This is a genomic window from Paraburkholderia sp. (genome assembly GCF_047605525.1).
In the GTDB taxonomy this organism is placed as follows: domain Bacteria; phylum Pseudomonadota; class Gammaproteobacteria; order Burkholderiales; family Burkholderiaceae; genus Paraburkholderia.
The window spans coordinates 287,784-449,862 of sequence record NZ_JASGFN010000003.1; the positions used below are offsets into that span (position 1 = coordinate 287,784).

203 protein-coding genes and 4 tRNA genes (1 of these 207 running past the window's edge) are annotated in these 162,079 nt (G+C 61.4%); 25 read left to right on the forward strand and 182 right to left on the reverse strand.

The window, feature by feature from the left end; genetic code table 11:
- The 5 genes from QM685_RS05630 to QM685_RS05650 all read left to right on the forward strand — a co-directional run.
- Positions 1 to 455 carry the 3' portion of a class I SAM-dependent methyltransferase gene (locus tag QM685_RS05630; RefSeq protein ID WP_415113564.1) on the forward strand. Its footprint begins 385 nt before the window's first position, so 455 of the gene's 840 nt are visible here — the last part of the coding sequence; the start codon falls outside the window, past its left edge; its stop codon occupies positions 453 to 455.
- A complete protein-coding gene (gene rnhA / locus QM685_RS05635) occupies positions 452 to 898 on the forward strand; it encodes a ribonuclease HI (protein ID WP_415113566.1) in 447 nt (148 codons plus the stop codon). Before QM685_RS05630 ends, rnhA begins: the two co-directional genes overlap by 4 nt.
- A gap of 94 nt (positions 899 to 992) precedes the next feature.
- Positions 993 to 1,727 (forward strand): DNA polymerase III subunit epsilon, encoded by a 735-nt coding sequence (gene dnaQ / locus QM685_RS05640; RefSeq protein ID WP_415113568.1) that lies wholly within the window; start codon positions 993 to 995, stop codon positions 1,725 to 1,727.
- A 48-nt stretch (positions 1,728 to 1,775) separates the two neighbouring features.
- A tRNA-Val gene (locus QM685_RS05645) sits at positions 1,776 to 1,850 on the forward strand.
- Positions 1,851 to 2,406: 556 nt separating this feature from the next.
- The gene (locus tag QM685_RS05650) at positions 2,407 to 4,284 is read left to right on the forward strand and encodes an ABC transporter ATP-binding protein (RefSeq protein WP_415113570.1); all 1,878 of its coding nucleotides are present in this window, start codon (positions 2,407 to 2,409) and stop codon (positions 4,282 to 4,284) included.
- 50 nt (positions 4,285 to 4,334) lie between these two features.
- On the opposite strand, the gene QM685_RS05655 is transcribed toward QM685_RS05650, so the two are convergent.
- From QM685_RS05655 to QM685_RS05665, 3 genes are all read right to left on the reverse strand, one after another.
- Positions 4,335 to 4,799 (reverse strand): DUF2214 family protein, encoded by a 465-nt coding sequence (locus QM685_RS05655; RefSeq protein ID WP_415113572.1) that lies wholly within the window; start codon positions 4,797 to 4,799, stop codon positions 4,335 to 4,337.
- Between the two features lie 152 nt (positions 4,800 to 4,951).
- A complete protein-coding gene (locus QM685_RS05660) occupies positions 4,952 to 5,806 on the reverse strand; it encodes a hypothetical protein (protein WP_415113574.1) in 855 nt (284 codons plus the stop codon).
- 270 nt (positions 5,807 to 6,076) lie between these two features.
- Positions 6,077 to 7,141, reverse strand: a complete 1,065-nt coding sequence (locus tag QM685_RS05665) for a glycosyltransferase family 4 protein (protein ID WP_415113576.1) — start codon at positions 7,139 to 7,141, stop codon at positions 6,077 to 6,079.
- 700 nt (positions 7,142 to 7,841) lie between these two features.
- On the opposite strand from QM685_RS05665, the gene QM685_RS05670 reads away from it, so the two are divergent.
- Entirely contained in the window at positions 7,842 to 9,677 is a 1,836-nt protein-coding gene (locus QM685_RS05670; protein WP_415113578.1) for an ABC transporter ATP-binding protein, read from the forward strand.
- Between the two features lie 88 nt (positions 9,678 to 9,765).
- Here the strand turns inward: QM685_RS05670 and otsA are convergent, their stop codons facing one another.
- Together otsA and otsB are read right to left on the reverse strand one after the other, a co-directional pair.
- On the reverse strand, positions 9,766 to 11,229 hold the full coding sequence (gene otsA, locus QM685_RS05675) for an alpha,alpha-trehalose-phosphate synthase (UDP-forming) (protein ID WP_415113580.1): 1,464 nt from the start codon (positions 11,227 to 11,229) through the stop codon (positions 9,766 to 9,768).
- A gap of 55 nt (positions 11,230 to 11,284) precedes the next feature.
- Positions 11,285 to 12,034: a trehalose-phosphatase gene (gene otsB / locus QM685_RS05680; RefSeq protein ID WP_415113997.1), complete on the reverse strand. Its 750-nt coding sequence runs from the start codon at positions 12,032 to 12,034 to the stop codon at positions 11,285 to 11,287.
- A 347-nt stretch (positions 12,035 to 12,381) separates the two neighbouring features.
- On the opposite strand from otsB, the gene QM685_RS05685 reads away from it, so the two are divergent.
- Genes QM685_RS05685 through QM685_RS05695 form a run of 3 tightly spaced genes read left to right on the forward strand, consistent with a single transcriptional unit; the run spans position 12,382 to position 14,534 of the window.
- Positions 12,382 to 13,134 (forward strand): SCO family protein, encoded by a 753-nt coding sequence (locus QM685_RS05685; RefSeq protein ID WP_415113582.1) that lies wholly within the window; start codon positions 12,382 to 12,384, stop codon positions 13,132 to 13,134.
- Between the two features lie 18 nt (positions 13,135 to 13,152).
- Positions 13,153 to 13,614, forward strand: a complete 462-nt coding sequence (locus tag QM685_RS05690) for a copper chaperone PCu(A)C (RefSeq protein WP_415113584.1) — start codon at positions 13,153 to 13,155, stop codon at positions 13,612 to 13,614.
- A 35-nt stretch (positions 13,615 to 13,649) separates the two neighbouring features.
- On the forward strand, positions 13,650 to 14,534 hold the full coding sequence (locus tag QM685_RS05695; RefSeq protein WP_415113586.1) for a cytochrome c oxidase assembly protein: 885 nt from the start codon (positions 13,650 to 13,652) through the stop codon (positions 14,532 to 14,534).
- Positions 14,535 to 14,589: 55 nt separating this feature from the next.
- On the opposite strand, the gene QM685_RS05700 is transcribed toward QM685_RS05695, so the two are convergent.
- The 64 genes from QM685_RS05700 to QM685_RS06015 form a co-directional block, all read right to left on the reverse strand.
- Positions 14,590 to 15,090: a GNAT family N-acetyltransferase gene (locus QM685_RS05700; RefSeq protein WP_415113588.1), complete on the reverse strand. Its 501-nt coding sequence runs from the start codon at positions 15,088 to 15,090 to the stop codon at positions 14,590 to 14,592.
- Positions 15,091 to 15,221: 131 nt separating this feature from the next.
- On the reverse strand, positions 15,222 to 15,971 hold the full coding sequence (locus QM685_RS05705; protein ID WP_415113590.1) for a TraB/GumN family protein: 750 nt from the start codon (positions 15,969 to 15,971) through the stop codon (positions 15,222 to 15,224).
- 390 nt (positions 15,972 to 16,361) lie between these two features.
- On the reverse strand, positions 16,362 to 16,988 hold the full coding sequence (locus QM685_RS05710; protein ID WP_415113592.1) for a hypothetical protein: 627 nt from the start codon (positions 16,986 to 16,988) through the stop codon (positions 16,362 to 16,364).
- A gap of 42 nt (positions 16,989 to 17,030) precedes the next feature.
- Positions 17,031 to 17,288, reverse strand: a complete 258-nt coding sequence (locus tag QM685_RS05715) for a hypothetical protein (RefSeq protein ID WP_415113594.1) — start codon at positions 17,286 to 17,288, stop codon at positions 17,031 to 17,033.
- Entirely contained in the window at positions 17,285 to 17,956 is a 672-nt protein-coding gene (locus tag QM685_RS05720) for a guanylate kinase (protein ID WP_415113596.1), read from the reverse strand. Before QM685_RS05720 ends, QM685_RS05715 begins: the two co-directional genes overlap by 4 nt.
- The gene (locus QM685_RS05725) at positions 17,949 to 18,155 is read right to left on the reverse strand and encodes a hypothetical protein (RefSeq protein WP_415113598.1); all 207 of its coding nucleotides are present in this window, start codon (positions 18,153 to 18,155) and stop codon (positions 17,949 to 17,951) included. The genes QM685_RS05720 and QM685_RS05725 overlap by 8 nt, the downstream gene beginning before the upstream one ends.
- The gene (locus QM685_RS05730; protein ID WP_415113600.1) at positions 18,155 to 18,547 is read right to left on the reverse strand and encodes a hypothetical protein; all 393 of its coding nucleotides are present in this window, start codon (positions 18,545 to 18,547) and stop codon (positions 18,155 to 18,157) included. Before QM685_RS05730 ends, QM685_RS05725 begins: the two co-directional genes overlap by 1 nt.
- On the reverse strand, positions 18,544 to 18,774 hold the full coding sequence (locus tag QM685_RS05735) for a hypothetical protein (RefSeq protein ID WP_415113602.1): 231 nt from the start codon (positions 18,772 to 18,774) through the stop codon (positions 18,544 to 18,546). The genes QM685_RS05730 and QM685_RS05735 overlap by 4 nt, the downstream gene beginning before the upstream one ends.
- Entirely contained in the window at positions 18,771 to 20,171 is a 1,401-nt protein-coding gene (locus tag QM685_RS05740) for a DNA ligase (RefSeq protein WP_415113604.1), read from the reverse strand. Before QM685_RS05740 ends, QM685_RS05735 begins: the two co-directional genes overlap by 4 nt.
- Positions 20,172 to 20,192: 21 nt before the next feature.
- A complete protein-coding gene (locus tag QM685_RS05745; protein WP_415113606.1) occupies positions 20,193 to 20,840 on the reverse strand; it encodes a hypothetical protein in 648 nt (215 codons plus the stop codon).
- A 10-nt stretch (positions 20,841 to 20,850) separates the two neighbouring features.
- Complete coding sequence (locus QM685_RS05750; protein ID WP_415113608.1) at positions 20,851 to 21,084, reverse strand: hypothetical protein; 234 nt, start codon at positions 21,082 to 21,084, stop codon at positions 20,851 to 20,853.
- A 2-nt stretch (positions 21,085 to 21,086) separates the two neighbouring features.
- Positions 21,087 to 21,569 carry a WGR domain-containing protein gene (locus QM685_RS05755; protein ID WP_415113610.1) on the reverse strand — a complete coding sequence of 161 codons (483 nt, stop codon included), beginning with the start codon at positions 21,567 to 21,569 and terminating at the stop codon, positions 21,087 to 21,089.
- Positions 21,570 to 21,668: 99 nt separating this feature from the next.
- Positions 21,669 to 22,748: a DNA primase gene (locus QM685_RS05760; protein WP_415113611.1), complete on the reverse strand. Its 1,080-nt coding sequence runs from the start codon at positions 22,746 to 22,748 to the stop codon at positions 21,669 to 21,671.
- 174 nt (positions 22,749 to 22,922) lie between these two features.
- The gene (locus QM685_RS05765) at positions 22,923 to 23,171 is read right to left on the reverse strand and encodes a crAss001_48 related protein (protein WP_415113613.1); all 249 of its coding nucleotides are present in this window, start codon (positions 23,169 to 23,171) and stop codon (positions 22,923 to 22,925) included.
- Positions 23,172 to 24,581, reverse strand: coding sequence for a DnaB-like helicase C-terminal domain-containing protein (locus QM685_RS05770; RefSeq protein ID WP_415113615.1), 1,410 nt, complete (start codon positions 24,579 to 24,581; stop codon positions 23,172 to 23,174).
- Positions 24,578 to 25,012 (reverse strand): RNA chaperone Hfq, encoded by a 435-nt coding sequence (locus QM685_RS05775; protein ID WP_415113617.1) that lies wholly within the window; start codon positions 25,010 to 25,012, stop codon positions 24,578 to 24,580. Before QM685_RS05775 ends, QM685_RS05770 begins: the two co-directional genes overlap by 4 nt.
- Before the next feature lie 78 nt (positions 25,013 to 25,090).
- On the reverse strand, positions 25,091 to 25,816 hold the full coding sequence (locus QM685_RS05780; RefSeq protein WP_415113619.1) for a hypothetical protein: 726 nt from the start codon (positions 25,814 to 25,816) through the stop codon (positions 25,091 to 25,093).
- Between the two features lie 155 nt (positions 25,817 to 25,971).
- Positions 25,972 to 26,196: a hypothetical protein gene (locus QM685_RS05785; protein WP_415113621.1), complete on the reverse strand. Its 225-nt coding sequence runs from the start codon at positions 26,194 to 26,196 to the stop codon at positions 25,972 to 25,974.
- The gene (locus QM685_RS05790) at positions 26,193 to 26,945 is read right to left on the reverse strand and encodes a PhoH family protein (protein WP_415113623.1); all 753 of its coding nucleotides are present in this window, start codon (positions 26,943 to 26,945) and stop codon (positions 26,193 to 26,195) included. The genes QM685_RS05785 and QM685_RS05790 overlap by 4 nt, the downstream gene beginning before the upstream one ends.
- A 13-nt stretch (positions 26,946 to 26,958) precedes the next feature.
- Positions 26,959 to 29,094 (reverse strand): FAD-dependent oxidoreductase, encoded by a 2,136-nt coding sequence (locus QM685_RS05795; RefSeq protein WP_415113625.1) that lies wholly within the window; start codon positions 29,092 to 29,094, stop codon positions 26,959 to 26,961.
- Complete coding sequence (locus tag QM685_RS05800) at positions 29,079 to 29,339, reverse strand: hypothetical protein (RefSeq protein WP_415113627.1); 261 nt, start codon at positions 29,337 to 29,339, stop codon at positions 29,079 to 29,081. The genes QM685_RS05795 and QM685_RS05800 overlap by 16 nt, the downstream gene beginning before the upstream one ends.
- Positions 29,340 to 29,426: 87 nt before the next feature.
- Complete coding sequence (locus QM685_RS05805) at positions 29,427 to 30,728, reverse strand: metallophosphoesterase (protein ID WP_415113629.1); 1,302 nt, start codon at positions 30,726 to 30,728, stop codon at positions 29,427 to 29,429.
- A 65-nt stretch (positions 30,729 to 30,793) separates the two neighbouring features.
- Complete coding sequence (locus tag QM685_RS05810) at positions 30,794 to 30,928, reverse strand: hypothetical protein (protein WP_415113631.1); 135 nt, start codon at positions 30,926 to 30,928, stop codon at positions 30,794 to 30,796.
- On the reverse strand, positions 30,915 to 31,391 hold the full coding sequence (locus QM685_RS05815) for a hypothetical protein (RefSeq protein WP_415113633.1): 477 nt from the start codon (positions 31,389 to 31,391) through the stop codon (positions 30,915 to 30,917). The genes QM685_RS05810 and QM685_RS05815 overlap by 14 nt, the downstream gene beginning before the upstream one ends.
- Before the next feature lie 3 nt (positions 31,392 to 31,394).
- Positions 31,395 to 31,628, reverse strand: coding sequence for a hypothetical protein (locus QM685_RS05820; RefSeq protein ID WP_415113635.1), 234 nt, complete (start codon positions 31,626 to 31,628; stop codon positions 31,395 to 31,397).
- Entirely contained in the window at positions 31,625 to 32,155 is a 531-nt protein-coding gene (locus QM685_RS05825; RefSeq protein WP_415113637.1) for a lysozyme, read from the reverse strand. Before QM685_RS05825 ends, QM685_RS05820 begins: the two co-directional genes overlap by 4 nt.
- Positions 32,156 to 32,173: 18 nt before the next feature.
- Positions 32,174 to 32,521, reverse strand: coding sequence for a hypothetical protein (locus QM685_RS05830; RefSeq protein ID WP_415113639.1), 348 nt, complete (start codon positions 32,519 to 32,521; stop codon positions 32,174 to 32,176).
- A gap of 118 nt (positions 32,522 to 32,639) precedes the next feature.
- Positions 32,640 to 32,969 carry a hypothetical protein gene (locus QM685_RS05835; RefSeq protein WP_415113641.1) on the reverse strand — a complete coding sequence of 110 codons (330 nt, stop codon included), beginning with the start codon at positions 32,967 to 32,969 and terminating at the stop codon, positions 32,640 to 32,642.
- Positions 32,970 to 33,003: 34 nt separating this feature from the next.
- On the reverse strand, positions 33,004 to 33,462 hold the full coding sequence (locus tag QM685_RS05840) for a hypothetical protein (protein WP_415113643.1): 459 nt from the start codon (positions 33,460 to 33,462) through the stop codon (positions 33,004 to 33,006).
- Between the two features lie 5 nt (positions 33,463 to 33,467).
- Positions 33,468 to 34,019 (reverse strand): hypothetical protein, encoded by a 552-nt coding sequence (locus QM685_RS05845; protein ID WP_415113645.1) that lies wholly within the window; start codon positions 34,017 to 34,019, stop codon positions 33,468 to 33,470.
- 29 nt (positions 34,020 to 34,048) lie between these two features.
- A complete protein-coding gene (locus QM685_RS05850) occupies positions 34,049 to 38,773 on the reverse strand; it encodes a beta strand repeat-containing protein (protein WP_415113647.1) in 4,725 nt (1,574 codons plus the stop codon).
- 93 nt (positions 38,774 to 38,866) lie between these two features.
- Positions 38,867 to 39,055: a hypothetical protein gene (locus tag QM685_RS05855; protein WP_415113649.1), complete on the reverse strand. Its 189-nt coding sequence runs from the start codon at positions 39,053 to 39,055 to the stop codon at positions 38,867 to 38,869.
- Positions 39,052 to 39,438, reverse strand: a complete 387-nt coding sequence (locus tag QM685_RS05860; RefSeq protein ID WP_415113651.1) for a hypothetical protein — start codon at positions 39,436 to 39,438, stop codon at positions 39,052 to 39,054. The genes QM685_RS05855 and QM685_RS05860 overlap by 4 nt, the downstream gene beginning before the upstream one ends.
- On the reverse strand, positions 39,435 to 45,428 hold the full coding sequence (locus QM685_RS05865) for a phage tail protein (protein ID WP_415113653.1): 5,994 nt from the start codon (positions 45,426 to 45,428) through the stop codon (positions 39,435 to 39,437). The genes QM685_RS05860 and QM685_RS05865 overlap by 4 nt, the downstream gene beginning before the upstream one ends.
- Positions 45,403 to 45,795: a C40 family peptidase gene (locus QM685_RS05870; RefSeq protein WP_415113655.1), complete on the reverse strand. Its 393-nt coding sequence runs from the start codon at positions 45,793 to 45,795 to the stop codon at positions 45,403 to 45,405. Before QM685_RS05870 ends, QM685_RS05865 begins: the two co-directional genes overlap by 26 nt.
- Positions 45,796 to 45,815: 20 nt before the next feature.
- Positions 45,816 to 46,451, reverse strand: coding sequence for a hypothetical protein (locus QM685_RS05875; protein ID WP_415113657.1), 636 nt, complete (start codon positions 46,449 to 46,451; stop codon positions 45,816 to 45,818).
- A complete protein-coding gene (locus tag QM685_RS05880; RefSeq protein ID WP_415113659.1) occupies positions 46,452 to 46,817 on the reverse strand; it encodes a hypothetical protein in 366 nt (121 codons plus the stop codon). It lies immediately after the preceding gene.
- Complete coding sequence (locus QM685_RS05885; RefSeq protein WP_415113661.1) at positions 46,814 to 51,499, reverse strand: phage tail tape measure C-terminal domain-containing protein; 4,686 nt, start codon at positions 51,497 to 51,499, stop codon at positions 46,814 to 46,816. Before QM685_RS05885 ends, QM685_RS05880 begins: the two co-directional genes overlap by 4 nt.
- 349 nt (positions 51,500 to 51,848) lie before the next feature.
- On the reverse strand, positions 51,849 to 52,202 hold the full coding sequence (locus QM685_RS05890; RefSeq protein WP_415113662.1) for a hypothetical protein: 354 nt from the start codon (positions 52,200 to 52,202) through the stop codon (positions 51,849 to 51,851).
- A gap of 79 nt (positions 52,203 to 52,281) precedes the next feature.
- A complete protein-coding gene (locus QM685_RS05895; RefSeq protein WP_415113664.1) occupies positions 52,282 to 52,809 on the reverse strand; it encodes a hypothetical protein in 528 nt (175 codons plus the stop codon).
- Positions 52,810 to 52,889: 80 nt separating this feature from the next.
- On the reverse strand, positions 52,890 to 53,372 hold the full coding sequence (locus tag QM685_RS05900; RefSeq protein ID WP_415113666.1) for an HK97 gp10 family phage protein: 483 nt from the start codon (positions 53,370 to 53,372) through the stop codon (positions 52,890 to 52,892).
- A complete protein-coding gene (locus QM685_RS05905) occupies positions 53,369 to 53,764 on the reverse strand; it encodes a minor capsid protein (RefSeq protein WP_415113668.1) in 396 nt (131 codons plus the stop codon). The genes QM685_RS05900 and QM685_RS05905 overlap by 4 nt, the downstream gene beginning before the upstream one ends.
- Positions 53,761 to 54,111 carry a hypothetical protein gene (locus tag QM685_RS05910; RefSeq protein WP_415113670.1) on the reverse strand — a complete coding sequence of 117 codons (351 nt, stop codon included), beginning with the start codon at positions 54,109 to 54,111 and terminating at the stop codon, positions 53,761 to 53,763. Before QM685_RS05910 ends, QM685_RS05905 begins: the two co-directional genes overlap by 4 nt.
- Positions 54,104 to 54,751, reverse strand: a complete 648-nt coding sequence (locus QM685_RS05915; RefSeq protein WP_415113672.1) for a hypothetical protein — start codon at positions 54,749 to 54,751, stop codon at positions 54,104 to 54,106. Before QM685_RS05915 ends, QM685_RS05910 begins: the two co-directional genes overlap by 8 nt.
- The gene (locus QM685_RS05920) at positions 54,748 to 55,611 is read right to left on the reverse strand and encodes a hypothetical protein (RefSeq protein ID WP_415113674.1); all 864 of its coding nucleotides are present in this window, start codon (positions 55,609 to 55,611) and stop codon (positions 54,748 to 54,750) included. Before QM685_RS05920 ends, QM685_RS05915 begins: the two co-directional genes overlap by 4 nt.
- Positions 55,612 to 55,614: 3 nt before the next feature.
- A complete protein-coding gene (locus QM685_RS05925) occupies positions 55,615 to 56,061 on the reverse strand; it encodes a hypothetical protein (protein ID WP_415113676.1) in 447 nt (148 codons plus the stop codon).
- 75 nt (positions 56,062 to 56,136) lie between these two features.
- Positions 56,137 to 57,048: a major capsid protein gene (locus QM685_RS05930; protein WP_415113678.1), complete on the reverse strand. Its 912-nt coding sequence runs from the start codon at positions 57,046 to 57,048 to the stop codon at positions 56,137 to 56,139.
- Positions 57,049 to 57,176: 128 nt separating this feature from the next.
- The gene (locus QM685_RS05935; RefSeq protein WP_415113680.1) at positions 57,177 to 58,097 is read right to left on the reverse strand and encodes a DUF6651 domain-containing protein; all 921 of its coding nucleotides are present in this window, start codon (positions 58,095 to 58,097) and stop codon (positions 57,177 to 57,179) included.
- Between the two features lie 76 nt (positions 58,098 to 58,173).
- Complete coding sequence (locus tag QM685_RS05940) at positions 58,174 to 59,799, reverse strand: hypothetical protein (RefSeq protein WP_415113682.1); 1,626 nt, start codon at positions 59,797 to 59,799, stop codon at positions 58,174 to 58,176.
- Positions 59,800 to 59,862: 63 nt separating this feature from the next.
- Positions 59,863 to 61,131: a phage terminase large subunit gene (locus QM685_RS05945; protein WP_415113684.1), complete on the reverse strand. Its 1,269-nt coding sequence runs from the start codon at positions 61,129 to 61,131 to the stop codon at positions 59,863 to 59,865.
- Positions 61,121 to 61,765 (reverse strand): hypothetical protein, encoded by a 645-nt coding sequence (locus QM685_RS05950; RefSeq protein ID WP_415113686.1) that lies wholly within the window; start codon positions 61,763 to 61,765, stop codon positions 61,121 to 61,123. The genes QM685_RS05945 and QM685_RS05950 overlap by 11 nt, the downstream gene beginning before the upstream one ends.
- 119 nt (positions 61,766 to 61,884) lie before the next feature.
- Positions 61,885 to 62,277, reverse strand: coding sequence for a hypothetical protein (locus QM685_RS05955; protein ID WP_415113688.1), 393 nt, complete (start codon positions 62,275 to 62,277; stop codon positions 61,885 to 61,887).
- A 65-nt stretch (positions 62,278 to 62,342) separates the two neighbouring features.
- On the reverse strand, positions 62,343 to 62,669 hold the full coding sequence (locus QM685_RS05960; RefSeq protein WP_415113690.1) for a winged helix DNA-binding protein: 327 nt from the start codon (positions 62,667 to 62,669) through the stop codon (positions 62,343 to 62,345).
- Positions 62,669 to 63,592 carry a hypothetical protein gene (locus QM685_RS05965; RefSeq protein ID WP_415113692.1) on the reverse strand — a complete coding sequence of 308 codons (924 nt, stop codon included), beginning with the start codon at positions 63,590 to 63,592 and terminating at the stop codon, positions 62,669 to 62,671. Before QM685_RS05965 ends, QM685_RS05960 begins: the two co-directional genes overlap by 1 nt.
- Positions 63,576 to 63,854 carry a hypothetical protein gene (locus tag QM685_RS05970; protein ID WP_415113694.1) on the reverse strand — a complete coding sequence of 93 codons (279 nt, stop codon included), beginning with the start codon at positions 63,852 to 63,854 and terminating at the stop codon, positions 63,576 to 63,578. Before QM685_RS05970 ends, QM685_RS05965 begins: the two co-directional genes overlap by 17 nt.
- Position 63,855: 1 nt before the next feature.
- Entirely contained in the window at positions 63,856 to 64,194 is a 339-nt protein-coding gene (locus tag QM685_RS05975) for a hypothetical protein (protein ID WP_415113696.1), read from the reverse strand.
- Positions 64,191 to 64,391 (reverse strand): hypothetical protein, encoded by a 201-nt coding sequence (locus QM685_RS05980; protein ID WP_415113698.1) that lies wholly within the window; start codon positions 64,389 to 64,391, stop codon positions 64,191 to 64,193. The genes QM685_RS05975 and QM685_RS05980 overlap by 4 nt, the downstream gene beginning before the upstream one ends.
- Before the next feature lies 1 nt (position 64,392).
- The gene (locus QM685_RS05985; RefSeq protein WP_415113700.1) at positions 64,393 to 64,743 is read right to left on the reverse strand and encodes a thioredoxin family protein; all 351 of its coding nucleotides are present in this window, start codon (positions 64,741 to 64,743) and stop codon (positions 64,393 to 64,395) included.
- On the reverse strand, positions 64,730 to 65,392 hold the full coding sequence (locus QM685_RS05990) for an ATP-binding cassette domain-containing protein (RefSeq protein ID WP_415113702.1): 663 nt from the start codon (positions 65,390 to 65,392) through the stop codon (positions 64,730 to 64,732). The genes QM685_RS05985 and QM685_RS05990 overlap by 14 nt, the downstream gene beginning before the upstream one ends.
- Complete coding sequence (locus tag QM685_RS05995; RefSeq protein ID WP_415113704.1) at positions 65,389 to 65,751, reverse strand: hypothetical protein; 363 nt, start codon at positions 65,749 to 65,751, stop codon at positions 65,389 to 65,391. The genes QM685_RS05990 and QM685_RS05995 overlap by 4 nt, the downstream gene beginning before the upstream one ends.
- A gap of 1 nt (position 65,752) precedes the next feature.
- The gene (locus QM685_RS06000; RefSeq protein ID WP_415113706.1) at positions 65,753 to 65,899 is read right to left on the reverse strand and encodes a hypothetical protein; all 147 of its coding nucleotides are present in this window, start codon (positions 65,897 to 65,899) and stop codon (positions 65,753 to 65,755) included.
- 27 nt (positions 65,900 to 65,926) lie between these two features.
- On the reverse strand, positions 65,927 to 66,577 hold the full coding sequence (locus tag QM685_RS06005; RefSeq protein WP_415113708.1) for a ParB/Srx family N-terminal domain-containing protein: 651 nt from the start codon (positions 66,575 to 66,577) through the stop codon (positions 65,927 to 65,929).
- The gene (locus QM685_RS06010; RefSeq protein ID WP_415113710.1) at positions 66,574 to 66,765 is read right to left on the reverse strand and encodes a hypothetical protein; all 192 of its coding nucleotides are present in this window, start codon (positions 66,763 to 66,765) and stop codon (positions 66,574 to 66,576) included. The genes QM685_RS06005 and QM685_RS06010 overlap by 4 nt, the downstream gene beginning before the upstream one ends.
- Positions 66,762 to 67,415: a ParB/RepB/Spo0J family partition protein gene (locus QM685_RS06015; RefSeq protein WP_415113712.1), complete on the reverse strand. Its 654-nt coding sequence runs from the start codon at positions 67,413 to 67,415 to the stop codon at positions 66,762 to 66,764. Before QM685_RS06015 ends, QM685_RS06010 begins: the two co-directional genes overlap by 4 nt.
- Positions 67,416 to 67,485: 70 nt before the next feature.
- Between QM685_RS06015 and QM685_RS06020 the strand changes: the two genes are divergently transcribed.
- The 5 genes from QM685_RS06020 (at position 67,486) to QM685_RS06040 (ending at position 70,385) form a co-directional block, all read left to right on the forward strand.
- Positions 67,486 to 69,042, forward strand: a complete 1,557-nt coding sequence (locus tag QM685_RS06020) for a DEAD/DEAH box helicase (protein ID WP_415113714.1) — start codon at positions 67,486 to 67,488, stop codon at positions 69,040 to 69,042.
- 15 nt (positions 69,043 to 69,057) lie between these two features.
- On the forward strand, positions 69,058 to 69,288 hold the full coding sequence (locus QM685_RS06025) for a hypothetical protein (RefSeq protein WP_415113716.1): 231 nt from the start codon (positions 69,058 to 69,060) through the stop codon (positions 69,286 to 69,288).
- A gap of 58 nt (positions 69,289 to 69,346) precedes the next feature.
- Positions 69,347 to 69,538 (forward strand): hypothetical protein, encoded by a 192-nt coding sequence (locus QM685_RS06030; RefSeq protein WP_415113718.1) that lies wholly within the window; start codon positions 69,347 to 69,349, stop codon positions 69,536 to 69,538.
- A gap of 146 nt (positions 69,539 to 69,684) precedes the next feature.
- Complete coding sequence (locus tag QM685_RS06035; RefSeq protein ID WP_415113720.1) at positions 69,685 to 69,957, forward strand: hypothetical protein; 273 nt, start codon at positions 69,685 to 69,687, stop codon at positions 69,955 to 69,957.
- Entirely contained in the window at positions 69,957 to 70,385 is a 429-nt protein-coding gene (locus QM685_RS06040) for a DUF2493 domain-containing protein (RefSeq protein WP_415113722.1), read from the forward strand. Before QM685_RS06035 ends, QM685_RS06040 begins: the two co-directional genes overlap by 1 nt.
- On the opposite strand, the gene QM685_RS06045 is transcribed toward QM685_RS06040, so the two are convergent.
- From QM685_RS06045 to QM685_RS06085, 9 genes are all read right to left on the reverse strand, one after another.
- Positions 70,313 to 70,768, reverse strand: a complete 456-nt coding sequence (locus QM685_RS06045) for a hypothetical protein (RefSeq protein WP_415113724.1) — start codon at positions 70,766 to 70,768, stop codon at positions 70,313 to 70,315. The genes QM685_RS06040 and QM685_RS06045 overlap by 73 nt on opposite strands.
- 494 nt (positions 70,769 to 71,262) lie before the next feature.
- Positions 71,263 to 71,940 (reverse strand): hypothetical protein, encoded by a 678-nt coding sequence (locus QM685_RS06050; protein ID WP_415113726.1) that lies wholly within the window; start codon positions 71,938 to 71,940, stop codon positions 71,263 to 71,265.
- A 507-nt stretch (positions 71,941 to 72,447) separates the two neighbouring features.
- Complete coding sequence (locus tag QM685_RS06055) at positions 72,448 to 72,636, reverse strand: hypothetical protein (RefSeq protein WP_415113728.1); 189 nt, start codon at positions 72,634 to 72,636, stop codon at positions 72,448 to 72,450.
- 188 nt (positions 72,637 to 72,824) lie between these two features.
- Positions 72,825 to 72,974 (reverse strand): hypothetical protein, encoded by a 150-nt coding sequence (locus tag QM685_RS06060; RefSeq protein WP_415113730.1) that lies wholly within the window; start codon positions 72,972 to 72,974, stop codon positions 72,825 to 72,827.
- Positions 72,971 to 73,183 (reverse strand): hypothetical protein, encoded by a 213-nt coding sequence (locus tag QM685_RS06065; RefSeq protein ID WP_415113732.1) that lies wholly within the window; start codon positions 73,181 to 73,183, stop codon positions 72,971 to 72,973. The genes QM685_RS06060 and QM685_RS06065 overlap by 4 nt, the downstream gene beginning before the upstream one ends.
- 69 nt (positions 73,184 to 73,252) lie before the next feature.
- Positions 73,253 to 73,582, reverse strand: coding sequence for a hypothetical protein (locus QM685_RS06070; protein ID WP_415113734.1), 330 nt, complete (start codon positions 73,580 to 73,582; stop codon positions 73,253 to 73,255).
- Between the two features lie 834 nt (positions 73,583 to 74,416).
- Positions 74,417 to 74,686 carry a hypothetical protein gene (locus QM685_RS06075; RefSeq protein ID WP_415113736.1) on the reverse strand — a complete coding sequence of 90 codons (270 nt, stop codon included), beginning with the start codon at positions 74,684 to 74,686 and terminating at the stop codon, positions 74,417 to 74,419.
- Positions 74,686 to 74,940, reverse strand: a complete 255-nt coding sequence (locus QM685_RS06080; RefSeq protein WP_415113738.1) for a hypothetical protein — start codon at positions 74,938 to 74,940, stop codon at positions 74,686 to 74,688. Before QM685_RS06080 ends, QM685_RS06075 begins: the two co-directional genes overlap by 1 nt.
- Positions 74,933 to 75,097: a hypothetical protein gene (locus QM685_RS06085; protein ID WP_415113740.1), complete on the reverse strand. Its 165-nt coding sequence runs from the start codon at positions 75,095 to 75,097 to the stop codon at positions 74,933 to 74,935. The genes QM685_RS06080 and QM685_RS06085 overlap by 8 nt, the downstream gene beginning before the upstream one ends.
- A gap of 407 nt (positions 75,098 to 75,504) precedes the next feature.
- Here QM685_RS06085 and QM685_RS06090 point away from each other — a divergent pair, with 407 nt between their 5' ends.
- The gene (locus QM685_RS06090) at positions 75,505 to 75,819 is read left to right on the forward strand and encodes a hypothetical protein (protein ID WP_415113742.1); all 315 of its coding nucleotides are present in this window, start codon (positions 75,505 to 75,507) and stop codon (positions 75,817 to 75,819) included.
- A 7-nt stretch (positions 75,820 to 75,826) separates the two neighbouring features.
- Here QM685_RS06090 and QM685_RS06095 read toward each other — a convergent pair whose 3' ends face one another.
- The 11 genes from QM685_RS06095 to QM685_RS06145 all read right to left on the reverse strand — a co-directional run bounded on the left by QM685_RS06095 (position 75,827) and on the right by QM685_RS06145 (position 80,292).
- On the reverse strand, positions 75,827 to 76,042 hold the full coding sequence (locus QM685_RS06095; RefSeq protein ID WP_415113744.1) for a hypothetical protein: 216 nt from the start codon (positions 76,040 to 76,042) through the stop codon (positions 75,827 to 75,829).
- Positions 76,043 to 76,046: 4 nt separating this feature from the next.
- The gene (locus QM685_RS06100; protein WP_415113746.1) at positions 76,047 to 76,274 is read right to left on the reverse strand and encodes a hypothetical protein; all 228 of its coding nucleotides are present in this window, start codon (positions 76,272 to 76,274) and stop codon (positions 76,047 to 76,049) included.
- Positions 76,271 to 76,465, reverse strand: coding sequence for a hypothetical protein (locus QM685_RS06105; RefSeq protein ID WP_415113748.1), 195 nt, complete (start codon positions 76,463 to 76,465; stop codon positions 76,271 to 76,273). Before QM685_RS06105 ends, QM685_RS06100 begins: the two co-directional genes overlap by 4 nt.
- Positions 76,462 to 76,746, reverse strand: coding sequence for a hypothetical protein (locus QM685_RS06110; RefSeq protein WP_415113750.1), 285 nt, complete (start codon positions 76,744 to 76,746; stop codon positions 76,462 to 76,464). The genes QM685_RS06105 and QM685_RS06110 overlap by 4 nt, the downstream gene beginning before the upstream one ends.
- A 168-nt stretch (positions 76,747 to 76,914) precedes the next feature.
- Entirely contained in the window at positions 76,915 to 77,418 is a 504-nt protein-coding gene (locus tag QM685_RS06115) for a hypothetical protein (protein WP_415113752.1), read from the reverse strand.
- Between the two features lie 75 nt (positions 77,419 to 77,493).
- On the reverse strand, positions 77,494 to 77,709 hold the full coding sequence (locus QM685_RS06120; RefSeq protein ID WP_415113754.1) for a hypothetical protein: 216 nt from the start codon (positions 77,707 to 77,709) through the stop codon (positions 77,494 to 77,496).
- The gene (locus tag QM685_RS06125; protein ID WP_415113756.1) at positions 77,706 to 78,023 is read right to left on the reverse strand and encodes a hypothetical protein; all 318 of its coding nucleotides are present in this window, start codon (positions 78,021 to 78,023) and stop codon (positions 77,706 to 77,708) included. The genes QM685_RS06120 and QM685_RS06125 overlap by 4 nt, the downstream gene beginning before the upstream one ends.
- A gap of 12 nt (positions 78,024 to 78,035) precedes the next feature.
- On the reverse strand, positions 78,036 to 78,320 hold the full coding sequence (locus tag QM685_RS06130; RefSeq protein ID WP_415113758.1) for a hypothetical protein: 285 nt from the start codon (positions 78,318 to 78,320) through the stop codon (positions 78,036 to 78,038).
- Between the two features lie 10 nt (positions 78,321 to 78,330).
- The gene (locus tag QM685_RS06135) at positions 78,331 to 78,561 is read right to left on the reverse strand and encodes a hypothetical protein (protein WP_415113760.1); all 231 of its coding nucleotides are present in this window, start codon (positions 78,559 to 78,561) and stop codon (positions 78,331 to 78,333) included.
- A 379-nt stretch (positions 78,562 to 78,940) separates the two neighbouring features.
- Positions 78,941 to 79,279 (reverse strand): hypothetical protein, encoded by a 339-nt coding sequence (locus QM685_RS06140; protein WP_415113762.1) that lies wholly within the window; start codon positions 79,277 to 79,279, stop codon positions 78,941 to 78,943.
- 98 nt (positions 79,280 to 79,377) lie between these two features.
- Positions 79,378 to 80,292: a hypothetical protein gene (locus tag QM685_RS06145; protein ID WP_415113764.1), complete on the reverse strand. Its 915-nt coding sequence runs from the start codon at positions 80,290 to 80,292 to the stop codon at positions 79,378 to 79,380.
- A gap of 302 nt (positions 80,293 to 80,594) precedes the next feature.
- Between QM685_RS06145 and QM685_RS06150 the strand changes: the two genes are divergently transcribed.
- Positions 80,595 to 80,846, forward strand: coding sequence for a hypothetical protein (locus QM685_RS06150; RefSeq protein WP_415113766.1), 252 nt, complete (start codon positions 80,595 to 80,597; stop codon positions 80,844 to 80,846).
- Between the two features lie 24 nt (positions 80,847 to 80,870).
- Here QM685_RS06150 and QM685_RS06155 read toward each other — a convergent pair whose 3' ends face one another.
- From QM685_RS06155 to QM685_RS06450, 60 genes are all read right to left on the reverse strand, one after another.
- Complete coding sequence (locus QM685_RS06155; protein ID WP_415113768.1) at positions 80,871 to 81,782, reverse strand: hypothetical protein; 912 nt, start codon at positions 81,780 to 81,782, stop codon at positions 80,871 to 80,873.
- Between the two features lie 91 nt (positions 81,783 to 81,873).
- The gene (locus QM685_RS06160) at positions 81,874 to 82,683 is read right to left on the reverse strand and encodes a hypothetical protein (RefSeq protein WP_415113770.1); all 810 of its coding nucleotides are present in this window, start codon (positions 82,681 to 82,683) and stop codon (positions 81,874 to 81,876) included.
- 57 nt (positions 82,684 to 82,740) lie between these two features.
- Positions 82,741 to 83,190 (reverse strand): hypothetical protein, encoded by a 450-nt coding sequence (locus tag QM685_RS06165; protein WP_415113772.1) that lies wholly within the window; start codon positions 83,188 to 83,190, stop codon positions 82,741 to 82,743.
- A gap of 1 nt (position 83,191) precedes the next feature.
- Positions 83,192 to 83,575, reverse strand: a complete 384-nt coding sequence (locus tag QM685_RS06170) for a hypothetical protein (protein ID WP_415113774.1) — start codon at positions 83,573 to 83,575, stop codon at positions 83,192 to 83,194.
- 166 nt (positions 83,576 to 83,741) lie between these two features.
- On the reverse strand, positions 83,742 to 83,969 hold the full coding sequence (locus QM685_RS06175) for a hypothetical protein (protein ID WP_415113776.1): 228 nt from the start codon (positions 83,967 to 83,969) through the stop codon (positions 83,742 to 83,744).
- Entirely contained in the window at positions 83,956 to 84,420 is a 465-nt protein-coding gene (locus QM685_RS06180) for a hypothetical protein (protein WP_415113778.1), read from the reverse strand. Before QM685_RS06180 ends, QM685_RS06175 begins: the two co-directional genes overlap by 14 nt.
- Positions 84,421 to 84,441: 21 nt before the next feature.
- A complete protein-coding gene (locus QM685_RS06185) occupies positions 84,442 to 85,032 on the reverse strand; it encodes a hypothetical protein (protein WP_415113780.1) in 591 nt (196 codons plus the stop codon).
- 258 nt (positions 85,033 to 85,290) lie between these two features.
- Entirely contained in the window at positions 85,291 to 85,491 is a 201-nt protein-coding gene (locus QM685_RS06190) for a hypothetical protein (protein ID WP_415113782.1), read from the reverse strand.
- On the reverse strand, positions 85,473 to 85,721 hold the full coding sequence (locus tag QM685_RS06195) for a hypothetical protein (RefSeq protein ID WP_415113784.1): 249 nt from the start codon (positions 85,719 to 85,721) through the stop codon (positions 85,473 to 85,475). Before QM685_RS06195 ends, QM685_RS06190 begins: the two co-directional genes overlap by 19 nt.
- A gap of 29 nt (positions 85,722 to 85,750) precedes the next feature.
- Entirely contained in the window at positions 85,751 to 86,164 is a 414-nt protein-coding gene (locus QM685_RS06200; protein WP_415113786.1) for a DUF551 domain-containing protein, read from the reverse strand.
- Positions 86,161 to 86,712 (reverse strand): hypothetical protein, encoded by a 552-nt coding sequence (locus QM685_RS06205; protein ID WP_415113788.1) that lies wholly within the window; start codon positions 86,710 to 86,712, stop codon positions 86,161 to 86,163. Before QM685_RS06205 ends, QM685_RS06200 begins: the two co-directional genes overlap by 4 nt.
- Positions 86,709 to 86,942, reverse strand: a complete 234-nt coding sequence (locus QM685_RS06210) for a hypothetical protein (protein ID WP_415113790.1) — start codon at positions 86,940 to 86,942, stop codon at positions 86,709 to 86,711. Before QM685_RS06210 ends, QM685_RS06205 begins: the two co-directional genes overlap by 4 nt.
- Positions 86,932 to 87,312 (reverse strand): hypothetical protein, encoded by a 381-nt coding sequence (locus QM685_RS06215; protein WP_415113792.1) that lies wholly within the window; start codon positions 87,310 to 87,312, stop codon positions 86,932 to 86,934. Before QM685_RS06215 ends, QM685_RS06210 begins: the two co-directional genes overlap by 11 nt.
- A gap of 118 nt (positions 87,313 to 87,430) precedes the next feature.
- Complete coding sequence (locus QM685_RS06220; protein ID WP_415113794.1) at positions 87,431 to 88,090, reverse strand: hypothetical protein; 660 nt, start codon at positions 88,088 to 88,090, stop codon at positions 87,431 to 87,433.
- A gap of 93 nt (positions 88,091 to 88,183) precedes the next feature.
- On the reverse strand, positions 88,184 to 88,765 hold the full coding sequence (locus QM685_RS06225) for an exonuclease domain-containing protein (RefSeq protein WP_415113796.1): 582 nt from the start codon (positions 88,763 to 88,765) through the stop codon (positions 88,184 to 88,186).
- The gene (locus tag QM685_RS06230) at positions 88,762 to 89,376 is read right to left on the reverse strand and encodes a hypothetical protein (protein ID WP_415113798.1); all 615 of its coding nucleotides are present in this window, start codon (positions 89,374 to 89,376) and stop codon (positions 88,762 to 88,764) included. The genes QM685_RS06225 and QM685_RS06230 overlap by 4 nt, the downstream gene beginning before the upstream one ends.
- A complete protein-coding gene (locus QM685_RS06235; RefSeq protein WP_415113800.1) occupies positions 89,373 to 89,741 on the reverse strand; it encodes a hypothetical protein in 369 nt (122 codons plus the stop codon). Before QM685_RS06235 ends, QM685_RS06230 begins: the two co-directional genes overlap by 4 nt.
- 95 nt (positions 89,742 to 89,836) lie before the next feature.
- Positions 89,837 to 90,664, reverse strand: a complete 828-nt coding sequence (locus tag QM685_RS06240; protein ID WP_415113802.1) for an SPFH domain-containing protein — start codon at positions 90,662 to 90,664, stop codon at positions 89,837 to 89,839.
- A 13-nt stretch (positions 90,665 to 90,677) separates the two neighbouring features.
- A complete protein-coding gene (locus tag QM685_RS06245) occupies positions 90,678 to 90,875 on the reverse strand; it encodes a hypothetical protein (protein WP_415113804.1) in 198 nt (65 codons plus the stop codon).
- 1 nt (position 90,876) lies between these two features.
- Positions 90,877 to 92,043, reverse strand: a complete 1,167-nt coding sequence (locus QM685_RS06250; protein ID WP_415113806.1) for an RNA ligase (ATP) — start codon at positions 92,041 to 92,043, stop codon at positions 90,877 to 90,879.
- Positions 92,040 to 92,381, reverse strand: coding sequence for a hypothetical protein (locus QM685_RS06255; RefSeq protein ID WP_415113808.1), 342 nt, complete (start codon positions 92,379 to 92,381; stop codon positions 92,040 to 92,042). The genes QM685_RS06250 and QM685_RS06255 overlap by 4 nt, the downstream gene beginning before the upstream one ends.
- 68 nt (positions 92,382 to 92,449) lie before the next feature.
- Entirely contained in the window at positions 92,450 to 92,821 is a 372-nt protein-coding gene (locus QM685_RS06260; protein WP_415113810.1) for a hypothetical protein, read from the reverse strand.
- Positions 92,818 to 93,237: a hypothetical protein gene (locus QM685_RS06265; protein WP_415113812.1), complete on the reverse strand. Its 420-nt coding sequence runs from the start codon at positions 93,235 to 93,237 to the stop codon at positions 92,818 to 92,820. The genes QM685_RS06260 and QM685_RS06265 overlap by 4 nt, the downstream gene beginning before the upstream one ends.
- Complete coding sequence (locus QM685_RS06270) at positions 93,237 to 93,887, reverse strand: hypothetical protein (protein ID WP_415113814.1); 651 nt, start codon at positions 93,885 to 93,887, stop codon at positions 93,237 to 93,239. Before QM685_RS06270 ends, QM685_RS06265 begins: the two co-directional genes overlap by 1 nt.
- Position 93,888: 1 nt before the next feature.
- Positions 93,889 to 94,311, reverse strand: coding sequence for a hypothetical protein (locus QM685_RS06275; protein WP_415113816.1), 423 nt, complete (start codon positions 94,309 to 94,311; stop codon positions 93,889 to 93,891).
- 115 nt (positions 94,312 to 94,426) lie between these two features.
- The gene (locus tag QM685_RS06280; RefSeq protein WP_415113818.1) at positions 94,427 to 95,062 is read right to left on the reverse strand and encodes an AAA family ATPase; all 636 of its coding nucleotides are present in this window, start codon (positions 95,060 to 95,062) and stop codon (positions 94,427 to 94,429) included.
- Positions 95,062 to 95,727 (reverse strand): hypothetical protein, encoded by a 666-nt coding sequence (locus QM685_RS06285; RefSeq protein ID WP_415113820.1) that lies wholly within the window; start codon positions 95,725 to 95,727, stop codon positions 95,062 to 95,064. Before QM685_RS06285 ends, QM685_RS06280 begins: the two co-directional genes overlap by 1 nt.
- Before the next feature lie 27 nt (positions 95,728 to 95,754).
- Complete coding sequence (locus tag QM685_RS06290; protein WP_415113822.1) at positions 95,755 to 96,063, reverse strand: hypothetical protein; 309 nt, start codon at positions 96,061 to 96,063, stop codon at positions 95,755 to 95,757.
- Positions 96,060 to 96,347 carry a hypothetical protein gene (locus QM685_RS06295; RefSeq protein WP_415113824.1) on the reverse strand — a complete coding sequence of 96 codons (288 nt, stop codon included), beginning with the start codon at positions 96,345 to 96,347 and terminating at the stop codon, positions 96,060 to 96,062. Before QM685_RS06295 ends, QM685_RS06290 begins: the two co-directional genes overlap by 4 nt.
- A 29-nt stretch (positions 96,348 to 96,376) precedes the next feature.
- Positions 96,377 to 96,553 carry a hypothetical protein gene (locus QM685_RS06300; protein WP_415113826.1) on the reverse strand — a complete coding sequence of 59 codons (177 nt, stop codon included), beginning with the start codon at positions 96,551 to 96,553 and terminating at the stop codon, positions 96,377 to 96,379.
- Positions 96,550 to 97,239, reverse strand: coding sequence for an FAD-dependent thymidylate synthase (gene thyX / locus QM685_RS06305; RefSeq protein WP_415113828.1), 690 nt, complete (start codon positions 97,237 to 97,239; stop codon positions 96,550 to 96,552). Before thyX ends, QM685_RS06300 begins: the two co-directional genes overlap by 4 nt.
- Positions 97,239 to 97,775: a hypothetical protein gene (locus QM685_RS06310; protein WP_415113830.1), complete on the reverse strand. Its 537-nt coding sequence runs from the start codon at positions 97,773 to 97,775 to the stop codon at positions 97,239 to 97,241. The genes thyX and QM685_RS06310 overlap by 1 nt, the downstream gene beginning before the upstream one ends.
- A 109-nt stretch (positions 97,776 to 97,884) precedes the next feature.
- On the reverse strand, positions 97,885 to 98,877 hold the full coding sequence (locus tag QM685_RS06315; protein WP_415113832.1) for a ribonucleotide-diphosphate reductase subunit beta: 993 nt from the start codon (positions 98,875 to 98,877) through the stop codon (positions 97,885 to 97,887).
- Positions 98,874 to 99,140, reverse strand: coding sequence for a hypothetical protein (locus QM685_RS06320; protein ID WP_415113834.1), 267 nt, complete (start codon positions 99,138 to 99,140; stop codon positions 98,874 to 98,876). Before QM685_RS06320 ends, QM685_RS06315 begins: the two co-directional genes overlap by 4 nt.
- Before the next feature lie 64 nt (positions 99,141 to 99,204).
- Positions 99,205 to 101,472, reverse strand: coding sequence for a ribonucleoside-diphosphate reductase subunit alpha (locus QM685_RS06325; protein ID WP_415113836.1), 2,268 nt, complete (start codon positions 101,470 to 101,472; stop codon positions 99,205 to 99,207).
- Positions 101,469 to 101,894 carry a hypothetical protein gene (locus tag QM685_RS06330; RefSeq protein WP_415113838.1) on the reverse strand — a complete coding sequence of 142 codons (426 nt, stop codon included), beginning with the start codon at positions 101,892 to 101,894 and terminating at the stop codon, positions 101,469 to 101,471. The genes QM685_RS06325 and QM685_RS06330 overlap by 4 nt, the downstream gene beginning before the upstream one ends.
- A gap of 88 nt (positions 101,895 to 101,982) precedes the next feature.
- Positions 101,983 to 102,459 (reverse strand): hypothetical protein, encoded by a 477-nt coding sequence (locus QM685_RS06335; protein WP_415113840.1) that lies wholly within the window; start codon positions 102,457 to 102,459, stop codon positions 101,983 to 101,985.
- 73 nt (positions 102,460 to 102,532) lie between these two features.
- Positions 102,533 to 103,117, reverse strand: a complete 585-nt coding sequence (locus QM685_RS06340; protein WP_415113842.1) for a hypothetical protein — start codon at positions 103,115 to 103,117, stop codon at positions 102,533 to 102,535.
- Positions 103,117 to 103,371, reverse strand: a complete 255-nt coding sequence (locus QM685_RS06345) for a hypothetical protein (RefSeq protein ID WP_415113844.1) — start codon at positions 103,369 to 103,371, stop codon at positions 103,117 to 103,119. Before QM685_RS06345 ends, QM685_RS06340 begins: the two co-directional genes overlap by 1 nt.
- Complete coding sequence (locus QM685_RS06350; protein ID WP_415113846.1) at positions 103,365 to 104,132, reverse strand: hypothetical protein; 768 nt, start codon at positions 104,130 to 104,132, stop codon at positions 103,365 to 103,367. Before QM685_RS06350 ends, QM685_RS06345 begins: the two co-directional genes overlap by 7 nt.
- Positions 104,122 to 106,065 carry an AAA family ATPase gene (locus QM685_RS06355; RefSeq protein WP_415113848.1) on the reverse strand — a complete coding sequence of 648 codons (1,944 nt, stop codon included), beginning with the start codon at positions 106,063 to 106,065 and terminating at the stop codon, positions 104,122 to 104,124. Before QM685_RS06355 ends, QM685_RS06350 begins: the two co-directional genes overlap by 11 nt.
- Complete coding sequence (locus QM685_RS06360; RefSeq protein WP_415113850.1) at positions 106,065 to 106,400, reverse strand: hypothetical protein; 336 nt, start codon at positions 106,398 to 106,400, stop codon at positions 106,065 to 106,067. Before QM685_RS06360 ends, QM685_RS06355 begins: the two co-directional genes overlap by 1 nt.
- Complete coding sequence (locus QM685_RS06365) at positions 106,397 to 107,464, reverse strand: metallophosphoesterase family protein (RefSeq protein ID WP_415113852.1); 1,068 nt, start codon at positions 107,462 to 107,464, stop codon at positions 106,397 to 106,399. Before QM685_RS06365 ends, QM685_RS06360 begins: the two co-directional genes overlap by 4 nt.
- Positions 107,465 to 107,491: 27 nt before the next feature.
- Positions 107,492 to 107,893, reverse strand: a complete 402-nt coding sequence (locus QM685_RS06370) for a cell wall hydrolase (protein ID WP_415113854.1) — start codon at positions 107,891 to 107,893, stop codon at positions 107,492 to 107,494.
- Between the two features lie 59 nt (positions 107,894 to 107,952).
- The gene (locus QM685_RS06375) at positions 107,953 to 108,315 is read right to left on the reverse strand and encodes a hypothetical protein (RefSeq protein ID WP_415113856.1); all 363 of its coding nucleotides are present in this window, start codon (positions 108,313 to 108,315) and stop codon (positions 107,953 to 107,955) included.
- A complete protein-coding gene (locus QM685_RS06380; RefSeq protein WP_415113859.1) occupies positions 108,315 to 108,593 on the reverse strand; it encodes a hypothetical protein in 279 nt (92 codons plus the stop codon). Before QM685_RS06380 ends, QM685_RS06375 begins: the two co-directional genes overlap by 1 nt.
- Before the next feature lie 62 nt (positions 108,594 to 108,655).
- Positions 108,656 to 109,036: a hypothetical protein gene (locus QM685_RS06385; protein WP_415113861.1), complete on the reverse strand. Its 381-nt coding sequence runs from the start codon at positions 109,034 to 109,036 to the stop codon at positions 108,656 to 108,658.
- Positions 109,033 to 109,407, reverse strand: a complete 375-nt coding sequence (locus QM685_RS06390; RefSeq protein ID WP_415113863.1) for a hypothetical protein — start codon at positions 109,405 to 109,407, stop codon at positions 109,033 to 109,035. Before QM685_RS06390 ends, QM685_RS06385 begins: the two co-directional genes overlap by 4 nt.
- On the reverse strand, positions 109,404 to 109,754 hold the full coding sequence (locus tag QM685_RS06395) for a hypothetical protein (RefSeq protein ID WP_415113865.1): 351 nt from the start codon (positions 109,752 to 109,754) through the stop codon (positions 109,404 to 109,406). Before QM685_RS06395 ends, QM685_RS06390 begins: the two co-directional genes overlap by 4 nt.
- Positions 109,755 to 109,811: 57 nt before the next feature.
- A complete protein-coding gene (locus QM685_RS06400) occupies positions 109,812 to 110,837 on the reverse strand; it encodes a hypothetical protein (protein ID WP_415113867.1) in 1,026 nt (341 codons plus the stop codon).
- Positions 110,838 to 110,919: 82 nt separating this feature from the next.
- Complete coding sequence (locus QM685_RS06405; RefSeq protein ID WP_415113869.1) at positions 110,920 to 111,822, reverse strand: hypothetical protein; 903 nt, start codon at positions 111,820 to 111,822, stop codon at positions 110,920 to 110,922.
- A 77-nt stretch (positions 111,823 to 111,899) separates the two neighbouring features.
- Positions 111,900 to 112,721, reverse strand: coding sequence for a hypothetical protein (locus tag QM685_RS06410; RefSeq protein ID WP_415113871.1), 822 nt, complete (start codon positions 112,719 to 112,721; stop codon positions 111,900 to 111,902).
- 154 nt (positions 112,722 to 112,875) lie between these two features.
- Complete coding sequence (locus QM685_RS06415) at positions 112,876 to 113,952, reverse strand: hypothetical protein (protein ID WP_415113873.1); 1,077 nt, start codon at positions 113,950 to 113,952, stop codon at positions 112,876 to 112,878.
- An 86-nt stretch (positions 113,953 to 114,038) separates the two neighbouring features.
- Positions 114,039 to 117,404 (reverse strand): DNA polymerase III subunit alpha, encoded by a 3,366-nt coding sequence (gene dnaE / locus QM685_RS06420; RefSeq protein ID WP_415113875.1) that lies wholly within the window; start codon positions 117,402 to 117,404, stop codon positions 114,039 to 114,041.
- Between the two features lie 10 nt (positions 117,405 to 117,414).
- Entirely contained in the window at positions 117,415 to 117,747 is a 333-nt protein-coding gene (locus QM685_RS06425; protein ID WP_415113877.1) for a hypothetical protein, read from the reverse strand.
- 34 nt (positions 117,748 to 117,781) lie between these two features.
- On the reverse strand, positions 117,782 to 118,492 hold the full coding sequence (locus QM685_RS06430; RefSeq protein ID WP_415113879.1) for a hypothetical protein: 711 nt from the start codon (positions 118,490 to 118,492) through the stop codon (positions 117,782 to 117,784).
- Between the two features lie 10 nt (positions 118,493 to 118,502).
- Positions 118,503 to 119,150 carry a sigma factor gene (locus QM685_RS06435; RefSeq protein ID WP_415113881.1) on the reverse strand — a complete coding sequence of 216 codons (648 nt, stop codon included), beginning with the start codon at positions 119,148 to 119,150 and terminating at the stop codon, positions 118,503 to 118,505.
- 13 nt (positions 119,151 to 119,163) lie between these two features.
- Entirely contained in the window at positions 119,164 to 120,351 is a 1,188-nt protein-coding gene (locus QM685_RS06440; RefSeq protein WP_415113883.1) for an AAA family ATPase, read from the reverse strand.
- A gap of 125 nt (positions 120,352 to 120,476) precedes the next feature.
- Positions 120,477 to 122,441 (reverse strand): cobaltochelatase CobT-related protein, encoded by a 1,965-nt coding sequence (locus tag QM685_RS06445; protein ID WP_415113885.1) that lies wholly within the window; start codon positions 122,439 to 122,441, stop codon positions 120,477 to 120,479.
- A 149-nt stretch (positions 122,442 to 122,590) separates the two neighbouring features.
- Positions 122,591 to 122,821, reverse strand: a complete 231-nt coding sequence (locus QM685_RS06450) for a hypothetical protein (RefSeq protein WP_415113887.1) — start codon at positions 122,819 to 122,821, stop codon at positions 122,591 to 122,593.
- A gap of 287 nt (positions 122,822 to 123,108) precedes the next feature.
- On the opposite strand from QM685_RS06450, the gene QM685_RS06455 reads away from it, so the two are divergent.
- The gene (locus tag QM685_RS06455) at positions 123,109 to 123,528 is read left to right on the forward strand and encodes a helix-turn-helix domain-containing protein (protein WP_415113889.1); all 420 of its coding nucleotides are present in this window, start codon (positions 123,109 to 123,111) and stop codon (positions 123,526 to 123,528) included.
- A 238-nt stretch (positions 123,529 to 123,766) separates the two neighbouring features.
- Here QM685_RS06455 and QM685_RS06460 read toward each other — a convergent pair whose 3' ends face one another.
- Positions 123,767 to 124,435 carry a helix-turn-helix domain-containing protein gene (locus QM685_RS06460; protein WP_415113891.1) on the reverse strand — a complete coding sequence of 223 codons (669 nt, stop codon included), beginning with the start codon at positions 124,433 to 124,435 and terminating at the stop codon, positions 123,767 to 123,769.
- A 75-nt stretch (positions 124,436 to 124,510) separates the two neighbouring features.
- On the opposite strand from QM685_RS06460, the gene QM685_RS06465 reads away from it, so the two are divergent.
- A complete protein-coding gene (locus QM685_RS06465) occupies positions 124,511 to 124,861 on the forward strand; it encodes a helix-turn-helix domain-containing protein (protein WP_415113894.1) in 351 nt (116 codons plus the stop codon).
- Here the strand turns inward: QM685_RS06465 and QM685_RS06470 are convergent.
- The 6 genes from QM685_RS06470 to uvrC form a co-directional block, all read right to left on the reverse strand.
- Entirely contained in the window at positions 124,826 to 126,046 is a 1,221-nt protein-coding gene (locus tag QM685_RS06470; RefSeq protein WP_415113896.1) for a site-specific integrase, read from the reverse strand. The genes QM685_RS06465 and QM685_RS06470 overlap by 36 nt on opposite strands.
- A 267-nt stretch (positions 126,047 to 126,313) precedes the next feature.
- Positions 126,314 to 126,387 (reverse strand) — tRNA-Cys (locus QM685_RS06475).
- Between the two features lie 124 nt (positions 126,388 to 126,511).
- A tRNA-Gly gene (locus QM685_RS06480) sits at positions 126,512 to 126,587 on the reverse strand.
- Between the two features lie 62 nt (positions 126,588 to 126,649).
- A tRNA-Gly gene (locus tag QM685_RS06485) sits at positions 126,650 to 126,725 on the reverse strand.
- A 188-nt stretch (positions 126,726 to 126,913) separates the two neighbouring features.
- The gene (pgsA, locus tag QM685_RS06490) at positions 126,914 to 127,507 is read right to left on the reverse strand and encodes a CDP-diacylglycerol--glycerol-3-phosphate 3-phosphatidyltransferase (protein WP_415113898.1); all 594 of its coding nucleotides are present in this window, start codon (positions 127,505 to 127,507) and stop codon (positions 126,914 to 126,916) included.
- 92 nt (positions 127,508 to 127,599) lie between these two features.
- Positions 127,600 to 129,792: an excinuclease ABC subunit UvrC gene (gene uvrC / locus QM685_RS06495; RefSeq protein WP_415113900.1), complete on the reverse strand. Its 2,193-nt coding sequence runs from the start codon at positions 129,790 to 129,792 to the stop codon at positions 127,600 to 127,602.
- Positions 129,793 to 130,019: 227 nt separating this feature from the next.
- Here uvrC and earP point away from each other — a divergent pair, with 227 nt between their 5' ends.
- The 4 genes from earP (at position 130,020) to QM685_RS06515 (ending at position 134,218) form a co-directional block, all read left to right on the forward strand.
- Positions 130,020 to 131,219, forward strand: a complete 1,200-nt coding sequence (earP, locus tag QM685_RS06500; protein ID WP_415113902.1) for an elongation factor P maturation arginine rhamnosyltransferase EarP — start codon at positions 130,020 to 130,022, stop codon at positions 131,217 to 131,219.
- A gap of 402 nt (positions 131,220 to 131,621) precedes the next feature.
- Complete coding sequence (gene efp / locus QM685_RS06505) at positions 131,622 to 132,179, forward strand: elongation factor P (RefSeq protein WP_415113904.1); 558 nt, start codon at positions 131,622 to 131,624, stop codon at positions 132,177 to 132,179.
- 266 nt (positions 132,180 to 132,445) lie between these two features.
- Entirely contained in the window at positions 132,446 to 132,652 is a 207-nt protein-coding gene (locus tag QM685_RS06510) for a CsbD family protein (RefSeq protein WP_415113906.1), read from the forward strand.
- A gap of 183 nt (positions 132,653 to 132,835) precedes the next feature.
- Positions 132,836 to 134,218: a sigma-54-dependent transcriptional regulator gene (locus QM685_RS06515; RefSeq protein ID WP_415113908.1), complete on the forward strand. Its 1,383-nt coding sequence runs from the start codon at positions 132,836 to 132,838 to the stop codon at positions 134,216 to 134,218.
- A gap of 113 nt (positions 134,219 to 134,331) precedes the next feature.
- On the opposite strand, the gene nagZ is transcribed toward QM685_RS06515, so the two are convergent.
- The 22 genes from nagZ to QM685_RS06625 form a co-directional block, all read right to left on the reverse strand.
- On the reverse strand, positions 134,332 to 135,360 hold the full coding sequence (gene nagZ, locus QM685_RS06520) for a beta-N-acetylhexosaminidase (protein WP_415113910.1): 1,029 nt from the start codon (positions 135,358 to 135,360) through the stop codon (positions 134,332 to 134,334).
- Positions 135,361 to 135,438: 78 nt separating this feature from the next.
- On the reverse strand, positions 135,439 to 135,879 hold the full coding sequence (gene acpS / locus QM685_RS06525) for a holo-ACP synthase (RefSeq protein ID WP_415113912.1): 441 nt from the start codon (positions 135,877 to 135,879) through the stop codon (positions 135,439 to 135,441).
- Positions 135,880 to 135,904: 25 nt separating this feature from the next.
- Entirely contained in the window at positions 135,905 to 136,669 is a 765-nt protein-coding gene (gene pdxJ, locus QM685_RS06530) for a pyridoxine 5'-phosphate synthase (protein WP_415113914.1), read from the reverse strand.
- Complete coding sequence (gene recO / locus QM685_RS06535) at positions 136,666 to 137,526, reverse strand: DNA repair protein RecO (RefSeq protein ID WP_415113916.1); 861 nt, start codon at positions 137,524 to 137,526, stop codon at positions 136,666 to 136,668. Before recO ends, pdxJ begins: the two co-directional genes overlap by 4 nt.
- Positions 137,513 to 138,412 carry a GTPase Era gene (gene era / locus QM685_RS06540; protein ID WP_415113918.1) on the reverse strand — a complete coding sequence of 300 codons (900 nt, stop codon included), beginning with the start codon at positions 138,410 to 138,412 and terminating at the stop codon, positions 137,513 to 137,515. Before era ends, recO begins: the two co-directional genes overlap by 14 nt.
- Positions 138,413 to 138,466: 54 nt before the next feature.
- Complete coding sequence (gene rnc, locus QM685_RS06545) at positions 138,467 to 139,810, reverse strand: ribonuclease III (protein ID WP_415113920.1); 1,344 nt, start codon at positions 139,808 to 139,810, stop codon at positions 138,467 to 138,469.
- A 186-nt stretch (positions 139,811 to 139,996) separates the two neighbouring features.
- A complete protein-coding gene (lepB, locus tag QM685_RS06550) occupies positions 139,997 to 140,890 on the reverse strand; it encodes a signal peptidase I (protein ID WP_415113922.1) in 894 nt (297 codons plus the stop codon).
- An 18-nt stretch (positions 140,891 to 140,908) separates the two neighbouring features.
- On the reverse strand, positions 140,909 to 142,702 hold the full coding sequence (gene lepA, locus QM685_RS06555; protein ID WP_415113924.1) for a translation elongation factor 4: 1,794 nt from the start codon (positions 142,700 to 142,702) through the stop codon (positions 140,909 to 140,911).
- A 207-nt stretch (positions 142,703 to 142,909) separates the two neighbouring features.
- Positions 142,910 to 143,182: a glutaredoxin family protein gene (locus QM685_RS06560; protein ID WP_415113927.1), complete on the reverse strand. Its 273-nt coding sequence runs from the start codon at positions 143,180 to 143,182 to the stop codon at positions 142,910 to 142,912.
- Entirely contained in the window at positions 143,179 to 144,702 is a 1,524-nt protein-coding gene (locus tag QM685_RS06565; RefSeq protein ID WP_415113929.1) for a DegQ family serine endoprotease, read from the reverse strand. The genes QM685_RS06560 and QM685_RS06565 overlap by 4 nt, the downstream gene beginning before the upstream one ends.
- Positions 144,703 to 144,738: 36 nt before the next feature.
- Positions 144,739 to 145,782 carry a MucB/RseB C-terminal domain-containing protein gene (locus QM685_RS06570; protein WP_415113931.1) on the reverse strand — a complete coding sequence of 348 codons (1,044 nt, stop codon included), beginning with the start codon at positions 145,780 to 145,782 and terminating at the stop codon, positions 144,739 to 144,741.
- A 4-nt stretch (positions 145,783 to 145,786) separates the two neighbouring features.
- On the reverse strand, positions 145,787 to 146,404 hold the full coding sequence (locus QM685_RS06575) for a sigma-E factor negative regulatory protein (protein ID WP_415113933.1): 618 nt from the start codon (positions 146,402 to 146,404) through the stop codon (positions 145,787 to 145,789).
- 94 nt (positions 146,405 to 146,498) lie between these two features.
- Entirely contained in the window at positions 146,499 to 147,098 is a 600-nt protein-coding gene (gene rpoE, locus QM685_RS06580; protein WP_006051939.1) for an RNA polymerase sigma factor RpoE, read from the reverse strand.
- A gap of 101 nt (positions 147,099 to 147,199) precedes the next feature.
- On the reverse strand, positions 147,200 to 147,718 hold the full coding sequence (locus QM685_RS06585; RefSeq protein WP_415113935.1) for a hypothetical protein: 519 nt from the start codon (positions 147,716 to 147,718) through the stop codon (positions 147,200 to 147,202).
- A 14-nt stretch (positions 147,719 to 147,732) separates the two neighbouring features.
- Complete coding sequence (gene fabF / locus QM685_RS06590; RefSeq protein ID WP_415113937.1) at positions 147,733 to 148,971, reverse strand: beta-ketoacyl-ACP synthase II; 1,239 nt, start codon at positions 148,969 to 148,971, stop codon at positions 147,733 to 147,735.
- Positions 148,972 to 149,198: 227 nt separating this feature from the next.
- A complete protein-coding gene (gene acpP, locus QM685_RS06595; protein ID WP_004197638.1) occupies positions 149,199 to 149,438 on the reverse strand; it encodes an acyl carrier protein in 240 nt (79 codons plus the stop codon).
- A gap of 151 nt (positions 149,439 to 149,589) precedes the next feature.
- Positions 149,590 to 150,339, reverse strand: coding sequence for a 3-oxoacyl-ACP reductase FabG (gene fabG, locus QM685_RS06600; protein ID WP_415113942.1), 750 nt, complete (start codon positions 150,337 to 150,339; stop codon positions 149,590 to 149,592).
- A gap of 111 nt (positions 150,340 to 150,450) precedes the next feature.
- On the reverse strand, positions 150,451 to 151,386 hold the full coding sequence (fabD, locus tag QM685_RS06605; RefSeq protein WP_415113944.1) for an ACP S-malonyltransferase: 936 nt from the start codon (positions 151,384 to 151,386) through the stop codon (positions 150,451 to 150,453).
- 80 nt (positions 151,387 to 151,466) lie between these two features.
- The gene (locus QM685_RS06610) at positions 151,467 to 152,456 is read right to left on the reverse strand and encodes a beta-ketoacyl-ACP synthase III (protein WP_415113946.1); all 990 of its coding nucleotides are present in this window, start codon (positions 152,454 to 152,456) and stop codon (positions 151,467 to 151,469) included.
- Positions 152,456 to 153,562: a phosphate acyltransferase PlsX gene (gene plsX / locus QM685_RS06615; protein ID WP_415113948.1), complete on the reverse strand. Its 1,107-nt coding sequence runs from the start codon at positions 153,560 to 153,562 to the stop codon at positions 152,456 to 152,458. The genes QM685_RS06610 and plsX overlap by 1 nt, the downstream gene beginning before the upstream one ends.
- Positions 153,563 to 153,685: 123 nt before the next feature.
- A complete protein-coding gene (gene rpmF / locus QM685_RS06620; RefSeq protein WP_006051932.1) occupies positions 153,686 to 153,865 on the reverse strand; it encodes a 50S ribosomal protein L32 in 180 nt (59 codons plus the stop codon).
- Positions 153,866 to 153,966: 101 nt separating this feature from the next.
- A complete protein-coding gene (locus QM685_RS06625) occupies positions 153,967 to 154,611 on the reverse strand; it encodes a DUF177 domain-containing protein (RefSeq protein ID WP_415113952.1) in 645 nt (214 codons plus the stop codon).
- Between the two features lie 243 nt (positions 154,612 to 154,854).
- On the opposite strand from QM685_RS06625, the gene QM685_RS06630 reads away from it, so the two are divergent.
- Together QM685_RS06630 and QM685_RS06635 are read left to right on the forward strand one after the other, a co-directional pair.
- Positions 154,855 to 155,472 carry a Maf-like protein gene (locus QM685_RS06630; RefSeq protein WP_415113954.1) on the forward strand — a complete coding sequence of 206 codons (618 nt, stop codon included), beginning with the start codon at positions 154,855 to 154,857 and terminating at the stop codon, positions 155,470 to 155,472.
- Complete coding sequence (locus QM685_RS06635) at positions 155,469 to 156,188, forward strand: SAM-dependent methyltransferase (protein ID WP_415113956.1); 720 nt, start codon at positions 155,469 to 155,471, stop codon at positions 156,186 to 156,188. Before QM685_RS06630 ends, QM685_RS06635 begins: the two co-directional genes overlap by 4 nt.
- Positions 156,189 to 156,312: 124 nt before the next feature.
- Here the strand turns inward: QM685_RS06635 and QM685_RS06640 are convergent, their stop codons facing one another.
- From QM685_RS06640 to QM685_RS06655, 4 genes are read right to left on the reverse strand one after another with little or no spacing between them, the layout of a single operon-like run.
- Positions 156,313 to 157,314, reverse strand: coding sequence for a S49 family peptidase (locus QM685_RS06640; protein WP_415113958.1), 1,002 nt, complete (start codon positions 157,312 to 157,314; stop codon positions 156,313 to 156,315).
- Between the two features lie 30 nt (positions 157,315 to 157,344).
- Positions 157,345 to 157,761, reverse strand: a complete 417-nt coding sequence (locus QM685_RS06645; protein WP_415113960.1) for a Rieske (2Fe-2S) protein — start codon at positions 157,759 to 157,761, stop codon at positions 157,345 to 157,347.
- Complete coding sequence (locus tag QM685_RS06650; protein WP_415113962.1) at positions 157,758 to 158,417, reverse strand: HAD-IIIA family hydrolase; 660 nt, start codon at positions 158,415 to 158,417, stop codon at positions 157,758 to 157,760. Before QM685_RS06650 ends, QM685_RS06645 begins: the two co-directional genes overlap by 4 nt.
- Positions 158,410 to 159,447 carry an RluA family pseudouridine synthase gene (locus QM685_RS06655; RefSeq protein ID WP_415113964.1) on the reverse strand — a complete coding sequence of 346 codons (1,038 nt, stop codon included), beginning with the start codon at positions 159,445 to 159,447 and terminating at the stop codon, positions 158,410 to 158,412. The genes QM685_RS06650 and QM685_RS06655 overlap by 8 nt, the downstream gene beginning before the upstream one ends.
- A 746-nt stretch (positions 159,448 to 160,193) precedes the next feature.
- Between QM685_RS06655 and QM685_RS06660 the strand changes: the two genes are divergently transcribed.
- A partial coding sequence (locus tag QM685_RS06660; RefSeq protein WP_415113966.1) for an Rne/Rng family ribonuclease occupies positions 160,194 to 162,079 on the forward strand: 1,886 nt, incomplete at its 3' end.

The window sequence follows — 162,079 nt, forward strand, 5'->3', positions numbered from 1 at the left end:
TCACGAGCGACCCGCACCGGCTGCTGCGCGAAGCCGAGCGCGTGCTGATGCCCGAAGGGCAACTGATCATTCTCGGCTTCAATTCGCTGTCGCTGTGGGGTGTGCGGCAGTCGATCGGGAAGATGACGGGCCGCCCGTTCGTGCCCGCCGCCGTCGACCTGATCGCGTTCACGCGCCTGAAGGACTGGATCAAGCTGCTAGGCTTCGACCTTGAACGCGGGCGCTTCGGCTGCTATCGTCCACCGCTCGCGAGCGACCAGTGGCTGTCGCGTTACGGCTTCATGGAAGCAGCCGGCGACCGCTGGTGGCCGATTTTCGGCGCCACCTACATGATCAAGGCGATCAAGCGCGTGCGCGGCATGCGCCTCGTCGGGCCGCTCAAAGTGAAAAAGCCCGTGCTCGCCACGGGCCTCGCACCCGCCGCCACCCCGAATACACGCAATCACATCGAATGACTCCCGATCACATCGACATTTACACCGACGGCGCCTGCAAGGGCAATCCCGGCCCAGGCGGCTGGGGCGCGCTGCTGCGCTTCGGCAGCCAGGAAAAAGAGCTGTTCGGCGGCGAAGCCAACACGACCAACAACCGGATGGAGCTGATGGGCGTGATTGCCGCGCTCGAGGCACTGAAGCGGCCGTGCACCGTGATCGTGCATACCGACTCGCAGTACGTGCAGAAAGGCATCAGCGAATGGATTCACGGCTGGAAGAAGAAAGGCTGGATCACCGCGGCAAAGCAGCCCGTGAAAAACGCCGATCTCTGGAAGCGGCTCGATGCACTCGTCGAGCAACATGAAATCGAATGGCGCTGGGTGCGCGGGCACGCCGGACATCCGGAAAACGAGCGCGCCGACCAGCTTGCCAATCGCGGCGTTGCGTCGCTCGCGCAAATATAGGCAAACTGTGGCGGCGGCAACCACGCACGCCGCCATCCGCGCCCGCCCTTCCCGTTTTTTTGCTGCAAATTTTTTCGAAGCAGGCTAATCCGACATGCGTCAACTCATCCTCGATACCGAAACTACCGGCCTGAACGCCCGCGGCGGCGACCGGATCCTCGAACTCGGTTGCGTCGAGCTGGTGAACCGCCGGCTCACCGGCAACAACCTGCACTTCTACATCAACCCCGAACGCGACAGCGATCCGGGCGCGCTTGCCGTACACGGCCTGACCACGGAGTTTCTGAGCGACAAGCCGAAGTTCGCCGAGATCATCGACCAGTTTCGCGACTTCATCCAGGGCGCGGACCTGATCATTCACAACGCACCGTTCGACATCGGCTTTCTCGATGCCGAGTTCGCACTGCTTGGGCTGCCGCCGGTGAGCACGCACTGCGGCGAGATCATCGACACACTCGCGCAGGCGAAGCAGATGTTCCCCGGCAAGCGCAATTCGCTCGACGCGCTGTGCGACCGCTTCGGCATCAGCAACGCGCACCGCACGCTGCACGGCGCGCTGCTCGACTCGGAACTGCTCGCGGAAGTCTATCTGGCGATGACGCGCGGCCAGGAAAGCCTTGTCATCGATATGCTCGGCGAAGTGCAAACCAGCAGCGATACGCATGCGCCGCGCGTCGCGCTCGAGTCGCTGGAACTACTCGTGATTGCTGCGAGCGACGATGAAATCGCCGCGCATGAAGCGGTGCTCGACGATCTCGACAAGGCCGTCAAAGGTGCAAGCATGTGGCGTTTCGAACCCGCGCCAGCGGCCGATGAGCAAACCACTTAAAAAGTACTGGACGAGCCCCAAAAAGCCTGACATAATTTCGCTCTCTTCGGGTGGTTAGCTCAGCGGTAGAGCACTGCCTTCACACGGCAGGGGTCACTGGTTCGATCCCAGTACTACCCACCAGATTCTTGGTGTGTCGATCACCGAAGACTAAAGGGCTTACGCAGCAGTGCGTAAGCCCTTTTTCTATTTGCGCTGCTCCCAGCATCACGTTTCGAAAAGCAGCCGGCGCTGTCACTCCGTCAACTAGCTGGATTCGCCCAAGGCAGCGCCAGATCACCGACACCGCGAACTCGTAAGTTTGCGAGCGCCCGGCGCTGCTGATATATTCGGCTCCTGGGCGTTCGCCCCATCCGGCTTCGTCCGGTTTCTCCACCTCGAACCATCACAGGGAGGCGTCACATGTTCGCAGTGCATCGCGCGTCCCCTTGCATGGTCCCGCGACCGTCGGCTTGCCCGACACGACAGATGCGACCTTAACAGCCGTCGTGTCGTCGCCGATGCGGTCCGCCTCGTGAGGCGCGTCGCATCCATTCCAGACAGTCTGTCGTCCGGCTATCGCAGTGTTCCGTCCATCCGGGATCAGGGGCACGCGCTCCGGCATCCATACATCGACTGTCTGCCTCTTTCGCTTCTGACTGGAACCTCGGTGCGTTCACGCGTCGCCGGGTTGTAGCAAATGGCCATCAAGAAAAAACTCGACTTTCGCGGACAAGCCTTCAAGGACGTCCTCGGTTTCACCTTCCGTCACTGGGCACGGCAACCGTGGCGCATCGTCGTGATCGCTGCGCTCGCGCTGTTCACCGCGCTAGCGGATATCCTCACGCCGGTGTTCGCCGGACGCCTCGTCGATGCGATCGCGTCCGGCCCGGCCTCTTCCGTGCCCGCGCGGCACGGCGCGCTCGAGGCCTTCGGCGTGCTCGCCGCGCTCGGCCTGACCGCAACGCTATTGCGCCAGGGCGTCTACTTCAACATCATCCGCTTCACGCTGAAGATGATGAGCGAAATCGCCGCGAACGCGTTTCATCGCGTGCAACGCCTTTCGACCGACTGGCACGCCAACAGCTTCGCTGGCTCCACGGTGCGCAAGATCACGCGCGGCATGTGGGCGCTCGATCTGCTCAACGACACGCTGCTGATCGCGCTGCTGCCATCGCTCGTGATGCTGGTCGGCGCAACCACGCTGCTCGGCTGGCGCTGGCCGATGATGGGCGCCGTCGTCGGCACCGGCTCGGTGCTGTATATCGGCGTGACCGTGGCCGTGTCGCTCGGCTTTGTCGCACCGGCCGCGCGCCTCGCGAACGCATGGGACACCCGGATGGGCGGTGCGCTGGCCGACGCGGTGAGCTGCAACGGCGTCGTCAAGGCGTTCGGCGCCGAAGCGCGCGAGGAAGCACGTCTCGCGCACGTGATCGGCAAATGGCGGGAGCGCACCCGCCGCACCTGGATGCGCGGCACGCTCAACGGCGGCCTTCAGGGCGGCATGCTGGTCGCGATCCAGGCGGCGATTCTCGGCGTGGCGCTGCTGCTGTGGGCGCGCGGTGAAGCGAGCGTCGGCGACATCACGTTCGCGCTAACGATGTTCTTCATGCTGCAAGGCTATCTGCGCGACATCGGCATGCACATCCGCAACCTGCAACGCTCGGTCAACGATATGGAAGAGCTGGTATCGCTCGAGAGCCAGCCGTCTGGCATCGAGGATCGTCCCGGCGCCGACCCGATCACGATCCGCAACGGCGAGATCCGCTTCGAGCACGTGTCGTTTCACTACGGCGCGCACAGCCGGCCGCTCTACGACGACTTCTCGGTGCGTATCGCGCCGGGCGAGCGCGTCGGGCTGGTCGGCCATTCGGGCTCGGGCAAGACGACCTTCATCAAGCTGATCCAGCGCCTGCACGATATTTCGGGCGGCCGGATCACGATCGACGGCCAGGACATCGCGCAGGTCCGGCAGATGTCGCTGCGCAGCCAGATCGCGATCGTCCAGCAGGAGCCGGTGCTGTTTCACCGCTCGCTTGCCGAAAACATCGCATATGGCCGGCCCGCTGCGAGCCGCGCCGACATCGAGCGCGCCGCGCGGCTCGCGAACGCGCACGACTTCATCGCCGCGCTGCCCCACGGCTATGACACGCTGGTCGGCGAACGCGGGATCAAGCTATCGGGCGGCGAGCGTCAGCGCGTCGCGATCGCGCGTGCGTTTCTCGCCGATGCGCCGATCCTGATTCTCGACGAAGCCACCTCGAGCCTCGACAGCGAAAGCGAAGTGCTGATCCAGCGCGCAATGGAGCGGCTGATGCAGGGCCGCACGACGCTGGTAGTCGCGCACCGGTTGTCGACGGTGCGCGCGCTGGACCGGCTGCTGGTGCTGGACAAGGGCAAGGTGATCGAGGAAGGCAGCCACGACGCGCTGATCAAACGCGAGAACGGTCTGTACCGGCGGCTCTTCGAGCGTCAGGCGCTGGAGCTGATCAAGGGCCTCGGCGAGCCGGCGCTCGCGCGCGAGAGCGCGGGCGTCAAGGCTGACCGGGTCGATGATCCGGATTTGCTGGTCGGTTAGCGCCGCCAACCAGCGGGAAGTGGGATAACCACGCTGCAGGAATACCCGCGCTACACCACACCAGCAGGCAAGCCGATGCCGCGCGCCATCCCCGTCGCGGCAAACACCATCAGAACCAGCAGCACCGTCTGGATCACGCTGAAGTGCGCATAGGAGCGCGCCTTCTTCAGATCCGGCACGGCGCCGCCGCGAACCGACGCTCGCCAGCGCATCAGGCCGAGCATCGTCGGTACTTCGAGAATCAGGATGAGCACGAGCAGCACCATCTTCACGTGAAAGAGCGGCTCGTGGAGATAATAGTCGGCGCCCTTCTCATAACCGCCGAACATGCGCATCAGGCCGGTGACGATCAGCACCAGCGCGGAGAGTCCCCAGCGCGTATCCGCGCGGAACACCGAGCGCAAAGCGGCGGGCACCGACGCGCGACGCAGCGACCACGTGCGTCTGAGAATCGACGCGAGCGCAAAGCCATAAGCGAGTAGATGTAGGGCGGCAAGCAACCAGCGAACCAGCATGGCGACTCCTGAAAAAGACGCGATACGATCGATGAGTGTTCCACTCGCCCGCCTTCAGGCATCGGGCGTCATGACTGCATTATCGGCGAAGCTTCGCTTCGGGATGCACGCGTCGGCCACGCGATGTGGGCGGCGGCACAAAGCATGCAGCGTCAGACTTGCCGCAGCGTCGTGTCGAGCGCGCGGGCGGCGACCCGATCGCCGTCGGTCGCGAGCGGGGCGCGAAAGACGGTTTGCCGGTTGTGGCCCGCGGCGGCGGGCGAATCCCACAGCAATTCGACTTTCGGACGCACGCCAAAGATATTGCGTGCAAGCGACGGCGCGGCCACCGAGCCCACGGGCACGGCCGACGCACCCGGCTCGCCCGCCGCGCCAAACGCCACCGCGGGCGTGGGCGCCGGGCTCGCGTGCGCGTCCGGTCCGCTCGCCCAGCGCACCGACAATTCGCGTGCGTCGTATTGCCCGACCTTGCGCCGCTCGGCCCACACGACGACGGTGCGCGTGAGCGGATCGAGCGACACCGCATAGCGGCCGATCGCGAACCGCCGCGCGGCGACATTGGTGCGCCACAGCGGCAGCGGCCGGCAGATCCAGATCACGGCCGCATAGAGCACCGGGGCGGCGAGCAGCCAGCCGTTGGTGGCCGCGAGCGCCTGCATCGCGCGACGCCAGCCGGCGCTCGCGACGAACGCGCCAACCGACCAGAGTGCAAACAGAAACCCGAGAAAGGCGAACAGGCGCAGCGCCTGACGCAGCCATTGCGGCAGCGGATGAAACGGGCGCTCGGCGACGGCGCGCGCGCCCGGCAGGAAGATCAGCAGGAACAGGAAAACGACGTTGATGCACGCCCACGGCGAAGATGCCATCGCGGTCACGGCGGCCGTCAGGTTCATCTGCGACATCGAGAAAAGCCAGCGGGCGGCGAGCACGAGACCGATGGCGCGCAACGTAAAAATCGTTCCGGCGCCGGGCGCCGCGTTCGCACGCGTCTCTTTCGTTCTCGCCAAGGCATCCTCCTGTCGTCGGCGGCGCCGCAGCCCAATTTGCGGCACGGCCATTATAGGGATATTACCGAGCGTGGCTCGTTCCCGCCGCGCGGAAACCCGTATTTTCGGGCGCTCTCCGACGAAAAACGCGGCGCGCATGCAACAACGCCCCGTCGGCGGCATGCCGGCGGGGCGTTGCGGATGGCGAAGGAGTGGTGTGACGCGTTCCTTCTGCCGGGTTTCTAGCTACTGCAAATCAACTACGGATCAAGCGTGCCAATCAGGCGCAACTCAGCCTGCGTTGACTTCGCGCAGCACCGTGCGGTGCTTGCGACGCAGCAGCTCCTCGTACGTGGCAACGTAGTTCTGCGCCATCACGCGCGACGAGAAGCGCGATTCGAACGCCTTGCGCACGCCGGCGCGCGACAGCGTGTGCAGACGCTTGACGGCCGCGACCGCGCTGATTTCGTCTTCGACGACGAAACCCGACACGCCGTTTTCGATCACTTCCGGCACCGAACCGCGGTTGAACGCGATCACCGGCGTGCCGCAGGCCATCGCCTCGATCATCACCAGACCGAAGGGCTCCGGCCAGTCGATCGGAAACACCAGCGCATGCGCGTTGCCGAGGAACTCACGCTTTTCGGCTTCACCGATTTCGCCGATGTACTCGACGTGCGGGAGCGCCATCAGCGGCTTGATCACTTCTTCGTAATAGGCACGGTCGGCCTTGTCGATCTTGGCGGCGACCTTGAGCTTCATGCCTGCCTGGCCGGCGATGCGGATCGCGCGGTCGAGACCCTTCTCCGGCGAGACGCGGCCGAGGAATGCGAGGTAGCCCGGTTCGACGTCGGGGATCGGCGTGAGCACGTTTTCCGGCAGACCGTGGTAGACGGTTTGCAGCCAGTTCGCCTGTTGCAGCGGGATGCGCTGGTTGTCCGAAATCGACACGACCGGCACGTCCTTGAACGTATTGAAGATGGGTTGCAGCTCCGGCAGATCGAGACGGCCATGCATCGTCGTCACGAACGGCACCGGCTGACGCGCGAACAGCGAGAACGGGTAATAGTCGATGTGGAAATGCAGCACGTCGAATTCGTCCGCGCGACGGCGGACTTCTTCGAGCAGGAGCATGTGCGGCGCCATCACGTCGCGGATCGTCGGGTCGAGGCGCAGCGCCTGCGGCCAGAAGGCTTCGAGCTTCGCCGACGTTTGCGAATCGCCGCTGGCAAACAGCGTGACGTCGTGGCCCTGCTCGACCAGCGCTTCGGTCAGATAGGACACCACGCGTTCCGTACCACCGTACAGCTTGGGAGGAACCGCCTCGTGCAACGGAGCGATTTGAGCGATTCGCATAATGACGAACTCCTAGTAAAAAATCAGGCAAAAGTACTGCGTTTGGAAAAAGCGACTCGCTGACTCGCCAGGGCAGTCTGGCCGGACATGCCGGCTCGGGCCTGATTCTTTCGAGAAATCCTGCGATGGATCGCTTGAGTTTTGAGCCCAGACCAGTGCATCACCGTCCGCGCATGTGCGAGTAAACGCGCATGCCACATCGACGTTGACAAACTGTCAGAAAATTCGCCGGGCCAACGAGCACGCATTATCAGTGCCCGGAATTCCTGCCGCACTCCAACATTTCAAAGTCTTTACGTTGTTACAAACGCGAAACACTTTGCAAACCCTTGTTTTATAAGACAGTTCTACAGTGGCATCAGGGTTTCGGCTACTCGTCTTCCCATGGTGTCCGTTGGCCCTGTGCGTCAAGTTTGCCGGCAGGCATTGAAGAAACGTCGCAGATCCGTTGAATGCAATCTGTAATTATATCTCGAAATTTTCCGCAACCTGCATGAACTACCGGCCAGCCGGGATGTTCAGACATGGCAGATCGCGGAGGCCTATCGCGAAAATCAGTCGCGCCAATGCCCGGATTCACAGGGCGCAATCGCCTTTGCATGTTTACAATGCGAAGCATTGGCTTCGCTGAGAGCCATGCTTTCCGGATGGCCCGCGCTTTGCATGCACAACCCGCAACATATCGACCCCCAGCTCAATTTTGGAACATTTGACCATCGCCCAGCGTAACGCCCAGGACGCAAAGCTCGCGAGCTATGCGCACCGGCCGCTTGCGTTTCTCTTCCGCTTTATCCGCCGCCATCCGCTCGCGCATGCGATCGTGTTGTGCAGCGTGTTTGCGGCCGTGGGCTGTGCGCTCGCCTCGCAATACGCGATCAAGCATCTGATCGACGTGCTCGGCGGCGGCCGGCATCATCCCGGTCCGCTGTGGGGGGCGTTCGCGATCCTCGTCGGCCTGATCGCCGCCGACAACCTGTTGTGGCGGGTCGGCGGCTGGGTCGCCGCGCATACGTTCGTCGCCGTAACAGGCGATCTGCGGCGCGACCTGTTTCAGTATCTGAGCGGCCATTCGCCGACCTACTACGCCGAAAAGCAGCCCGGCATGCTTGCGAGCCGGATCACCGCGACCTCGAACGCCGTCTACACCGCTGAAAACACCACCGCGTGGAACGTGCTGCCGCCCTGCATCGCGGTGCTCGGCGCGATCGTGATGATCATTTCGGTGAATCCGCTGATGGCCGCCGGCCTGCTGCTGTGCTCGGCGATCCTGTCGGTCGTGCTGTACAAGCTCGCGGGCCGCGGCTCGGCGCGCCATCATAATTTCGCGACCAAAGCGGCGTCGGTGGACGGCGAGCTGGTCGACGTGATCAGCAACATGGGCCTCGTGCGCGCGTTCGGCATGACCTTTCGCGAGCAGCGGCGGTTTGCCGCGACGGTCAAGTCGGAGATGGATGCACGTCAGCAGAGCCTGCTCTATCTCGAGAAGCTGCGTCTGCTGCACGCGGTGATCACCGCGCTGCTGTCGGCGGGCCTGCTCGGCTGGGCACTGTGGCTGTGGGATCAGGGCCGGGCCACCTCGGGCGATATCGTGCTCGTCAGCTCGCTCGGCTTCACGATCCTGCACGGCACGCGCGACCTGGCGGTCGCGCTCGTCGACGTCACGCAGCACATCGCCCGGCTCGCGGAGGCCGTGCGCACGCTGCTCGAACCGCACGGCATGCCGGATCGCGACGACGCGACCGAACTCGTGCCGCAAGGCGGCCGGGTCACGTTCGACAACGTCACGTTCGCCTATCCGCGCCGCCGCGCGATTCTCGACCACTTCGATCTGAACATCGAGCCCGGCCAGCGCGTCGGCCTGATCGGCAAGTCGGGGGCCGGCAAATCGACGGTGCTCGCGCTGCTGCAGCGCTTCTACGAGACCCAGGGCGGCGCGATCAGGATCGACGGCCAGGATATCGCGTCGATCACCCAGGACAGCCTGCGCCACGCGATCGCGCTGGTGCCGCAGGACATCTCGCTGTTCCATCGCTCGGTGTACGAGAACATCGCGTATGGACGTCCCGAAGCGAGCCGCGAGGAAGTGCTCGCCGCCGCGCGCGAAGCACGCTGCTCGGACTTTATCGAAGCGATGCCGGAGGGCTATGACACGATCGTCGGCGACCGCGGCGTGAAGCTGTCCGGCGGTCAGCGCCAGCGCATCGCGATTGCGCGCGCGATCCTCAAGAACGCGCCGATCCTGCTGCTCGACGAAGCCACGTCGGCGCTCGACAGTGCCTCGGAAGAATCGATCCAGAAGGCGCTCGACCGCCTGATGGTCGGCCGCACGGTGATCGCGATCGCGCACCGTCTGTCGACGCTGAACAACTTCGACCGGATCATCGTGATGAGCGCCGGCAAGGTCATCGACGACGGCACGCCGGAAGAGCTGCGCCAGCGCCCCGGTCTCTATCGCGACCTGCTTGCGAAGCAATACGGCAAGGGTTCGACGCTGCATATCGGCGGCAAGAAGATCGACGAACAGCACGTGGCCTGAGGGCATCTGAACGGCCTGCGTTGCCGACACAAAAAAGAAAAGCCGCTTCCCGCAGCGGCTTTTCTTTCGCCTTTCTCCTGTATCTTCTTTATCCAGTCACGCTCGCGCGCGCCGCCCTTTTTCTCGCAGTTCCCGCTGCCGCCTTCCCGCTTCGGCCGCGCTTCGCTCCATCGACGTTCTGCAAATCGCGCATGAAGTTGTCGCGCCACACCGACACGTTGTTCTCGCGCAATTGCACCATCATGTCGCGGTAGCGCGCCTGTCGCTCGGCGAGCGGCATGCCGAGCGCCGTCGCGAGCGCCTCGGCCATCCCGTCGATATCGACCGGATTGACGATCAGCGCGCCCTCCAGCTCCTGCGCCGCGCCGGCAAAACGCGACAGCACGAGCACGCCGGGGTTGTCGGGATCCTGCGCCGACACGTATTCCTTCGCGACGAGATTCATACCGTCTCGCAACGGCGTCACATAGCCGACGTGCGCGGTGCGAAAGAGCGCCGCCAGCACCGGGCGCTCGTACTGCTTGTGGATGTAGAGAATCGGCGTCCAGTCGAGCTCGGCGAAGCGTCCGTTGATGCGCCCCGATTCGCTTTCGAGCTGCAGCCGGATGTCCTGATATGCGTGCATGTCGGCGCGCGTCGGCGGCGCGATCTGCAGGAACGACACCTTGTTGCGCAACGCGGCCGTATGTTCGAGCAGCCGCTCGAACGCGCGAAAACGCTCGACCAGCCCCTTCGAATAATCGAGCCGGTCGACGCTCATGATCAGCTTGCGCGAATGCAGCGTCGCCTTCATCGTGCGCACCGGCTTGCCGCGCTCGCCCGCTTTCGCGAGTTCGGCGATCTCGTCCGGATAGACGCCGATCGGATACGCCGACGCGCGCAGCGTGCGGCCGAACGCATTGACGGTGAGTGGCCCTTTGGCCGACGCATCGATCGAGCCCCCGGCCTCGTTGACGATGTAGTCGCAGAACGCGCGCAGGTCGGGGCCGGTCTGGAAGCCGAGCAGATCGAACGAACACAGCGCCTCGACGAGCTCGCGATGCGGCGGCACCGCCAGCAGTACCTGCGACGCCGGAAATGGAATGTGGAGGAAAAAGCCGATCCGGTTCTTCACACCGGATGCGCGCAGCGCCTGCGCGAACGGGATCAGATGATAGTCGTGGACCCAGATCACGTCGTCTTCACGCAGCAGCGGTACGAGCTGCTGCGCGAGCCACCCGTTGACGCGGCAGTAGCCGCCGAAGTCGTGGCGGTCGTAATGCAGCAGGTCGGCGCGATAGTGGAACGCGGGCCACAGCGTGGCGTTCGAGAAGCCGCGGTAGTACTGGTCGTAGTCGCGGCGCATCAGCGCGACGGTCGCGAAGGTCATCGGACCGCGCTCTTCGACCTTGATTTGCGGCTGGCCCGAACTCAGCACGTCGCCGCTCCAGCCGAACCACATGCCGCCGGTCTCCTTCAGCGCGTCGTACACGCCGACTGCCAGACCGCCCGCCGCCGGGCCGCCTTCCGAAATAGGCGCAACCCGGTTCGAAACAATGATCAGTCGACTCATGAAGCGCGATCCCCGAGGCAGTATGTTGTTTTCGTCGAGCGATGCAGCGCCGGCATTACGCTGCGCGCGCCGCCGCGACAATCGTTTCGAGCCAGTCGAGCAGCGCGCTCACCGAATCGACGCGCGTATGCGCCATCGTCTCGCCGGCTCCCACCTTGATCGACAGGCCACCGCGCTCGTTGACGACCGCGAAGCCCTTCTCGTCCGTCAGATCGTCGCCGGCAAATACCGGCGTGCGGCCGGAGAACGGCAGCTCTTCGAGAAACGCGCGCATCGCGCGGCCTTTGTCGACGTCCTTCGGCTTGATCTCGTAGACCATCTTGCCCGGCTGCAGCACGTACGAACCGGGGTAAGCCGCGACGAGCCGCCCGGTCGCCTCGCGCGCGACGGGCTCGCGGTCCGGTGCGTTGCGGTAGTGCAGCGCGAGCGCCGCGCCCTTGATCTCGAGCAGCATGCCCGGATGTTCGTTGACGACCTGCGCGAGCACCTGCTCCATGCGCAGCAGCCGTTCGTCGTGAAAGCCGATACGTTGCGTGTCGCCGTTCGCGTCGCGCCGCTCTGCGCCATGCAGACCGGCCACCGGCAGATCGGGTATGCCGAGAAAACTGTCGATGCTGTCGATGCCGCGCCCCGACACCACTGCGACCGCGCCGTTCGTGAGACTGCGCAATTCGCGCAGCAGGTCGATCACGCGCGGCTGCACCAGCACGCCGTCCGGCGTGGGGGCGAGTTCGACGAGCGTGCCGTCGAAATCGAAGAAAAATGCCGTCTCGCTCGGAGACAGAACAGCCGGAAGTGCCTGTATCACCTGGGTTCGCCTTTCAGCCTTCTGCGGCCGGAAAAGTGTGCGCATCTTACCGCGCATCCATCAATTTTTCGAGAAAGTAAGCCGGGACTCAAGCCCGCCGGGCAATGCGCGCGGCCGGTTGCGCCGATTACGCTCAAATCCGAAACGATCTCGCTACAGCGGGCTTTCAGCCGCCTGCGTCAAATTGCCTCGCAAGCCGCGCGCCCGGCCCGCCGCGCAACGCTTCGCGTGATTTTGCGCTACAGTCGCTGCCACGCGGAACGTTGCCGTCATCACGGGCATCGTTGCACACTAGCCCATCATGCGTTGCGCACCTGGCAGGCAACAAGAGCGGCGTATTTCGAGTGGCGACGCTGCGTCCCTGCTTCGTTGATTCGCGTTGCCTGTTCCCAATCGAGTCATTGAACCCTGTTTTGTTCCCGATCTTCCCGACCCGCCGCTCGCAGCCCGACTTGTCCCGCTCACGGTCACAGCGGTTGACGCACTGGTTTGCGCGCCGATCCGTACGCCGATTCGCGGTGAGCGCGACGCTGGCCGCGCTCACCACACTGGCAGGCTGCACGCAGCGCGCCGAGCCGTGGCAGTTGACCAACGTGACCGGCCATCTGCCCGATCTGTCGTTCACGCTGACCGCCGACGACGGCCGCCCCGTCACCGGCGATTCGTTCAAGGGCCACACGTCGCTCGTCTATTTCGGCTACACGCATTGCCCGGACGTCTGTCCGGAAACGATGGGCCGCCTGATGCAGGTGCTCGGCAAGCTCGGCCCCGACGCACGGAAAGTGCGCATCCTGTTCATTACCGTCGATCCCGCGCGCGACACGCCGCAAGCGTTGCACGACTATGTCGGCGCGTTCGACGCCCAGCACGCCGAAGGCCTGACCGGCACCGACTGGCAGATCGAGTCGCTCGCGAAGCGCTATCGTGTTGCCTATCAGATGGAAAAGCGCGACCCCAACGGCAATTACGAAGTCACCCACAGTTCCGCCGTCTACGTGTTCGATAGCCGGGGCCGCGCGCGCCTGCTGGCAACCGATCACGACACGCCCGATGCGATCGCGCAGGATCTGCGCCGTATCATCGATGACCAATCCTGATCCTTCTTTCACTCCGTCATGACGATCAAGCTCAAAACGTTCGCCTCCCTCGCCTGCGCGCTCGCGCTCCCGTTCTGTGTCGCATCGGCCGCGCAGGCAGCGGATGCCCACGCGATCAGCGTCAAGAACGCGTGGGTGCGCTGGCTGCCGAACAACCTGCCCGCCGCGGGCTACGCGACGCTCGTCAACGCGGGCGACAAGCCGGTCGATCTCGTCGATATTTCTAGCGACGACTACGGCGACGCGATGCTGCATCAGACGGTATCGAACGGCTCGTCGCAAAAAATGGTGATGGTCGACAAGCTCACGGTGCCCGCGCACGGCCAGGTCGCGATCGCGCCCGGCGGCTATCACGTGATGCTCGAAAACGCGAAGCACAAGGTCGCGCCGGGCGACACCGTCCATCTGACGCTGAAGTTCTCCGACGGCGAAACGCTCACGGCGCCGTTTGCCGTCAAGTCGCCGGCCCAGACCAGGTAGTCGGGTAACCGGCACAACGCGCCGCCGCAATCGCCATGAACCTGCTCTACTGGCTCGATCCCTGGGAGTTTTCGCCGACCGTCGTGATCGCACTGCTGGTGCCCGCGATCCTGTTCGTGCGCGGCGCACGCAAGGCGCGGCTATCGCTCGCGCGACGTCTGTCGTTCTGGTTCGGGCTGGTGGCGCTGTATGTCGTGCTGCACACGCGGCTCGATTATTTCTTCGAGCATGAGTTCTTCATGCATCGCCTGCAGCACCTGGTGCTACATCATCTCGGGCCGTTCTTCATCGCGCTGTCGTATCCGGGCGCGGCGTTGCGCGCGGGCATTCCATTGCGCTGGCGGCAGCGCTTCGTACAGCCCGCGCTGCGGATGCCGCTCGTGCGCAAGGTAATCGACATCGTCATGCATCCGGTCGTCGCGGTCACGCTATTCGTCGGGCTGATTTATTTCTGGCTGATGTCGCCGATTCATTTCATCGCGATGCTCGACTGGCGGATCTATCGCGTGATGAACTGGAGCATGGTGATCGACGGCCTGCTGTTCTGGTGGCTCGTGCTCGATCCGAGGCCCGCGCCGCCCGCGCGTCTGTCGCCCGGCAAGCGCGTGCTCGTCGTGATCGCCGCGATTCCGCCGCAGATCATCCTCGGCGCCTTCATCTTTTTCACGCCGCACGAGCTGTATCCGATCTATTCGATCTGCGGCCGCGCGTTCACCTGGCTCAGCCCGATACGCGATCAGCAGATCGGCGGACTATTGCTGTGGATTCCGGGTTCGATGATGAGCGTGATCGGCGCGCTGATCGCGTTGCGTCACTGGATGCGGCTGTCGGCGCGAGGACGGCTGCGCGCCGAACGGCGCACGCGAACGGCGCGCGGCATCGCGCACGGCGCATCGACCGCGGCGAATGGGCATCGCTGACGCGCGCTGCTGAACGCGCTAATGCATGCGCGTAGGCGACATGCCAGGCTCGCGTTCAGGCCGAACGCATCCACACATGCGCAATGCCGTCCTCGTCATGAATCTCCGAGACCGGCTCGAAGCCGAACGCACCGTAGAAACCCTGCAGATGCGCCTGCGCATGCAGGCGGATCGGCGTATCGGGCCACTGCGCGCGAATATGCGAGATCGAACGTTCGAGCATCGCATTGCCGAGACCGATGCCGCGAAACGGCGCGGTCGTCAGCACACGGCCGATGCGTACATCGGCATCCGACGCATCCGGCAATAACACGCGCAGATAAGCGGCGAGCGGCGGCAACGCCGCATCGACGCCGGTACCGTAAGCGAGCAGATGCCAGGCTTGCATGTCGAGTCCGTCGATATCGCCATACACGCAGTTCTGTTCGACGACGAACACCGCGCTGCGCGCGGCGAGCATGTCATAGACTTCGACGCTCGTGAGGTCCGCAAAGGGTTTCCAGCGCCATGCGAGTTGGGCGAGCCGCGCGGCGGCGGTTTGCTGCGAATCAGTCATCAGGGGCTTTCAGAAAAAAATGCGCGACCGCGCGTGGCAACGATCCGCAATTATGCCGTGCGCGCCGGCCGCGGGCTATGACGCGCACCAGCCGCGAACCGGAAGCAGGCAGCTTCGCTTCGGGCACGCACTCAAAGCATCGGTTCGACGGGCCGTGCGAGGCATTCGATCAGATTGCCGGGGCCACACAGATGCAGCGCGCCGACCACCACGAGCGTGCGCCCGGACGTCGCGGCCAGATCTTCGAGGCGCGTTGCCCATGCGCGATTACGCACGTCGAGTATCGCTTGACGGATACCGGGAAGATTGAACATCGGCGATCCAGCGGCGATACGCTGCACTGCCTGCAGGTCCCCCGCCAGCCACGCGGTGTGCATCTGTTCGAGCGTGCGCTGCGGCTCGCCACGATCGGCCACCAGCATCGCGAGCGCGGCGGCAAGCGCGTCGAGTGGAATCGATTCGAGCGCGGCGACCACCTCTTGCGCGGTCTCAAGATACCGATAGGGCTTGGCCTGCGCGATCGCCGAGCGCAGCATGCGCGGTTCGACGCCTTCGACGACCTGCTGCAGCAGCATCGGCGCGACGATCAGCGCGGCCCACGGACGCAGATCTTCGAGCGGCGCCAGCGGTCCTTCAGCCGGCCAGAGCATGTGCAGTTGCGTCCACGCGTCGGCGCTCATCAACGGTTGCAGTTGCCCGGCGCGAGGTGGCGCGCCGGCTTTCAGAAACGGCAGGATCGTCGCCGGATCGGATTCGAATATCAGCGTGTCGGCCCAGTCATAGGCGTCGGTGACCCATGGGGGCGTTCGACGGCTCGTCGCGGGAAAAAGATGCATCGAGCCAAGCAGGCGCACAGGCGTGCCGGTGAGTTGCAGGTACATGCGGCTCCGGTAAAAACGGGCGATGACGATGCTGCGATTTTATCGCCCGCTTTGAATGTGACGCGCCAATCTGTATCGCGCCTACTGACAATTACCATGTCCTGAACAACGCCGCGACGCAGTCGATCAAATCCGCGATCAACTTCTGATTGATTCGAGCATCGACGCCGGCACGCGAATCAGAAAGAAAAGAAATAGAAAAAAGAAAAGCCCCGACAAGTCGGGGCTTTTCTTTACATCAACGACTGGAGGCGCGAGCCGGAGTCGAACCGGCCTAAACGGCTTTGCAGGCCGCTGCATAACCAATAAAATCAATTACTTACAGCCATTGCCAACCGTGTGCCAACTTGTGCAGTGCAACAATGCCAATGGCCCTGGAGAATGACCGTTCTACTCGAACCAGTGAGCCCGCTCCATATCGAGATCGATTCCGGCGATCGTTCGATAGGCTTTTCTCAGCTCCGGCCACTCCATGTCAAAGATCGCTGCCAGCTCCAGCGAAAGACCAAAGAGCGGAGCCGGCGCGCCGTTCATAGTCTGCCAGAAGACATAGGGCGTGCCCAGATGCCGCGGGGCGAGTCTCAGAAGCTCCCGCGCGATCTTCGACAGATGACCCTCGCGCAGCACCTTCGCCTTCTCCCAGGTGAGTGAGATGACTTCATCGATCTCCAGGTCAGCTTCCAGACCGAACAGCACCGCTGCCGGCCGGGGCCGTTCTAACTGCTCCAGACCCTTTCTGAGGTCGCCAAGCGTCATGCGTGCGAGCGGGATAGTGAAGTCGAGCACTGGCACGTGCGGGATGCTCCCCTTCACGTGGGCCGCCTTCAGTTCGCCGAGAATGGTTTCGAGAATGACCTTGGCCTCTTCGCCGTGACCGTCGAAAGTGAGGCGGGTCTGAAATGCGATGAACTGGGCCGGCACGATCTGGTCGACCGGCTTCGTCCATAGAGGGGATTGTGCGATGGGCGAATTGCCCAGGAGGGAAGAAAGATCCCCGATGTCTTTGAGCGCCTGCATGTTGTTCTCCAGAGGCGCCCAAAGATACCACAGGGTGTAAAGCTAGTCCGCCTTAACTTTCTCTTGCAGGTCTTTCAGTGTGGCGATGCGCTCGGCCGACTGCTTCGTCAGCCTCTCCAGTGTGCGACGCAGTTCCTGCATCTTCATAGCCATGAAGCGCGTGATGCCGGCGAGCATGCTGCACGTGCTGAGCGCCGATAGCCCACTAGCGATCAGCACCTGGTCGGTCGTGAGATTGCTATGGAACAGCGCATAGACCAACACCCCGAAAGCGCCGAACGAGAGAGCGAACCACCTCATGCCGCCACCTGCCGGATCGGTCGCAGCTTACGCATGTCCGCGTAGCCGGTCACGTGCGCCTTGATGACCTCGACCGCCGACTCCTGATTCTCCTGGTTGAAAACCGGCACGTAGACGTTGATCTCCTCGCTCTTGATGAGCTTCGCCCACGACTGCTCGGTCGAAAGCATTTCAGACAGACGGGAAGCGTAGCTCTTAAGCACCTTCGCCGCGTCGTCGGGGCTCTTGCTTATCATCGCTTCGGCGACGTCTACGCCCGCGCGTTTCATGAAGCGATCGGCGATCACCTGCGGCGGGTTGTCGACATAGACGGCGATGTGGCGCACGTCGTTCGCTTTCGACCAGGCGCTGATCTGGCGCAGCCCTTCCGGCTCGCACACCAGCACGACGTCCTTCCCGGCCTCGAACGCACGCTTCGCCTCGCGCACGCTGAGCCCGTAGTAGTTGCCGCCGAACCGCACGTGCTCGATGAACGCTTCCTGCGTGACGAGACGCCTGAACTGGCTCTCGTCCACGAAGTAGTAGTTCTGGCCGTCGACTTCGCCCTCGCGCGGGGCTCGCGTGGTAGTGCTGATGAGGCTCGTGAACCCTTCGCCCTTCAGCAGCCCTTCCAGGGTCGTCTTGCCCGAGCAGGAGGGGCCGGTCAGGGTGATGATCGTGTTACGCATTGGCTTTCTCCTCTGCCGGCTTCACCGCCAGCTTGGTCGTGATGATTTCCAGAAAGCGGCACATCGTGATGATGTCCACTTCCTGTCCGTGCTTGTTGATGACTTTGATCTGTGTGCCGATCATCCCGCGTTGCGGCGGGAGAACGACGTGCCGCCAGGGCATCGTTGCTTGCAGCGCCTTGAATTCCTTTTCGTCCATCAGATCACCATCTTTTCCAGGTTCAGGGGCATCGGTGAATCCGGCCCCTGTGATTCGAATGCGTGAAACGCGAGCTTGCGCATGTCATCCAGGTGCGCGCGGATCGCTGCCACTTCTGCTGCGTGACCGCTCGACACTTCACCGCTCGATGGACGCAACCCCGCTTTGTAGAGAGCGTCGAGCAGGGCTTGTGCGCCACGGTGCGTGAGTGTCATCATCGGCTCGGGCGGCATCATTTCGCCGGGCGCAACGCTGTGGATCGTCGGCGCGGTCAACGCCCCGAAGACGCCAGCCCCGCCGGCGTGCCTGTAGCTGAGTGCCTGGATGTCGTAGCCGCCCGCGGCGAGGTTCTCAATCGCGCGGGCCTCCTCGATGTGCAGTAAGGCGCTCAAGCTGCCTCCTGGACGAGACCGCACCATTCAACGTCCTGATCGATCGCGATACCCTTATTGGCCAGCCACTCACAAGTCGGCGACGCATCGGCAGCACAACGTCCCCAGCGCCACTTCTTTCCGTCCCAGTAGCGCCAGAAGGTGCCGTTGTCCGTGCGGACCAGATACACGCCCTGGTGAACCGGCTTCGTGCTCTCCGGGAACCACGCCGTCAGACGTTCGCTCATGCCGCCTCCGCGAGTTCCGGCATCTTCTCGCCGCGCACCGCAGCGTCCCGCTGCGCATAGACTTCTTCCAGCGTGTCGGCCTGCTCCTTGTCGATGCGATACCAGTCTTCCGCCATACGCGGCAGGAACAGCGAGTGCAGCGGGTTGCTGTCGGACGGCTCCATGATTTCGTTGAAGCGCACGGTCCAGATGCGTTCGAGGAACACGCTGGGGTCTGCCTCGATGGCGTCGCGCAGCTTCTCGTTCTTCACGGCCACGTTTACGCTCAGCAGGCCGTCGCGCGTTTCCATCGTGATGCGGCCAGGGCGGCCTTCGTTCTTCGTGCCATCTTCGCCAGGTAGAATTGCCTTCGTGACGAGATCGATATCCACTTCGAGTTTGAGCTTGACCACGTCCGGGTTGCCGCCGCTCGTGTCCTTCCAGAAGCCGGTGCCGTTCTTCAGCACCGTGCCCTCCTTGCCCTCGCCCTGAAGGCTCATGCAGTGCGCGTAGGCTTCCTTCAGCGAGTAGACGATCTTCGTCGGGATTAGGCGCACCGACGTCGCCGGATGCTTGACCAGTTGGCCCAACAGGCTCTTGAAGCGTTCGCGATACGGCACCTCGTGCTTGCCCTTCGGCTGCACGGCCGTCAGCGGAATCTGGTCCCACGCGAAGAACACCGGCACCTCGTTCTCAGCGAAGTTGCCGCCTGCGAGGATGCTGTTCATGATGCCGTTGCTGGTCGCCCGGTCCGCGATCACGCCGTCCACCATCACGACGATTTCGCCGTGCGTCTGGGTGCCCCGCGCGAGCGTCGCCCGGATGTCCTCGACCATCTTGCTGAACTGCTCGATCGGCAGCTCGTTGCCCTGGCGTGTGGTCAGACGAACGACACCGGCCGTGTCGTGGTCGACGTTCGTGAACATGCCGTCGGCCTTCTGCTGACTGAATGCGCCGGCCGCCCAGTCCCATTCGTCGAACTTCGCTTTGGCGGGCAGCACACAGCGCATATAGGGATAGGTCTTGATCGCCCCCTTCATGGCCTTGTTGACGGTCTCGGCCGAAAAGCCCGCGCGTAGGTCTTTCTTGATGATGCGCCAGAACAGTTCGCTCGATGCGGGTTCGAGGCGGATCATTTCGCCAGCCACTGCCTGGATTGCATTGTTGCCTGTCAGCCGGCGAGCGGCCAGATCGTCGATGATGCCCCACGTGCCCACGTCGAACAGCCCATCTCCTTCAAGTGCGCCTACTACCGGACGCTTGCTGATGCCGTAGCTGGTGATCGGGTCGAGCGCGGCGACGAGCACGCGCAGCGCTGCCTCGTCCTTGACGAGCTGGCCGACCAGCGCCGTCTTCTCGTTCTTGCTGGACGTCGCCGCGATGGTCTCGATCGCGAGGAAGATTTCTTTCGAATGCATGATGCTCCTTTTGTGTGCTTGTTATGCGGTGGCGCGGGCTTCGCGCTGGCGTTTTGCGAATTCGAGCAGTGATTCGCCCGGCATTGGCTTGAGCGACGGGGCCGAGCCGGTCGACTTCAGCGGCTCGCCGATCGTCTCGATGAAGGGCTTTTCGGCGGGCCTGGGTGCCGGTTCTGCGGCTTTGGGCGGCTCTGCTGCCGTCTCGGCCATTGCCGCGTTGATGGCTGCCGCATAGCCGCCTTCGACCGATGCGACGACCGGTGCCGGCGCGGCAGCCTTCGCGGGCTCGGTGCGCTTCGGCGCGGCCTTCGGGCGGGCAGCTTTCAGTTCGTCGAGGAAGGCGGACGAGATCGGCTGCTTGTTCTGTTCCGCGATCCACTCGTTGAGCTTCGAGCGGTTGACGTAGTAGAGAGCGCGGCCTTCAAGGCGCTCGTTCTCGCGCATGTGGAAGGCGGGGCACGTGCGACCGTTGATCGCCGCTTCACAGCCGCCGAGCTGACCCTCGAGCCGGCGCTCCTCGACTGCCTTGATCTTGTTCAGGCAGACCGCATAACCAGGGCGGTGACCGCCAGCCTCGCAATAGTCGAGGTAGTGCGCGTTGTCGCCGCGCATGCTCGCGTCCGGCGGGTAGAGCGTGTCGTCCTTGACCGGGAATTTCGTGTCGGGCATCGCCCTCTCCTTACCAAGAGCCCCACTCGGGGCGGATTTCTTCGAATGCCTGTTTGCTATCGGCGTGGGCGCGCAGCATGTTGGCGAACGTGTTGATGACGGCTTTCTTCTGCGCGGCCTGGCGGATCACGCTGCCCAGGCGGAACTTCGCGTCGAACTCAACCAGCTTGCGAACGTCGGGCGACATGCCTTCGAGCAGCTTCTCCGCGCCTTTGGCCTGTTCAAGGCGGAACGCTTCGCTCATGCTCACCACGACCCCCAGTGCTCGCCGCGGTCAGGCTCGGGGCCGGCTTCTTCCTCCGGCTTCACGAAGCCGTCGTTGTCCATAGACTTCTCGACCTTGCCGCTCGGGTCGATCGCCGCTTTCTCGACGATGTCGGCGCGTTCGGCGCTGGTGCTGTAATGGTCCGGCAACAGGCTAAGCACCTGAGTCTCGTTGTATGTGCTGCCTCCGTAGCGGTGAAAGCCGAACTTTCCGGGCTGGCGCGAGTAGCCGCCCTTGATCTTGGCGTTCATCTGCTTGCGCGCAGAATCCGCCATTGCGCCGGCGCTCTTATGCTCAAGGATCTGAATCTGTCCACCTGCGCCGAGCGCGTGACTGATCTTTCCCCACCGACGCACCTCCACAAAGCGCTTAGCGCCCGCATTAGCAATCTCGATGATTTCGTAGAACTTTGTCCCACCGCTGTGTGGCAGATAGTGACTGCTGACTACGATGTCTTTGCCCATAAAACCTCGCTTCGCGCTACTGTCGCGCTCTCAATAGAAAGCATTCTAAGAATCGAACGCAGGGAAGTATAGTCAGTTTTGACTATCCACAATGGCAATTCAACGACCGTGAGTCAGCCTCATGCGAGTGGCGGTCTTGGGGTTGATCACCGTCGCGCGCCAGAACGCGTCACGCACCACTGAGGGCGCAACTTCGTTCGGGTCGCGATCCTTTGGCAGGATCGCCACGCGCGCGCGAATGCCGTGCGATTTGACCATCAGAGCCGCTTCGATCGCGGCGTCGATCGCCTTGTCCTCGCCGTCCCACATGAACGTGACTTCCTCGAGCCCCTTCTCGCGCAGTTCCATGAGGCGAGCCATCTGTGATTTGTCATCGCCGTTGGACAGGTGCTTGCCGAAGCTGCCGATGGGCACGACGTCCCGCAAGTGCATGTCGCCGTCGAGCGCGATCTTGGTGGCCGCCACGTCGAACACCCCTTCGCCAATACACGCGCGCTTCGCACCGATGGCGTTCTGGCCGTTGTAGATGACCGAACCGGTCGAAGCGAAGCCCGGCGGGAACAGATACTTTTTCTCGGACTCGTCCGTAATGTCACGCCCCTGAAACGTCACGAGATCGCCCTCGAGATCGAACACGGGGATGATCACGCGATTGGAATAATCCTGTGAGCGCCGGCGGCCGTCATCGTCCGTATACCAAAACTTGCCCTTCTGGCAGAAGCGCAGGTTGAAATATGAGGCGATCCGCCCAGTGATGTTCCGGTTGTCCAGATACTTCAGGTTGCGCCCGCTGTGCGGCAATGCGATCGACTCAGGGAGCTTGAGCGTGTCCATGTTGACCGCGACAGCCGTCTTCTTCGCCGGCCGCCAGCCCTGTTGCTTCGCAAACTGCTTGATGTGGTCGATCACGTCGCGGTTGTGCGGCGCATTCAGCGAAGCCTTGATGAAGCTCCACTTATTGAACTTCGCCTCGCAATCGCCCGCAAAGCAGTTGCCGAGCCCCGTTTCAAGGCCGATGTAGACCTTCCAGTTCGAGTTGCCGCAGCAGGGGCATTCCTTGACGTTTGCCTGCCGACCGCGGGCGCCGCGAGCCTGCTTGTAGACGATGCCCTGATCGTCGAGCCAGGACTCGATATCAATCTGCTCAAGCGCTTCCGCGAGTTCGGTGTTGTCGCTCATACGTGAGACATATTTATTCAGTTGCGCGCACGATACGCGCGAAAGACAGGAGTCAGTGAGACCCCTGTCGTGTTGCCTAGCCGCACAACAATGCGAGCAGCGTGATGAGGATCGGCACACCGATGCGACCGGTGAACAGGATCATCAGAAGCAGGAAGATCCAGGGATGTGCCATCAGAAGCGGGCGATACGATCGCCGAGCACGCCCGAAAGCTGCTTCATGATTGAATACTGATAGCGCAGCAGGAACTTATCCTCGTCCTCCAGACGGGCAAAGACCGCGCTATCGAAGAACTTGGCCAACGCCTCGAGCCGCGTGTCGTTCTGCGCCTTCTCGTTGACTACCCGTTGTTGGTGCGACATCAACGTGCCGTAGCCCGCCGCTACCGCATCCTTCTCTTTCTCGCCGTTATTCACGCCCATTTATTCCACCCTCAGAATGTTCTTGATGAATGTCATGGTCGCCATGTCCTGCTGGATGAACACGGTGAACCCTGACTCCTGATTACGCGACGCCGCAAAGTAAAGCCGCGCCTCGTTCTTGCTCCGCTCCTCATCGGTGATGTTGATGGAGATCACCAGGTCGGCAATACGGATGCGGTTGAAGTCTTCCGCGACGTGCTCGGCTTTCGCCACCGTCGACTTGAAGCCCTCGCGGTTCGTCTGCGTCGCCGACAGCATCGCGAAGCCTTCGACCAGCGCGATCGCCCGCATGTCCGTGTAGATGGACTTCGAGTTTTCCACCGAATCCTGTGTGCGGTAGTTCGGCGCCATGATGTCGAGATAGTCGACGACGACCAGGTCGAAGATGACGCCCTTCGCCTTGTAGCTGTCGATCAGTGCCTGCATCGAATTCGGCGTGAACTTCGACGACGGGAACTCGTGGACCTTCAGCAGACCCGATCTGGCTCGAACCGCCTTGATCTTGCTCGCCGTGTCATGGATGTTCTTCAGGAGTTCCTTGATCAGGTTCTCCGAGATCGACGCATCCAGACGCTTTGCAATCACGTCCGCGGCCAGCTCCAGCGTCACATACAGGACGTTCTTGCCCTGGAGCGAGGCGTTCTTCGCAAAGTTGATCAGCGCCGTTGACTTGCCCGCCTTTGCACCACCCATCAGGAGCGTCAGCTCCTTGCGGCCGAAGCCCTTGTGCATGAGCAGGTCGTCGAGCTTCGTCAGCCCCGTCGAGATACCCTTCGGGGGCGTCTTGCCGCTCACTTCGTCGAGGCGTTCCTCAGTGCGGGCCTCGATCATCGACCAGTAGTCGTAGCCGTCATCGGCCTCGTTCAGCCCGACGTCGTAGGCTTCCTTGATCGCCTTGAGGATCGGGTCGAACTTCTTCTTCTCCAGCAGACTGACCGAGGACAGGATTGCCTGCCCCACCGCCTGGTGACGCGCAAATTCGGCAACCTTCTCCGCGACATACTCCCGGTCAGCAACCGAACCATCCTTGATCTGCTTGAAGACCCGCACCACTTCGCCCGCGGTGTCTTTCTTCATTCGGGCGTTCGTAACCGCATCACGAATCAGCGTCGGGAAGACGGTCGGTTCAGGAACACGCTTGAAACGCTCAAAATAACGCAGCACGAGCTCCACAACCCCCGCTTCACCCGCTGACTCGAAATACTCGGGCTTCAGCAGGTGCGACGCCTGACGCATGAATTCCGTGTCGCGCAGCGCGAGCGTGGCGATTGTGGTCTGAAACTGCTCGTCAAACTCGAACTTCTCAACCTCTGCTTCAGGTTCGACCGGCGCGGTGGTGGCGCCGGTGTAAGCGGCGCCCACCATCTTCGCGACCGAGTCCTCGACGCTCTCGATGGTGGCTGTGGTCATTGCACAGCGCCTTCCTCAGCCTGCACGCGCGGGCGCGGCAGCGGAATGAAGCGCTGAATTGCATGCTTGTAGACCACGTTAGTTTCCGTCTCGCCCGTCACGTGCGTCTCAGCGTCCAGCGAGATCGTGTATTTGTCGTGTGCGCGAATCTTTCCGACCAATGTTGCATCCTCGTCACGCAGATGCACCCTGATCCGCGCGCCCGACTCGTGCAGCGCCTTCAGGAAGGCTTCGTGACCCTTCGGGGAGTTCGTGGGCTTGGTGCGCGCGGGGCGGCGGTTCGCCGGGTTCACGCTGTCCATGCAATCCAGACGGCGACCTGGACTGAGCGACAGACGGGGGCGCGAAGTCTGCTCCGTGTCGTCATCGACACGTGCCATGCGGGCGCCTTCACGAAGTTGTTCGGCGCGCTCTTGGTCGTAGGTGTTCATACTGCTCTCCAACAGGGGAAATGGGTCAATCGAAACTGCTTCACGTTCGCAGCTAAGTATAGTCAGTTTTGACTATCGTTAACCGGCGAGTGAAAGCGCTTCGTTAACTATTCCCGGTGGAAAGGCCCGTAGCGCGGCCTCGATCCGGAGCACTCCATAGGTATAGAGTGCGGCGCTCAGCGAATACTGTTTGTGGATTCGCTGGTTGATCTGGCCGATCAGGAAGTTCTCGTAGGCAATCTGATCGCTGTGGCCGAACCAGCTAGAGGCCAGATACCGCTCGTCCTTGCAGATCTGCAGGCTGTTGCGGCACTCCTCCTCCCAGGCCAGAGCCACATCAGCCAATAACTCGTCGTTGGCGTTGATGTGCGCCGGCCGCGGTGCGTGATGCCAGTTGTGCGCCACCTTCCAGGTCATAGCCTGACGCAGGAAAAATTCATAACGAATGCCGAGCTGATCTGCCGTTTGTCGGAGTTGCCACAGCGACTTGCGCTCCTTCGCTTCCATGAAGTCCTGGCCCTTGAACGGTTTCATGTAGCGACCGCGCTCGTGATCTTTCGTCATGCGCATGAAGTCCTGATACGCGCGCTCGTAGCACTTGGCGAACAGGTAAGTCGCCTTCACCGGGTGCATGCGCCGGTAGTCGAACCACTTCAGCCCGAGCAGTTCGGGTTCCTTCTTCAGGAGCTTGCCGTCGATGTTCTGGATCGCCGCGACTTCGCAGTGCAGAAACGACAGGTCGTGTCCGAAGAATTCTCCAAACCATTCCGTGAGCTTTGGTTCGGTGATCGCGGGTTGGGTCATCCTTTTCGCCTCAGAAAGAATTAATTAATACGTTTTGAATTTAGTTGTATGTCTTATAAAGACTGACGGGAACGTCACGGGAGCCCAAGTTACCCAAGTGAGAGCGGCGGCCCCAAAAGAGACCGCCGCTATCGAACTGAGAACCGCCGCGGCCCCTAGAAGGTTGTCGGCTGCGCCACTCCCCGCACCAGGGCCATGAAGCCCGTTTGCAGGTCGGTCGTGCCGATCGAGACCCAGCGTTGATCCAGACCCTCAGCCGCGCGCAGCTTCGCCACCAGCTCCCCGCATTCCGCTGCCTTGGCCTTGATCTCGTTCATCAGGTCGATCTCGGCCTGAGACAGGTCGCGATAACCCTTGATGCGCTTGTGCTGGTCTTTCATGCGCTCTCCTTGGCGTAACTTTCCAGAATCTCTTGAATTACCCCGTGCCGCACCACGTCCTTCCTGTCGAAGTGGATGTGACCCACCGACGGAATCCACGTCACCCGTTCGATCGCGTCGGCGAGACCCGACTTGCCGCGGATGTCGACCTGCTCGGTGTCTCCGTTGATGATGAGCCGCGAGCCCTCGCCAATGCGGGTGAGGAACATCTTCATCTGCTCGGGCGTCGTGTTCTGCGCCTCGTCGAGCACCACAATCGCGTTGCGAAACGTCCGGCCTCGCATGTAGGCGAGCGGTGCGCCCTCGATATTGCCCATGCGCACGTGATACTCGTAGGCGCCGGAACCCAGCCGTTCTTCCAGCACTTCGCGGAACGGCGTCAGATAGTGGCTGAACTTCTCCTCCATCTCGCCAGGCAGGAAACCCAATGACTCGCCCGCTTCCACCGCCGGCCGCGTGACGATGATCTTGTCGATCTGCTTGTCGCGCAGGGCGTCAGCAGCGAGTGACCCACAAACCCATGTTTTCCCGGTCCCTGCGGGTCCAGTCGCAAACGTGATCGTCTTGCCCTTGATGGACGCGATGTAGCGCCCCTGAGCTTCTGTGCGAGCCCGGATGGGCTCGTAGCTCGCGCGAATCTTCTCCCGGTGTTCGGCTTCGGCCGCGGCGTTGTGAAGCGCCGTATGGTCCTCTGCCTGTCGACGAACTGCTCTTTGCTTCTGGCGGGTCTGATTCTGCTTGCGTGGCATGGGTCTTCCTGGTCTAGTTGAAGTAAAGCGGGACGAGCGCAACAGCGTCGGCCACCACGTATCCCGTCGTCCCTGTGTTGCTGACAACAACCTTGTTGTTGGCCGGATCATTGGCGGTGAACGCGAACGTGCCAATCGATCTCCACGCGCCCGAATTGATCTGATTCACGTTGACGGCCGTCTGTGCGACGCCACCGGCAGTCACGGTGTGCGGGACAGCGCCGGCCCGCGTCGTGCTTTCCGGGTAGAAGACGTAGACGCCATACGTGCCGCTCTTTTGCAGGTTGAAGCGGAATTCGACCGAGCACGAACCCTTGTTCGTCGCGTCGTCCGAGAGGTAGGTGGGTCCGTAAATCGACGCCTCGCCGAATGAGGCCAGCGTCTGCGTTTCGATCCACTCACCAGCGACAACGACTTGACCGTTCCCGGCCGGATCGTCGTAGGAGCCCGCGACATTCGCGCCTTGCGGCACATCGAGCACCAGCGCGCTTGCCGGGTAATAGCCCATCGCCTCCCTGATCTTGTAGGGGTCAACAGCCTGAACCGCAGTGCCAAGGTCGATTGCACGTGCCGCCGCAAAGCCTGCTGCCTCGCCAAGCTGCATCGCGATCGGCTCGACCCGGATCGATGCGAAAGCGGCGTGCGATGCCGACACAGCAAACGTGACAAGCAGGTTTGTGCACTCGGCCGCCTTCGGACAGAGCGCCTTGTAGCTGATCCAGTAACGACCGTCCTGACCGTCTGCCTGCGTCTTCTGGAAGAATCCGCCCTCGAGCGCGATATAGCCGTTGTAGACAACGGTTTGGCAGTGGTGCGAGTCCATCGCGTAGTAGCCCACGCAGACACCATCCGTCACCGGCGTGAGGCGGCGACAATGCCGGTCAGTCATCACGAAGTCGCCAATCATCCGGCGTCCCTCGCGCACATAGAGCTGCTTGGGCAGTCCGTTGTGTGTCGGCATCTGCGAATACGGCGGCAGACCGAAGCCGGCCAGCGTCGTCTTGATGGCCGCCGGCACTCGAGCGTCCTCGCGCAAGAACTTGAACAGCCCGAGCGTCCAGTCGACGTGCTGCTGATAAATTGCGGCGCGTTGAGCGTATGACGCAGTGGGCCACGCATCAGCGCCACCGATGAAGTCAAGCTGCTGCAATGCCGAGCCCGCGTTCAGGTCCGTCACGCCGTCTTTGCACAGGTGGTCGTTGAACAGGCCCGGCGGGTTCGCGTTGTCGCTCCATGCCGCGATCTGCCCCGCGGCGAATTGACGCCCGAGGATTTCGTAGTTGAGCGGGTTGTAGTTCGCTGGCTCCGGAAACTTGCGATACGTGCCCGGTCCACCGCTCGTCGATACGACGTTGACGCGGAAGCCATACGCCTGCACGCGGCTGTCGCCCGTGCCTACCGCCGCGACAGACTCGTTGACGCCGGGCAGCAATCCCGACGATGCAACGCCTGGCGTCACATACGGATCGATCTGCCATGCGCCCGCTTTGTTGTAGGGCGCGACGGCGCCGTTATACGCCTCGTTGTATTGGGTGTTCGATTCGCGACCGACCGCAAAGGAGCAACCCGTGGCGGCCATCAGGTCGCCCTCATAGGTTGCATCGATATACACCGCGGCGGTGACGATGAGCTGTGGCGCAGTCAGGGGCGTCAAGGCATCTTCGAACGTAGCGGAGACGATCTGCGTTCCGGACTTCTTGACTGCGGACGGCACCACACGATAGTTCTCGCGAACGGTAATTCGGCTCGACGCGAGCAGCGCCGTCAATTGCGCCGCCATTGCTTTTGGTGAAGCGTTGAGACTTTGACCCCAGAAGGTCGGGTAATCCGTCGCGTTGGACGTGTAATTCGCGTTCCATATCTGTCGATACAGGGCGTTCGTCAGGCCCTTCACGACGTTGCAGTCACCGCCGGCGCGGTCCGTGTAGCTCAGGCCGCCCTGTGTCGGCATACCCCCGAACACGTTGTCGGGGTTGATGAGTTCGACCGTCTTGCCATTCTGCGCGGCGGACACTGCGGCCATGATGCCGCTGGCCGTAGCGCCGTAGACGCAAACGTCGACATTCCGGGTCGCGAAAAGCGCGCTGCCGCTTTGCCGGGTGAGAAGACTGAACTTGGCGATATCTGAAGGCGTCATTGCGGCACCCACTCGCTTTCCGCCGTCATCTGACCGTCGACATACGTGTAGGTTTTCACACGCACGGCCCCGTCTGTTGGATCGGTTGCCGTGTCGCTCACCAGCAGCCCACTGCTGTAGCTATAGGCGCGACCGCATGAATCCAGCGAGAAAGGCGCTCCATTGGAGTCGAACACCACGTTCGTCACATGGGCCGCGCCCCCGATGCCAGTCTGCTGTTCGCTTCTGCCTGCAACCCTGTCAAAGAACCAACCCATAGCCGTTTCCTTTTAAAAGCCCAAGTATATAACAGTCAATCCTGACTGTTATATAAGACACGTGCAGTTGGCTGAATCCGACCAGATTTAGTTCAGGAGAGATTTCACTACCGAGTGGTCGGTCTCGGCCAGCTCGCGGTAATACCACTTTCCACCCGAGACCGCGAAGTCCGTCACCGCGACATAGTCGAAGCTGGTTGCCCGCGTCCGAGTGTCGACATTGACCAGTGCGAAGCCGTTGTGCCAGCGTTCACCCTCGCAGTAGGAAGCGCTGCGCTTGTGCCCGCTGCCAAGCTGATGCCACTCATACGCACCGTAGATCGGGCTGAAGTGACTCCAGACCTGATGCCGATGGTGATGCCCGTTCAGACCAGGCAGACCCATGTTGCGCGCGTGCGGGAAGTGATGGCACAGCACCGTGTCGAAGTAGACCTTGTAGTTATTCGCCAGCTCCTTCTCGAAATCCCGCTTCGTGAAGGCCGCGAGGTCTGCCTTGGCGATGTAGTTGATCTGGAACTTGTCGAGCCCCAGCAGCTTGCTTACCGTCATGCCATGCAGGTCCGAGAGCACCGCGCGCAGCGCGGGCGTTGCGTCAGCCATATGACGCAGCAGACGGGCTTCGTGATTGCCCTCGATAAAGTCGATCTGCGCATTCGGGCATGCCTTACGCAGCGGCGCGAAGATATTGTCATGCGTAAAGCGGATTCGGCCCGTCACGTCCCATTCGCGTGGGTCCACGCCATACTTCCCGAATTCGGGAAGGTCCAGCACGTCGCCATTGAATACGATCACGTCCGGCTGCACACGCTTGGCCGTGTCGATCAGCACGCGAAGGTAAAACAGGTCGATTTCCTTGTCGTGCAGGTCCGAGCAGACAAGGATTGTCTTGAAGCGGCTGCCGTTGGAACGCACATATCGCTCCGCCCAGTCCCGGCGGTCGACGTTCAGGCGTCGATAGTGGTCAACCGAAACGTGCTTGGCAAGATTGCGCTCGTGCTGGTGCTGCTGACGTGTCAGCTCAAGCTGGGCCTGGCGGCGGAATTCATGGAAAGAGCCGAAATGACAGTTCCAGGCGGACTCAGCAAGCGGCCCCTCCCGGCGAAACCGCTCACGCGTGACCTGACGATCCGGGTTCAGCAGCGCGAACGTGCGCAACACCTCGATGCACTCCTCCGCGGTTGCTTCGGTGATCCTGTTTGTGTTCTCCGACATGGGGAGCTCGACCCCATTGCGGTTGATAACCTTGCCCGCGTATTCAGCCGAGCGGCGTAGCGCTACCGCCCTGTTCTTGACCGTCTGCACCGAGAGACCAAGCTCCCTCGCGACGTCCTGCATGGAAGGGAACTGCTTCGTGTTGTTGAACGCTCTGACGAAGTGGTCGTGCTGCATGGGCATGGTCCTGGCGACTGTTAGAAAAACGGCTCTCCGCGTCGTCCCGGAAAGCCGTGGTGTGGTTATTGCGCGTTCTTTGCCTGCGTATCAAGCTGGTGCTGCACCCAGTCCACGAGTGCGTCGTGGTAGGTAGCAAGCGCGTGATACATGCCGACGATCTCGAGGTCGTTGTCCGTGAACTCTTTAACGGTCGGCACCCGGTCTTCCGGCAGCAGTGGGAGCGCTTGCGACTTCTGCATCGCTGCTGCTGGCGGCATCGATAGCGACTCCTTTGCGGGCGGCGTTGAGCATGCGCACAGTGTCGAGATCGAAAGGCATAGGCTGATCGCCAGCAGAGAGGCTTTGGACCTGAGCGACTTCGCCGGCTGCGGCTTGTGAGGATGCAGTGACATGGGGGATCACCTTCGAGGGTTTGGCGAGCTGCGCGTCAACGGCAGCCTGGATGGTCGAGACTGTGGCCTTGCTGGTGTCAGCCGCTGCCTGGATCTGGTTGCTCTGGGCGATCGACTGCGGGATCTCCTGCGCCGTCGCCTTGACTTCCTTCTTTTCGGCCGTGACCTGCCCGGCGAGGTTGAACTTGTGCTCGGTATAGAAGCCAGCGCCGAACGCGAGAGCGACCGCGACGGCGAGCACACCGATCTTTGCAAGCAGAGGATTCATGCGTTACTCCTGTTTGGGCCTGGGCTCGGTGAGAGCCTTGCCGGCGATCGTCACGCCGGCGGCGGTCAGAAACTCTGTCCACGAGCGCGTCATCACGCCAAAGTCGAAGTTGATCCCCTTGTAAGCCGTCCAACCCGACGCAGCGAGCAGCACGACGAATACAAGGAACCACCAGATGCGAAGCGGGCACGGCGTAGTGTTGTCGCGCTCGGTGAGGAATCTCGGAAAGAAGGTCATGCCGCCACCCCCAGGAATTCGGCCTTTTCCGCGAGGCGGCGGCGCAACAGTCCAGCCACATGTTTGCCGCCTGCCATATCCCACTTCTTGAATTCGTTCGCTGCGGCTGCGTGGTTGCCGGAGTTGAGGAGCTTGAGCATCGTCGATCCCGCAAACGCGCCGACACCAAGGTTGAAAACGAAATCCACCAGCGCGTCGAACTCGGCCTGCGTGAGTGGCGTCTTGACCAGTCGGTTGACTGCGGCTACCGCGCCCGCGACATTCGCGAGCAGTTGCGCTTCAGCCTGATCCGGGGTCCACGTCAGCCCGTAACGGACTTCCGGCCCGGTGTGGCCCACGCCGATCGTCCAGGGTGCGCCAGAGAGCTTGAGCAGCGCCGACGCAATGACGCCCGTTGCGAGCGCGTTCTGCCACATGTTGAGGCGTTGGAGTTCCTTGCCGAGGGGCGATGCGGGATCGGGATAGGCGTGGAGGCAGAGACCTTCAAAGCTCTCGGTCAGGTGCAATCCTGACTTGGAATATTGCATAGTCAATTTTGACTATCCTTAAGCGTATTGGTGAAAGATCTTGGCGCCGATAGCGAGCACGCCTGCGCCGATCAAGCCCCACACGACCTTGACCGTGCGCTTGATGCCTTCGGCCATCGCTTCGTGCTTGATATTGGATTTCTCCAGCTCCGCGGTCTTCTTCACGGTTTCCTCGAGATTGATCTCGAGCCGGTCCACGCGGCGCTGGGTGGTGAGATGGCGTTCTTCGATGACTGCCAGCTTGACGAGCGCGTCGGCAACCGTCTTCATGCTGGTGCGGATTTCGCGGACGTCTTCCTGCACGCCTGAGATCTGACTTTCGAGCGCGGCAATTTCAGACACTCTGGCCTCTTCTTCGGGGGTCACTGCTGTCATTCCTTCGTCGCTCTCTTGCAAAGGTCCAGGCTCGGATGATAAGCCAGAAATGGAAAAGCAGCAATAGTCAGTTTTGACTACTGCTGCCGATAGCACTTACACCCGTTTGTTACGCGATCGTGCCGCCCGCGAATGCGTAGCGGTTTGCCGCATAAGGCAGACTTGCGTCAGCCGGATCGACCTCGGACGGCTGTGCTGCGATCATGGTTGCCTCCATGAAGTCGACCGCGTTCTGACCGTCAGCCGGCACGCCCCTGACGAAGATCATGAACGAGTTCTGAACCGTCTGTTTGCCCGCCGAGCAAGTGTCCGCCGACACATAGCTCGCAACAGCGGCGCTGGTCGTCTTGTTCAGCAGATCGATCGACATTTGCTGGATGACGTGATAGCTCGCAACAACACCGGTCGAGTCCAGGGTGATGTCTTTGGTGATTGCCATTTGTGATGCTCCTTCGGTTGGGTTCAGGTAAAGATCAGGCCGCGCGCTTCTGCGCGATCTGGATGATTCGTTTGACCGCCACAGCGAGGGCATTCGGGTCGAGCCGCCAGGCTTCCTCGAAGCCGAGAGCTGCGCCTACAGCTTCACTGCAAAACTCCTCGTTGGGCTTCTCATGGATAAAGCCGCAGACGAAGTGCGCGTCGCCCCAGCAGTCGTATTTATCCCCGTCGTGCGCCGTTCCCCAGGCGATCGCTGCCGCCTCGTCGAATACGTCGCCAAGGTCGATCACGTCCCATTGCGTGGTGTCGTCAAAACCGATCGTGCCCGCCGGGGCGAATCGCACGCCTCCATCAAGGAATGTCGAAGACAGAGCGCGACCGTCAGAGAGGATCAGCTCGACGTGTGCGTAGTTGCCCTGCTCCCACGCATGCACGCCGATATCGAACAATGCGGCGAGGCCCGTCTTGGTTCCCTTGAAAAATGCGATCTTCATTGTTTTCACTCGATGGTTGCGGCTACCGCGTTAATCGCGGCGACCACGTTGACATAGGCGGCAGCCGCGTCATCGGCGGTCTTCGCGTTCAGGACTTCGTATTTGCGCATGCGCAGCGCGCCGAGCTGTTCGAGCGCGGTATTCAGGTTTGTCGCCTGTGTGAGGATCGTGTCGGCCGCGGCCTGGTTGGTGACGGCAGCGGCAGCGGCGTAGGCAGAGACCCATGTGCCGGGATCGCCGGTATAGCCGGCATCCTTGAACGTCTGTGCGGCCTGCTCGCGCAGCAGGTATTCCTGCTGAAAGCGCGTCCAGTTCGAATAAATCGACGCCACGAGATCATCGATCTTGTCGGCAAGTTCCTGCGCGCTCGGGATCGGCGTTACCGTGACCTGCGGTGCCGGCGCGATGAACTTGCTGCCGTCATAACCGTAGCCGATCTGCACGGCGTCGGTTGCTGCGACCGCTGTCACGCCCGCGCCGAAGTCAACCTGCGACGCCCCATCCCAGAGCGTGAGATTCACAACGACACCATCCCGAACCAGTGCGTATTTGCTCATGTGTGTATGATATTCAGTTTTGACTATTATCAGGCGTATTCGTAGATGATGACAACGCCTTGACCACCGGTATCGCCAACAAGCGCGCTAGACGCACTCTGCCCCTGCCCTGAGCCCCGGCCTCCCCAGCCATAGGCGAACCCCATAATCGGAGAAGGCACACGGGGTGTCGGCATAACAAGACCGAGACTGAGCGCAGCCCAACTCGTCCGGGGAATCGGGCTGGCGGAATTGAGAATATTCCCACCCGTTGCAACAGTGGCCAATGCCGCCGTGACATTTGCTGCCGAGTTCGGCCCATCATTTCTGCCAACCGAACCGCCCGCGCCCCCATTGACGACAAGCAGGGAGCCGAAGGAGGTTTGGCCACCATCGCCGCCCGCACCGCCAGTAACCCCCGGCGCGCCTGCGGCACCCACCGTCACCGCAACGCTACTGAACCCGGATGTGAATTGGCCGCGTGCGTATGCGCCAGGTTGACCTGCGCTCCCTACCGCCACGCAGCCTGCTGCCGTGGCTAGGCAACCTGCGCCGCCGCCGCCGCCAGCCTGCGCCTCGGCGATGATGCTGTTCGTGCCAGGGGTCGGCGTGTAGGTGCCACTCGACGTGAATACCCGCACGCCGATCAGCCTGCCTTGGGTCAGCGCTGCGATGTTACCGGTGTCGACGGCGGTATTGCCGTTAAACGTCGGACGCTGCGTGAACGTGGCCGCGCCAGTCGAGAAGCTGATGTTGAGCGGGCTGTCCTGGAGAACGCCAGATGCGTTGTAGCGGTTGATCGCGAAAGCACCACCGCTGTTGCCGCGCATCGCCCACTGCATCACGCCACTCGACTGGTAGCGGACGTCGCCGTATGACGCGCCCGACGTGTCGTTCAGGATGAATAGCGGAGTGTTGTTCGCCTGCGTGGAGTTGCCCGTGATTTTCACAGCGCCTGCCACTTGAAGCAGGTTCGATCCATCGTTGCTCGTCGTCCCGATCAGCACTTGGCCGCCATAAGGCGCAATTGCGACCGGATATTTCGTCGTGTTGCCCGAGTTGTAGCTCTCGATGGTCAGGCCGGTAATGCTGCTCGTGGAAAGCGAGCTGTAGACCGTGGCGGCGGCATTTCTGACGGTATAAATCGGAGCGATCACACCGGTAGAAAAATAACCTGAGCCGCTGACCTGAAACGCGTCCGTGTTGTTGTCATTTCCCGTGTTGACAAGGACGTTACCGCTGCCCATCACGGACAGCTTCTGCGTGCCCATGATGCACAGGTTGATGCCCAGCGATCCCGACGTGACCGCGCTGTTGTTCGCGTCCGTCGTCGAATTCAGGATCAGTATCTTTGCGTTCGACGCCGAGGAATACGAGTCGATGTAATTGTTGGTTTTGTTCGAGGCCGGCGACGCGCCAATACCGATGTATTGCGTGTTCGTGCTGCCATTGCGCGTGACAGAGACGCCATAGCCTGTCGCCGGTCCTTGCACCTGAAGCGCGTCCGAACCATTGTCGGTCGTCGTGTTGATCAGGACGCGGCCCGAGTCAGTGATGCGCATCGCGTAAATACTCGTCACCGTGGTCGCGGGCGTGACCTGAAAGTCGAGTCGCGTGCCGTGCGCCGTCGAGGTGAACGCTTCGACGGCCGCCGCTTTAATCACCGCAGACGGCACGCTGGGCATTGCCGTGTCGGTGCCCGTGAAGGTGATTGCGCCGAGCGTGTCGCCCGAGGCAACCGCCGCCGGCGTGCCGATGGTCGTGCCGCGCGAGCTGGCGAGATTCAGCGTGCCGCCGAACGAAGTCGAACCCCATCCCATCAGCGTGAGGGCGCCCGAGCTATCGGTTGCGTGGTTCTGCCAGCCCGCCGTGTTGCCGCCGACCTGAATGGGTGTGGTCGTGCCGTGCAGAAGATTGCCCGTGACGCGCGCGCTTCCCACTACCTGCAACGCGTTCACGCCGTCGTCTGCGACTCCGCTGCCGAGCGCGAAATTCCCGCTCTGAAAGAATCGGCCATAGGTGGCGTTCAGAACCTTGAACGAGATACCGACACTGCCATTCGTCGGCGTGGTGCCGGTCTCGTCGGTGGTCGCATGAATAAAGAGTTGCTTGGCTGCGGTGGCCGCCGAGTAGCCAACGATCTTGTTGTCGACCTGCGCATTCGAGTCAAGATTCGTTCCCGAGCCGATGCCGATATATTGGGCCTTCTGCCCATTGCGGTAGACGAGCAGGCCCTGCCCGGTAGGTGGGTTCTGAATCGTAACGGCAGTCGTGGAGTCGGTGGCGGCGTTTGCGCTGCTGCCGAAAAACATCTGCCCCACGATGAGATTCGACGCGGAACCGTCCATGTAGAGGTTCCACTTGTTCGTGCCACTCGCCATCCGGCCACGGTAGGCGATATTGGTCCCCGCGCCGCTGAAGTCCTGGACATAAGCGCCGGTGTAGTTCGTGACCGTCGAGCCAGCGCCGATAGTCGGAACATCGGCATAAAAGCCGATCAGGTTCGCCATCGTGAACGACGCGGCCGCGAGCTGCGGGCGGCTCGTGAACGAATAGCCGCCGGACGTAGCCGCCGAATTGAACGTCTGATTGTTCATGAAGGCGTAATGCGCCGTGGTCGTCCCCGCCGATGCACCGTTTGCGCAATAGGCGACGTTGACGGACTGCGCAGCGCCTACGCCTACGGCCATGTAGCCGTCAGCGTTGATTGCGACGCCGGCTGCGCCATACGTGCCGCTGTTGTCGCCCGGATCGTTGGCGAACGTGAGCACGCCCGCGTTTTGCATCAGGCGCGTGTTTTTCGCGCTCGCGCTACGATCGACGAACTGGATCGTCGGCTGGTATGACTCGATTGAGATACCACCGCCCGTGCCGTTCAGCGTATCGATAAAGCGCGCAGTCGGCGTGTTGATGGCAGCCCACGCCGTGCCCAGCGGGTTCACCGAGAACGGCGTGCTACCGTCGTTGTAATTTCCCGTTGTGCCGATCGATACGCCACCGTTCCCGTTGACGATAAGGCGTGTGGCGATGGCGCCCGTCGCGTTACGCCCCATCAAGCCGATCGCGCCCGTGCCGTCAGCGTTCGAGTAGCCCTGAATGTCTGCTGCGGTCTGTCCACCAAGCACGTCGCTCGTCGTCGATGCCCATCGAAACAGGACCGAGCCGATCATTGTGTAGTTAGCCGTGGGCGGCGACGCGAGCACGTTCTGCCCGTTTGTGATGACCTGATATGGCGTTACGCCTGCGCTGTTGCGCGTGATACCGACGCGATAGTTCGTGCCGAGCGTCCTGGGTGCCGTGCTCGTCGGGTCGCCCACCCAGAGGTCGCCTGCCATCGTGTCGCCGTTCTTCGACACAGGGTTGCCAATGGTCGCCGCGGTGGCCGCGGCAGAAGCCGCCGACGCAGCAGCGTTCGTTTCCGAAGTCTTCGAATTGGTCTCGCTGGTCTTCGCGTTCGTTTCCGAAGTCTTCGAATTGGTCTCGCTGGTCTTCGCGTTCGATGCACTGGTCGCAGCCGCGCCTTGCGATGACGAAGCGGCCGAGGCCGAGTTCGAGGCAGCCGTAGCCGAGCCGCTTGCCGCAGCAGCGCTATTGGCCGCGGCAGTAGCCGAGCCAGCAGCCTGCGATGCGCTCACGGTCGCATTGGCCGCCATCGTCTCGGACGTCTGATCGACGTCCTGCCAGCCCGAGCTGGTGTAGACGCGCATCACCTTGTTGGTGGTGTTGAAATACTCAGCGCCTACCGCCAGGGCCGCACCGTTGTTGTCCTTGGTCGGGTCCGACGCCTTCTGCCCCAGATACAGGGCGTTCATCGTCGTCAGGATGCCCTGCACTGCCGTCAGCGAGCTTGCCGCGCTTGTGGCCGAGTTCGAGGCAGCAGTGGCGCTGCCCGCCGCAGCGGTAGCCGAGCCGGCTGCGTTCGTCTCGGAAGTCTTCGAAGCATTCTGCGAAGCAAGCGCCGCAGCGGCGCTTGCGGCGGCGTTGGTTTCCGAAGTCTTTGAATTCGTCTCGGACGTTTTTGCGTTCGTCTCGGAAGTCTTCGCTGCACTCGCGGAAGACGCAGCCGCCGTTGCCGATCCGCCGGCGGCAGACGCGCTGTTTGCGGCGCTGGTGGAAGAACTTGCAGCCGCGGCCTGAGACGAAGATGCGGCGCTTGCGCTCGAGGCCGAATTTGTTTCGCTCGTTTTCGATGCAGTCTGCGAAGCAGCCGCGGCCGTTGCACTGGACGCCGCCGCAGTCTTGCTCGACGCGGCGTTTGTTTCGGAAGTCTTGGCGTTCGTTTCGGAAGTCTTCGCGGCATTCTGCGAAGCAAGTGCGGCGGATGCGGAAGTTGCCGCTGCCGTCTGTGATGCCGCTGCTGCCTGCTGTGCCTGCTGCGCGCCATTGAGACTGGCGTGGATGTCAGCGATCGACGCGGCAAAACCAGTCGGGTTGATCTCGCTGATCATCGCCTGGATCTTATACATCGTGTTCGTCCAGATCGCGGCAGTGCCCACGTCGCCCTGCGAGATCAGCGGCAGATTGTCCGGCACCGTGAAGTCGGTTGCCACAACACCGTTCGTCATCGGGGCGCTCGGCCCCTGATACGCGCCAGCGAGCGTAAAGGTGGTATTCGTGCCGTCGAACACAGCATTGGTGGCGATCACATAGGGCACCAGCTCGTTCGCGACCATGAAAATGTTGTTCGCACGGATGCGATACGCCACATTCACGCCGATAACGGTGACGGTCTGACTGCCATTTGTGACGGTGCAGACCTGCTTGAGTTGTGCCATGCGAGTAGCCTTTGCGAGCGTCCTGTTGCCGCCGATTATACAGTCAGTTTTGACTGTTCAACAATAGGCGTATAGCAACGTAAAGGCTTTAAGTCAAGACTTCTTATACTTCAGTTTTACCTGTTTGCAATGCTCGATCCATTCGGCCGTTTCGGGCGGCAACACGATGCCTTGGGCGCCGAGCTGCGCGAGCGCCTTCATGATGGCGTCGAGCTGATCGCCAACGTCCATATAGGCTGCCGCGCGTAGCGGAGTCGGGTCGACTTCGTGATGGATCTTCATGCCTGCGTCACCTGGAAAGTTGCATCGAGCATCGGGAAAGCGCTGACCTTCACCGTGTAGATGCCGGGTTGCGAAAACGAAAGCTCGACCGTGCCATCAGTCACCGTATAGTCGGTTCCCCCAATCGTGACCGTAGCGCCCGTGGCTACGTTCGTGAGCGTCATGCCATCCAGCTTCACCGTGTTCGCGGGTCTGGGCACAACTGCGCCGCCTGTCACCCAGTCGGTCTCTGTCTTGCCCTGCCCGACCACGACAGAGCCACCTTCCGGTGGCACCTGGACATCCATCATCCAGCGCGGAGAGTGGCCCCCATAGAGGATGGCGCCCTGTGCGTCCGCGACCACCCAGTCCGTCTTCGTCATATCTTTCGTCATATCGCTCATCGCATTACCTCAAAGACAGCAACGGAGACGTTGCTTGCGGTGGAAAGTTGAACCTGCACCGGCAGGCTTGCTGCTGGCGGGCTCATCTTTACGAAGTTGGTGACCATGTTTCCGGACGTGCCAACGATGCTGAGCTGCTGACCATTGATCGTCACAACCGCACCGCCTGCTGATTCGGGCGTGTCGCCGTGCGCCGGCGAACCCACGTTGCCGCTGATCATCACCAGCAGGTCGCCGCCCGATGAGGCATAGACGGGCGTCTGGTTGCTGCTGAACGGCCCAAACATGACAAGAGTCGTGACCGCATGCAGGCCGATGCGCAGCGTGTCGACCTGAGCCACACCAATATGCGCCGTCTGGATCTGAGCGCTACCGATCTTGGCCGCCGTGATCTGGGCGTCGCCGATCTTGGCCGTGTTGATCGACGCGTCGCCGATCAGTGCGCTGCTGATGATGACTTGCGGGACGCCGTTGACCGCGCCGATCGTGAACGGATGCACGCCCGGATAACCCGGCAGGTTCACCGAGAACGTATCCGTGCGCACCGCGAATTCGCTCGTCACCTGCCCGTTGACCGAGGTCGAGGCAAGACCATAGCCCGCGACATAGCCGTTGTTGTCGATCTTGACGGTGTATTGCGCGCTCAGTCCGTTGATCGACGACTGCTGAGCCTGGATCGAGGTCGTGTGGCCGCCGACCGTGGTCTGAAGCGTCGAGATCGAGGATGCGTTGGCTGAGTCTGCCGACGCCCGAACGCTGGCCTCATTCTGGATCGCCGCGGTCTGCGTCGTGTTGTTGCTGTTGACCGTGGCCGTAAGCGTGTCGATACGCGAACCAAGCGCCGAGTCTGCCGAGGCGCGGGCGTTTGTTTCGGTGGTGACGGCCGCCTGCACCGGTTGCGTGAGCGATGCCGGGCGCCATTCCGCGTCCGTGAAATACCAGCGGCTCGCGTCGCTCGTGCCCGTGATGTTGATCTGCGTCCAGAGCTGCGCCTGCGTGTAGCCCGCAGGGATCGTCACGTAGCCCGCGACGCGCGTCCAGGTCGATGTCGCCGCCAGCGTCGAAGCCGTCACATAGGTCGTCGAGCCCGAGGCCGTCATCAGCTTCAGGCCCACAGCGAACTGCTGTGCGCCAGAAACCGGCGTCGCGGCCGAGACTTCGACGTAGTGTTGCTGACCCGGCGACACATCCACCGTGCGGCCCGAGAAGAAGTTGTCCCGTGTGTTCTGCTTGAAGACGTTCGCCGCGGGCGCGCTGACCGGCACATCGGAGTTCGTCTTGGCGACTACCGTCACGGCTGACCAGCCCGTCGTGCCGTTTGCACCCACCGGGTTCGCCACCAGGTTCGTCGGATCGTTGCCGTAACTTGCGACGACAGTGTCAATTCTGCTGCTGATGGCACTGTCGGCGGCGATGCGCGCGGTCTGTTCAGTCTGGATCGCCGCGGTGTTCGTGCCGTTCGATGCGGCAACCACGTCAATGCGCGATCCCAATGCCGTGTCAGCATTGGTGCGTGCCGTCGTTTCCGTCTGGATCGCCGCCGCATTGCTTGCCGTCGACGCAGAGACTGTATCGATGCGCGTGCCCAGCGCACCATCCGCCGAGATTCGCGCGGTCTGTTCACTCTGAATCGCTGCTGCGTTTGTCGAGTTCGACGCAACGACGCTGTCAATACGCGTTGAGAGCGCACCATCAGCGTTCGCGCGCGTGTTCGCTTCGCTGTTGATTGCGGCGGTGTTGGTCGCGTTCGTAGCGACAACGGAGTCAATGCGCGTGCCCAGCGCCGAGTCTGCGTCCGATCGCGCCGTCGCTTCGCTTCGGACTGCGGCCCCGTTAGCGTCGGTGTTCGCCGAAACCGTGCTGATCTGGCTTGAGAGGCTGCCTGTCGCGCTCTTGCGGGTATTGGCCTCGTTAGTGATCGCGGTCGTCAGTGCCGCGTTCAGCGCCGCCGTCACACCCTGATCTGCCAGCGTTGCCGAAGCGAGCGTGCTGGCCGCGCTTGCGGCGAGACGCTGGTTGACCGACCCAACGATGCTGTCGGGCGCGTCGATCAGGTCGATGCGCGTCTGTAGTTCCGGAATGAGCTGCGAGTCCTTCAGCACGCCGTCGGCAATCGCGTTCACATCCATGTAGGGCGTGTGGAACGTGAAGGCCGCGCTCGGGATCAGATCGCTCTTGCCGAAGGCGTCATACGGCACGATCATGAACTGATAGTCCGAATTGAACATCAGTCCCGTGAGCAGCACCGACAGGTCCGGGCCATCGTAGGCAAGCTGCGATGCGTTTTCGTGCGACACGTTCGGGTCGATGTCGCCGCTCCACGCGAGGTAGATCATCGCGCCTGCGTAGTCGGGATCGCCTGTCGTCGTGAAGTCGATCTGCACCCGGTCATAGGCCGGGTTGTCGTTGATGCTGACGATCTGCGGGGGCGGGTTGTAGCAGTCGAGGACGGCCGGGTTGCCCTTGTTGTTGAAAATGTCCCGCACCATGATGTGGAACGTCAGCCGGCGATGCAGCCCGTCGGCGAAGTTCTTCTCATAGGTGTAGTCGTAGCCGTTGTCGGTCGTGTGCTCCGTGCGCAGCAGCTTGCCGTTCTCGTCGTAGACCTGGATCTCATAGTCGAGGAAATGCGGGTCGAGCGAGCCCCCGTCCGCGCCGTTCGGTTCGCTGCCGAATTCGAACGAGCCCGTGACCGAGTTGTAGGTCCAGAACAGCTTGCAGTCCCTGCCCGACCAGATGTAGTCGACACCCGTGACGGCGGCGACCGTGAGCGTGCCCGGCTGGCCCACCACCTTGTGCGACGCAGTCGGTGCGCCGTCGTAGCTCGCGCGCTTGTTCCACAAGTCGTAGGCAACCACCTTGACCGCAACCAGGTCGCCCGTATTGGCGCCCTCGATGACGTAGGTCGGCGCCGACGGCACGCTCGCAGCGAGCTTGAACGCACCCCCGTTGATCTGAACGTAGACGTCCGCGCCTGCGTAGGAACCGACGATCGGGAGCGACCACGACGCGCGCACGTTGTTGAGGATGTTCGTGCCGCTGACGTAGCTTTCCTCGTAGATCGTCAGATCCTGCACTTCACCGATCGCCGCCTGCGACGGATCGAGCAGCGGAGGCGTGAGGGTGCCCAGCACGCCGTCGTAGCTCGACAGGTCGTAGACCGCCGGGTTGTATTCGAGCGCGTTGATGGTGCGGTTGAAGTCGCTTGAGCCGAGAGTGATCGACTTCACACGGAACGGCTTCTTGACGAGCGAGGACTCACCAAAGACGTAGTTGGTGAACTGCGTCGGCGTGTAGCTGAGCGGGCTCTGAAGCTGGATCGTGTTCGTCGTGCCGGCGACAGTCGCCACATCGCATTCCGTGACGACGTCCGTGTCGTAGAGCGTGATCGTGGCGCCCGACACGAAGCCAGTCGCGTCGTCCACGTAGACGCCATCCGAGGAGACGGTCGTGATCGCCGCTTCCGCGCCGTTGCTTGCGCGGATACGCAGCACCCGGTCGCTCTGGTAGGCGCCGCCGACGATCTGGATGAAGTTGCCGATAACTGCCTGGATGCGGCCCGTCTGACGAACCACCGAGTCGGTGAGCAGCAGCGCCTTGTAGACGGTGCCGGCTTGCATCGTGACCATCTTGTCGAGCACCAGCGTGCTCGCGGTCGAGCCCGCATCGAGGCGGCCCGAGGCAGCCCAGTCCGGCATGTCGTGCTGCACGAGGACCACGTCGCCCGGCATGCAGGCGATCGCTTCTACGGGCGCCTCGAACTCCACCGACTGCGTGAGGTAGCGGTTCAGGTTCAGCGCGAAGGCGCCTTCCTTGTAGGCCGTCTGGATGTCGTCGATCCCGTATATCGTGATCGAGGAGACGTTCTGCGTGCTGGCATTGAGCGCGAGCGTCGAGTCCTGAACCTTGACCGTCTTCGCCTTGTTGTAGTCGGTCTTGTCGAAGTAGGTCACGTCCACTTCGGTCGCCCGGTCCTTCATGCCGAGCCACGTCATCTTGAACGAGTCCTTGACGATGTTGCCCATGCCAAAGAGCATCACCGGGTCGGCCGGCGCTTCGGTCGTCACATAGAAGCGCGTGCCCATCTGCATGACCTGCGCGTGACCGACGCGCAGCACCAGGGCCGAGGCGTCCCAGAAATTCTGGATCTGGTCGAGCGGGCCGTTCCACGCGAGCCCTTCCTGGGTGCAGTAGTCCGCCCAGGCGATGACCGAGTCGAGGTCGATGCGCGCGGGGTCGATCGCCGCGCCGTAGACCTGATTGGTCGCCATGTCATACCAGATCCACGCCGGGTTCGTGGTTGACACGGTCGCGACTGTCTCGACGCCATCGATGCGCGTGATGGTGTTGACGAGCTTGCCGCCGTGCATGAACGTGACGGTCGGCACCGACGAAAGCTGGTCGTCCATCTGCACGCGCACCGCGAGCAGCGCGGTGTGGTTGTAGGCAACACCGTCGAACGTGATCTCGTTGATGTCCGTGACGTAGGTGTCACTTTCGGCCATATCAGACGTGTCCGTCGGGAACGTCGAGTTGACCTGGTTGGTGTAGCTGTTGACCGTCTGGATCGAATAGTTGACGTTGCGCGCGAGCTGGATCTCGTATTTGGCAAGCGCCACCTGCGGCGACGTGTAGCTGCGGCGCACCGCAGCGCGCAGGTTGTCGGTGATCGTGATGTCGCCTTCCACCGAGGTCGACGCAAAGGCCATGCGTGCCATGCCGCCACCCGAAACCGGCCAGTTCTTGACCGGCTGGCCGACGAACTGCTGGTATTTGGCCTTCACCGCGGCAACGTCCGAATTCAGCACCGTCCCACCATCGGGATAGACGATGCTCAGGCCGGTGATGATCAGGGTGTCGTCGTAGTCGAATGGATTGAGCGTGCCGTTGACCGTCGGCGTGATATCGACTTCTCGGTAGGTGGTCGTGGTCGGGCCGAGCGGAAGCCAGTCGGTTGCGCCGACCTGCCGGTATTGGGCCGAGATCGCCACCGTATTGCTCTTGACCGAGCCACTGGACGAATCGACCGAATACAGACCACTCGGGCACACGAAGTCGACGCGGAACTGCTCGCATTCCTCTACCGTCTGGAACGTGAGGGGCGTGCCGTCCGACGGCAGCATGATGTTGTGGTTGACCGGCGTGATGACCTTCGAGAACCAGTCGATCTCCGACTGAGCGCCGGCGCCGAGACGCTGCTGGAGCGTGACGTCCTGATACTCGTCGGCCGCGCGGTCGTTGATGAGCACATCGCTGATCGACGCAATCGGTCCCTCGCCGGCGTTAATCAGCATGTAGAGGATCTGGTTGTTGCCGTTGTTGCTGGCGTCCGATCCGCTCGTGTTCAGTTCGGTGTAAAGGCCGATGATGTTGCCGGCCATGCGGTAGTTGCCGTAGACGACCGGGACCGCCACACCTTCATTGCTGGTGTTCTTTGCGCCGTCCGCGCCGTAGGAAGCGCTGTTGGCAAGCGAGCTGCCCGTGTTGGTTGCTGTGACCGGCGGCAGGATTGCGTTGACGAGCAACGACCCCGCGACCGTCACGGCGACGCTGACGGCAGCATTGACGAGCATGGCGCCCGTGGCTGCGCTCACACCCAGCGCCGAACCTGCGGTCGCACCATAGGCCGCTGCTGCCGCACCGCCCGTATAGGCCGCGGCGACTGCGACCGCAATCATCGCAATCACACGGAAGATGCCCTTACCACCCTGCCCGCGCGGGATCGGGCACAGCACCACGTAATCCTCGGGCTTGAGCGTCGTCTTCCGGAACTTGTCCGGCTCCACGATCGCGCCGTTGACCGACACGACGTGATCTTCTGCGAGACCCACCGGCAGATACGCGTCGAGCGTGCGGCTCTTTTTCCAGACCCACCTGTCCGTCTCGGCCGCCTTCAGCGGCTCGAACGGGTTGGTGATGCGCCGCACGTTGACGTGGCGCACCGTGCGGGTCGGGGACTTGCGTTTAGCCTTGGTCTGGGCAGTATTCATAGAAGCCGACAATCCGATGTTTCCAGGGTTCGAGCCGCTCGATCACCACGCCACCGGATTGCTCCCATGTGTGGATGAATCGACAGTCAGTAATGACTATCCCAACGTGCGTGATAAATCGCCCTGTTCGGAACATGACGACGGCACCCTGTTTCGGGCCGTCGAGTCGCTTCCAGAATGTGGCCGAGCCAACCATGAGCGCCTGAATCCTTGCCTGGTCAGCCGGAGCGCCGTAATCTGGCGTGGATATGCCAGAGTCGCGCTCGATGATGTAGCGGCACAGGCCATAGCAGTCGAAGCTCTTTGGCCCGCGCCCACCACGCTCGAAGGGCACGCCGATCAGCTCGGCGTTGGTGAGATATTCCATAGTCAGTTTTGACTGTTATTCTACAGGTAAAGCGAGCCGCTTGGCACGAGGTTCGGGCAGCCCCCGAAGTTCTCGGTGTTCTGGTGGGCGCGACAGCCGTTCGGCCCGTCGAGGGTGTGGTCGCAGCCGTTGATGGAACCCGAATAGCGGCAGGTGTTGGCGTCGCGGTAGATCCACTGACAGAAGTCGCGGCGCTGGATACGGCGAGGGAATTGACGTGTGAGCGCGTTCTCCGCGCCGAGCGTGAACTGCACCACGTAGTTCGCGGCGCTCGCGTCGGTGACTTCGAAATACTCCGCGACTTCAGGGTCGCCATCGAGATTCGTTGCCGAGACGACCGTGATCGTGACCTTGAAGCCCACTCCGCCCTGGTTGTCTTTCATCTTCGACAGGACGTGCTGCGCGTAGTCGTAAAAGCTCAGGGACACCGAGGGCATCGCACCGAGCTCCGCTTTCACGTCGAGCGAGAACTGCACCGCCTCATAGGTATTGCCGTTGCGCACCACGTTTTCGGTGTTGTTCACGTAGCGCAGCGTTTCGAGGATCGTGCCGGTGGCCGGGTCCGGCACGTCGATTTCGAGCATCGCGAGGTAGGCGACGTCGCTCGACAGGCGGTTTTTCTCGATGACGCTGGCGACTGAAATCTTGGCGGGCATTTACGCTTCCTGGACCTTGAAGGTGACGTCATAGAGGCGTGTCGTGCCCACGCCCGTGTAGCTGAAGGCGAGCGTCGTATCGGTGGTAAACCGCACCGCCTTGATCGTGCCGTCTGTCGGGTTCGTCCAGTTGAAGATCACCGAGCCGCCGAACACGGAGTCGAAGAACGCCTGCAGGGTGTTCTTCTGGCTCTCGGTGAGATTGGCGAAGCCGGACTGGTAGGTCTTTCGCGGCTGGCGCGTGTGACGCGGGCGCGTCATCACATAACCGCCATCCATACTCGAGGCGAGCGCCTGGTTTTCCTGGGAGACCTGATATTTCGAGGAATCCTGGAGGTCCGCGAGCGGAAAGAGTGGTGTCGTCATGATTTCATCGCTGCTTTCATGCCATCGCGGAAGCTGCCCGGCTGCGATGCGCTCGTGAGCACCACATCGAGGATCATCTGCTTGCCGTCAAACCGCGTTTGGCCCTGTTGCTGGGAGTTGACCTGCTGGCCCGTCTGGTTGATGACGTTGACCGTCACCGCGGGCATCTGACCGGTGCCGCCCGTGGAGCTGCTTTCGCTATTGCTGATCGTGACCGGGATCGTGCGGCCGTCAGGCAGCGGCACATAGGCCTCGGGCATGGAACCCTCGCCGTAGATCGCAAGCTGCGGGCTGTTCGCGACGCCACCATTTGCGTATTTACGAAGCTGCACTTCGCCTACGCTGGTCATGATTCCGCCATTTGCGAACATGCCGGCGGTCACGCCAAAGAGGGAGCCCGAGCCGCTGATCGTGCTGGAGCTCGGCATCGTGAAGCTGTAGCCGCCCGCAGAGCTGGTGGCGCCACCAAGCAGGCTGCCAAACGCACTACCGATACCGCTTCCGCTCGATCCGCCCGCCACTGATGCAAGTGCCTGCGCTGCGGCCAGCGCTGCGTTCGCGAGCGTGCCGAGCGAGGTCGTCGCAGCCGCCTGGGTGTTGCCCTGCGTGACGAGACCCGCCACCTGCTGACCCATCGCCTGCGTGCTCTGCTGCACGCCCTGCGTCGTGAAAGTCTGGAGCCCCTTGGTCGCGATGCTGGTTGCCTGACCGAGTGCAGTCTGGATTGCCGTGTTGGCAGTGGTGTTGCCGGCAACAGAATTCCCCGCCGCCGTCGAAGCATTGGGGAACACCAGCTTGTTGATGCCGCTCGTGAGCGCGTCGAGGCCCTGCTTCAGCGGCTGGCTGAAGGTTTCCTGAAGCTTGATCTTGAGGACGTCGAGCGCCATGCTTTCGGCGAGCTGGCCGAGATTCGCCTTGCCGGTCTTGACGAACGACATCAGCGAGTCGATCACGCTGTTGGCCCAGTTCGCTTCCGCGTCCTGCATCTCCTTGAGCGTGTCGTTCCAGCTTTCGACGAGGCCGTCCATCGGTGTGCGCAAGAGGCGCGCACGTTCGGCGGCGACGACCTGAAGGTGCTGGTTGAACTGCTGCTCGGCCTGAAGCTGGAGATTCAGCCCTTCCTTCTGAGCGGCAGCCCGTGCTTCCGGCGTGGTTGCTGAATCTACTGCTGCAGCCGTGCGCTGTTGCAGTTCCGCCATGTCCTTCTGATACTGTGCGAGGCCCTTCGACGCCTGAGTGTCGAATGCTGCGGTCTTGCGCTGGCTGTCGAACGGCAGCAGCGACTGAAGCGTCTGATCGTCCTTGCTCTTGAAGCCCGAGGTAAAGTTGATCAGGTCGGCGCCCGCGCGGTTCTCCAGCGCCTTGTTCTTGCGCGCTTCCCATTCGTCCCACGCCTTCGTGCCCGTGCCGAGACGTTCTTCGGCGCGCGCGAGTTCGCGCTCCAGCGCCGTCATCTCGCGCGTCTGCTTCGCGGAACCGTTGTCGGCCGCGTTGCTCATTGCCTCTTGCAGGTCGTTCTCTGTCGAGGCAAGACGCTCGTTCGCGAACGTGATCGCCTTCTTCTGCTCTTCAACCTGCTTGAGCTGCGCCATCTGGTTGACGATGGCCTGCACGTCGGCATTGCTGGTGTCGAGCGAGCCGTCGGCTTTCTCCCACTGACGGTTGCGCGGGTCATGCGCCTTGTCAAAGTCACCGCCCTGCCACTTCGCGGTGAACTCGGCAAGCGCATCTGCGCGCAGAGCGTCGGCGCCCTTGGGCTGACGCGTGAGAAGTGCGCTCAGATCACCCTGGTCGACCTGGAGCTTCGTTGCGATCTGTTCGCGGAATTTGACGAGGGGGTCTTCAAACTCGCGCTTCGGACGCTCGCTGGCAGCCGCGATCCTTGCAGCCGTATCGTCGTTGTCGCTGCCATTACCAACCGCCGGCGTGTGCCCCGTCTTCTTCTCGCTGCCGCCAAAGCCCATCGGCGCGCCGGTGCCTGCCGGCTGGTCCGTGCTCACGAACTTGAAGCGCGACGCGCTCTTGGCGAGTGCTGCCTGGGTTCGCGCGTCGATCGCGGCGCGCTCGTCCTGGCCCTGCTTGATGCGGTCCTCGAGATCTTTCTGAGAGCTGAGCGGATTCAGGCCCATGCCCGCGAGCGCTACCGTTTCGCGGAAGCCCGACTTGAACTTGTCCCAGAACCCTTGCGCGCGGGTCATCAGGTCGTCGAGCCAGTGCGAGAACCAGTCGGAGACCTTGTGGCCACCCACCTCGAGCCCGGCGATCAGCTTGGTCAGATCCCAGGCGGTAATCAGCAGCCCGACCCACGGAATCAGTCGCAGGAATACCCGGCCTGCCCCGGCAGCAAATGCGCCGATCGTGCCGAGCAGGCCCGTCAGCGCCCCGCTCGACGCCGTGCCAAAATTCACAAAGACCGAGCCAAGCTCGCGCAGCACCGTCGAGATACCGGTGATGCCAGCGACCTTGGTGAACCCCGCGATGGTCAGCGCAACACCTGTGACCGCGGCTGCGATCGTGTTGAACTGCACCAGCATCGGGTTCTCCTGACCGACGCGCTTGAACAGATCAAACAGGCTGTTGATGCCGCTGATGAGGGCCGTGACCTGCGGCAGCACGGACTGGCCGATCATCGTGCCCAGATCGGTGATGTTCGCCTTGAACTTCTCGACCTCGCCCGAATACTGCTTCATCAGCTCGGCGTTAAGCTGATCCGTGCCCTTCGAGTTGTTGATGGTCTCGCGCTGCGCGTTCAGGCGCTCGGCCGAAGCCGGGTCCATCGACACGGCCATCGCTTTCGAGGCGGTCGAAGTCACGCCCAGCGTCGTGAGCACCTTCGCGATCGCATTGGCCTGCGCCTGCGGATCGTTGATGTCCGCGCCGTCGTAATACTTGCCCTGGTTCTGCTTCTTCTGCGTGAACGCGAGGATCTTGTCGTAGTTCTGCTGAAGCCACTGCACCGGGTCCGAGATCGCGAGCGCGCTGTCGTTGAAACCCGCGTGCTTGGCCTGCTGACGCACCTGACGGGGCGTGCCACTGAAGTTGATCGCGTCGGTGTTCAGCAGCCCCGAGCCGGCGAGCACCTGCACGGCCGCATCGGTCAACTGCTTGCCCTGCGCATACTGCTGGAACATGCGGAACGCCGTGCCGACCTGCGACACGCCGGCGCTACCCCCTTCACCGCCCGCGACCTTGAACTGGTCGACCACGCCCATCAGGTTCGTGATGCCGTCATCCGACAGACGCGCGGCCTGTGGACCAAGCTGACGCAGGACGTTTTCCATGTCCTGAAGGTTGACCTTGCCGCCCGTGCCGATCGAGATGCGCTGCGCGAGGTTGAACGTGCGATTCATCGCGTCCGCGTCGCCCACCTGCTCACGCATTTCAGTGAGGCCGTAGAGGTTGCGGATCGTGGACTGCGCGTCGCCGTGCGCGTAGCCGAGCTGCGCGAGGTTGTTTGCCGTGCGCGTGGCCGTCTGGAGGGTCGCGTCGATAACGGGGACGTTGTTCTCGCCGACCGCCTGAATGGCCGACAGACGCGACTTGACCGCATCCAGTTGCGAGATGAACTGGTTGGTCTTGGCGAGATCGAACGCCTTGTTGAAGAACTCCTGCGTCTGGTCGGCCGGCAGGTTCAGCGCTTCCACCGCGTTGCGCTGCTGTTGCATCGCCGCCGCGTCGTTCACGCTGGCCTTCAGACCATTCTCGATCTTCAGCGCGGCCCACATCGCCGCCATGCCCTTCAGCGACTCGGTCAGGGCATCGGCCTCACCACGCACTTTGGACATGTTGCGGCCGGCAGCGGTCATCGCGCTCGTCTGCGCGGCGGTAACAGCCGTATTCGCCTGCGTGGCGCGCGAGAGCGCGTCGGTTGCGACAGTGTTCTTGTCAGTGGATGCGGCGAGATTGTTGTTCGCCTTGACGAGCTGGACCACGGTGCCCGCGAGCTTGCCGATCGTCGCCTCAAGTGAGGTGATCGCCTTCGTGAGCGCAGCGTTACTCTGCGTGGCCTTCGTTGCTGAAGTGGCCTGTTTGCCGGTAGCGGTGCCGGCCTTGCCTGCTGCCGCGGCGAACTGCTGGTTCGCCAACGCCGCCTTCATTGCCGCACTGGGCGCCTGAAGGAGAGCGGCCGTAGTCTTGGATGCCGCCGCGGCGACGCTGTTGCTGGCGTTGTTGATCTGGGCGGCGGAAGACGCTGCCGATGCGCCCGTTTCAGCCCACGAGGTGCGCGCGCGCAGGAGTGCCGGCACACTCTTGTCGAAGCTCGTCGCGACGTTCGTTGCCGCCGCAGCGACCTGTTCTGCGTTCTTGGCGAGTGGAGCCGCTGCGGAGCTGACGCCCTCGAGGCTTTTCTCGGCCTGCGCCGCGGAGTCGGCTGCCTCCTTCAGACCCGTCGCAAAGCCAGCCACTGCTTCCGCTGCCGCCGCAACGCTCTTGTTCAGTGGATTGACGGCGTTGCCCGCCGAGGTTGCAGTCTTCGCGAAGTCGCCCATTCGCTGGGCGACCTCCTGCATTGTGCCGGCGAGATCCTGCATGGGCGCTTCCGCACCCGATGCAGTCGACTTCAACCCCTTCAGGCTCGCCTCGAGCGCGGCCGACTGCTCCGATGCCCGTTGCGTCTTCAGGGAAAAGCCGTTGTCGTCCAGTGTCAGGACAACCTTGATCTCACCGCCAATACCGCTCATTTAACCCTCGACCCTATCGTTTGTTCCGACATATCCCTGAGCAAGGCGATACCTCCCGTGTCCGGCCTGGCGCTTTCTTCCATGAGCGATCGGGCACTCATCTTTGCGACGTCACCCACCTCGATCACGAGCCTGCGTCGATACTCGGTGGCACCTTCGCTGCTCTGGGCGCACGCTGCAACCGTGAGTTGCCGCATGTCCTTCTGCGCGCTGATCCGGTCGACGTTCTCGTGAAAGAGCCAGAAACGCCGCATGGGCCAGCGCAGGATCCGTTCGTCGTCGTAGCCGTAGAAATGAGCGACCCGGCAAAAGAGGAACCCGAAATCCAGCTCCTCAAGTGCCGGCCGTGTCAGTTTCCCGAGGCGTCCTCGCCTTCTACCGCGGCCTGCTCCTGAGCCGCTTCCTGTGCCTTCTCGACGTCCTCGCCGCGAATGAACGCGGTGATCGCGTTCAATTGCTGGAGCGAGAGGTTGCGCAGCACCGCAACTTCCGCGGTTGGGATGCAGCGCGCGACCATGTCAACCGCAGCCTCAACCTGGTCGGCTACCGTCGCGCTCTCGTCGGCTGCCAGCTTTTGCGCAACCCGCGTGGTCTCGACGAAGTTCTCGACCGTCATGTCGGGCACTTCGTAAGCCACGCCACCGATCACTACTTCGCGCGCCTCGCCCTGCGACAGCGCGTCGAGATTCAGAATTTTTGCCATGTGCATACTCCTCGGGAGTGAGTCAGCCCCGCTTCAGTCAGCGGGGCTTTTGGATAGTCAGTTTTGACTGTTCTTGTAGTTACGGCGTGGTGACGGGAGCGGTGCCGACCTTGAACAGCTTCTGCGTGACAGGGTCGGGATAGCCGGTGAAGTCGACGGAGTAGATCCGTTCCTTCTCGACGTCATACGAGAAGTCCAGCGCGCCCGCGGTTGCTGCCAGCGGAATCACGAAGTCTTCCGAGTAGTCGTTGTCTGCCTTCGCAATCGGGTGCAGACGCAACTCCTGCGCGATCGAGAGCAGGTCGACGCCGATGCCGACTTCCACGTCAACGCTCTTGGCCTGCGTGGTTGCGTCGGTGTTCAGCGTCGCGCCCGGCATGATCGCCACGAGGTTTTCCAGCGTGGTTTCCGCGAGCGGAACCTTCACCGTCACGTCGCGCGCCATGATCAGCTCGTTGATGGTGGTCTTGCCGAACTGGTCGACATTGACCTTGTGGGTATCGGTCTTCACCGACACCTGCACACCGCCCTGCGTGTAGCCGAGGTCCACCGCGTTGAAAAACACGCGGCATACCCCGAGCTTTACGTTCTTGGTATCACTTGCCACTCGAAACTCCTTTGCAAAGAGGTTTTGGATAGTCAGTTTTGACTATCGGCCGAGTCTACCACAGAGGCCTCTTTGAGTCACTAGATAGCCGCCTGACAGGCGCCAGCGAGACGCCCTTCGATGCCCTGCTCGATCTCGTCGCGGGCGCGTTCCAGATACTTGCCGCCGACCTTGCCCGACCCGCCATCCTTCTGCTGCGATTTCGGCCCGAGTTGCAACGGTCCCGCCGGTATCAGGTGTTCATGCATCTCGTAGGCGTAGTCGCCCACTGTCTTGCCGGGTCTGTCTCGCCCATCCGAGTCATGCGCGGGGAGGCTACCGTCCACATACACCTCGACACTCTTGCGCGCGAACTGGCCGAGCTCATTGCGACCACCACCCGTCTCCCGCACCTTGATTGCCGTTTCCAGATCACCGTGATCGACTGGAGCATTCTCGCGGGCCTTTTCCGCAAGCGCTTGCGCTTCGACCTTCATCTGCGCAAAGACGCCGCGGACTGCCTTCTCGCCGACCTGTTGCAGCAACGCGCCGAGGTTGACAGTGCCTTCAATCTTTACGCTCATGGCAGGGCTCCCGTGTCCACAAAGCACAGTTCAAAGTTCGTCGTCCACTCAATCAGGTTGGCTGACGAGAGCGGATACGGCACCGGCAGCGCGAGCGGCCGGCAGTAGTTGATCTTCATCGTGGCGAGATCGGTCTCGGCCGGAACCCTGAGCGCCGCCATCGCCTGCAGGATCAGCGCCTGACCTGCGTCATAGCTGGGCGCGCGAGCGATCACCTGAAAACGGGCGTGGAAGTAGCCGGGCAGGTAGTTGTTAATGGGCACTCCACCGAGCGGGTTGCGCAGCATGACGGCCGTCGTCACGCCCGCCGGCATTGAGTCGATGAAAATCGACTGGCCCTGGATGCCTACGCCCGCGTCTTCCAGACGCTGTGCGAAAGGGGTGAGGTTCATTGGGCACTCCAGACGTTCAGTCGCACCTCGTGATGATCGAGCCGGCCATTGAGGTCAAACTGCGGTGACTTCGACACCACGCGCAGCGTGAGACCTGCCACTTTCACGATGTCGTTGATGCTCGCGCGCGTGGTCGGTGAAAAGAGCAGCAGGGCATCCTCGTCGAGCTCGAATGCAGAACCATGACTGGCCGTCGTGGTGCCGCTTACGGGCGTCTGTTTGCTCTTGATCTCGATCTTGACCACGCTGACACGCTCCGGGACTGTCGCGCCCGGCAGCGGCTCGCCATGCACGTTCGTCCTGCCCGACGCTGTCTCAATTACGCAGGAAACGGTCGGATTAAACATGCGGCACCGCGGAAGTGTTCGGGTGGAAGATTTTCCGGCGTGCCTCGGCCAGGCCCAGGCCGCTGATGGGAACCTCGACGCCCTGGCCGCCATGCTCCGGATCGTTCGGATAATCAACCGTGAAGCTGCGCTTGCCGGCCGCCTCTGCCTTCATAACCGCCGCGTCGATGGTGGTCTGGATCGCGAACTGACGGATCGTGGTTCGCATCAGGGTTTGGGCATCGAACAGCCTTCCTGCGTTATCGGAAACGCGGAAGTCGAGTTGACCGAGCTTCGATTGCACGAGCAGCCCCATGCCGCCCGTCGCATTCTTGAGCAGCGCCGCGCTGCCCAGCTCCTGCCCACGCAGCTTTTTCAGCACGGTCTTGATGTTCTGCGCGACCGCAACCCGCACCGCGGAGAACGCGTTTGCGTCGCTCGCGCGCTCCACGCCGAGCTTGCGCGCATAGCTGAACATGCCGGATTCGGCATTCGAGATGAACGTCCCGGCAAGCTGGTGAGCCTGCGCCGTGACGCTCGCAAGTGTGCTGGGCGTTACCGTCATCCCCGGCGTGGTCACACCGAGATAGAGCCCGGTGAGCGCCGAAAGGAATGAAGCATAGGCACCCATTACCGGGTTGGTCAGATCGTCGTAGGTCATGTGCGGGCAAGTCGCTTGGAGTTGGTTAGGAAGTAGCTGAGGTAGGACATCGCTCGCTTCGAGCACGGCATGTCCAGCGGCTTGGTGGACCGGAAAGTCTGTCTCGTCGTGCCGACGGCGTCGGACGTGATGCCCTGCTCCCGCTTTGACGCCACCACGTCCTGCGAGAGGATGGCGTCGGCTTCCGCGACCTGAGCCTTGCGCAGCGCTCCCTTGAACCGCTCGGGCAACGCGTTGAACTGGTCGGCGTTCAGCAGCTCCAGGTTGCCGTCGAACATGAACAGGCTGTCTGTTGCCACATACTTCGACTGGTAGACGCCTTCGGGCACGAAGTTAAGACTGTCCTGCCCAAAATTCAGATTGCAGTTCAGCAGGTAGTAGGAGAGCTTGCACAGGTGCCAGCGCGCCTCGATCATGGCCGCGTAACGATCCTCATCAGTTGCGCAGTCCCAGGCCGGTGTGTTCGGAATGTCGATCGCCGTGATCTGTGCCTGCGCGTAGCTCTGGAAGCTGTTGAGACCCGTCACCAGAACATCCACCGGCTCGATCGCGTAGATGAACGTCTGGGAGGTTTCGTTACCGTCGCTCAGGGTCAGGTAAAGCTCAACGATGCGCCCCTCGCGCGTGGGAATGGTGTGCTCCGTGGGCGTGGCGCCCAATGCGTTCAGACTCGCCGGCACCGTGATCTGCACATCGGCGGCACCTGCCACGAAGTCGTCTAGCGGCGTCAGCGGTTGCAGTTCCGCATTCGCCTGATCGACGATCCGGTATCTGACCGATTGCGCATTCAGAGGCGCGCCGCTGCGATCAGCCAGCGGGATGACGCATTGGACATTGGTGCCAGCGAGAAAGACCTGCATGGCTTACTCGCCCTGATCTTCGAACGTGCCGCCCGTCGCCTTCACGACAGCTTCAATCAGCATGCGGATCGAGTTGCCCTTCAGACCCATCGGTTCCGCAATCTCGCGCAGACCGGCGATGCCCTTCTCGTCGGCGATCTTCGCCAGATCGGTCTCGTTCCACACAACCTTCTCGGTCTGAGCGGGCGCGACGACCGGAGCCACCGGCGCCGGCGTGGTCGTCGCAACCGTGGTCGTCTGAACCGAAACAGCCGGCGTGTTCATGTGATCGAGCAGGAACTGAGACACGCTCGGATTGGTGCCGTCCTCCCATTCGCACGCGTAGACAGCGGCGATCCGGGTGGCATCCTTGTGCGAGACGTCCGTTGTCGACACACCATCCTCGAAAAAGACGGTGCCCATCTGCGCCGTGTAGCGCTCCATGCCAGGAGAAAGCAGTCGGAGTTTCATTCGGTATCCCTGATGTGAAAAAGGGCGAGCCCTTGGCCCGCCCTTTATGATAGTCAGTTTTGACTATCCTTACACTTAAATGTTGGAGACGCCTTGCAGACGTGCGATCGAACGCGTGGACTTCAGCGCGAGGCCCGTATACCACTTCAGGCGGATACGCGTTGCGTCCTTGTTCTGCACCGTGCCGATGTTCTCGACCACGATACCTGCGTCGCCACCACCGTAGATGCCGTGCAGGCCATCCAGCTCGTTCAGGCGCAGCGCGTAGACCGAGCACAGGTTTGCACCGGTGCCGAGCGATTCATTCGCGCCCAGGAACTCATTCATGATGATCGGCACGCCGTTGTGGGTGAGCATCGGGCGACCGAAGTTCTCGAGCTGCTGCATGACAGCGTCGGTGCCGTAGGTGGCGCGCAGCAGGCCGCGGAATGCGCGGATCGTGCCACGACGCATCACCAGCACGTCGGCGCCATTCGGCACCGCGTCGAGCAGTTCGTCCAGCATCGTCAGCGTCAGTGCGCCGCCGTTCGCGCCTGCGTTGATCGTCTGCGTGCCGCCGGCCTGTTGAGCCAGCACCGGCAGACCGTCGAACGACTTGGTGTTCACCGTCGAGTCGCCCGTCGCGAGCGTCTGATGGAACACGCGAGCCACACCCTTCGCCTTCTTGGCGATCTGGATCGCCATCTGGTCGTTGGTGTCGCTTTCGGTCGTCTGCAGGAATTTGTCGACGTCCACGTCGCCCGCCAGAATGCGCAGGCGCGTCACCACTTCCTGAACGGTCGATGCACTTTCGTTCACCGTATCGTTCGGGTCGAGGAAGTCCGCGCCAGCGAGCGTGTCTTCGCGGTTGTAGACATACGCCTTGCCGTTCACGCCGACAAACGGAAGGACCGAGAACAGATCGTCGCGATCGATGATCTCGTCGATGACGCCAGCGACCAACTGGTTGTTACTCAGCAGATCGGCCGTATCTTTCAAAAGAGGCATTGCATTTCCTTTGGTAGAGAGAAACAGTTTCGTTCCGGCCTAAGTCGCTTTAGTCACCGATAGGTCGCCACAATAGCACAAAAAGGCTATTTTGAACAGTCAGTTTTGACTGTTCATACTGGCGAAAGTCAGGGGTTGAATCTTACGCCGAGCGTCTTCAGCCCCGCGGCGATACGGGATACGCCCGCCTCCGAGACGCCTTCCTTCTGCGCCCCCGCCCTCGCCTGTGCCTGTGACGCGCTGCCTGCGCCAGGCTTCACCTTGCTCTTGAGCAGATGGTCCTTCTCCGGGTCCGCCTCGACGATCTTGCGCAGCGCCTCGTCGAAACTCACGGGCACACCGGAGCTGTTGACGATCATCGTCCGGTTGGCAGAGCCCTTCGGCTTGTCATAGCCGACCACCTTGCCTTCAACCAGATCGAAGTGATCGCCATAGATCACACGGGTCTTGGCGGGCGTGAGCGCGAGCTCGCTGCCGATGAACTGAGACGTGTTGAACTGCGCGCCGACAGTGAGTTCGTTGATCGTGCCGTCCCGCTGGCCGACCTGCTTCTGCAACTCCGCGATCTGATCCTTCAGCGACTTCGTTTCCTTGCCGTGCTCTTCGGCCATACGCTCTTTCAGGCGGTTCCATTCACCCTTCGCCTCGAGAGCGGCAGTTTCGGCGTCCGACTTTTCCTTGAGCAGCGCGCGCACCGCTTCGGGGTCGATGCCATCGAACTTCTTCAGTTGCTCCTGGGCCGCTGCGAGCGCCGTGGTGGCTTCATCAAGCTTGGCCTTTTTCTGCATCACTTCCTTGAGCAGCTTGGCTTCTTCGTCGGTCGGCTTCTTCTCACCACCGCCGGCTGCCTTTTTCCGCTCCTCTTCGGCCGCGGCTTCGGCCGCCTTCCTGTCCGCTTCCTCGGCGGCTGCCTTCGCGGCTGCTTCCTTGGCCTTTTCAGCCTCGAGTCCTGCCGCGATTGCGGCAGCACCACCGGATTTCGAGCCGTCGTCACCCGCGGCGTCCATATAGCCCTGGGCGATCATCATCTTGCGCAGAAGTGCGTGCATGTTCTGTGTTTCCTTGACCAGTCTCTAGGTCGTAGTTGTGAAAAAGCCGGCACATCACTTGGCCGGCGGTTCTGGGTCAGCCTTCCGATTTCGTCGTCATCGATTCGCTGGCGAGCGAGCGATCGGAAGTTTTCTGAAGCTGCTGCTGGCTCATCTGCTGAGCCTGCAATTCGAGCGGGCCGGCCGGCGGCCAGTCCTTCAGTGAAGCGACGATCTTCGCCTTGATATCCTGGGCAAGCTGCGGGAACAGCTTGTCAATCACCGCTTTCATCTGCTCCTGACGCAGCAGGTCAGGTGCCTCGATCAGGGACAGGCGTGCGGCGATGTCGAACTCGTCGTAGAGTCCGCGGGTATCAAAGTCGTCCGGGTAGGTGACGAACTCCTCATCGGCGGAAAGGTCTTCACCGTTCCAGAGCGCGACGAGAGCCACGATCTTGTTCTCGATCGACTGGAGTGAGTCGGCCTTGGCTGCCAGCAGAGCATTCACTCGCTCGAAGTCATATGCCTTGGCGACACCCGAACTGTTGTCGATCCCGAGCGAGTTGTCCTGTTTGGTGCGCTCGCCCGCGAGACCGACGGTGTGATAAATCTCGTTGATGATCTTGTGGATCACCGCGAGAATCATCTGAGCCTGCTTGGGGTCCGGTGAAATGTATTTGGGCTCGGCGCCACCTTCCCCGTCGTAGAGAAAAATGCGCTTCGTGCCCATCTCCATCATCTTCGTGTAGTTGTCGTCGCCCGGCAGCATGTTCTGCGCCGGCATCGCCAACTGGCTGAAGGTCTGGTCCTGAATGATGGCGTCGAGGTTTGACAGGTAGTTCGCCACCGCGCGGTCCAGATAGGCGATGTCGTCGATCATCGACGGCGCGCAGTAAAGCTCGTCCGTGATGACGTGGTCCGCGAGGATCACGGGCACGACGTTGAGGTTGTGGTTGCCCCGAGCGATCTCCACAACCTTCTGCTTCTTGCCCTTGCCTTGCAGCTCGAAGAGGCGCCAGTCTATCTTCGTCCAGAGACGGAAGCGCATCAGCACCTCGCCGCTGGAGGTCATCGGGTCCGCGTCGTCGCGCGCCGTCTCCTGAATGAGCACCCACTGGAGCGCACCCATGTCGTCGTAGCTGTAGTCGAGCAACTGCTGGGGGCCTACGAGATACGCGTAGGTCTGCACGCCAGCCGCCTTCTCCTCTGCGCGCGTGGTGACGGCGTCTGTCTTCGTGTTGTCGATCACGATGCCGATGCGACCCTGCCGCGAGGTTCGGCTTGCGATCTGACGCGCGAAGTCCTGAATGCCCAGACCGTTGCGCGTGCAGCGCTTCCAGAATTGCTTTACGAAGTCCGGTGCGTCGGTCTCGTTGCGCGTGATGGCCTGCTTGAACAGATACTTGTTGAGCAGGTCGACCACTTCCTTCGTGTGATTGAAGCGGTAGGCTCGCGCCAGGCGATCGTTGAATTCCTTGTCGCCTTCCTTAATGTAGCGAAAGACGTTCTCGTCGAACCACTCGCGTCCGCCAGCGTAGGTCTGCTCGATGAACGCCCAGTGGTTGACGTGTTCCTCATATTCCGGGTGCCGGCGCTCGATGAGCGCGCGCAGCTTCTTCTGTTCGTCACCAGCGACGGGACCAATGCCCATCGCAGACGACGAATCGACCGCGGTGTGATCGAGGGAGAACTGCTCGCCGGTGGTGAAGTTTCGGATGTCCATTGGTCGTGAAGTATTGGGTAGTGTGGGGCCTTTGTCAACAGTCAGTTTTGACTATCCATACAGCTAGACAGAAAGCCCGCCAAGTTCGAGACGGCGCACCGGGAATTCGAGGTCAATGCAGTAGCCCCCCGCGTCGGCCGAGTGCTCGTTGCCGGCGGTCTTGTCCACATCGCGCGAGCCCGGTTTGTAGATCGTCTGCTCAAGCGACTTGATGAAGTGCTTGCAGGACGCGTCAATCCGCAGTCGCACGCTGCCATCGGCTGCGCGCAGCATGCGGTTCACGGCGTTCACGCGGTCGGCGACAAGCGGGCTTTTGCGACGGAATTTGATGCGTTTGAACCCCTTCTCGCGCAGGATGTCGAGGTCCGTTTCGCCCCGTGCGTGCTGCCGCTGTCCGCCCGCCGGGTCCGGGTAGATCGTGGTGTTCTTCTGATGGCGCCAGTATTTCTTCTCCAGCGCGTCCGCCGTTTCTTCCGTGTTCGAGCCGAACTGCACAACCTCATCGACCGCCCACAACTCGCCGCTCCCCTGCATCTGGAAAACCACGGTAGACATCGGATCGATGTTGAAGTCCATACCGATCCACAGCGGCAGCTTCGGGTTGAAGGGATACTGGCCGACGTGGATACTCCGGTCGAACGGGTAGTAGACCCGTCCGCTCATCGTCTCGAAGCTCGCCTCGAACTCCTGGCGATAGGATTTCTCGTCCATGTCGCGCTTCGCGGCTTCGAGCTCCGAGCGCGGGATGAAGGGCGATGTGAAGGTCGGGAACTGCCAGCTCGCCCAGTCGTTCTTGCGCACTCGGCCGTTCGTGTCCGTGTAGGTCTCGCCGCGCTGGCCGAGCATGTAGACGGTGTGCAGGTAGTTGTAGGCCTTTGGCGTGCCGATGAACATCGCATGGCCGCCCGTGTCCGCGAGCGTTGGTCGCAGCACCTTCGTCCAGGTCTCCTCGCTCATGTCCTGGAACTCGTCCAGCACGAGAAAGTGAATACCCACGCCGCGCAGCGAATCAGCCTTGTCGGCACCCTTCAGCTCGATCCGCGTGCCGTTGCGCAGCGTGATGGTGAGCGTCGTCTCGTTTATCTTCCTGATCCACTTCTTCGGCAGCGCGTCGAGCAGATCCGTCCACAGGATCTGCTTTGCCATCTTGTAGGTGGGCGCGACATACCAGACCTTGCGCTTCCTGATCTGGGCGAACTTGATGATGAGCACCTTGGAGAGCTGGGTCTTGCCCCAGCGCCGGCCAGCAACCACCACACGGAAGCGGTGTCGGTCCCGGAACACCATCATCTGTTTCGGGTGCAGCGACAGCGTTGCTTTCTTACTCGCCATCGTCACCCTCTTCCACAACCTCGTCGTCGAGATCGTCGAGTTCCGCGTTCACCGTGTCGATTTCGGACTCACCCATGTCCTCTTCATCGCGGTTGCGCAGCGCCTCGATCTGGTCCGCCGTGAGTTCACTGATGACCAGTTCCGGCAGGCCGTCTTCGTCCAGCCCGGTGTCCTTGTCCAGACCCAGCACAGCCCAACGCTCTTCCCGCGCCTTCTTGAGCACAGTCATCGCGGAATCGAGTGATTTGAGGTTATTGAGCACCGAGCCGAACGGCAGACCGTCCGCCTTGGCCTTCAGGATCTCGTTCCAGGTGAGCTTGGCGAGACCGGAGGCCATCTTGTAGTGCTCTTCCTTGGTCTCCTTGATCCGCGCGGCGAGCACTGTCGCCTCATCGATCGACGCCTTCTTCACTTCTTCCTTGACCGCGGCTGCGTGCTCCTCTTTCTTCGAGCCGCGCCTGACGCCCTTTCTGCGGAAGTGGTCGACGAATGTGGACTTGTGCTTGCCGAATCGGGCCGTGAGCTGCGCGTAGGTGACGTCGCCCGATTCCCAGAGCGCTTCAGCCTCGGCCCATTGTCGGGACGTGAGGCGTGAATGCTTTTCAGGTGTTGCTGGTGCCGTTGCCTTCGTCACTGCTGGTCCTTCTGGTTCGCATCTTCAAAAAAAAAGGGCGCAGAGGTAGGCGCCCATTCGGAGGAAAGAAGATGAATCCAGGGCTCCAATGTAGCCGCGCCCGCGGCCTTTGTCAACAGTCAGTTTTGACTATCTCTCATGAGAACAAGAAACAGGGCTGTTGCGAGGGCAGTCGCTTCATCAAACTGCGCTGGGGTCTCTCTGGGACTGCCATTTTGTTCGAAGCGACACACCCATCCCCCGCCCGGTTCGGGGAGCACTGAGTGCGGGATTTCGCGTTTCAAGAGCGCTTCTTCGGTCAGGGTCTCGCGCTCGCTGAACCGGGGTGCTGTCACCCAGTTGGTTTCGTCGGGGATGGCGCCTTTTTCCCAGCACTTGATGAGACCGTCCTGGATCTCGACGAGGTAACCGAGTGCTGCCGCTATCGAGGCGTCGAGCCGCAGTCGGGCTCTCTCGATGGGTTCAGCCCAAGTTGGGTCCGCCTCGCTCTCCCGGAATTCTTTATCTTTCATTCTTTGTTTCTTTAATACTCTTTATATATACGGGAACGACTTGGGAGCCCAAGTGCGGACCCAAGTCAGGAACCCTCGAAAATCTCTTCCAGAAGGGCTTCTTCTTCGGATACGACAAACGCCGGTCCCGGAGAAGATCGCGGAATGGAGACATACCCCTTCCCTTCAGAGGTGATCCCGATCAGCACCCGCTGCCGGTCCCGGCGCTTCTCCTTGCCCACCTTCTCGATGAGCCCGTGTTTGATCAGCGCGCGGATCGAGAACTGGATCGACGCCTTGGTGGTTTCGTAGTTGATGCGCTCGATGATCTCGTCCAGATCGCACGCGGAGCCATCGCTGTTCGCCGCGGCGATGACCCGCAGGAGCTCGAGCTGTTTGGTCGTCAGGTGCATCAGATGGCTCCCCCGAGCGCGGAGAGATCGAGCGGCGCGTCCACCGGCTGGTTGTCGAAGGCGAGTAGCGGAATGCGCGCCGGCAGCTCCCGCGGCGTGTTGGTGGCGGTGTCGAAGTCCGGGTTCTCGTAGACCCCATACATGGGGCTCGCGAAAACCAGTTGCTGCACCTGCTTGATGAGCCACCCCGCCTCATAGCCGTCGATGCGCTCGCGGGCGCCAAAGCGCTTGTTGCCCGACTTCTCGCGGCTCGAGTGCCGGAAGTAGAAGTCGCGCATCTCGGCCATGCACTTCTCTCGGATCGCTGCGGGCATGGTGTGAAGTTCATCCATCACACCCACGTAGTCCGAGGGGATCGAGTCGAACCAGCGGCGGAAGAAGGCGAGCCCGACTTCGTATTTCTGTGACGGCTCCGGTTTCACGAAGCGCACGCCGGCCTTGGCCGCGAAGGGGTTGAACTTCGACATGGAGCTCTGGAACTCGACAAAGCGCCGGCCCGACATGCGCATCATCAGGTTCTGCATCCGGTAAGCGACGCCGGCTCCGCGGTAGATCGTATCGAGCACGAGGCGACTGTTGGTCGTCACATTGTCGTTGATCCAGTTGAGGCGATACTTGTTGACGAGCTTCGTGTCCATGCCGTTCTGGTTCGGCCGCAGGTGCGCAAACGCCTTGTTGCGACCGGAACTGATGGCCGAGCCCATCGTCATTACGCCCACGCCGATCGTCTGGTTGCGCAGCACGCAACGATAGAAGTTCGGTCCGAATGCCAGGTTCTCTGCCTTGTAGTGGAGCTCGTGCAGCAGATCCCAGTCAGCCTTTGAGCCCCGCTCGACGTAGATCTCCGGCATCAGCGAGAGACTTGTGCGGCCGATTGTCTGCCGCTCGATGAGGACGTCGGGGTTGTCAACGACGATCGGCATTTCGTTTCTTTTCCATAAACTGTTGGTAGAACCAGATGCTCGAAGCAATCCCCGAGCAACCGCCGGCCGCGCTCACCAGAAACGCTGTGAGCGTGCCTGACGCTGCCGCGTGTGCAAACGTGAACTGACCCAGACTGATCCCGAAGGACGTCACCACGGACGCGATATAGCGTCCCTGATTGACGTTCTTCGACTGCACCCCGAGCAGAAACACCGACCCGAACGATGCAGCGAACAGGATCGCGATCTGAGCCCAGTTCATGTCAGGTGGACGCGTTGTTGGTCATGTTCATGCAGAGCGTGGTCGGCTCGTGTGCGGCGATGCCCAGCGCGGCCGAGGCGATAACGCCGGCTGCTCCCGAGGGCCACCCACCGATCGGGTTCACAACGCCGGGCGATGCGACACCAACGCCGATACCTTCGATGTATCGCTTGACCGTGTCGTCCGGCGTGCGGGGGCGATCCGCGAGGGGCTGTTTCTTTTCAGGCGCTGCGCCGATCAGGTTCAGCTTTTCTCGAATCTGCGTGCGCACGTCGAGATCCATATCGGCCCCGCCGTCGAGGAATCCTTCGAGCCACCAGACAAACTGTTCGTGGGTCATGAATGCACCATCGAGGCTGAGGCGATCATTGCGCACACCGTGCCGGCGGCGATCACGTCATCCGAGACCGGCGAGGCACCTGTGGGCGGGAAGTCGTCATCGTCCGACTGCGCCTTGTCGTTGACCATCTTCACGACGAGCGCGAGGACGGCCAGCACGATGATGCAGATGACCGGCAATACTAGGACCATGTCCATGTCAGAACTCCAGGCGAACCGGCGACTGGTTCAGGCCCAGCTCGCCGAAGTATTCGATGAGGGCGGCTTCCGTGCGATCGCCCGAAAAGCGACCCTTCGACAGCCCGGCCTCGAGCGTGATGACGGTGGGCACCGCGCGCACCCCGAACAGTGCGGCGAGCTCCGGCTCGTCGCCGGCGTCGACCATCGCGAGCGTGAAGCCCCAGTCGTTGGCGAGCTTCGCGAGCTTGGGCTTGAGCAGCTTGCAGGGGCCGCACCACGACGCGGTGAAAGCGATCACGACCGGCTCGTCGTTGGACTTCTCCGTGACGAAGTGGTCGAAGGTGTGTTTGGTGGGGTTAATGACCGGCATCTTTGTATCCTTCCGGCGAGTAAGCGATCTCGATCTTCTCGCGGTAGCGTTTTTCGATGTAGACGGACGGCGCGAGGTCATCACGCAGGTCCATGTGAGTGGTTGCGACGATCAGCGTGGCGCCGGACTGGCGGGCAACCTTCTGCATGTTGAAGGCGATCACCTTCGCCGTATCGCGGTCGACTACGGCGAGAAATTCGTCCGCAACCCAGACCTTCGCGTTGGCCTCAATGAGCTTGGCGAGCCGGAACCGGTAGCGCTGGCCGTCTGATAGTTCATTGGGCTTGCGCACGAACAGGTAGGCATCGTTCAGGCCCGCGATCGAGAGGAACTTGAGCGCTTCGTTGGTATCGGTGCCGATCTGGTCGATGAGCGGCCGGTCCTGAAACTGGATCTCGTCGATGTCGCAGACGATCTCGCCCGCGGCCTTCATCTGCGCCTTCAGCTCGCGCAGGACGGTCGACTTGCCCGAACCGGACTGGCCGGTCACGTAGACCACGTCTCCCTGTCCGATGTCGATGGGCTGGTTGTCAAAGACGACAAACTCCTTGTCATCCAGACCCAGTCCGAATGCTTCGGCTATCTCCAGCACGCGGTCGGTGCGCTCGACGGTTGCCGTGAAGCGCTTGTTGACAATGTAGGTGCTCACGCAGACTCCATCGTCGCCGTGCGTGCCCACCAGCGAGCCGCTTGCGGGTTGTCCTGCCAGAAGAGGCACATTGCGTGAGCCAGATGCGTGACGAAGTCCTCTTCGTCGGAAGGCGACGGCCCCGTGTTGCGAAAGCCAATCTCGGCGACCCAGCACATGCCGTGCATCACTTCGTGGATGAACGTGTCGGCCAGGTTGTGCGGTTTCATGCCCTGCTGGATCATGATTTCCTGATCCTGGACGTTCGTGCAGCCGTAGAAACCGCCTGCGTCACCCATCTCCCTGTCGACCTGGCGCAGGTTGAAATAGAGGTGGCCGATCTTCACCCGGCGGGGCATGGTCCGGTAGGGGTCTGTCATGTCAGTCGTTGTCCAGTGTTGAGAGAAAGGCAAGCAGAAAGAGCGTTTCGGCATCCAGCATCTCCGCCCCGCTCGCCCGGCTGCGGAAGCCGAACCATGCAATGGCGAGGGAGAACACCACCAATACGACGAGGGCTGCGGTCAGCATATCCACTCCGCCAGTCAGTTTTGACTATCATGCAGCCGCGCAAACGGCTTTGGCATGTTCCACCAGCGCCTGAGCGCCAGTTAGTCCCGTCTGCTCCTCAATCGTCGCGAGGAACCGCGCCAGATGCTTTTCGTCGCGTCCTGCGATGCTTCTGAAGCCGAACACTTTCTCCAGCTTCACATCGCGCGCGTCGGTTGTTTCAACCGACTTGGCGGCAGACACCGCGGCATCCCTGACGACGGCTTCCAGATCTTCGACGAAGGGGGCGTCGTTGATCTCTCCGAGATCCGCCTTCATGAAGTCCAGCTCCTTGTCGTCGAAGATGCCCTCCAGGCTGACTTCGAGCGACGCCAGCTCTTCCTGCAAGAGGCGCGCGTCGATCTCGGAGATGGCGACGCGGTTGTCCGCAAGCCGCAGCGCCTTGGCTTCTTCAGGCGTCAGGTCATCGCGGATCACCACCGGCACGTGCGAGAGCGGCGGTTCGATCAGGGCTGCCAGGCGCCGGCCGTGGCCCGCGATGATGGTGCCGTCCGCCTCAGTGACGATTGCCGTCGTCCAGCCGAACTTGTCGATGGACTGACGGATTTTGGCAACCTGCTTGTCGTCGTGGATCTTCGCGTTAGCCGCGTATGGCTTGAGCCACGCGACGGGCTTCAGTTGCGGTTTCAGTTCGCTCATGCGGCTTCCAGTAGCCAGATGGGTTCTTGTTCGTCTTCGGCCTTGTCGAGCTCCTGCAGCTTGCGCAGGTCTTCGTCGTAGCCGTCGTCATCGCCGTTGTGCTCGTAGTTCGAACCCTCATCACAGGAGCGGCACTGGAACGGGTCATATTCCAGGTTCAGGCAGGTGCGGCAGAAGGGGAATTTCATCTGCCGTTCGCGATCAGGTGAACCAGCGCATGGCCGGCATTGGTAAGCGCGTCGTCTTCGGTGAAACGTTGCGCCTTCATCGTGGCCTCGATCTGGTCCGTGATGGTCGCGGCGTCCTCGACAGGCACCTTGAAGCGCAGGATCGTGTGTGTCTGGACCGGCTTCTCTTTCGGCAGAGCACTTGGGCTCCCGTCATCGTCCGGTATGTCTAAGTCATCCAAATCTATATTCACAGACGAGAAGATCGAAGCGAAGTCTGCGTCGGTGTAGGGCATGAAGGTCGCGAGGTCATCGGGCGAGCCCAGACCATCGAGCAGTTCAGCGAGGCGCAGCGTGTCGTCGTTGCCGTAGCGGCCGTTGTCGACGAGACCAATTTCCTTCGCCCGCTTGTCATCGAGCCTGCCCAGGTTGATGACCTGCACTTCCGGCATCTTCAGACGGATCGCCGAGTCGCGCCGGTGAGCGCCACCCAGGATTTCGAGCGTGCCGTCAGCCAGCTCGCGGCAGATGATCGGTTTGAAGAGACCCAGGCGCCGGATCGACGCGTCGATCTTGGCTTCGTTTTCGGGGCTGACCACATTCGTGTTCCACCCGTTGTGCTTCAGTCGCTCGGGTGCGACGTTCATGGTCTGGAAGGGTGTTTTGCCCATTCGATCGATCGTTTTGGATAGTCAGTTTTGACTTATACTACGCCATACTCAATAAGAAGGCAATACGGCTATGTCAAGGGTTTCCATCGCTTTCAATGCCACCGTCGCGAAACTGATGACTGACGATCGAACAGTCAAACTTGAGGTTCAGCGACTGGTGAGCTACAAGGTGGCGGGCGCGGAGATGACCGACGCGTTCAAGTGCGGCCCCTGGGACGGTCGCAGCTCCTTCTTCGACTTCAGACGGAGCACCTTCCCGGCCGGGTTCGTGCATCTGGTCACCGCGGGCCTGCGTCGCAAGGGGTATGAGGTCGATCACGTTGCGAAGGCAGCACCTGAACCGCTGGGGCCGGCGAACCCGAAAATCGACAGCTTCCCCGACGACCCACGCTACGACTATCAGCCCGATGTAGTGGGCAGGCTGGTGAAGCACCGTCAGATCATCGCGCAGGTGGCAACGGGTGGTGGCAAGTCCCGCATCGCGCGTCTCGCCTTTGCCCGCATCCGGCGCCCCACTCTCTTCCTCACGACGCGCTCAATCCTCATGTATCAGATGAAGGATGCATTCGAGGAAATGGGAATCACATGTTCGGTGCTCGGCGACGGTCAGTTCGGGACGGTCACGGTCGATGCCGACGGTAACGAACGTCACTCGGTGAAGATGATGAGCGTAGGCATGGTTCAGACGCTTGTTGCGCGCTTGCAAGAACCGTGTCCAGACGATGACGTCGAGAAGCAGAACGAGCAGATTCGCATCAGGAACAAGACGATCGCGCTGCTGGAGAAATTCGAGTTCGTGATCGGTGAGGAAGCGCACGAAGCGGGCGGCAACAGCTACTACGAGATCCTGCGCCACTGCAAGAACGCCCACTACCGGCTTGCGCTCACCGCCACGCCGTTCATGAAGGACGATGAGGAGTCGAACATGCGCCTGATGGCAGCGTTCGGCCCGATCGGCATCAGGATCAGCGAACAGATGCTGATCGAGCGAGGCATTCTCGCTCGTCCTGTCTTCAAATACGTGCAGTTGAAGAACAAGCCGGTGAAACTGTTCCGGGGCACCACCTGGCAGGCCGCCTACCGGATTGGCATCGTCGACAACATCGAGCGCAACGCCCAGATCGTCTATGAGGCGCGCCGCGGCGCCCTTCTGAAGCTGCCGGTGATGATTCTGGTGCAGCAGACGCGCCACGGTGAGCTTTTACGGGACATGCTCAACGAGAAGGGCTGCACGGCAACGTTTATTCAGGGTGAGAGCAAGACGAAGGAGCGCAAAAAAGCTCTGGAAGCGCTACGGGATGGCGAAACGAAGGTGCTGATCGGCACTACCATCCTCGATGTCGGTGTGGACGTGCCGGCGGTCGGTCTCGTGATTCTCGCAGGAGGCGGAAAAGCAGAAGTTGCGTTGCGCCAGCGTATCGGCCGCGGTGCCCGAGCGAAAAAGAAAGGGCCGAACGTCTTTCTCGTGGTCGACTTCGACGATCCGTTCAATTCTCACACGAAGGAGCACGCAAAACAGCGTCGCTCCATTGTGGACAGCACGCCTGGCTTTGCCGAGAACGTGCTGCCGGATGGCGTCGATTTCGATTTCGTGAAACTCGGACTTGCGACAAGAAAAGCTGCTTGAAAAAGGAAAGACACGATGAAAATCAGCAAGTTAATTGCCATTCTTGAACAGCATAAAGCCACGCTGGGCGATGTGGAGGTCATGACGCCGGGTTTTGATGAGAGCGGCTACGATCTCGTCGACTCCGTCTGGACTCAGTCAGTGATCGACACCGGCTTTTGCGGTCATGGCGGCAGGTTCGAGTCTCCCGATCGGGCGCGGACTCGAGTCGGGGAGCCAATAACCGCAGTGATTATCAGCTTTTAATCACGTTCGCCTGATTCACCCACCAGAAACATTCAAAATCAACCGCCGGAGTCACTTCATGAAGCACGCACTCATTCTTAACCTTCTGATCATTGCTGTGGTGGCTCTCGCGCTGGTATTGACGAGCAATCCTCTCGCTATTCTGGCACTTTTTATGCTGCGTGATTTGCCTTATGGTTTGCTGGTTTCGCGCGATCATGCGCAGACGGAAAACAGCGAGCCTTCGATCGGATTTACTGCCAATCTCTGAGCCCATTAACTGCCTGTCGGGTGCCCGACAGGGTGGTTTGTAAAATACACCCATCGGGCATATTTTCCCCAGGGAGCGTTTTCAGGTGCGCATTACTATAATTTTTCTGCTCTATTTCCACATGTTTCTCCAGGAGTATTCGTCACATGGCTGAAGTCGAGAAAGAGTCACGTTATACAGTGACGGTGAACAAGCTGGCTCAGTCGCGTCTCGCGTCTATCGCCAAGCAGTTCAAGATTAGCCAGGGTGCTGTGATGGAAGTTCTCATCGAGAACGCCGACATTTCCGCGCTTGAAGAGCAGTTTCGCGCGCGACGCGAACAGAAAGTGCAGAGTCGCGGCACCAAGAGCCGGATGCTGGAGAAGCTGAAGTCTCTGACGCCAGAACAGCGGGCATATCTTGAAAGTCTGAGTAACTGATGCGGCTACTGGTGTGCGGCGGCCGGGACTTCACTGACCAGATCTTCACCAACTGGGCACTTGACGCGATCCATGCGCGACGTCCCGTTACGCTTCTGATTGAAGGCGGCGCCCGCGGAGGAGATCGCTGCGCGCGCAACTGGGCGATCGCACGCGGCATTCTCTATGTGACCTACGAAGCCGACTGGGATCGCTATCGATACCGCGCCGGCCCCATCCGCAACCAGAAGATGCTCGACGAAGGGCGGCCCGAGCTCGTCACTGCCCTGCCCGGTGGTAAGGGCACCACAGACATGGTCCTGAAGGCTCACGCCGCAGGCGTGCCCGTCAAGACGCTCTGGAAGCTCTACGACCTCTACATGCGCTCGCGCACGAAGGTTGAAAACCGTGCCTGTGAGACGCCGACCGCTGTCGCGCACTGCGAATAGTTAGGTCCGGGCTTGCCGTCCGTCCCATACATGCCCTTGCACTGACCAAAGAGTCGGATTGCTGTCTGGTTGCCCACGGGGAGTCGCGTCGCGGAGAACGTCGCCATCCCGTATTCGGTTGGTGCGTAGGTGTCGATCGTGGTGTCCGTCGCGAGTCGAACCTTCATACCGCTTTCCTGCTGCACATAGACCTGCGTGAGCTTCCACGCACGGTCACACGCAGCTTCCCCGTCACACGTCACGGTGGCGGCTTCCTGAGCCTGTCTGAGCGTTCCCTCGAGGTTTTCATACGAGCGTTGAAGCTCTGCCTGTTGCTGGCTTGTTGCACAACCGGTCAGAGAGAGCGCAGCGAGCACGCCGGCGGCGATGATGGTCTTCTTCATGGTCCCTCACGGAAATTTTCCGCGATTATAGACAGCCTTGTGTCGGCCATCGAGGGGAAGTGTAAGGAACCAACACCACCCAGGGACCAGGGTGTTCTGTGGTGTGCGGAGAGGCGGATGTATAAGGAACCACGACCGGGGTCGGCCTGGATCTATAAGGGAAGGGTTTGGTGGGTCTGGATTAAGGAAGGCAGGGCCATCAGCGAGACCGGGAATCTCTAGGACTCGACGTCTCCCGGTTTGCGAACGATCCTCGTCCGCGTCAGCGTCGCGCTACAGCACGCGCTATCGTGTTGCGTATCACGTTGCGCTCGATACGTTTGCAGTCACGCGCGAGCGCCTGTAGCGCTCTGTCGTGCGCGTATGACGCAAGCAACAGCAGACCGCACGACAGCAACAGCAGAGAACCGATCAACAGCAGATTGAACATGACAGACCCTCACAAGATAACTGACTGTTTCACGTGGAACAGTCAGTTTTGACTGTTCCACTGCTTACGCGCTGAAAATCGATTGAACCGCTTGCGCTGCTTTCGATTCAGTCAACGCAATCGAGTCATCTTTCTTGTTTTTCACAACGGTGCAGATGTTCAGAAAGCGCAACATTTGACGCGTGCTCGATGCTTGCGTGCTCGCGGTCGACGGTGTGCATTCTTTGTAGCGCTTGATTGCTTGCACTTGTTCGAGCTCGCTAAATTCGATCGATTTGCAGATCGACATTTGAGCGGTTTTGTTCGTCAGCGCTTGCAGCGAAACGATGTTATGAATGATGCTATGCGAGTAACCGTCGAACACTGCGCGCGACTTTTGAGCGAGTGCGAAAACCGCTTTGCGCACTTTCTGGAGCGCGTAGATTGCAACGTAATCAGCATTGCGCGCTTCCGTGATCGCGATGCTACGTGCAAGTGATTCAAAATCGATTTCAAGCTCAATGCAAAGCTCGATTGCGCGCTTCGCATTCGCACCGCTGAACTGATTCAATTCAGCAGACATGTTCTTTCTGAAATTGTCATTCGGTGCGCTTGCGACGCGTGCTTTAATCGCGTCGAGAATTGCGCTTTGCGCTGCTGCTGCGCGATCGACCGTAACGACGGTCTCTACAACCGGTGCGCTCACTTCTGCGGTCTTACGTGCGTTGCGCTTTGCTTTCGTGACGTTTGCTTGTGCGTTCATTTTCGTTCTCTTTTGAAGTGTGTTTCACGGTTTGAACAGTCAGTTTTGACTGTTTCTCGCTGCAACGTTGCTGCGATAGATTTCATTATGAGCGAACACAGAAAAGCGTGCAAATACTTTTCGCACGTTTTTCTAGAGCAAGCACTGGAGTTGTTTTTGCGCGGAACCGCTTGCAGGGGCACAGAGGTGGGTGTAGATGCGAAGGCAGGATGAGGACGCTCCTTGTCCAGCACCGAGGATGAGGATGGCTCTCATCCAAGGGCGTGACTGAGGATCGTCCGCATCCTCGTCCTGTGCGTCCAAGGGCGCTGCCCAAGGGAGATGGCCTGAGCGGTTCCGAGGGGATGACCTTAAAACTTCCAAACCTGTGCCGGCGTCCGCTCCCGTTTCCAGCGCCTGACACCCAAGGGCAGTGGCCTTGGTCAAACGCCGCGGCAGGTTCTAAAAGCCCATAAAGGGTGTCGGCCGGCTCTCCCGTTCCGACACCTCTACCACAACCCGCTACCCTCAATACGCCTCCATCGTGCCCAGACGGCCGTGCGTGCGAACCTGACTGCGCAGGTGGCGGATCTCGGCCTCTTCCTGCTCCCGCTCGAGCCAGTCGATCAGCTGGTGCGGCCGCATGCCGCGATACTGGGTCGTGGTCGGATCAGCGGCTTCAAGGCAGGCTTCGATGGGCAGGTTGTTCAGGTTCATGGTGGTTCTCATGGCGGTTATAGTCAAAAATGACTGTTATTGGTGCTACGTTTAAGGACGGGTGGCCATGCGGTAGATACCGTTGGCGGTCTTGTAGGCTTCGCGGGGCTCAGCGCCCGCCCTACGCGCTCCGAGATACGCGTCGCGCTCGATGGGTCGAAGCGCACGAAAGGCGGCTGCGAGGGCTCTCATGCGCGCTCCCGGACGGTGCTCTGAAGACGGTTGATGAGGGCGAGATACAGGTCGATCGCTTTGACCCAGACAAAGGCGATTGCGGTGCCAGTGACGCCGAGCAGGACGATCGCGCAGATCCATTCGAGGAGTTCCTGGGCGTTCATTGCGGGTTCACCGAGTTGTGGATGATCTGGTTCTGATGCGCGCACTCCCACGCATCCTCTTCCGCGTAGCTCGGTTCGAAATCCTGAAACGAGCCATCCTTATTGATCCAGCGATACTGGCCGGTGAAGTCCGAGCCCCATTCCGCGCCCATGTCTTCGACGGTGTAACCGTCCGCGATCAGTTCGGCCTTGCGCTCTGCTGTAATCATGTTCGTGTGTGCTTCGTTGTTATGTGAGATTGCAGTGTCGCAATCTCACATCGGGGTTGTGGTGGGGACTTACTCGGCGACGATCATCGGCAGGCTGGTGATGGTCTCGGGCTCGCTCGGCAGCGTGAAGGCGTCAGCGAGGGCGATACCGGGACGGTGGGCGGCATTCAGCGTATCGGCGACACTGGCTCTCAGGTGCTCGGCATCGCGGTAGGGACCGTTCAGGGCATCGAAGGTCTCGACCGTAACAGCGCCGCCGTCAAGGGAGAGCTTTCCGATCCGCTCGTCGCGCTCGGTCTTCACGACGAGCACATGTGCACCGCTCGGGCGCTTGTGCAGGCGATACAGGCGGGCGCAGTGGGTGCGGTAGGCAAGGCGCTGCTCGGGGGTCAGTTTCATCGTGGCTCTCGGGTTATGCTGCAACGTTGCAGCAACATAAGTATTCAGTTTTGACTATGGCTTTATGCTGGGAATCGTCACTTCCGCAGATGTTTCCTCTCCTCTCCCTCGGAGCGGCCTAGGCGATTCTTCTAGGCAACCCAGGCTCAGAGAGTGGAATCTTCCCTAGGCCATCTCCTTGGGCACTTCCTGCACTCCCAAGGCTCGGCTCCTAGGGCGAATCCCGCGGCCGCGATAACTTCCATACACGTGTCGGCCGCGGCTCCCGTCCTTGGGCACTCCCGTGGGCCGGCTCCAAGGAGAATCGGCGGCAAGGGCTCAAAACTTGGGCAAGTGTGTCGGGCACGGCTCCCGTTTCACGACCTTATACAGCGTCCTACAGCTACAATTCGACTAATGAAGGGGTAGGGTTGAAGCTCACAATGCGACTATCAAGAAACGGCACTCATCAGCAGCTAGGCTCTCAACTCCAGTGGCCCCACACTGTCTCAACCGTTTCCGGCTTCAACCCTTTGACGCTGCGTTCGTATCCAACCCTGTCGCGGATCGGACAACCGGCCCCCTTCAATGCCGGTGCTACTTCCTGTTGGTTGCGGCCTTTTCTTCCCGGCGACCTTCCGCGTGGTCCACGTATTCTTAGGGCGGGGAGTGCCCTTGCAGCAGTCAGGATAATAGTCAGTTTTGACTGTTGTCGTCAAGAGCGGGAGTGGTGGCAATGTGTAAGTTTTGTGGGCGCGGGACGATTTTCGTCAATCCATAGCTACCCCACTCACCGCGGCCCATCATCGACGCCTTCTAACCACTCCCCTCTACCTACAGCCTCTCCCCACCTCCCTACCACGTCTCCCCATACCCTACTGGCTCATCCCTTGCCTGCTCCGGTTCCGTGATCGGTGCGATCTTGTTCCTGGGGAAGCCGTTGCGTGTCTCCCCTACGAGCCAGTCAATGTTCGAGTGCGGGCTCATCCCATACACTTCGCAGAAGTCCTCGAAGCGCACGCGTCCTTGTTCCCGGATCGGCTCTCCCGGATCGCCGATATCCTTCGCCGTCTCCACCATCAGCCAGTTCTCGTCGAGGATGTGGACGATCTTGATCCTTGCCATTACCAGCTCCCGTAGCCTTCAGGTTCGTCCAGTCCGGGGTCGAGGTATCTGACCAGCCTGAAGTCGAATGGCGTGAACCGGCAGCCGACGATCATCTGGTCGTCCCAGTTCCGGTCTTCTATGCCGGCACCTGTGCGCAGATCCTGATCCCTTACCCAGCCTTCCGCCCAGTCCTTGCCGCGTCTGCTCCACTCGACCTCGAACCAGTCGGCGTCCTTTCGGCCGGTCACGCGGATCGTCACTGTGTTATCCATCACCAGCTCCCATATCCTTCTGGGTGGTGTTGGTTCCTTCCCTACGAGGCAGCCGGTCGTCTCCAGGGGTGAATTCGTCCGTATCGAGGACGTATTCGTCTTCCTCGCCGTCGTAATGCTTCACGGTCGCTGTGACCATGTTCGATTTCTGGATCATTCCTGCCTCTGTTCTATGTGTTGTCTGATTCTCTCGCGCGGTTCGCGGGCTTGTGCTGGAAACCGGTTCGGGGTCGACGCGTTTAAACGCGTTTTGAGCGGTCGGGGCTCGTGTGCATGTCTTGTGTCATCTGACGGTCTTGGCGCGGTCTGTAGCGTGTTCTGATCGGTCCCTCACGTGCTCCCGGTGCTTGTCTTGCTGCTACGTGCGAACACTCTTATAGGGGTAGAGGTAGCTTATAGATTGCGCCTGAGCGTGACCGGCCGCGGGAAGTCTATTTATCCTTTAAAAATCAATAACTTGCAAACATATTTCAGGGACAGGTTGACGCGCCTGTCCAAAGTCATCAATACTGTATATCCATACAGTATTCGTCCGCGATGATTTCGTCGCGACTGCAGGACATCATGGGGCACTTATCACCTCTTACCGCGGCCGAGCTGGCTGCCATTTACGATCGCGATCCGTCGCCTTCCGTGCTGCGGTTATTGCAGGAAATCCGCCGTCTGCACGAAACCATCAGGCGCGCCGATCAGGTCAGACGCACGATCGGAAACGAGGGAGTTTTCTATGTCCCGGCGGTTGTGTGGGAGTGCTTCGTGCGCGAACTCGAGGCGGAGCCTTGCCTGCGAGACTTGCCGACGCCACGCCAGCAGGCGCGGATTGACGAGCATCTGCGCAGACTGGAGGAATGGCGCAAGAACGGCCGCAAGTTCGAGTAGCGGACGCTCACCACGAGCCCTGATCCGGGTATCGGATTGGCGGGCGCGTTGCCAGTTCGTAGAGGGCACGCGCCACCTTCGAGCGGGAGTCGGCAGTCGCGCCCATCATCTCCTCGCAGACAAACCGGCTGACCGAATAGTGGCTCAGGTCGCGGCCCTCAAGCACGAGCCACGAGATCAGGCCGCCGAGCATACCTTCGGCAGTCCGGTCGTAATCGATCATGACGTCACCATGAGCCCAAATCAGCATAGCGCGGCTCCGGCTTCTGGGTCGGCGGGCACAGTGACGACATGAGACTATAGGCTACGTTGTCGATCATCACGTGGCTCTCGCCTTCCATCTGCGAACGAACATAATCGCGCGCCGCTTCCATCACGTTGGCGCGAAGGCTACGACGGCGCCAGGCCATGTAGCCCTCGATCATGCCTTCGGCGATTTCGTCGCACTCGGTCATAGCTTTTCCTTGAGCTCGATGGGCTTGCCACAGAAGCCACAGAACTTGCGGCCGTCATCGGTGGGCTTGGGCGCGAAGCCGAAGCCAACGTCGATCGGCGCCTCCATGCGGATCTCGTAGCCGCAGTCGGTCTTCCAGTCGGCGCCGTAGCCGTCCTGGGCGACCTTCCGGTAGACGCAGGTCGCGGTCATTCCTCGTCTCGCATCCAGACCCACGCCATTACCCACGTGCCGTCGTCGTCCCCGCCGCGGGTAATCAATGCGCCGTCATCGATCTCCACATCGTCGCTGCTGTCCGTATACTTGGCGCGTGCCGCTTCCAGCAACGCGTCATCGACGAAAGTAATGTCGGCGCGTGCTCGCCGCAACTCCTTCCATGCTTTTTGCAGTTCGTCGAGCGCGTCATTGCCATCGACGCGCTTATCGACCGCGCGCAGGTAGGCATCGAGCGCTTCAATGATCCTCAGTGCCATTTCCCTCTCCTTGAAAACTCATGGCTGGCGTCTGTCGGTGGCGAAATTGGTAGACGCAGGCTCTTATAGGGACGCCAAAACCCGAACGAGCCGGCACTTGCGGGCTTCGAGACCCGCCCGTCAGACGCCAGCCATGAGGGCACTGCCGAAGCAGTGCCTGCCCCGCGTTTAGTGAGTGGTCGGCTTGGAGTCGCCCTGACCCATGATGGCACCGAGAATCGCGCTCATGAATTGCTCGGGCGTCGCATCGGCCGGGATGCTGATATGGCCGAGCGGCACGAACTTCACGTCGAGCGTCTTTCGGATCTCGGCCGGCTGTTCGGCCATCGTTTTCAGTTCCGCGAAGCCCGCCTCGTCACGCGGTTCGGAAAACGCGCGGGCGACCTTTTCCTGGTTCTCGCGACGGCGGTTCAGGAACTCCTGCACCGTTTCGTCCGCGCCGTTGCCCTTCGCTTCGGCGTCGAGGCGCTCAACTTCGAGGGCGAGCGCTTCCTGCACCGCGTCGCCAATTATGACGACACCTTGCGCGAGCCGGTCGATCTGATGGGGTGCGAGTGTGGCGCGACCCGTCACCATCGCCTCGATCATGAGGCTGCCAACGACGCCCTGAAGCGGCTGCATAGCGGAGGCCAGGGTGGTCAGGATGGCGACGTTCGATTTTGCTTTGGACATGTAGGTGTGACTCCTTGTGTTATGCGCTGCTGCGCGCTGTTTCGATATGTGTATTGTCGCGAGCGGTTCGCGGGGTCAGTCGTCGGGTGACGAAGTGCCCGACAACATGCCCTCGCGGTTGTTGGCCGGCGGCAGAACGTAGCCGCCACGTTTGTGCGCGGCAGCCAGTGCGTCGCGCATGCTATCGAAGCGTTCGACGCACGTATGGCGGTTGAGGCCGTCCTCGACCAGCGTCCATTTGGTTTCGTGCCAAAGAGGCACTGGCGCCTGCCGCTGGCGCCAGGTGCTCATTCGCCGCTCGCCATGAAGACCCACCAGTTGCCCTCTTCCTTCGCGATGCCGTAGGCAGTGGCGTCCTGGATGTTGGTGAACGGACCGATTGCCTCGAAGCCTTCGAGGATCGGATCGCCCCGAACGAGGAACGACCTGCCGCTCCGATCCTCGATGCCGCCGTCGGGTGGCGTGATCTCCACCAGGTCGGCCCGCATCGCGGACGCCGCCATCAGACTCCCGTATTCGTTTTTGACCTGTTGACCGGTCATCGGCAGGCTGAACCGGAAGCCTTCGGAAAAACTGCCGCGAACGATGAGATAGAGCTTTTCCATGTCAGACTTTCCTTACCAGTCGTATTGCGGCAAATCGTCAATCACGTCGCCCGAGCGCATGTCGAGGCGAACCCACTCGTAACCCGAGCTGCGAGCCCAAGTCATCACAGCAACGAGATCGGCCGGCGTGCCTTCAACCGGCTTGTCCTTCTGCGCGTAGAGGAAGAAGCCCTCATCGTAGGGCGCGCAGACCGTCCAGGGGTTCTTGTCGCCGTGCTCTTCCAGCTTCCGGCAGGTCTCGAGGCTGATGTGGCCGGTGGAGATCACCGGCATCGTGATGGTGTAAAACTGGCTCATGGATCTATCCTTAAACAAGCAGGCCGGTGACGCGTTTCTTGAATTCGTCGAAGGCGTTGCAGTAACCGTTGAGGCTCGGGCCGAACACGGCGCTGTCGTAGGTGGGCAGTTCGCGCGGATCGACGGACTCGGTGCGGGTAGTCACAGAATAGAAGGCTGTGCAGCCGTTGTCCGTGCCTATCTCCAAACTCACTCGCTGGCCCAGCGGGCCGTTGTGGAATTCTTTAAGGATCTTTGCCATAAGCGGCTCGTTACGTGTTGTTTCGACAGAAATATTGTGCTGCAACGGTGCAGGAATGTATGTGGACATGATACTCAGTTTTGACTGTTATACGCAAGTGTCCTGCGATACTCGTTGCAGCGAAAACACAACGTTTTATGTCCTGCCACGCAAACGCTTTGGTCCCGCTTGGTATGCGGTTCGTGATTCGTCAGTGTGTCAGTATTGACTGACGCTCACCTACCGCAGGCCAACGCGTTTCTCGCACCGGCCTCGCCCCTGGTTCACTCCCGCGGCTGCGCACGCAAAAAAAAGAGGGCGACACTGGGCCGCCCTCAAACGTGAAACACACTTCGGAGTTGCATTCCTGCTGGCGCCAACTCCTGCGCTGAATCCTACGTTACCAGGTGGCGGGCCTCGTGCTCGGGCGATCGCTACCGGCTGCGGCACCAAACGGAGTCAAGAGACTGGGCGCCACGCGCCACTTCCCTGACTCGATGCGTCGGCCTGTCGCCTCATCGACCATCGTGCAGTTGGCCGACTTGACGTTGATCTTATCCACCACCACGTGAACCGTGCGCCCGTCGCGCGACACAAAGGTTGCGCGTCCACCGATGCGTAGCTTGGAGCCAGCCTCGATCTGCTTCTGAGCCTGGCGGTGGCGCAGAATGGCGACGATGTTCGTGTTCAACTGGCGCAACGTGTAGGTTGACAGCGCCTGGAGCTTGGCGATATCCATGATTGCCTCAGAAACAGTTGGTCAATGTGAAAGGCGGCTGCACCTACTTCCGCAACCGCCTTGCAGATTGGGAGGGCTCACGCCCTCCGGTGCCCGCATTACAGGCCCAGTTCAGCTTTCGCCTTTGCGAGGATGGTGCTGTCCGGGTTCGCGATCATGCGGCCCTTCTCGCGCTTGGTGACGCGCAGCATCGGCAACAGCATGAACATCTGGTTGGCCTGCGAGGCGGCGGTGCCCTTCGAATACGGCTTGGCGAGCAGGTTCTGCTGGAGATTGCCCTTCTCGCCCGACGTCAGTTCGCCGTCGCGTGCCAGCACCTCGAACGTGCGCTTCATCACCTCGTTGAGCGAACCGCCGTTCTTCAGCCAGCCAAAGAGCTGCGTGGCCTTCTCCGCGACTTTCTTGGCGAGACCGTCAATCTCGGCGAGCACCAGTTCCTGCTTCGCCTTGAGCTCCGCTTCGTCGAGTGCTGCGTCAGCGAGTTCGAGAATCAGGAATTCACCCGCCTTGTCGCCCAGCTTCGTCGCGACTTTCTGCGACTTGGTGAGCACGATGTGGCGCTCCGTCGGGGCCGCTTTCGGCTTGCCTTTGCCCTTCGGTGCGGCCGCCGCTTCGACGCTCGTATCGGTCGGCTTGTCGGCTTCGCTTGCGGCGGCGCCCGTGCCCTGCTCTGCGTATGCTTTCGCTGTCGCTTCGGCGATCGCGGCCTGCAATTCCAGTTCGTCGAAGTTCGCGTCGTTCGGGAACGTGCGGGACGGTTCGACCGCGACGCTGGTCGATTCGTGCGACTGCTCGGGCTCACCGGCGAGTGCGGCTTCGATGGCCGGCTCGATCACTTCCACGACCGATTCGTCACCCATCGGCATTTCGACGATCTCGTCGGACGCGCCAATCGGTGCTGCGGTGCCTTCCAGTTCGCTGAGCAGGCTTTCCAGCACGACGTTTTCATCCACTGCGGCACCCGATTCAACGAGTGCAACTGCGCTTGCTGCCATTGCGATCTTCTTTGCCATTTTGCTTCTCCGAAAAGTTTGAAAAGTGTGTTGTTATCGCTGCAACGTTTGTAATGCTATCGACCCATCAAAGGACTTAAAACTGACTGATATAAAGTCCCCGATTGCTTGTCGCTGCTGCTGTTTCGCGTTTGTTGCTGCGATGTATGTATATTAAGTTTTGACTATTGGAGTGTCTGTGGGAATCGGCAAGGAAACGAGGACGCTTTACGCTGAATGAGCGTGCGCGCCGGCGTGCGCGAATAGCACGCTCGGTGAGGGATGTGGTCAGGCTAGAATGGGCACACCAAACAGGAGCCGGCGTGAACTATTACTACAGCTTTGTGGAATTCATTTCTGGAGAAACCGTGGGGCGAGTCGTCAAGACCGCGCCTCTTGCGCATGTCGCTACCGATACGATCATGACGATCTTGCAGGACGAGCTGCCGTTTGGAGATGCCAACAGCGGCAAACTGACCAGGTTCCGCGTTATCAGCATCGAGCCTTTGGTCAGTCCCGTTAGAAATGATCCCGATGATCAGATCATCACTGTCACAGTATTAAGAGAGGGATAGAAAAGGCGCCCGAAGGCGCCTTTCTCACAGCCCGAGGGCTTTCTTGTAGGTGATGAGGTCGATCGGCTTGCGGGCAATATCCCGCGGCTTCTCATACCGTGCCGCAGGGTTCTGCACCCACCGCTCCACCACGCCTAGGACCACATCGCGGATCTTCTTCTGTGACGTGCCGTTGCCCCACCCGTCCTGTTTCATCAGCACCAGCCACTGGCCTAGGGCCTCCACGGCGTCGTAGCCCTGGTCGTCCTTGATACCGGTGCTGCCCACCACAGCGCGCCAGAAGTCCATCGCCTTGTCGCCGTGCTTCCTCGTCGTGATGAGGAAGATAGAGGCGACCGGGTTGATGAACTGCGCGCGCTTTACATGCAGCGTGTCCAAGGCCAGAAGTTCGTCCTTCCAGAATGCGGTGCGCTCGGCCCGGTCGGTCATGCTCGCGGGAGAAACAGGCGAGAGCGCGGCCGAGAATCGCATGTCCCTGCAATAGCTCGACTCGAAGGCGAGCCCAAGCATCCGGCACGCGCCGAACACCTTGTCCGTCACCGTCTCCACAGAGGTTGCACTGTCATAGAAGGAATAGAGGGTGCGCGCGTGAGCCATGCTGTCGACCTTGTGGACCGTGACGAGCAGCTTATCGGGCGCGATCACCCGCCCCGAGCGCCAAAGCAGATCGCGGCTGTGGCCGTTGATCTTCACAAGCTCGCCATCAGGTAGACGGGCTGCGTGGACTTCCCGATGAGGCGAGGCGTAGGTCTGCAGGTGCTTCTCGATGCGCGTGGCATGCTTTTCTGTGTCGCGCTGGACGTCGATCGGGGGCACCGCCTCCCACTCTTCGGGCGTCATGAGCAGGAGCTCGAGATCATCGGGAATGGCATTGCTGTGCAGTTTGACCCCTGCCGATGTCGGCTGGGCCGAAACCAGGGTGTGCTTGGTATTCATGGAATAGTCCTCAAAGAGCCGCACGGGAGCCTCACACGTGCGAGGTCGTGTTGGAAGTATAGTGAGCTTGGACTTTGGAAGACTACCAGGATCACGTGACGAAGGCACGCCTGCTGGCGCACACAGCCGCGGCTATTCGCCAATGATGGTCGCTGAGACGATCTTTAAAACTGGATGAGGGTGCCGGCTGCCGCTCCCGTTTAAGTTGAGCTGGCCGGAGGGGAAGGGAATCGGCGCCTAAGTCCTTTCGGAGCGGCGGAATGAGGCCAATGGTATATCCGTGCTTCTCTACCAACTTACGTCGCGTATCAATCTCTTCCTGCAACCTCGACAGGCACCATTCCTGATGTGAACTTGGACCAACTCCATTGGCAGGCGCTCCCAGTGCGGCTCGCTGTCTGATGGAAAGCTCCCACGCTGCCAATCCAAAATACGCGCAGTGCTGCTTGATGTATCCCAGATAGTTGTCGGCATCCTGATCCCCATCGTAGTAGTCGTCCACGATCCAGCCACGCACTTCGATCATCCTTCGTGGAAACTCTCGAAGTTCCGCCGCTTCCTCAAGCGAAAAATCTACCCAGTCGATTCCCTCGGGAAATTCAAAGATCGGGCATTGGTAGGCTCTCATGTCGTTGTGCGGCGCCGGCCATTCTGATGCGGGAACAAACATTGTGTCGACCAGGATTTTTTCGCGCAGATCGCAGCATTGCGTCATGAAATCTTCCAAACCAAACGCCAAACTCAACCTCGCATGGTTTACTCGGTTGAGCCTTGCAGCCGCACTTTCCTTGACCTGAATTTTCCTTTGCCAAACGTTCCAACCCATTGTTGCCGTGATGCTTAGGATGCTCGCTATAGTTGAGGACGAGATAAACAGGCTGAACCAGCTACCGGATTCCATGGGAAACTCACGCTCGAAGAATGCGTGCAGTTTAACCAACCGCACGCATTTTGCTACTCACCACGCTCCAATATCGTCGTCAACTTCGGTGGCCGGCCGGTTCGGATCGGGCGGTGCTTCAGGCACGAGAATGTTGCCCTCCTCGATCAGCTCCATCTCGCCCGTCATCTCGTTCTTCTCCATGCGGCTCTCAGTCCACTTGGCGATGAAGTTGGTGTAATACCTCAGCGCGTCGTCCTGCTCGTAGAATGTCTTGTTGTCAGCCACAGGATCAGGCCGGGCCACGCCGGCGCTGTCGTAATTCGACACGTTCAGCACGAACATCGGCCACGATTCGCGCCACGAGTTCGTCGGGTCCGGGACACGGCCGTGCCACCGGAGCGTCACGTTCACACTGCCATTGTCGTATTCCTTGAGCACGCTGTAGGACCGATCCGCCTGCAGTTCTCTCCACTGAGAGAGCGGAATCGCGTCACCTTCCTTGTTGAAATAGCCCACCTTTGCCATGTCAGTTCTGCTCCTTTAACCAGTCAAGGCGGGTTGGCTTGCCCGCCAGAATTGCTTCGAATTCCCCGATGTCGTCCCACCATCCGTGCATCGGCCCGGTCATGCCGGCGTGCTGCCGCATCGTCTTCGTGGCCACCTTTAACGCGTTTTGCAGGCGCAGCACTTGGTCGTAGGCTGCGATGCGTTCGAGCGGCAGATCGTGGCGCTCAAGGAGCACCCGTGCGCGCCGCACCTGGTCCGCGTGGTTTGCCTTCCAATGGTCGCGCTCCTTCTCTAGGCTCACGATCTGATCCATTGCCGTCGACAGAAGGCGACGCGTCGTTCCGTCGATGTGGTCACGACCGACCCACGCGCTGATGGACTTTTTGATCTCCTCGCGATCCATCACTCCACCCCGAAGTAACGCGCCGACATGCGCAGCACTTCCGCCGTCGACAGTTCCGTGTGCTGCATGCAGGCGTCGGCCGGCGCCACGTAAAACATTTCACAGTGGCCGTCATCGGCTGGCGCCGCGCGACGGTAGCCACACGTCTCGCAGTTGTTTGGACTTTTCAATTCACTACCTCCACAGTTGCTACTGCGTTCTTCTGGACGAACACCTGACGCGGTCGGCCTGTGCCCACCGATGTGCTGTTCTTCACTTCGAGCTGGACGCAGTTGTCGTGCTGACCTACCAGCGTGCCGACCAAACGCTCACCATTGACCAGCCACACATCGAGCAGAGGCTTGACGGTCGGCGGCAGCCTGGATTGTTTGAGCGCGAGATTAATCGCGTCCATGCGACTCACTCTCGGCGATGGCTGCATTGATGGCAGCCGCGTAGCCGGTCACGATTACGGCGGCCTCTCCCTTGCGGAAGCCTTCGTGTGGCGTGACAGGCGCGGTCTTTCTGATCGGAGCCGCGGCGATCACTTCCTCGATCACCGGCTGGTGCCAGCGCTCGAACGTGATGACGCGCAGGGTCTGCCGGTAGTAGCCGAGCGGCAGCGCCTCGATCCACTCTTCGACCTGCGCTTCAGTGGCCGACGTGCGCGCGGCTTTGAGGACTGGGTTCATGAACTTGTCCATGTCCTCGAACAGGCGCTCGCGTCGCTCAAAGGTCACGCCTTCGAGCGCGGCGGTCGCCGTGTGGATGAAGTCGAATTTAGCTTTGTCGAGCATGACGGGCTCTCTGTGTTGTTTCAATGCTGTAATTGTCTCGACCCGACGATGGGAGAACTGCGGGAACACGCGCTCCCGGTGTGGGTTGCCTCAGTTAAGCGCGGCGAACCGGCGCCTCGCGGTCAGCGAACTACTGGTTCCCCAGTCGGCAAGCGGATCTGAGAGCACCAGTTCGCCGTCAGCGGGCCGCACCATCAGATTGGCGCTATGAATGTCCACGCCCCAGCCGTCCTCGACGTTGGTCGCGAACACGCGCAGGTCTTCGAAGGCTTCGCACAGGGATGTGGGTAGGCTGTCGTCGTTCGCCAGCGTCTCCAGACAGCGCAAGCCATTGACTGACGGGCAACGTCGCACCACCCTTCTCGCCAGTGCCCGAACTTCGCCAGTCTTTGGCAACCTCTCCAGCTTCTCGCACTCGAACAGGTAGAGCGGATGACCGTCCACCTCGCCCACCTCGTCAAAGCTGTGCAAAACTTCCGTGAAGTGCCGGCCTGAGCACCCGATCTGCCGGTCACAGCCAAGCAGATAGGCGAAACGGTCCAGCGTGAGCTTGTAGACGGTGTTGCCGTTGTCGAAGACCGCGGAGAACGCGCCGCGCGCCATGACAGGTTTGCCGATGATTGCCTCGTGTTTGCGGGCAGCCTTGACGCCCGCATCGCTCAAACGTAGAGCCTTGAACATTGCACCTCCAGTAACGTGTCTTGCTATACAGTCAATTTTGACTGTTATTACATGGATAGTATAGTCAGTTTTGACTATCTTGCCGTGCTCTTTTGCGCGTGCCGTTGCGTCGCTGCTACGCTCGCATTAACTGTGATCTGTGGCACGCTTCTGACGCGGTTTAAACCGCTTTGCGCATAACGAAGTGCAGATAAAAAGCGGGGCAACCGAAGTCGCCCCGAAACACACGCCGTCAGGGGCTGACAGCGTCCAACACCCTTACTTCGGCAGACAGACCGCCTTCACACGGGGAATGTGAAGAAAGTCCTCCGCCTTCGCCTGCTCCATGATCGCGTCGCGCACCTCCTTTCCCGCGGCCATGCATGTCTGAAGGCTGGTGAATTCCTGCATCGAGGTCTTCATGCGAATATCACCACCAAGCCACGTCAGGACCGTGAGAATCAGGACGTAGGCTTGCATTGCGCCTCCAGTGCGGCCACGCGCGCCTTCAACCGTTTGTTCTCCTTTGCCAGTCGGGTCACGTAGTTGCCGTAGCCATCCGTGACGTGACCACACTTTTCGTTGGTGCAGATAAAGTCGGCCGTTTCCCAGAGCACACCCCACAGCTCCACGTCCTTGCGACGATAGGCCGCTTTGGTCATGTTGCGGTAAAGCTCGCCCGGCGCCTTGATGCAAGTCTGCACCATCATGCTGGTCGGCGATCCACACTTCCAGCACTTCATACCGCCCCCTTCGCACTGGCCGGCGGTGCTGGCATGTCCTGCCAGTGCGTGACGAATTGCTCGCGGCTGCCATAAACCCGGAAGTAGCGTTTGTCATGGTCGTAGAACCCCGGACGAATTCCCCAACCACCACCTTTTCGAGCTTCGGTGTCCAACAGGCCGCAGTGCCCGTTGAGGAACACCAGAACCTGGCGCTCGTCGTTTGGCAGCTCGATGTCGACGTCGGTCCAATCTTCCTTCGGGGCCGCCGGCGTGCCGACCAGAGAGCGAGCCTGATCCTTCGCCAGCTCGAACACGCGCTCCAGCAGCTTCGCGTCGAACATGGTCCGCTCCCGCACGTGCATGATGAGGAAGGTCGGATCGCACCGCTGGATGAACTCCAGTTGCTCGCGTTGTTCGGGCGTCATCATGGCTTCACCCCGAACTCGCGCATCAGACCGTGACGCAGGTCGTCCCGCGACTGCTTCGTCGGCAGGTCTGAGAACGGCCCAAGATACGTGTCGACCAACGCCAGCACACGCTTCGAGCGGGCGATGACGTCGTTATCGTCGCTGTCGTCAGGGTGAGCCGCGCACGGTCCCGCGTGATCCTTCTCGCGCGAGCAATGCCAACCTTCCGGCGCTCGGTCGCAGCGCTCGTCAGAGTGTTGCTCAGGCTCGACCAAGCCAAGTGAGCGGGAGTAGGCGAGATACTTCTCGACCTTGCTGAGCTTCATGGAGATCGCCACGTGGTCGGGCAAGCCGATGTCGAAGAAGAACTCGCCTTTCGACACCTCGCTGAGCCGGTGCACCATCGCCAGCAGATCGTTGATCTCGCCATACATGCGCTGCGCGTTCGACTGATCGCGGCCGGGTTGGACTTCTGACAGACCGAACTGCTGCGCTTTGAGGGCGATCTGAGCGATCTCGTCGGCTTCTTCGGAGATCTTGGTCAGGTAAAACTGCGTGAGAGTCATCATGGTTGATCTCCTGAAGCGGCGGATTTGTAAATCTCGATGGCGGTTTTTGCAATTTTGCGATACGTGTTCTCGCTCACGAGCCCCTCCAGAAATCCGAATTTGTCGTAAATCCGTTGATCCGTCAGCGCCACAGTCGCGGCAGATTGGGGAGCGGCGGCGATACCCATGCATTTGCTGGCGTAGAAGTGCATAGACAGCCGATCAAACAGCGGCCCGACCTTATCGTGCATCACGACAGCGGGGGGGCATCGGCGGGAAAACGAATTCCGTTGGCACAGTCGCGGCTTCGCGAGGGAGTGGAGCGGCGTAGACGATGCGCGTTCGAAAATCCTCGCGCTGCGAGACTTCATCGAAGCACTTCTTATTCACGTCCATCCAGAGGTCTTTCGGCCCATTCTCCAGATGATCTTCGTCATTCGCCATTGCCTGATAGATCGCTTCCTGCGAGGAATTCAAGCGCACCGCGGCCGCTTCCAGCATCGTGCGGGCGTGGCCGCCGACACCATGCGGAACGAGCGCGCCCTTCGCGTCCAGATCGAGCAGCGCCGCTATGGCGCTGACCAGCTTGGCGTTGTCGCCGTTGAATTGATCTTTCATCATCGCACCTTGCGAAACGCGTAGATGGTTGTAGCCATTGCTGCGGCCGCGCCAATCATCACGCCGGTGAAAAAGACTTCAGCCACATGGCCGAGCGTGCAAAACATGGTCATTGATTTCGTCAGCAGAAGCAGGAGAAGAAGTTGTCGCGGTTGTCCGCTTTGACTTTCCTGCCGGTGTAGGTCTCGTAGTCGTTCCAGAAGGTTGACGGGATACTCTGGCCTTCAAAGCGATCACCTTCGACCCAGTAATCACCGGCCTCCGCATGGTCCGTCGCGCGTTCGATGAGTTCTTCGAGGCTTGCGCCGATCTCATCAGCAAACTGCTTCAGACGCGTCTCCGCCTCCGCCCTCTCCATGTCGAAAGAAGGCTTCTCGAGCGCAGCCGGCGCCACCACCGAACCCCAGTCGTCTGCAATCGCAGTGACGAGCTTCACTGGCGCAGGTAGATCGGGCACCGCGTCGAACGACGGGTGCGTCCAGACGTGCCGCAGCGATGTGATCTGGCGCGGGTATACGACGAGCCAGAAGCGCTCACCCCGTCGCACCTTTCCGCGCAAGAACGGATCGACAATCCCTACGGTTTCGGGCTCTCCGGTGCTGGAACGGAAGAATGCTTCGCCTTTATCCAGAAACACGTCGTCGCCCGGTTCCAAGTCGACTCCTGCAACCACCGGTTCCACCGCCAGGTGGATCGCGTCGCGCGCTTCGCTCGGGCCGATGATCGTGCCCAGTGTTGCAAGTGCGTCCGTGTGGACGCTGCGCTTGTCTGCTGCGCTCATTGAATTCTCCTTACGGTGCTAAGGCGCACCAGACAAAACGGCAAATCACGTAGATAACGGCTGCCCAGCAGCCGACGATGGTTAATGCTGTGTTCATGCCGCCACCCGAACCGCTTCAACACGATCACGAAACGCCTGCGGCAGCACCCAGACGCCGCGCTTCATCGCCTCGAAGAAGCACGCCATCATTCGCTCCACGTCGTATTCAGCGGCGTGGGCTGCCGACGCGTCGAACGGAATGCCGAGCGCGAAGGCCAGCTCCTCCAGGCGCGGGAATTTGCCATCCGGGCAGGCCCATCTGCTTTCGCTCATCGTGTCCCAGCCATCGACGTCGGGAATCGAGACTCCGCACGCTGTGAATTCGGCGATTAGGAACTCCAGATCGAAGGCGATGTTGTGGGCGATGACCAGATCCACCTCACTGAAGCGCCTGGCGATCTCGGGCGCGACATCGCGGAATTTGGGCATACCGACGAGATCCGAATACGCGATGCCGTGAACCTCCTGGGCGCCGGCGGAGATGGGACGCTCCGGATCGATGCGTTGGACGAACTTGTCGACCAGCTTGCCGGTGGCGAAGTCGTAGGTCAGCCCTGCGAATTCGATGATCTTGTCACCCTTCTCGGCAGACAGGCCGGTTGTCTCGGTATCGAAACCCATGACGAGAATGGTCATTTGAGCTCCTGGTTGTGAATTGCGTATTTGGCGCGACAGATGAACTCGGCCGCCTCTGCTTCCGTCGGCCGGCGCGAGATCGGGTATTCGAGTCTGCCTTCATCCTTCGTCCGGATGAACAGGTCCGACGTTTCGCGCGTATCTGAGAACTGGACGAGACCGAGTAGCACGGCTCGCTTGGGAACGAGCAACGTGTGGACTTCGTTGGCGCCCACCCAGTAGTGGTTATGGTTGGGATAGCTAGACGCGTGATAGTCGACATTGGGGCAGAGGTCGCGCGTGCCCTGGCGATCAAGCGCACGGGTTTCGGGGCGATATTCGAACCTCTCCCACCCGCTTCCCGCCGGGGCGTTGAAACGCACGTGATCGATTCCCCCTGCAAGCACCACCGTCTCGAACGCGTAGCGGTGCGAGTGCGGGGTGACAAGGAAGTCACCGGGCTTCTTCGTCATGCGCGCGGGGTCGATGAAATACAGCTTCGCCGTCAGCTTCGGGCTGCGGTGCAGGCATAGATAGTCCATGCCATCGACGTGATGATTGATGGTCGAATGCTCGACGAGCGCGGCCGGATCGGCTTCGTCGACGAGCTGCCGGAAGAAGTGCCGGTTCATGCCGCCACCAGCCGCGCGGCGATCTCGTTCTGGAGCTTCACGACGTAGTCCTTCACCTGACCACCGTCATGCTCCTGCTTCGCACCGAGATTGAGCAGATAGTGACCTTCGGGCAGCTCGCCGCGGTTCACCATCTCCTGCATCGCGTAGCCCGCAAAGCTGAACGGCACATGCTCGCTGTATTCGACCGCCTCATATGCGGTCCCTTCGAGCTTGCGTAGTTCGCCCATGTCGACCAGGTTGCGGTGTGGCAGCATGACGATCGTCACCGGCTGTCTCCATACCGCAGCAAGCAGCGCCTGCAAGTCCTCGACATTGACCTGCAAAGCCTTCACCACTTTCGTTTCGATCAGCAACGTTGCCATCGATATCTCCTCAACGAGTTGAACACTTAATCTAGCAACACAGTCAGTTTTGACTATGTTGCTATGTTAAAAGCTCAACAGCGGGAACGTGTTGGTTACTTCACGTTGAGCAGCGTATTGCCGCTCTGGCCGATCACCATCGTGCAGTGATCGTTCGATGCGCACGACTGCAATGCCTGGTTGTATTCGTGCTGCAGGAACGCCGGCGTCAGGGTCTTTTGCAACTGGTCATTGGCGTTCGCCTGACCCTCCGCACGAATCTTGGCGATCTCGGCATCCTTGCGCGCGACCTGAGCCTGATTCTCCTTCTGCGCAAGCTGCTGCTGGGCTAGGACGGTCTGCTGGATCGCGTTGTCGATCGCGGGATCAGTCTGGATCTTGCGCACAACCACCCGTGTGATGACGAAGGTGCCCTTGACCGATGGATCGGCGTCGAGCGCGGCCTGTGTTGCCTGCACAATGTCCGCCTCCAGCTCGGCGCGTTTCTGGTTCAGGTCGAGGCTGTCGAACTTGGGCACCTGATCGTAGATCGCCGCTTTGGCGAGATTCGCCACGAGGTGGTAGCCAGGACGCCAGAAGCTCTCGCCTTCGAACGCGCCCGACTGGCCCGCGTGGGTCATTGCGAACTTGGCGACCATACCGGGCACCGCGCGGTAGTAGACCGAAACTTCCAGATCCTTGACCGTCAGCTTGTCCTTTGCGCGAGGCGTGAGGTCGTTCAGATCGATCGACGTCTCCTTGACCGTGTAATGGTCGACGTGGCTGAAGATCGCGAGGTAGACGCCCTGCCCTTCTTCCTGCGGACTGACGTCGCCCATCGTGGTGCGCACACCGACTTCACCCGTGTTGATGACACCGCCGCAGCCCGAGAGGCCTGCGCACAGCGTCAGTGCGGCGATGAGGCCCAAAAGCATTCGTTTCATGTGGTGTTGCTCCTTAATGTCGTTCGACCGTGATGACCAACGCCAGAATCGTCACGGTCAGGACGATCGAGGCAAGAGCGAGGATTGCTCTGAGAAGGATGACGCGAACCCGCTGCCGGCTCTGGAAGAACGGTGTCGCGGTGGCGAGCCACCCGAAGCCGTAGATGCCGAGCGACATCAGGATCGCGACGAAGGCGGCTCGCGCGAGCATGTCAGGCGAACTCAGTGGCGTTCTTGCGTAGCAGATAGGCTTCGCTCACGCTCTTGGCGATCTTCCGGCCGTAGCGTGGGTGTCGCACTTCGTGCTGACTCTTGACGACCACGCCCTCGCGAATGTGGTCACCGCCGACAGTCGTCTTGCCGTCCGTCAGCTCCGCCACCTTCGCGCGGCTGAATGGCCCGACGTAGAGCAGCGGGACGGTCTTGATGCCCATGCCGTCGCAGTAGTTCTCGAAGCTCTCGCCGTCGACGAAGTTGGCGCGGTCCCGCACACCTGCACAGATATCGAAGGCGCGGAACTCGAGCTGGCTGCCGTAGCTGAGATCCTGAATGCCGGCGCCGAACACTTCCCCAAACACCAGCACCGGCTCTTTCACCGCGTCAGCAAGCGGCCCAAGCACGTCAAGAACTCGCTGGAGCAGGCCGTGTTTTGCCACCGCTTGCGCGTAGAGGTTCGTTTCGTCGTTGTGATCGAGGATGATCCCGCGCCCACCCAAACCTTTACTGGTGATACACACCCGACCGCCGAAGAACTTCTCGTTCTCCTGGCTGGCGGGGACAACGATGATCTGCAGGAGCGTGCCGTGAATCTTCTCGGTGATGATCACCGGCTCGTCATCTTCGAACAGAGTCGGATGCGCCTTGATGTTGTCGAAGTCGTATTTGTGGGTGATGTCGAGATTGGCGCCAATCGCCTTGCCCGCCATGTGGGCCGGCACGGTCGGCTCGTATTTCGTCACACCCAGGAATTCAGCCGCGTCGTCACCCTCCTTGAAGGACGTCGACTCGAACACCGGACAAAGCTCATTGCCGCGCGATGCCGTCAGCAAGACCAGAGACGGGTGCTCGTCGTCGCCGACGTTGCCGGGCAGCACGATGCCCTGTGAGAGAACGCCGCGCAGCTTGATCGCCTTGACACGGTTGCCCGCGGCGCCATGCAGCTTGCCCTTGCCGTTGATCTCGTCCCACATGCCGAGCTCCTTCAGCATCCACTCGGGTAGCAACGCGGCTTCCGGCAGGTAGGCGGCCAGATCGCCGTTTCTGAACTGGCCTTTCTTCACGATCGACTGGAAATCGCCGACTCGGGCGATCTCGATGGCATCGGCATTCGGGTGCGGTTCGATCGTGATCCGGACCACCGGGACGCGGAATTCGCTCATTGCAGGATCGCTCCAGCGCCGGCCTGGCCCTGTGCTGCGTTGGCTGCCCCGGCCGAAGTGGCTGCCTGCGCCGAGATCAGTTCACCCACGAAGTCCGGCTCGGGCTTGGCGCGCTGCGGCAGGATCGAGCGGATCGCGTCCGCGTTTTCGAGGATGAAGCTGACCAGCGTCAAGGACGTCACATCTCCCGAGAAAAGATCGTCCTCCAGCTTGTCGTCGATCAGATCCTTGAGCGCTTTGCGACGATCCACCTCCTTCTGGTGCGCCTGTGCTGCCTTCTTGTCGGCGAAGGTTTGGCCGTCGGTCGTCTGGTAGGACGCGACGCGTTTGACTTTCATGTGCTCTCCTTGTGCGAATTGATAAATATTCAAAACTGACTGTTATTAAAGCAAAACAGATCAGGGCTTTAGCTCAGGATCGAGTGGGAACTTTTCATTCCACCAAACTCGATTTGGTTGATATCGGAAAGCGCCACATAGAAGCGACAGCTTCGCTTTATCACGTGCCCATTTACCTTCACGGGCACTTCGCGACCGCACAGGACGACGGCGAGTTCGTGAGTCGCGGGGTCCGCGCCGCGCTTGAGGCTGTAGCTGTCAACCTTAATCACGGCGCCTGCCGGAATGGTGACGTCCAGCATCAGCTCGTCCGACATCGACAGTCGCCGCTCGAGCGGCGTCGTAAGATCTCTGTTGCGCCAGTCACGCTCGACACTGCACTTCCAGTCGGCTGCGAGCGTCAGGCGCGTGCCCGGCGCGGGAATGAAAAGTCGTGTCATGCTGCGGGTTCCTCCTGAGTCGCGGCAGCCACGTGTTCCTCGTAGACCACCCGGTCAAATGCCTTTTTCATCGCCTTCAGTCGCGCGAGCGTGAGTTTTTCTCTGTCGCGCTCGATACCAACCAGCCACGAGCGCAGCCGGTGAAAATCCATTGCATCCCGAATCTCCGGCGTCACCTTCACCAGTCGTGGACCGAAGTCTCTTCCGACCTGTCGCCCATCCGAGCGCCGGAACCGCATTTCACGCTCATAGCTCGTCCGGCCGATGATCTGCGTGCGAGTCAGACGCTCCACCGTGAACAGCGTGTAGCCTGCACTCGGACTGCCGAAGACCGCGCCCTGCCCCGGTTGCAGCGACCTTAGCCAGTTGTCGTATTTCTGCTTCTCGCCCTGTCGGCGCTCCAGATAGCCTTCCATCACCATTCTCCCCAACCTGCTGCCAACTCCTCGTCGCGCGTCAGGTCGAGGACCGCGGACTCGAGCTCCATCTGTTCCTGCTGAATGCGCGCCTGTGCGGCTTCCAGCGTCTCGTTCAACACCATGTTCTCGGGATGGAAGCCACTGACGAAATACGGGTAGTATTCGTCCGTGTTTGCCGTGCCAAACTCGATCACCACCTTGTCCGTCACCGCGTCCACCAGCTCGATCACGCTGTGCTTCTGGTATTGGTCCTCCGACCGGCGCTGGCCCACCACCTTGACACCCTTGAAGCGGTTGCTGATCGACGCGCCCTTCGTGACGACCAGCTCTCTCATTGAGGAGCGGTAGCCGTCTTCGGGGTTTTCCATCGCCGTATAGCACTTGCCGTCGAGGATGAACGAGAAGCACGTTGCGACGTCATCGTCGCGGCAGCTCTCGGTGTTGGCTACCTGTTCCGAGCCGACGCCAGTCAGCTTGAACGTCTTGCCGACGAACCAGTCCAGTTCAACCGCGTCGAACACCTCGCCCGAGAACTTCCTCCGCGGCTTTTCGCTATCGTCATCGCCAACGTCCTCGATCTCGTCCGGCAGCTCGATCTCGATGTTTTTCAGGGCATCCTTCAACAGTTCAAAGTTGGGTTTTCTCATTTCAGATCTCCTTGTAACCTTTGGCCGCGAGCAGCGCACCGACCGCCCCGAACCAGTTCTTCGCCTCACGTGCGGTGTCGAACTCCTTCACCGCGCACTTGCCGCCAAAGCGGCCCATTGAAACCGTGTCTGCGCCCACCACCCACGTGACCGTCATCAGCGCTGCCCCATCCGTGAAGGACCGCTTGAGCGTCGCAGGCTCGCTCGGGCAGAGCTTTTGCGCTTCGGTGACGAGATCGATGAAATCCTTCTTGAGCAACCCCGACACCGTCATGAACAGGACGTCGACGCCGGTGCTGAACTGCTCCGCGGTGATACGGCCCTGATCGACCGACCACGTCAGATACTCCAGCGTCTCGAACGCCTTGCGGTCGAGCTCTTCCTGAAGGGTCGGAACGTCAGTTTTGACTATCGAAGCACGCATGCTGAAACCTCGAAAACACTCGCGCAACGTTGCGCACAGACAGAATCTTATAGATTGTCGTCAGGAAAAACAATCAATTTTGACTGTTATTCCTGACGTTTTACAACGACTACCCTTAATGCAGGCTCATCCCGCTATCGACGTGAGCCTCGCGCACCGCCAACGCTCGAGCCACACCGCGGCGGACCGCATACTCCACTGCCTCGACCCTATCCTTCAGATCCCGCATGTGCCGCGGAATGTAAAAGTGCGCCGTGTCGACCCGTTCATCCACCGTCAGACCGAGGATGATGGAGTTCAAATGCTCGATGTAAGCAGCATTTGTGGCAGCTTTCCCCTCTTCCTCGCGCAGCGCGATCCCTGGCTGCACCAGCATCAGAATCCCGAAACGTCTGTTGGTCACGTCGATGCACTTCTGGACGTAACGCGCAAAGCGCTCCTGATCTTCTGGCGCAACCCGGTCATTGATCGCCTCGGCCATCGTGTAGGCAATCATGTCAAGCGGACTGCGGTCGGTAATGAAGTCCTCTCCGGCGTGCTGCGCGTAGATGCGGTCGATCCGTTCCAGGATCAGCTCCTGGTGCGCAAGTCGCTCCGAAAAGCTGTGCTCCTTCGAAAGATCGAAGCCAAGCTCCCGGTTGATTGCGCTCACGGACGTTTCAAGGAACAGGCAGCCCGACTTCAGCGCATACGCCTTCGCCAAGGTCGTCTTGCCCGTTCTGTGCGCGCCACAGAGGGATACGGCGGTCATTACGCCGCTTCCAGCAGCGCGCCTTCTTCCAGCAACGCACGCTCGGCGACGACGTCACGGTTGACTGCGGCGTTCGGGTCGAATGCACCCTTCTGGTAGCGGCCGGTCTTCTTGTCGTTCAGCTTCTTGATGTTGGTGAAGTTGCACTGCTCGCGGGTGTAGCCGATCGCATCCAGCGCAATCTCGCCATACCAGGACGAGTCGCCCTGTTCTTCCAGCAGGTTGACCTTGTCCACCGGCTGACCCAGCAGCGACGGCAGAACGCCCTCGATGAACTCGCCCGATTCGGTGAACTGGCCGAGCGCCGCGTGCAGCAGACGCAGATCGACATTTGCGCCGCTCAGTTGCTCGGCGACTTCCGGCGTCAGGTTCTGCGTGAAGAAATCCACATCGCGCGGATCGCGGTAGCGACCCGTGGCGATCGGGAAGCTCAGCGCCTGCGCCGTGCCCTGCACAGCTTGCAGTGCCTGAAGCGCCTTCTGCTGGTCGATGCCGCGGCCGTAGTAGATCGCACGCTTGACCTGATCGAGCGCCGTTGCCGCGTTCACGGCGAGATTCAGCGCCATCAGCAGCGTGGCCGGCCCGAAGTTGAGTTCAGTCGGCTTGCTTTCGGTCTTGAGGACTTCGTTGCGGTAGTCGACAGCGTTCAGGGTGTTTTTCGTCATGTGGTGTTGCTCCTTGCAGTAAATGGGTTAAAACAGTGCGGCGATGGCAAAAGAACTGATTGCGGGCATGACAACGTCGAGCACCTGATAGGCGCTCCACTGCCAGGGAAACCACCCGCGAGTCCACTCGTCCACGTGCGTGTCATCGGAGCCCTCGCCGGCAATTTCAACTTCCAGCTTCTTGCGGCTCCAATACCAGACGATCACGGCAAGCGCGCCGAACCAGAGGTTGCGCGTGAGGACCGTTACCGGCGCCTGGATAAGCAACCCCTCGACGCAGTGCGAGAGTGACTGCCGCCACCGAGCGCCCTTAATCCAGTTGAGGATCGCGTTCATGCCGCCAGCTTGACGACCGGCAGCACGTTGTCCGCGACGTCAGCAGTCACGACTGCGGACAGCTTGGCCGCGATCTGCTCTGCGCGCTGTGCTTCTGCTTCCGACGCGGCTGCGAGCTCCGAGTGGACCTCGATGGCAGCCTTGTGCTCGTCAGCCTTCGCGTTGTGGTGTTCGGCCACGTCGCGCAGCTTGGCGATCGTGTCGTGAAATGCCGACATCACGCCGTCGACGGTCTTGGACGCGAGGGTCGGTTCGTTGCCGAAGATGCTCGAAAACAGGCTCATGCTTTTCTCCTTCGTGTGTTGTGAGTTGTTCAGCCAAACGTCGCGCGGGTGACGACGCCTTTTTCGATGGTCAGGTTGCAGCGGCGGTGCTGCACGTCTGCGGTGCCGAGAAACGCTTTGCCGTCCTCGTGCATGACGCGCCACGTGCAGCCCGCCTTCTTCAGCGCCTCGATCGCTGCTTCCTTCGTGAGTCCGACGAGCTTCATGCGCCCTCCAGTCCGTGGTGCTTCCGGTATGCCTTCACCGCTTCGGGCACGACCGGTTCGATCAGCTGAAGCATCGCTTTGGCGTAGACGCGGATTTCCTTCTGGGCATGCGAGTGCAGACGCAGACCGAGAAAGTGCATCAGGTTGTGCAGGTTAACCGTCGCGAACATATGGCTGTAGGTGCCCAGCGGTAGGACCGTGCGTGCCAGTTCGCGCGGGCAACCTATCTCGATCAGGTCGTGATAGACCGCGAACGAACGCTCGCAGGACGTGCGGATAGACATCGCAATGACTTCCGCCATCGGGTGCTGCTCGTCCGTGCGCATCTGCTTGTTGTCCGTCGACTGCATCGTGATGTCGGCCGGGATCGGGACGTAAAACTCTTCCGGCAACTCGGCGTAGCGACCCGAAATTTCGTTGTAGGCCCACGTGCGGTGACGGTGCCACTGACGGAAGTTGAAGATCGGCGCCTTCACGTCGAACGTGAAGGTAACGGCTTCGAACGGGCTCGTGTGGCGGTTCTTGACCAGGTAGTCGATCAGCTTCGCGTCCTTACCAGCGTCCTCGCCAGTGCGCCATACCGCGTCGTAGGAGACGCGTGCGTTGCGCACGATAGACAGGTCGGAGCCCATCGACTCGACCAGACGCACGTGGCCGTGGTCCAGCAGTTGAATCACATTGCTCATTACCGGCGCCCTCCGAAGCTCGAGCGGCTGCTGTAACTCGAGTAGGAGCTGCGGCTGCTGTAGCTGCCCGAATACGAGGTCGATGGACGCGAAGTGAACCCCGAATATGCTGCGCGGCTCGTCGTGCTGCTGTAGGACGGCGTGCTGTAGCTCGGCCGCGGTGCGATTGCGGGAGACGACTTGTTGACGGTCTGGTTGATCGTGACGTTTTTGGTCACGTTCTGAACCACGTTGCGTCGGGGTGCCGGCGCATTCACGTAGTGATGCTCGACCACGCGACTGCCACCGCCACCGCTCATCAGATGTCCCATCAACATCCCTTCGAGGAAGCCGTCGTGAGCGGGCGCGGCTGCAACCACGACCGGTGGGGCAACGACTGCGGCGGGCGCTGCGTAAGTCGGCGCGGCAGCTACGACGGGAGCCTGTTGCGGCTGCACGTAGGCGACGTCGTTGCGGTGGTCACTGCACGAGGCGATCAGACAGAGCGCAGCGATGCAGCCACCCGTGAGCAGAAGGAGCTTGGTTTGTTTTTTCATGTTTCCCCATACGAGAGGTTCGAAAGTCGCCCCGGTGATGACCGGGGCGCTGTTACTGCTGACATGCAAATTATAGTCAGTTTTGACTATCGTTCGATGGCAAGAAAACTCAGTCCCAGTCGTCGAGGGTGCCGACGGCGTAGTCGCTCACCTTCGCCTCGAAAAAGTTGGCTTCTTCGCCTTCCGAGAATTGCTTGAACCACGGCACCGGGTTCTTCACGCCGGGGTAAAGCGCGGGCAGGCCAATATCGGCCGCGTGCCCGTTGGCGAGCGATTCGAGAAAGCCGCGAATAATTGGCGCGGTGAGCCCGAGCATGCCCTTGCTGACGATGTAGGCACCCCATTTCGACTCAAGATCGACGGCGTCGCGGATCAGGAACTCCGCGTCCCGGTAGAACTGCGCGTCGTAAAGTTCGGGCCGCTCCTGCCGGTTCGTGTTGTGCATGTGCTTGAACAGACCCACGTGCGTCCGCTCGTCACGGTGAATCAGCTTTGCGCTGTCAGCGCTGCCGGTCATCTTCCCGTTACGCGCGAGCGCGTAGAACGTGAGGAATGCGCTGTTGAAGTAGAGCCCTTCGAGCGCGATATTGGCGACGACCGAGCGTGCGAACTGCGCGGGCGTGCGCTCGCCGGCGAGGATGCGAGACTGCGCGAGGATGTGTTCGTTCTTCGCCGCCAGCATGCCGTCCTTCTCAAAGCGCATGTAGACCGCCATCGGGTCCGCGGACACGGTCTCCACCATTTCGCTGTAGGCGTCGACGTGCAGCGCCTCCTCGTAGCGCTGGCGCATGATGCACATCTCCACTTCCGGCGACGTGATGCACGCCTCGATGTTCGCGAGGCTGTGAAGCTGGATGCCGTCGAGGTTCGAGGCGAACGACAGCGCACTGTCGTAGGCGAAGCGCTCGCCCTCGGTGAGGCGCGTGCGGTAGCAGGGGCCGTCTTCCGTCAGGTCGGTCTCGTGGAGATCCCAGTTGTTTGCCTTCATCGTCTTCCACATTTCGCGCGCCCATTTATGTTTGGCGGGCGAGATCGCCATGAGGTCGGACCTGGGACCGAAGGCGAGCCGGCGGTCGTTGATAATCTGGGCATGGTTGCTCATGCTGCGTCTCCTGGTGCAAGTTGGGGTCCGGGCACAGTCATCGCACGGCGCGCAATGACGCCGTGATCGAAGCCGCTGTGGGCATAGAATTTCAGCGCGTCGACCATCGCCTCGAACACCGGCATTGGCACCATCACGCGCGCGTCACGCGGCAATTGCCGGCCCGGCGGCACCGGTAGCTCGACATTCGGCTCGCTCGCCGCGGGCGGACGGTCTTCCGCCTTCCTGAATCGATCGGGGAAACTGAGAACTGTGGCTGTCAAGATGAACTCCTGAGTTGAGAAACCCCGCCGTAGCGGGGTCGAATATTCAATATTGACTGTTATATCACTGACAGGAAGTGCAGTCAGGGTTTTCGATGGAGCACAGATTCACTTCCTGCTCCATGACATCCGCTGCGGACGTCACGCCCGCTTCGGGTCTGGTCTTCTCCTGCACCTGAACCGATTCCGTGCGCAGGTAGTAGGTCGTTTTCAGACCGAGCTTCCACGCGAGGATATAGAGTTCGGACAGCTCCTTACCCTTCGTGCCGGCCTTGATCCAGATATTCGTGGACTGGGCCTGATCGATCCACTTCTGACGACGGGCCGCAGCTTTGACGATCCACGCCGGCGCAATCTCGAAGACCGTCTTCACCTTGTAGCCGGGCGCCGCGTGACGCAGGCTCGGTGCGATGTAGAGGAACTTGCCGCCCATGTTCTTCTTCGAGTGGAACAGGTCGAAGTTAGGCTCGATGCACGGTGTCACGCCGATGATGTTGCTGATCGTCGCGGTCGGCGCGATTGCCATCGTGTTGCTGTTGCGCATGCCGTGCTGCATCACGCGGGCACGCAATGCGTTCCAGTCACATCGACCCGACTCGCCCTGGTGACGCGCGGTGTCGATCGGCAGGATGCCCTGCGACCACTTCGAACCTTCGAACGTGCTGTAGGCGCCGCGCTCGGCCGCCAGATCACACGACGCACTGATTGCCTCGTAGGAAAGCACTTCGAACAGTTGATCGTTCATGACCAGGCAATCGGTCGATTCCCAGTCGATGCCCATTTTTGCCATCAGATCGCTCAGACCCATCAGACCCAGACCCACCGGGCGCTGCCGCATGTTGGCGGTCTTCGCACGGTCGCTCGGGTAGAAGTTGATGTCGATCACGTTGTCCAGCATGCGCATGCCGGTCCTGATGACCTCGCCGAAGCGCTTCGGATGGTCGAACGGGTTGACCTTTGCGACGTTCACGCTGCCGAGGTTGCACACGAACGTCTCGTCGGCCGAGTTGTTCAGCGCGATCTCGGTGCACAGGTTCGAGTTGTGAATCACCCCGACGTGACTCTGCGGGTTGCGACGGTTCATTTCGTCCTTCCACGTCATCCACGGGTTGCCCGTTTCGAACAGGGCCGTCAGCATGTCGCGCCACAGCAGCACGGCATCAACCTCGCCCACGTAGGTGCCGGCCGCTTCCAGCTCCTCGTAGCGCGTCTTGAACGCGTCGCCGTAAAGCTCGTGCAGTTCCGGATGGCTGTGCGGGTCGAAGAAGTGCCACTTGCCCTTCTCGATCACGCGCTCCATGAACAGATCGGGGATCCAGTTGGCCGGGAAAATGTCGTGCGCGCGTTCGTGGTCGTCGCCCGTGTTCTTGCGCAGCAGCAGGAAAGCCGGCAGGTCCGGGTGCCATGTCTCGAGATACGGCGCGAACGAACCCTTGCGCTTGCCGCCCTGATTCACCGCCACCGCGGTGTCGTTGTAGACCTTCAGGTAGGGAACCACGCCCGAGGACTTCCCGTTGGTGCCCTTGATGTGGGAGTTCTTGCCGCGCACCGGGGTCCAGTCGGTGCCGATCCCACCCGCATACTTCGACAGCAGCGCGCACTCGGTAATCGCGCCATAGATCGAATCGTAGGGGTGATCGCCCGGCTCGGCGACGATCTGGTCGCCCACACGGTTGCCGTAGCACGAGGACATCTGCTGGTGCAGCGTGCCGGAATTGAACAGCGTCGGGGTGGAGCTCATGAACTCGAAGCTCGACAGGACGTTGTAGAACTCGATGGCGCGCTCGGTCGGGTTGTCTTCGCGCAATGCGAGGCCCATCGCGACGCGCATGAAGAAGTGCTGGGGCATTTCCATGATCCGGCCGTCTGGCGTCTCACGGACGAAGTAGCGATCGGCGAGCGTTTGCAGGCCCAAGTAGTCGAACTGGTAGTCACGCTCCGGATCGATCGCATCGTTCAGGTCTTCGAGGATGAAACGACCGTCCAGCAACTCCGGCGTAATCTTTCCCTTTTCGACTGCCGGCAGAAGATATTCGACGATGTGCGGATAGTCAATCGAGCCGATCGACTCCTTGAAAATCTGCTGCTTGAGCAGGCGCGCGGCGACGTAGGTGTAGTCCGGCGAGTGCAGGCTGATCAGGCCGCCCGCGGCGAGAATGGTTGCGCGATGGATCTGTTCGGTGCTCATGCCGTCGAACAGCATGTCGCCGACGCTCGTTTCAAGCTCCGACTGCGACACGTTCAGGCCCGAGCAGGCCCAGGCGACGCATTTCTGAATTTTGGTGATATCCAGCGGTGCGCGCGATCCATCGCGCTTTGTTACAAACATCATATGAGTTGCTTCCTAGTGGCGTTAGTGGTGGGTGGTGTTCTCAATGTCTTTTCAGCGGACCATCCGAGCTTCAATCGGTGAGCCAGCGTTCTCGGCGCAATTCCTACTTCCCGCGACCATTCCGCCATCGTCATCTTCTTGCCATCCAGTTCAATGACAACGTTGTTTCGGCGGTTCCTGTTCTGAGCCGTCCTCGTCGCCCAGACGCAGTTCTCTTTGCTATAGCCTTCCTCGCCTCTCAGGCGCTCAAGAGTCAGTCCGGGCGGCTTCACTCCCATGTCTTCGAGAAAGTTCGCAAAGTCCAACCAGCGCTCACAGACCGTGATGCCACGCCCACCGTAATCGGGGTAAGCCGTGTTTTTCGGGTTTCTACAACGCTGGTTCATGCACATCCACACGTTGTAAGTCGGCGTTCTGGTCATCCCGTGCGTCCTTTCCATACTGTCTCTTTTCGGTTGGCGGGTTGAGAATATTAAGTCAGTTTTGACTGTTTTTCTATATGAGGCGAAGCTACCAGGCGTCCGTCGTTTCGGTTCTAGGGACGTCACGGCTCGTGGGCGCTGCCGCCGGCTTTACAATCTCCGGGAACCCGTTCGGGAAATCGTTTCGCTTCAGTGGAAAATCGTTTCGCACCAGTGGCGCGGATGGCGTCAGCAGGTATTCCTGCGTGAATAAGTCGCCCGGCGTCGCGAAGTGGTCTTTCAGCTTGAAGCGGGCATCCCATGCCTCGGCGTCCAGCTCCTTGCGGCAGCGGTGGCCACGTTGACCCGCACCCTTGCAGGTCAGCGCGCAATGAATATCCAGATCCACCGGATCACGGTAGTCGTGCATCTCCATATGCTCGCAACGGACGCATTTCTCCGGCAGCGTCTGCGCCAGACGGCTGAAGCCTTCTATCTTGGTTGCGCGTTCGCTTGAAGCGCCGAAATAGGGCATTCTGATCTTGCGGGGTGCTACGGCGAGGTTTTCTGTGGCGACGGCGCCCATCCTGCTCTCCAGAAACGAAACTGACTATACAAAAAGTATAGTCAGTTTTGACTAACTATAAGACTACAGGGAATCAGGCAGCAGCCCGCAGGGACCGCATGAGAGCGATCGCCTGCCTGAACTGGTCCGTCTTGATGCCCGCCTCGATGGCGCCCACGGCGTCCGCAAGATGCTCGTTCGCGGCGACCGGCACCATCTTCCCGGCACGCTTCATGAGCAGCCAGTTGGCGGCCGGGAACTTGTTCATGGCCCACTCGATCATTTCGTCCTTCGTGCCGGACTTGTAGCCGGTGCCGGCGAGTTTCACTTCGGACGGCGTGACCTGGATGAGCGGGATCGGGCATGCCGCGAGCACGCCGATACAGACGCCGTAGGACGCCATTGCACGCGCCGACTGCGAGCCCACGGGGACTTCGACGAGAGCGATCGAGGCGCCCTGACACGCCTGGATCATGCCTTCGTAGAGTGTCCGTGTCCGCTCAAGGTCTTCCGAGTTCTTGCGCACCGCCTTCTTCAGCTTTTTGTCCTTCTCGTTCTCGGTCTTGACCAGCACGAGGTCGTCGATCGAGTAGGTCATGGTGCCGGGGTCGAGCGTCGCCTTCGCGAAGCCGAAGTTGCTCAGGCTAGGGTCCATCCCGATGATCTTGATGCCGTTCATTACATTACCTTTTGGAGTGCGGCGATCGCCGCGTTGAAAAGCTCCGCCTTCCAGCCGCGGCCGCGGTAGAGGTCCACACCCAGCACAGTGCGACGCGGGCGCATGCAGCCCAGCACGAAGGAGCGCTCCTTGTAGTTGACCGTCACGCAGCAGCGCCCGAGACCGGGTGTGGGCCACGCATAGAGGGTGATGCAGTCGTCGTCATATTGCTCGGCGCTCCAGCCTTCCGGCAGTTCGATTGGTAACTTCACCATGATCCGAACCCCAGATCGCCATAGGTTTCGAACTTCTCGGCGTTGCGCTCGCGCTCAGCCTTCTGACGTCGCTCCTTCTCCAGCTCTGCGACGTCTTCGGCGACGTCACCCAGCGTCTCGCGCAGGTAGCTCGCGAAGTGCGCACCGAACGTCTTGCGGCACGCCGTCTCGGGAACTTCCAGAAACTCGAAGTCGCTCGGGTCCACCGGCTTGAAGAGAATCAGCGTCTGCCCCTTCGCACCGAGCCGCGCACTGACGGGCGTGAATTCCTCGCCGCCTATGAACGCGGTGTGGCGGAAGTCCTTTCCCTTTTGCGTAATCAGTTTCTGAGGTGACGCGAGGGCGAACGTTTGCGGGTTTTGCGCAAACGCTTCCTCGTATTTGTCGACCAGCTCCTTCAGTTGCGGGTCGTGTTCAACAGGATCTTTTGCCATCCGGTCCTCCATTTCGTCCGGGTTGAGGGGTGTGTGGGTGTATATCGTGATGCGGCTGGGCCGCCCTGGTCTGTAGCCATACTTCGGCGCCTTGCCCTGCTGCTGGAGCAGGTGATCGACGTATGCCTTGTGACCGCCCGGAAATGCGCTCGCCTCTGTGCTGCGATATCCAGGGATCATCATGTCGGTCATGACCGACATGCCCCCGCGGCGGGAGCAGGTGACCAGCGGGATCGTCTCACCCAGTCTTGTAGAGTTAATCAACCCTTCCCAAATGGGGGATGAGTCGATCAGTTTCTCGAGGTCGTCAGGCAGCTTAGAAGCCACGTTCCGTCGCTCCCGACACGGTCGTGATGCCGCCCGTTTTCTCGGCCACGATCACGTTGTCGATCCAATCCGCCAATGAGTTGTGGCTGATGACAAGCACCGTGCCGCGCTCGCGTGCCTTGCGCTCGAGGACCGTCATCAGGCGCTCCAGACCCGCCTCGTCGAGCGCGTGGTCGATCTCGTCACCGACCCACAGGTTGATCGGCTTCGCCGCGCGCGTCGCGACCATGTCCTGCAGAGCCATCGACGCCGCCACGCGTGCCTTGCGCTTCTCACCGCCCGACAGACCCGCGAACGACTTGGCGCCCTTGTCGTTGCTGACCTCGATGTTGAACTTCTCCTTCAGGTCGCCCTTCGCGGTCTTGGCGAGCGTGTTCCAGGTCGCGTGGATGTTTCCGTCGGCGAGCACGCCCAGGTAGTCGCTTGTCTGGTCGTTGAGCATCGGCGTCACAGTGTCGAGAATGTGCGCACGCACGCCGGCGGGGCCAAACACCTTCACCGCGACGTCCGCGATCTCCTTGACCTTGTCGGCCTCACCCAGCGCCGTCTCTGCGGCCGTGATCGCGTCTGCCGCCTTCGTGCGCTTGTCGAATGCGCGCGCCTCGACCTTCACCCAGGGGTTCTCAGCCTCAAGGTGCCCCTTCGCCGCTTTCTTGATGCCGTCGATCTGCGCCGTGAGCGTTGCGACCTTCCGCTTGCAACCGCGAACGTCGTTCAGGAGCGCGTTTAAACGCGTGTTCTCGCGCGCCACTTCGCTGACATCAGTCATTGACGCTTTGAAGTCAGTGGCGGCTTGCTTGCGCTTTTCGAGCACGGCCTGAAGGTCGCGAATGTTCGCGGCCACCGGCATGAGCTCCGCCTTCTTCTCGGCGATGCGTTTCGTGCGCGCGGTCTTGGCTGCCTCGAGGTCGTGCTCGCAGTAGGCCTTGCCGCACTCACCGCACGGCTTGCCCACCTGCTCCTCGATGTTCGCGAGCGCCTTCGCCTGCACTTCCAGATCGCGCTTGCCCGCCTGAAGCGTCGCCATGTGCGAGGCGATGTCACGCTCGGCGCGCGACACTTCACCGTTCAGCCGGTCGAGTTCCGCCTGCTCTGCCTTCTGGGCGTCGAGCTTTGCCTGCGCCGCGTCAATCTGCGCCGTCAGCACTTCCTCTCTCGCTGCGCTACTCAGCCATACTTCGACGCCGGTGATCTCGGCATTGACCGGCGCCACCTTCGCGAGCTCCGCGCGGGCCTTGTCCTTGCGCTGCGATTCAAACAGCGTCCGCTGCTCGGTGGCCGACTTCAGTTCGTCCTCCGCGAGCTGGAGCATCGACTTCGCACTGGTAAGCTGACTCGCCGCAAGATTGCGATCGTTCTCGGCCTGCAAGGCACGCTTGCGCGCCTCTGCGTAGGCGTCTGAGAGCACTTCGACGCCGGCGGCTTCCTCGATGAGGAGCTTCAACTGCTTGTCGGTCATTCCGGGAAGGTCTGGCATCCGTTCTTGCCCTGCATAGACGGCTGCCGTGAATACTTCCTTCGACGCGCCGATGATCTTCTCGACCACCTTCTGCGTCTCCTTGTCGGTGCCCTTCGTGAGGTCGTTCGACGTCGGCGCAAGCTGCTTCACGACCAGCGCGTTCTTGATCTCCTTGCTCTTGCGCCCGCGGGAGATTTCGAAGACGTCGTGGCCGTCCTCGACCACCACGCGCACGTGGCAGTCCTTGCCGGCGGTTTCGTTGATGACGTCGTCTCCCGACACGCCACGCGCGGTCTCGCCGTAGAGCACCCAGAACAGCGCGTCGACGATGGACGACTTGCCCGCGCCGTTGCTCTTGGCGGAGGGGTCGTCGTTGTTGATGCCCTGAATGAGGATGAGGCCGCGGTTGTCGAGCTCCATGCTCGCCTCGCCAACGGTCAGGAAATTGCGGATATACAGCGACTGGAAGTCCATTAAAGTTCTCCTCGTTCTACTTTTGCCCAGTAGGCGTCAATCTCTTCGTCACTCGGGATGAGATACACCTCCTCAGCGGCCTGCACGCTCTGTCTGCGCCCCCACGATTCCGCGGTCTTGTAATAGTCATCTGCAAACCAGTCAGGCCCCTCAAAACGACCCAGCAAATACGGGTTGTCATGCTCACGCCAGCACTTACTGCGGTATCGAGCCTTGAGCTTCGAAAAGGATTTGCTGCTTAATCTCACGTGATACCCCACTTCCCAGCAGAAGCCCTCCATAAATGCCTGAGCCCAGGCTTCGAATCCCGAGTAGTCGAACGTCTGTCGCGTCACGCTTCAACCGCCCGGACAGAATCCAAAATGTCCTGGCACAGCGCGGCAACTTCAGCCTCGCGCGCATGCCCGATCGTCTTGACGTAGTCGCCCACCGACGCGTCGAGCGTCGCGCCCGTCTTGATCGCCGTCTTGCCGCCGCGCGTCGGGGCCGTCACATTCTTCTGGACGTTGAGCACCACGCCCTTTGCCCCCGCATCGGTCAGGAACTCGCGCAGCGCATTGACTTCCTCGATCTTTGCAGTCGTGATGGATGCCCGGACGTAGTTGCCGTCGACGATCAGCGGCACTTCGCTCGGGTCCGTCGCGCCGTCGATCTCTACGAACTCCGGTGCGTGCGACTTCATCCAGCGCACATCCGTGTCGGTCACGATCAGGAAGCCCGCCTTCGCGCCCACGTCCGACCACGTCTGCGGCGTGAGCGAGCCAATGCTGTAGACGCCACCACCCAGATCCTTATGGTTGTGGTAGTGGCCGCAGAAGACGCGACGGAAGCCGAGCGACTGGAGATACGGTGCGTCGAGCCCGTGCGGTGGGATGCCTGCAATCACGCCATCGACCGGGGCATGCAGCATCAGGTCGCAACGCGGCCGGTCGGCGGGATCGATCGACTCGATCTGGGCCTTGAGCCCTGCGATCGACGGGTTCCAGGGGATCATGGCGACGTCGTCCGACGCAGCGAGTCCGCCCAGATTGAACCCGTTCACAACCTTGCAGCCGATGCCTTCGAGCGCGGTGATGGCGCTCGACACGCGGTTCGCTTCCTTCGATTCGAGGTCGTGGTTGCCTGCAAGGATCACGATACGCACGCCGCTATCGATGATCTTCTTGTAAGTGTCGATCGTCGGATTCAGCACCGACGGCGCAATCGAGCCGCGCACGTGGAACAGGTCGCCGCAGTGGTAGATCGTGTCGCCGCCGAGTGTCTGCACGGTGGCCGCGCAGCGCAGCGTTTCGTCGAGGATCATTTGCAGGCGGGTGTTGATCCCGCGCTCATTGGTCGTCGCGAACGCGCTCCAATTGTGGTGATGGGTGTCACTGATAACCCCATAGGCTTTCATCATTCCTCCAGTCAGTTTTGACTATCTAAACTATTTGAAAAAAACGTGGCTTCCCGTTGCATAAACCCGCGTCATGTCCTTGTCCCACACCGGATGCACCCACTTTGCATGGTAGTAGGTCGCACCTTGCGTGAAATCCTTTGCCTTGCCCTTGAGCGTCACATACGCCACCGCACGCGCGAGACGCCACGCATCCTCGTCTCGCGGCAGCGCCCGGTTCGTGATCTTCCAACCGTGCTTCTGGCGCTGCACGAGTGTGTTCGTCCACGAGAACTGCTTTGGGGCCATCACCACTTCGCAGACCCTTTTCTGGTCGCCCTCTGCGCGATTCATGGTCGTCATTGCGACTGCAAGCTGACCGGCGATTGGCTCACCGCGGGCTTCGTGAAAAACGTTCAGGGCTAGGCACAAAAAAGCGCTGGCTAATAGCATCAAATCTCCATCAATTCGTCATCAATAGCTATTCTACATTAATCAGTCAGTTTTGACTGTTATTTTAGCTTCATCGCCGACGAGATTGCCGAAGCTGTGCGAGCCGGATTATGCCGAAAACGGATCAGCGGCAGCCCTCTTTGCCGCGTCTCGCCCCAGTGAGCAAACGAATAGGGCGAATCGAAGAAATCGTCGACCAGGGTGAGATAGAGTTTCCACGCCTTGCCAGTCGTTTTCACGCCGATATAGCGGATTCCGCGGGCACGGCATTCCTCAAGCGTCGCCACGTCGATGCACCACGCGTTCATCCTGTGGTAGACCTCGCGGGACTTGCGTGAGGCGATGTAGCAGGCCCGGCCGCTATCGAGGTAGTGCCAAAAACCGTATAGCCGCCCCCGAACCTTATGCGGATACGCTGCCATCAGAAGCCGCCCCAGTTGCTGCCGTATTGATCCGCCTTGACCATCTCCTCCGCGACCTCTGCAATCTCGACCTCGAGCGCCTGACGGGCCAGCTCCTCGCGTTCGAGACGGCGGGCGCGCTTGGCCGCCTTCCCACTCGCTGCGAGTTCCCGACGCTTCGGTGCGCCTTTCTCGCGCCGGCTGAACTGATGAGGCATGATGGACAGATCATTCTGGCCCTGCGGTCGCGAAGTGGTGTCGCCCCAGAGCCAGTAGGAGCCATCATCCGGCGACTTCATGTTCGCCTTGCTCTGTCCAGTCAGCTTGTCCCATCGTGCGCGCTCGCGCGAAAAATCGTTCCTCAAAATTCACCCCACCCTGCTTCGTTGTAGATCGCCGCGCGTGCTGCCTGCTCTGCCTCACGTGCTCGCTTCTCGGCTCGCTTCTCCGCGGTGTATTCGTCGGGAAGCAGGTAGCGGTAATGCTCAAGCTGCGGCAGGTCGATGATCTTGTCGAGGATCGCCGTCATCAGTTCCTGCGAGAAATGGATCTGATGCGTCCGGTTCGGATGGTCGTCGACCTCCCGGTCGAGCACCCAGCACAGATAGCTGGGCATCTTCTCCAGCAGGTAACGAACGTCCACGCCCTTGTGCTTTCCGAAGGGCATGAAGCTGTCCATATCCAGGTTGTAGTGCTGACGAGGCTTTTTCGCGAGCTTGCTGGGGTCGACCTGCACTTTCAAAATGCACCCCACTCGTTGCCATAACCATTGAACGCGGGCTGCTGCGATTGAAGGTGCAGAGCGACGCCAGTATCGGCCGCAGCCTTCTCGATCTGGATCTTGACCTCGCGGTTCATTGCCGCGACGTCAGGCGGGTTCGAGGACCAGTTGCGGAACTGGCCCTTCGAGCGCTTCTTGCCTTCAGTGGTTATAAGCCACACGTCGAGCGCCGCGTTGACGTCATTCGCCAGAAAGATCTGACGCTTGTCGTTGAGGATGTTGTCCCGCAGCCAGCACAGATAGCCGGGGTCGGACTTCATGACCTCGCGGATCGTCCGACCCTTGTATTTGCCAAAGTTCAGCTTGTCATCAAGGGTATTGCCGTCACTCATTCGAGCCTCCGTAGATAAATCACGGTCGTTTTCTTCGTGGGCGTCGCAATGTGCGGCCCATTAATCCTCTGCAACAGCACCATCAATCGCTCTGCGTTCTTCCCATCCGGCATGTCCAGCTCCGTGTGGTTCGACGCCGCGTGCTGCGCACACATTTCCGCGAGTCGGCCGACTTCGACCTTCTCGACAACTGCTTTGCCAAATACCTCGCGGGCCTTCGAATCCATGAGGAAAACTTCCTCACCCTGCGTCAGGTGCTTGGCGTAGAAGCCGCCAATGCGAAACGTGTTGAACTGACCTTCTGTGCCGACGATCGGCGGGATGAAATCAATAACTCGCGTGCCCATCTGAACCCCCTTCTGATTGAACGTGAATCAATCATAGAAGGGGGCCAGGTAAAGCCGTTAGGCGGCTGCAACTGCGGGCGTTGGCAGGAACTTCAGCAGTTCCGACTGCGTGCCCGTGTTACGGATATGCTCAGCCAGCGCCTTCACGTGATACTTCTTGCCGTCGATCCACGTCACATACGGCTTGCTATACGGCAGCGTGCCCTTCTCCTTCAGGAAGTCGATCGTGGAGAACACCTTGTCCAAGCGCGCGACGCCCGCGTCGTCGAACGTCATGCGCAGGTTGGCTTCCTTGAACGGCTTGGTGAGCTTGGACTTCGTGACCTGCGCCGTGATGTTCTGACCCACGAACTCCTTGCCGCCGGGCACTGCTTCCATGATCTTTTGGCGGCCCAGCGCGATACGTGCGGTCGAATAGAACTCCATCGCGCCACCGCCCGGCGTCGTGCGCGGATCACCGTAGACCACACCCGGCTTGGTTCGTATCTGGTTCAGATACAGGAATGTCGCGTTGTAGTCCTCGCAGTGCTGCGCCATCGCCTTCAATGTGGTCGAGGTCACGCGCGCGAGCGCCGTCGTGTCGTTCATGGTGTATTCGTCGATCTCCTTTTCGGCCTGCGACTTGGGCAGCGCCGCTGCGATCGAGTCGAACACGAACAGGATCGGCGCCTTGTCGTCGATCGCGCCGCTCTGACGGATCGCCTGACACGCCTTCGCCGCGAGCACGTTGCCTTCTTCCCACGTGCGCGGCTTGCCGTAGATCCAGTAGGGACGCTTGTCGTTCAGGCCGAAACCGGCTGTTGCCAGATCGACGCTGAAGGAGCGCTCCCAGTCCATGAAACCGGCCACGCCACCCATCTGCTGGGTCGCGGTCATCCAGTCGGTTGCCAGCGCCGTCTTACCCGACGAGGACGGGCCGAACATTTCAACCATGCGGCCATACGGCAGGCCGCCGTCATAGCGCCCCGAAATCGCTTCGTTCAGCTCGGGGAAGCCGGTGTCGATGAACTGGCTGACTGCCTGGTTGCCAGCGTTTTCTCCAATCGCCTTGTCGAGGGCGTCGCACAGATCGGCAATGCTCATGATGTATTTCCTTGATAGTCAATTTTGACTGTTTATGTGTGTATTAAAACAGAACGACTAAGGGGTTGAAACGGTGCCGCGCTTATTGCCTGAAGGGCAGCGTCCACGCGCGCACGTCGCGCAGGATCGAGTAGAAGGCAAGCTCCTCGCATAGCTCGGCGAACTTGTCCTGGTCGAACTTGCCGACCACGACGCGCATGTCTTCCTTCTTTGGCTTCACGACCTTCAGGAGCTGCATAAGCTTCAGGTTGCGGGCGAAAATCTTGCGTCCCTCCGGGGAAGCGAGATTCTTGTGATGCTTATACTTGGGAACGAATTCACCGCTGTCACAGCGTCGCCAGAACTCGCGCACTGAACCGAACTCAGCGATGAACTCTGGCGCGCGCGTTTCACCGAGGCCGCCCGTCCCGCTGATGACGTCGGACGTGTCGCCAACCAGACACTTGCCTTCGAGGAAGGCATATGGTGTCGGGAAGCCCGTCATGTCCATCAGGTTCGCGAGAGTGATGCGCTTGTCGTCGTCGCGGTGGTCCTGCCACTCCACGTTGCGGCGAACCAGTTGTGCCCAGTCCTCGTCGCCGGTCATCAACTCGATCTTGTTGTCGGGGTTCCTGGACAGTTCAGCGACGAAGTAGCCGGCCATGTCGTCAGCCTCGTGTGTCATTGCCGTGACCTGGCGCACGCCCAGGTGCTCAAGCGCGCGAGCGATGTAGGGACGCTGCTTCGTATAAGACTCGCGCTCAGCAACCTTCTTGGCGTCGTTCTCGCGGTTGGACTTGTAAAGCGGGTGCAGTGCAAAGCGCCATTCAGCCCGGCCATCCCACAGCGTCATCGGCGTGTAGTTCGGGCGGCGACGGATTGCGTTGCGGATCGAGCGGATTGTCCCGAAGACGGCCTGGGTTTCCAGATCGCCCGAGCGCAGCTTGGTGCCGCGGTGCGCTGCGTGCCCGACGCTATTGCCATCGATCAAAAGGGTGTTGCTCAAGTTCTTCTCCACGTGGGGACGAAAAATGGGCTGGCACCCGAGAGCGCCAGCCCAAGTGCGGGCCGGTAAGGCTTCGCTTACGTGCCGGTTGCTTCGAGGTCGCCCAGGAGGTCGTCAAGCTCCTCGTTCAGCGACACCGATGCACCCGACGGGGTGCCGTCAACCGCTGCACCACGCATTTCGACTTCACGCAGTTCATCGTCGCCGTCGAGCCCCACTGCATCGAGCGACTTCGGCTTGTCTGCACTGGCTGTCGGGGCCGGCAACAGACCTGCGACCGTGCTGATCGCCGACAGGGCGCGACGCGTCTGTTCTTCGTTTTCCTGGGCGACGTATTCGTCCAGGTTGTGAAGTTTCGACAGCGTGCCAGCCGGCAGGTCGTAGCCCTTCGGCGACGGCTGAACGGTGTATTTCGTGTTCAGGCCCTTGCCGTCGCGCTGGATGACGATGATTTGCGGCTTTTCCGCGTCGAAGATCTTTTCGCCCCACTCCTCGATCGTGTCCACCAGTTGCGTGAACGCCGATTTGCCGAGTTCGTAGATGACGGGATCGTCCTTCGTCGGACCGTCGAGGTCCAGAGCGTTCAGGACAAAGCCCTGCTTCGACTTGGCGCCCTTCAGAAGCTCAACGGTTTCGTCGTCCTCCGTCACGCGCATCGCCCTGTTCAGCGACTCGCATGCCGAGCACGGCTTACCGAAGGTGGCTTCAGCACACGGGATCACAGCCTGGATTTCGCCGGCTGCGTTCTTGATGAAGTGCTGACCCCACTCGTGGAAGAAGACCTGTTCCTCGCCCTTGCGCCAACCCGGCAGAACTACGATGCGGTTCGTGCCAGGACGCGGCTTGACCGTCTTTTCTTTCGGTTTGAGGGCTGCCTTCTTCGACTTCATCAGGCTCATCAGTTTGCTTGTATCCATTTTTCGCTTTCCTTTGTTCGTTTAGCGTTAGAGAGTTGCCTTTTAGAGTTCGCGGTGCTGGGAGTGGATCTACACCGCGTCGTCGTTTCAGCGAAAATAATTATAGTCAGTTTTGACTATCCAAACGAATGCGCTTTTACCCGTTGGCTACCCGTGCCGCGTTCGCTGCGCGATTGCGCAGCGCTTCACGGTCAGCTTCTGCCGCCATGATGCGCGTCTGCCCCTTCGTTTCCTCGCGACGGTCTGCGCCGAGCTGAACGACCATGTCCTTGCGATCCGCCAGCGCGACCACACAGGACTTCGCCACCGCGGCAATCGACTCGGACTCGATCACCAGCATCTTTGCCGCGATCCAGCGTGGGTCCATCTTGACCATGTTCTCGACTGCCTTCTCGGTCACCTTCTCGCCGGCCGCGACCAGCGACTTTCGGTGCTCGTCGTAGATTTTGGCTTCGCGAACTTCAAAGCGTGCCTTGATGCTTGAAGCCTGAGCTTCAGCACGTGCCGCACGTGCGCCGTAATACGCACGCAAACTCGCCTGCTGCATCATGCAATCATCCAGGTTCGTTTCCGTGACCTGCATGTCTGCTTTGAATTTGTCCACGTCGATGTAGTAGTCCAGAGCTGCGGCTGCCTTCTTCGCCTTCGCGGCAGCTTCCACCTCCTCTTCCTCGATCGACTTCTTCGGCGCGACGATCAAGCCATCCTCGCGACGACCGGTGGGGGTGGCGACGGCTGCCGGCGCTACGGCTGCCGGCGCGGCCACCGGTTCCGGTTCGGGCTCGGGCTCCACGTGCGGTGCCGACGGTGCGTGAACCTGCGTCTCCCACGGTGTGACTGCCGGCGGTGCGACTTCACCGCCCGCAATCTCAGCTTCAAGCGCGGCGAGTTCGTCATCGACGCTGGCTGCGCCCGCATCAGCAGCCGCACCGGGGTCGCCCGGCAGCACCATCATCGAGCCGTCTTCAGCCTCGATCACGATCGCCGCACCGCCCTCTGCCGGCTCACTCACCGGCAGCGGCTCGTCTGTCTTTGCGTCCAAGTCTTCCAAACCCGCGAGTTCGTCATCGGACACCAACGCGACAGGCTCGACCGGCGCTGGCGGGGGCGGTGCTTTGGGCGTCGGAGCGGCAGTCACGCCCGTCGACGCTTCCAGTTCAGCCATCAGTGATTCGAGTTCGTCGTCCGGGACCGGGGTTTCATTCGTTGCCATGTTGTGCTCCTCAAAAAGAACTGTTCTTTATCGCGTCGATTCTAGCAACGCGATACAGGGTTTGTAGTCAGTTTTGACTATCTCCGCTATGACAAACAATCAGCCACTTTTTCAAACACCGCGGCCAGGATTCCCATCTTCGACGGGTCAAAGAGGATCTGCTGTGCGTTGATGCCGCACACGATGCTTGCGTCCAGCGTCTTGTCAAATATCACCTTGCCTGCGAGTTCGGCCGTGCCGCCCTTGATGCCGGGCACGAAGTGCTTGATCGAAGCCGAGCCCAGCGCGACGATCACTGGCGGCTTCACCAGTTCCAGCTCACGCTGCAGGAAGCCCTTACACGTGTTGATCTGGGGGTTCGAGAGGAACTTGTCGTTCTTCTTCGCCTTGACCAGCGACGTGTAGTAGCCCTCTGCCGGGTTAAGGCCCGCTGCCTTGATCGCGTCACGGATAAAGTCGGCCGCATCGCCCTCGAGCATCTTGTCGGCCTTCTCCTCCTGCCAGCTCGGGCAGTCGGACACCACCATGAACTTCACGGTGTGCTTCGCCCGCACGGTCGGGTGCGGCTGTCCTGCGAGATCGCATCCCTCACAGCCCTTGTATTCCTGCACAAGCGAGATCACCTTCGCGCGCAGGAACTTCTCCGTCAGGTCGGTCGAGCGATCCGCCTTGATCGTGTCGATGATCAGGCCGCCCATGAGTTCAGTCTGGTCGCGGCGGCGATCCGGGTGTCGCGGCGGCTTGGCGCCGGCTTGCAGCGGAACGAGCGCGCCGACCTTGTCTAAAGCATCGCGAACCTTGCTGTTGACCTTCGAGCCCTTCGCCTCCGTGATATTCAGGAAGTCATCCATGTCCTTGAATACACCGCCGTTCCCCTTACGCAGCTCCACAATGCGCAGCGCGGTGTTCTCGGAAATGCCCTTGACTGCGGAGAACGGCGCGAGCAGGTGATTGTCGTCAGGGATCGTGAAGCGCTCGCGCGAGAGGTTGATGTCAGGCGGCAGAATCTCGATGCCGAACTCGCGCGCCTCCTCGACGAGCGACGGCAGCTTTTCTTCCTTGACGATCGACATGCACGCGGCGAAGTATTCCGCCGGGTAGCGCACACGCACCCAAAGGCACCAGTAGGAGATCAGCGAATACTCGACCGCGTGCGAACGGTTGAAACCGTAGCCGGCGAACGCCTCGATCTTGTCGAACAGTCTGCCTGCGGGGATTTCATCCATGCCCGACGTGGACTTGCAGCCGTCGACCCACTTCGATCGCATCTCGGCCATCTTGTCCTTGTCTTTCTTACCCATCGCTTTTCGCAGGTGATCTGCTTCTGCGCGCGTGAAGCCCGCCAGATCCACCGCAACCTGCATGACCTGCTCCTGATATACGATCACGCCATAGGTGTCCTTCAGCGCAGCCTCCATGTTCGGGTGGTCGTAGCTGATCGACTTCATGCCCTGCTTGATCTGGATGAAGTCGTCCATCAGACCTGAATCCATCGGACCCGGCCGGTAGAGCGCGGTCGCGGCCGTCACGTCCTCGAACGTCAGCGGCCCACCCATCGCGAGGTTACGCAGCAGCGCCTTCATGCCACCCGAATCGAACTGGAAGACGCCCGTCGTGTCGCCCTTGCCGAAGGCGGCCATGATGTCTGGCTCCTCAAGGGGAAGTTGCAGGTAGTCGACGTCGATGTGGTGTCGCTCCTTGATGTAGCTGCGCGCGATCTCCAGCACGTCGAGGGTGGACAGACCCAGAATATCCATCTTGACCAGTCCCCAGTCCTCGACGACGCGCTTGTCCCAGTTCACCACCGGTGACTCGCCGCGCGTCTCCACAACAGCACGGTTGATCAGGGGCTCACCAGCGACGACGATGCCGGCCGCGTGCTGACCGAACGAGCGCATGGCGCCCTCGAGCTTCAGGGCATGGCCCCACAGTTCGGCGTGTTCGTCGCGGAACTTCTCCAGCTCGGGCACAGCCTTCGCCGCGTCCGTAAGCGTGTAGGAATTGCCGTGCTCTTTGGGCACGAGCTTTGTCGGCGTCAGGTCCAGATTCGACAGACCCCACACGCGGCCGGCGTCACGAAGTGCGGATGCGGAAGCGAGCGTCGAGTAGTTGGAGATACCAGCGACCCGGTCGGCGCCGTATTTGCCTGACAGGTATTCGACGACCAGATGGCGCTTGCTCGACATGAAATCGAGGTCGGCGTCGGGCAGGTCCAGACGTTCGGGGTTGATGAAACGCTCGAACAGGAGATTGAAGCGGATCGGGTCCACGTCCGTGATGCCGAGCAGATACGCGACGAGCGAGCCGCCCACCGAACCGCGGCCTGGGCCGACGATGATGTCGTTCGCCTTTGCCCACATCACCAGATCCTCGACGAGCAGGAAGTAGCCGGCGAAGCCCATCTTCTTCAGCACGCCAAGCTCGTATTGCAGGCGAGCCTTGTATTCGGGGATCAGCGTCGCGGGCGGCAGATAGCCGAGCACCGGAGTTGTGAAGCGGCGCTTCCAGCCCTCGATGCACTTCTTGCCGAGCGTGACAAACTCGTTGTCGGACATTTCCGGCAGCGAGACGGGATGCTTCTTGAACTCGTAGGTGCAGCGCGCGGCGATCTGCTCGACGTTCTTCAGCCCTTCGAGCCAGCGGTGCGGCTCGTGGACGCCGTAGAAGCGCGCGACGCGGCCCGCTGCCCCTTTGATGCGATCGACCAGATGCTTCGGCTCGGCAAAGCCGAAGTCGCGCACGTGCTGTATGGGGCGATACGTGACATCCATCTTGGTGTTCGACGTCACTGCGCCGAGCACATCGAGGCTCGATGCGTCGGCGTTTTCCCGGTAGAGCGTCGGGTAGGTGACGATCGTCTGGAGATTGCGCTTGCGCGCGTTCGCCAGCGCTTTCGTGTTGAGCGTGTCGAACAGCGGCGTGTTTATGGGCACGAGCTCCACGAAGAAATCCTCGCCGAACGTTGCGCTTAGTGTCGCCACGCGCGCTTCGGCTTCAGGGTGATGAAACACGTTGAAGAAGTCGCCGGTCGTCACGACCACTCCTTCGAGCTCCAGCACGTCGGCGAGGCCCACGCGCGGCACGTAGTAGAAGTAGTCGGGCGAATTCGCCTTCGACAGCAGCTTGATCAGGCCAGCGACGCCACGGTCGTCCTTCGCATAAACCTTCAGGGTGTAGCCGCGGTTTGGCTTTTCCTTCTCGCCCGACGCCTTTTTCGGCTTGCGGTAGGTTGGATCATCGACCACGCGCACCGCACAGCCGACGATCGGCTTGATGCCGGCCTTCTTCGCGCGCTGTGAGAAGTCCACCATCGCGTGCAGGCTCATCTGGTCAACGAGAGCGACAGACTCGTAGCCGAACTCCTTCGCCTTGTCGACGATATGGTCGACCTGCAAGAGGGACTGGCCGATCGAAAAGTCCGATCTGACGGCCAGCGCGTGTCCGAGATTCATCGTTTCTCCTTCAAATGCGGACGTCCCGGACCTTGCCGGAGAATCGCCCATTGCCGTTCTTGAACATCGTGTAAGTGCCCTCGAAGCGCAGCACCGCGCCTGGCCGACGCTTGAACGCCTTGTCCGAAGCGAAGTCGGTCAGGTGCTCGTAGAACCAGGGCGAATCCGGCAAGCCGCGAAACTTCGAGCGCAGCACGACCAAATCGCCAAATTCCCCGTGCGCGAACAGGATCTCGCCGCGATAAATACGGCGCGGCTCGGGAGCCAGGTGGCCCCACGTGTTGTGCATCACGATCGCCCGGTTTCGCGCCTCCACCGGAGCAAAAACGTCTGCCATACTCATACGGCCTCCCGTTCGTTCTGTTGTGTCTATTCTTTCAAGCCGACGCAGGGATCAGTGTCAGGACACCGTCGTTCTCAACGGCGATCTGAAAGCGCGTGAGAAGCGGCCAGATTTGGCTCACGTGCGAGCTGGCCGTCGTGTCGCCCCACTCCAGCGCATTCATCAGGCGCAGCTTCAGCGCGCTTCTCGTCGTGCCACCGCTCATGAGTGCATCGCAGACAACGCGCATGAATTCTGGCGCGCGCGTAGCGAACGGATTCACGCCGGCCGGTAGCTCCCGACGCATCGCGTCGATCAGACCGTGACGAATGAAACGCATGGCGTGCTCAGCAGCTTTCTTGGGCAGCGAGGCGATAATTTCCGCGTCACTCGCACCAATCGCGAACTCAACCTTCTCCACCCTGGTGCGGCGCTCGACGGTAGCGGGGATCGTGGGGCGCGTAGCGGGGCGGGCAGCCACGAGCTCGTCATCCTCCTGAGCTGCCATCTGAGCGGCCACAGAGAGCGTTTTAGCGGGCGTGGTGCGCGCGATCGAAGCCTGCTTGCGCGCGACCTCATGGCGACGCAGCAGGTCGCTCACGTTGATCGTGGACTGGATCGCCTCGAGCGTCTTTACCGACGCCGGCGCGCACTCGGAGAACGCACCGCACTGGCGGCACACTTCAGAATCGTGGCTAAACACGCTCGCGGCAGCGAAGCACGCGGGCGCTGTGGCGGGCGCCGAGACGTTCTCAAACAACTGCATGGGTATTCCTTCAGAGAGTATCGATCACGCGGCGCACTTCACGCGCGGCGCGGGCAATTTCGCTATGGCTTACGTCAGCCATGACGAGACGGATGAACTTGCAGATAAAGCCGATATTCACGCCCGCCATACAGCGCGTGTGAATCCCAATGCTGCGGCTGTAATCGCAGTGCGCCTGCTGCGCCGCGGCCTCTTTCATCAACGCTTCGGGCGGGCTCACGAGCCACTGCACGATAAGTGCCGCGATGGGGCTCAGCCCAGCGACAACCGTCTGCACCTGCTCGGCCTGCTGCCGGCGCTCCAGCACTTCCTCTGGCGTCATCGCCTCGCTTGCGATGCGCTCGGAGACGTCGAAGTCCTCCCCCGACATTTCCTCGAAGCTGCGCACGCCGTTCGTGATGCGCTCCTCCTCGAGAGCCTTCGCGCTCTTGTTGATGCGGTTGTAAGCGCAGCGGCCGAAATACGTGTTGAAGGCGAAGCCGCGGCTCGGGTCAAAGCTACGATGGGCGTCGAGGAAAGCCTCGCGCACATCGGCGAACACGTCGTCGTATTCGACCGATGCGCCAATCTCCAGGAGACGCCCATAGCACTTGCGCGCTACCGTGTGGGCGAACCCCAGATTGCCCTGGTAGCACTCGACGATGTCGGCGCTATACATGGCTCTCTCCCGATCAGCCGAAGATGCGTTGTGCGAGACCGTCGACCACTTCGCGATCGATCTTGGAGAGTTTGTTGATGAACGACAGCGTGATGCCCTGGCGCCACGAACCGCGCTTCACGCCAATCTGTGCGGCATAGATCAGCGTTCGGGGCGAGATCACGTCCGAGATCTTCGCGCCGTCATACGACTCGCGAACGAGCGAGGCGAAGTCGACCAGCTTGTCCGCATCGTCCTTGTGCAGGCCCACGCGCTTCTGGAGAATCAGGCTCTCGAACTTCTTGTCCATGTATTTCTTGTGGACGACCATGCCGAACCGGTCATAGTTCGCGCTGTTCTGGAGCGACGTGCCCTGGTAAAGACCCGTTTCGTCGCCCGAGCCGTTCGTGTTGCCCGTCGCAACGAAGCGGAAATTCGGGTGAGGCTTAATGACCCGGTTCGCCGCGTCGGCTTCCTTGATGACGAGAGGCTTGCCTTCGAGCACGGCCTGATACACCGAGAGAACCGACGGCAGCGCGAAGTCGTATTCGTCCGCCGCGTAGACCCAGCCATTCATCATTGCGAGCGGCAGCGGCCCGAGTTCAAACTGCGTCGAACCATCCTTCACCGTCCACTGACCGACGATATGGCTTTCTTCAGTGTTGACCGTGTGCTGGACGCGGATCGTGCCGCGACCGGTGCGGGCGCAAATCTGCTCGAACAGCTCCGACTTGCCTGAGCCCTTGTGGCCCCAGACGTAGCACGGAATGGACATTTCGAGCGCGAGGATCACGTTCTTCAGTTCGTCCACGTCGTAGACGTAGTTCGCCGAGACGGCGGGCACCATGTCAGGGTGCGCGGGCGTAGCGATCACGCTGATCGGGATCGCCTCTTTCTTCGACGACAGCGCCGCCGGGACTTTGCCCAGGTCGAACACTTCGTGGAACGGCGCCTTCGTCGGCGTGCCGGCCGGCATGATCGCGCTCACGGTGGCGAGTGCCGAACCCGCCATTGCGACCGGAGCTGGTGCCGGGGCGGCTGCCGGTGTAGCAGCGCGACGCTTGGCGAGCTGTTCTTTGGCGAGATCCGACAGCATCGGTGCAGCGGGAAACTTCGCCTGATACTCGTCGACCGAAATCTCCGGGTGATCGTCCTTCAGGTGCTTCTGCATGACGTGGACTTGCGCACCGCAAATTTCGCACTTGATCTTGGCGTCGCTCATGGCTTTTTCTTCTCCGATAATGATAGTGATTGCTGAGTGCAGCAACGTTGCTGCGACATACGAATATTAAACACTTCTACTTGGGAAAAACAGTCAGTTTTGACTGTTTTAACATGGCAATTTGATTACGCCAGGAGCAGCGCGCGCAGCTCCTTCATGACGCGGCTCGGAAGCTCCGACACATTGTTGATCTGCATGTGGCGGTGGTAGTAGCCGCGCGTAGCGTCCGACTGAATGCCGATACCAACGACACGCACACCCGACGCCTCGATCTTCTGGACCGTCTCCTTCAGATGCTTGCGGCCTTCGTGGTATCCACCGTGAAATGCCGGCTGGCCATCCGAGAGAACGATCATGATCTTGCCCGCCTCACGTCGTGCCAGAAGGCGCCGCGCCGCAATCTCGACGCACTCGCCGTCCACGTTGTTGCGCAAGGTGCTGCAGTGTGGCAGCCAGGCGAAGCGGTTGCGCACTTCAGTGGACTGCATCCGCTCGTTGAAGGACTTCAGGATCGGCATATAAAGGCTCTCGACTCGGGTAAATTCTCGCCCGAGCTTCTTCGCATCCTTCTCGATCGCACCCCAGTCCGGCACTTCGCCCGTCGTGAAGCAGATACACTCGGACTTGATGTTCAGGCGATCGAGCACCGACGCGAGGGCATACCCCGCCTTCGCCGCGGTATGGATCTTCTCGCCGGACATCGAGCCGGACATGTCGATCACGAGCTCCACTGCGACGTCTTTGCTGGTGGATTCGTGCTTTTTGCGGAACACGCGGGAGTCGCCGACCGCGAGGCGCGACAGGTTGCCCGCATGAATGCGTCCCGAGCGCCGGCCGTTCTCCCAGACCGCCAGCGAACGCGCACTGATGGCACGCTCCAGGTCTTTCTGCAACGGCGCAACCATGTGGTCGACGTCGTCTGCGAGGCGCTTGGTCATCGCCGGGTTGAAATCCCGGCCGATATGAAGCGGCTCGATCACGTCCCAGTCCTTCGAAAAGACGAGATATTCGGCGCCCTTCGCGGCATCCGTCGCACTGTCGGTGATCAGTTGGGACATAGTCTCGTCGAAACCGTTGGCAGTTTCCTTGTCGAGTGCATCGAGAAAGGCGGAGCTATGACCGTCGTTCTCGACCGGTTCGGGATCTTCGGCACCCTCGTCCTCGTTCTCAGCGTCCGATTCTTCCTCGCTCTCGCCGTCTGTTTCGCTCTCGCCTTCGTCTTCCTCTTCATCCTCGCCCTCTCCCTCGCCAGAGCCCGATCCAGCGTCTTCTTCGTCCTCGTCGCCGGGCTTGCCGCCGCTGCTGCCACTGCCGTCTTCTGCTTCTTCGCCCTCCTCGTCTTCTGGCTTGCCACCCGGCTTACCCATCGACTTGCCGCCCTTAGAACCCTTACCGCCCTTCGGCTTTGGCGGAGCCTTCGACGTGCCGCCGCCTTCTTCGCCGCCCGTCTCGCGACCGAGCGCCTTCAGCACTTCCGCTGCGACTTCGATCGCCTCTGTGGTCGTCGCGCAGCCTTCGATACGGGATGCAAGGTGTTCGATCTTCGACTGTTCGTCGGCGATCGCAGCGACCAGGTCCGGGTTGTTGCCCAGAAACTCCTTGAATACCTGCTGTCCGCTCATTGCGCGCAGCACCGGCACCATCACCAGTGCCTTTACACCGTTCGCGTCGCCCTTGCGGGCGGCTTCCTTGATCTGCGGCTTAACGTATTTGTCGATGAAGAACTGGCCGGTCACGGCGATGTTGTGACCCGAGCCAGCAAAGCGCTTCGCCATTTCTCGCTCAATGCGGGTGTCCTCGATGATGTTGACCATGTTGTGCAGGCCTTGATCAGTGATCTTGCCCATCGCCTTGAAGTCCGTGAACAGGATGTGTGCGACTTCGTGGTCGAGAAAGCCCTGGATCGCATGGCACAGCTCGTCGCTGGCGTTGTCGGGAAGATACGGCAGGTTCACGAGTTCAGGCTCGCCGTTCGGACCGGGCTGCACGTAGGCGCTGATGCCGCGCTGCGTCACCTTGATGCCCTTGCCTGCGAGCATCTGCGTGATCTTGACGACCGCCTCACGGAGGACAAAAACTCGCTCATTCATTTTCAGCACCTCGCTGTAGAAGATAAGTCAAAATTGACTGAATGACTGCGATGATAAACAACACAGTCAGGGATTGCAACAGTCAAAACTGACTCACACACAGGACACAAAAAAAGGCGACCGTAGTCGCCCCTGATCGACCCGCTTAGTTACTGCGGCCCAAGCCCCGTGATCATGCCGAACTTGCCGGAAGCTGTGTTGAGCACCAGGACTACGCCACGCTCAGGATGTCGAATCAGGGCAACACCAACTTCACCCATATCCAGCAAGGGCTCTGCGGTTCCGCCCTGGAAGATTTCCTCGAACCTGTCAAAGTCGATCAGACCTGCCACCACACCCACCGTTTGCTGCTGTTGTTGTTTTGCTGCCGTCACCGTCATATCTCCGAGAAGTCGAACTGCACTGAACACTACGTTAGAAATGCGCACACATTATAGTCAGCTTTGACTGTCAAACGCGAAGTTCCCGCGCGACTCGACGTAAGCCACTGTTGCACAAAGGGATTTTCAAAGGCTAGAATCGCGGCAAATGACTAACTCAGAGCTTACTGTTGCCCAAGTTTTGGGCTCTCGGCCCCTGATAGTCACTGCTTACTGTGTGGACTCTATAATCGACGCGAACACTGATCGCGGGACGTCCCGCAAAATAATTCTAAGAGAGGCTCAAAATGGCAAAGAAGGATCAAACGTTTACCGTGGCCGAATACTTTGGGAACCAGATCGCCGCCAATCAGAAAACGCTGGCTAGTCTGAGCAAGGAAATTGGCGGGATCATGAAACCGAACATGCTGTCGATGGTTCAGAATGGGCACGCGAAGCTCCCGATCCAGCACGTGGGGAAAGTGGCTCGCGCTCTGAACATCGATCCGGTGTTCTTCATGAAGTTGTGCCTTCGCGAATACTACCCGGACATGTGGGCCGCGGTTGAAGAAGTGATGGCTAACACCCCGATGCTCACCAACAACGAACGCAAATTCATCGAGGAGTTGCGTGCCGTGAGTGCCGAGGATCCGGTAATTGCAACGGAGCAGGAGCGCCGTGAATTTCGCAAGTTTGTTTCGGGACTTCGCACCGGCACAGTCAACTGATACCACATCAGCACCATTCATCTTCAGCTAAGGCGCCCAAACGGGCGCCTTTCTTATTTCTCAAGAACCCTTACTTTTCTCAGCTTGCCTGTCAGGTTCTGGCTGAGAATAAGTAAGGCGATTCTAAAGAGGCGCTGAATGCAAATCAACTGGTGGTTGGTAGTTTTGTAAAAAAATGTTTCGATTTCTTTCGGAGCGTTTGCTTAGAAATATCTCACTCGTAAACTAGCCAAAAATATCAGGTTTCTTCGCCGTTAGTGTTGTATCGCTGAAAGATACCCAAAATGCGAATTGGATGGCCCCGATCATTGCGCTCAATTAGAGCGCGCGTCCGGATGAGAACGGTAGGATTTGCCGTAACGTGAAACGCAAAATCTGCACGTGTTTCCGATCCAAGCAATGCGGCTCTGTATGCAAAATCAACCGCTGGTTTATCCTGTATACAAATAAGTGACCGCCAGTTTTCGTGCGAAGCCGGCATGCCTGGCTGGGCGCCTAACAGATCACGTGCGCACTGTGACCAGTATGCCTGGCCCGTCAACACGTTTTCCTCAAACACGCCGATCCCGAGCGCAGCGAATATCTTCTCGTGCCGCGCATCGTTTTCCAGCACAAGGTTCAGATATTCCTGCCTGATTATCGCCATCTCGTCTGCGGTGCTCGCCTTCTCCTTCTGCAAAGCGTCAAGAGCTTCCTGCCCGTATCTCAGCCAAACCCAGTTCACTCCGAAATGATTGGCAACCCGCCTGAGCACGTCGAAGCCTATATCTCCACCCTTTAACCACTTTCCCACTGCCTGCGGCGTGACTTCAACGGCGCGCGCAAGACTTGCAGCCTTCTCGTTGCGCTCCTTCAGAAGCTGCCTGAGCCTTCCAGGGAAGGTGTCCGTTGATTCGATAGAGGTCATTTTTGACTTGCCTTTCGCGTGAGGCAATGTGTAAGATGCCAACATTCAGTTTTGACTGTTATTCGTGAATCTGCCGTGGCTCGAACTTTTGATATCGATGAGTGTGCCGACTTTCTGAAGGTCGACAGGAACACCGCGCTTAAACTCGCCCAGCGGGGCGACCTCCCTGGTGCGCGCATTGGACGCGCATGGGTGTTCCTTGAAGACGACATTGTTGAATATCTGAGGGTCCGCGTCAGACAGCAGATGGTCGAACGCCAGAACGACAATGTAGTCGATGAGGCGTTAAGGGCTTCGATTGAAAAGACGCCTCCAACGCCATCACCTCTTCTGATGAAAATGCAGAACAGGGAGCGGGGCCGGCGCAAAATTCCTCCCGCCCTGCCTCCTCTACCAGAGCATGTCAGCGAGAGCGCTCGCGCGTAGGTTGGCATAGCGCGCGAGCATGCGTAGATCCTTGTGTCCTGTGATCTTGGCAATCTCGGTATCCCTGAGCCGGGTGCGCTCGAACAAACGGGACGTTGCCTCATGTCTGAGATCGTGGAAGTGAAGATCGAAGGCGCCGGCCGCTTCAAAGAGATTTACCCAGAAACGCGAGAGACGAGAGCTAAGAGCCTTGGCTTCCTTTGCATCAACTTCTCTCCTTTGTAACGGATCGGGCTTGAAAAATGGAAAGAGCAGTCCGTTGTCAAATTTGAACCCCTGCATCGAGGGCTCGTCGTTCGTGACTGCTGCAAAGTATGTGTTAAGGGCCGCGATGGCAACTGAGGTGAGGGGCACCTGACGCTTGTCCCCGTTCTTGGTGTCGTCGAGAAAGATCGTTCTCTGTCCCATGTCGACCTGAGCAACCTCAATGGTGTAGATCTCCTTCATTCGCATTGCAGTCTCCAATGCGAGGTCGAACATGCACTGATACGCGGGCCTGAAGTCATTCGCCAGTTCGCGTTCCCGCTCGCTTCCGTCAGGACGGATGGGCTTTCCTCCGGCGAGCAAACGTCTTGCCTCAACTTCCTCATGCTCAGCCAGTCGACGATCACGCGACTCGTCTTTTGGTAATGCCTTGGGCGCAAGGCCCGCGGTTACTGCCTCTGCATTGCGTGCCTCGAGATAGCGCCGGTCAGCCTCCGTATAAGTTGCATAGCGCTTCGGAAGCAACCTTATCGGGTTGATGATCAGCGGCTGTATCTTCTGCTTGCTGCCCCAGTCAAAGCACCTCGCGAGAGCCCCAACATGATGCCGGATCGTTGTTGGCGCGAGATTGTGGAACTGCTTCATCGCCGCAATCCACTTTTCGACCCAAGGATAATCGACGTCTTTTAAAGCGATTGTGCCGATGCGTGCGTTAAGAACATTCAAGCAACTCACATCGCTTGGAGGAACATAGCCTGATTTTAGATAACCGGTAATCACATCGGCAACAAAAGTAAACGTGCCGATGCGCTTGGACAACTCTTCGGGGACTATGCCTTGTCTCAGACAGGCTTCAAGATGAGCAACCCAGGCGTCACCTTCTTCCTCATTAGTAAAGGAGATGGTGTAGGGCTTGCCGAGCAGCGCCTTGTTCTTGACGATGTATTCCCACGAGTCACCGCGTTTGCGCTTAGAGGACATTTGTTAAGTCACCTCGACTTGGACGAAGCGAATTGTAAAGGCGGCTTACAGATTCGTGTCATCCCATCACCGGACTTTTAGGTGATCAAGGCAACATTCAGGAGGGGAAATCTGGTCGCGGTTGGCAGGGTGACGAACTCATGTCATCGCACTACACGACTGGACGCCGGTTGGCAGCGCCAACTTTTGGGGTGGCAGAGAGGGGTTTCTAGAGGGTTTCAGACCACTTAGCTGCGGTGCAGCATGCAGCTAAGTGTCTGATTTTACTGGAGGCGCGAGCCGGAGTCGAACCGGCCTAAACGGCTTTGCAGGCCGCTGCATAACCGCTTTGCTATCGCGCCGCAAGCGGACTGGAACCTCAGGACAGGTTCACAGATTTATCTGGCGGGAACCAGAAGAACCGAAGTTCTGGAAAGAACGACCGGCCTTCCAAACAAAAAGGGAAGCGCTGCTTCCCCTGATGTATGGAGCGGGAGACGAGGCTCGAACTCGCGACCTCAACCTTGGCAAGGTTGCGCTCTACCAACTGAGCTACTCCCGCATTGAACTGCTTCGCACCGCGCTGTATTTTTACTTCGCCAAACAACGCAATGCTTCGAAAACTGGAGCGGGAAACGAGGCTCGAACTCGCGACCTCAACCTTGGCAAGGTTGCGCTCTACCAACTGAGCTATTCCCGCGTGATACTGCATTTACTGCTACTGCCTCCGGTGTTTCGCGCTGCCCACATCGGAGAAACGAGATTATGGAGAAGCGCCTGAAACGTGTCAACCCCTTTTACCCGCCTCCTTTACTGAAAATATTTCTCTCCTGCGTCGGTGGGGTTCGAACATACTTTTGCGACTTCGCCCCCCACTCGTTCACACTTTCACGCGACGCCACCGCGCTCGCGAATCTGCGGCCACGCGAGCTTCATGTAGTAGAGCATCGACCAGATCGTCAGGAACGCGGCCAGATAGATCAGCCATAAGCCCCACACGCGCGTGTCGATCATCAGGCCGCCACCGAGCGGCAGCGGCCCGTAGAACAGCAGCATCGGAATTGCGATCATCTGGCATGCCGTCTTGAACTTGCCGAGCGAATTCACCGCGACGCTCTTCGACGCACCGATCTGCGCCATCCATTCGCGCAACGCCGAAATCGCGATTTCGCGCCCGACGATCACCAGCGCGATCGCCGAATCGATCCGCGCGAGCTGCACGAGCACGAGCAGCGCCGCCGTCACCATCAGCTTGTCGGCGACCGGATCGAGAAACGCGCCGAACGCCGAGGTCTGATTCCATTTGCGGGCCAGAAAGCCGTCGAACCAGTCGGTGAGCGCCGCCAGAATGAAGATCGTCGCGGCGGCGAGGTTGCGGTGCGCGAGGCTCATCATCATGTCGGGCAGATAGAACACACCGACGACGAGCGGGATCAGCACGATCCGCAGCCAGGTCAGGAATATCGGGAAATTAAACGGCATGGGGCAGGCGCAGCGTCTGACGAGTGAGTTGCAATTGTGCCGTGTCACAAGGCCTGCCACAAGCAAGGCGGCGCGGGCGTGGCGCGGCACGCTCAATGCAATTGCCGGTAAATCTGCTCCGCGAGCGCCTGCGAAATACCTTCGACGCTCGCCAGATCCTCGACGCTCGCGGCCACCACGCCGCGCAGCCCGCCAAAGCGCGCAAGCAGTCGCTGACGCCGCTTCGCCCCCACGCCTTCGAGCTCTTCGAGCCGCGACGTCTGGCGCGTCTTGCCGCGCTTCGCGCGCATGCCGGTAATCGCGAAGCGGTGCGCTTCGTCGCGGATCTGCGCGACCAGCATCAGCGCGGCGCTTTCCTTGCCGAGTTCGAGCGGCGTGCGGCCGTCGGCGAAAATCAGCGTCTCGAGGCCGACCTTGCGGCCCTCGCCCTTCGCGACGCCGACCAGCATGCCGGTATCGAGTCCGAGTTCCGTGAACACCTGGCGCGCGATTTCAACCTGACCCTTGCCGCCGTCGATCAATACGATGGTCGGCAGCACGCCACCCGCCGCGGCCGGCTCGGCGGCATCGGCGGCGAGCGACGGATCCGCGGCCGCCTCGCCTTGCGCTTCGGCGGCTTCGTCGGCGGCATTCGCGGCCGCCTGCGCGACCATCTTCTCGTAGCGGCGCGTGAGCACCTGACGCATCGCCGCGTAGTCGTCGCCGGCCGTGATGCCGGTGATGTTGTAGCGGCGGTACTCGGACGGCTGCATCTTGTGATGGTGATACACGACGCACGACGCCTGGGTCGCCTCGCCCATCGTGTGACTGATGTCGAAGCATTCGATGCGCAGATGCGCGAGATCGTCGCACTCCATGCCGAGCGTGTCGGTCAGCGCCCGTGTGCGAGCCTGTTGCGAACCCTGCTCCGACAGCAGCCGGGCGAGCGCGAGCCGCGCGTTCTGCTCGGCCATCGCGAGCCACGCGCGCCGCTGTCCCTGCGGCTGACGCAGCACCGTCACCTTGTGGCCCGCCTGTTCGATGAGCACGTCGACGAGTTCGCTCGCGGGCGCATGGCTGACCACCAGCACCGGTGGCACCCGATTGCCGAGGTAATGCTGCGCGATGAACGCTTCGAGCACTTCGGATTCGATGCCGCCCGGCAAGCGGCCTTTGCGGCGCTTGGACGGTGCGGCATCCGTGCCGGCAAGTTCGCCGGCATCGGCTTCTTCACCTTCTTCGATACCGTTGTCTTCCTCGTCCTCGGAGGGCATGTCCTGCGCGAGCGCAAGCGCGTCGGCCGTAGCGGACGAGTACGCCGCATCCTCCAGGCCTTCTTCGGCCTCCCGCGCGGCCGGGCTCGCATCGGCCCGCGCCTGCTCGTCGCCCTCTTCTTCGAGGCCGCCCTCTTCGGCCGTCAACGCGCTCTCCACGTGCGCGGGGAAATATGCCTTGTCGCCGAGATGACGTCCGCCGCGCACCATCGCGAGATTCACGCAGACGCGTCCGCCCAGCGCGACCACCGCGAGAATGTCGACATCGCTGTCGCCGCCGACTTCGATCGCCTGCTGATGCAGCACCGTCGACAGCGAACTCATCTGGTTACGCACCGCCGCGGCCTGCTCGAACTTCAGTTCGCTCGCGAACGCATGCATCTTCTGCTCGAGTTCCTTCATCACCTCGCCCTGGCGGCCGAGCAGAAAGCGCGACGCGTTCGCGACGTCGCGCGCGTAATCCTCCTCGCCGATATTGCCGACGCACGGCGCGGTGCAGCGGCCGATCTGATGCAGCAGGCACGGCCGCGTGCGGTTGTTGAACACCGAGTCTTCGCAGGTGCGCAACTGGAACACGCGCTGCAGGATCTGGATGCTTTCGCGCACCGCCCAGGCGCTCGGGAACGGACCGAAATACTGGTTCCTGCGATCGACCGAGCCGCGGTAATAGGCCATGCGAGGAAACTTGTGGCCGGTCAGCTTCAGGTACGGATACGACTTGTCGTCGCGAAACAGGATGTTGTAACGCGGCGTGAGCGCCTTGATCAGATTGTTTTCGAGCAGCAGCGCTTCGGCCTCGGAGCGCGTGACGGTCGTCTCGATGCGTGCGATGCGCGTGACCATCATCGCGATGCGCGGCGAGAGCTGCGTCTTCGTGAAGTAGCTCGAGACGCGCTTCTTCAGATCGCGCGCCTTGCCCACGTAGAGCACCGCGCCGCTCGTGTCGTAATAGCGATAGACGCCGGGCATATGCGGCAGTTGGGCGAGCACTTTTTTCGGCTCGAAAGCGACGGTTGCTTCGGATTCGGTCATGCGGGGTCGGTCGAGTGGGACAGTCTTGCGATGGGTCGCTTGTTGCATCGCAGGTTGCGCCGTGTTTTGCATATGTGTGCTGCACGCATATGTGCACGGCATGCGCGCCGCGCGTCGCGGGCACGCGCAATCGCGAGCGCGGCTTTAGAATCGCCAGTTTAGAACATTCCGCGTTCGTTCGAACCCCGCTTCGCGTCGCCGGAGCCAGCCGATCTGCCCGAGCCGCCATGTCCTCCGCCGCCCCTGCCCGCCCCGCATCTGTCAACCCCGCGTCTGTCAACCCGATCGCCTGCGATATCTTCTGCGCGGTGATCGACAATTTCGGCGACATCGGCGTCTGCTGGCGCCTCGCGCGCCAGCTCGCGAGCGAGCACGGCTGGCAGGTGCGCGTGTTCGTCGACGATCTGCACGCGTTCCAGAAGCTCTGTCCGTCGCTCGCGCCCGATCGCGCGCGGCAAACGCTCGACGGCGTCGTCATCGAGCATTGGCGCGAGCCGGCCCACGCGGGCGATAGGCTCGAAGTGGCCGACATCGTGATCGAGGCATTCGCCTGCGAGCTACCACCGGTCTATATCGCCGCGATGGCCGAACACGCGCGCGCGCCGCTCTGGTTCAACCTCGAATATCTAAGCGCCGAGGACTGGGTCGCCGATTTTCATCTACGGCCATCGCCGCATCCACGTTACCCGCTCAGCAAAACGTTCTTTTTCCCGGGTCTCGGCCCCGGCACCGGCGGCGTGCTGAAGGAACGGCATCTCGACGCGGCCCACGCCGCGTTCGAAGGCTCACCGGCGGCCCGCGCCGACTGGTGGCTCAAAACCACCGGTCACACGCCGCCGCCAGCCGACGCGACTGTCGTGTCGCTCTTCGCGTACGAAAACCCGGCCGTCGACAGCCTGCTCGAACAATGGCGCGACAACGCAAGCCCTATCGTGCTGCTCGTGCCGGAGGGGCGCATTTCCGGCGCGCTCGCGCGCTTTTTCGGGCTGCCGTCGTTTGCCGCGGGCGCGCACGCGGTGCGCGGCAATCTCAGCGCCCACGCGCTCGCCTTCACCGCGCAGCCGGACTACGACGCACTACTGTGGTCGAGCGACGTCAATTTTGTGCGTGGCGAAGATTCGTTCGTGCGCGCCCAATGGGCCGCGAAACCGTTCGTCTGGCACATCTATCCGCAAGCGGACGACGCGCATCTGCCGAAACTCGACGCCGCGCTCGCGCACTATGCGCGCACTCTGCCCGCCGATGCGCGCGGCGCGCTCGAGCACTTCTGGCACGCGTGGAACGGCGTGGGGCAGCCGGACTGGGCGGAATTCCTGCGCCACTATCCGGCGCTGAAACAACGCGCCGCCGACTGGGCGGAGGAACTCGCGCAAGCCGGTGACCTCGCCGGAAATCTGACCTCATTCGCAAAAAGTCAGTTAAAATAAGCGGTTATCCAACGGCCGACGACGCAAGCGCGGCCCGATTCCAGCAACGCCTCATGGTCAGCCTCGCTGACCAGTCCTCCCAGCGGAAACACGCCTCGCACTCCAACCTTCGAGTCGGGCACGCGAATGTCAAAAAAGGGACGTATGTTGCGGTGTGTTCGCGAATCGGCGCCACTCGTGTACACGCCCGCACAGGGTAAAAATCAGGTAACGGACAGGTGGAATAGCCGGGCAACCCCGCCGCTGGTCTCCCCCGCAGGCTGATCCCGTTTCAGGCATCTGCTGCACATCGCCGCTTCTTCACGCGGCGCGCGGCAGGCGATGGACGAAACGCCGAAGCCGCTTGGCGCCTATGCCGTTGAGCAACAGTTAAGCTATTTATCTCGTACAGGACAGTTTTTTATGAAGACCGCACAGGAACTCCGCACCGGCAACGTCGTGATGATCGGCTCTGACGCCATGGTCGTGCAGAAGGCCGAATACAACAAGTCGGGCCGTAACGCCGCCGTCGTCAAGATGAAGTTCAAGAACCTGCTGACCGGCGCAGGCATGGAAACCGTGTACAAGGCAGACGACAAGTTCGACGTCGTCGTGCTCGAGCGCAAGGAAGTGACCTACTCGTACTTCGCCGACCCGATGTACGTGTTCATGGACGCCGACTACAACCAGTACGAAGTCGAAGCGGAAATGATGGGCGACGCGCTGCACTATCTCGAAGACGGCATGGCTTGCGAAGTCGTGTTCTACAACGAGAAGGCGATCTCGGTCGAACTGCCGACCACGCTGGTACGCGAAATCATCTATACGGAACCGGCTGTCAAGGGCGACACGTCGTCGGGCAAGGTGCTGAAGAACGCCAAGCTGAACACCGGTTTCGAACTGCAAGTGCCGCTCTTCTGCAATATCGGCGACAAGATCGAAATCGACACGCGTACGCACGAGTACCGCAGCCGCGCGTAAGCGTCTGCCGGCCTCATCGGCCGCCTCCGGCGCCCTGCCGGCCGGCACAAAAAGCGCCCAATTTTGGGCGCTTTTTCTTTTTTGTCGCTTTGTGTATGGTTGAGGAAAACTTTACCGGGGCACCCCTCAAAATTACCATTCCGGCGCGCCGAATTCGCATCTCGCGTACAGGCAAGTCTTTGATCCAGCTTGGCAAATACCTTTGGCACACTCCCTGCTTCATGGAAAGTACGCTGGTACCGCTTATTTTCCAACGGGAGAGCACCATGAACAACGACATCGCTGAAGGCAAGTGGAAACAGATTGTCGGCAAGGCGAAGGCCGCTTGGGGCGAACTGACGGACGACGAACTGAAGAAGGCCGAAGGCCGCGCCGACAAGCTCGCCGGTCTGATCCAGGAACGCTATGGCAAGACCCGTGAAGAAGCAGAACTCGAAGTGCGCCGATTTTTCGATAGCAACCGGGATTTCTGACAGGAGTTGTGAAGGAACTACAGGCGCCGGCTCGCATCACGCGAAGCGACTTGGCCCGGCCGTGTTCCACCGCCAAAGGACCATTCGTACGCCTCCGTCATCGAGCCCATCGGAGCCCGCGCTGCGTGCCCTCAGTCTGGGCGACGCGCCGGGTATTTCATCCATCTAAAAATTGCGCTCGCCATGCCACACGCACTCATTGTTGAAGACGATCCCAATAGCCTGTCCGGCCTGTCCGCGATCCTCGCGGCCGACGGGTTCTCCGTCGACACCGCGACCACCCTCGCCGAGGCCCGGGCAGCGCTGACCCGCTTCATTCCCGACGTCGTGCTGGTCGATCTGAATCTGCCGGACGGCAGCGGTCTCGATCTGTTGCAGCATTTGCCCGCGCATCCGCCGGGCGGCGCGTTGCCGGTGATCGTGATGACCGGCAACGCAACGGTGGAAAGCGCGATCGAGGGCCTGCGACACGGCATCTGGGATTATCTGCTGAAGCCGGTCAACATCCCGCGTCTGCGCAGCCTGCTCGCGCGCATCCCGCGTCCGTACGAGCTGACCGAGGAAGTGCAGACGCTGCGCGCGGCGCTGCGCCAGCTCGGCCGCTTCGGCTCGATGCTCGGCCGCAGCGCCGCGATCCAGCACGTCTACGACACGATCGAACATCTCGCGCCGACCGAGGCCGCCGTGCTGATCTCCGGCGAGGCCGGCACCGGCAAGCAGATCGCCGCGCGCACGCTGCACGACATGAGCCGGCGCCGCAAAGGTCCGTTCATTACGTTCGACTGCCGCAGCGCGGCCGCCGGCGCCCTCAACCGTTCGCTCGACAGCGTGCTGTTCGGTCATGAGCGCGGCGCGTTCGGAGGCGCCGAGCAGCGCGAGCCAGGTCTCTTCGAGCAGGCGAGCGGCGGCACACTGTTCATCAATGAAATCACCGAGCTGCCGCGCGCGCAGCAGGAAGCGCTGCTGCGCGCGCTCGATTCGCAGACGTTCATGCGGGTCGGCGGCACCAATCAGATCGTGACCGACTTCCGGCTCGTCGCGTCGACGCGCAAGGCGCCGCGCGCGGCGGTCGCGGACGGCAGCCTGCATCAGGATCTCGCGCTGCGCCTCGAAGCCGCCGCGGTGTCGCTGCCGCCGCTGCGCGAACGCGGCGACGATCCGGTGCTGATCGCGCAGGCGGTCATCGACGAAATGAATCAGGACGCCACCGCGCGCGGTACGGCCGACGCCGCGAAGCAGGCCGGGCCGAACTTCCTGCGCGAATGCCTCGCCTACGACTGGCCGGGTAACGTGCGCGAATTGCAGGAGCGCGTGCGGCGCGCGTATCAGGCGTCGGGCGACGTGCTCGAATCGTTGCGCGCCGATGAGGCGGGCACGGCGAACGGCCGCGATCTGAATGGCAGCCGCGTGCAGGTGACCGTCGGCACGCCGCTCGCGGACGTCGAGGAAATGCTGATTCGCGCGACGCTCGACGCGGTCGGCGGTACCCGGCATCGCGCGGCGTCGCTGCTCGGGATCAGTCCGAAAACGCTATATAACAAGTTGCAGAGGATGCGGTTGAACTGAGGTCGAAGGTCTGAAGTCTGACGCCGAAAAAATGGCGCCTTGAATTTCTTCAAGGCGCCATTTTCTTTGCGGGGTTTTTCACGGACTCTCATGCAACCCCCAGGCAAGCGCGTCTATGCAAACGCGCTGCGCACCAGCTTCTGCGCTTCCACATAGCGTGGCTCGGCCATCAGCTTGTCCCACTTGAGCGCGTCGCCGCGCGGTCGCATGCGCTTGAGACGCCGGCGCGATTCCTTCGACGGCTTGAAGCGCAATGCATCGAGCACCTTCTCCGCTTCGTGCGGCTGATTGCAGATCAGCACCATGTCGCAGCCGGCCGCGAGCGCGGCGCTCGCGGCTTCGGTCAGCGTGCCGCCCTGGCGCGCGGCCTCCATCGACAGATCGTCGCTGAAAATCGCGCCTTCGAAACCGAGCTTGCCGCGCAGAATATCCTGCAGCCAGATGCGCGAAAATCCGGCCGGCTTCGCATCGACCTTCGGATAGACGACGTGCGCGGGCAGCACCGCGCCGAGCGACAGACCGAGCCAGTCGTACGGCGCGACGTCCTCGCGCAGGATCTCGTCGAGCGAGCGTTCGTCGACCGGCATCGCAACGTGCGAGTCCGCCTGCGCGAAGCCGTGCCCCGGAAAGTGCTTGCCGCAATTGCTCATGCCGGCGAGCGCGAGGCCGTGGTTCAGACTCTTCGCGAGCATCGCGACCACGCGCGGGTCGCGATGGAACGCGCGATCGCCGATCACCTGCGAATGGCCGTAATCGAGGTCGAGCACCGGCGTGAAGCTCATATCGATCCCGCAGGCGCGCAGCTCCGCGGCGAGGATATAACCGACCGCGGTCGCGACCCTGGTCGCATGCAGCACGTCACGATCCCACAGCGCGCCGAGCTTGCCCATCGACGGCAGCACCGTGAAGCCGTCGGTGCGAAAGCGCTGCACGCGGCCGCCTTCGTGATCGACGGCGATCAGCAGATCCGGGCGGATCGCGCGGATCGCAGCGGTCAACGCGACCAGTTGCGCGCGGCTCTCGTAGTGGCGCGCGAACAGGATCACGCCGCCGGTCATCGGATGAGCGAGGCGACGCCGATCGTCGCGGTTCAGCGTTTTGCCGACCACGTCGAGCATCACGGGTCCGGGTGTGGTTTTCATCGAATTCCGCTGGAAAGGAGTCTGAGGCAGGAACAAACAGAAGGACAAACACGGCCGGTACGGGCCGCGTTCAACGTTTTATTCGGTGGCGGATTGCGCGGACGATGCCTGTGCCCCGCCCGCCTGCTCCGTCTCCGCGATCACGAACGACACCGCGTAATCGCGCTCGTCGCTGATCGTCACGCGTGCGGTGATACCGCGCGCGTCGAGCCAGTCGGCCAGCTCGCCGGACGCGACCACCATCGGCTCGCCGCTCGGCTTGTTGAGCGTCTGCAGCGCGCGCCAGGTCATCGGCCAATGCATGCCGAGGCCGATCGCCTTCGAGAACGCCTCTTTCGCCGAGAAGCGCGTCGCCAGAAACGCGAGGCCGCGCGCGGCCGAACGGGCCTGGCGCGCGTGATAGACGCGCAGCTCGTCGGCACCGAGCACCTTCTCCGCGAAACGGCCGTTGGTGCGCGTCATCACCGCGGCCACGCGGCTCACCTGAACGATGTCGGTGCCGATGCCGTAGATCGCCATGCGTACGTGCGCCCCTGTCGCTTCGTCAGGCGCGCGCGCCGAGACGCGCGGCGACCATGATCGCCTTCATCTCGCGCACGGCGTTGTCCCAACCCACGAAGATCGCGTGTGCGACGATCGCATGGCCGATATTGAGCTCGACGATCCCGTCGATCGCCGCGATCTGCTGCACGTTCGTGTAGTGCAGACCGTGGCCCGCGTTCACCTTCAGGCCGAGCGACGCGCCGAATTCGACCGCGCGCACGATGCGCTCGTACTCGTGCTGCTGCGCGGTGGGATCGTGCGCTTCCGCGTAACGGCCGGTGTGCAACTCGATCACCGGCGCGCCGGCTTCGTGCGCGGCGCGAATCTGCGTGTCCTCCGGATCGATGAACAGCGACACGCGCGAGTTCGCGTCCGCGAGTTGCCGGCACGCGGCGCGCACCGCCTCGAACCGGCCGGCGACGTCGAGGCCGCCTTCGGTCGTCAGTTCCTGGCGCTTTTCCGGCACGAGGCACACGTCGTGCGGCTGCACTTCGCATGCGATGTCGAGCATCTCCCGCGTGACCGCGCACTCGAGATTCATGCGCGTTTTCAGCAGCGGGCGCAGCGCGCGCACGTCGGCATCGACGATATGCCGGCGGTCTTCGCGCAGATGCAGCGTGATCGCGTCGGCGCCGGCCTCCTCGGCCATCAGCGCGGCGCGGATCGGATCGGGATAGGACGTGCCGCGCGCATTACGCAGCGTGGCGACGTGGTCGATGTTGACGCCGAGGTCGATCACGGTCGGCGAGGTAAGAAAGAAGCTCATAGGTTCTGCAGGTCGATCAGGATCTGGCGGGTCGCGAGCGGCGCGCCGCCGAGATAGGTGTTGAGCAGGAAGCGCATCAGCGTTTTGCTTTGCGCGACGGTCTGCGCTCGATGGTAATCGTCCTGTTCCATATCGAGCAAGGTTTGTCCCGATATCACCGGCCATTGCACGGGCCATTCGTCCGATGCCTCGCGCACGCCGCGCTCGGGATCGAACACGTAGCGGCCTTCGGCGAGCACCGCCTTACGCGTGACGGTGTGATCGAGCGCCATCGCGTAACCGGTCTCGCGCAGCAGCACGCGCTCGAACGAGCGCAGCACCTGCACGGGCGGCTCGTCGTGCGCGAGCCGCGTCAGCGTGACGACGTAATGATGGAACAGTTGCGGATGCGGGTCTTCGCGCGCGCAGAATTTGACCAGCAGTTCGTTGACGTAGAAGCCGCACAGCAGCGCGTCGCCGGTCAGCGGCAGCATGCCGCCGACCCATTCGGCGCCGGTCAGCGTGCGCACTTCGGATTTGCCCGACCACGCGAGCGACAGCGGCTGGAAGGTCTGCAGCACACCGCGCAGCGCGGAGTGCGGGCGTTTCGCGCCCTTCGCGACGAGCGCGAGACGGCCGTGATCGCGCGACAGCACGTCGATGATCAGGCTGGTCTCGCGATACGGGTAGCTATGCAGCACGAACGCGGGCTGCTCGGTGATCCGGTATTCGGAAGCAGAGGTGCGCGGCGCGCGGCGCGCCGGTGTGTTTTTCGCGGAGGATTTCCTCGCGCTACGTGCAGGCCGCGACGGTTCGCGCTCCGGTTCGTCCGGAGCGGCGTCGGAAGTCAGCGTCATCCATGCGTCATTCGTACCCATACGCCCGAAGCCCGGCTTCGTTGTCGGCCCAGCCGCTCTTCACCTTGACGAAGGTTTCCAGATAGACCGGCCCGTCGAACAGCCTGGCCATGTCGAGGCGCGCCTCGGTACTGATCTGCTTCAGCTTCGCGCCCTTCTGGCCGATGATCATCGCCTTGTGCGTATCGCGATCGACGAGGATAGTCGCGAAAATGCGCCGCAGACGCCCTTCGGTTTCGAACTTGTCGATCAGCACGGTACTCGTGTACGGCAGTTCGTCACCGGTCCAGCGGAATACTTTTTCGCGCAGGATCTCCGCGGCGAGGAAGCGCTCGCTGCGATCGGTCAGGTCGTCCTCGCCATAGATCGGCTCGCCTTCCGGCAGAAACGGCTTGATGGTCGCCATCAGGCGCTTGATGTCGTCGGGATTCTTCGCCGACAGCGGCACGATTTCGTTGAACTCGCGTAGCGTGCTCATCTGCTGCATGAACGGGAACAGGGAGTCTTTGTCCGACACGCGATCGAGCTTGTTCGCGATCAGCAGCGTCGGCACCTTCGCCGGGATCAGGTCGAGCACCTTCTGATCGTCTGGGCCGAAGCGGCCCGCTTCGATCACGAACAGGATCGCGTCGACCGACGTCAGCGTCGACGTCACCGCGCGATTGAGCGAGCGGTTCAGCGCGCCGCTGTGTCTGGTCTGGAAACCGGGCGTATCGACGAAGATGTACTGCGCGTCGTCGATCGTGTTGATGCCGGTGATGCGATGGCGCGTGGTCTGCGCCTTGCGCGACGTGATGCTGACTTTCTGGCCGACCAGCGCGTTCATCAGCGTGGATTTGCCGACGTTCGGGCGGCCGACGATCGCGACCATGCCGCAACGAAAACCAGTGGGAGTGGGAGCGTTCATATTCGGACTACGGCAGGTTCGGTTCGGTGCGCGGGATGCGCGCGCCGATGGCAATCAATGGCCCGCATCGGCGACGCGCGTTTGCACCGCGCCGGCGACGCCGGGTTCGTGTTCGGCGGGCGCCGGCACAACCGATGCGACCGGCACGGAGGTGACGCTCGGCGTGACTGTGCTCGGTGCGGTTTCGCGGCCGCGCTGGCGGTCTGCGCCGCGTGCGGGGGCTTCGGCTTTGAGGTCGGAGGCTTTGTCCGCCGCGGGCTTTTCAGTGGGCTTGTCGGACGACTGTTTGTCCGCGGGCCTCTCGGACGGCTTGTCAGCGGCTTTGTCGGTGACTTTTTCAGCCGGCTTCTCGCCGGTTTTGTCGCTTCCATGGATGGCTGCGCGGTCGGCTTTCTCCGTCTTTTCGGCGCGTTCCGCCTTGTCCTGCCCGCTGTATTCGACATGAGCGGCACGGATCACCGCCAGCGGCGCGCCCGCGGTTGCCGGCGCGGCGCGCTCGGTCGCGGATTTTTCAGCGGCGGCCTTTTCCGTGACGGGTTTGTCCGCATGCGCCTGCGTGGCCGCCGCGCGAGCCTCGCCACGCGCCGTGCCGCGCTCGCCCTTGCGATCCGGCGTGCGCAGATCCAGCGCGGCCTGGACACCGGTCACGCCGGGTACGATTTCCGGCTCGGCGTTTTTCGCGGCACGCGCCCCCTTCGAACGCTTCGGCTTCGCGACCACCGCGGGTGCGGCGGCCATCACCTCATCAAGCGCCTTCTTGGCGGCCGCCTGCTCCGCCGCGCGACGGCTCGCGCCCGATCCGGACACCTTCACGTCCAGCTTCGGCACCGTGCATTCGACTTCGAACTGTTGATTGTGCGCCGCACCATGGGTGGCCACCACCGTGTAGGTCGGCAACGCGATCTTGTGGCCCTGCAGATACTCCTGTAGCAGCGTCTTCGCGTCCTTGCCGAGCGTGCGCGGGTCGATATGGTCGAGAATCGGTACGTAAAGGCGCTTGATGACCGTCTGCGCGGCTTCGAAGCCGCCGTCGAGGAATACCGCGCCCAGCACTGCCTCGAGCGTATCCGCGAGGATAGACGGGCGACGGAAACCGCCGCTGCGCAGTTCACCTTCGCCGAGCCGCAGGCCTTCCGAAATATTGAGTGCCTGCGCGATTTCGTAAAGCGACTGCTGCTTTACCAGATTGGCGCGCACGCGCGACAGGTCGCCTTCGTCGAGTTTGCCGAAACGTTGGAACAAAAGCGCAGCCACCGCGCAATTCAGAACGGAGTCGCCGAGAAATTCGAGCCGTTCGTTATGCGTGGCGCTATGACTGCGGTGCGTTAAAGCCTGGCGCAACAATTCCGCATTGCGAAATTCGTAGCGCAAACGGCTTTCCAACGGAGATAGGGGCATGGGGCAGAGTATAACGCGGGCGCCGGACCCGGCGGAAACGCGGGGCGCGCGCGGAAAAAGCGTGGTGAAGCGACGTTACCGCGAGTTCTTAAAGTAGCGTGACAACACGCCGCGAGCGATCCGACCGGATACCGATGATGCGCGCGGCGTGTGTAAAGCAATCACGAAGCGATCAACGCATGTGACTCACTGGAATGAGCCGATACGTCGCAAATCGCTGAAGTTCATCCAGATAAAAAATGCGCGGCCGACGATATTGCGATCAGGAGCAAAACCCCAGTAGCGGCTATCCGCGCTGTTGTCGCGGTTATCACCCATCATGAAGTAATTGCCCGGCGGTACTTTGCAGATCACGCCGCGGGCGTTGTACGTGCAGTTGTCGCGATACGGATAATCTTCCGCGCCGACAATGAACGGCGGCACCGCCGGATTATTCAGAATCGCATTCTTGCGGCCGTCGATATCTTCTTCAAACTGCTTCGCATAACCGAGGCGTTCTTCGTCGAGATAATCGGGCAGCGGCGTTTCGGGCACCGGTTTGCCGTTGATCGTGAGCTTCTTGTCCTGATACTCGATCACGTCGCCCGGCAGGCCGATCACGCGCTTGATGTAGTCGACCGATTCGTCCTTCGGATAACGGAACACCACCACGTCGCCACGTTGGACCGGACTGCCCTGGGTGATCTTCGTATTGGTGATCGGCATACGAAGACCATATTCGAATTTATTGACGAGGATGAAGTCGCCCACCAGCAGCGTCGGCACCATCGAACCCGAAGGGATCTTGAACGGCTCGACCACGAACGAGCGCACCACGAACACCACCAGAATCACCGGGAAAAAACTCGCCGTATACTCAAGCCACCACGGCTGACGCAGTTTGTCGTCACGCAGGCGCGCCCGCGTTTGCGCTGCGTTTTCGTCGGCGAAACGCTCGCCGATGCGTGCCTGCTGACGGTCGAATTCGGCGACCGCGGCTTCCGCCGCGCGGCGCCGTCTCGGCAGGAAAACCAGTTTGTCCGCGACCCATGCGACACCCGTCAAAATAACGAGCACAAAAAGAATCAGCGCAAAATTCATAGGGTTCCGTTATTCAGCTTATTTGTCTTCGACACGCAGGATAGCGAGGAAAGCCTCCTGTGGAATCTCGACCGAGCCCACCTGCTTCATTCGCTTCTTGCCTGCCTTCTGCTTTTCGAGCAGTTTCTTCTTACGCGTAATGTCACCGCCGTAGCATTTTGCCAGCACGTTCTTACGCAACGCTTTAATGTTTTCGCGCGCAATGATGTTCGAACCGATCGTGGCCTGCACCGCCACGTCGTACATCTGACGCGGAATCAGTTCGCGCATTTTCGCCGCCACTTCGCGGCCGCGATACTGGCTTTGAGAACGGTGCACGATAACCGACAATGCATCGACCTTGTCGCCGTTAATCAGCATGTCGACCTTGACGACGTCGGACGCGCGGTATTCCTTGAACTCGTAATCCATTGACGCATAGCCGCGCGAGATCGACTTCAGGCGATCGAAGAAATCGAGCACGACTTCGCCCATCGGAATTTCATACGTGAGCTGGACCTGACGGCCGTGGTACTGCATATTGATCTGCGTGCCGCGCTTCTGCGTGCACAGCGTGATCACCGCGCCGACGTAGTCTTGCGGCATGTACAGGTTCACGGTGACGATCGGCTCGCGCACTTCCTCGATCTTCGACGGCTCCGGCATCTTGGCCGGATTTTCGACCATGAGGGTCGTGCCGTCGCGCTGCAGGACTTCGTAGACGACGGTCGGCGCCGTGGTGATCAGGTCCATGTCGAATTCGCGCTCGAGACGTTCCTGCACGATCTCCATGTGCAGAAGACCGAGGAAGCCGCAACGGAAACCGAAACCGAGCGCCTGCGACACTTCCGGTTCGTACTGGAGCGACGCGTCGTTGAGCTTGAGCTTTTCGAGCGAGTCGCGCAGCGCGTCGTACTGATTCGCTTCGACCGGATAGAGACCGGCGAACACCTGCGGCTTCACTTCCTTGAAGCCCGGCAGCGGCTCGGCCGCCGGCTGGTTCACGAGCGTGACGGTGTCACCGACCTTCGCCGCCGCGAGTTCCTTGATGCCGGCGATGATGAAGCCCACCTGCCCGGCCGACAGCGATTCGAGATTCTTCGACTTCGGCGTGAACACGCCGATATGCTCGACCGGATATTGCGCGCCGGTCGCCATCAGACGAATCCTGTCCTTCGGACGCAGCGTGCCGTTGACGATACGCACGAGCATCACGACGCCGACGTAGTTGTCGAACCATGAGTCGATGACCAGCGCCTGCAGCGGTGCCTCCGGATCGCCCTTCGGCGGCGGCACTTTCGCGATCAGCGCTTCGAGCACGTCTTCGACGCCGAGGCCGGTCTTCGCGCTGCAATGCGTCGCGTCGGTCGCGTCGATACCGATCACGTCCTCGATTTCGGCGATCGCATTTTCGGGGTTTGCCGCTGGCAGGTCGATCTTGTTGAGCACCGGCACCACTTCGACGCCGAGCTCGATCGCCGTGTAGCAGTTGGCGACGGTTTGCGCCTCTACGCCCTGGCTCGCGTCGACGACGAGCAACGCGCCTTCGCAGGCGGACAGCGAGCGGCTGACTTCATATGAGAAGTCGACATGGCCCGGCGTGTCGATCATGTTCAGGTTGTAGACGCGCCCGTCGCGAGCGCGATATGTGAGTGCGGCGGTTTGCGCCTTGATGGTGATACCGCGCTCGCGCTCGAGATCCATCGAGTCGAGCACCTGTGCTTCCATCTCGCGGTCGGACAGGCCGCCGCAAATCTGGATGATGCGATCGGCGAGCGTCGACTTGCCATGGTCGATGTGCGCAATGATCGAGAAGTTACGAATATGATCCATTCAGTGCCGATCAAGCGAAAAGGCGCGCCCGGACAATAGCGGAGCACGCCTTGTAAGTAGGTGAAAAACTTATCTATTTTAGCCGAAAAGGCCATCGGCCGGCGCATCTCGCAAAGCCCAGACCTCAAGAGCGCACGGAAGAGGCAGGAAATTCGATGTGGACGGTACCAGCGGCGCGTATGAACCGCGCGATCCAAAAAAGCTGTCTCAGGATGCGGCGGCTGCGCGCGAGGAACAGGCGACCAGCGCGGCACGCACCCGCGCTTCGTCGAGATGGTAGTGACACAACTCGACGCTCTCGCAGACGAGAACCGGTACCAGCTCGTTGTAACGTGCTTCCAGCAACGGATCCGTGTCGACGTCGACCACGGTCAGCTGCGCGCCGAACTCGGCCAGCAACGGTTCGAGCGCGGCGCGCATGTCTTCGCACAAGTGACACCACGCGCGCCCGTAGAGCGTGAGCGATGCCGTCTTCGTCATTTCGGTGCGCGCGGACGGATCGGCACGAACTGCGTGTTGTCGCCGCGGCGAACCAGCAGCGCGACCATCTTCTGCGTATCGAGATGCGAGGTCAGATCGTCGAACTGCTTCGCGCTCGTGACGTCCGTGTCGCCGACCCGCAGAATGATGTCGCCCTTCTGCAGTCCGACGCGCGCGGCCGGGCCGTCGACCGCATCGATCTGCACGCCGTTGTGGATCTTCAGATCCTTCTGCTGGTCGGCGGGAATATCGCTGACCGCGATGCCGAGCGCGTTCGTCGCGCGCTGCTTCGGCTGCTGCGGCTTCTTCTGATCCGCCTTCGCGACTTTGTCCGGCTGCATTTCGGCGATCGTGACAGGCAGTTCGCGCGTCTGACCCTTCCGCCAGATCGTAATCGTCGTCTTCGTGCCCGGTTTCGTATCGCCGACCATGCGCGGCAGGTCCGTCGCGGTGTCGACCGAATGACCGTTGAATTTCAGGATGATGTCGCCCGGCTGCACGCCGGCCTTGTCCGCCGGGCCGCCCGGCTCGACGCTGCTGACCAGCGCGCCCTGTGCCTTCGGCAAGCCAAGCGAATCGGCAACGTCTTTCGTCACTTCGCCGATCGCGACAGCGATGCGGCCGCGCACCACCTTGCCCGAACTCTTTAGCTGATCGGCCACGCGCATCGCTTCGTCGATCGGAATCGCGAACGAGATCCCCATGAAACCGCCGGTGCGGCTATAGATCTGCGAGTTGATGCCGATCACTTCGCCCTGCATGTTGATCAGCGGACCGCCCGAGTTGCCCGGATTGACGGCCACGTCAGTCTGGATAAACGGCAGATAGTCGCCGGTGTCACGCCCCTTCGCACTGACGATGCCCGCCGTCACCGTGTTCTCGAGCCCGAACGGCGAGCCGATCGCGACGACCCATTCGCCGACGCGCACCTTGTTCGAATCGCCAATCGTGATGGTCGGCAGGTTCGATGCATTGATCTTGACGACCGCGACGTCGGTGCGATCATCGACGCCGATCAGTTTCGCCTTGAATTCGCGCTTGTCGGTCAACGTGACGTAAATGGTGTCCGCATCGTCGACGACGTGCGCATTGGTCATTACGTAGCCGTCCGCCGACAGGATGAAGCCCGAGCCGACCCCGCTGTTCTGCTCGGGATCGTTGTTGTCCGGCGTATCCTGGCTGCCGCCGCTGCCGCCACCACTGCCACCGCCGCCATTATCGCCGCCGCGCGGCACACCCGGAGATTGCGGCGACTGCGGCAACGGAATGCCGAAGAAGCGGCGGAAGAATTCCGACATGTCGCCGTCGTCCATGCCCGGCGGCAGGCCGCCGCGGGCACCGCTGTTCGACACGCGCGTTGTCGTGCGGATGTTGACGACCGCCGGGCCGACCTTGTCGACGAGGTCAGTGAAGTCGGGCAGATTGGCGGCGGGAGCCGCCGACGCCATATGCGGTACGAGCGGCAAACACGCCGCCACCACTACGGCCGCGAGGAATTTGCGCACCGAGAAAGTCGTCATATCGTAGCAAGCCGAGGGATTTCAGGATTCGGAGGGTTACTTCGGAGCTTTGTATTCTATGGCAGACGCAAATTGCTGCAATGTGGTTTGGGGCACTTCACCGAGCAGGGTAATCCAGAAGTTACCGCTGCGCTTGACCAGTACGTGAGTCGCGCCGCTATTGCCCGTGCCTTCCTTGCGCGAATTGTTTTCGACCGGCTCCACGAACACCGAAATGGCCGCGAGGCCGTCGGAAAATACTGCCTGATCGACCGGAATGGGCGGCTGCCCCGCTTCGCGCGACGCCATCGGACGGCGCAACTGGCGGATCATCCGGAAGCCCGGCACCGACGGCGTGATCTGCCAGCCCTGCGCGGCCATGTCCACCGGCTCGACCGGCGGCCGCACGACGGTCCACCCCGCCAGATTACGAATGCCGTTGACGATGCCGGCCTTGTCGACCGGCACGCCGATGCGCACCTGGGAAAAAGACAACTGTTCTAGCACCTGGCCGCTCGGGTCGAGCGTTTGCGCGCGCAGCAACAGGCCGGTCTTCTTGTCGGCCCACAGCTTGTATGCGAAACGGTATGAGTCTTTCGGATCGAGTTCCATCACGAGACTGTCGACGCCCGCGACGCGGTCGTCGCCAAGCATCTTCGGCTCGTAGACCGACAATACCTGCTCACCGCTCACGGCCAGCAGCGCGGGGAAAGAATCCTTGTTCTGGCGCTTTTCGACGACTACGAGATGCCGCTCCGGCACGAACGTGAACATATCGTCGTTGTGCCGCAGCATCTTGCGCGGCTTGCCGTCGAGGCTTTCGAGTTGCTCGAACTGGCCGTCCGTGTGGGTGGAGTAATGCGCGATGCGCGACGTCTGCACGAAATCGCCGCGCTGGTAGACAAACGCGCCCTCGTAATTCTGCTGCTGGGCGGCCTGATGGATGCGGTCGAGCAGTTCCGCCGCCGCGCGACGGACGGCGACTGGATCTTCGGTTTGTGCAAAGACCCGCGGTGTGGCGGACAACAATACGGCTGCGCAGAACAGGAATGCCGGCAACCGCCCCCAGATAGTCGTTTTATTCAACCGCGAAGTCTGCATCAAACTATTGGCCCTGCGTGGAGACTGAGGCAGCGCGAATCACCGGCATCGAGCCAGCCATGACCGGTTGCTGCGCGAACTGCTGGTGAGCTTCGAGATATTGATCGAGGCTGGCGTCGCGAATGATGTTGGAGTCTTGCGACGACTGCACCGGCACCGACGCCATTGCGACGCGCTGTACCGCGTCGCCGCGCGACGCCAGTTGCGCGGCAGGACCGCCCGGCACGCCCTGCAATTGCGGCACGACGATCCACGTAAGCGTGGCTGCCGCGGCGGCAACGGCAAAGGCCGGCACGACACGGCGGCGCAGCCCGAGCAGACGGCGCGTGACGGCCGTGGAAGGCGCGGCGGCCGGCGCGAGCACATGCGGCTCGCTTTCGAGACGCGCGGCGAAACCGCTCAGAAATGCGCTGCTCCTTGCGGGGCTGATCGCCAGATCGTCGGAACGCAGCGCGTCGCCGATCAGATGGTAGCTCGACCAGACGGCATGATCCTCGCCGTCGAGCCCGGAAAGAAACTTGTCCAGATTCAGATGCTCTTCGTCGAACAACTCGCCGTCGACAAAGGCGGACAGACGCTCGCCGTGCGAACCTGCTTGCGATTGCATCGAGACCGACCCCATGATGCTCCCCATCTTTACAAATACCCCGTAGTGACACCACTAATCCAGATATTGCACCCATGCCCCGCTCAGTCGGCTGGACGCTTATGGACGTTTACCAGCGCTTGCCTTCGGGTGTGTCAAGCAATGGGCGCAATTTTGCCGCAATGGCTTCGCGAGCGCGGAAAATTCGTGATCTGACTGTGCCAATTGGGCAACCCATCATCTCGGCGATTTCCTCGTAGCTCAAACCCTCAATTTCTCGAAGAGTAATGGCGGTGCGCAATTCTTCCGGCAAAACCGCCATCGCAGCATTGACCGTTTCGGCGATCTGCTTGCTCATCAACATCGACTCAGGCGTGTTGATATCCCTTAGTTGGTCGGCGTCCGAGAAAGTTTCAGCTTCTTCAGCATCCGCTTCGGTCGATGTCGGCGCGCGCCGGCCTTGAGTGGCAAGGTAGTTCTTCGCGGTATTGACCGCAATCCGGTACAACCACGTATAAAACGCCGATTCCCCGCGAAACTGTGGCAATGCGCGATATGCCTTGATAAAGGCGTCCTGCGCGACGTCTTCGACTTCGGCGGGGTCCCGCACGAGACGCGAGATCAGCCGGAGAATCTTGCGGTGGTATTTGGAGACCAGAAGCTCGAACGCGGCCTTGTCGCCCTTCTGGACGCGCTCGACCAGCACCTGATCAATTTCTTTTTCGCTCACCTGATAAATCCGTTAACTATAGGGCGCATGGCGGGGGACCATTGTAGCGTCCCCCCCATAAGGGCACGTTACTACGGTAACAGCGGTTACAGTCGTTACAGTCAGGCGCCGGCCGCGCGCCGGCCGAGCACGGAAAGCTCACGGAAAACGGCGGCCGGCAACGCGTCGGCCGGGAGCAGCAAGATACGCGCGCAGCCGCGTGGGACGCGCATTTGAGCACGCTTTCGGCGACCTTCAGGCTCGAGCGCGAGCACCAGCAAAAGGCCGCTCCACTGCGCACAGCCGGCTACGCCGCCTCGCGCGAGCAGCGTGCCCGCCTCGTTCCAGGCAGAAATCTCGTCCCGTCCGATTTGCAGCGCGACCGGCTGCGCCGCGTCATGCCTCGCCGCGCACAGCGCGAGCAGCGCCGCTACGGCAAGCGTCAGCGGAACGGCCCGCCACGCGCCCAGATGCGGCGCGAGGCAGGTATAGACAGCTAACGTCGCAATCAGCACGAAAGCCCCCAGCGCGACGCGCAGCGCGAGCGAGCGACGCAGCGCGATCCGCTGCGTCGCCCTGCCCAGCGTTGCCGCTTCGGGAGAAAGCGCCGGCGGAGCCGGCGTCGTTGACTGGCGCGTCACCCGTTATCGGTCGATCAGGCGCGCTTGAACACCAGCGTGCCGTTCGTGCCGCCGAACCCGAACGAGTTCTTCAGCGCGACGTCGATCTTCATTTCCCGCGCGGTGTTCGCGCAGTAATCGAGATCGCAGGTCGGATCCTGATTAAAGATGTTGATGGTCGGCGGCGAGACCTGGTGATGCACGGCGAGCACCGTAAACACCGACTCAAGACCGCCGGCGCCGCCCAGCAGGTGGCCCGTCATCGATTTGGTCGAGTTCACGACCATGTTTTTGGCGTGATCGCCGAAAGCCCGCTTGATGCCGGTCGTTTCCGCGAGGTCGCCGAGCGGCGTGGACGTGCCGTGCGCGTTCAGATAGCTCACCCGATCGGCGTTGATGCCCGCGTTCTTCAACGCGGCCAGCATGCAGCGGCGGGCGCCATCGCCGTCTTCGAGCGGAGCGGTCATGTGATACGCGTCGCCGCTCATGCCGTAGCCGCCGACTTCCGCGTAGATCTTCGCGCCGCGCGCCTTCGCGTGCTCGTACTCTTCGAGCACCATCACGCCGGCGCCCTCGCCGAGCACGAAACCGTCGCGGTCCTTGTCCCACGGACGGCTCGCGGTCGCCGGATCGTCGTTGCGTTGCGACAGCGCGCGCGCCGCCGCGAAGCCGCCGATACCGAGCGGCGACACGGTCGATTCCGCGCCGCCCGCGATCATCACGTCGGCGTCGCCGTATTCGATCAGGCGCGAAGCCTCGCCGATGCAGTGCAGACCGGTCGTACAGGCGGTGACGATCGACAGATTCGGCCCCTTGATGCCGAACTTGATCGACAGATGGCCGGAGATCATGTTGATGATCGAAGCCGGCACGAAGAACGGCGAAATACGGCGCGGGCCACGATTGAGCAGTTCGGTTTGCGTGATTTCGATCATCGGCAGACCGCCGATGCCCGAACCGACCACGACGCCGATGCGCTCCGAATTCTCGTCGGTGACTTCGAGCCCGCTGTCCTGCATCGCCTGGATGCCCGCGGCCACGCCGTAATGGATGAACGTATCCATGTGGCGCGCTTCCTTACCGGGGATGTAGTCCTCGATATTGAAGCCCTTCACCTCGCCGGCGAAACGAGTCGAGAAGTTCGACGCATCGAACTTGGTGATATTGGCAATCCCAGACTTGCCGGCGACCAGATTGGCCCAGCCGTCGGCAACATTATTGCCAACAGGCGAAATCAGCCCCAGGCCTGTAACAACAACACGACGGCGGCTCACGGTAACCCCTTTTTCATAGATGACAAAAGCAAAAGCCACAGCGGCCACAGGAATCCGCCCTGTGTGCCCTGTGGCTGTTTAAGTCGGCAATCGCGCGGAAAGTTGCGCTGTCAACATCGCTGGCTCCTGCATGGCAAGCGGCGCGGAGAAAAGGACCAGCCCCGCTGGCGCCGGCACACGGCACGGCGTCATGCGCCGCCGACGCAGAAACGCAGGCGCGAATGACCTTAGGCCTTGACGTTCGCGCGAGCGTAGTCGATCGCTTGTTGAACGGTCGTGATCTTCTCGGCTTCTTCATCCGGAATTTCCATGCCGAATTCGTCTTCGAGGGCCATTACGAGCTCGACGGTGTCGAGCGAGTCGGCGCCGAGATCGTTCACGAACGACGCTTCGTTCTTGATTTCCGCTTCCGCAACGCCCAGTTGTTCCGCGACGATCTTCTTGACGCGCTGTTCGATATTGTCCATTACCCCTCCAAGGGAAAAGAAGTTCAAAAATACAGGTGCGCGCATTTTATCAGGTTTGACCCGGCAAAAAAGCCGCGCATCGGGTTCCTGTCAAGGCATGCGCCTCATGCTTCTACAAACGCATCAAGGCGCGGATAGTAACCGAAATTGGTTATTGCATATACATGCCGCCGTTCACGTGCAGCGTCGTGCCGGTGATGTAACCCGCCTGCGGCGACGCGAGGAACGCGACCGCATGCGCGATGTCTTCCGGGCTGCCGAGACGGCCGAGCGGGATCTGCGTCTTCAGCGCGGTTTGCTGCTCTTCGGGCAGCGCCTTCGTCATGTCGGTGTCGATAAAGCCCGGCGCGACGCAATTGACCGTGATGCCGCGGCTGCCGATCTCGCGCGCGAGCGCGCGGGTCATGCCAGCGACCCCGGCCTTCGCCGCCGCGTAGTTGATCTGCCCCGGGTTGCCGGCCGAGCCGACCACCGAGGTGATGTTGATGATACGGCCGCCCCGGGCCTTCATCATCGGACGCAGCACCGCGCGCGACAGGCGGAACACCGACTTCAGGTTGGTGTCGATCACCGCATCCCAGTCGTCGTCCTTCATGCGCATCGCCAGTTGGTCCTGCGTGATGCCGGCATTGTTCACGAGCACGTGCAGCGCGCCGAATTCCTTGACCGTGCCGTCGATCAGCGCTTCCGCCGCCGCCGCGTCGTTCACGTCGAGCACCGCGCCGCGGCCGTTCACGCCGGCCGCGTTGAACGCTTCGGTGATCGCGGCCGCGCCGCTTTCACTGGTCGCGGTACCGATGACCGTCGCGCCCTGGCGCGCCAGTTCCATCGCGATCGCACGGCCGATGCCGCGCGACGCGCCCGTCACGATTGCGATCTGCTTGTCGAGAGTCTTTTCCATCTGTCAGTCCGGATGCCCGTTAAAAGGGCTCGTTATTTTTGCTGGTTCTGCTGCCGAGGAATGCCGCGTTATTGCGGCACACGGCTCCGTCGACGCTTGCGAACGGCGAGCTCAGCCTGCCGCCACGAGCTTCAGCGTTTCTTCGAGCGACGCCGGATCGAACACCGATGCGCCGGCGAGATTGCCATCGATACGCCTGGTCAGGCCCGCAAGGACCTTGCCCGGACCGCACTCGATCACGTGCGTGACACCCTGCGCGGCCATCGCCTGAACACACTCGACCCAGCGCACCGGACCGGCCGCCTGGCGTACCAGCGCGTCCTTGATCGCGGCGGGTTCGTTGACCACCGCGACGTCGACATTGTTGATGACGGGAATCGACGGCACCTGCACGTCGATGCTCGCGAGGTATTCGCGCAACTGGTCCGACGCGGGCTTGAGCAGCGACGAGTGGAACGGCGCCGACACCGGCAGCGGCAGCGCGCGCTTCGCGCCTTTCGCCTTCGCGACTTCGCAGGCCTTCTCGACCGCGGCCTTGTGGCCCGCGATCACGACCTGCGCCGGCGCGTTGAAATTGACTGCCTCGACGACGCCCGCCGCCGACGCCTCCGCGCAGACCGCGCGCACCGTGTCGTCGTCGAGACCGAGAATCGCGGCCATGCCGCCAACGCCCACCGGCACCGCGGTTTGCATTGCCTGCGCGCGGAAACGCACGAGCGGCACCGCATCGCGGAATGCGAGCGCGCCGGCCGCGACGAGCGCGGTGTATTCGCCGAGACTATGGCCCGCGACGATCGTCGGCGCCGGGCCGCCCGCCTGCCGCCACGCGCGGTAGATCGCGTAGGCCGCGGTCAGCATGACCGGCTGGGTGTTGGTGGTGAGATTGAGATCTTCGGCGGGGCCTTCGGCGATCAGTTTGCCGAGGTCCTGGTTGAGTGCGTCGGAAGCTTCCTGAACCGTCTCACGCACGATTGCGTGATCGGCGAACGCGTTGAGCATGCCGACCGTCTGCGAACCCTGCCCAGGAAAAACGAACGCGAATTTCATATCGTCCCCAAAATCAGTTTAATCGGATGTGGCCGCCGTCCGCGGCTGCCACGGGCGCGAGCGCGTCGCGCCGGGCCGCATCAGTAGCGAATGACCGACGCGCCCCACGTGAAGCCGCCGCCGACCCCCTCGATCAGCACGTTCTGGCCGCGCTTGATGCGACCGTCGCGCACCGCGACGTCGAGTGCGAGCGGAATGGACGCCGCCGACGTATTGCCGTGCTCGCCCACCGTGACCACCATGCGCTCCTGCGGCAGGCCGAGCTTGCGGCAGGTGCTTTGCATGATGCGGATATTGGCCTGATGCGGAATCAGCCAGTCGATCTGCCCGGACTCCAGATTGGCTTTCTCGAGTGCTTCGATTGCGACTTTTTCGAGCACGTTGACGGCGAGCTTGAACACCGCCTGGCCGTCCATGTACAGGAACGCGCTGCCGGCGACCACGCCGCCATTCACGTTGCCCGGCGTGCACAGAATGTTCGAATAGCTGCCGTCCGCGTGCAGCGCGCTCGCCAGCACGCCCGGTTCGTCGGACGCCTGCAGGATCACCGCGCCGGCGCCGTCGCCGAACAGCACGCAGGTGGTACGGTCTTTGAAATCAAGAATGCGCGAGAAGGTTTCCGCACCGATCACGAGCGCCGTGCGATGCTGGCCGCTACGGATGAAGCTGTCCGCCGTGGCCACCGCATAGGCGAACCCGGAGCAGACGGCCTGCACATCGAACGCAGCGCCGTGATTTTTGATCCCGAGCTTGTTCTGCAGCAGGCACGCGGTACTGGGAAACACGAAGTCCGGCGTGGACGTGGCTACGATGATCAGGTCGATGGATTGCGGGTCGATGTCCGCTGCGTCGATCGCACGCTGCGAAGCGATCAGGGCAAGATCGCTGGTCGTGACGTCCGGCTCGGCGAAGTGGCGCGCATGGATGCCCGTGCGGGCGACGATCCATTCGTCGCTCGTCTCGACGCCTTGAGCGGCGAGACGCTCGGCCAGATCCTGATTGGTGACGCGGTTGGGCGGCAGATAACTGCCGGTGCCCAGCACGCGGGAATAGATTGTGGATTGAGCCATTATGCCTTCGAGGATTGCGCAGCGTAGGGCTCGGCCGGCTGGCCTGCGATCGGGCTTGCGTGACCCGCACCGCTTGCGTCGCGCGCCGCCTGTTCGAGAGAACCCGCGTTCTCTTCCATTGCTCGCGCAAGGCGCTCCAGCACGCCGTTTTTGACGGCATCATACCCGCGTTTGATAGCCCACTCAAACGCGTAGGCATCGGCGGAACCGTGGCTTTTGATCACGAGGCCGCGCAAGCCGAGCAGCGCGGCGCCGTTGTATTGCCGATGGTCGACGCGTTTCTTGACACGCATCAATACCGGCAGCGCGAGCAGCGCCATCATCTTGGTAAGCCATGAGCGGCCGAACTCTTCCTTGATGATGTTGGAGAGCATCTGCGCGAGACCTTCCGACGTCTTCAGCGCGACGTTGCCGACAAAGCCGTCGCAGACGATCACGTCGACAGTGCCCTTGTAGATATCGTCGCCTTCGACGTTGCCGTGAAAGTTCAGTGTACTCGCGCGCAGCAGCTCTCCGGCGCGCTTGATGATGTCGTTACCCTTGATGACTTCTTCGCCGATGTTGAGCAGCCCGATGGTGGGCCGCTCCTTGCCCTCGAGCGCGGACACGAGCGCGTGCCCCATCTCGGCGAATTGCAGCAGATGCTGCGGCTCGCAGTCGACGTTGGCGCCCAGGTCGAGCATCATCGTGTAGCCATTGGGATTGGGGAGTGCAAACGCGATGGCCGGGCGTTCGATGCCCGACAGCGTTTTAAGCACATAGCGGGAGACCGCCATCAATGCGCCGGTGTTGCCGGCGGAAATGCAGGCTTGCGCCTCGCCTTCCTTGACGCGGTTCAGCGCCACGCGCATCGACGAATCTTTTTTCTTGCGCAGCGCGACCTCGACCGGATCGTCCATCGCGACGATCTCGGAAGCAGGCACGACGGTCAGCGCCGGCAGATCCTGAGCCTTCAACTTCTTCAGTTGCGCACGAATCGCAGTTTCAATGCCGACGAGCAGCAATTGCGCGTCGGGATGCGAACGAACGAAGTTGACGGCAGCGGGAACGGTCACGGACGGGCCGTGGTCGCCTCCCATGCAATCTATCGTGAGCTTTACTGTCATGGAGTGCGACGAATTTCAGACACAAAAAAGCGGCAGTTGAATGCCGCCTTTTTGCCGAACCGGGAAAATGTCAAGCGAGCCGATCGCCACGCGAAACGCCACAGGGCGCATCGCAATGAACGATTAGTCGTTCTTCGTCTTGACGACTTTCTTGCCGCGATAGTAGCCGTTCGGGCTGACGTGGTGACGCAGATGCACTTCGCCCGTGCTCGGCTCGACGGCCAGCGGCGCTGCCGTCAGGAAATCGTGCGAACGGTGCATGCCGCGCTTCGACGGCGACTTCTTGTTTTGTTGAACTGCCATGACTAACTCCTAAAAATTTTCCGAATTCTAACACAGCCCGATACGGTCTCCGCCACTGGCCGAACGGCCAATGCGCCCGCATCGCGCTCCCCTGCAACTGTCTAGTGCTTCCTGCCGCCCGGCTCGTCGCGCTTGAGACTTTCGAGCGCCGCGAACGGATTACGTCGCCCGGATTCACCGCCCTGGCCAGCCTCGTCCTGCGCGGCTTCGTCGCCCTTGCCTTCGCTGCCGTCCGCACCCGAAACAAGGCTCTCGTGCACTTCAGGACAGACCTCGTGCCTGGGCACGAGCGGCAAGGAAAGCAGCAACTCTTCTTCGATCAAGTCGATGAGATCGAACTGGCGTGAGCCCACGATCACCTCGACTTCATCCTCGTCGAGCGGAAACTCTTCGGCTTCCGCCTCCGTATTGACGATCCGGTAAGTTGCATCGACGCTGAACGCCTGCGAATACGGCGTCAAGCACCGCTGACATTCGAGCCACGTGGCCCCGTGAATCGCCATCCTCAGATAAGGCTGGGGACCTTCGGTACCGTCGTCCTGCAATTCCGGCTGCGTCGTCCCTTCGGCTTGCCACGTGAACGCGCTATCGCGATCTGGCGCTTCCGCCGGGACTTCGTTTAACATGCGCGGCAGTTGCGAAACGCGCACGACACCCGCGGCCTGACGCCCACTCCGCGCAAATTCGAACAGATCGAGTTCATGCGGGTCGGACAGACCTGCAGGTTTGCCAGGATGTTGAGTCATGTGCGCTCCTGCGTCGGCAAGCATGTTGCCGGGGTGATCGATCCGCGACGGGTAAACCACCGCGGAGGTAAACCGGTTTGCGAGACAGCCTGCGGGATTTGCAACGGCTACATGCCCAAACCCTTAAGCGCAAGCATACCGTGAAAAGCCCGAAATCATATCCGTTTTGTCTTTTCGAGTCAAACACTTAAGCCCGTCCGCATGTGACCCCGTGCGACCCGCTTCCTTAGCTGCCGCTTAACCATGCCTGATTCCCTCAAACGCCCGCCACGCCTGATTCTGGCGTCGAGTTCGCCGTATCGCCGCGAGTTGCTCGAACGCCTGCTCGTGCCATTCGACGTCATCGTGCCGGCGATCGACGAAACGCCGCTCGCCGGCGAAACACCCGAAGCCACCGCACTGCGCCTGTCCGAAGCCAAAGCCCGCGCAGTGGCCAAAGGGCTTGGCGCCGGCGAACCCGCGCTCGTGATCGGCTCCGATCAGGTCGCCACCTACGACGGGCTGCAGATCGGCAAGCCCGGCACGCACGACAAGGCGCTCGCGCAACTCCAGGCGATGCGTGGCCGCGAAGTGCTGTTCCATAGCGCGCTATGTCTGTTCGACAGCGCGACGGACATCGCGCAAACCGTCGACGTGATTACCCGCGTGCGCTTTCGCAATCTGCCGGACGCCGCGCTCGACGCCTATCTGCGTGCCGAAACGCCGTACGACGTGGCCGGCAGCGCCAAATCCGAAGGACTCGGCATCGCGCTGCTGGAGGCCATCCATTCCGACGACCCGACCGCGCTCGTCGGCCTGCCGCTGATCGCGCTGTCGCGCATGTTGCTCGCGGCCGGCTATCCGCTTCTGGGGGCGCAATGACCGGCACGCTGTACCTGATTCCAAATACGCTCGGCGAAGGCGACGCGAGCGCGCTCGACCTCGTGCTGCCCGCGGCAGTGCGTGGCCGCGCGGCGTCGCTGCACTATTACATTGGCGAAAACGCGAAAACCACCCGGGCATTCCTGAAAAAAGTCGGCACCGGGCGGCCGATCCAGGAAATCGAGATACGCGAATTGAACGTCAATACGCCGGCCGGCGAAATCGACCGACTGCTCGCGCCGCTGCTCGCGGGCACCGATGCAGGACTCGTCTCCGAGGCCGGCTGCCCGGCGGTCGCGGACCCGGGCGCACTGTTGGTACGCCGCGCCCACGAGCGCGGCGTGAAGGTCGTGCCGTTGGTCGGGCCGAGCTCGATCCTGCTCGCGCTGATGGCGTCGGGCCTGAACGGCCAGAGCTTCGCGTTCCATGGCTATCTGCCCGTCGACGCCGCCGAGCGCGCCAAACGCCTGCGCGATCTGGAGCAACAGTCGCGCAAGGGCAGGCAGACGCAGATTTTCATCGAAACGCCTTACCGGAATCGTGCGCTGCTCGATACGCTACTCGGGAGTTGCGCGCCGTCGACACTCGTATGCGTCGCGGTCGACCTGACGCTGCCGACGGAGACGATCGCGAGCCGCACCGTGGCCGACTGGAAGAAAAAGCCGGAGATCGATCTGCACAAACGGCCTGCCATTTTTCTGATTCTGGCGGCCTGAGCACGCCATCCCGGCACTTGCACAGGCAGGCCGGCTGCAAGAAACCGCGTGCACAAACAGGACAAAGGGACAAAGCCCGCGCAATCAAAATAACGATTGCGCGGGCTTTTTTATAACAGCGAGATCAATGCAGGTTCAGTTTCGCGCCAAACGCCATCGCCCGCATCGCGCCGGCGCCCACTGCCGCGCCGAACTTGCGCGCAACACGGTCCGTAATGCTTTCTTTAACCGTGTAATCGACGATATCCGATGCCTTGAATATTTCGCGCGCCACGTAGTCCGGGTCGCCAAAACCATCGGCAAGGCCGAGCTCGACGCTCTTCTGCCCGGTCCAGAATAGCCCGGAGAACATGTCCGGCGTCTCATGCAGACGTTTGCCCCGGCCTTGGCGCACCGCGTCGATGAATTGCGCATGGATCTGATCGAGCATATCCTGCGCATGTTCGTCCATCTTCGGCGTTTCCGGCGAGAACGGATCGAAAAAGCCCTTGTTCTCACCCGATGTATGCAACCGCCGCTGGATCCCCAGCTTGTCCATCAACCCGGTAAATCCGAAGCCATCCATCAGCACGCCGATCGAACCGACGATGCTCGCCTTGTCGACATAGATCTTGTCGGCTGCCGCAACCGCATAGTAGCCACCCGACGCGCACATGTCGCCGACCACCGCGTAAAGCGGAATCGACGGGTATTTGCCGCGCAGCCGCCGAATCTCGCTATTGATGATGCCTGCCTGCACCGGACTGCCGCCCGGACTGTTGCAATACAGAATCACGCCGGCGGTGCCGGAATCTTCGAACGCGGTATCCAGTGCGGTATTGATATCTTCAGCGTTCGCGTTCGTATCCGAGGCGATTTCACCGTCAAGTGTCACCATCGCCGTATGCCGGCCGGTGGTGGCGACCCGTTCGCCGGAGAAGCTGAGCGCGCCCCATACGACCAGCACGAAGACGGCGAGGAAAACGAAACGGAAGAAGATCCGCCAGCGCCGCGCGGCGCGTTGCTCGTTGATGGCCGCGAGCGCGATACGCTCGAGCGCGGCTCGTTCCCAGCCCGGCTCGTCGGCGGGCGGGCGGGAACGGCTGCCCGGTGCGGGGTCCTTCTGGGGAGTCAAATTGTCGGACATGCGGGCACTGGAAAGATTGGAAAGGGAGAATCAGGGTATGGCCGGCAGCAGTTCGCCGTCGGGCAACCAGAATACCGCGCGACCTTCGGGCGTATCGCACTCCTCGACCTGCACGGGGCGCAATCTGCCGCCGCGGCATGGCCCACCCACGCATTTGCCCGTATCTGGCGCGTAAATCGCGCCATGTGTCGCGCACATCAAGTATAAACCGGAGGATTCGAAGAACTGGCCCTCCGACCAGTCGAGCTCCATCGGCACGTGGGCGCAGCGATTCAGGTAGCCGTACGCCCGGCCGTCGTAGCGGATGAAGAACACGACGACGTCCTGGCCGCCGATCCGCGCGTCGCGCCGGATGCCGACGCCGCCGTCGACCAGTTCCTCCGCCGCGCAAATGCGCACGGCCTGCGCGGCGGCAGTGGTGGCGGAATCCGCATCGCCGGCGTTCATGCGTTCTCCCGCAGCCAGCCGGACAGATCGCTCACGCTCGACGCGACGAATTTCGGCTCCAGCGCGCTCAGGGAATTGGCCGGATGCGCGCCGTAAGTCACGCCAATTCCCGCCACGCCAGCATTGATCGCCATCTGCAGATCATGCGTCGTGTCGCCGATCATCACCGTGCGCGCCGTATCTTGCCCCAATTCACGGGTCAGTTCGTGCAGCATCGCGGGATGCGGCTTCGAGAACGTTTCGTCGGCGCAGCGCGTGCCGTCGAACAGGCTCGTCAGGCGCGCCTGGTCGAGCGCGCGGTTCAATCCGACGCGGCTCTTGCCGGTTGCCACAGCCAGCAGATAGCCGAGATCGCGCAGTTCCTGCAGCATGTCCCGCACGCCGGGGAACAGCTCGGTGGTCTGATCCTTCACCAGATAATGGAAGCGGTAGCGCTCCGAAAGACGCGGATAGTCGGTCGGATCGAGCGTCGGCGCGGCCAGTTGCAGCGCGTCGCGCAAACCGAGGCCGATCACGTAGCTCGCGGTCTCGTCGGCGGGAACCGGCAAGCCGAGATCGCGGCACGCCGCCTGGATGCTGCGGGTGATGTGCACGGTCGAGTCCATCAGCGTGCCATCCCAGTCAAACACGATCAGATCAAATTGCTCTCTAGCCATGCAATGTCGTCTCCGGGTTGGAGCCAGTCCGTAGTTCGTTGAGTTGTTCGATGAAGCCGCGGCAGTCGGCCGGCAGCGGCGCTTCCAGTTGCAATGGCGCGCCGGTGGCCGGATGCGTGAGCCGCAACCGGTAAGCGTGCAGAAACATGCGCTTGATGCCCGGCTTCGCATTGGCGCGCGCGAGCGCCTTGTTCAGCGCGAAATCGCCATATTTGGCGTCGCCGACGATCGGCAGTTCCAGATGCTGCAGATGAACGCGGATCTGGTGCGTGCGCCCGGTCTTCAGCTCGGCCTCGAGCAGCGCGTAGCCCGGCCAGCGGTCGACCAGATTGAAAACCGTATGCGACGCGAGCCCGTCCGGCTGCACCCGTACACGGCGCTCGCCATCCGCGGTCAGGTACTTGTGCAGTGGCGCCTTGACCGCGCGACGGCGCCCCCAATCGGCCGCCCATTCGCCATGCACGCACGCGTAATAGCGCTTGTCCATCCGGTTATCGCGAATCTGCTCGTGCAGATTGACGAGCGCGGCGCGCTTTTTCGCGAGCATCAGGATGCCCGAGGTTTCGCGATCGAGCCGATGCACGAGTTCGAGGAATTTCGCCTGCGGCCGCGCCCCGCGCATCTGCTCGATCACGCCGAACGCAACACCACTGCCGCCGTGGACCGCGACGCCGGCCGGCTTGTCGATGACGAGCAGGTGTTCATCTTCGAAAAGAATCTGAAAGCCGCCGGCGGGTATGGGCGCCGGCGCGACGGTCTCGTTCTGCTGCGCGACGCGGATCGGCGGCACGCGCACGAGATCGCCGGATTCGAGCCGATATTGCGCATCGATCCGGCCCTTGTTCACACGCACTTCGCCACTGCGCAGGATGCGGTAAATATGGCTTTTCGGCACGCCTTTGCAAACGCGCAGCAGGAAATTGTCGATGCGCTGCCCGGCCGAGCCGTCGTCGATCTCGATCAGCGAAACCTGGTCGCTTGCAACCACGCCTGCAACCGATCTCTGGGATGTTTTGCCTAACTCTTTCATTCTGAATATAATTTGCCCAGCAGTCCGCGAGGGCCGGCGCAGTGCCCGCACAGCGTCCGGAATGCGGTGGATTGCGAGAGGCGCAAGCGATTAAACCGTTATTTTACTTGCGCCGGGGTCTGGTTGCTCACCCTCAAAATGAGATGCAACAAGTTGCACGCACGAAGTCAGTGCCCGGCAGGGACGGCGCCCACAGGCGCGTTCGGTCAAGGCGGGCTTCGACGGTAACGGAATTTTGGTAAAAAAGAATTTAGCTTTCAGCTTCGCGTTTCCGGGTGGTATGACGCCCTGCTGGACGAAGCTGCAAGTTGCGAAAATACGGCGTGCGCCCAAGGCGTCTTGTAGAAAGTACAAGACATGGCGACGTCAAAAAATGAAACGAGACACCCCTCAGCAGGAAAAGACGCGCCGCCTGCGCGAACTTCCCGTTGCGGCATGACCCGGCCTTCGCCGTTCGCTCGCGCGCCCAGTTGGCGCGCCGGCATGACAGGACGAAGACTTGTGAAGGTCTGCTGGCAGAAACGGGGCGTGTCAGGTCATGATTTGAAGCCGTGTTCGCGTGTGCCCTGCGGCACCGTGCCCGTTTCTTGACAGGGCCGGGCCCTCTCAGGCAATTCTCCCGCCATCTTTCCCGCTCCAGCGTGCTTGTGAAATCACAATAAGACACGGCACGCCGCTGCCCTTCCTGGCTCTCGCGACTGACAACCGCGTGGTCCGGGCCGGCGAGGCCGTTCTGGAGCCGTTCAATGAAACGAATGTTGTTCAACGCGACGCAGCAGGAAGAACTGCGCGTCGCCATCGTCGATGGGCAAAAACTCATCGATATCGACATCGAAACCGCCGGCCGCGAACAGCGCAAAGGCAATATTTACAAAGGCATCATCACGCGCATCGAGCCGTCGCTCGAAGCCTGCTTCGTCAACTACGGCGAAGACCGCCACGGCTTCCTGCCGTTCAAGGAAGTCGCCCGCCAATACTTCCGCGATGGCGTCGACATGCGTTCCGCACGCATCCAGGACGCGCTCAAGGAAGGTCAGGAACTCATCGTCCAGGTCGAAAAGGAAGAGCGCGGCAACAAGGGCGCGGCCCTGACCACGTTCATCTCGCTCGCCGGCCGCTATCTGGTGCTGATGCCGAACAACCCGCGCGGCGGCGGCGTGTCGCGCCGGATCGAAGGCGACGACCGTCAGGAACTGCGCGAAACCATGGCGCAGCTACAACTGCCGGAAGGCATGAGCATCATCGCGCGCACGGCCGGCATCGGCCGCAGCGCCGAAGAGCTGCAATGGGACCTGAACTACCTGATGCAACTGTGGCGCGCGATCGAAGCCGCGTCGCAAAGCGGCGCGGCCGGCCAGCCGATGCTGATCTATCTCGAATCGAGCCTCGTGATCCGCGCGATCCGCGACTACTTCCAGCCCGATATCGGCGAAATCCTGATCGACACCACCGAAATCCATGACCAGGCACGCGCCTTCATGGATATCGTGATGCCGGACAATGTCAGCAAGGTGAAGCGCTACCACGACGACGTGCCGCTCTTCTCGCGTTTCCAGATCGAGCATCAGATCGAAACCGCGTACTCGCGCACGGTGCCGCTGCCGTCGGGCGGCGCGATCGTCATCGACCACACCGAGGCGCTCGTCGCGATCGACGTGAACTCGGCGCGCGCGACCAAGGGCGCGGACATCGAGGAAACCGCCGCGCGCACGAACCTCGAAGCCGCCGACGAAGTCGCCCGCCAGTTGCGTCTGCGCGACCTGGGCGGCCTGATCGTGATCGACTTCATCGATATGGAATCGGCCAAGAGCCAGCGCGAAGTCGAGCAGCGCCTGAAAGACGCGCTCAAGCACGACCGCGCCCGCGTGCAGATGGGCAAGATCTCGCGCTTCGGGCTGATGGAGCTGTCGCGCCAGCGTCTGCGTCCGGCGCTCTCCGAAGGCAGCCACGTGACCTGCCCGCGCTGCAACGGCACGGGCCATATCCGCGATACCGAATCGTCCGCGCTGCAAGTGCTGCGGATCATTCAGGAAGAAGCGATGAAGGAAAACACCGCGGCGATCCATTGCCAGGTGCCGGTCGAAGTGACCGCCTTCCTGTTGAACGAGAAGCGCGCCGAAATCAACAAGATCGAGTCGCGTTTCAAGGTCAATGTCGTGCTGATCCCGAACAAGCACCTCGACACGCCGCACTACAAGCTCGAACGTCTGCGTCACGACGATGCGCGCCTCGACGACCCGCGCGCGTCGTGGAAGATGGCCGAAGAAGCGGCCCGCGAACTGGAATCGGAAACCGGCTACAGCAAGCGCACCGAGGAAGTGAAGCCGAAGCAGGAAGCGGCGGTCAAGGGCATCACGCCCGAGAAGCCGGCACCGAGCGCGCCGGTTCGCCCGGCCACGACACCGGCTCCGGTCGCGGTGACGCCGGCAAGCGGCGGCTTCATCGGCTGGCTGAAGAACCTGTTCGGCGTGCAGCCGGCGGCTCCGGCACCCGCCGCGCCGGCCACCACCGACAAGCAGGCTCGTCCGCAACGCGGCGAACGCACGGAGCGCGGTGAGCGCGCGAGCGAGCGCGGCGGCGAGCGCAACCGCAATCGCCGTGGCACCGCGGGCGGCCGCGACGTGCTGGAGTT

Excerpts from the sequence above, each read along its gene's own strand:
- rnhA (WP_415113566.1), top strand. The coding sequence starts at position 452 with ATGACTCCCGATCACATCGACATTTACACCGACGGCGCCTGCAAGGGC.
- dnaQ (WP_415113568.1), top strand. The coding sequence starts at position 993 with ATGCGTCAACTCATCCTCGATACCGAAACTACCGGCCTGAACGCCCGC.
- QM685_RS05650 (WP_415113570.1), top strand. The coding sequence starts at position 2,407 with ATGGCCATCAAGAAAAAACTCGACTTTCGCGGACAAGCCTTCAAGGAC.
- QM685_RS05655 (WP_415113572.1), bottom strand. The coding sequence starts at position 4,799 with ATGCTGGTTCGCTGGTTGCTTGCCGCCCTACATCTACTCGCTTATGGC.
- QM685_RS05665 (WP_415113576.1), bottom strand. The coding sequence starts at position 7,141 with ATGCGAATCGCTCAAATCGCTCCGTTGCACGAGGCGGTTCCTCCCAAG.
- otsA (WP_415113580.1), bottom strand. The coding sequence starts at position 11,229 with ATGAGTCGACTGATCATTGTTTCGAACCGGGTTGCGCCTATTTCGGAA.
- QM685_RS05690 (WP_415113584.1), top strand. The coding sequence starts at position 13,153 with ATGACGATCAAGCTCAAAACGTTCGCCTCCCTCGCCTGCGCGCTCGCG.
- QM685_RS05695 (WP_415113586.1), top strand. The coding sequence starts at position 13,650 with ATGAACCTGCTCTACTGGCTCGATCCCTGGGAGTTTTCGCCGACCGTC.
- QM685_RS05700 (WP_415113588.1), bottom strand. The coding sequence starts at position 15,090 with ATGACTGATTCGCAGCAAACCGCCGCCGCGCGGCTCGCCCAACTCGCA.
- QM685_RS05705 (WP_415113590.1), bottom strand. The coding sequence starts at position 15,971 with ATGTACCTGCAACTCACCGGCACGCCTGTGCGCCTGCTTGGCTCGATG.
- QM685_RS05710 (WP_415113592.1), bottom strand. The coding sequence starts at position 16,988 with ATGCAGGCGCTCAAAGACATCGGGGATCTTTCTTCCCTCCTGGGCAAT.
- QM685_RS05715 (WP_415113594.1), bottom strand. The coding sequence starts at position 17,288 with ATGAGGTGGTTCGCTCTCTCGTTCGGCGCTTTCGGGGTGTTGGTCTAT.
- QM685_RS05720 (WP_415113596.1), bottom strand. The coding sequence starts at position 17,956 with ATGCGTAACACGATCATCACCCTGACCGGCCCCTCCTGCTCGGGCAAG.
- QM685_RS05725 (WP_415113598.1), bottom strand. The coding sequence starts at position 18,155 with ATGGACGAAAAGGAATTCAAGGCGCTGCAAGCAACGATGCCCTGGCGG.
- QM685_RS05735 (WP_415113602.1), bottom strand. The coding sequence starts at position 18,774 with ATGAGCGAACGTCTGACGGCGTGGTTCCCGGAGAGCACGAAGCCGGTT.
- QM685_RS05740 (WP_415113604.1), bottom strand. The coding sequence starts at position 20,171 with ATGCATTCGAAAGAAATCTTCCTCGCGATCGAGACCATCGCGGCGACG.
- QM685_RS05745 (WP_415113606.1), bottom strand. The coding sequence starts at position 20,840 with ATGCCCGACACGAAATTCCCGGTCAAGGACGACACGCTCTACCCGCCG.
- QM685_RS05750 (WP_415113608.1), bottom strand. The coding sequence starts at position 21,084 with ATGAGCGAAGCGTTCCGCCTTGAACAGGCCAAAGGCGCGGAGAAGCTG.
- QM685_RS05755 (WP_415113610.1), bottom strand. The coding sequence starts at position 21,569 with ATGGGCAAAGACATCGTAGTCAGCAGTCACTATCTGCCACACAGCGGT.
- QM685_RS05760 (WP_415113611.1), bottom strand. The coding sequence starts at position 22,748 with ATGAGCGACAACACCGAACTCGCGGAAGCGCTTGAGCAGATTGATATC.
- QM685_RS05765 (WP_415113613.1), bottom strand. The coding sequence starts at position 23,171 with ATGGGCGTGAATAACGGCGAGAAAGAGAAGGATGCGGTAGCGGCGGGC.
- QM685_RS05770 (WP_415113615.1), bottom strand. The coding sequence starts at position 24,581 with ATGACCACAGCCACCATCGAGAGCGTCGAGGACTCGGTCGCGAAGATG.
- QM685_RS05775 (WP_415113617.1), bottom strand. The coding sequence starts at position 25,012 with ATGAACACCTACGACCAAGAGCGCGCCGAACAACTTCGTGAAGGCGCC.
- QM685_RS05780 (WP_415113619.1), bottom strand. The coding sequence starts at position 25,816 with ATGACCCAACCCGCGATCACCGAACCAAAGCTCACGGAATGGTTTGGA.
- QM685_RS05785 (WP_415113621.1), bottom strand. The coding sequence starts at position 26,196 with ATGAAAGACCAGCACAAGCGCATCAAGGGTTATCGCGACCTGTCTCAG.
- QM685_RS05790 (WP_415113623.1), bottom strand. The coding sequence starts at position 26,945 with ATGCCACGCAAGCAGAATCAGACCCGCCAGAAGCAAAGAGCAGTTCGT.
- QM685_RS05800 (WP_415113627.1), bottom strand. The coding sequence starts at position 29,339 with ATGGGTTGGTTCTTTGACAGGGTTGCAGGCAGAAGCGAACAGCAGACT.
- QM685_RS05805 (WP_415113629.1), bottom strand. The coding sequence starts at position 30,728 with ATGCAGCACGACCACTTCGTCAGAGCGTTCAACAACACGAAGCAGTTC.
- QM685_RS05815 (WP_415113633.1), bottom strand. The coding sequence starts at position 31,391 with ATGAATCCTCTGCTTGCAAAGATCGGTGTGCTCGCCGTCGCGGTCGCT.
- QM685_RS05820 (WP_415113635.1), bottom strand. The coding sequence starts at position 31,628 with ATGACCTTCTTTCCGAGATTCCTCACCGAGCGCGACAACACTACGCCG.
- QM685_RS05825 (WP_415113637.1), bottom strand. The coding sequence starts at position 32,155 with ATGCAATATTCCAAGTCAGGATTGCACCTGACCGAGAGCTTTGAAGGT.
- QM685_RS05835 (WP_415113641.1), bottom strand. The coding sequence starts at position 32,969 with ATGGCAATCACCAAAGACATCACCCTGGACTCGACCGGTGTTGTTGCG.
- QM685_RS05840 (WP_415113643.1), bottom strand. The coding sequence starts at position 33,462 with ATGAAGATCGCATTTTTCAAGGGAACCAAGACGGGCCTCGCCGCATTG.
- QM685_RS05845 (WP_415113645.1), bottom strand. The coding sequence starts at position 34,019 with ATGAGCAAATACGCACTGGTTCGGGATGGTGTCGTTGTGAATCTCACG.
- QM685_RS05850 (WP_415113647.1), bottom strand. The coding sequence starts at position 38,773 with ATGGCACAACTCAAGCAGGTCTGCACCGTCACAAATGGCAGTCAGACC.
- QM685_RS05855 (WP_415113649.1), bottom strand. The coding sequence starts at position 39,055 with ATGAAGATCCATCACGAAGTCGACCCGACTCCGCTACGCGCGGCAGCC.
- QM685_RS05860 (WP_415113651.1), bottom strand. The coding sequence starts at position 39,438 with ATGAGCGATATGACGAAAGATATGACGAAGACGGACTGGGTGGTCGCG.
- QM685_RS05865 (WP_415113653.1), bottom strand. The coding sequence starts at position 45,428 with ATGAATACTGCCCAGACCAAGGCTAAACGCAAGTCCCCGACCCGCACG.
- QM685_RS05870 (WP_415113655.1), bottom strand. The coding sequence starts at position 45,795 with ATGGAATATCTCACCAACGCCGAGCTGATCGGCGTGCCCTTCGAGCGT.
- QM685_RS05875 (WP_415113657.1), bottom strand. The coding sequence starts at position 46,451 with ATGCCCGCCAAGATTTCAGTCGCCAGCGTCATCGAGAAAAACCGCCTG.
- QM685_RS05880 (WP_415113659.1), bottom strand. The coding sequence starts at position 46,817 with ATGACGACACCACTCTTTCCGCTCGCGGACCTCCAGGATTCCTCGAAA.
- QM685_RS05885 (WP_415113661.1), bottom strand. The coding sequence starts at position 51,499 with ATGAGCGGTATTGGCGGTGAGATCAAGGTTGTCCTGACACTGGACGAC.
- QM685_RS05890 (WP_415113662.1), bottom strand. The coding sequence starts at position 52,202 with ATGGCAAAAATTCTGAATCTCGACGCGCTGTCGCAGGGCGAGGCGCGC.
- QM685_RS05900 (WP_415113666.1), bottom strand. The coding sequence starts at position 53,372 with ATGAGCGTAAAGATTGAAGGCACTGTCAACCTCGGCGCGTTGCTGCAA.
- QM685_RS05905 (WP_415113668.1), bottom strand. The coding sequence starts at position 53,764 with ATGAACCTCACCCCTTTCGCACAGCGTCTGGAAGACGCGGGCGTAGGC.
- QM685_RS05910 (WP_415113670.1), bottom strand. The coding sequence starts at position 54,111 with ATGTTTAATCCGACCGTTTCCTGCGTAATTGAGACAGCGTCGGGCAGG.
- QM685_RS05915 (WP_415113672.1), bottom strand. The coding sequence starts at position 54,751 with ATGACCTACGACGATCTGACCAACCCGGTAATGGGTGCCTATGCTTCA.
- QM685_RS05920 (WP_415113674.1), bottom strand. The coding sequence starts at position 55,611 with ATGCAGGTCTTTCTCGCTGGCACCAATGTCCAATGCGTCATCCCGCTG.
- QM685_RS05925 (WP_415113676.1), bottom strand. The coding sequence starts at position 56,061 with ATGAAACTCCGACTGCTTTCTCCTGGCATGGAGCGCTACACGGCGCAG.
- QM685_RS05930 (WP_415113678.1), bottom strand. The coding sequence starts at position 57,048 with ATGCCTCTTTTGAAAGATACGGCCGATCTGCTGAGTAACAACCAGTTG.
- QM685_RS05935 (WP_415113680.1), bottom strand. The coding sequence starts at position 58,097 with ATGCACGCACTTCTGCGCAAGATGATGATCGCCCAGGGCTATATGGAC.
- QM685_RS05940 (WP_415113682.1), bottom strand. The coding sequence starts at position 59,799 with ATGGACATCCGAAACTTCACCACCGGCGAGCAGTTCTCCCTCGATCAC.
- QM685_RS05945 (WP_415113684.1), bottom strand. The coding sequence starts at position 61,131 with ATGGCGAGTAAGAAAGCAACGCTGTCGCTGCACCCGAAACAGATGATG.
- QM685_RS05955 (WP_415113688.1), bottom strand. The coding sequence starts at position 62,277 with ATGAAAGATAAAGAATTCCGGGAGAGCGAGGCGGACCCAACTTGGGCT.
- QM685_RS05960 (WP_415113690.1), bottom strand. The coding sequence starts at position 62,669 with ATGCACCTGACGACCAAACAGCTCGAGCTCCTGCGGGTCATCGCCGCG.
- QM685_RS05965 (WP_415113692.1), bottom strand. The coding sequence starts at position 63,592 with ATGCCGATCGTCGTTGACAACCCCGACGTCCTCATCGAGCGGCAGACA.
- QM685_RS05970 (WP_415113694.1), bottom strand. The coding sequence starts at position 63,854 with ATGAACTGGGCTCAGATCGCGATCCTGTTCGCTGCATCGTTCGGGTCG.
- QM685_RS05975 (WP_415113696.1), bottom strand. The coding sequence starts at position 64,194 with ATGACCCACGAACAGTTTGTCTGGTGGCTCGAAGGATTCCTCGACGGC.
- QM685_RS05980 (WP_415113698.1), bottom strand. The coding sequence starts at position 64,391 with ATGGACATGGTCCTAGTATTGCCGGTCATCTGCATCATCGTGCTGGCC.
- QM685_RS05985 (WP_415113700.1), bottom strand. The coding sequence starts at position 64,743 with ATGCCGGTCATTAACCCCACCAAACACACCTTCGACCACTTCGTCACG.
- QM685_RS05995 (WP_415113704.1), bottom strand. The coding sequence starts at position 65,751 with ATGACAGACCCCTACCGGACCATGCCCCGCCGGGTGAAGATCGGCCAC.
- QM685_RS06000 (WP_415113706.1), bottom strand. The coding sequence starts at position 65,899 with ATGCTGACCGCAGCCCTCGTCGTATTGGTGGTGTTCTCCCTCGCCATT.
- QM685_RS06005 (WP_415113708.1), bottom strand. The coding sequence starts at position 66,577 with ATGAGCGAACTGAAACCGCAACTGAAGCCCGTCGCGTGGCTCAAGCCA.
- QM685_RS06010 (WP_415113710.1), bottom strand. The coding sequence starts at position 66,765 with ATGAAATTCCCCTTCTGCCGCACCTGCCTGAACCTGGAATATGACCCG.
- QM685_RS06015 (WP_415113712.1), bottom strand. The coding sequence starts at position 67,415 with ATGGGCAAAACACCCTTCCAGACCATGAACGTCGCACCCGAGCGACTG.
- QM685_RS06020 (WP_415113714.1), top strand. The coding sequence starts at position 67,486 with ATGTCAAGGGTTTCCATCGCTTTCAATGCCACCGTCGCGAAACTGATG.
- QM685_RS06025 (WP_415113716.1), top strand. The coding sequence starts at position 69,058 with ATGAAAATCAGCAAGTTAATTGCCATTCTTGAACAGCATAAAGCCACG.
- QM685_RS06030 (WP_415113718.1), top strand. The coding sequence starts at position 69,347 with ATGAAGCACGCACTCATTCTTAACCTTCTGATCATTGCTGTGGTGGCT.
- QM685_RS06035 (WP_415113720.1), top strand. The coding sequence starts at position 69,685 with ATGGCTGAAGTCGAGAAAGAGTCACGTTATACAGTGACGGTGAACAAG.
- QM685_RS06040 (WP_415113722.1), top strand. The coding sequence starts at position 69,957 with ATGCGGCTACTGGTGTGCGGCGGCCGGGACTTCACTGACCAGATCTTC.
- QM685_RS06045 (WP_415113724.1), bottom strand. The coding sequence starts at position 70,768 with ATGAAGAAGACCATCATCGCCGCCGGCGTGCTCGCTGCGCTCTCTCTG.
- QM685_RS06050 (WP_415113726.1), bottom strand. The coding sequence starts at position 71,940 with ATGAACGCACAAGCAAACGTCACGAAAGCAAAGCGCAACGCACGTAAG.
- QM685_RS06055 (WP_415113728.1), bottom strand. The coding sequence starts at position 72,636 with ATGAACCTGAACAACCTGCCCATCGAAGCCTGCCTTGAAGCCGCTGAT.
- QM685_RS06060 (WP_415113730.1), bottom strand. The coding sequence starts at position 72,974 with ATGAACGCCCAGGAACTCCTCGAATGGATCTGCGCGATCGTCCTGCTC.
- QM685_RS06065 (WP_415113732.1), bottom strand. The coding sequence starts at position 73,183 with ATGATTACAGCAGAGCGCAAGGCCGAACTGATCGCGGACGGTTACACC.
- QM685_RS06070 (WP_415113734.1), bottom strand. The coding sequence starts at position 73,582 with ATGAAACTGACCCCCGAGCAGCGCCTTGCCTACCGCACCCACTGCGCC.
- QM685_RS06075 (WP_415113736.1), bottom strand. The coding sequence starts at position 74,686 with ATGGCAAGGATCAAGATCGTCCACATCCTCGACGAGAACTGGCTGATG.
- QM685_RS06080 (WP_415113738.1), bottom strand. The coding sequence starts at position 74,940 with ATGGATAACACAGTGACGATCCGCGTGACCGGCCGAAAGGACGCCGAC.
- QM685_RS06085 (WP_415113740.1), bottom strand. The coding sequence starts at position 75,097 with ATGATCCAGAAATCGAACATGGTCACAGCGACCGTGAAGCATTACGAC.
- QM685_RS06090 (WP_415113742.1), top strand. The coding sequence starts at position 75,505 with ATGGGGCACTTATCACCTCTTACCGCGGCCGAGCTGGCTGCCATTTAC.
- QM685_RS06095 (WP_415113744.1), bottom strand. The coding sequence starts at position 76,042 with ATGATCGATTACGACCGGACTGCCGAAGGTATGCTCGGCGGCCTGATC.
- QM685_RS06100 (WP_415113746.1), bottom strand. The coding sequence starts at position 76,274 with ATGACCGAGTGCGACGAAATCGCCGAAGGCATGATCGAGGGCTACATG.
- QM685_RS06105 (WP_415113748.1), bottom strand. The coding sequence starts at position 76,465 with ATGACCGCGACCTGCGTCTACCGGAAGGTCGCCCAGGACGGCTACGGC.
- QM685_RS06110 (WP_415113750.1), bottom strand. The coding sequence starts at position 76,746 with ATGGCACTGAGGATCATTGAAGCGCTCGATGCCTACCTGCGCGCGGTC.
- QM685_RS06115 (WP_415113752.1), bottom strand. The coding sequence starts at position 77,418 with ATGTCCAAAGCAAAATCGAACGTCGCCATCCTGACCACCCTGGCCTCC.
- QM685_RS06120 (WP_415113754.1), bottom strand. The coding sequence starts at position 77,709 with ATGAGCACCTGGCGCCAGCGGCAGGCGCCAGTGCCTCTTTGGCACGAA.
- QM685_RS06125 (WP_415113756.1), bottom strand. The coding sequence starts at position 78,023 with ATGGAAAAGCTCTATCTCATCGTTCGCGGCAGTTTTTCCGAAGGCTTC.
- QM685_RS06130 (WP_415113758.1), bottom strand. The coding sequence starts at position 78,320 with ATGAGCCAGTTTTACACCATCACGATGCCGGTGATCTCCACCGGCCAC.
- QM685_RS06135 (WP_415113760.1), bottom strand. The coding sequence starts at position 78,561 with ATGGCAAAGATCCTTAAAGAATTCCACAACGGCCCGCTGGGCCAGCGA.
- QM685_RS06140 (WP_415113762.1), bottom strand. The coding sequence starts at position 79,279 with ATGGATATCGCCAAGCTCCAGGCGCTGTCAACCTACACGTTGCGCCAG.
- QM685_RS06145 (WP_415113764.1), bottom strand. The coding sequence starts at position 80,292 with ATGGCAAAGAAGATCGCAATGGCAGCAAGCGCAGTTGCACTCGTTGAA.
- QM685_RS06155 (WP_415113768.1), bottom strand. The coding sequence starts at position 81,782 with ATGAATACCAAGCACACCCTGGTTTCGGCCCAGCCGACATCGGCAGGG.
- QM685_RS06160 (WP_415113770.1), bottom strand. The coding sequence starts at position 82,683 with ATGGAATCCGGTAGCTGGTTCAGCCTGTTTATCTCGTCCTCAACTATA.
- QM685_RS06165 (WP_415113772.1), bottom strand. The coding sequence starts at position 83,190 with ATGGCAAAGGTGGGCTATTTCAACAAGGAAGGTGACGCGATTCCGCTC.
- QM685_RS06170 (WP_415113774.1), bottom strand. The coding sequence starts at position 83,575 with ATGGATCGCGAGGAGATCAAAAAGTCCATCAGCGCGTGGGTCGGTCGT.
- QM685_RS06175 (WP_415113776.1), bottom strand. The coding sequence starts at position 83,969 with ATGGACGCGATTAATCTCGCGCTCAAACAATCCAGGCTGCCGCCGACC.
- QM685_RS06185 (WP_415113780.1), bottom strand. The coding sequence starts at position 85,032 with ATGTTCAAGGCTCTACGTTTGAGCGATGCGGGCGTCAAGGCTGCCCGC.
- QM685_RS06190 (WP_415113782.1), bottom strand. The coding sequence starts at position 85,491 with ATGCAAGCCTACGTCCTGATTCTCACGGTCCTGACGTGGCTTGGTGGT.
- QM685_RS06195 (WP_415113784.1), bottom strand. The coding sequence starts at position 85,721 with ATGATGGTGCAGACTTGCATCAAGGCGCCGGGCGAGCTTTACCGCAAC.
- QM685_RS06200 (WP_415113786.1), bottom strand. The coding sequence starts at position 86,164 with ATGATGACGCCCGAACAACGCGAGCAACTGGAGTTCATCCAGCGGTGC.
- QM685_RS06205 (WP_415113788.1), bottom strand. The coding sequence starts at position 86,712 with ATGATGACTCTCACGCAGTTTTACCTGACCAAGATCTCCGAAGAAGCC.
- QM685_RS06210 (WP_415113790.1), bottom strand. The coding sequence starts at position 86,942 with ATGCACGATAAGGTCGGGCCGCTGTTTGATCGGCTGTCTATGCACTTC.
- QM685_RS06215 (WP_415113792.1), bottom strand. The coding sequence starts at position 87,312 with ATGATGAAAGATCAATTCAACGGCGACAACGCCAAGCTGGTCAGCGCC.
- QM685_RS06220 (WP_415113794.1), bottom strand. The coding sequence starts at position 88,090 with ATGAGCGCAGCAGACAAGCGCAGCGTCCACACGGACGCACTTGCAACA.
- QM685_RS06225 (WP_415113796.1), bottom strand. The coding sequence starts at position 88,765 with ATGACCATTCTCGTCATGGGTTTCGATACCGAGACAACCGGCCTGTCT.
- QM685_RS06230 (WP_415113798.1), bottom strand. The coding sequence starts at position 89,376 with ATGAACCGGCACTTCTTCCGGCAGCTCGTCGACGAAGCCGATCCGGCC.
- QM685_RS06235 (WP_415113800.1), bottom strand. The coding sequence starts at position 89,741 with ATGGCAACGTTGCTGATCGAAACGAAAGTGGTGAAGGCTTTGCAGGTC.
- QM685_RS06240 (WP_415113802.1), bottom strand. The coding sequence starts at position 90,664 with ATGAAACGAATGCTTTTGGGCCTCATCGCCGCACTGACGCTGTGCGCA.
- QM685_RS06245 (WP_415113804.1), bottom strand. The coding sequence starts at position 90,875 with ATGCTCGCGCGAGCCGCCTTCGTCGCGATCCTGATGTCGCTCGGCATC.
- QM685_RS06250 (WP_415113806.1), bottom strand. The coding sequence starts at position 92,043 with ATGAGCGAATTCCGCGTCCCGGTGGTCCGGATCACGATCGAACCGCAC.
- QM685_RS06255 (WP_415113808.1), bottom strand. The coding sequence starts at position 92,381 with ATGAAAGTCAAACGCGTCGCGTCCTACCAGACGACCGACGGCCAAACC.
- QM685_RS06260 (WP_415113810.1), bottom strand. The coding sequence starts at position 92,821 with ATGACACGACTTTTCATTCCCGCGCCGGGCACGCGCCTGACGCTCGCA.
- QM685_RS06265 (WP_415113812.1), bottom strand. The coding sequence starts at position 93,237 with ATGGAAGGCTATCTGGAGCGCCGACAGGGCGAGAAGCAGAAATACGAC.
- QM685_RS06270 (WP_415113814.1), bottom strand. The coding sequence starts at position 93,887 with ATGAGAAAACCCAACTTTGAACTGTTGAAGGATGCCCTGAAAAACATC.
- QM685_RS06275 (WP_415113816.1), bottom strand. The coding sequence starts at position 94,311 with ATGCGTGCTTCGATAGTCAAAACTGACGTTCCGACCCTTCAGGAAGAG.
- QM685_RS06280 (WP_415113818.1), bottom strand. The coding sequence starts at position 95,062 with ATGACCGCCGTATCCCTCTGTGGCGCGCACAGAACGGGCAAGACGACC.
- QM685_RS06285 (WP_415113820.1), bottom strand. The coding sequence starts at position 95,727 with ATGACGAAAAACACCCTGAACGCTGTCGACTACCGCAACGAAGTCCTC.
- QM685_RS06290 (WP_415113822.1), bottom strand. The coding sequence starts at position 96,063 with ATGAACGCGATCCTCAACTGGATTAAGGGCGCTCGGTGGCGGCAGTCA.
- QM685_RS06295 (WP_415113824.1), bottom strand. The coding sequence starts at position 96,347 with ATGAGCCTGTTTTCGAGCATCTTCGGCAACGAACCGACCCTCGCGTCC.
- QM685_RS06300 (WP_415113826.1), bottom strand. The coding sequence starts at position 96,553 with ATGAAGCTCGTCGGACTCACGAAGGAAGCAGCGATCGAGGCGCTGAAG.
- thyX (WP_415113828.1), bottom strand. The coding sequence starts at position 97,239 with ATGAGCAATGTGATTCAACTGCTGGACCACGGCCACGTGCGTCTGGTC.
- QM685_RS06310 (WP_415113830.1), bottom strand. The coding sequence starts at position 97,775 with ATGAAAAAACAAACCAAGCTCCTTCTGCTCACGGGTGGCTGCATCGCT.
- QM685_RS06315 (WP_415113832.1), bottom strand. The coding sequence starts at position 98,877 with ATGAGCAACCATGCCCAGATTATCAACGACCGCCGGCTCGCCTTCGGT.
- QM685_RS06325 (WP_415113836.1), bottom strand. The coding sequence starts at position 101,472 with ATGATGTTTGTAACAAAGCGCGATGGATCGCGCGCACCGCTGGATATC.
- QM685_RS06330 (WP_415113838.1), bottom strand. The coding sequence starts at position 101,894 with ATGACCAGAACGCCGACTTACAACGTGTGGATGTGCATGAACCAGCGT.
- QM685_RS06335 (WP_415113840.1), bottom strand. The coding sequence starts at position 102,459 with ATGGGCGCCGTCGCCACAGAAAACCTCGCCGTAGCACCCCGCAAGATC.
- QM685_RS06340 (WP_415113842.1), bottom strand. The coding sequence starts at position 103,117 with ATGAACGGCATCAAGATCATCGGGATGGACCCTAGCCTGAGCAACTTC.
- QM685_RS06345 (WP_415113844.1), bottom strand. The coding sequence starts at position 103,371 with ATGGTGAAGTTACCAATCGAACTGCCGGAAGGCTGGAGCGCCGAGCAA.
- QM685_RS06355 (WP_415113848.1), bottom strand. The coding sequence starts at position 106,065 with ATGGACTTCCAGTCGCTGTATATCCGCAATTTCCTGACCGTTGGCGAG.
- QM685_RS06365 (WP_415113852.1), bottom strand. The coding sequence starts at position 107,464 with ATGATGAAAGCCTATGGGGTTATCAGTGACACCCATCACCACAATTGG.
- QM685_RS06370 (WP_415113854.1), bottom strand. The coding sequence starts at position 107,893 with ATGCTATTAGCCAGCGCTTTTTTGTGCCTAGCCCTGAACGTTTTTCAC.
- QM685_RS06375 (WP_415113856.1), bottom strand. The coding sequence starts at position 108,315 with ATGGCAGCGTATCCGCATAAGGTTCGGGGGCGGCTATACGGTTTTTGG.
- QM685_RS06380 (WP_415113859.1), bottom strand. The coding sequence starts at position 108,593 with ATGAAGTCGCCGGATGATGGCTCCTACTGGCTCTGGGGCGACACCACT.
- QM685_RS06390 (WP_415113863.1), bottom strand. The coding sequence starts at position 109,407 with ATGAGTGACGGCAATACCCTTGATGACAAGCTGAACTTTGGCAAATAC.
- QM685_RS06395 (WP_415113865.1), bottom strand. The coding sequence starts at position 109,754 with ATGGGCACGCGAGTTATTGATTTCATCCCGCCGATCGTCGGCACAGAA.
- QM685_RS06400 (WP_415113867.1), bottom strand. The coding sequence starts at position 110,837 with ATGAGCATTGCCGATCTGTGCGACGCCCTCGACAAGGCGATTGGAGAA.
- QM685_RS06410 (WP_415113871.1), bottom strand. The coding sequence starts at position 112,721 with ATGAGCCTGATGAAGTCGAAGAAGGCAGCCCTCAAACCGAAAGAAAAG.
- QM685_RS06415 (WP_415113873.1), bottom strand. The coding sequence starts at position 113,952 with ATGGCAACGAATGAAACCCCGGTCCCGGACGACGAACTCGAATCACTG.
- dnaE (WP_415113875.1), bottom strand. The coding sequence starts at position 117,404 with ATGAATCTCGGACACGCGCTGGCCGTCAGATCGGACTTTTCGATCGGC.
- QM685_RS06425 (WP_415113877.1), bottom strand. The coding sequence starts at position 117,747 with ATGAGTATGGCAGACGTTTTTGCTCCGGTGGAGGCGCGAAACCGGGCG.
- QM685_RS06430 (WP_415113879.1), bottom strand. The coding sequence starts at position 118,492 with ATGCAGTTGTTTGAGAACGTCTCGGCGCCCGCCACAGCGCCCGCGTGC.
- QM685_RS06435 (WP_415113881.1), bottom strand. The coding sequence starts at position 119,150 with ATGTATAGCGCCGACATCGTCGAGTGCTACCAGGGCAATCTGGGGTTC.
- QM685_RS06440 (WP_415113883.1), bottom strand. The coding sequence starts at position 120,351 with ATGAGCGACGCCAAGATCAAGTGCGAAATTTGCGGTGCGCAAGTCCAC.
- QM685_RS06445 (WP_415113885.1), bottom strand. The coding sequence starts at position 122,441 with ATGAATGAGCGAGTTTTTGTCCTCCGTGAGGCGGTCGTCAAGATCACG.
- QM685_RS06450 (WP_415113887.1), bottom strand. The coding sequence starts at position 122,821 with ATGACGGTGACGGCAGCAAAACAACAACAGCAGCAAACGGTGGGTGTG.
- QM685_RS06455 (WP_415113889.1), top strand. The coding sequence starts at position 123,109 with ATGGCAAAGAAGGATCAAACGTTTACCGTGGCCGAATACTTTGGGAAC.
- QM685_RS06460 (WP_415113891.1), bottom strand. The coding sequence starts at position 124,435 with ATGACCTCTATCGAATCAACGGACACCTTCCCTGGAAGGCTCAGGCAG.
- QM685_RS06470 (WP_415113896.1), bottom strand. The coding sequence starts at position 126,046 with ATGTCCTCTAAGCGCAAACGCGGTGACTCGTGGGAATACATCGTCAAG.
- pgsA (WP_415113898.1), bottom strand. The coding sequence starts at position 127,507 with ATGCCGTTTAATTTCCCGATATTCCTGACCTGGCTGCGGATCGTGCTG.
- uvrC (WP_415113900.1), bottom strand. The coding sequence starts at position 129,792 with ATGACCGAATCCGAAGCAACCGTCGCTTTCGAGCCGAAAAAAGTGCTC.
- earP (WP_415113902.1), top strand. The coding sequence starts at position 130,020 with ATGTCCTCCGCCGCCCCTGCCCGCCCCGCATCTGTCAACCCCGCGTCT.
- efp (WP_415113904.1), top strand. The coding sequence starts at position 131,622 with ATGAAGACCGCACAGGAACTCCGCACCGGCAACGTCGTGATGATCGGC.
- QM685_RS06510 (WP_415113906.1), top strand. The coding sequence starts at position 132,446 with ATGAACAACGACATCGCTGAAGGCAAGTGGAAACAGATTGTCGGCAAG.
- QM685_RS06515 (WP_415113908.1), top strand. The coding sequence starts at position 132,836 with ATGCCACACGCACTCATTGTTGAAGACGATCCCAATAGCCTGTCCGGC.
- nagZ (WP_415113910.1), bottom strand. The coding sequence starts at position 135,360 with ATGAAAACCACACCCGGACCCGTGATGCTCGACGTGGTCGGCAAAACG.
- acpS (WP_415113912.1), bottom strand. The coding sequence starts at position 135,879 with ATGGCGATCTACGGCATCGGCACCGACATCGTTCAGGTGAGCCGCGTG.
- pdxJ (WP_415113914.1), bottom strand. The coding sequence starts at position 136,669 with ATGAGCTTCTTTCTTACCTCGCCGACCGTGATCGACCTCGGCGTCAAC.
- recO (WP_415113916.1), bottom strand. The coding sequence starts at position 137,526 with ATGGGTACGAATGACGCATGGATGACGCTGACTTCCGACGCCGCTCCG.
- era (WP_415113918.1), bottom strand. The coding sequence starts at position 138,412 with ATGAACGCTCCCACTCCCACTGGTTTTCGTTGCGGCATGGTCGCGATC.
- rnc (WP_415113920.1), bottom strand. The coding sequence starts at position 139,810 with ATGCCCCTATCTCCGTTGGAAAGCCGTTTGCGCTACGAATTTCGCAAT.
- lepB (WP_415113922.1), bottom strand. The coding sequence starts at position 140,890 with ATGAATTTTGCGCTGATTCTTTTTGTGCTCGTTATTTTGACGGGTGTC.
- lepA (WP_415113924.1), bottom strand. The coding sequence starts at position 142,702 with ATGGATCATATTCGTAACTTCTCGATCATTGCGCACATCGACCATGGC.
- QM685_RS06560 (WP_415113927.1), bottom strand. The coding sequence starts at position 143,182 with ATGACGAAGACGGCATCGCTCACGCTCTACGGGCGCGCGTGGTGTCAC.
- QM685_RS06565 (WP_415113929.1), bottom strand. The coding sequence starts at position 144,702 with ATGACGACTTTCTCGGTGCGCAAATTCCTCGCGGCCGTAGTGGTGGCG.
- QM685_RS06570 (WP_415113931.1), bottom strand. The coding sequence starts at position 145,782 with ATGCAGACTTCGCGGTTGAATAAAACGACTATCTGGGGGCGGTTGCCG.
- QM685_RS06575 (WP_415113933.1), bottom strand. The coding sequence starts at position 146,404 with ATGGGGTCGGTCTCGATGCAATCGCAAGCAGGTTCGCACGGCGAGCGT.
- acpP (WP_004197638.1), bottom strand. The coding sequence starts at position 149,438 with ATGGACAATATCGAACAGCGCGTCAAGAAGATCGTCGCGGAACAACTG.
- fabG (WP_415113942.1), bottom strand. The coding sequence starts at position 150,339 with ATGGAAAAGACTCTCGACAAGCAGATCGCAATCGTGACGGGCGCGTCG.
- fabD (WP_415113944.1), bottom strand. The coding sequence starts at position 151,386 with ATGAAATTCGCGTTCGTTTTTCCTGGGCAGGGTTCGCAGACGGTCGGC.
- QM685_RS06610 (WP_415113946.1), bottom strand. The coding sequence starts at position 152,456 with ATGGCTCAATCCACAATCTATTCCCGCGTGCTGGGCACCGGCAGTTAT.
- plsX (WP_415113948.1), bottom strand. The coding sequence starts at position 153,562 with ATGACAGTAAAGCTCACGATAGATTGCATGGGAGGCGACCACGGCCCG.
- rpmF (WP_006051932.1), bottom strand. The coding sequence starts at position 153,865 with ATGGCAGTTCAACAAAACAAGAAGTCGCCGTCGAAGCGCGGCATGCAC.
- QM685_RS06625 (WP_415113952.1), bottom strand. The coding sequence starts at position 154,611 with ATGACTCAACATCCTGGCAAACCTGCAGGTCTGTCCGACCCGCATGAA.
- QM685_RS06630 (WP_415113954.1), top strand. The coding sequence starts at position 154,855 with ATGCCTGATTCCCTCAAACGCCCGCCACGCCTGATTCTGGCGTCGAGT.
- QM685_RS06635 (WP_415113956.1), top strand. The coding sequence starts at position 155,469 with ATGACCGGCACGCTGTACCTGATTCCAAATACGCTCGGCGAAGGCGAC.
- QM685_RS06640 (WP_415113958.1), bottom strand. The coding sequence starts at position 157,314 with ATGTCCGACAATTTGACTCCCCAGAAGGACCCCGCACCGGGCAGCCGT.
- QM685_RS06645 (WP_415113960.1), bottom strand. The coding sequence starts at position 157,761 with ATGAACGCCGGCGATGCGGATTCCGCCACCACTGCCGCCGCGCAGGCC.
- QM685_RS06650 (WP_415113962.1), bottom strand. The coding sequence starts at position 158,417 with ATGGCTAGAGAGCAATTTGATCTGATCGTGTTTGACTGGGATGGCACG.
- QM685_RS06655 (WP_415113964.1), bottom strand. The coding sequence starts at position 159,447 with ATGAAAGAGTTAGGCAAAACATCCCAGAGATCGGTTGCAGGCGTGGTT.